The sequence below is a fragment of the Methylobacillus glycogenes JCM 2850 genome (genome assembly GCF_000617925.1).
GTDB classification, from domain to species: domain Bacteria; phylum Pseudomonadota; class Gammaproteobacteria; order Burkholderiales; family Methylophilaceae; genus Methylobacillus; species Methylobacillus glycogenes.
This window is the reverse complement of sequence record NZ_BAMT01000001.1, coordinates 1-230686: the sequence shown is the minus strand read 5'-3', so window position 1 is coordinate 230686 and position 230686 is coordinate 1. Positions and strand designations below refer to the sequence as shown.

The 230686-nt window shown below is 53.6% G+C and carries 187 protein-coding genes and 34 pseudogenes (1 of these 221 cut by a window edge); 98 read left to right on the top strand and 123 right to left on the bottom strand.

The genetic code is table 11. From position 1 onward, the window contains the following. The 7 genes from cmk to JCM2850_RS01045 form a co-directional block, all read left to right on the top strand. Positions 1-47, top strand: the 3' end of a protein-coding gene (cmk, locus tag JCM2850_RS01075) for a (d)CMP kinase (RefSeq protein WP_025869448.1). The gene continues 640 nt to the left of window position 1, outside the view; 47 of the gene's 687 nt are visible here — the last part of the coding sequence; its start codon lies off the left edge, out of view; it ends in the stop codon at positions 45-47. Between the two features lie 94 nt (positions 48-141). After that, a complete protein-coding gene (gene rpsA / locus JCM2850_RS01070) occupies positions 142-1845 on the top strand; it encodes a 30S ribosomal protein S1 (RefSeq protein ID WP_025869447.1) in 1704 nt (567 codons plus the stop codon). A gap of 12 nt (positions 1846-1857) precedes the next feature. Then, positions 1858-2142 carry an integration host factor subunit beta gene (locus tag JCM2850_RS01065; RefSeq protein ID WP_025869446.1) on the top strand — a complete coding sequence of 95 codons (285 nt, stop codon included), beginning with the start codon at positions 1858-1860 and terminating at the stop codon, positions 2140-2142. Positions 2143-2270: 128 nt separating this feature from the next. Further along, positions 2271-2534: a LapA family protein gene (locus tag JCM2850_RS01060; protein ID WP_025869445.1), complete on the top strand. Its 264-nt coding sequence runs from the start codon at positions 2271-2273 to the stop codon at positions 2532-2534. 125 nt (positions 2535-2659) lie between these two features. After that, positions 2660-3823, top strand: a complete 1164-nt coding sequence (gene lapB / locus JCM2850_RS01055; RefSeq protein WP_199898223.1) for a lipopolysaccharide assembly protein LapB — start codon at positions 2660-2662, stop codon at positions 3821-3823. Next, the gene (gene pyrF / locus JCM2850_RS01050) at positions 3820-4527 is read left to right on the top strand and encodes an orotidine-5'-phosphate decarboxylase (RefSeq protein ID WP_025869443.1); all 708 of its coding nucleotides are present in this window, start codon (positions 3820-3822) and stop codon (positions 4525-4527) included. The genes lapB and pyrF overlap by 4 nt, the downstream gene beginning before the upstream one ends. A 159-nt stretch (positions 4528-4686) precedes the next feature. Further along, positions 4687-5001 (top strand): ComEA family DNA-binding protein, encoded by a 315-nt coding sequence (locus JCM2850_RS01045; RefSeq protein WP_025869442.1) that lies wholly within the window; start codon positions 4687-4689, stop codon positions 4999-5001. Positions 5002-5090: 89 nt separating this feature from the next. On the opposite strand, the pseudogene metG reads toward JCM2850_RS01045, so the two are convergent. After that, positions 5091-7176, bottom strand: a pseudogene (gene metG / locus JCM2850_RS16230) (methionine--tRNA ligase). Positions 7177-7291: 115 nt separating this feature from the next. Here metG and apbC point away from each other — a divergent pair. Beyond that, the gene (apbC, locus tag JCM2850_RS01035) at positions 7292-8380 is read left to right on the top strand and encodes an iron-sulfur cluster carrier protein ApbC (RefSeq protein ID WP_025869441.1); all 1089 of its coding nucleotides are present in this window, start codon (positions 7292-7294) and stop codon (positions 8378-8380) included. 137 nt (positions 8381-8517) lie between these two features. Here apbC and pgl read toward each other — a convergent pair whose 3' ends face one another. Beyond that, a complete protein-coding gene (gene pgl / locus JCM2850_RS01030; RefSeq protein WP_081774913.1) occupies positions 8518-9225 on the bottom strand; it encodes a 6-phosphogluconolactonase in 708 nt (235 codons plus the stop codon). A gap of 124 nt (positions 9226-9349) precedes the next feature. Between pgl and gnd the strand changes: the two genes are divergently transcribed. The 4 genes and pseudogenes from gnd (at position 9350) to JCM2850_RS01010 (ending at position 14851) form a co-directional block, all read left to right on the top strand. Then, on the top strand, positions 9350-10261 hold the full coding sequence (gnd, locus tag JCM2850_RS01025) for a phosphogluconate dehydrogenase (NAD(+)-dependent, decarboxylating) (protein ID WP_025869439.1): 912 nt from the start codon (positions 9350-9352) through the stop codon (positions 10259-10261). A gap of 65 nt (positions 10262-10326) precedes the next feature. After that, a pseudogene (gene zwf / locus JCM2850_RS16225) lies at positions 10327-11801 on the top strand (glucose-6-phosphate dehydrogenase). 132 nt (positions 11802-11933) lie between these two features. Continuing rightward, positions 11934-12499 (top strand): annotated as a pseudogene (dcd, locus tag JCM2850_RS16220) (dCTP deaminase). Between the two features lie 111 nt (positions 12500-12610). After that, positions 12611-14851 (top strand): arginine/lysine/ornithine decarboxylase, encoded by a 2241-nt coding sequence (locus JCM2850_RS01010; RefSeq protein WP_025869438.1) that lies wholly within the window; start codon positions 12611-12613, stop codon positions 14849-14851. Between the two features lie 131 nt (positions 14852-14982). Here the strand turns inward: JCM2850_RS01010 and JCM2850_RS01005 are convergent, their stop codons facing one another. Continuing rightward, a complete protein-coding gene (locus tag JCM2850_RS01005; protein ID WP_025869437.1) occupies positions 14983-15462 on the bottom strand; it encodes a dihydrofolate reductase in 480 nt (159 codons plus the stop codon). Positions 15463-15666: 204 nt separating this feature from the next. Between JCM2850_RS01005 and JCM2850_RS22205 the strand changes: the two genes are divergently transcribed. From JCM2850_RS22205 to JCM2850_RS00985, 6 genes are all read left to right on the top strand, one after another. Continuing rightward, entirely contained in the window at positions 15667-15846 is a 180-nt protein-coding gene (locus JCM2850_RS22205) for a hypothetical protein (RefSeq protein ID WP_234406012.1), read from the top strand. Positions 15847-15860: 14 nt separating this feature from the next. After that, positions 15861-16874 carry a sensor histidine kinase gene (locus JCM2850_RS16215; RefSeq protein ID WP_234406011.1) on the top strand — a complete coding sequence of 338 codons (1014 nt, stop codon included), beginning with the start codon at positions 15861-15863 and terminating at the stop codon, positions 16872-16874. Next, positions 16811-17101, top strand: coding sequence for a sensor histidine kinase (locus JCM2850_RS22200; RefSeq protein ID WP_369384817.1), 291 nt, complete (start codon positions 16811-16813; stop codon positions 17099-17101). Before JCM2850_RS16215 ends, JCM2850_RS22200 begins: the two co-directional genes overlap by 64 nt. Before the next feature lie 226 nt (positions 17102-17327). Beyond that, complete coding sequence (locus JCM2850_RS22195; protein ID WP_234406010.1) at positions 17328-17681, top strand: hypothetical protein; 354 nt, start codon at positions 17328-17330, stop codon at positions 17679-17681. After that, the gene (locus JCM2850_RS00990; protein WP_025869435.1) at positions 17678-19048 is read left to right on the top strand and encodes a sigma 54-interacting transcriptional regulator; all 1371 of its coding nucleotides are present in this window, start codon (positions 17678-17680) and stop codon (positions 19046-19048) included. The genes JCM2850_RS22195 and JCM2850_RS00990 overlap by 4 nt, the downstream gene beginning before the upstream one ends. A 264-nt stretch (positions 19049-19312) precedes the next feature. Continuing rightward, positions 19313-19777: a hypothetical protein gene (locus JCM2850_RS00985; protein ID WP_025869434.1), complete on the top strand. Its 465-nt coding sequence runs from the start codon at positions 19313-19315 to the stop codon at positions 19775-19777. 177 nt (positions 19778-19954) lie between these two features. Here JCM2850_RS00985 and JCM2850_RS00980 read toward each other — a convergent pair whose 3' ends face one another. The 8 genes and pseudogenes from JCM2850_RS00980 to JCM2850_RS16200 all read right to left on the bottom strand — a co-directional run bounded on the left by JCM2850_RS00980 (position 19955) and on the right by JCM2850_RS16200 (position 28015). Beyond that, positions 19955-20146: a YjfB family protein gene (locus JCM2850_RS00980; protein ID WP_025869433.1), complete on the bottom strand. Its 192-nt coding sequence runs from the start codon at positions 20144-20146 to the stop codon at positions 19955-19957. Between the two features lie 293 nt (positions 20147-20439). Further along, entirely contained in the window at positions 20440-20967 is a 528-nt protein-coding gene (locus tag JCM2850_RS00975) for a PepSY domain-containing protein (protein ID WP_025869432.1), read from the bottom strand. A 110-nt stretch (positions 20968-21077) separates the two neighbouring features. Next, a pseudogene (locus JCM2850_RS23680) lies at positions 21078-22303 on the bottom strand (putative bifunctional diguanylate cyclase/phosphodiesterase); the annotation flags it as partial. 221 nt (positions 22304-22524) lie between these two features. Beyond that, on the bottom strand, positions 22525-22938 hold the full coding sequence (locus tag JCM2850_RS00965; protein ID WP_025869431.1) for a CHASE sensor domain-containing protein: 414 nt from the start codon (positions 22936-22938) through the stop codon (positions 22525-22527). Between the two features lie 135 nt (positions 22939-23073). Next, on the bottom strand, positions 23074-23868 hold the full coding sequence (locus tag JCM2850_RS00960) for a thymidylate synthase (protein WP_025869430.1): 795 nt from the start codon (positions 23866-23868) through the stop codon (positions 23074-23076). 12 nt (positions 23869-23880) lie between these two features. Beyond that, complete coding sequence (gene thrC, locus JCM2850_RS00955; protein ID WP_025869429.1) at positions 23881-25311, bottom strand: threonine synthase; 1431 nt, start codon at positions 25309-25311, stop codon at positions 23881-23883. A gap of 46 nt (positions 25312-25357) precedes the next feature. Continuing rightward, a pseudogene (locus JCM2850_RS16205) lies at positions 25358-26670 on the bottom strand (homoserine dehydrogenase). Positions 26671-26720: 50 nt separating this feature from the next. Next, a pseudogene (locus JCM2850_RS16200) lies at positions 26721-28015 on the bottom strand (pyridoxal phosphate-dependent aminotransferase). A 145-nt stretch (positions 28016-28160) separates the two neighbouring features. On the opposite strand from JCM2850_RS16200, the gene JCM2850_RS00940 reads away from it, so the two are divergent. Then, a complete protein-coding gene (locus tag JCM2850_RS00940; RefSeq protein WP_025869428.1) occupies positions 28161-28529 on the top strand; it encodes an Mth938-like domain-containing protein in 369 nt (122 codons plus the stop codon). A gap of 268 nt (positions 28530-28797) precedes the next feature. Next, complete coding sequence (gene ccoG / locus JCM2850_RS00935; protein WP_025869427.1) at positions 28798-30273, top strand: cytochrome c oxidase accessory protein CcoG; 1476 nt, start codon at positions 28798-28800, stop codon at positions 30271-30273. 77 nt (positions 30274-30350) lie between these two features. Here ccoG and JCM2850_RS00930 read toward each other — a convergent pair whose 3' ends face one another. The 14 genes and pseudogenes from JCM2850_RS00930 to JCM2850_RS00860 all read right to left on the bottom strand — a co-directional run bounded on the left by JCM2850_RS00930 (position 30351) and on the right by JCM2850_RS00860 (position 45181). Further along, positions 30351-31484, bottom strand: coding sequence for an autotransporter outer membrane beta-barrel domain-containing protein (locus tag JCM2850_RS00930; RefSeq protein ID WP_148301156.1), 1134 nt, complete (start codon positions 31482-31484; stop codon positions 30351-30353). Continuing rightward, positions 31454-32215 (bottom strand): type II secretion system protein, encoded by a 762-nt coding sequence (locus JCM2850_RS00920; protein ID WP_025869424.1) that lies wholly within the window; start codon positions 32213-32215, stop codon positions 31454-31456. Before JCM2850_RS00920 ends, JCM2850_RS00930 begins: the two co-directional genes overlap by 31 nt. Before the next feature lie 2 nt (positions 32216-32217). Continuing rightward, positions 32218-34164 (bottom strand): helicase HerA domain-containing protein, encoded by a 1947-nt coding sequence (locus JCM2850_RS16195; protein ID WP_025869423.1) that lies wholly within the window; start codon positions 34162-34164, stop codon positions 32218-32220. A 33-nt stretch (positions 34165-34197) separates the two neighbouring features. Beyond that, positions 34198-34671: a lytic transglycosylase domain-containing protein gene (locus JCM2850_RS00910; protein WP_051525211.1), complete on the bottom strand. Its 474-nt coding sequence runs from the start codon at positions 34669-34671 to the stop codon at positions 34198-34200. Then, complete coding sequence (locus JCM2850_RS00905; RefSeq protein ID WP_025869421.1) at positions 34668-35747, bottom strand: type II secretion system F family protein; 1080 nt, start codon at positions 35745-35747, stop codon at positions 34668-34670. Before JCM2850_RS00905 ends, JCM2850_RS00910 begins: the two co-directional genes overlap by 4 nt. Before the next feature lie 20 nt (positions 35748-35767). Further along, complete coding sequence (locus JCM2850_RS22190; RefSeq protein ID WP_025869420.1) at positions 35768-36148, bottom strand: hypothetical protein; 381 nt, start codon at positions 36146-36148, stop codon at positions 35768-35770. A gap of 83 nt (positions 36149-36231) precedes the next feature. Further along, positions 36232-37274: pseudogene (locus JCM2850_RS00895) on the bottom strand (GspE/PulE family protein); the annotation flags it as partial. A gap of 307 nt (positions 37275-37581) precedes the next feature. Next, positions 37582-38253 carry a hypothetical protein gene (locus tag JCM2850_RS00890; protein WP_025869418.1) on the bottom strand — a complete coding sequence of 224 codons (672 nt, stop codon included), beginning with the start codon at positions 38251-38253 and terminating at the stop codon, positions 37582-37584. A gap of 16 nt (positions 38254-38269) precedes the next feature. Beyond that, positions 38270-39763 (bottom strand): type IV pilus inner membrane component PilO, encoded by a 1494-nt coding sequence (locus JCM2850_RS00885; protein WP_025869417.1) that lies wholly within the window; start codon positions 39761-39763, stop codon positions 38270-38272. Then, positions 39764-40810 (bottom strand): secretin N-terminal domain-containing protein, encoded by a 1047-nt coding sequence (locus JCM2850_RS00880; protein ID WP_025869416.1) that lies wholly within the window; start codon positions 40808-40810, stop codon positions 39764-39766. Next, a complete protein-coding gene (locus tag JCM2850_RS21520; protein ID WP_025869415.1) occupies positions 40801-41577 on the bottom strand; it encodes a hypothetical protein in 777 nt (258 codons plus the stop codon). The genes JCM2850_RS00880 and JCM2850_RS21520 overlap by 10 nt, the downstream gene beginning before the upstream one ends. After that, positions 41574-41924, bottom strand: coding sequence for a TcpQ domain-containing protein (locus tag JCM2850_RS20130; protein WP_159105104.1), 351 nt, complete (start codon positions 41922-41924; stop codon positions 41574-41576). Before JCM2850_RS20130 ends, JCM2850_RS21520 begins: the two co-directional genes overlap by 4 nt. A 226-nt stretch (positions 41925-42150) precedes the next feature. Next, complete coding sequence (locus tag JCM2850_RS00865) at positions 42151-42795, bottom strand: prepilin-type N-terminal cleavage/methylation domain-containing protein (RefSeq protein WP_025869413.1); 645 nt, start codon at positions 42793-42795, stop codon at positions 42151-42153. A gap of 514 nt (positions 42796-43309) precedes the next feature. After that, complete coding sequence (locus JCM2850_RS00860) at positions 43310-45181, bottom strand: methanol/ethanol family PQQ-dependent dehydrogenase (protein WP_025869412.1); 1872 nt, start codon at positions 45179-45181, stop codon at positions 43310-43312. Positions 45182-45500: 319 nt separating this feature from the next. Between JCM2850_RS00860 and JCM2850_RS22185 the strand changes: the two genes are divergently transcribed. The 3 genes and pseudogenes from JCM2850_RS22185 (at position 45501) to JCM2850_RS23675 (ending at position 47387) form a co-directional block, all read left to right on the top strand. Beyond that, positions 45501-45854, top strand: coding sequence for a hypothetical protein (locus JCM2850_RS22185; RefSeq protein WP_234406009.1), 354 nt, complete (start codon positions 45501-45503; stop codon positions 45852-45854). Then, positions 45833-46925, top strand: a pseudogene (locus JCM2850_RS22180) (sigma-54-dependent Fis family transcriptional regulator); the annotation flags it as partial. The gene JCM2850_RS22185 and the pseudogene JCM2850_RS22180, both read left to right, overlap by 22 nt. Before the next feature lie 72 nt (positions 46926-46997). Then, positions 46998-47387: an AAA-type ATPase lid domain-containing protein gene (locus JCM2850_RS23675; protein WP_500778283.1), complete on the top strand. Its 390-nt coding sequence runs from the start codon at positions 46998-47000 to the stop codon at positions 47385-47387. A gap of 11 nt (positions 47388-47398) precedes the next feature. Here JCM2850_RS23675 and JCM2850_RS00850 read toward each other — a convergent pair whose 3' ends face one another. From JCM2850_RS00850 to purL, 10 genes and pseudogenes are all read right to left on the bottom strand, one after another. Further along, positions 47399-48259, bottom strand: a complete 861-nt coding sequence (locus tag JCM2850_RS00850) for a ferritin-like domain-containing protein (RefSeq protein WP_036265331.1) — start codon at positions 48257-48259, stop codon at positions 47399-47401. A gap of 108 nt (positions 48260-48367) precedes the next feature. Continuing rightward, positions 48368-49228, bottom strand: coding sequence for an SMP-30/gluconolactonase/LRE family protein (locus JCM2850_RS00845; protein ID WP_025869410.1), 861 nt, complete (start codon positions 49226-49228; stop codon positions 48368-48370). 35 nt (positions 49229-49263) lie between these two features. Beyond that, entirely contained in the window at positions 49264-49827 is a 564-nt protein-coding gene (locus JCM2850_RS00840) for a hypothetical protein (RefSeq protein ID WP_025869409.1), read from the bottom strand. Positions 49828-49842: 15 nt separating this feature from the next. Continuing rightward, complete coding sequence (locus JCM2850_RS23250; RefSeq protein WP_267879227.1) at positions 49843-50331, bottom strand: PQQ-dependent sugar dehydrogenase; 489 nt, start codon at positions 50329-50331, stop codon at positions 49843-49845. A gap of 95 nt (positions 50332-50426) precedes the next feature. Beyond that, positions 50427-50996: pseudogene (locus tag JCM2850_RS24220) on the bottom strand (PQQ-dependent sugar dehydrogenase); the annotation flags it as partial. 126 nt (positions 50997-51122) lie between these two features. Then, complete coding sequence (locus tag JCM2850_RS16175) at positions 51123-52283, bottom strand: FCSD flavin-binding domain-containing protein (protein WP_369384791.1); 1161 nt, start codon at positions 52281-52283, stop codon at positions 51123-51125. A 4-nt stretch (positions 52284-52287) separates the two neighbouring features. Further along, positions 52288-52425 (bottom strand): twin-arginine translocation signal domain-containing protein, encoded by a 138-nt coding sequence (locus JCM2850_RS23670; protein ID WP_148301154.1) that lies wholly within the window; start codon positions 52423-52425, stop codon positions 52288-52290. Continuing rightward, on the bottom strand, positions 52418-52924 hold the full coding sequence (locus tag JCM2850_RS00825; protein WP_159105103.1) for a c-type cytochrome: 507 nt from the start codon (positions 52922-52924) through the stop codon (positions 52418-52420). The genes JCM2850_RS23670 and JCM2850_RS00825 overlap by 8 nt, the downstream gene beginning before the upstream one ends. 155 nt (positions 52925-53079) lie before the next feature. After that, positions 53080-53499: an ankyrin repeat domain-containing protein gene (locus tag JCM2850_RS16170; RefSeq protein ID WP_234406008.1), complete on the bottom strand. Its 420-nt coding sequence runs from the start codon at positions 53497-53499 to the stop codon at positions 53080-53082. A 124-nt stretch (positions 53500-53623) separates the two neighbouring features. Next, entirely contained in the window at positions 53624-57526 is a 3903-nt protein-coding gene (purL, locus tag JCM2850_RS00815; RefSeq protein WP_025869407.1) for a phosphoribosylformylglycinamidine synthase, read from the bottom strand. 333 nt (positions 57527-57859) lie between these two features. Here purL and JCM2850_RS00810 point away from each other — a divergent pair, with 333 nt between their 5' ends. Next, positions 57860-59032 (top strand): GGDEF domain-containing protein, encoded by a 1173-nt coding sequence (locus JCM2850_RS00810; RefSeq protein ID WP_081774939.1) that lies wholly within the window; start codon positions 57860-57862, stop codon positions 59030-59032. Between the two features lie 727 nt (positions 59033-59759). Here the strand turns inward: JCM2850_RS00810 and JCM2850_RS00800 are convergent. The 12 genes and pseudogenes from JCM2850_RS00800 to htpG form a co-directional block, all read right to left on the bottom strand. Further along, on the bottom strand, positions 59760-60863 hold the full coding sequence (locus JCM2850_RS00800) for a mechanosensitive ion channel family protein (RefSeq protein ID WP_025869405.1): 1104 nt from the start codon (positions 60861-60863) through the stop codon (positions 59760-59762). 162 nt (positions 60864-61025) lie between these two features. Further along, positions 61026-61358: a DMT family transporter gene (locus JCM2850_RS00795; protein WP_025869404.1), complete on the bottom strand. Its 333-nt coding sequence runs from the start codon at positions 61356-61358 to the stop codon at positions 61026-61028. 134 nt (positions 61359-61492) lie between these two features. Then, positions 61493-61861 carry a glyoxalase superfamily protein gene (locus JCM2850_RS00790; RefSeq protein WP_051525210.1) on the bottom strand — a complete coding sequence of 123 codons (369 nt, stop codon included), beginning with the start codon at positions 61859-61861 and terminating at the stop codon, positions 61493-61495. 68 nt (positions 61862-61929) lie between these two features. Then, a complete protein-coding gene (locus JCM2850_RS00785; RefSeq protein ID WP_025869402.1) occupies positions 61930-62508 on the bottom strand; it encodes an RBBP9/YdeN family alpha/beta hydrolase in 579 nt (192 codons plus the stop codon). A gap of 132 nt (positions 62509-62640) precedes the next feature. Beyond that, positions 62641-63320 (bottom strand): annotated as a pseudogene (locus JCM2850_RS16165) (DUF4197 domain-containing protein). A 130-nt stretch (positions 63321-63450) separates the two neighbouring features. Then, a complete protein-coding gene (locus JCM2850_RS00775) occupies positions 63451-65928 on the bottom strand; it encodes a glycogen/starch/alpha-glucan phosphorylase (protein ID WP_025869401.1) in 2478 nt (825 codons plus the stop codon). A 531-nt stretch (positions 65929-66459) separates the two neighbouring features. Continuing rightward, positions 66460-66885, bottom strand: a complete 426-nt coding sequence (locus JCM2850_RS00770; RefSeq protein WP_199898222.1) for an ExbD/TolR family protein — start codon at positions 66883-66885, stop codon at positions 66460-66462. Further along, a complete protein-coding gene (locus JCM2850_RS00765) occupies positions 66882-67625 on the bottom strand; it encodes a MotA/TolQ/ExbB proton channel family protein (RefSeq protein WP_025869399.1) in 744 nt (247 codons plus the stop codon). Before JCM2850_RS00765 ends, JCM2850_RS00770 begins: the two co-directional genes overlap by 4 nt. A gap of 40 nt (positions 67626-67665) precedes the next feature. Beyond that, a complete protein-coding gene (locus tag JCM2850_RS00760) occupies positions 67666-68481 on the bottom strand; it encodes an energy transducer TonB (protein WP_025869398.1) in 816 nt (271 codons plus the stop codon). Then, on the bottom strand, positions 68471-68629 hold the full coding sequence (locus JCM2850_RS00755) for a hypothetical protein (protein ID WP_234406007.1): 159 nt from the start codon (positions 68627-68629) through the stop codon (positions 68471-68473). The genes JCM2850_RS00760 and JCM2850_RS00755 overlap by 11 nt, the downstream gene beginning before the upstream one ends. 367 nt (positions 68630-68996) lie before the next feature. After that, a complete protein-coding gene (gene rpsD, locus JCM2850_RS00750; RefSeq protein ID WP_025869396.1) occupies positions 68997-69614 on the bottom strand; it encodes a 30S ribosomal protein S4 in 618 nt (205 codons plus the stop codon). A gap of 280 nt (positions 69615-69894) precedes the next feature. Further along, positions 69895-71799: a molecular chaperone HtpG gene (gene htpG / locus JCM2850_RS00740; RefSeq protein WP_025869394.1), complete on the bottom strand. Its 1905-nt coding sequence runs from the start codon at positions 71797-71799 to the stop codon at positions 69895-69897. 195 nt (positions 71800-71994) lie between these two features. Here htpG and JCM2850_RS16160 point away from each other — a divergent pair, with 195 nt between their 5' ends. After that, on the top strand, positions 71995-73785 hold the full coding sequence (locus tag JCM2850_RS16160; RefSeq protein ID WP_051525209.1) for a TonB-dependent receptor: 1791 nt from the start codon (positions 71995-71997) through the stop codon (positions 73783-73785). Further along, a pseudogene (locus tag JCM2850_RS23240) lies at positions 73719-74407 on the top strand (TonB-dependent receptor domain-containing protein). Before JCM2850_RS16160 ends, JCM2850_RS23240 begins: the two are co-directional and overlap by 67 nt. Positions 74408-74475: 68 nt before the next feature. Here the strand turns inward: JCM2850_RS23240 and JCM2850_RS00730 are convergent. Then, positions 74476-75111, bottom strand: coding sequence for a TetR/AcrR family transcriptional regulator (locus JCM2850_RS00730; protein ID WP_081774908.1), 636 nt, complete (start codon positions 75109-75111; stop codon positions 74476-74478). Positions 75112-75335: 224 nt separating this feature from the next. Here JCM2850_RS00730 and JCM2850_RS00725 point away from each other — a divergent pair, with 224 nt between their 5' ends. From JCM2850_RS00725 to JCM2850_RS00710, 6 genes are all read left to right on the top strand, one after another. Further along, complete coding sequence (locus tag JCM2850_RS00725) at positions 75336-76667, top strand: LLM class flavin-dependent oxidoreductase (protein WP_025869392.1); 1332 nt, start codon at positions 75336-75338, stop codon at positions 76665-76667. Then, a complete protein-coding gene (locus JCM2850_RS00720; RefSeq protein WP_025869391.1) occupies positions 76664-78019 on the top strand; it encodes an MFS transporter in 1356 nt (451 codons plus the stop codon). Before JCM2850_RS00725 ends, JCM2850_RS00720 begins: the two co-directional genes overlap by 4 nt. A 107-nt stretch (positions 78020-78126) precedes the next feature. After that, positions 78127-78894 carry a TonB-dependent receptor gene (locus tag JCM2850_RS22170; RefSeq protein WP_051525207.1) on the top strand — a complete coding sequence of 256 codons (768 nt, stop codon included), beginning with the start codon at positions 78127-78129 and terminating at the stop codon, positions 78892-78894. After that, the gene (locus tag JCM2850_RS23235; RefSeq protein WP_267879226.1) at positions 78818-79660 is read left to right on the top strand and encodes a TonB-dependent receptor domain-containing protein; all 843 of its coding nucleotides are present in this window, start codon (positions 78818-78820) and stop codon (positions 79658-79660) included. The genes JCM2850_RS22170 and JCM2850_RS23235 overlap by 77 nt, the downstream gene beginning before the upstream one ends. After that, complete coding sequence (locus JCM2850_RS23230) at positions 79645-80499, top strand: TonB-dependent receptor (RefSeq protein ID WP_051525205.1); 855 nt, start codon at positions 79645-79647, stop codon at positions 80497-80499. Before JCM2850_RS23235 ends, JCM2850_RS23230 begins: the two co-directional genes overlap by 16 nt. A 175-nt stretch (positions 80500-80674) precedes the next feature. After that, positions 80675-80938 (top strand): hypothetical protein, encoded by a 264-nt coding sequence (locus JCM2850_RS00710; protein ID WP_025869390.1) that lies wholly within the window; start codon positions 80675-80677, stop codon positions 80936-80938. Here the strand turns inward: JCM2850_RS00710 and JCM2850_RS16150 are convergent. The 14 genes and pseudogenes from JCM2850_RS16150 to rpoE all read right to left on the bottom strand — a co-directional run bounded on the left by JCM2850_RS16150 (position 80935) and on the right by rpoE (position 93223). After that, a pseudogene (locus JCM2850_RS16150) lies at positions 80935-81752 on the bottom strand (tRNA threonylcarbamoyladenosine dehydratase). The gene JCM2850_RS00710 and the pseudogene JCM2850_RS16150 sit on opposite strands and share 4 nt — an antisense overlap. Further along, entirely contained in the window at positions 81749-82411 is a 663-nt protein-coding gene (locus JCM2850_RS00700) for a hypothetical protein (RefSeq protein ID WP_148301152.1), read from the bottom strand. The pseudogene JCM2850_RS16150 and the gene JCM2850_RS00700 overlap by 4 nt, the downstream one beginning before the upstream one ends. A 343-nt stretch (positions 82412-82754) precedes the next feature. Continuing rightward, positions 82755-83135 (bottom strand): holo-ACP synthase, encoded by a 381-nt coding sequence (gene acpS, locus JCM2850_RS00690; protein ID WP_025869387.1) that lies wholly within the window; start codon positions 83133-83135, stop codon positions 82755-82757. A gap of 50 nt (positions 83136-83185) precedes the next feature. Further along, on the bottom strand, positions 83186-83911 hold the full coding sequence (locus JCM2850_RS00685) for a pyridoxine 5'-phosphate synthase (RefSeq protein WP_025869386.1): 726 nt from the start codon (positions 83909-83911) through the stop codon (positions 83186-83188). Further along, positions 83908-84636: a DNA repair protein RecO gene (recO, locus tag JCM2850_RS00680; protein ID WP_025869385.1), complete on the bottom strand. Its 729-nt coding sequence runs from the start codon at positions 84634-84636 to the stop codon at positions 83908-83910. The genes JCM2850_RS00685 and recO overlap by 4 nt, the downstream gene beginning before the upstream one ends. 210 nt (positions 84637-84846) lie before the next feature. Next, on the bottom strand, positions 84847-85737 hold the full coding sequence (gene era / locus JCM2850_RS00670; RefSeq protein ID WP_025869384.1) for a GTPase Era: 891 nt from the start codon (positions 85735-85737) through the stop codon (positions 84847-84849). Further along, complete coding sequence (gene rnc / locus JCM2850_RS00665) at positions 85734-86414, bottom strand: ribonuclease III (protein WP_025869383.1); 681 nt, start codon at positions 86412-86414, stop codon at positions 85734-85736. The genes era and rnc overlap by 4 nt, the downstream gene beginning before the upstream one ends. Before the next feature lie 51 nt (positions 86415-86465). Continuing rightward, a complete protein-coding gene (locus JCM2850_RS00660; protein ID WP_234406006.1) occupies positions 86466-86849 on the bottom strand; it encodes a DUF4845 domain-containing protein in 384 nt (127 codons plus the stop codon). A gap of 30 nt (positions 86850-86879) precedes the next feature. Beyond that, the gene (gene lepB, locus JCM2850_RS00655) at positions 86880-87626 is read right to left on the bottom strand and encodes a signal peptidase I (protein ID WP_025869381.1); all 747 of its coding nucleotides are present in this window, start codon (positions 87624-87626) and stop codon (positions 86880-86882) included. Then, a pseudogene (lepA, locus tag JCM2850_RS16145) lies at positions 87623-89412 on the bottom strand (translation elongation factor 4). Before lepA ends, lepB begins: the two are co-directional and overlap by 4 nt. 113 nt (positions 89413-89525) lie before the next feature. Next, positions 89526-90968, bottom strand: a complete 1443-nt coding sequence (locus JCM2850_RS00630) for a DegQ family serine endoprotease (RefSeq protein ID WP_025869376.1) — start codon at positions 90966-90968, stop codon at positions 89526-89528. A 218-nt stretch (positions 90969-91186) separates the two neighbouring features. Beyond that, a complete protein-coding gene (locus JCM2850_RS00625) occupies positions 91187-92140 on the bottom strand; it encodes a MucB/RseB C-terminal domain-containing protein (RefSeq protein WP_025869375.1) in 954 nt (317 codons plus the stop codon). Between the two features lie 7 nt (positions 92141-92147). Further along, a complete protein-coding gene (locus tag JCM2850_RS00620; protein WP_025869374.1) occupies positions 92148-92606 on the bottom strand; it encodes a sigma-E factor negative regulatory protein in 459 nt (152 codons plus the stop codon). Then, positions 92606-93223, bottom strand: coding sequence for an RNA polymerase sigma factor RpoE (gene rpoE, locus JCM2850_RS00615; RefSeq protein ID WP_036265421.1), 618 nt, complete (start codon positions 93221-93223; stop codon positions 92606-92608). The genes JCM2850_RS00620 and rpoE overlap by 1 nt, the downstream gene beginning before the upstream one ends. Before the next feature lie 194 nt (positions 93224-93417). On the opposite strand from rpoE, the pseudogene nadB reads away from it, so the two are divergent. The 4 genes and pseudogenes from nadB to JCM2850_RS00595 all read left to right on the top strand — a co-directional run bounded on the left by nadB (position 93418) and on the right by JCM2850_RS00595 (position 99330). After that, positions 93418-95061: pseudogene (gene nadB / locus JCM2850_RS16140) on the top strand (L-aspartate oxidase). 135 nt (positions 95062-95196) lie between these two features. Next, on the top strand, positions 95197-95703 hold the full coding sequence (locus JCM2850_RS00605; protein ID WP_025869372.1) for a sigma-70 family RNA polymerase sigma factor: 507 nt from the start codon (positions 95197-95199) through the stop codon (positions 95701-95703). A gap of 15 nt (positions 95704-95718) precedes the next feature. After that, a complete protein-coding gene (locus JCM2850_RS00600; protein WP_025869371.1) occupies positions 95719-96717 on the top strand; it encodes a FecR domain-containing protein in 999 nt (332 codons plus the stop codon). Between the two features lie 171 nt (positions 96718-96888). After that, complete coding sequence (locus JCM2850_RS00595) at positions 96889-99330, top strand: TonB-dependent siderophore receptor (RefSeq protein WP_025869370.1); 2442 nt, start codon at positions 96889-96891, stop codon at positions 99328-99330. Between the two features lie 72 nt (positions 99331-99402). Here the strand turns inward: JCM2850_RS00595 and JCM2850_RS00590 are convergent, their stop codons facing one another. The 6 genes and pseudogenes from JCM2850_RS00590 to JCM2850_RS00565 form a co-directional block, all read right to left on the bottom strand. Next, a complete protein-coding gene (locus JCM2850_RS00590; RefSeq protein ID WP_025869369.1) occupies positions 99403-99804 on the bottom strand; it encodes a VOC family protein in 402 nt (133 codons plus the stop codon). Between the two features lie 256 nt (positions 99805-100060). Then, positions 100061-100497, bottom strand: a pseudogene (locus JCM2850_RS16135) (DUF1841 family protein). Further along, on the bottom strand, positions 100497-101348 hold the full coding sequence (gene thiD / locus JCM2850_RS00580) for a bifunctional hydroxymethylpyrimidine kinase/phosphomethylpyrimidine kinase (RefSeq protein ID WP_025869368.1): 852 nt from the start codon (positions 101346-101348) through the stop codon (positions 100497-100499). Before thiD ends, JCM2850_RS16135 begins: the two are co-directional and overlap by 1 nt. After that, on the bottom strand, positions 101345-102430 hold the full coding sequence (locus JCM2850_RS00575; protein WP_025869367.1) for an FIST C-terminal domain-containing protein: 1086 nt from the start codon (positions 102428-102430) through the stop codon (positions 101345-101347). Before JCM2850_RS00575 ends, thiD begins: the two co-directional genes overlap by 4 nt. Then, on the bottom strand, positions 102427-103086 hold the full coding sequence (gene nth / locus JCM2850_RS00570) for an endonuclease III (protein WP_025869366.1): 660 nt from the start codon (positions 103084-103086) through the stop codon (positions 102427-102429). Before nth ends, JCM2850_RS00575 begins: the two co-directional genes overlap by 4 nt. Before the next feature lie 161 nt (positions 103087-103247). Next, the gene (locus tag JCM2850_RS00565; RefSeq protein ID WP_025869365.1) at positions 103248-103964 is read right to left on the bottom strand and encodes a flagellar brake protein; all 717 of its coding nucleotides are present in this window, start codon (positions 103962-103964) and stop codon (positions 103248-103250) included. Positions 103965-104277: 313 nt separating this feature from the next. Between JCM2850_RS00565 and JCM2850_RS20775 the strand changes: the two genes are divergently transcribed. The 7 genes and pseudogenes from JCM2850_RS20775 to JCM2850_RS16130 all read left to right on the top strand — a co-directional run bounded on the left by JCM2850_RS20775 (position 104278) and on the right by JCM2850_RS16130 (position 110061). Then, entirely contained in the window at positions 104278-104439 is a 162-nt protein-coding gene (locus JCM2850_RS20775) for a DUF3149 domain-containing protein (RefSeq protein WP_234406005.1), read from the top strand. Between the two features lie 207 nt (positions 104440-104646). Further along, positions 104647-105423, top strand: a complete 777-nt coding sequence (locus JCM2850_RS00555) for an Aq_1264-related membrane protein (protein ID WP_025869364.1) — start codon at positions 104647-104649, stop codon at positions 105421-105423. A gap of 142 nt (positions 105424-105565) precedes the next feature. Further along, complete coding sequence (locus JCM2850_RS00550; protein WP_025869363.1) at positions 105566-106351, top strand: TIGR01458 family HAD-type hydrolase; 786 nt, start codon at positions 105566-105568, stop codon at positions 106349-106351. Positions 106352-106383: 32 nt separating this feature from the next. Continuing rightward, entirely contained in the window at positions 106384-106932 is a 549-nt protein-coding gene (locus tag JCM2850_RS00545) for a YqiA/YcfP family alpha/beta fold hydrolase (protein WP_025869362.1), read from the top strand. Positions 106933-107130: 198 nt separating this feature from the next. Next, positions 107131-108003: a 4-hydroxy-tetrahydrodipicolinate synthase gene (gene dapA / locus JCM2850_RS00535; RefSeq protein WP_025869361.1), complete on the top strand. Its 873-nt coding sequence runs from the start codon at positions 107131-107133 to the stop codon at positions 108001-108003. A 29-nt stretch (positions 108004-108032) separates the two neighbouring features. Further along, positions 108033-109247, top strand: a complete 1215-nt coding sequence (gene bamC, locus JCM2850_RS00530; protein ID WP_025869360.1) for an NlpB/DapX family lipoprotein — start codon at positions 108033-108035, stop codon at positions 109245-109247. Positions 109248-109288: 41 nt separating this feature from the next. Next, positions 109289-110061: pseudogene (locus JCM2850_RS16130) on the top strand (MBL fold metallo-hydrolase). Between the two features lie 169 nt (positions 110062-110230). On the opposite strand, the gene JCM2850_RS22165 reads toward JCM2850_RS16130, so the two are convergent. The 3 genes from JCM2850_RS22165 to JCM2850_RS00510 form a co-directional block, all read right to left on the bottom strand. Continuing rightward, entirely contained in the window at positions 110231-110449 is a 219-nt protein-coding gene (locus JCM2850_RS22165; protein WP_036265330.1) for a hypothetical protein, read from the bottom strand. A gap of 180 nt (positions 110450-110629) precedes the next feature. Continuing rightward, on the bottom strand, positions 110630-111442 hold the full coding sequence (locus tag JCM2850_RS00515) for a secretin GspD/PilQ domain-containing protein (RefSeq protein ID WP_036265329.1): 813 nt from the start codon (positions 111440-111442) through the stop codon (positions 110630-110632). A 161-nt stretch (positions 111443-111603) separates the two neighbouring features. Then, positions 111604-112758: a cupin domain-containing protein gene (locus JCM2850_RS00510; protein WP_025869357.1), complete on the bottom strand. Its 1155-nt coding sequence runs from the start codon at positions 112756-112758 to the stop codon at positions 111604-111606. A 269-nt stretch (positions 112759-113027) separates the two neighbouring features. On the opposite strand from JCM2850_RS00510, the gene JCM2850_RS00505 reads away from it, so the two are divergent. After that, complete coding sequence (locus JCM2850_RS00505) at positions 113028-113507, top strand: FKBP-type peptidyl-prolyl cis-trans isomerase (protein ID WP_025869356.1); 480 nt, start codon at positions 113028-113030, stop codon at positions 113505-113507. A 149-nt stretch (positions 113508-113656) separates the two neighbouring features. Here JCM2850_RS00505 and JCM2850_RS00500 read toward each other — a convergent pair whose 3' ends face one another. The 4 genes and pseudogenes from JCM2850_RS00500 to JCM2850_RS22160 form a co-directional block, all read right to left on the bottom strand. After that, a complete protein-coding gene (locus tag JCM2850_RS00500) occupies positions 113657-113905 on the bottom strand; it encodes a hypothetical protein (protein WP_025869355.1) in 249 nt (82 codons plus the stop codon). Between the two features lie 128 nt (positions 113906-114033). Further along, a pseudogene (mutS, locus tag JCM2850_RS16120) lies at positions 114034-116557 on the bottom strand (DNA mismatch repair protein MutS). Between the two features lie 200 nt (positions 116558-116757). Beyond that, positions 116758-118245, bottom strand: a complete 1488-nt coding sequence (locus JCM2850_RS16115; RefSeq protein WP_234406004.1) for a TonB-dependent receptor family protein — start codon at positions 118243-118245, stop codon at positions 116758-116760. 1 nt (position 118246) lies between these two features. Continuing rightward, on the bottom strand, positions 118247-118969 hold the full coding sequence (locus tag JCM2850_RS22160; RefSeq protein WP_234406003.1) for a TonB-dependent receptor plug domain-containing protein: 723 nt from the start codon (positions 118967-118969) through the stop codon (positions 118247-118249). Positions 118970-119278: 309 nt separating this feature from the next. Between JCM2850_RS22160 and JCM2850_RS00485 the strand changes: the two genes are divergently transcribed. Then, entirely contained in the window at positions 119279-120670 is a 1392-nt protein-coding gene (locus tag JCM2850_RS00485; RefSeq protein ID WP_081774906.1) for a histidine kinase, read from the top strand. Further along, positions 120671-121306, top strand: a complete 636-nt coding sequence (locus JCM2850_RS00480) for a response regulator (protein ID WP_025869353.1) — start codon at positions 120671-120673, stop codon at positions 121304-121306. Positions 121307-121596: 290 nt separating this feature from the next. Here the strand turns inward: JCM2850_RS00480 and JCM2850_RS16110 are convergent. From JCM2850_RS16110 to JCM2850_RS00465, 3 genes and pseudogenes are all read right to left on the bottom strand, one after another. After that, positions 121597-122237, bottom strand: a pseudogene (locus tag JCM2850_RS16110) (response regulator). Further along, on the bottom strand, positions 122234-123592 hold the full coding sequence (locus JCM2850_RS00470; protein ID WP_025869352.1) for an ATP-binding protein: 1359 nt from the start codon (positions 123590-123592) through the stop codon (positions 122234-122236). Before JCM2850_RS00470 ends, JCM2850_RS16110 begins: the two are co-directional and overlap by 4 nt. A 335-nt stretch (positions 123593-123927) precedes the next feature. After that, positions 123928-124737 (bottom strand): inositol monophosphatase family protein, encoded by an 810-nt coding sequence (locus JCM2850_RS00465; protein ID WP_025869351.1) that lies wholly within the window; start codon positions 124735-124737, stop codon positions 123928-123930. 142 nt (positions 124738-124879) lie between these two features. On the opposite strand from JCM2850_RS00465, the gene JCM2850_RS00460 reads away from it, so the two are divergent. The 10 genes and pseudogenes from JCM2850_RS00460 to fdx all read left to right on the top strand — a co-directional run bounded on the left by JCM2850_RS00460 (position 124880) and on the right by fdx (position 133341). After that, a complete protein-coding gene (locus JCM2850_RS00460) occupies positions 124880-125623 on the top strand; it encodes an RNA methyltransferase (RefSeq protein ID WP_025869350.1) in 744 nt (247 codons plus the stop codon). Positions 125624-125766: 143 nt separating this feature from the next. Then, positions 125767-126519, top strand: coding sequence for a serine O-acetyltransferase (gene cysE, locus JCM2850_RS00455; protein WP_025869349.1), 753 nt, complete (start codon positions 125767-125769; stop codon positions 126517-126519). A gap of 100 nt (positions 126520-126619) precedes the next feature. Continuing rightward, positions 126620-127102 (top strand): Fe-S cluster assembly transcriptional regulator IscR, encoded by a 483-nt coding sequence (gene iscR, locus JCM2850_RS00450; protein ID WP_025869348.1) that lies wholly within the window; start codon positions 126620-126622, stop codon positions 127100-127102. Between the two features lie 15 nt (positions 127103-127117). Next, positions 127118-128266, top strand: coding sequence for a cysteine desulfurase family protein (locus JCM2850_RS00445; RefSeq protein WP_025869347.1), 1149 nt, complete (start codon positions 127118-127120; stop codon positions 128264-128266). Positions 128267-128276: 10 nt separating this feature from the next. After that, positions 128277-129494, top strand: a complete 1218-nt coding sequence (locus JCM2850_RS00440) for an IscS subfamily cysteine desulfurase (protein ID WP_025869345.1) — start codon at positions 128277-128279, stop codon at positions 129492-129494. A 152-nt stretch (positions 129495-129646) separates the two neighbouring features. Beyond that, positions 129647-130069, top strand: a complete 423-nt coding sequence (gene iscU / locus JCM2850_RS00435; protein ID WP_025869343.1) for a Fe-S cluster assembly scaffold IscU — start codon at positions 129647-129649, stop codon at positions 130067-130069. Between the two features lie 9 nt (positions 130070-130078). Continuing rightward, complete coding sequence (gene iscA / locus JCM2850_RS00430) at positions 130079-130402, top strand: iron-sulfur cluster assembly protein IscA (protein ID WP_025869341.1); 324 nt, start codon at positions 130079-130081, stop codon at positions 130400-130402. An 86-nt stretch (positions 130403-130488) separates the two neighbouring features. After that, entirely contained in the window at positions 130489-131022 is a 534-nt protein-coding gene (gene hscB, locus JCM2850_RS00425; RefSeq protein ID WP_025869339.1) for a Fe-S protein assembly co-chaperone HscB, read from the top strand. A 108-nt stretch (positions 131023-131130) separates the two neighbouring features. After that, positions 131131-132997, top strand: a pseudogene (gene hscA / locus JCM2850_RS16105) (Fe-S protein assembly chaperone HscA). A gap of 2 nt (positions 132998-132999) precedes the next feature. Beyond that, positions 133000-133341, top strand: coding sequence for an ISC system 2Fe-2S type ferredoxin (gene fdx, locus JCM2850_RS00415; protein ID WP_025869337.1), 342 nt, complete (start codon positions 133000-133002; stop codon positions 133339-133341). A 135-nt stretch (positions 133342-133476) separates the two neighbouring features. On the opposite strand, the pseudogene JCM2850_RS22155 reads toward fdx, so the two are convergent. The 4 genes and pseudogenes from JCM2850_RS22155 to JCM2850_RS00405 all read right to left on the bottom strand — a co-directional run bounded on the left by JCM2850_RS22155 (position 133477) and on the right by JCM2850_RS00405 (position 138431). Continuing rightward, positions 133477-133913, bottom strand: a pseudogene (locus tag JCM2850_RS22155) (EAL domain-containing protein). Between the two features lie 41 nt (positions 133914-133954). Then, entirely contained in the window at positions 133955-134101 is a 147-nt protein-coding gene (locus JCM2850_RS22150) for a hypothetical protein (protein ID WP_234406002.1), read from the bottom strand. Between the two features lie 20 nt (positions 134102-134121). Then, complete coding sequence (locus tag JCM2850_RS16100; RefSeq protein ID WP_234406001.1) at positions 134122-136827, bottom strand: bifunctional diguanylate cyclase/phosphodiesterase; 2706 nt, start codon at positions 136825-136827, stop codon at positions 134122-134124. Positions 136828-136994: 167 nt separating this feature from the next. Further along, positions 136995-138431, bottom strand: coding sequence for a porin (locus tag JCM2850_RS00405; protein ID WP_025869336.1), 1437 nt, complete (start codon positions 138429-138431; stop codon positions 136995-136997). A 476-nt stretch (positions 138432-138907) separates the two neighbouring features. Here JCM2850_RS00405 and JCM2850_RS00400 point away from each other — a divergent pair, with 476 nt between their 5' ends. Both JCM2850_RS00400 and JCM2850_RS00395 read left to right on the top strand, forming a co-directional pair. Further along, positions 138908-139573, top strand: a complete 666-nt coding sequence (locus JCM2850_RS00400; protein ID WP_025869334.1) for a carbonic anhydrase — start codon at positions 138908-138910, stop codon at positions 139571-139573. Between the two features lie 50 nt (positions 139574-139623). Next, entirely contained in the window at positions 139624-141180 is a 1557-nt protein-coding gene (locus JCM2850_RS00395) for a SulP family inorganic anion transporter (RefSeq protein ID WP_025869332.1), read from the top strand. A gap of 119 nt (positions 141181-141299) precedes the next feature. Here the strand turns inward: JCM2850_RS00395 and JCM2850_RS00390 are convergent, their stop codons facing one another. The 3 genes and pseudogenes from JCM2850_RS00390 to prfB form a co-directional block, all read right to left on the bottom strand. Beyond that, entirely contained in the window at positions 141300-141857 is a 558-nt protein-coding gene (locus JCM2850_RS00390) for a bactofilin family protein (RefSeq protein ID WP_025869330.1), read from the bottom strand. A 481-nt stretch (positions 141858-142338) separates the two neighbouring features. Beyond that, positions 142339-143862, bottom strand: a pseudogene (gene lysS, locus JCM2850_RS16095) (lysine--tRNA ligase). A 2-nt stretch (positions 143863-143864) separates the two neighbouring features. Then, positions 143865-144968: pseudogene (gene prfB / locus JCM2850_RS16090) on the bottom strand (peptide chain release factor 2). Positions 144969-145142: 174 nt separating this feature from the next. On the opposite strand from prfB, the pseudogene JCM2850_RS16085 reads away from it, so the two are divergent. The 10 genes and pseudogenes from JCM2850_RS16085 to JCM2850_RS00335 all read left to right on the top strand — a co-directional run. Further along, a pseudogene (locus JCM2850_RS16085) lies at positions 145143-145823 on the top strand (trypsin-like serine protease); the annotation flags it as partial. A gap of 143 nt (positions 145824-145966) precedes the next feature. Beyond that, positions 145967-146101, top strand: coding sequence for a PEP-CTERM sorting domain-containing protein (locus tag JCM2850_RS23665; protein WP_148301151.1), 135 nt, complete (start codon positions 145967-145969; stop codon positions 146099-146101). 153 nt (positions 146102-146254) lie between these two features. Further along, on the top strand, positions 146255-147271 hold the full coding sequence (locus JCM2850_RS00370) for a PstS family phosphate ABC transporter substrate-binding protein (RefSeq protein WP_025869327.1): 1017 nt from the start codon (positions 146255-146257) through the stop codon (positions 147269-147271). Positions 147272-147362: 91 nt separating this feature from the next. Further along, positions 147363-148303, top strand: a pseudogene (pstC, locus tag JCM2850_RS16080) (phosphate ABC transporter permease subunit PstC). A gap of 4 nt (positions 148304-148307) precedes the next feature. Next, complete coding sequence (gene pstA / locus JCM2850_RS00360; RefSeq protein ID WP_025869325.1) at positions 148308-149246, top strand: phosphate ABC transporter permease PstA; 939 nt, start codon at positions 148308-148310, stop codon at positions 149244-149246. Positions 149247-149310: 64 nt separating this feature from the next. Then, positions 149311-150090, top strand: a complete 780-nt coding sequence (pstB, locus tag JCM2850_RS00355; RefSeq protein WP_025869323.1) for a phosphate ABC transporter ATP-binding protein PstB — start codon at positions 149311-149313, stop codon at positions 150088-150090. A gap of 267 nt (positions 150091-150357) precedes the next feature. Beyond that, positions 150358-150522, top strand: coding sequence for a hypothetical protein (locus JCM2850_RS21515; RefSeq protein ID WP_159105101.1), 165 nt, complete (start codon positions 150358-150360; stop codon positions 150520-150522). Continuing rightward, a complete protein-coding gene (locus tag JCM2850_RS21225; RefSeq protein ID WP_148301150.1) occupies positions 150519-150893 on the top strand; it encodes an RNA polymerase sigma factor in 375 nt (124 codons plus the stop codon). The genes JCM2850_RS21515 and JCM2850_RS21225 overlap by 4 nt, the downstream gene beginning before the upstream one ends. Positions 150894-150924: 31 nt before the next feature. Beyond that, on the top strand, positions 150925-151926 hold the full coding sequence (locus JCM2850_RS00340; RefSeq protein ID WP_025869316.1) for a FecR family protein: 1002 nt from the start codon (positions 150925-150927) through the stop codon (positions 151924-151926). Positions 151927-152031: 105 nt separating this feature from the next. Then, complete coding sequence (locus tag JCM2850_RS00335; RefSeq protein ID WP_025869314.1) at positions 152032-154410, top strand: TonB-dependent receptor; 2379 nt, start codon at positions 152032-152034, stop codon at positions 154408-154410. Positions 154411-155082: 672 nt separating this feature from the next. Here the strand turns inward: JCM2850_RS00335 and JCM2850_RS00330 are convergent. From JCM2850_RS00330 to JCM2850_RS22145, 4 genes are all read right to left on the bottom strand, one after another. Beyond that, complete coding sequence (locus JCM2850_RS00330; RefSeq protein WP_025869312.1) at positions 155083-155622, bottom strand: flagella synthesis protein FlgN; 540 nt, start codon at positions 155620-155622, stop codon at positions 155083-155085. Between the two features lie 39 nt (positions 155623-155661). Continuing rightward, positions 155662-155973 (bottom strand): flagellar biosynthesis anti-sigma factor FlgM, encoded by a 312-nt coding sequence (gene flgM / locus JCM2850_RS00325; RefSeq protein WP_025869311.1) that lies wholly within the window; start codon positions 155971-155973, stop codon positions 155662-155664. Between the two features lie 366 nt (positions 155974-156339). Continuing rightward, positions 156340-156858, bottom strand: a complete 519-nt coding sequence (gene flgA / locus JCM2850_RS16070; RefSeq protein ID WP_051525203.1) for a flagellar basal body P-ring formation chaperone FlgA — start codon at positions 156856-156858, stop codon at positions 156340-156342. Continuing rightward, positions 156849-157127: a hypothetical protein gene (locus JCM2850_RS22145; RefSeq protein WP_234406000.1), complete on the bottom strand. Its 279-nt coding sequence runs from the start codon at positions 157125-157127 to the stop codon at positions 156849-156851. The genes flgA and JCM2850_RS22145 overlap by 10 nt, the downstream gene beginning before the upstream one ends. A gap of 249 nt (positions 157128-157376) precedes the next feature. On the opposite strand from JCM2850_RS22145, the gene flgB reads away from it, so the two are divergent. The 12 genes from flgB (at position 157377) to JCM2850_RS00260 (ending at position 168934) form a co-directional block, all read left to right on the top strand. Further along, positions 157377-157781 (top strand): flagellar basal body rod protein FlgB, encoded by a 405-nt coding sequence (flgB, locus tag JCM2850_RS00315; RefSeq protein ID WP_025869309.1) that lies wholly within the window; start codon positions 157377-157379, stop codon positions 157779-157781. Positions 157782-157856: 75 nt separating this feature from the next. After that, positions 157857-158264 (top strand): flagellar basal body rod protein FlgC, encoded by a 408-nt coding sequence (gene flgC, locus JCM2850_RS00310; protein ID WP_025869307.1) that lies wholly within the window; start codon positions 157857-157859, stop codon positions 158262-158264. A 73-nt stretch (positions 158265-158337) separates the two neighbouring features. Then, positions 158338-159024 (top strand): flagellar hook assembly protein FlgD, encoded by a 687-nt coding sequence (locus JCM2850_RS00305; protein ID WP_025869306.1) that lies wholly within the window; start codon positions 158338-158340, stop codon positions 159022-159024. 307 nt (positions 159025-159331) lie between these two features. Further along, positions 159332-160555, top strand: a complete 1224-nt coding sequence (gene flgE, locus JCM2850_RS00300) for a flagellar hook protein FlgE (protein WP_025869304.1) — start codon at positions 159332-159334, stop codon at positions 160553-160555. A 51-nt stretch (positions 160556-160606) separates the two neighbouring features. Beyond that, a complete protein-coding gene (gene flgF, locus JCM2850_RS00295) occupies positions 160607-161347 on the top strand; it encodes a flagellar basal-body rod protein FlgF (protein WP_025869302.1) in 741 nt (246 codons plus the stop codon). Between the two features lie 94 nt (positions 161348-161441). Beyond that, a complete protein-coding gene (flgG, locus tag JCM2850_RS00290; protein WP_025869300.1) occupies positions 161442-162224 on the top strand; it encodes a flagellar basal-body rod protein FlgG in 783 nt (260 codons plus the stop codon). Between the two features lie 38 nt (positions 162225-162262). Beyond that, positions 162263-162952, top strand: coding sequence for a flagellar basal body L-ring protein FlgH (locus JCM2850_RS00285; RefSeq protein ID WP_025869298.1), 690 nt, complete (start codon positions 162263-162265; stop codon positions 162950-162952). 14 nt (positions 162953-162966) lie between these two features. Continuing rightward, positions 162967-164070 (top strand): flagellar basal body P-ring protein FlgI, encoded by a 1104-nt coding sequence (locus tag JCM2850_RS00280; RefSeq protein WP_305079945.1) that lies wholly within the window; start codon positions 162967-162969, stop codon positions 164068-164070. 23 nt (positions 164071-164093) lie between these two features. Beyond that, positions 164094-164996, top strand: coding sequence for a flagellar assembly peptidoglycan hydrolase FlgJ (flgJ, locus tag JCM2850_RS16065; RefSeq protein ID WP_369384786.1), 903 nt, complete (start codon positions 164094-164096; stop codon positions 164994-164996). A 93-nt stretch (positions 164997-165089) separates the two neighbouring features. Next, complete coding sequence (gene flgK / locus JCM2850_RS00270; protein WP_234405999.1) at positions 165090-167027, top strand: flagellar hook-associated protein FlgK; 1938 nt, start codon at positions 165090-165092, stop codon at positions 167025-167027. Between the two features lie 21 nt (positions 167028-167048). Further along, entirely contained in the window at positions 167049-167963 is a 915-nt protein-coding gene (flgL, locus tag JCM2850_RS00265; protein ID WP_025869293.1) for a flagellar hook-associated protein FlgL, read from the top strand. Between the two features lie 221 nt (positions 167964-168184). Beyond that, positions 168185-168934 (top strand): class I SAM-dependent methyltransferase, encoded by a 750-nt coding sequence (locus tag JCM2850_RS00260; protein ID WP_025869291.1) that lies wholly within the window; start codon positions 168185-168187, stop codon positions 168932-168934. 103 nt (positions 168935-169037) lie between these two features. Here the strand turns inward: JCM2850_RS00260 and JCM2850_RS00255 are convergent, their stop codons facing one another. The 5 genes and pseudogenes from JCM2850_RS00255 to rlmE all read right to left on the bottom strand — a co-directional run bounded on the left by JCM2850_RS00255 (position 169038) and on the right by rlmE (position 174592). Continuing rightward, positions 169038-169577 carry a phosphatase PAP2 family protein gene (locus JCM2850_RS00255; protein WP_025869289.1) on the bottom strand — a complete coding sequence of 180 codons (540 nt, stop codon included), beginning with the start codon at positions 169575-169577 and terminating at the stop codon, positions 169038-169040. Between the two features lie 109 nt (positions 169578-169686). Continuing rightward, positions 169687-171044, bottom strand: a pseudogene (glmM, locus tag JCM2850_RS16060) (phosphoglucosamine mutase). A gap of 27 nt (positions 171045-171071) precedes the next feature. Continuing rightward, positions 171072-171923 carry a dihydropteroate synthase gene (gene folP / locus JCM2850_RS00245; RefSeq protein WP_025869287.1) on the bottom strand — a complete coding sequence of 284 codons (852 nt, stop codon included), beginning with the start codon at positions 171921-171923 and terminating at the stop codon, positions 171072-171074. A gap of 81 nt (positions 171924-172004) precedes the next feature. Next, the gene (ftsH, locus tag JCM2850_RS00240; RefSeq protein WP_025869286.1) at positions 172005-173897 is read right to left on the bottom strand and encodes an ATP-dependent zinc metalloprotease FtsH; all 1893 of its coding nucleotides are present in this window, start codon (positions 173895-173897) and stop codon (positions 172005-172007) included. A gap of 71 nt (positions 173898-173968) precedes the next feature. Next, positions 173969-174592, bottom strand: coding sequence for a 23S rRNA (uridine(2552)-2'-O)-methyltransferase RlmE (rlmE, locus tag JCM2850_RS00235; protein WP_025869284.1), 624 nt, complete (start codon positions 174590-174592; stop codon positions 173969-173971). Between the two features lie 33 nt (positions 174593-174625). On the opposite strand from rlmE, the gene yhbY reads away from it, so the two are divergent. After that, entirely contained in the window at positions 174626-174922 is a 297-nt protein-coding gene (gene yhbY / locus JCM2850_RS00230) for a ribosome assembly RNA-binding protein YhbY (RefSeq protein WP_025869283.1), read from the top strand. A gap of 62 nt (positions 174923-174984) precedes the next feature. Here the strand turns inward: yhbY and JCM2850_RS00225 are convergent, their stop codons facing one another. The 6 genes and pseudogenes from JCM2850_RS00225 to JCM2850_RS00200 form a co-directional block, all read right to left on the bottom strand. Then, positions 174985-175440 (bottom strand): DUF4149 domain-containing protein, encoded by a 456-nt coding sequence (locus tag JCM2850_RS00225; protein ID WP_025869281.1) that lies wholly within the window; start codon positions 175438-175440, stop codon positions 174985-174987. Positions 175441-175531: 91 nt separating this feature from the next. Further along, positions 175532-176008 carry a transcription elongation factor GreA gene (gene greA, locus JCM2850_RS00220; RefSeq protein ID WP_025869279.1) on the bottom strand — a complete coding sequence of 159 codons (477 nt, stop codon included), beginning with the start codon at positions 176006-176008 and terminating at the stop codon, positions 175532-175534. Positions 176009-176145: 137 nt separating this feature from the next. Further along, positions 176146-179352: a carbamoyl-phosphate synthase large subunit gene (carB, locus tag JCM2850_RS00215; protein ID WP_025869277.1), complete on the bottom strand. Its 3207-nt coding sequence runs from the start codon at positions 179350-179352 to the stop codon at positions 176146-176148. Positions 179353-179354: 2 nt separating this feature from the next. Next, positions 179355-180523, bottom strand: a pseudogene (gene carA / locus JCM2850_RS16055) (glutamine-hydrolyzing carbamoyl-phosphate synthase small subunit). Between the two features lie 140 nt (positions 180524-180663). Further along, positions 180664-181467 (bottom strand): 4-hydroxy-tetrahydrodipicolinate reductase, encoded by an 804-nt coding sequence (gene dapB / locus JCM2850_RS00205; protein ID WP_025869276.1) that lies wholly within the window; start codon positions 181465-181467, stop codon positions 180664-180666. Between the two features lie 90 nt (positions 181468-181557). Further along, positions 181558-182334 (bottom strand): outer membrane protein assembly factor BamE, encoded by a 777-nt coding sequence (locus JCM2850_RS00200; protein ID WP_036265407.1) that lies wholly within the window; start codon positions 182332-182334, stop codon positions 181558-181560. A 421-nt stretch (positions 182335-182755) separates the two neighbouring features. On the opposite strand from JCM2850_RS00200, the gene JCM2850_RS16050 reads away from it, so the two are divergent. Continuing rightward, complete coding sequence (locus JCM2850_RS16050; RefSeq protein WP_199898219.1) at positions 182756-183022, top strand: cupin domain-containing protein; 267 nt, start codon at positions 182756-182758, stop codon at positions 183020-183022. 125 nt (positions 183023-183147) lie between these two features. Here the strand turns inward: JCM2850_RS16050 and recN are convergent, their stop codons facing one another. Continuing rightward, the gene (gene recN / locus JCM2850_RS00190) at positions 183148-184806 is read right to left on the bottom strand and encodes a DNA repair protein RecN (protein WP_025869270.1); all 1659 of its coding nucleotides are present in this window, start codon (positions 184804-184806) and stop codon (positions 183148-183150) included. A gap of 2 nt (positions 184807-184808) precedes the next feature. After that, the gene (locus tag JCM2850_RS00185) at positions 184809-185672 is read right to left on the bottom strand and encodes an NAD kinase (RefSeq protein ID WP_025869268.1); all 864 of its coding nucleotides are present in this window, start codon (positions 185670-185672) and stop codon (positions 184809-184811) included. 321 nt (positions 185673-185993) lie between these two features. On the opposite strand from JCM2850_RS00185, the gene hrcA reads away from it, so the two are divergent. From hrcA to JCM2850_RS00145, 8 genes and pseudogenes are all read left to right on the top strand, one after another. Beyond that, positions 185994-187013: a heat-inducible transcriptional repressor HrcA gene (gene hrcA, locus JCM2850_RS00180; protein WP_025869266.1), complete on the top strand. Its 1020-nt coding sequence runs from the start codon at positions 185994-185996 to the stop codon at positions 187011-187013. Between the two features lie 61 nt (positions 187014-187074). After that, positions 187075-188127, top strand: a complete 1053-nt coding sequence (gene hemH, locus JCM2850_RS00175; RefSeq protein ID WP_025869264.1) for a ferrochelatase — start codon at positions 187075-187077, stop codon at positions 188125-188127. Positions 188128-188232: 105 nt separating this feature from the next. Then, positions 188233-189212: pseudogene (rfaD, locus tag JCM2850_RS16045) on the top strand (ADP-glyceromanno-heptose 6-epimerase). Between the two features lie 13 nt (positions 189213-189225). Continuing rightward, positions 189226-189788: pseudogene (locus tag JCM2850_RS16040) on the top strand (D-sedoheptulose 7-phosphate isomerase). A gap of 24 nt (positions 189789-189812) precedes the next feature. After that, positions 189813-191279 carry a bifunctional D-glycero-beta-D-manno-heptose-7-phosphate kinase/D-glycero-beta-D-manno-heptose 1-phosphate adenylyltransferase HldE gene (gene hldE / locus JCM2850_RS00160; RefSeq protein ID WP_025869262.1) on the top strand — a complete coding sequence of 489 codons (1467 nt, stop codon included), beginning with the start codon at positions 189813-189815 and terminating at the stop codon, positions 191277-191279. After that, complete coding sequence (waaF, locus tag JCM2850_RS00155) at positions 191279-192328, top strand: lipopolysaccharide heptosyltransferase II (protein WP_025869261.1); 1050 nt, start codon at positions 191279-191281, stop codon at positions 192326-192328. The genes hldE and waaF overlap by 1 nt, the downstream gene beginning before the upstream one ends. Before the next feature lie 28 nt (positions 192329-192356). Beyond that, positions 192357-193445, top strand: a complete 1089-nt coding sequence (locus JCM2850_RS16035; RefSeq protein WP_234405998.1) for a glycosyltransferase — start codon at positions 192357-192359, stop codon at positions 193443-193445. After that, positions 193445-194668, top strand: coding sequence for an O-antigen ligase family protein (locus JCM2850_RS00145; RefSeq protein ID WP_025869258.1), 1224 nt, complete (start codon positions 193445-193447; stop codon positions 194666-194668). Before JCM2850_RS16035 ends, JCM2850_RS00145 begins: the two co-directional genes overlap by 1 nt. Positions 194669-194680: 12 nt before the next feature. Here the strand turns inward: JCM2850_RS00145 and JCM2850_RS00140 are convergent, their stop codons facing one another. The 13 genes and pseudogenes from JCM2850_RS00140 to JCM2850_RS00085 form a co-directional block, all read right to left on the bottom strand. Beyond that, positions 194681-195436 carry a CgeB family protein gene (locus JCM2850_RS00140; RefSeq protein WP_025869257.1) on the bottom strand — a complete coding sequence of 252 codons (756 nt, stop codon included), beginning with the start codon at positions 195434-195436 and terminating at the stop codon, positions 194681-194683. Then, positions 195436-195741 carry a hypothetical protein gene (locus JCM2850_RS00135; protein WP_025869256.1) on the bottom strand — a complete coding sequence of 102 codons (306 nt, stop codon included), beginning with the start codon at positions 195739-195741 and terminating at the stop codon, positions 195436-195438. The genes JCM2850_RS00140 and JCM2850_RS00135 overlap by 1 nt, the downstream gene beginning before the upstream one ends. A 42-nt stretch (positions 195742-195783) precedes the next feature. Then, entirely contained in the window at positions 195784-196881 is a 1098-nt protein-coding gene (locus JCM2850_RS00130) for a glycosyltransferase (protein ID WP_025869254.1), read from the bottom strand. 117 nt (positions 196882-196998) lie between these two features. Next, positions 196999-197493, bottom strand: a complete 495-nt coding sequence (locus JCM2850_RS16030; protein WP_234405997.1) for a BUD32 family EKC/KEOPS complex subunit — start codon at positions 197491-197493, stop codon at positions 196999-197001. A gap of 95 nt (positions 197494-197588) precedes the next feature. Next, on the bottom strand, positions 197589-198311 hold the full coding sequence (locus tag JCM2850_RS00120; protein WP_025869253.1) for an HAD family hydrolase: 723 nt from the start codon (positions 198309-198311) through the stop codon (positions 197589-197591). Between the two features lie 114 nt (positions 198312-198425). Next, positions 198426-199051, bottom strand: a pseudogene (gene eda, locus JCM2850_RS16025) (bifunctional 4-hydroxy-2-oxoglutarate aldolase/2-dehydro-3-deoxy-phosphogluconate aldolase). Between the two features lie 67 nt (positions 199052-199118). Continuing rightward, the gene (edd, locus tag JCM2850_RS00110) at positions 199119-200936 is read right to left on the bottom strand and encodes a phosphogluconate dehydratase (RefSeq protein ID WP_025869252.1); all 1818 of its coding nucleotides are present in this window, start codon (positions 200934-200936) and stop codon (positions 199119-199121) included. A 172-nt stretch (positions 200937-201108) separates the two neighbouring features. Continuing rightward, positions 201109-202812, bottom strand: a complete 1704-nt coding sequence (locus JCM2850_RS00105) for a carbamoyltransferase family protein (protein ID WP_036265405.1) — start codon at positions 202810-202812, stop codon at positions 201109-201111. 197 nt (positions 202813-203009) lie between these two features. Next, on the bottom strand, positions 203010-204557 hold the full coding sequence (locus JCM2850_RS00100) for a lipopolysaccharide kinase InaA family protein (RefSeq protein ID WP_159105100.1): 1548 nt from the start codon (positions 204555-204557) through the stop codon (positions 203010-203012). Positions 204558-204602: 45 nt separating this feature from the next. Next, a pseudogene (cptA, locus tag JCM2850_RS22140) lies at positions 204603-205555 on the bottom strand (phosphoethanolamine transferase CptA). A gap of 152 nt (positions 205556-205707) precedes the next feature. Next, positions 205708-206301 carry an alkaline phosphatase family protein gene (locus tag JCM2850_RS22135; RefSeq protein WP_234405996.1) on the bottom strand — a complete coding sequence of 198 codons (594 nt, stop codon included), beginning with the start codon at positions 206299-206301 and terminating at the stop codon, positions 205708-205710. A gap of 108 nt (positions 206302-206409) precedes the next feature. Further along, positions 206410-207255: a lipopolysaccharide core heptose(I) kinase RfaP gene (gene rfaP, locus JCM2850_RS00090; protein ID WP_025869248.1), complete on the bottom strand. Its 846-nt coding sequence runs from the start codon at positions 207253-207255 to the stop codon at positions 206410-206412. Further along, positions 207245-208462: a glycosyltransferase family 4 protein gene (locus JCM2850_RS00085; RefSeq protein ID WP_025869245.1), complete on the bottom strand. Its 1218-nt coding sequence runs from the start codon at positions 208460-208462 to the stop codon at positions 207245-207247. The genes rfaP and JCM2850_RS00085 overlap by 11 nt, the downstream gene beginning before the upstream one ends. Positions 208463-208516: 54 nt before the next feature. Between JCM2850_RS00085 and waaC the strand changes: the two genes are divergently transcribed. The 4 genes and pseudogenes from waaC to dnaJ all read left to right on the top strand — a co-directional run bounded on the left by waaC (position 208517) and on the right by dnaJ (position 213566). After that, positions 208517-209491, top strand: coding sequence for a lipopolysaccharide heptosyltransferase I (waaC, locus tag JCM2850_RS00080; RefSeq protein WP_025869244.1), 975 nt, complete (start codon positions 208517-208519; stop codon positions 209489-209491). 280 nt (positions 209492-209771) lie between these two features. Then, positions 209772-210295: pseudogene (gene grpE, locus JCM2850_RS16015) on the top strand (nucleotide exchange factor GrpE). Between the two features lie 144 nt (positions 210296-210439). Next, a complete protein-coding gene (gene dnaK, locus JCM2850_RS00070) occupies positions 210440-212362 on the top strand; it encodes a molecular chaperone DnaK (protein WP_025869240.1) in 1923 nt (640 codons plus the stop codon). 79 nt (positions 212363-212441) lie between these two features. Continuing rightward, a complete protein-coding gene (gene dnaJ, locus JCM2850_RS00065; RefSeq protein ID WP_025869232.1) occupies positions 212442-213566 on the top strand; it encodes a molecular chaperone DnaJ in 1125 nt (374 codons plus the stop codon). A gap of 91 nt (positions 213567-213657) precedes the next feature. On the opposite strand, the gene JCM2850_RS23220 is transcribed toward dnaJ, so the two are convergent. Continuing rightward, positions 213658-213873: a hypothetical protein gene (locus JCM2850_RS23220; RefSeq protein WP_051525201.1), complete on the bottom strand. Its 216-nt coding sequence runs from the start codon at positions 213871-213873 to the stop codon at positions 213658-213660. A gap of 5 nt (positions 213874-213878) precedes the next feature. Then, positions 213879-214922 (bottom strand): serine hydrolase, encoded by a 1044-nt coding sequence (locus JCM2850_RS16010; RefSeq protein WP_051525200.1) that lies wholly within the window; start codon positions 214920-214922, stop codon positions 213879-213881. 187 nt (positions 214923-215109) lie between these two features. Here JCM2850_RS16010 and JCM2850_RS21695 point away from each other — a divergent pair, with 187 nt between their 5' ends. Both JCM2850_RS21695 and JCM2850_RS16005 read left to right on the top strand, forming a co-directional pair. After that, positions 215110-215391 (top strand): hypothetical protein, encoded by a 282-nt coding sequence (locus JCM2850_RS21695; protein WP_199898218.1) that lies wholly within the window; start codon positions 215110-215112, stop codon positions 215389-215391. Continuing rightward, positions 215388-216383, top strand: a complete 996-nt coding sequence (locus JCM2850_RS16005; RefSeq protein WP_199898217.1) for a multidrug effflux MFS transporter — start codon at positions 215388-215390, stop codon at positions 216381-216383. Before JCM2850_RS21695 ends, JCM2850_RS16005 begins: the two co-directional genes overlap by 4 nt. A 95-nt stretch (positions 216384-216478) precedes the next feature. Here JCM2850_RS16005 and leuA read toward each other — a convergent pair whose 3' ends face one another. Beyond that, complete coding sequence (gene leuA, locus JCM2850_RS00050) at positions 216479-218164, bottom strand: 2-isopropylmalate synthase (protein WP_199898239.1); 1686 nt, start codon at positions 218162-218164, stop codon at positions 216479-216481. Positions 218165-218708: 544 nt separating this feature from the next. Between leuA and JCM2850_RS00040 the strand changes: the two genes are divergently transcribed. Further along, positions 218709-219812, top strand: coding sequence for an ImmA/IrrE family metallo-endopeptidase (locus JCM2850_RS00040; protein WP_025869228.1), 1104 nt, complete (start codon positions 218709-218711; stop codon positions 219810-219812). A gap of 11 nt (positions 219813-219823) precedes the next feature. After that, positions 219824-220321: a hypothetical protein gene (locus JCM2850_RS00035; RefSeq protein ID WP_025869227.1), complete on the top strand. Its 498-nt coding sequence runs from the start codon at positions 219824-219826 to the stop codon at positions 220319-220321. A 40-nt stretch (positions 220322-220361) separates the two neighbouring features. Here the strand turns inward: JCM2850_RS00035 and JCM2850_RS00030 are convergent, their stop codons facing one another. The 5 genes and pseudogenes from JCM2850_RS00030 to JCM2850_RS15990 form a co-directional block, all read right to left on the bottom strand. Beyond that, a complete protein-coding gene (locus tag JCM2850_RS00030; RefSeq protein WP_025869225.1) occupies positions 220362-221357 on the bottom strand; it encodes an alpha/beta hydrolase in 996 nt (331 codons plus the stop codon). Between the two features lie 141 nt (positions 221358-221498). Next, positions 221499-222871 (bottom strand): annotated as a pseudogene (locus JCM2850_RS16000) (efflux transporter outer membrane subunit). A gap of 65 nt (positions 222872-222936) precedes the next feature. Next, positions 222937-226122: an efflux RND transporter permease subunit gene (locus tag JCM2850_RS00020; protein ID WP_025869224.1), complete on the bottom strand. Its 3186-nt coding sequence runs from the start codon at positions 226120-226122 to the stop codon at positions 222937-222939. Beyond that, positions 226122-229204: pseudogene (locus JCM2850_RS15995) on the bottom strand (multidrug efflux RND transporter permease subunit). The gene JCM2850_RS00020 and the pseudogene JCM2850_RS15995 overlap by 1 nt, the downstream one beginning before the upstream one ends. Before the next feature lie 47 nt (positions 229205-229251). Further along, positions 229252-230559 (bottom strand): annotated as a pseudogene (locus JCM2850_RS15990) (efflux RND transporter periplasmic adaptor subunit); the annotation flags it as partial. Positions 230560-230686: the final 127 nt, after the last annotated feature.

Genomic DNA, 230686 nt, shown 5'->3' with positions numbered 1-230686 from the left:
TGCTGGATTACCACCACGCTGACACGCAGGCTTTATCAAATCAGTAAGTAGTGTTTGTAGTAAGTGCGCCGTGAATCCCACCGATTCATGGTTTTTTTAATTTGACCCGCTGCTAGGCGGGATTATCTGGATATTTTTTTAATGGCTAACCTTTCAACCACCTCCACAGAAAGCTTTGCAGCCCTGTTTGAGGAAAGCCTGGCTCGCCAGGAAATGCGCTCTGGTGAAGTGATCACCGCTGAAGTTGTCTCTGTAGATGATGACTTCATCATCGTTAACGCCGGCCTCAAGTCCGAAAGCGTTATCCCCGCTTCCGAATTCCGCAATGATCGCGGCGAACTTGAAGTCAGTGCTGGCGACTTCGTTAAGGTATGCATCGAGTCCCTCGAAGACGGCTACGGTTCTACCAAGCTGTCCCGTGAAAAGGCTAAGCGCCTGGCTGCATGGCAAGACCTCGAAGAAGCGATGAACGAATCCCGTATCATCAAGGGCATGGTCAATGGCCGCGTCAAGGGTGGTCTGACTGTTATGGTTAACAGCATCCGCGCATTCCTGCCAGGTTCACTGGTTGATCTGCGTCCAGTTAAAGACACCACTCCATTCGAAAACAAGGAATGGGACTTCAAGGTTATCAAGCTGGATCGCAAGCGTAACAACGTCGTGGTTTCCCGTCGTGCCGTGCTGGAAGAAAGCATGGGCGCAGACCGCGAAGCACTGCTTGAGTCCTTGAAAGAAGGCGCAGTGGTTAAGGGTATCGTCAAGAACATCACCGACTACGGTGCGTTCGTTGATCTGGGTGGCATCGATGGCTTGCTGCACATCACCGACCTGGCATGGCGCCGCGTCAAGCACCCATCCGAAGTGCTGACTGTTGGTGAAGAAGTTGAAGCCAAGATCCTCAAGTTCGATCAAGAGAAGAACCGCGTTTCCCTGGGCATCAAGCAACTGGGCGACGATCCATGGGTTGCTCTGGGCCGTCGTTACCCAGTGGGCACCCGTTTGTTCGGCAAGGTCACCAACCTGACCGACTACGGTGCATTCGTTGAAATCGAGCCAGGCATTGAAGGTCTGGTACACGTTTCCGAAATGGATTGGACCAACAAGAACGTACATCCTGCCAAGATCGCTCAACTGGGCGACGAAGTAGAAGTCATGATCCTGGAAATCGACGAAGACCGTCGTCGTCTGTCCCTGGGCATGAAGCAATGCCAAGCTAATCCTTGGGATGATTTCGCAGCTTCCCACAAGAAGGGCGACAAAGTCAGCGGCCAAATCAAGTCCATCACTGATTTCGGCGTATTCATCGGTTTGCCTGGTGGCATCGATGGCCTGGTTCACTTGTCCGACCTGTCCTGGAACCAATCTGGCGAAGAAGCTATCCGCAACTTCAAGAAGGGTGACGAGCTGGAAGCCGTTGTACTGAGCATTGATGTCGAGAAGGAGCGTATCTCCCTGGGCGTTAAGCAACTGGACAGCGATCCATTCAGCGCTTACACCTCCCTGAATGACAAGGGTGCTATCGTTAAGGGTACTGTGAAGTCCCTGGAAGCCAAGGGTGCCGTTATCACCCTGGACAACGAAGTTGAAGGCTACCTGCGTGTTTCTGAAGTTTCCCGTGACAAGGTTGAAGACATTTCCACCGTGCTCAAGGAAGGCGAAGAAATCGAAGCCCGCATCACCAACATCGACCGCAAGAGCCGTTCTATCGCCCTGTCTATCAAGGCCAAGGATCTTGCAGACGAAGCTGATGCACTGCAAAAGTTCAGCAATGATGCCGGCTCTGCTGGCACCACCAACCTGGGCGCTTTGCTGAAGGCTAAGCTTGACGGCAAAAACAACGAGTAAGGTCATAGCGTCATGACCAAATCGGAGTTGATTGCCAACCTGGCTGCGCGTTTTCCGCAACTGGTGGTCAAGGATGCAGAGTTATCGGTCAAGGCTATCCTTGACTCGATGACGGACAACCTTGCCTCAGGCGAGCGCATCGAGATTCGTGGCTTCGGTAGCTTCAGTCTTAACTACCGTCCTCCACGACTTGGTCGCAACCCCAAGACTGGCGAAAAAGTGCAGGTGCCCAAGAAGTATGTACCTCACTTCAAGGCAGGCAAGGAATTGCGCGAACGCGTAGACCTTAACGAATAAGCACAGTAGTAATAACTACAGTAGTTGTGCTAGAAAAGCGGCAGCTTCCTTAACGGAACTGCCGCTTTTTTTATGTTTTTGCCATGATTTTTTTCACGCTTAAGGCAGGGCTTCGGTAAAATCGGGGTATGCGTACCCTATACACCATACTCAGTATCCTGCTGTTCATCCTGCTGCTGGGCTTCGCCTTCAAGAACTCGGAAACGGTGGAGCTGGCCTATTACCTGGGTTATTCCTGGAAAGCACCACTGTCGCTGATGTTATTGATTACCTTCTTCAGCGGCATCATTGCCGGGATTATCGCTTGCCTGGGTTCATTGATCCGCCAACGCCGCAAGCTGCTGGCGCTGGAACGTGAAATCAAGAACCTCAAGCTCAATAACAAAACCTGAAGCCAGGCATCAGCGCAGCAATGATCAAACAGCCTGGCAATAAACCCAGGCTGTAGCAGCCAGCAACTGGCCAACTTAAATATGTCTATGCAATAGGCCAATCAAACAGGGCTAAACAATCAATCATGGAATTTGAATACTGGTGGCTACTCGCCCTCCCCCTCTTCTTCACGCTGGGCTGGCTTGCCGCACGCGTGGATATCAATCAGCTGCTGACCGAATCCACCGCCCTGCCTGCGGCTTATTTCAAGGGTCTGAATTTCCTCATTAGCGATCAGCACGACAAAGCCATAGAAGCTTTCATTGAGGCAGTGCAAGCCAATGCGGAATCCATGGAGCTGCACTTTGCGCTGGGCAGCCTGTTCCGCAGGCGTGGCGAAGTAGATCGCGCGATACATTTACACCTCAGCCTGCTAGAGCGCAAAGAACTGCCAGAACAGCAAAAACAGGCAGTGATGGCAGAACTGGCGCAGGATTATCTCAAGGCGGGTTTGTTTGACCGGGCCGAGGAATTGTTTACCTCGCTGCATGACAGCCGCTACAAGCAGACCGCTTTGCGCGCCCTGCTGGAAATTTATATACGCGAGCGCGAATGGAACAATGCCATCAAGAGTGCGGTTGATCTGGAGCGCCTGTCTGGCATTTCCTTCCGTAAAGAAGTGGCGCAGTTCCACTGTGAAATCGCCATGAAAGCCATCCTGGAACACGATAGCCATAGCGCTCGTCATGCCCTGGATATGGCCATAGAGGCCGACAAGCGCTGCGCCCGCGCCAATATCATGCTGGGTGATCTGGAAGCCGCCAATGGCAACCACAAGCTCGCCATCTCCTTCTGGAAGCGTGTGGAATTCCAGCAATCTGAATACCTGGGCCTGGTGGCGCCCAAACTGCTCAATAGCTACAAGGCCTTGGGCAGCTTGGACGAAGGCATCGCCGTGCTCAAAGGCTATTTGCAAACCTATAAGCTCCCTTCCATCCTCAATCTCGTCTATGAAACCACCTTGACGGAAGAAGGCCCGGCCAGCGCCGAAGCCCTGGCGCGTGAAGAACTCAGCCGCAAGCCCAGCCTGCAGACCTTGGATCAGTTTTTGCGCGCCCAATCGCAGCTGGAAGGCGCCAACCAGCAGGATGCCCTGCTGATGCAACAAACCGTACGTTACGCTATAGGCAATCGCAGTGCGCATTACTGTGACCAATGTGGCTTCCGTGCGCGTAACTTCCACTGGCAGTGCCCAGCCTGCAATGCCTGGGAATCCCTCTCACCTGAAAGCAAGGAATCCGCGATATGACCATAGCCTCCTCTGACCCCAAGATCGTTGTTGCACTCGACTATGCCAGCGCCAGCCCGGCACTGGCCTTGGCGGCACAACTCGATCCTGCACTGTGCCGGGTCAAGGTGGGCAAGGAGTTGTTTACGGCAGCAGGTCCGGCCCTGGTGGAGCAACTGGTCAGCCAGGGTTTCGGTGTATTTCTTGATCTCAAATTCCATGACATCCCCAATACGGTAGCCAAGGCCTGCGAAGCCGCCAGTCGTTTGGGGGTATGGATGCTCAACGTGCATGCGTCTGGCGGCAGCAAGATGATGGAAGCCGCGCGAGAAGGCGTGGAAAGAAGCGGTCAGCAGCCCTTGCTGATTGCGGTCACGGTGCTCACCAGCATGGATCAGGCTGACTTGCAGCAACTGGGGATAGAGACGCCGCTGGAGCAGCATGTGCTGCGTTTGGCCAAGCTGACACAAGCTGCTGGCTTGGACGGTGTGGTGTGTTCGGCGCAAGAAGCTCCAGTGCTGCGTCAAGCGCTGGGCCAGGATTTCAAACTGGTTACTCCGGGCATACGCCCTGCCGAAGCCAGCCTGGATGATCAAAGCCGGGTTGCCACGCCAGCAGAAGCGCTGGCCTTGGGCTCTAGCTATCTAGTGATAGGCCGCCCAATTACCCAGGCAGCAGATCCGCTGCAAGCACTACGGCAGATTGATCTGAGCATTAGTAACTAGTCTTCATTAAGCTCCTGAATGTAATCAATATTTTGTTGAACCCGGCTAACGGCAGGGATATGATGGCCAAACTCGCAATAAGCAATTGACAATAGTAAATAGTAAAAATGCGAGTGTGCATCAACATCTTTTCAACAACTGTTTGGGAGTGTCTGCATCATGAATAAAAACATCATTATTGCCGCCCTGATGGCGATTGGATTGTCCTGCCCTGCTTTTGCCGCCGTTGATCTCAACAATGCCAGCGTGACCGAGCTGGAATCCGTCAATGGCATAGGGCCTGCCAAGGCTCAGGCCATCGTTGATTACCGCAAGGCGCACGGCAATTTTAAAAGTGTGGATGAGCTGGATAATGTGAAGGGATTTGGCAAGAAAAGCGTGGATAAACTCAAAGGTGAGTTCACCGTGGGTGCTGCCAAACCCGCAAAAGCAGATAAGCCTGCGGCAGCGAAAACTGAAAAGAAAGCGGACTGATACCTACCCGTTTTAGCCTAGCGATGCTAGGCTGAAAATTTGCAGAAGCAGGCGTAAAAAAACCCCAGGTAAAAACCTGGGGTTTTTGTTTATTTGACGCGCATACCAGGCTGCGCACCACTGTCCGGACTGAGGATATAAGGCCCGCCGCGCTCATCGCTGGCCGCCAGCACCATGCCCTCGGAAAGACCAAACTTCATCTTGCGCGGTGCCAGATTGGCCACCATTACTGTCAGCCTGCCTTTGAGACTTTCTGGGTCATAGGCAGACTTGATGCCAGCAAATACCTGGCGTGGCTGGTCCTCACCTATATCCAGTGACAAACGTAGCAGCTTCTCTGCGCCTTCCACATGCTCAGCATTCACAATACGTGCGATGCGCAAATCCACCTTGCTGAAATCATCGATGCTGATGTAGTTATCAGCCTCTTGCTTATCGTCAGTGACTTTAGCGCCAGTGGCCTTGGCAGCAGCTGGCTGGGCGCTAGCTTGCACGTTCGCAGTTGGCTGCAGCGATTCCTTATTGGCTTCCACCATGGCTTCTACATGCTTGGGGTCTATACGCGTGATCAGGTGATCATACGCAGCAATGACATGGCCATCAGCCAGCGGCGTTTGCAAATCCTGCCATTGCAGTGCGTCCACCTGCAAGAAGCGCTCTACCTGCGCTGCAAGACTAGGCAGCACGGGTTTGAGGAACACGGTCAGGTCACGGAATAAACGAATGGCCGTGCTGCAAACGCGGTGTAATGCGGCCTCCTGGCCTTCCTGCTTGGCCAAATCCCAGGGCTTTTGCTCGGCGATATATTGATTGATGCGATCAGCAAATGCCATGATTTCACGCAAGGCGCGCGCATAGTCCCGCGCTTCAAACGCCTGCTTGATTTCATCGGCAATGCGCAATGCACCCCCAGTGATTTCTACATCCGCTTCAGAAGCCCCCAGCTTGCCGCCAAAGCGCTTGTTGATGAACCCTGCGGTACGGCTGGCGATATTGATGTACTTGCCTACCAAATCGCTATTCACGCGGGCGATAAAGTCCTCAAGATTGAGGTCTATATCCTCCATCGTGCCATTGAGCTTGGCGGCATAGTAATAGCGCAAATACTCTGGGTTCTTCACATGCTCGAGATAACTACGCGCAGTGATGAAAGTGCCGCGTGACTTGGACATTTTCTCGCCATTCACGGTCAGGAAACCATGGGCAAAAATCTGCGTAGCTGTCTATAGCCCGAGTATTTCAGCGTGGCAGGCCAGAACAAGGCATGGAAATACAAAATATCCTTGCCTATGAAGTGATAAAGCTCGGTGCTGCTATCAGCCTTCCAGTATTCGTCAAAATCCAAACCTGTACGCTCGCACAGGTTTTTGAAACTGGCCATATAGCCTATAGGCGCATCCAGCCAGACGTAGAAATACTTGCCTGGCGCATCAGGAATTTCAAAGCCAAAGTAAGGCGCATCACGGGAGATATCCCAGTCTGACAAGCCAGAGGCAAACCATTCGCCCATCTTGTTGGCGGCTTCGGCCTGCAAGGTGCCAGAGCGGGTCCATTGCTTGAGAAACTCCTCGCACTCGCTGAGCTTGAAGAAGTAATGCTCGGTTTCCTTGCGGACAGGGGTTGCACCCGAGACGGCAGAATACGGCGCTATCAGCTCGGTGGGGCTATAAGTCGTGCCGCACACCTCGCAAGAGTCGCCGTATTGATCCTTGGCATGACACTTGGGGCACTCACCTTTGATAAAACGATCCGGCAGGAACATCTGTTTGACCGGGTCGTAATATTGCTCAATGGTGCGCGTGGCAATTTTGTCATTGGCTTGAGTGCTTTATAGATGCGGCTGGATAACTCGCGGTTTTCCGGGGCATTGGTCGAGTGATAATTATCAAAGCGCACGAGGAAATCGCTGAAATCCGCGTAATGCTCGGCATGCACCTTGGCAATCAGCGCTTCAGGGGTGATGCCCTCTTTCTCTGCGCGCAGCATGATGGGCGTGCCATGGGTATCATCGGCACAGACGTAATGCACCTGATGCCCCTGCATCTGCTGGAAACGCACCCAGATATCGCTTTGTACATACTCCACCATATGGCCAAGATGTATGCTGCCGTTGGCATAAGGCAATGCGGAGGTAACCAGGATTTTGCGTGGGGTGTTCAGAGTGTTTCCAGACATGGTTTGACTAATTGGCGACAAGATAATCTTGCATTCTAGCAAAACAGCGCTGTTTCACATAAGCAATCCGCTTGCGCTAGAATGCCCTATTACCGATTGAGCAGGAATGTCTGTCATGCCCCTTAGCGAGACCCAGGTCCAGGATGCCCTCAGAAGCCTGATAGACCCCAACACTGGCAAAGATTTTGTCGCTGGTAAATCTGTGCGTCATCTCAGCATCAATGGTGGCCATGTCACGGTAGAGATCGTGCTGGACTACCCAGCGCAAAGCGTAATTGCCGAAATCAGACAACTGGTGGAACAACAAATCCGCGCCCTGCCCGAGGTCAGCAATGTCACCGTAGGCGTCAGCAGCCGCATTGTTTCGCACAAAGTACAGCGTGGCGTGCCTTTGATTCCCAATGTCAAAAACATCATTGCCGTGGCTTCTGGCAAGGGCGGTGTGGGCAAATCCACCACCGCGGTCAACCTGGCCCTGGCCTTGGCCGCCGAAGGGGCGCGTGTAGGCATACTGGATGCCGATATCTACGGCCCCTCGCAGCCGCAAATGCTGGGGCTGAGTGGCAAGCCCGAAAGCAGTGATGGCAAGAGCATGGAGCCGCTGGAACATTACGGCATACAAGCTATGTCCATAGGTTTCCTGGTTGATATTGATACCCCCATGGTCTGGCGTGGCCCTATGGTAGTCGGTGCGCTGGAACAATTGCTGCGCGATACGCGCTGGAAAGATCTGGATTATCTGGTGGTAGACCTGCCACCAGGCACGGGCGATATTCAGCTGACGCTGGCGCAAAAAGTGCCTGTCACAGGTGCCATTATCGTCACCACGCCGCAGGATATTGCGCTGCTGGATGCGCGCAAGGGACTGAAAATGTTTGAGAAAGTCGGCATTCCGATTCTGGGCATCGTAGAGAACATGAGCACACATATCTGCTCAGCCTGCGGCCATGAAGAACACATCTTTGGCGCGGGTGGCGCTGCCCGCATGTGTGCAGACTATCAGACAGAATTACTCGGCAGCTTGCCTTTGGATATCCGCATTCGCGAACAGACGGATGGTGGCAAACCTACAGTAGTGGCAGAACCGCAAAGCCAGATTGCAGCCACTTACGGCCAGATCGCCCGCAAGGCCGCCGTCAAGCTGGCAGGCTTAAGCCAGGATTACAGCAATAAATTCCCCAATATTGTTATCCAGAATTCTTGAGTTCTAGCAGATTCAGGCCAGATAAATTTAGGCCTGGAGTTGGCAATGCGGGAATTGGAATTACTGGAAGACTGAATTCAGCACGACAAAACAGCCCGATCAGGATTCGCATCCTGATCGGGCTTCAAAGCTTGTGCTTAGAAATTAACCCCAAAGACGTAAATATCCACGCCGTTGCGCGGCTTGATCACGCTCGCAGGGATATTTTCCCCACGACGCCATTGATCTACCGCCTCTTGCTTGCCCGCGCCAGTGACAAAAAACACCACTTCGCGCGCTTGGCTCAAACGGCTGGCACTGATGGAAACCCGCTCTGCCGGGGGCTTGGGTGCGCCAAACACGGGCAAAGCAGCACGGCTTTCATCCCATTGATGACCAGGGAACAGGCTGGCGGTATGACCATCCTCGCCTAAACCCAACAACACCAGATCGAACTCTCCTACAGTCGCGAGTGTCTCTTCATAGCGCTTGGCCCCTTCCTCCGGGCCAAGCTCAGCCGGAATATCGTGGATTTGTGCAGATGGAATTGCAACATCCTTGAGCCAGGCTTCGTGCGCCATCAGGCTGTTACGTTCTTCGTGCTCAGGGGGCAGGCAACGGTCATCGCCGTAGAACACATGCCACTTGCTCCAATCGGTCTCAATCTTGGGGAGCAACTGGTAAATGCTCTTGGGGGTGCTGCCACCTGCCAGCACTATGCTGAATTTTCCGTGTCTGGCGATGGCATTGCGCGCCGCTTCTTCTATGTGCTGCACTGCGCTGCAATAGAGCGCTTCCTGGGCGGTGAACACCTGCCATCGGCTTACCTGGTTATTGATCACCAGGGACTGTGTTGTATTTTGCATGATATAAAACCTTCACGTTATAATTGGCTGGCTACACGCTGATCTTAATTATCAACTAAGTTCATCTTACCCCAAAAGTCTTACCCAAAAGGAAGATGGCATTATCCTCATCAAGGAAATCTCAATGAAACTCGCAATGATAGGTCTGGGCAAAATGGGTGGCAATATGACCCGCCGCCTGCTGAAACACGGTATCGAAGTCGTCGGTTTTGACTTCAACCAGGAAACCGTGAATCAGATCTCCCTGACCAACGGCATGATCCCCGCTAACTCGGTGGAAGATGCTGTGGCAAAACTTTCGGGCGAACCCCAGAAAGTAGTCTGGCTGATGCTGCCAAGTGGCGACATCACTGAAAACCAGATCAAGGATCTGGTGCCCCTGCTCAACAAAGGGGACATCATCGTTGACGGTGGTAACTCGAATTACAAGCACAGCCAGCGCCGTGGTGCCTGGTTGGCTGAACAAGGCATACAGTTTATTGACTGTGGTACTTCCGGCGGCATCTGGGGCCTGGAAAACGGCTACTGCCTGATGTACGGTGGCAGCAAGGAAGCCGCAGACGTGATTGACCCAATTGCCAAGGCGCTCACGCATGAAGATCGTGGCTGGGCACATGTTGGCCCTGTCGGTTCTGGCCACTTTACCAAAATGATACATAACGGTATTGAATACGGCATGATGCAAGCTTTTGCAGAAGGTCTGGATCTGCTGAAAGGCAAGGAAGAATTCGGCCTTGATCTGGCCCAGATTACCGAGTTATGGCGTCATGGTTCCGTGGTACGCAGCTGGCTGCTTGACCTGACCGCTGAAGCATTGGCACATGATCAGGAACTCTCAAGCATTGCTCCCTATGTTGCAGATTCCGGTGAAGGCCGCTGGACTGTCGTTGAAGCCGTGGATCAAGGCGTGGCAGCACCCGTGCTGACCGTGGCCTTGCAAGCACGTTTCAGAAGCCAGGATTCCAAGGGCTATAGCTACAAGCTGCTGTCGCTGATGCGTAATGCGTTTGGTGGTCACGCAGTCAAAACCAAGTAACACCTCCCAGAGGCCATGCCTAGGCATGGCCCTTTATGATATCAATCCTATTTAGAGAACACTGAATGAAAGTCATAGATCCTTGTACCCTGGTATTGTTTGGTGCCAGCGGCAATCTTTCCCGCATCAAGCTGATGCCCGGTTTGTTCCGTCTGGACCAGGCTGGCCGCTTGCCCGAGAAGATGACAATTCTGTCCGTCGGTCGCAGCCCAGTTTCCCGCGAGGACTGGCTGGCTGATATCAAGGGTATGCTGGATGCCAAGTTCAAGAATGGCTATGACCAGGAAGTGTTCAAGCGCTTTATTGCGCGTCACCAATATCATGCCAATCCACCGGATGATGCTCAGGCCTTTAACCGCCTGAAAGAAACCCTCTCCAACGAGGCCATTTTCCCGCAGAACCTGGCTTATTTCCTCTCCGTACGTCCTTCCGATTTTGCCACCATTGTCGAGCAACTGGCTGGCGTAGGCCTGACCCAGGAAGACAAGTACTGGCGCCGTGTGGTGGTTGAAAAGCCTTTTGGTACCGATCTCAAGTCGGCACAAGAGCTGCAATCCTCCATCACCAAGCACCTCAAGGAAAGCCAGATCTACCGTATCGATCACTACCTTGCAAATCCGCGCTGCAAAACATCATGCTGCAACGCTTTGCCAATGCCATCCTTGAACCACTGTGGAACAAGGATCATATCGATCACGTACAGATCACCAATACCGAACAACTGGGCGTGGGCGAGCGTACGCAGTTCTACGACGCCACTGGCGCTTTGCGTGACATGATTCAAAGCCATGTGCTGCAGACCCTGGCGCTGACCGCCATGGAGCAGCCTGCGTCTTTGAGCCCGGACGATATCCGCGATCAGAAGATCAAGGTGCTGGAAGCCATACGTCCTATCCCTGTGCAAGAACTGGAAAAGCACGCCTTCCGTGCGCAATATGCCGCAGGTGAAGTCAAGGGCGAAAAAGTCCCTGGCTATCTGGAAGAGCTGGGCGATAGCAGCAGCGTGGTAGAGACTTACGCCGCCCTCAAGCTGTTTATCGACAATCCACGCTGGCAAGGTGTGCCCTTCTATATTCGTACCGCCAAGCGTCTGCACGAAGCTGATACCCGTATTGCTATCCGCTTCAAGAAGGCTCCGCTGCAACTGGGCAGTGGTCAGGATCAAAACTGGCTGATCATAGGCATACAGCCACGTGAGTGCATCAAGCTGGAAATCCAGTCCAAGATTCCTGGTTTGGACATTGCCACCCGCACCATAGAGCTGGACGGTGCCAACCGCCAAGAAGGTGACGAAACCATTGATGCTTATGAAGCCTTGCTGCTGAACCTGATGGAAGGCGACAACTCCCTCTATCTGCACATCAGCGAAGTGGAAGCACAATGGCGTCTGGTAGACCCTGTGATTGAAGCCTGGGCCAAGGATAAAAAGCCTGTGCATCAGTACCCTGCAGGCAGCCGCGACCCAGAAGCATCGAAAGTGATTTTCGAGCATCAAGACCAGTTCTGGCGCTACAGCATTGCGCTGGGCGGCGACCAGTAAGCGTTTTATCCCCATAACCCTAATAAAAGCGCAGTTTCACGCGTGACTTTCAGGCTGCTGCCATCACTGGCAGTGGCACTGAAGCCGTCACCCGCAAACTCCGCTTTTTTGTCTTTCTAGCGAAAGCGCATCATGAGCATAAAATCTGACAAGTGGATACGTCGCATGGCGGAGCAGCACGGCATGATAGAGCCGTTCGAGCCTACGCTAATCCGCGAACTGAATGGCGAGAAAATTGTTTCCTATGGCACGTCCAGCTATGGCTACGATATTCGCTGTGCCAATGAATTCAAGGTGTTTACCAACATCAACAGCACCATTGTCGACCCGAAGAATTTCGACCCCAATTCTTTCGTCGAATTTAACAATGACTTCTGCATCATCCCGCCCAACTCGTTTGCCCTGGCGCGTACTGTGGAATATTTCCGCATTCCGCGTAGCGTGCTGACGGTTTGCTGGGTAAATCGACGTATGCGCGTTGCGGCATCATCGTCAATGTCACGCCGTTTGAACCTGAGTGGGAAGGTTATGTCACGCTGGAATTCAGCAACACCACCCCGCTACCCGCCAAGATTTATGCGGGTGAAGGCTGCGCCCAGGTGCTGTTCTTTGAGTCTGATGAGGAATGCGAAACTTCCTACAAGGACAGAGGTGGCAAGTACCAGGGCCAGGTAGGCGTGACCCTGCCCAAGATTTAAGTAACATCTAAATTTTCGGCGTGTTTCCCCGTGTCGTGCGCGTTCATATGAATCGCGATTGAGTGTGCTATATTGCGCTTTTTTTAAATTGGGCAGCCTTTAGGAGGCCTCATGAAATTCCGTTTCCCCGTCGTCATCATTGATGAAGATTTCCGCTCAGAAAACTCTTCTGGCCTAGGTATCCGCGTGCTGGCCAAGGCCATTGAGGATGAAGGCTTTGAAGTGCTGGGTGTTACCAGTTATGGTGATTTGACTTCATTTGCCCAGCAACAGAGTCGCGCCTCGGCTTTCATTCTGTCTATAGACGACGAGGAATTTGTCGAGGAATCACCACACGCGCTGGAAAACCTGCGCAAGTTTGTGGATGAAATTCGCTTCCGCAATGAGGAAATTCCTATTTTCCTGCACGGTGAAACCCGCACCTCGCGCCATATCCCCAATGAAATCCTGCGCGAACTCAACGGCTTTATCCATATGTTTGAGGATACGCCAGAGTTTGTTGCACGCTATATCGTGCGTGAAGCCCGTACCTATCTGGATAGCCTGCCACCGCCCTTCTTCCGCGCGCTGACACATTACGCGGCCGATGGCTCTTACTCCTGGCATTGCCCAGGCCACTCTGGTGGCGTCGCCTTCTTGAAATCGCCTGTGGGCCAGATGTTCCATCAGTTCTTTGGCGAGAACATGCTGCGCGCCGATGTCTGCAATGCGGTGGATGAACTTGGTCAACTGCTGGATCACACCGGCCCGGTTGCTGCTTCCGAGCGTAACGCGGCACGCATTTTCAACTGTGATCACTTGTACTTCGTCACCAATGGCACCTCGACTTCCAACAAGATCGTCTGGAACTCCACGGTAGCGCCGGGCGATGTGGTGATTGTGGATCGTAACTGTCATAAATCAGTGTTGCACTCCATCATCATGACGGGGGCTATTCCCATCTTCCTGATGCCTACCCGCAACCACTTTGGCATTATTGGCCCTATCCCCAAGGAAGAATTCTCCTGGGAAAACATCCAGAAAAAGCTGGAAGCCAATCCATTCATTGGTGATAAAACCGTCAAGCCACGCGTGCTGACCATTACACAATCGACTTACGATGGTGTGTTGTACAACGTGGAAGAAATCAAGGAATTGCTGGACGGCAAGATAGATACCCTGCATTTCGATGAAGCATGGCTGCCGCACGCCACCTTCCACGATTTCTATGGCGATTACCACGCCATAGGCGCAGACAGACCACGTTGCAAGGACTCCATGGTGTTCTCCACCCAGTCCACGCACAAGCTGCTGGCAGGACTGTCACAAGCTTCGCAAATTTTGGTGCAGGACGCTCAAGATACCCGTCTGGATAGAGACCTGTTCAATGAAGCCTATCTGATGCACACCTCTACCTCTCCGCAGTACTCCATCATCGCTTCTTGCGATGTGGCTGCCGCGATGATGGAAGCGCCAGGCGGCACCGCCCTGGTGGAAGAATCCATCATGGAAGCGCTGGATTTCCGCCGCGCCATGCGCAAGGTAGATGAAGAATGGGGCAGCGACTGGTGGTTCAAGGTCTGGGGCCCGGATGACCTCTCAGAAGAAGGCATAGAAGAGCGCGAATCCTGGATGCTCAAGGCCGGGGAACGCTGGCATGGCTTTGGCAATTTGGCCGAAGGTTTCAATATGCTGGACCCGATCAAGGCCACCATCATTACGCCCGGGCTGGATGTAGACGGCGCGTTTTCTGACGAAATCGGCATTCCTGCGGCTATCGTCACTAAATACCTGGCGGAGCATGGGGTGATTGTGGAGAAGACTGGGCTTTACTCCTTCTTCATCATGTTCACCATAGGCATTACCAAGGGCCGCTGGAACACCATGGTAACTGCCCTGCAGCAGTTCAAGGATGATTACGACAAGAATCAGCCGCTATGGAAGGTGTTGCCTGAGTTCATTGCCAAACACCCACGCTATGAGCGTATAGGTCTGCGCGACTTGTGCGACCAGATTCACGAAGTCTACCGCGCCAATGATGTGGCTCGTCTGACCACTGAAATGTATTTGTCCAATATGGTTCCGGCCATGAAGCCTACCGATGCTTTCGCCAAGGTGGCGCATCGCAAGATAGACCGCGTATTGATTGATGATCTTGAAGGCCGCATCACTGCCGTACTGTTGACGCCCTACCCGCCCGGCATTCCTTTGCTGATCCCGGGTGAGCGTTTCAACAAGGTCATCATCAACTACCTGCGGTTTGCACGTGAATTCAACGAGCGCTTCCCTGGCTTTGAAACCGATGTGCACGGCCTGGTTAAGGAAGTGGTGGACGGCAAGGCGCATTACTATGTGGACTGCGTGGAAAACTAAGACTAGCCCCACTCACGTTTGCCGCAAGCGTTGAATTTGGATGACACCTGGCCCGGAAACGGGCCAGGTCGTTGTGACTGAGGCAGTTTGAAGGCTAGCCGCGCTTGAATTTACGCTAGCAAGGCCCCACGCTATCGCTCATAAGTGACATAGCTGAATGGCAGGCCATTTTCTGCCACATGCGATTCCCTGGCTGTTTCCTGCCATGTACTAAGGTCAAATGCAGGTAAAAAAGCATCGCCCTTAAATTCCGCATCAATCTCGGTCAGATATAAACGTCGCGCCAATTTCACCCCTTGCTGGTAAAGCTCGGCACCGCCGATCAGAAATGGCTCATCGTCATGTTGTGCCAATGCCACCGCAGCCTCTAGGCTATGGGCAATCAATGCCCCTTCAACCGCATAGTCGGTATTGCGGGTAACAATCACCGTGGTACGGCCTGGCAGTAATCGATTGAGAGACTCGTAAGTCTTGCGGCCCATGATGATATGGTGACCTGTGGTTAAGGCACGAAAACGTTTGAGATCCTCAGGCAAATGCCAGGGCAATGTATTGTTGAGGCCGATCACGCCACCGCGCGCTACGGCCACTATCATGGATAAAGTCGTCATGGCGCACATTATACTGACTTTGCCCCCAGCCCTAGACCCAAGAATTTGTCTAGGTAAAAACTCCCGGCAGCGACTAGCTGCACGTCTGGTGTGCTTGTAAGACATACTCCGCTGCCCGCTACCGCGCTAATGGTTTACCATTAAGCGCGGATTTTATCCGCACCAGATTTTTCCACTAACAAGATCAAGAATCGGAAGACACATTTGCAGCTAGCCTATCCAAAATCCTTCCTTAAACTCCTGCTGATCGGCTTTGCCCTGGCCATGCTGCCTTTGCTGTTCGCCTTTGGTAATGCAGCGCTGTATCTGGACCGCTTGGCAACCCAGAGCCGGGATACCGTCACCCAGGCCGTGCAAGCCACGCGTGCGAGCCGCGCCTGGTAGAACAAATCACCTTTATGGAGCGCAGTGCCCGCCAATACTTTGTGCTGGAAGATGCATTGCTGCTGGACAACTACGAGCGTGCGCACGAGAAATTTGTTGATGCGCTGGAGGATTTAGACCTGTTGCCCATGAGCAGTCGACAAAAACAGGCTTTGAACAATCTCAGCAAGCAAGAGCTCATGGTGTTCGACAACATCATGCAGCACCCTGCTGCTGCCACCTCTGCTGAGGAAGTCGTCAGCCATTTCGGTGATCTGGGTGCACAGGCGCAGGATATTCTGGATGAAAACAACAGGCAGATAGACCGGGAATCCGCCATCCTGGCAGAAACCGCAGAGCGCACTCAACAGATTATGCTCTGGCAGACATTGACCTTGATTCCGGTGGCCTTGTTGGTTGGCCTGATTATTACCTTTTTAGTCGCCCAACCCATACGCCATATGGATGCAGCGATACGCAAGCTGGGCGAAGGCGACTATACCGAACCCATCAGCATCGATGGGCCTGGTGACTTGCGTAACCTGGGTGAACGGCTGGATTGGCTACGCGCACAACTGAACGAGCTGGAGCAACAAAAGCAGCGTTTTTTGCGTAATGTCTCGCACGAACTCAAGACCCCATTGACCGCCATCCGTGAAGGCAGCGAATTGCTCAGTGATGAAGTGGGCGGCGCCTTGACGCCACAGCAAAGAGAAATTGCGGGCATCTTGCGTGAAAGCAGCCTGCGCTTGCAGAAAATGATAGAAAACCTGCTGAGTTATACCGCAGTGCAATTCCATACACCCCAGCTAAAATTGGAAACGATTGCGCTACCCAAACTTGCCGAGGAAATATTGGCAGATTACTCCCTCAGCATTGCCAACAAGCAGATAGACATACAACGTGATTTCTTTCCCACCGAGATCGAAGGCGACCGCGAAAAAATTCACTCCATCATCGATAACCTGATCTCCAATGCGGTGAAATACACCTCGCAATCCAGCCCTATCCGCATCAGCATCACCCAGCAATCCGGCCATGCATTATAGAAGTGCATGATGGCGGCCCTGGCGTCATGGCAGCAGACAAGGCCAAACTGTTTGATCCCTTCTATCGCGGCGATGGTGTTTATGAAAGCCTGGTCAGCGGTAGCGGCCTGGGCTTATCGATTGCCCGCGAATACGTTGATGCCCATGGTGGCGAAATTATTCTTCTACCTACAGAACGCGGTGCGCATTTCCGCGTTTCACTCCCACTGAAAGCTGTGACCTCATGAAACCCAAGTACCTCTTCCCCCCCTTAGCCGTATGTGTGTTGCTGTCAGCCTGCGCCCATCAAGCAAACCAGCCCCTGCCATTGAGCATGAAACCAGCAAAGTCATCTCCCACACGCCTAGCAGCACTAAAGAGATTGTAGAAACCCGGGCCGCCAGCCTGTTAGAATTCTCAAGTGATTTCAATGATCTAGGTTTAGAGGCGCAAAAAAAGGAATTAGCGCTGATTTTGCAAAAAATTGCCGACCATCACGATGAAATCCAGCAAAAAGCCCGTGCCGCGCTGATCTATGCCCACCCTGGCAGCCGACTGCGTGATGCACTCAAGGCACAACCCTTGCTTGAAGAGTTGGCACGTGAAAAACGCCTGAGCAAGGAAGAGCGCACCATCATCTCCCTGCTCAAGGATAATGCAGCTGAAATCAGCAAGCTGAATCAGCGCATACGCGAGGAACAAAAACGTTCTGACGATAACCAGCAAAAGGCCGATGCCTTGCAGCAAAAGCTGGACGAACTAAAGAAAATCGAGAGGACCATGATGCAGAAATCACTAAAAGACCCGGGACGGAGCAGTAGTAAATGACGGAAGTCCTGAAGAAAATCCTGACGGTAGATGATGACCCCGACATACTCAAACTGTTGGGCATGCGGCTCAAGGCTGCAGGCTATCAAGTCATCTCCGCCAGCAACGCAGAAGAAGCACTGTCGCAAATTGCCATCAGTCGTCCCAGCCTGGTGATTACCGACCTGCGCATGCCCGGCATGGATGGCATGGCCTTGTTTGATGTGATCCACAAATCCGACCCTGCGCTACCCGTCATCATGGTGACCGCGCACGGATCCATCCCCGAGGCTGTGGATGCCACCCAGCGTGGCGTATTCGGCTTTCTTACTAAGCCTTTCGACAGCAAATCCCTGTTGCAGCAGGTAGAAGCCGCCTTGCGCATAGGCACAGGGGCACTCTCAGATCAGGATAGCGCTGAAGATCAGGAATGGCGGCGGGATATCATCACGCGCAGCCCGCAGATGGAAAACCTGCTGGGCCAGGCCAAGCTGATGGCCATCTCCGATGCCAGCGTATTCATTCAGGGTGAAAGCGGCACTGGTAAGGAATTATTGGCGCGTGCCATTCATGAAGCCAGCCCACGCAAAGGCCAGGCTTTTATTGCCATCAATTGCGGTGCCATCCCCGAAGCCTTGCTGGAGTCTGAACTGTTCGGCCATAGCAAAGGCGCATTTACTGGTGCGCTACGCGATCACAAGGGCTTGTTCCAAACCGCCCATGGTGGCACCTTATTCCTCGATGAAATCGGTGATATGCCGCTGCCCTTGCAAGTCAAACTGCTACGCGCGCTGCAAGAGAGAGCCATACGTCCGGTAGGCTCCAGCACCAGCATCAGCATTGATGTACGCGTGATCTCGGCCACCCACCGTAATCTGGCTGAAGAAATGAAGGCTGGCCGCTTCCGCGAAGATCTTTACTACCGTATCAACGTCGTCGGTCTGGAGATCCCCTCACTGGCAGCACGGCGCGAAGATATATCCCTGCTCGCCAACTCCTTCCTCAATCAGCTGACGACCAAATACCGCAAGAAACTCAATGGCTTTGCGCCAGAAGCTCTGGAACTGCTGATTGCGGCTCCCTGGCCAGGCAACGTACGGCAATTACAGAACATCGTAGAACAGACCGTCGTTTTATGTACCACGCCATTGATACCTGCCACCCTGGTTCAAAAGGCGCTGCAAGAAGATATAGGCGGCATAGTGCCATTTGAAGTCGCGCGTAAGAATTTTGAGCGCGATTACTTGGTCAAGCTGCTCAAAGCCACCAATGGCGGCGTTACCCAGGCCGCACGCCTGGCGCAACGTAACCGCACCGAGTTTTATAAACTCCTGCAACGCCACCAATTAACGCCTGCTTTATTTAAAAACGACAGTCCTGGCGTCTGATGTCTCCGAGGGGAGACTTAATTTTCATATAATAATCATAAACTTAAAATCATGACATTTTATCTGTCTCAAAATTGAGACAGATAAAATGCCTACTGCCCCAGCACAAAAATCATCAAGCCATTGATTTAATTGAAATAAATAAAGTTGGCACACTCTTCGCTATATCTTTGTAAACCTCATCCGTAGCCGAGCACAACAAATCAGCTACCAAGCCAGATTGGCAGATGAAGAAAAACAAGATTAATCGTTGGGAGTAAAAACATGGCGAGCAATATCAAGAAAACCCATCCCATGGTACTAGTGGCGGCCACTGCACTCACAGTATTCAGTTTGCTAGGCAGCGCAGCCATTACAGGCCTGCTCCCGACCGTACATACTTATAGACCAGATCTGGCACAGGAATTAATCAGCGATCCCAATGCCGCGATGGTTATTAACAGCGCCACACAACAGCGCTTTAACGTAACACCGCAGGCACCTGCAATTAAGACATGTAATGAGTGTGGGACTATTGTCTCCATCCGCGCTCTAGAGGATGATATTGCCAACGTCTATGAAATTGATCGTGATCGTGCTCAGCATGCCCCTAAACTGGGTCACGCCACCTACATCATCAAGGTCAAGATGGATAATGGCAGCTTGCACACCGTCACACAGAACAAAGCACCCAGATTGACAGTTGGTGATCTGGTGAAGCTAAAAAGCGGGCATTTGGTGAATACCTAGTTAGTACTTAAGTATTTGCCCATCGCCTAAACAAGCTCCTCACAGCAGGCCTTTATCCTCCCCGAGAAGGTCTGTTTTTTTTACACCAAAAACAAAGCCCTGCAATTGCAGGGCTTTGTTTTTATCTCTTGGTTTTTAAATCTATAGCAGCTCACTGGCTGCTCAACTCATCTTACCTTAGGCTGTGGTATTCACATTCTGGCCCAGATGTGAGGGCAGATTAGCTGGGCTAGGCAAGGCTTGAATCAAAGACAAGGCATTGGAAGAACTGATGTCCAGGGCCTTCTTCAATACGGTCATCCCCACCTCTGCCTGTAGCTTGGTGTTAGACATTTGAGTCGCAACATTGGCAATTGCAGTTACATCCATGGCTTACTCCTGGTTCTTAACAAGTCTTTACCTAAGTATTAACGGCGCTAGGTGGTTAGTCTTTAATGAGCTTGAGCAAAAAAACTATTTAGGTAGACTCAGAGAGGGCTAGCTTGTGTAGGATGAGGGCTGGGTGAGACATTAGCTTTCTGGTTACGGCTTTGATTGCGATGAGATAGCGACCTTGCCCATAGCGTTTGCAGCTAGCAAGCTAATCCACCCTCAATCTATAAACGACAGGCAAAAAAAACGCTCCCTAGGGAGCGTTGACTGTCCGTCCAGTCGTAAAACTTTTATTCCTTACCGATTTGGTAGAACTCTTGATGAGCTTCTACAATCTTGCCAGTAGTCGCATCAACTTCTACCTTGAACTCTTTGCCATCCTTGGTCTTGATATCGAACTCGTAGGAAGCAGCGCCGTCCTTTTCGATTTCGTATTCAACTTCGGTGATTTCACCTGGGTGAGCAGCCAGTGCAGTCTTGCGAGCATCTGCTTCGCTAACCTTGGCTTTTTCCTTGAACAGAGGGTGATCAGCGGAATCAACTTCTTGTTCGATTTCTACAATCTTGCCGGAGTTGGCATCGCACTCTACATCCCAGGCAGTGCCATCCTTGGCTTCGATATCAAATTCGTAAACTGGGGTCTTGCCTTCCAGCTTGTACTCAACCTTGACCACATTACCAGCCTTGGCTTGCAGGGCTGCGTGCAGGCATTTTTCCAGACCAACCTTGTTCTTGGGGAATTCGTGATGGTCAGCCAGGGCTACGCTGCTGGAAACTGCCAATACAAGTGCGCTCAATGCAAATACGGTGTTTTTCATTTTTATGTCTCCATTCGTTAATAAACCGGAGGCCATTATAAAATAAAAAAAATGAAAATCGGGAGAAACTCCCATTGAATATGACAAAAAACTAGTATAGCGATAAGTCGCTAAAACTTTCCTGCCAGCGCCATCTCGCTCAATTGATGTGCTTCTTTTGGCTGACTGAAGAAGAAGCCTTGCACCAAGTCGCTACCCTGCTCTTGCAAGAACTGCAGCTGGGCCCGTGTTTCCACGCCCTCGGCCACCACTTCCAGCTTAAGGCTATGCGCCATCTGGATAGTGGCTGTGGTAATCGCCACATCATCGGCATCATGCGGAATATCGCGTATAAAACTACGATCAATCTTCAAACGGCTCACCGGGAAACGCTTGAGATAAGCCATGGAGGAGTAACCCGTACCAAAGTCATCAATCGCCAGCTCCAGACCCATGGCCTTGAGGTTATTCAGGCGAGTAATGGTGCTTTCGGCATCTTCCATCAACACGCTTTCGGTGATTTCCAGCTCCAGCATGCTGGTATCCATGCGCGTGGCTTGCAGAATTTGGGTGATGGTAGCCAACAAGTTTTCCTGGCGGAACTGGCGGCCAGAGAGGTTGACACTCATGCGCAGCAGCAGGCCCATTTCTTTCCATTCCATGGCCTGCCTACAGGCTTCGCGCAGCACCCACTCGCCTATGGGCACAATCAAGCCAGTTTCTTCTGCCATGGGGATAAAGCTCCCCGGCATCAGCAAGCCGCGTTGTGGGTGATGCCAGCGTATCAGGGCTTCCACGCCTATCAATTTATTGCCGGGCAGGCCAATCTGCGGTTGATAGTAAAGCTCAAACTGCCCATGCTCCAGCGCAGCCCGCAACTCACTTTCCAGCACCAGGCGCGTAGAGCTTTTGTGATGCATTTCCACCGAGAACATCTGGAAGTTGTTCTTGCCCCGGCTCTTGGCGTAATACATGGCAGCATCTGCATCACGTAATAGGTGCGCGGCATCTTCACCATCATAGGGGTAAAGACTGGCCCCTATGCTGACGCCTATATAGAGATTGCGACCATTGATCACGATAGGTGCAGTCAACGCGCTGATAAAGCGATTGGCGATCAGCTGCACATTTTCTACATCGGCCTGCTGGCTCAATATCATGCAAATTCATCGCCGCCAACCCGATAGACCACATTGGAAGGCCCAGCCGCTGACACCAAGCGCTGCGCCACCAAACGCAGCAATTTATCGCCAACGTCATGGCCCAGGCTATCGTTAATTACCTTGAAATCATCGAGGTCAAACACCAGCAGCGCCAGCATGGTGTTGTTATTGCGCGCTTCATGCAGCAGCGTCTGAAAACGCTGATTGAAGGCATGACGGTTGAACAGATCAGTCACCGTATCGTAATTGGCAAGAAAGCCAGCACGCTCCTCCGCACTGTGCACCGCCCGCTGCAAACGATTGAGCAAGCTGGCCGCAGCAAACAACGTCACCAGCATTACCATCACCGTGGTGCCTATATACCAGAGCAACTGTGTATAAAGACGCTTGAGGTTGGCGCGCAGATATAGCACCCCTATCTGCATGCTTCATACATCACAGGCTGCCAGACTTCGCTCTTATGCAAATCCGTGCCCTGCTGATGCTGCATCAAACCGCGCATCTGCAAAGCCTGCGGCAGGCTGCCCTTGCGTTTATATTCGGCAAATATATTTTGTTGCGCGCCATACAGCACTGCGGCATCAATTTCCGGCGAGGCTGCCAGGCTAGACAACACCTCAGTGGCCACCTCCCGCTCCCCTGCCACCAGCGATTGCGCAATATTGTGCGCCATGATGCGCATCTGCACCTGCATGTTATTGGTCATGCTATTGCGCAAGGAGGCGTACTCCATGCCCACCAATGAGAAAGTCGCAATCAACAGGGCCAGACCTACGGCCAGAATATGTGCCATTCGCAACATGGTGGGTGCAGCTTGCTTATCAGACATTACTAAACCCAAAAATGGCCGAGCTTATTAAGTCATGTTTCGGCAAACACAAAATAGCTGGCAGGCAGCGCGCACTACCTAGCGCCTGCATTGCAACTGCATGAAGGGAGAAACTGAAACGCATGGTTAAACTTGCTAAACGGCCACTGGCGCCTTGATTGCAGGGTGAGATTGATAGTTTTCCAGCGTGAAATCTTCAAAGCGGAAGCCGAAGATATCCTGCACTTCAGGATTCAAGTGCATGCTGGGCAAGGGATATGGCGTGCGCGACAACTGCTCGTTCACCTGATCTAGATGGTTAAGGTAGATATGCGCATCACCCAGGGTATGCACAAAATCCCCCAGCTTGAGGCCACACACCTGCGCCACCATCATGGTTAACAAGGCATAAGAGGCAATATTAAAAGGCACACCAAGGAAGATATCGGCACTACGTTGATAAAGCTGACAGGACAGCTTGCCATCCGCCACGTAGAACTGGAAAAACGCATGGCAAGGCGGCAGTTTCATCTGTTCAATATCCGCCACGTTCCAGGCAGAAACAATCAGCCGACGTGAGTCTGGATTGCGCTTGATGGATTCCACCACTTGCGTGATTTGGTCAATATGGCTGCCATCAGGCTTGGGCCAATTGCGCCACTGATAGCCGTAAACCGGGCCGAGGTTGCCCTGGGCATCCGCCCACTCATCCCAGATGGTCACGCCATGCTGCTTGAGGTAATCAATATTGGTGCTGCCCTGCAAAAACCATAGCAGCTCATGAATAATCGACTTCAGATGCACCTTTTTGGTGGTCAGCAGCGGAAAACCCTCTGCCAGGTTAAAGCGCATCTGGTAACCAAACACAGACAAAGTGCCAGTGCCGGTGCGGTCTTCCTTCTTGTGGCCGTGTTCCAGCACATGGCGCACTAGGTCGTGGTAGACCTTCATGACATCTCCTGATTATTCAATATGAGCAACAATAAAGGCTTTGATCGCGTCGGTATCCGCGTCCATCACCTCAAAACGCTGTGGTAGCTGCTCCAGCCCTTCCAGGCTGGCAGGGCGTTGTGGCTTGTGACCCAGCGCTTCAACAATGGCATCTTCAAACTTGGCGGGCAGCGCAGTTTCCAGCACCAGCATGGGCGTGTCTGCGCTTCTGTGCTCCAGCGCCACCTTGAGGCCATCAGCGGTGTGGGTATCGATAGTCACGCCATACTGGGCTTGGGTTTGCTTGATAGTCTGCATGCGGTGCGCATGATTGCTGCTGCCAGAAACAAAGCCATAATCTGCCACCTTGGCAAACCAGCCATCGGCATTGAGATCAAAAGCACCGCCTGCATCTACCTTGCTCCACAGCTCACGCACCTTGGCACCATCGCGGCCAACCAGGTCAAACACAAAGCGCTCAAAGTTGGAGGCCTTGGAGATATCCATGGAAGGGCTGGAGGTGTGATAGGTATTGGCAGAGCCACGTGGGCGATAAACCCCAGTGCGGAAGAACTCATCCAGCACATCGTTTTCATTGGTGGCCACTACCAGCTTGTCTACAGGCAAGCCCATCATGCGCGCCACATGGCCAGCACAGACATTGCCGAAATTGCCAGAGGGCACAGCAAAACTGACCTTTTGGCTGTTATCGCTAGTGACCGCGAAATAACCCTTGAAGTAATAAACCACCTGCGCAGCAACACGTGCCCAGTTGATGGAATTAACTGCGCCTATCTTGTGATTGGCCTTGAACTGATGATCATTGGAAACCGCCTTGACGATGTCCTGGCAATCATCAAACACGCCTCTGACGGCAATGTTATGAATATTCTCATCCTGCAAACTAAACATCTGCGCAGTCTGGAAACGGCTCATTTTCTGGTGTGGTGACAACATGAACACATTCACGCCCTGCTTGCCACGCATGGCGTACTCGGCAGCAGACCCGGTATCGCCAGAAGTGGCACCAAGAATATTGGTAGTTTCACCTTTTTTCGCCAGCACATACTCAAACAGATTGCCGAGCAATTGCATGGCCATATCCTTGAACGCCAAGGTGGGGCCATTGGAGAGTGACAGCAGGTACAAGCCCTGCTCAAGCTCCAGGGTAGGCGTGATATCTTCGGCGTTCTGGCCTGGGCGCGCAAAAGCGTAGACTTCGGCCCTGTAGGTACGGTCAACGATATCGCGCAGATCAGCCGCAGGAATATCATCCACCAGGCGGCTCAAGATGGTGTAAGCCAGATCGCGGTAATTCATGCCGCGCATGGCGCTCAGGTCAGCAGCGCTAAACTGCGGGTAAGCCTCGGGCATATACAAGCCGCCATCCGGGGCCAGGCCACCAAGCAGAATTTCACTGAAGCTGAGTGCGGGCGATAGTCCGCGTGTAGAGATATATTTCATGGCTTGCATTGCTGCGGCATCAATCTCAGCCGCAGACCTTTCCTGTTTATCTGCTGAGTTCTTCCATATGCAGGCGTGTCACCTTGCCCACGATAGCGCTTAGGCCTTCGATAGCGGCAATCGCCGCATCCATATTTTTCTCTACCGTCACATGCGTGAGAATGATGATATCGGCCTGATCTTCGCCCTCTTGTGGCTCTTTCTGGATCATGGCGTCTATGGAAATATCTCTATCACCCAGAATGCGTGTGACATCGGCCAACACACCTGCCTTATCCAGCGCACGCAGGCGCAGATAATAAGCACTGCTGATTTCGCTGATAGGCAAAATAGGCAGATCAACCAATTGATCTGGCTGGAAGGCCAGATGTGGCACGCGCTGCAAGGCATCGGCACTATGCGTGCGGGTGACATCCACAATATCGGCAATCACTGCACTGGCCGTAGGCTCGGCACCAGCACCAGCGCCGTAATACAGCGTGGGGCCTACCGCATCACCCTTGACCAATACCGCATTCATGGCGCCATTCACATTGGCAATCAGGCGCTTTTCAGGAATCAGCGTGGGGTGCACGCGCAACTCCACACCCTTATCGCTGCGCTTGGTAATGCCCAGCAACTTGACGCGGTAGCCCAGCTCTTCAGCATAACGGATATCCAAGGCATCCAGCGTACTAATGCCTTGCACAAAGGCTTTATCAAACTGCATGGGGATACCAAAGCCTATGCCTGCCAAAATCATCAGCTTGTGCGCAGCATCTATACCTTCAACGTCAAAGGTCGGGTCAGCCTCGGCATAACCCAGGCGCTGAGCTTCCTTCAGCACATCGGCAAAGGTCAGGCCTTTTTCACGCATTTCTGAAAGAATAAAATTGGTGGTGCCGTTGATAATGCCGGCTATCCATTCAATACGATTAGCCGCCAGGCCTTCACGCACCGCTTGATAATGGGGATGCCCCCAGCCACAGCCGCTTCAAAGGCAACAATCACGCCTTTTTTCTGCGCCGCCGCAAAAATCTCGTTGCCATGCAGTGCAATCAGCGCCTTATTGGCGGTGACCACATGCTTGCCGTTTTCAATGGCCTTCAGCACCAACTCACGGGCAATGGTGTAGCCGCCAATCAACTCAACCACGATATCGATATTAGGGTCAGTCACAATGGCAAAAGCGTCGTCGGTGACTTCTACCTTGCCTTGGGTGATTTGTTTAGCCAGCTCCAGGTTGCGGTCGGCAACGCGAGTAATCGCAATGGGGCGACCAGCGCGGCGGGCGATTTCTTCCTGATTACGGGTGAGTACTGTATAGGTACCGCCACCGACAGTACCTATGCCTAGCAAACCAACATTGATGGGTTTCATTCGGGTTTCAAATCCTTGCTTTTCAATCTTGTGGCTACAGCCGTGCCAGGTCAGGCCTGCACGTTCTGCTTCTTGTCTTTATGGGCTAATTCTTTGCTTGAGGTGTTAGAAACAAGCGAAATAGTGCTGTGCTGCTTGCGATAATTTTCCAGGAAGCGCGCAATACGCGTCATCGCCTCGGTCAAATCATCCACATTAGGCAGGAACACCACACGGAAGTGGTCTGGGGCATGCCAGTTAAAGCCCGTGCCTTGCACCAACAGCACCCGCTCTTCCAGCAATAGATCAAGGATAAATTGCTGATCATCCTCTATCGGGTAAATCTTGGGGTCTAGGCGTGGGAACAAATACAGCCCGGCCTTGGGCTTCACACAGCTCACGCCAGGAATCTCGGAAAGCATTTTATAGGCCAAATCACGCTGCTTGCACAACCTGCCAGTCGGCGCCACCAAGTCATCTATGCTCTGATAACCGCCCAGCGCGGTTTGAATGGCCAACTGCCCAGGCACATTGGCACACAAGCGCATGGAGGCCAGCATATTCAGCCCCTCGATATAATCCTTGGCGTGACGCTTCTCGCCAGAAATCACCAGCCAGCCCGCGCGATAACCACAGGTGCGGTAGTTCTTTGACAAGCCGTTGAAAGTGACAAACAGCACATCATCAGCCAAAGACGCTACCGAGGTATGCGTATTGCCGTCGTAAAGCACCTTGTCATAAATTTCATCGGCAAAAATCACCAGCCATGATGGCGGGCAATCTCAATAATGCCTTGCAGAATCTCAGGCGGGTACAACGCGCCAGTAGGATTATTTGGGTTGATCAGCACAATACCGCGGGTATTGGCGGTGATCTTGTTTTCGATATCCTTCAAATCTGGCATCCAGCCAGACTGCTCATCACAGAGATAATGGCGCGCAGTACCACCAGCCAATGTCACAGCCGCAGTCCACAAAGGATAGTCGGGCATGGGCACCAGCACTTGGTCACCGTTATTGAGCAAAGCCTGCATGGACATCACAATCAGCTCAGAAACGCCGTTGCCTATGATGATGTCATCTATGCCTACCCCGCGAATATTCTTCTGCTGGGTGTAATGCATAATCGCCTTGCGCGCGGCAAACAGGCCTTTGGAATCGGTATAGCCAGATGCGCCATCCATATTGCGGATGACATCTTGCAGAATTTCCTCTGGCGCTTCAAAGCCAAAAGGCGCAGGGTTGCCGATATTGAGCTTGATAATGCGCTGGCCTTCTTCTTCCATTTCCTTCGCTCGTGCCAATACCGGGCCACGAATGTCGTAGCAGACGTTATTGAGCTTGCTGGATTTGGAAAGTGGTTGCATGGTGACCCGCAGGATAAAGGTGTTGGCGAAATGTGCTATCTTACCTTGAGTTGCCATGCAATTGAAGCGCGCTAACATCTGGAAGCCATGGTAATCCACTGACTTTTCCAGCATTTGCTTACAACAACCACTCGCTTAACACATCATGAAATTTCATCTTACCCAAGCTGCAGGCTTCCAGCTCATCACCGCTTATGGCGATGGCTGGGTTGAGGTCAACCACAGCCGTCATGAGCGCAGCCTGATTGTATTACCCGGCACCTTGATCACCGACTGGCAGGCCAGTGAATTTGATCTGCTGGATGTGGAAAGCTTACGCCCAATACTAGAACTCAAACCCGAGGTGGTGCTACTGGGCACGGGCAGCCGCCACCGCTTTTTACACCCCGCCAAAAGCCGTGAATTGACAGCAGCTGGCATCAGCCTGGAATCCATGACCACAGAAGCCGCCTGCCGTACTTATAACATCCTGATGGCAGAAGGCCGCCAAGTGGCCGCTGCCTTGTTGATCTAGGCTGTAACCAAGCGACTTAAAAACCCAAGCGAGCAAAGCCTCAAACCACCCCACCCCTGGCGGCCCCTCTGCCGCCACTGCCCACACTGGGCAAATTCTCAGATGTGCAAAACCCAGACACAGCCTTGGCTGGCAGCCATCTGATACTATAAAAATACCCAAAACTGCATCTGTATTAGGCCTGGCATATTGCGCACAATGCGCACAGTTTGGTGAAGTCGCTAACACCTCAACCAAACACCCGCACACTAAGACAGCAGGAAACGCCATGCAAGCAGATGCCATCATTCAGCGCAGCACCCCCGCCCGCAAGGTGATCCCTATCGTGCCTTATTCGGTCAAGGGGCGTTACCGCAACATCAAATCCATCATCCTCAATATTGCATTTGCGGTGTATTTTCTGCTGCCGTGGTTACCCTGGCATAACAAGGTGGGCCAGGCGCTGCTGTTTGATATAGGCAATGCGCGCTTTCATGTGTTTAACCTGGTGCTCTACCCGCAAGATTTGATGGTGCTGATGGGCGTGCTGGTGATCGCCGCCAGCCTGCTGTTTATCTCCGCTGCCATGTTTGGCCGCATTTTCTGTGGTTTCTTCTGTTTTCAAACCTTATGGACTGACGCTTTCCGTTTTATTGAAAAATGGATACAAGGTGAAGCCCAGGCACGCAAGCGCCTGCAACAAGCCCCCTGGGATGCGCGCAAACTGGCTTTAATTGGCAGCACCCATCTGCTGTGGCTGCTGCTGGCATTGGCCACCGCGCTGACCTTTACCCTTTACTTTGCCGAGGCTGGCACTCTGCTGCGCCAAGTGATTGCGGGCCACGCCCCGGTAGCGGCTTACATCACCATCACCGTACTGACTGCCACCACCTATGTGGCGGCTGGGTTTGCGCGTGAAGATATCTGCTTTGTGGCCTGCCCCTACGGCAAATTTCAGGGGGTGATGCAAGACCCAAGCACCGTCAGCGTGATTTACGACCAACAGCGTGGTGAACAACAACTCGGCCGCAAGGCCCCCACAGCCCAGCTCAAAACCCCGCAAAGCCGCAGCGAACAAGGCTATGGCGACTGCATAGACTGCGGTTACTGCGTCAATGTCTGCCCTACTGGCGTGGATATCCGCAAAGGCTTCCAGATAGGCTGTATCTCTTGCGGTTTATGTATTGATGCCTGTGACAACATCATGGACAGCCTCAAACTGCCCAGAGGATTGATACGCTTTGACAAAGATGAAAACCTGCAACCTGCCCTGGCAGGGCAAAATACGCCAGCTCTCGCTGGGCAAGATAAAAAAGCAAAACAGGATCATCAGCAGGCGCAGAAAAACCGTCAATGGATGCGCTGGAAACGTGCCGCTTACGCCGCCCTGTTGCTAGGCAGCATAGGCTTCACCTGGCACGCCATTGAAAACCTCAGCCCCTACACCGCCATGGTGCAGCAGCAAAGGCAGCCACTGGTAACGCAACTGGCAGATGGCAGCTTGCGCAACCGCTATCAGCTACGCATCAGCAATAAGTCAGGTGTCACCGAAACCTACCGTATAGAAGTACATGGCTTGCCAGAAGGAAGTTTTAAGGGCTGGAAGCAGATCACCATACCTGCGGGCAAATCCTACGGCAGTGATTTTAGTATCACTTTGCCAGCTCCATTGGCGAAAAGCACAAGTCAGTTTGAACTGGGGGTTGTTCCGTCCAGTCAAGTGCAATCTAGGGAGCGATTCACCGTGCGATATTTCAGCGAATAAACATGGCAATAAGTGCGAGCTTGACCATCAAGATCAATCCCTTAGAGCGCCCGACCAACGACAAATTGGATAATTGGCTAATCAGTTGGTTGGCAATACCGAAAATACGAAGTTCTGTATTCATAGCCATCTGTATAACAGCCACCATTAAGACTGTAACTCTCGTCTGTCACTGTGTCCATCCAAAGCAAATTACCTTTAGTATCCCAAGCTTTCACCCTAATAGGGTTAGCTGAAGCTGGGACTATATAGCTCCAGGAAGTAATGCCGTTTCGGGGTAGGATAGGCGAAACAGCTTCATAATCACGTAAGTAAGGTCGCACAAGGATGCTGAAGTCAATCGTGTACTTAACATCGTAAAAAGAGTAGGTGGAATGAAAAATCGTGAAGAACTTTGGCATTTTTTTAACGACGAACGGTTTCCAACTATACCCATCACACACCAAAACAGTCTCATTAGGATAAAGTCTCTCAGGATTAGCCCGTCTAGCAAAAGAGTCGCTGCCAATGTTACAAGGATCGTTAATGTTCACGATTTTTTTCAACGCAAGGTTAGTAACTGCCGCTGTTTTTTGCACTGTTAAATCATTGGTGATCTCTACACTCCCCCCTCCCCCATTAGGGTTACCCAAAATGGTTGTGCCATTGATTTGAGTATTGCCATTAATTTGAGTATTGCCGTTGACTTGAGCATTGCCGTTTACACTTAACAAGCCTCCGACATTCACATTACGCGCCGCTGTGATATCAGTACCTGCGTTAATTGTGGAAGTCGACGAAACAGTATTACCTCCGACATTACCACCTGCCACCACATCCTGAGCCGCATTCAAGTTATTGGTATAAATTCCTGACCCAACTGTAGTAACTATGTTGCCCTTGGCCAACAGCGCCCTGTTATTGGTGATAGCGTTTCTATTCGCCAATCTATCGCTGACGGGTGCGCTGGTATCAGTGCCTATCGTTGCGGTATTGATTGTTGCGGTATTGATTGTTGCTGTATTCATTGTGGCAGTATTGACTGTTGCGGTGCCTATAGTTGCGCTTTTGCTGTTGAAATCGTTGACGCCAACCAGGCTGTAGTTGTCAAAATTCCAATCGGCTGTAGGCGGACGCGTACCATCACGGTAGGCAAAGCGCTCATTGCCCAAGCCCCAGCCATCATAAGCCGCAAGAATCCCTATCGCCCCAGTGCCATTGGCCTCAACCACGGGATTAGTTGCGATGTAGTTGTTAAACAGATTACGTAACCTACCATCCCCCCTACCGGAGATAGATAGCCCTGGCCGTCCATCGCAGCCACCGCCGCACCTATGCGCGCCCCTGAGCCAAATAATCTTTGGTCGATACGGTAAGGCTGTAGGTTGAATACCCAGCTTTGCAAATTGAAAGGGCCAGTCTGAGGGTTGCAGGTTCTAGCCTTACATTCACGCTGCAGGAGAAAGGCGTAAACATTTGTACGAGCAAGGTTGTTAGCCCTCACAATGCGGTTGCTATCGGTGGGGAGAACCAGGTTACCGTTGCTGCCTGCCGCAAGCACCCCAACCGCAATCAATTCTTGATAAGTCGGTTGCATGCCATTATCGACGACAAAGTCACTTTGACCTTCACGAGGCACTGCCATTGCGCAAAGAGATCTCCCCTCAAGTGAATGTCCTCTTGGGTAAACGCCTACGGATGGTTCCGGCAACGCTCCTCCAACCCGAAAGGTGGGTTGACCACAGGCGAGTGGCAAGCTCATGAGTCTATCCTTGTTCTGGGTTTTGTATTCAATCAAGGCGGCGCTCAAGGCCAGCATGTGCTTTCCCACTGCACGGCCTTGATCTACGCGCCTTGAATATTCAAACATGCTGAGAGAGCCCACGATGGCCACCGTCATCAGCGCAAAGGTGACGGCCAGCTCAATCAGGGTAAACCCTTGTTGCTGTTTTCTTACCTGCATGATCAGCTCCCTGTGGCTTTCCCTGCCTTATCTTCCAGCAGCAGGGATTTGCCATCATAACGATTGGCTTGTATGGGAATGGGAAAGCGATGTGAGGCGGTGAGCACCCGCATAAAGCCTGGCGTGCGGCTGCGCATGATGTCTTCTTCCATGCCTTTAAAGGCATATTGCACACTGGCCAGCATCTGCACTTCTCGGTCACTGGAAAGGTGGCCGATAAAGAAGTTTTCGGTCTGCGCCAGCAAATCGTGATTAACGGTAGAAGGTGACTGTGTGGAGTAAACAATGCCGATATTGAACTTGGCGCCTTCTTTGGCAAAACGCGAATAAACGTCAATGACGTTGCCAGAGTTGGGCGGGAAGATCATGTGCGCCTCTTCAAAATAAATCTGCACATAGCGGCCATGCATTTCATTGCGCACAAATTTGGATTCTTGTTGCAGAAACACGGCGACTGATAGCGTTTTTGCAAAGTAGCGGATGATGCGTTCGTTGGCACTGCCCAGATCGACAATGACGGTAGAGCCTTTATCAATGGCGGTTAAAATTTCGCTAATAAAATCATCCACGCTGGGCGAGTGGAAAGGCACCGCAGGGCGCAAAACATAAGGCCCGGCCCCGACCTGCGGGAACAAGAAAGCCGCCATGATCTCTTCATCTGCATCGAAGATGAAGCGGCCATCGCGCCTCAGGCTAGGGTCGTTGGGGTAACTCAGGCTAAAACGCAGCACCACCAGCATTTCATCTATCATTTCGCCAAAGGTGCGTGCCTGTGGTGGCGGTGCCATGCCATTCATGGCCTGAAAAGCGGCCAGCCGCAGCGACTGAATAAAGCCTGGATTAAAGGGAAACTCATAGCCACAACTAACAATTTGCTGGCGTAAACGCGCCTCATCAAACTCAAAGCCTGCTGCATGCAATATAGTCCAGAACACCATGAGTTTGCGCAGCCTGCGCTGGGCACGCTCGGTGCCGTCATGTGAGGCGTGTTGCAGTATGGGCAAGCGACAGGTCAGCAAGGGGCGAACATAGTCAGATTCAGCCACTTCCGCTGGCAGTAATTCGCGCAGGGTATCCATGGCTTCTGCTGTGCGTTCGTAAAAGTTAAACCGCAATAGCTTGGAATTACCGCTGGCGGTTTTTTCTGAGAGGTAGTAAAGAATGCAGCGTTTGGGGTAAACCGCGGCTATGTTTTCATTGCCATCTTGTGGGTTGCTGTTGGCATATTCGCCATTGACGTCAAATATGAGCTGCCCCACATCATTGCTCTCATTCGTCACATCCAGCATGCCTTGCACCAGTAGTTTGACCACATTGGATTTACCCAAGCGGGTCTTGCCGAACATGGCGGTACGCTTGCCGCGGATATCCAGCATGGACAAGGTGGCGGTGATGCCTTCGTTATGCTGGTAATCTAGGGTTTCACCATCGCGCAGCAAACCAAAGCGTATGCGCTGGCGCTTATCGACAGTGCCATTGACGAATAAATGCCTGACGCGGGTAGTGGGTACAAAGGCTTGATAATGATCAACATGCGCCAACTGGCCCACATCGCCCGCAAAGCCTACGCCGGAGTTGGAGCTAGGCGCATGGAAAAACATGCCTAATATGCGGCATTCCATAAGCACCCATTCATCGCTGCGTTTGTCTGCTGTCAGCAGCATTTCCAGGCGTTTATCCTGCGCTGAGCCCGGCTCGGGCCAGGGTTTGTAGGCCAGCACGCGTAGCACTATCGGGCGTTTGGCATCCAGCATCGCGGCTTTGGGTGGCGTTTCCAGTGTGACTTTGCCCGAGCAGTTGAGCATGTAGACTTGCGCGCCTCGCGCCATCAGATCATGGGCTTGCAGGGTTTTGGATGATACCAACAGCAAAACCCTGTCATGATTGACCTCTACCAAAGGCCCCAACCAGAATTCCGGCACAATATCATTGGGTTGTATCAGCAGCACGATTTCTTTCCTTTCGGCATGTTTGCAGTTGTTCTAAAAACGCTGGGCACGCGCAAGCCTGGCTAACACTTGGCTGGCATAGCGCTCACGTAATTGGGGGTGGGAAGAGTTATAGGCACCCAGTGCTTGGGTGGTTTTGCCCATGCGGCGGAAGTTGTTGCTCAATATCCAGGCACCGATCAATACACTGGTACAAGCATCCATCAAGTCTCGCGCCTCTATGCCATGACGCTTGAGCAGCGGTAGCCAGCGTGAATTGATTTGCATCAGCCCGGCATCCCAACTGCCGTTGCTGTTGAGGTTAAATGCCCGCGGATTCATGTTGGATTCCTGCTCTGCCACTGCGCGTAGCAATGAGGCTGATACGCCGTAATGCTGCTCGGCCAGCTCGAAACACTCTGCCCGCCCATGAAGGGAATAAGCCACCAGAAAAAAGCCTGCCAGCAAGGTGAGCAACATACGGCCAGGCATTAGCGCAATCAGGGTGTGAGGTCGCTGGTTCATCATCTCATCCCGGTAGCACTTTGCTGGATAGCAGATTGCATTTCGAAGGCGGTGGAAAAAAAGCCCATCATCATGATGCCCAATACCACGCCAGCCACCGCCATCATGATGCCATTAAGCTTGCCTGCAGACTCAACCATGCTGCGCTCGATTCGATCAATTGAACCCACGCCAATCTTGACGAAGGCAGCCACAGGGTCACGGCGCTCTGCCGCATCCTGCACTCTGTCCTCCATGGCCATACTCAATACTCCGGTACGGAATGCGTGCCCAAACTGGGCCGCATGCTCACTCGCCAACCCACGCAAAATCTGCTGCAGATGCCAACGCATCCACGGGGTACTGAAGCGTATGGCGCGCTCCAGGGATGAGCGCAAGGAAACCCCGGTGCGCATCAACGAGGACAAAGACACGATTAACATTGCCCCGGAAAAATCACGGTACAAGCTGTAAGGCATCCAGTTATCCACCTTGCGCCGCCATGGCCCATGCCAATTCGGTAACGATCTGACAAATGCCACGATTGCCACGATAAGGCAGATGAGGATGATGAGGCCGTCATGGCGCACCGTGCTGGAAATGACGTACAGTATCCGCCCCAGCAAAGGCCATTTTTCCGGCGCCATGAGTTCTTCAAGCACGGGGACAGCAAAGAAGGAAAACCCGGTGAGCAAGGCCGCAAAGATGACGAACAACATGATGGGATAGATCACCGCCTTGCGCATGGTGAGCATCATTTTGTCTATCTTTTCCACTGTCTCGGACATGAAATAAAGCCCACGTGAAAGTGCCGCATCCCCTGCGGTTTGAATCGCATCTATCATGATCAGCTCACTCGGCGGCATGATGCCGCGCAAGGCTTGTGACAATGAGCCATTCATGGATTCACGCAGCATCTGTTGATAGAGTTTGGCTGCCGATGGGTCACGCTTGCGCGCTCGCATTTCATAATTGCGCAGCGTGGTGAATAAAGGCACTTTGTCCTCTAGCGCACTGGCTAGGTCGTAGTAAAAATCAGCGCGGCGTGCAAGCAATGCGCGTTTGGCCTGCCAGAGTTGAAATGAAGTTAATAGCGACATAATGTAAAAATGGGCTGCACTCAGTGCGTTTCACGTTGCAATGAACGTGCAAGCAAAGCAGCGCTGCCAAAAGTGCGTTCAAAATAATAGGGGTCTACCGTGCCCTCAGAAACATCAAACAGCACATGGCCCCAGGCCTCTTTGCCATCCATATCGGCACTGGCAAAACCTTCTGCCTGGCGCGAGCGCCAATACCGCCTGGCCTCCATATCACGGCCAGTGGTGAGCATTTCCAGCATGCGCCCATCAGGCACTATGATTTCAGCGCCTACCTTGACGCCAGAAGTGCCATTACGCTCGCTGGCGCTGTAATCAATGCCGGGCTTGCGGCAATGGCCGCAGCCACTGTCACTGGCGCAATAGATGGTGTCGGGGTTGAGGCCAAAGGCAGTGGTATACACTTGCAGCGCCTCTGGCTCATGACTTCACGCGCCGGGATTTTGCAGTGTGGGCAATTGATAGGCACCAGCACTTGATATACCAGGGCTGAAATGAATTCCAGGCTGCATAAATCCTGCCGTTTCAAACCTATGCCATCCGAGCTAAGCCGCGAAATAATGCCCAAGGCCGAGGTTGCGTGTACGGTAGAGAGAATTTTATGGCCAGTCTGAATCGCCGCCTGGGCCATCTGGCTGAGATCTGGTCACGAATTTCGCCAAACAGGCCCACATCAGGGTCCATACGCAGAAACGCCAGCATGGCAGCGTGAAAAGGGTCACTTCCCGGTGCGTTTTCTGCCTTGCGCTGGATAGACATATGTGTGACGCCGGGCAGTTCATACTCCACCGGGTCTTCAATGGTGATCAGTTTGCGTGATGCGTTGCGCGTGAGGCTGGCCAACAGGGTGTTCAAGGTGGTGGTTTTGCCTGACCCTGTGATACCTGCAATAAACAAGCCGCCCCAGGCAGACCCCATAGCGCCTTCAAGCTGATTGACCTGCCACTCAGTAAAGCCTAGTTTTTCCAGCGTGAGTATGCGCGATTGCGTGCTGGAGCCTGAGGATTTGAGGATGCGGATCACCACATCAAAGCCGCCCACGGCGGGATGGCTTTGATAACGCAAGGTGAGGCGTTGCTGCGGCAGATCGAGCGGTATCATGGCTGCCTGCGCCACGCTGGCATTGAATGCCACCTCGGTACGGGAACGCTCCTCAGCCAGCACCGTATAGGCGGCAGAAATTCCTTCCAGCGCCACCTGGGCTGGATACCCTGCAAGATGCCGCATCATGCCATCCAGCCGCACCCTTAGGGTTGCCACGCCGTTGCGTAATTCAAGGTGTATATCGCTAGCCCCCACCAGCAGGCAACGCTGCACTATTCCACGAAACCATTCCAGCGGTTGTGACTTGGTCACTATCTGGTCTATGACCCGAGCGTCCTGCTTGGCAGTCTCGCTCACAGGCTGAGCCTGCTGGCGGTTGATCAAATCAAACACTTCAGCAGACGCTGTGGCATAACCTGCAAACTCCAGGCCTAGCGTTTTGCCTTTGCTGATGAGGAAGTACCAGTCAGGGCTGCGCAATTCCATTTCTGAAGACAAGATGAAAAAGCGTCGGTCAGGCAGGCCCAGCGCTACTAACTCTGAGACCTTTTCTTTGGGCACAATGAGCATGCGCGCACGGTTTTTATCAACTTTGCTATCACTGCCCACCGATAACACGCGGGTGTAAGGCGGCAATTGTTGATAATCCACAATGTGGATTTCAGGCTGAATAGGCTCAGCCTTTACGCTCATTTAAGCGTTCCCTCTTGTTCCATGGGCAATGAACTGGCGCGCTGTGCAGAATCGGACAAGCCGCCAGCTACCGCCGTAGCAGGTGCACCAAATTTGTACGTCATGGCTGATACGCCATGTGCGGGCGCCTTAGCAGCAAGCGCTCTTGCACCACGCCGTGCTTGTGTTTCTTATCCGCGCTTTTCACTTTCCGCCCCAGCAATAGGCCATCCGCGGTCAAGGTCATGGGTATCCAGTTCCCTAACTCAGGCAGGCGCTCATCAGAATCAAGCTGTAATATTTGACCATCCATGGCGTCCAGCTGAATCAGCTTACCGTCCAGCCACACTTCCGCCCATACTCTTGACCCTATCGCCGTGATAGACCAAATCCTCGGGTTGACAATCGGCGCAATGACTTGTGGTACATGCGGGGTGACAGGGTTGTGGGCAGCAGGCGGAAGTGGTGTTGCGGCTGGTGGTGTTACGGCTGGCGCTGTCAGCCCCAGATGTGCACGCTCGGCTTCAGCCAGCTCGCGCATTTTGCGCCTACGCGCAGCCTCTATCGACTGCCCCATGGTTGCCCTGAAGATTTTGCTGGTTTCATCCTCGGTCTGGCTATCAGGTATGTTGTTTTCAAGCTTGGCCCCCTCAGCAGTTGACGGCTGGGCGGGCATTTGCCTGGAGGCGCTATCTATGGCCCCGGATTGCACATTGTCCGCGCCTTTAGCAGTTAATGAACAAGGCAAAAGCAAGCCCAGCACCACTAGCCAGGCGTATATCCCAGTATTCATGCGGTTAGAAAGGGATTCAGAATTTCTTGGCTTTGGCATACAGCGCACCTGTTAATTTGTAATGGGCTTTTAATCCATCAATCGTGACCAACAATGACTGTGGGATAGCGTCACCTGGCAAATTGACCGCAGGCAGGGACCAGATATCGTCTTCAATTTCCCATGGCATCATGGCGACTGGCTTTTTAATGGGAGCGATATCTGTCATGCCGGGAGGGCCGAATAACACTGGTTTTTCTAACTTGACGCTCACTTTCAATAGCGACCAGTCCTGCAGCAGGCTGCCCCATTGCAAAGTGACCGCACGTAGCAAGGGCAGCTTTTCTCTATCCAGGCCTTTGCCTGAATTAGCAGCAGCGCTTTCCTCATTAACAGCGCTTTCCTCATTAACAGCGCTTGCCTGATCAATAGCACTGCCGCTGCTTATCATGGAAGGCAGTTGATGATGTGTTTCCAGCGTCATGTTCAGGAGATTGTCAGTCGTGGCTACATCCAACTCAGGCACATCGATGGCGTTGGAAGGTTTAGGGCTGTCAAAGTCCCTAAAGCTGCCATGAAACCTGACCCAGGTTGCCTTGCACCCTATGGCCTGGCATTCAACACGTGCCAACATCCAGCCTTTATGCTGTATGGGCAAAGCTTCGAGCAACTCACGCCATTGCCGCAGCAACAGATTGCCTGGCGTTCCCGCGTTCTTTAATAAGCCCTGTATCGCCTGCTCATAGATATAGTTAGGGTCACTTTCATGCGCAATGCGTGCGGCTTCTTCTTGGCGCTTGCGCTCTTCCGCCTGTTCATACAGATACCAACTCACTGTAGATGCCAGCACCACCGTGACAAATATCGCAATACCTACCGCACGCCGCAAAGGTCTGTTGATCAGACGCTTGACCAGGAGTTGTGGCCCCAGCAAAGACACCAAGGTATCCAGGCGCACCTGCTCGGCATTGGGCAGCTCAGTACTTTGCAGATTGGTCAGGACACGAATCTCATGCCCAACATGCATGGCCCTGAACTCGGTCAATATCACCATGGCTTCATCCAGGCTGGGCAATAACAGATCAAAGCCTGAAACAGGCTTGCGATCGACCAAGCCAATGAAACACACCTGCTGCCCGAACTGGAAGATATAGACCTCCACCTCAGTTGAGGCCAGTTGATCCACCACAACCAGCACGGCTGAATAGGCTTTACCCCGGCCTGGCCCCAGATCTCTTGCCAAACCAACCAGGCTGCCGTCCGCCATCAGCGCGGCATAGTTAAAACCCGCATTGCGCGCTTCCTGCAAAGACTGCTCTACCTCCACTCCCGGACTAAGCGGGTTCCACTCCAGCCCAAACACCAGCCGCACGCCGGACAACATCACCGTGCTTGCCTGATGCGTTGGCTGCAATGTTTGTAGTGCTGTTTGCTGAAACTCAGTGCCTGCCTTGGTTAGCTGGCTGCCACCAATCTTGGATTTGGTACGGGTTAGCCATAAACGCAGGCGCTGTAGGGGGGTCAACGCCATTTAGTTTTCTACCAGCCTGGGGGTAATCAGGATAACGGTACCCACTTTGCTGCGGCCGCCACGCTTACTTACTGGCAATACGCCACGCACAATGTCAGTGTCATCCACCTGGGTCTGTTCGTTTTCATAGCCAACCAACACCAGGGTATTGCCCGATTCAACGCTGGTGCGTTGCAAGGTTGAGAATTGCGAGGTTTCCGGCAGTTGCAAGGACTGCTGAGCGGTACCTGAACCTGTAGAAAACTGTTTGATTTCCTTGAGTGAGCTAATCTGCATGACGCTTTGCAGCAGAATGCGGTTGGAATCGAGAATAACCGGAGTCAGCACCATGCTGAAGCCTGTGCTGACTACGCCAGGGGTAATGCCACCTGGGGAAGTTAAACCCGCTGTACTGACAATACCCGCTGTAATCTGGCGCACGTAGGAGACATTGCTGGTAGCACCTACTGGCACTGGCATGCGATTGGTGGTGGTGACCACGCTGGAATAAGAGGTGCTGACCCGGCCATAATCCTGCAAGGCATTCACCACAATATCCACCGCGCGTTTATCCCCGGTGTTATTGAAGGTAATACTGCCAGGGGTGCCGCCAGCGGTTAGGGGGCCTTTTCCTGCGGGTATATCAATATTGAATTGCCCACCAGCACGGTGGAACATGGCGCTCCAGTTAATGCCATTGCTGTATTCATCATTGAACTTAACTTGCAGCACCTCCAGCTCCAGCACCACCTGGCGCAATAACTGATTATTAAAGGTGCGTAGATAAGCCTCCACCCGCTCTACATTACTCAAGGCATCTGTGACGGTGACAATGCCAGACTTAGGGTCTGCCTTGATAAACGCCCGGCTGGAAAGCATGCTTTTGAGGGTATTGGGTAGCTCTGCCCAATAATCGCTATCAATATCAAACGTGACGGACATACTTCCACCGCCACCACTGCCGCTACCTCCACCGCCCCCACCACTACTACTGCCACCGCCACTGCCGCCGCCACTATCCCCGCCTCCCTGAGTGCTGGTAATTTCTAGCGAGCCTTTTACCGCCAAGCCATTGGCAGGGATTTCAAAGGGATAGCCCGGGTGACCACCCGAGAAAAAACAATCTTGCCTTCAAGATATTCCCATTGCAGCTCAGCACGATTGGCAATCTGGTCCAAGAGGCCAGCCAGTGGGCCGCTGTAATTCAGTTCAATGGAGTTTTGCAGCTCATCCTGTGAAATAAAGCCCACTTTGGCGCCAGCACTTGCGGCAGAGCGCATGCTTGCAGCTTCTAGCATGGTTTGTGTCTGCATGGCAGTGTATGCATTAGCGGAGCCAGCGCCTGGCGCAGCAGCTGCACCCATGCCTGGAGTTGCCGCGCCAGCCGCGGTGGCTGAAGTTGTCATTGCCCCAGCGGCCGCGCCAGTAGTGCCACCGCCTATGGGTGCATACACCAGCGCCCCGGCCAAGGCATCTGGGGTCATGATGACGGGGATATCAATCAATCTTGAAATCAGCTCCGCCGCCGAAGCCAGTGAATAACGGCCCGGATAACGCAAAGTCACATTGCCTATATGCACTGGCAATTTGGCTGCGCGCTGCAAAGGAATGGAATGCTTAACAAAGCGGGGAGCAATGTCTTTGACCACCACAGGCAAAGCCTGTTGAGGTTGGCGAATATTGCTCTGAAACTCCCCGCTGCGCTTGATGGCGCTGTCATATTCCTGCCGCGCCTGATTTGAGCTTTTGGTAGCGCAGCCAGTGACAATCAAAGCCACGGCAAGCCCGAGCAAAGATAAAGAATAAACAGGCTTACAGGCTAGCGCATAGTTCATCGACGGTCTCCATCCAGCTGATAGCGCGTAATGCGCACTACCCGCGTTTGTTCGTTTACCTGTGCCTGCAAGGGGTAATCCGTATTCAGCAATGAGCGCATGCTGATATCCAGCACTTCAAGAAAAGTGCCATGCAGACTTACTTGGGCATCAATGGCAAAATCCCGCTCCGCCTCCCACACCAGTTGCCAGCCCGCCACCCGGGTCCAGCGCAACATGGTTTGATAAAAAGTACGGTCAGTCAGCAACACCTGCCATTCCGCACTCGGCTCCGCAGGGTCGCCCGCAGGCGATTCAGGGGTATTTTTTTGTTTAAGCGGCGCACGCGGAGTTTTGATCCACTCCACCGCAGATTCTCCAAGCGCGCGCGCTTGTCCAGCTTTAGAAGACCCATCCTCAGCATGTGCTAGCTGAGTCAAACACAGCCAAGCTAATAGCTGGAATACTGGTTTTTTCATATTTTTCATACGATTAGCCACTTAGAGGATGAATCTCAGAACACTTGTCCGGAAGACTCACCGAAAGATCTCTTTCGGTGAGTGATGGAATATCTGTTAGCAGATATTGCAGGGATTAGCTCATTGGGATAAAGGCAGTAATTGTTTTGGTATTTGCACCAGCAAGAGAGCACTGAGTACCAGCATTAGCCACATTGAATGCCCCTCCTGGAACTTGAACTTGACCATTCGCCGGAGCAGCCTGCCCTGCGTTCGCATTTGCAGCAGGAAGCGGTAACTGGCCTGCCAGCGCTATCCACATACCATCTGCAAGCGATGACAAACCATTGGCCAATATGGGGCAGACATTGTTAGGAACACCAGTGATATAGACGAAATAACCACCGTTTATGCCAGCTGCACCTACAACTGCCGAATTGGAAATAACGGCATATTGCCCGCCGAACTCATTTCTGATGGTTTGAGCAGCTCCTGCCCCAGCGACAATATTTGGTTCAAAAGCGCCTAGCGAAGTAGCCAGATTGGTAGTGATAACAGTTCCACCATTGCCACCCAAAGTCCCTGAAATCAGGGTGGCATTCAGGCGGGGAATAAACTGCAATACGTTGTTGGTACGGTTATTGGCAAGAATACGCTGCACACCAGTTAGCGAACCCACGATGATGACGGACAGAATTGCCATTGCGATGGACAGTTCGATCAAGCTATAACCACGCTGTGACCTTGCTGAGCTTTTGATTTGGTTATTTAAAATAGACATTTTTACTCCTTGAAATATTGATAAGGCAACGCTGCAAGGGATACCCCTGGCTGGTTGACTATAATATAAGCAAAGAATTAATTGTCAACATAAATAATCAATTTAATGACAAGTTAATTAGCAAATACTGCGCATTTACATGCCTGTGCTTTCCACAATACCAAATCAACAATATTTATATATTTAACAAATATTTAAACATTTTTTTCATTAGAAAAATCTCCCATTTTTCAGCCCTAGTAAATTAGGACTTGTAATCAATTACCCATAAAAAAATATATTTTACAATTAAATAAAAACCTTCATTTACCTCCCCCTTTACCCATCACAATTACCATTCTGCAGGCAAAAAAAACCCGGGAAGGCTGGTTCCCGGGCAAGAAGGACTCAAACATTTACTCAGTGGAGATGAGACTGAATGAGTCGAGGAGATGATGCGTCAGTACAAAAGTCTTAAAGCGTATTCCTTTTAGTTAAAAGCATTGCCATATGTTTAGTCAGCATCAAGCCATGCCTACAGGCTGAACACATTCATGGCACCACCACCAGGGGCGGCGTTCCAGTCCTTGAGCTCCTTGTAGCCACCTGCTGCACCCAGGCCATCGGTCTCGTTTTCCAGACCCAGGTTCATGGCCACGCCTGCCCAGCCGCCTATGCCGGAGAGCACGCCAACATACTGCTTGCCCTTGTGGGTGTAGGTGATGGCGTTACCTACTACACCAGAGCCGACTTGTGCCTTCCACAATTCCTTGCCAGTCTTGGCATCTAGCGCCTTGAACCAGCGATCCAGTGTGCCATAGAACACCAGGTCAGAACCCGTGACCAGGGCACCACCCCAGGCGGAGAATTTCTCTTTGTTGTACCAGCGTGACTTGCCCTTGAGGCCATCCCAAGCCATAAAGCCGCCCATCACGCCATCAGGGCCAGCAAACATGGTCAGGGTGGCACCTACCCAGGGTTGACCCGCGATGTACTTGGACTCGGTCGGTTCATAGGTCATGCACACATGGTTGAGCGGCACATAGAACAGCTTGGTACGTGGCGAGTAGGCCGCAGGTTGCTCATCCTTCACCCCCAGCGCCGAAGGGCAAATGCCCTGGGCGTTGTAATCCTGGTGGGTGGAGTACTTAGGGTCTTTCTGCGGTATGCCGCTCTTCAGGTCTATGGATTTGGCCCAGTTGACGAAGGGATGCATTTTTTCGGCCACAACCAGGCTGCCGTTGCTGCGGTCAAAGGTATAACCGAAGCCATTACGGTCAAAATGCGTGGCCAGCTTTTTGCCTTCCGCATCCCAAAGGATGATCTCGTTCATGCCGTCATAATCCCACTCGTCATGCGGTGTCATCTGGTAGCCCCAGCGCGCCATGCCAGTATCTGCATCGCGCGCAAAGATGGTCATGGACCATTTGTTGTCGCCTGGGCGTACATCCGGGTTCCAGGTGCCGGGGTTGCCAGTGCCGTAATACATCAGGTTGAGCGCAGGGTCATAGGAGTACCAGCCCCAGGTGGGGCCGCCACCATGTTCCCAGCCATTCTTGACCTGCTGCGGCTTAAGCCAGGTTTTGATACCCAGGTCAGTTTCCGGGAACTTGAGCTTTTCCTTGGGTAAAGCCTTGAAAGAGCCACCCTCCTTATTGCCGCCATTGACATCTTCATAGAGAGAAAGCGCGCTGTAGTGCGGGTTTTCCTTGTTGAAGTCCTTGCCTATCAGCGCATCGGCATCTGAGCCTGTGCTATAGGCACGCCATACCAGGCTGCCATCCTTGATGTTGTAAGCCGTGATGTAGCAACGTACGCCATACTCACCACCGGAGCAGCCAGTGATGACTTTGTCCTTGATGATGTGTGGGGCATTGGTGGTGGAAGCGCCAGACTTGGTATCAACCACTTTTACATCCCAAACCTTTTTACCAGTCTTGGCGTCCATGGCCACCAGCACGCCATCATTCTGTTGCAGGAAAATCTTGCCATCGCCATACCCCAGGCCACGGTTTACGTTATCGCAGCACAGCAGCGCCTGCACCGCAGGGTCTTGCTTGGGGAAGTAAGACCAGATGATTTTCTGGTTGTTGTTGAGATCCAGCGCGTACACATTGTTGGGGAAGGCGGTATGGATATACATCACGCCATCAATCACCAGTGGCGCACCTTCGTGACCACGGGTCACTCCGGTGGCAAAGGTCCAGCTGTACTTGAGGTTCTTTACGTTGTCTTTGTTGATTTGCGCCAGCGAGCTATAGCCGGTGTTGCTGTAGTCCTTGCGCGGATGCGCCCATTGCCCATCATCCTTCATGAGCTTTTCCAGATCAGTGCTAGCCAGCGCCGAACTTGCCATTGCGCCCAACAAGCTGGCAGCCAATGCCAGATTGATTGTTTTTACTCTCATGCCATTCTCCATAGTCTGTTGCAGAATAATTTTTATGGTGCTTACTTCGCCAACTTCTCTCTGGGAGTTTTTCCCAGTGCTATGCATATGGCAAGGCCTGTGCCAGCTCATAAAAATTTTTACACAACAACTTCATGGCATTGAATAATATAGTTATTTTTAAATTAGCCAGCTAACAATTACTAGCAACCCTGATAACATGATTTGACTTGGTTGTGTCAGGATTGAACAGGTGCTACATTGGCTGGAACACCCCCCTCGGCAACATAGAATTCCGCAATTTATCCATGACGCATTAAATAGATCATCAGGTTTCATCATGCAAAATTCCGCGCCCAATCATGCCCAGCTTCTAGATGCCCGCCGTGAGTTTCTCTCACGTGGCGTGGTAGAAAACGGCAAGCTGCCGCAAGAGATCGCCCGCTCATGGCAGCGCTGCCTGGACAATGGCATGGAGGTGGGGTCTCAGGTCAGGACAGAAATCCTCACGCGGCAGGAATTACTGCTGAAGCAGGAAGCCAACCATTTGCTGCTGGCTCAGGCCAGGCCAGAAATGGATAGCCTCAATGAGCAAATCAGCCACACGCGCAGCGTGATTGTGCTCACCGATCATGAAGCTTTATTCTTGATAGCCGTGGCAATAGTGAGTTTTTGGATGACAGCCAGCGCATAGCGCTGATACCGGGCAGTTCATGGCAGGAAAGTCTCAGAGGTACTAACGCTATTGGTACGGCGCTGGTTGAGCGTACCGCCATGACGGTACAAGGCGCTGAGCACTTTCTAGACCGCAACCACGTGCTGGGCTGCTCTGCTGTGCCTATTTTCAATGCGCATAATCAGGTGATGGGCACACTGGATGTCTCCACCGATGCCAAGCTGCCGCAGCAGCACACGCTGGCTTTGGTGCGCATGTCGGCACAGATGATAGAAAACCGTTTATTCACGGCCAGCCATGCGGGCGAATATTCCCTGCATTTCCACTCCCGCCCCGAATTCATAGGCACGCTGTGGGAAGGCATTGCCATTTTCAATGCCGAGCACCGCTTGGTGGCCATCAATCGCAGCGGTCAGTTTCAGCTGGCATTAGCGCATGATCATCTGGCAGGCCTGAGTTTCACTGATTTATTTGCCAGCCTGCCGCAGCAGCATTTCCAGGCCGCTCAGTCCGTGATTTTCCCGCTGCAAACCAGCCAGCAGGCGCGGATTTATGCGCGTATGGAGCTGCGCCAAGTACACGCCAAGGAGCAGCCAGCTCATAACAGCCGCCCCACAAGCCGTACGTGTGCGGCCAGCCTGCAAATGCTTAATACTGGTGATAGCCGCGTCGCCCAGGTCATCAGCCAGGTGGAGCGTGTGCTGGATCTGGATATTCCCATCCTAATTGAAGGCGAGACTGGCGCAGGCAAGGAGTTATTTGCGCGTGCCATTCATGAAGCCAGCCAACGCAGCAAAGGCCCCTGGATTGCAGTCAACTGCGCCGCACTGCCAGAAGGCTGATTGAAGCCGAGTTATTTGGTTATGAAGAAGGTGCTTTCACCGGGGCCAGACGCAAGGGCAGCCCTGGCAAGCTGGAGCAGGCCGATGGTGGCACGCTGTTTCTGGATGAAATTGGCGATATGCTTTATCTCTACAGGCCAGACTGCTGCGCGTGTTGCAGGAACGCAGCGTAACGCCACTGGGCAGCAGCAAATCCAAGCCTGTGGACTTTGTACTGCTCAGTGCCACCAATCAAAAACTACGCGAAAAAGTAGAAACTGGAGAATTCAGGCGCGACCTTTATTATCGCCTCAATGGCTTAACCGTCAGCCTGCCCGCCTTGCGCCAGCGCGAAGACTTGCGCACGCTGGTAGAGACGATTTTGCAGACTGAAAATGCCAGCGGCAAAGTCATTACTGAAGAAGTGATGGCCTTGTTTGAGAGCCACCCCTGGCCCGGCAATATGCGTCAGCTACACAATGTATTGCGCACGGCGCTGGCCTTGTCTGGCCCGGATGCCATCTCGCTGCTGCACCTGACCGGAGATTTTCTGGCTGATCTGGATGCGCGTCAGGATGAGCGTGGCAATGAATCTCTCACCAGTTTGACGGCGGAAGCGGTTAAAGCAGCGGTACAGGCGCATGCTGGCAATGTATCGGCGGCTGCCCGCCAACTGGGCATTAGCCGCAATACGCTATACCGGCGTATGCGGGAAATGAATTTGATTTAAGCTGGGTTAGTTTATGCTGGTATAGATGCGCCTGGCCCAGCCAGCCGCGCCAGCTCTGCCTCGCTAAAGCCCGCGGCGCGGCGTGCCGGAAAATTAAATGGCCCGCGTAACTTGGGCGCATGATACTGCTCGGTCAAGCGGTCATAAGTGGCAATCGGCTCTAGCCCACGCTGCTCACACAACCAGCCATACCAGTGATTGCCTATGGCCACATGGCCGATTTCGTCGCGCAACAAGATATCAAGAATAGCCGCAGCCTGATGATCCCCTGCCTGCGCCAGCTTGGCCCGCAACGGCGGTGAAGCATCGAGCCCTCTGGCCTCCAGCGTGCGTGGCACCAGCGCCATGCGCGCCAGCACGTCATCACTGGTCTTGGCCACCATTTCCCACAAGCTGTCATGTCCGGTGAAATCGCCGTATTGATAGCCCAGATGCTGCAAATGCGCATTGAGCATCTGGAAGTGCAATGACTCTTCCGCCGCTATCCTCAGCCAATCGGCATAGTAGTTATCCGGCATGCCAGTAAACCGCCAAATCGCATCCAGCGCCAGATTAATGGCATTGAATTCAATATGCGCCAGCGCATGGATCAAGGCCGCCCGACCTTCTGCGGTGTTCATGGGACGACGTTGCACCTTCTGTGGTGCCACCAGCTCAGGTTTAAGTGGACGGCCCGGCAGTGGCAGGCTGGGAGTAAGCATGGCTGGGCTATCCAGCACCAAGGCCTTATCCAACCATTGCTGTTGCAGCGTGCGTACCTCTGTTGCCTTGAGGCTGGCATCGCTCATACATAACAGCGTTAAGGCGGCTTGCCTGAGTTCGGGCGTGGTTTCTGCGCTTGGACTGGTGCTTGGGTGTGATGCTGAGGTCATGCCGCAATTTTAAACGTCAGCGCGCTTAGCACCAATAAAAAACCGCCTTGCGTGCATAGCGCAAGGCGGTTTTTCTGAAGTCAGGCTCTAGACCTAATGCATATCAACTCAATGCAAGTGTATCCAGGTCACCGTGCCTGCCTTCATGTCTGGCACCAGCAAGGTTTTGCCATCGGCTGTTATGCCCAGATCAGCAGCGCTCTGGAAGCCCTGCTTTTCTTGTTTCACCACGTCGTCCACGCTGACGCTAAACACCTTGCCGTTGACGTAATCACTGATATACAGATGCTGGTTGGCCGCCAGCACAATGCCATCCGCGCCACCAAAGCCCTTGGCCAGCTCTATCAGGTGGCGGTTAGGGATATCCAGTCTATACAGCACACCGCTGGCAAAATCGACAAACATCAGCATATCGCCAGTGTCATCCATCAATAAGCCGTTAGGTGCTTTCACACGCGGGTCTTGCTGATGATTGATGACGGTAGTGAGCTTGCCCTTGGTATCAATCTTGTAAATCGCGCCGCTGTCGCCACCATGATTGGCAATATCACCGCTATCGCTGACATAGAGATTGCCTGCCAGGTCAGGCTCCAGATCATTGAGAAACTTGGGCGGTGCCGGAAAAGCACTTTTATCGACAAACACGCTCCACTTGCCGTCCTTGCCCACCTTGAGAATGCGATCCTTATCGGCCACATAAAGGTGGTCACCTATAAACGCCAGCCCCTTGGGGTCGTTAAGACCGCTGGCAAATACCTTGACCTTGCCATCCTTGCCCACGACGCTGATTTTGCCATCGCCATCTTTTTCAAACTCGCCTATCTCGGAGACATAGACCAGACCATCCTTGGCTACCGCAACGGATTCCGGATTCTTGAACCCTTTTACCACTTGCGCATCATGCGCTTCAACCATGGCAGCGCTAATGAGCAGTGCACTAGCCAGGCTAGCGCGTAACAGCTTATGCATTATTCTTCTCCTTGAATTTTTATAGGCAGTGCAGTTTAGCGTTTAAGCCCAGGCAGTACCGCCACCATGGAACATGGGGTGTAACTCTGGTTGCTGGGGATACCCTCTTGCAACAGCTTGCTGATAGCCGGGTCGGCCTTCATCTTGTCGACAAAGCTTTGAATCGCCAGGTCATAAGCGGCTTGCACGGATTTGGCTGGCAGAATATCCAGATCACCGCTGTAACGCGATTTGCCGCTATAGGTAGCCAGAGCGTGACCACTGCCGCTATACACCGTGGCATTGATGGTGCCGTAGAAATTACGCATATGCGGGTTGTAGAACATTTCGGGTTTAACCCACAACAGCACCTTGCCAGTTACGCCTGCATCGCAGATGGCGGTTTCGCCCAGAGTTGCACCCAGGGTCTTGACCAGCACTGGCTCAATCAGCGGCCCCTGGGCAAACCAGTAGTCCTTCACAAAATGCCAAAGCTTGATTTCATGTGTGTATTCCTGCGGGCTGATATAGACCACGACTTGGTTGCTGGGAGTATCTTCTGCCATGGCCTGGCCTTGTGCCAGCAAAATGGCGCCGACCGCATACAGGAGTTGTTTCATGATGTCCTCAAATATCTAGTTTTTGTTGTAGTGAATACGGTAAATCAAGCCAGCCCTGTCATCGGAGACGTAGAGCGCGCCATCAGGCCCTACCACTACATCCACAGGACGGCCCCAGGCGCTTTTGCCCTGCAACCAGCCGCTGACAAAATCTTCAACCGCAACAGGCTTGCCCGCCTTGAACTTCACACGCACCAGTTTATAGCCATCTGGCTCGGTGCGGTTCCATGAACCATGCAGCGCAACAATAGCATCCTGCTTGTATTCACTGGGGAATTTGGCCTGATCAAGGAAGGTAATGCCTAAGGGCGTAGTATGCGCGCGTATGGTAATCGCGGGCGGCTGGGTAGTGGCACAGAACCCTGGCTTGCCAGGGAAATTGGGGTCAGTGAACTGTTTGCCCCAGCAATGTGGCCAGCCATAGTGCTTGTCCGGCTCAATATGGTTGATGTGCTCGGGCGGCAATTCATCATTGGCAGCGCCATCTTTGGTGCCAGAGCGCATGTCAGCACCATTGTTGGTGGCATAAAGATCATGCTGCCAGGCTGCCAGGCCATGCCTTGGGAGTTGCGCAGGCCCGAGGCCCACACCGCGCTCTTGCTGCCACTGACACTGCCATCAGGTGAGCCTGCAGGCTCGCCATCCAGGGTGTAGCGCAAGATGGTGGCGCGTAGCGGGTCTTTCTCCACGCAGACATTACAGCTAGAGCCTACATTCAGATACAAGTGCTTATCCGGCCCCAGGCGCACAGTCTTGAGCGTATGCCCGCCTGTGGGCAAGCCCTTGATGATGGGTTCCAGTTTCTTGGCGGGCCATTTGCCTGATTCTTGCACCACACGCACCACGCCATCCTGATTGGAGACCAGCATTTTGCCATCAGCAAAAATCAGGCTGTTGGGGGCATTGAGACCAGTCACCGCAGTGACTATCTCATCGGCCACGCCATCATGGTTGCTGTCTGGCAGCATATAGATTTTGTCATCACTGCTGCTGGCAACATAGAGATTGCCATCCGGGCCAAACGCCATAAAACGCGGCTCACGAAAAGCTTCACCCTTGCCAGGGTTGAGTTTGGCAAAAGTGGAGATGCTAAAACCCGGGGCCAGCTTGAGGCTGGAGGCAATATCATTGGGCACCGGGCTAACGGCCGCCACCGTGGTACATGCCATCAGGCTGGCGCTGGCCAGCAAGGCGGGCATCAGCTGCTTTGCTTGGCTAATCTGCTAGCGCGATGAGATAAGGGGTTGTCTTTGTTATGGTGCGTAATCATTTGCTTGAGCATAGCCGCTTCCGCTTCAGGTTAAGGTGTCTGACCAGATATTACGAGCCCACGATAAGGCATAGGTTCCCTCCAGGGTTGAAGCGGCTTCTGATAAACCACCGCCTTCCATGGTCACCATCAGCTCTTTGGCCGCATCATAGCGGTAGACATTGGCCACATGCATGGCAGCGTCATCGCTGACAAAGCTATAGCAAGTATTGGCAAATACAGGCTCCGGGTCTGGCGCTTCGCCACGCAGCAGCGCCACTATGGCATTGGCGCAGACATGGGCGTGCGAGGTGGCAATATGCGCGGATTTGGGTTGCGGTGAAAATATCGCGTCACCCAGCACATGGATTTCCGGCGCCAGGCTGGAGGCATAGCTGCGAAAATCCACCTTGCACCAGCGGCTATCCACATTATTAAGCCCGGCCATCTGCGCCACCTTGCCCGCCAGTTGCGGCGGAATCAGGTTGATAACATCGGCGCTGATCTGCTCAAACTCGGTTTCCAGCTTGTGTTGTGCCGCTTGCACATGCAGCACACTGCTATTGGGGCGGTAATCAATCAGGCCGGGGTATAACTCTTGCCAGGCGCGGCTAAATAGGGGTTTTTTGGCAATGATATCGGGGTTGGCATCCAGCACGATAATCTTGCTTTTGGGCTTGTGCTGCTTGAGATAGTGCGCCACCTGACAAATACGCTCATAAGGCCCGGGTGGGCAGCGGAAAGGCGCTTTGGGTATGCTGATGGCAAACACGCCACCATCAGGCATGGCTTCTAGCTGCTTGCGCAATAGCTGGGTTTGCGGCCCGGCTTTCCAGGCATGGGGCAAATCGGCACGCGCTGAAGCCTCAGCCAATTCTGGCCAGGCTGAATAATCAAAATCCACACCTGGGGCCAGCACTAGTCTGTCATAGCTAAGCTCACCACGCAGCAGGGTGAGCTTGCGCCGCTCCGGGTCTATGGCGGTCACCTGATCATGCACCCATTGAATGCCATGATGGCGTTGCAGCATGTCATAGCCAAAAGTCAGTGAGGACAACTCACGACTGCCGCCCAGCACCAGATTACTCAGCGGGCAAGAGATAAACTGGCGGTTCTGCTCCACCACTATCACCTCCACGCCGTAATTGCTCCAGAGACGCAGATACTTGGCCAGGGTGGCACCAGCAAACCCTGCGCCTACCACCACTACCCTACTTGACTGGGGTGTTGATGCCTGATGGCTGGCCTGCCAAGGCATGCAGCCAGGGGGTTGCGCCTGTTACGCCCAGGCTGGCAATTGCCAATTGCTTGAGGACATCCCGGCGCGTGCTGCTCAAGGGGCTAGTCATGATCTTGCTCCAGCGCTTGCGGCTGTGGCTCCAGCACGGTTTTGCCCGGACTTTGTGCTGAGAAATACTGCGCCAAGGCTTGAATTTCGGTTTCGGTCAGGCCGCGCGCATGCTGGTGCATGACGGTAGCGGGCAAGCTGCCAGCGCGATAAGCCTGTAGCTTGCTGATGAATTGTGCAGCGGGCATGCCAGCCAAACCCAACATACCACTGGCACTATGGCCATTAGTCCCATGACAGACCGCGCAAGAGGCAGCCAGAGTCAGGGTATGTGAGGGGTAGGTATAGGCAAGGCTGGGATGATCTGGCTGGGCCGCCTGGGCCGAAGCTGACCATAAAGCCAGTGAAACAAGGGATAAACCTGCAAGAACGAATACATCATGAATGACCCTGGCGTGAGCAAAAACCCAGGGTCGGCTCTGCAATGCCGCCATTCGTTCCATGCGGATATCCTTGTAGTAAGGGGCATGACCAAGGGGTAAAGCTCGGTGGTCATGCATGACACAAGTTCATATCCAGCCAAGCTGGCTGGTGTGCTAGGTCATGAAGGGCGACTCACTCCATAAGCCGCCCATCCGGCTAGCTTAGTAGCACTTCTCTTCTTGACAGCCGTCGTCCTTGGAACCCGCAGCGGTAAGCAGGTTGACCATATCGGTCATGCCTTCATCGCGCAGGCACGGATGATGGAAACATCACCGCGCAGCTTGGCGTTGACGTCAGCACCGTGGGCAATCAGGTATTCCACTACAGGCTTGCTGTTGTGGTATGCAGCCAGATGCAGCGGTGTCATCTTGGTGATGGGGTGCTTGTAGTTGACGTTAGCGCCCTTCTCGACAAAAAACTTGGTAGCGGTCAGTTGGCCCTTGTTAGCCGCAATCTGCAAACCTGTCCAGGCAAAGAAAGTTTCATCGACTGTATAAGGGTTGTTGAAATACTTCTTGACCACCTTCATGTCACCCTTGCCTATGGCATCGGTGTATTCGACCTGCTGATCTTCCGCCTGAGCCACCATCTGAGTCACCATGGTGAACGCCAGCGTCAGTACCAGCAATACTGCCTTCAACATCTTCTTCATGCTACTTCTCCAAAGTTATAGTCTTGAATAACGTGTGCTTTTATTGTTGGCCCGCCATGACAAGTGCCGAAAACTGCAACTGCCATGGTGGACTAACGCACATCTGTTATCGGGTGTTGACCGCTTAGCCCAGGAATTTCCGAGCGTTGCGGAACATGCGCATCCATGGACCATCCTCGCCCCAACCATCGGGGTGCCATGAATGCTGTACTGCACGGAATACCCGTTCAGGATGAGGCATCATAATACTGAAACGACCATCAGGGGTAGTCAGGCCAGTAATGCCTTGTGCTGATCCATTGGGGTTGAAGGGGTAAATCTCGGTGGGCGCGCCGCTGTTATCAACAAAACGCAAACTCACCAGTTTATCGGCCACTACGCGGGCCTGAGCGGCGGCATCGGCAAACTCGGCATAACCTTCACCATGCGCCACAGCGATAGGCATGCGGCTACCCGCCATGCCACTGAAGAACAACGAAGGCGATTCCAGCACCTCAACCATGGCCACACGAGCCTCAAACTGCTCTGAACGATTGCGCACAAAGTGCGGCCAGTTTTCTGCCCCGGGGATAATGCTGTGCAGATTGCTCATCATCTGGCAACCATTGCACACGCCCAAAGCAAATGAATCGGCACGGTTGAAGAAGGCGGTGAATTCCTCACGCGCACGCGGGTTGAACAATATGGACTTGGCCCAGCCTTCGCCTGCACCCAGTACATCGCCATAAGAGAAACCACCACAGGCAACCACCCCGGCAAAGTCCTTGAGACTGATGCGGCCACTGATGATATCGCTCATATGCACGTCATGCGCCTGGAAGCCAGCGCGGTCAAACACCGCTGCCATTTCCACCTGACCGTTGACGCCCTGCTCACGCAGGATAGCCATCTTGGGGCGCACGCCAGTGGCGATATAAGGTGCGGCTACATTGTGATCCAGCTCAAAGCTGAGCTTGGCGTGCAAACCTGCATCACTTTCGTCCAGCAAGCGGTCATATTCCTGCTGCGCGCACTGTGGATTGTCACGCAGCTTTTGCATTTGGTAGGTGGTTTCCGACCAGGCCCTGTGCAAGACCACGCGGCTTTCGGCAAACACCAGCCTGCCAGCCTGATGGATGCGGATTTCGCCATGGCTGGCAACCTTGCCCAGCAAGTGCAGCTTGCCCGCCAGGGCTGCGTGAGCTGCACTGAGTTCAGCCACAATTGCCTCGGCATCGCTGGCTCGCACTTGCAGCACAGCACCCAACTCTTCGTTATACAGCGCGGCTACGGCATCGCTACCCAGGCTGGAAATATCCAGATCCAGACCACAGCGCCCTGCAAATGCCATTTCCGCCAGGGTGGCAAACAAACCACCATCGGAACGATCGTGGTAAGCCAGCACGCGGCCTTCAGCATTGAGCTTTTGTACGCCATCAAACAAGGCCTTGAGGCTGGCGGCATCATCAACATCCGGAGCCACATTGCCCACGCTGCCATACACTTGCGCCAGCGCAGAGCCGCCCAGGCGGTTTTTGCCCGCGCCCAGGTCTATCAACAGCAATTGGGTGTCACCCAGGTCAGTACGCAATTGCGGTGTCAGGGTCTTGCGTGCATCTGGTGTAGGCGCAAACGCGGTCACCACCAATGAGATAGGTGCAGTGACGGATTTCTTCTCGCCACGCTCTTCCCACACGGTCTTCATGGACATGGAGTCCTTGCCTACCGGAATGCTGATGCCCAGCTGTGGGCATAATTCCATGCCCACGGCTTTGACGGTATCAAACAAGGCCGCATCTTCACCGGGGTGACCCGCAGGGGCCATCCAGTTGGCGGAAAGCTTGAGCTCAGCCAGATCATCGATCAGGCTGGCAGCAATATTGGTGATGGATTCACCTATAGCCATGCGGCCAGAAGCTGGTGCATTGATCAGGGCCAATGGCGCTTTTTCGCCTATGGCAAACGCCTCACCCCTGTAGGTTTCGTAACCCGCCAGCGTCACGGCCACATCGGCCACAGGCACTTGCCATGGGCCTACCATCTGCTCACGCGCCACCAGACCCGTCACGCTGCGGTCACCTATGGTGATAAGGAAAGTCTTGTCAGCAACGCCTGGCAGGCGCAACACGCGGTCTGCCGCCTGCTTCAGGTCTATCTTGCTATGGTCAAACGCAGGCAGGCTGCGGCTGACATGTTGTACATCACGCGTCATCTTCGGCGGCTTGCCCAGCAATACGGACAAATCCATATCTACCGGGTTGTTGCTGAAGTGACTGTCACTGACGATCAGGCGTTTTTCTTCTGTGGCTTCACCCACCACGGCAAACGGGCAACGCTCACGCTCGCAAATCTCGGCAAACAGTGGCAGGTCTTCTTTGCGCACGGCCATGACGTAACGCTCTTGTGCCTCGTTACTCCAGATTTCACGCGGTGCCATGCCTGGCTCTTCATTGTGCACATCGCGCAACTGGAAATGCGCACCTACACCCGCATCATTGACCAGCTCGGGGAAGGCATTGGAAATACCGCCTGCGCCCACATCATGAATGCTGAGGATGGGGTTGTTGTCGCCCAGTTGCCAGCATCGATCAATCACTTCCTGCGCGCGGCGCTCCAGCTCAGGGTTACCACGCTGTACGGAATCAAAATCCAGGTTTTCGGTATTGGCACCTGTATCCATGCTGGAAGCCGCACCACCGCCCAGGCCGATCAGCATCGCCGGGCCACCGAGTTGAATCAGGGCTGCACCAGCGGGGATAGGATTTTTCTTTGAGTGCTTGGCAGAGATATTACCTACACCGCCTGCCAGCATGATGGGCTTGTGGTAACCACGCAGCTCGTCCGCAGCTTCTATCTCTAGGGTACGAAAATAACCAGCGATATTGGGACGACCAAATTCATTGTTGTAGGCAGCGCCACCCAAGGGGCCATCCACCATGATCTGCAAGGCAGAGGCAATACGGCTGGGCTTGCCATTGTTCTGTTCCCAAGGCTGCTTAAAACCGGGAATATTGAGGTTGGAAACCGAGAAGCCAGTCAAACCAGCCTTGGGCTTGGAGCCAGAGCCTGTGGCACCTTCATCGCGGATTTCACCGCCTGCACCTGTAGCCGCACCCGCAAATGGGGAAATAGCGGTTGGGTGGTTATGGGTTTCCACCTTCATGAGGAAGTGCATTTCTTCCTCGACAAAGTCATAGCGGCCATCGGCTTGCGGATAGAAACGACGTGTCTGGTCGCCAGCGACGATAGAAGCATTATCGGCATAAGCCACCACTGTCTTGCCCGGGTGCAGCTTGTGCGTGTTGCGTATCATGCCAAACAGCGACTGCGCCTGGGCCACGCCATCAATCACCCAATCCGCATTGAAAATCTTGTGCCTACAGTGCTCAGAATTGGCCTGGGCAAACATCATCAGCTCAACATCGGTGGGGTTGCGCCCTATGCGCTGGAAGTTTTCTACCAGGTAATCCACTTCATCAGGCGATAGTGCCAGGCCCATCTCGGCATTGGCTGCATCCAGCGCTGCCTTGCCACCCGCCAGGATATCCACGCTGGACAAAGGTGCAGGCTCTGCACTGTGATAAAGCTTTTGCGCATCGTCCAGATTGGAGAATACGGCTTCTGTCATGCGGTCATGAATCAGGGGACGCAAGGCAGCTTGTTCGGCCTCGGTCAGCGGGCTGCCATCCGCGGTGGCGGCATAATAGGCCACGCCACGCTCCAGACGCTGCATGCCCTCAATGCCGCAATGGCGCGCAATATCGGTAGCACGGGAAGACCAGGGTGAAATGGTGCCGGGGCGCGGCACTACCAGGAATAATTCGCCAGCCGGGGTTTCTTCGCTCATGCGCGGGCCGTAGGTCAATATCTGCTTGAGGTTATCCTGCTGCGCTGCGCTCAAGGCAGACTCTGCCCAGGCAAAATGCCAGAATTCGGCATAAAGATGCGTGATGCGCGGGGCAACGGTCTGTAGCGCAGACTGGATTTTTTCGATACGGAACGGGGATAAAGCGGCACTGCCACGGAGACGGATCATTTGGCTGGACATGAAGAAATTCAATGTGATGGCAAAAGCGGGATTTTACCAGAATCTACCGCCGCTTAGCGCCTGAGGCGGCAGGAAAATCCATGTCTGTGCGTGGCGCTTGCAGTTCTCACTTTCAAGCCTGCCTGGCCTGCCGCCCTATGAGCTGTACTGACCAACTGCGGCGGGCAAAGTAGTGACAAGTTATTTTAGAAGCGATAACGCCAGCTCATGCACAGTCTAGGCATTTCTCATGCTTATCGGGGTTCAAAACGCTTAAATAATCGTGATAAGCTTACCGATTCCCTGGCTTGTTTCGCTATAATCCCCCCACTCAAAATGGGCGTATTTTCCACCATGCAGCTTGATGTCAAGACCATATTTTTCCTTACCGGGCTGCTGGTCAGTACTACTGGCGTGGTGCTGTGGGGCTTGTCCCTGACTGGGCGCTTTGAGCGCTGGCTGAAATACTGGGGCATCAGCAATCTGTGTGCAGGGGCTGGCATTCTATTGCTAACTTTCCGCCATCTGGTGCCAGATTTCTACAGCATAGTTGTCGCCAACATGCTCACCATCACCGGCTATTTTCTGCTGATGGTGACCATACGCCGCATTTATCACCATGAAGTCGTCTGGCGCCCACACCTGATTTTGCTGGTCAGTGTCGGCATTTTCTTTACCATTCTGCAGGACTCCAGCCAGTTTTACGCCGAGCGCGCCGCCATAGGTGCCATCGTCTGTGGCTTTTACTGCGCGCTGGTCTGCCGTACCACCTTGGCGATTGCGCGTGATGAAGATATCAGCTCGGCCTATCTGGTCACTGGCATTTTTGCCATCAGCTCACTGATTTTCCTGGTGCGAGCGATTGCGGCGGCCACCAACCAACTGGGCGGCCCCACCGTGTTTGCGCCTGGCGGCATCAATATGTGGATGATGATTATCGCTGCCATCGTCGCACCACTGTGGAATATGGCCATGCTGCTGATGATCATGGAGCGTATCAACCGCAACTGGATAGGCCGGGCGCTACGTGACCCCTTAACCTCGGCGCTCAACCGTGCAGGGCTGAATGCCGCCATGGAAAACAACGCCTTGCGGCGGCGTGCAGATAACCATTCTCTAACCGCCTTGCTGTTGGTGGATATCGATCATTTCAAGCAGGTCAATGACAGGCTGGGCCATGCCATAGGCGATCAGGTGCTGCGTACCTTTGCCGATATGGTCAATCAGCAATTGCGTGGCTCTGATCTGTTTGCCCGCCATGGCGGCGATGAGTTTGTCATTATCCTGCCCGGCAGTGGCGAAAAACAGGGTTATGAAGTCGCCGAGCGTCTGCAAAAAGCCTTTGCTCACGCCACCATGAAGATACGCAGTGCCGAGACCTACCCCACGCTGAGCATAGGCATTGCCGTCTGCCCTTCCGAACAATTACCACACTCCTTGCAGCACATCATGGAGCAGGCAGATGCCGCGCTTTACCAATCCAAGCATCAAGGCCGGAATCGGATCACCAGCGTGCTGGCCGCCTAAACACGTTCGTTATTGATCCAGTCAAATTGATTCTCAGGCATACGCTGCGCCTGGGGCACAATTTCTGTGGATAAGTTTGTGGCTAATTTGCGTACAGCAGGACTAAGTCCTTGTCCGACCACATCAGTTACAAAACTGCCTAAATTTTAAGCAATCACCCTCTTCTCCGCATTGAGCCTGGACCAATCCTGCATGGGCAGCGCCACCTAGGCTCAACGTCCTATACGTCATTTGACGCGTACTTTCATCGCTGCCATTTCATCTTCAGACTACGTCTTTTCACATAGTCGCCATCAGGCGCTGTGGGCTATGCTCAATCAGCCCTGGTAGCAGACAGGTGCTGAAGCAGGCCTTACTAAGCTGTAATTAAAATCAACAATAAGAAAGCATTTCTATGAGTAATAAAAACCATTGGGAAGTCTGGGTGGTGTTATTGATCGCCGTGGTTTTCATCCTGGTATTGGGATTTGGTAGATGGTTATGGGCGGCAGTGCTGCCTTGAGTCGGGCAAAGGCTGCCGCCAGGCAGCCTGTTTTTTGTGAGATGTAAGCTTTGAGATGTGGGCTATGGATACCAAGGAAGTTCTGAAGGATCTATTGATTTTGGCCCTGATTATCTTGCTGGGCTTGGGTTTGATGTATGCAGTGTTTGATTTCTGGTGATCATACTGCTGACTGATCAAGCCTGGCCAGGCTGCACGTAGACTGGGCCAGCTTGATCTTCTTAGTTAGTGCGTTAGGTTATTGGACGGTGCATGACGCAAGGCCTTGCTGATTTCCTCCATCTTGGGCACATAAAGACTGGTGGCAGGTAGCGCCAGCCAGACACCCAGCTTGCGGAACTCAGTCATCATGTAGAGATTGATGGCCTGCTGGACATCCATATAGAGATTGAAATCACTGGAGTTGATGAAATACACCACCTCGAAATCCAGCGAGCTGGTGCCAAAGCCCTGGAAGTGGGCACGGTCAAAGCGCGTATTCTCCGACTGTGCAATCGCGTCCTGCACTATGCCTGGAATCTTGGCCAACAAGGCTGGGTCGGTGTCGTAAATCACGCCAAACTTGAACACCACGCGCCGCTCAGACATGCGCTTGTAGTTGTGTATGGTGTTTTTGAGCAATTCGGTATTGCTGCAAACAATCTGCTCGCCACTGATGCTGCGTATATGCGTGGTCTTGAGCCCTATGCGCTCTATGCTGCCCGCCACCTCGCCAAACACGACAAAATCACCAATGACAAAAGGCTTATCCAGGCCTATGGCCAGCGAGGCAAACAAATCGCTGAGTATGCTCTGTACCGCCAGGGCTACCGCCACACCGCCCACGCCCAGGCTGGCCACAAAGGCAGTGATATTGACGCCTACATTGGACAAGATAGTCAGCAACAGGATGGACCAGACACCTATCTTGAAAATCCAGCTCAGCATGGAGGTGATGACAGGGTTGGGTGGCGCGCCCTCTTTTTGCAATAGCTGCATCTGCGCCCACACCGTAATGCATTTGCTAAGCCAGATGGCAATCTGCAAACCGATGACAAAGAAGGACAGATGATCAAGACGACTTTCCCATTTTTGCGGCAGATCAAGAAAGTGCAGGCCTATCAGCAAGGAGAAAAAGGCAAAGGTGATTTTCTGTGTGCTGCGTAGCACTTCCAGCACGGCATCATCTACATGGGTGGTGCTGCGCGAGGATATCTCTGTCAGTTTGCGCAAGGCCAGTTTCCAGACTGACCGCAGGATGAGATAGCTGCCAACGATAACGACTAAGGTAGTCAGCCATTGATAGGCTGGCACATTCATAAAGGTATTGCTCTCTAGCCAATCAAGCATGCATTGCTCCTGTGAACTCGCGAAGGTCGAGCTTTATGCTAATGATGGCTGTGCCTATCGCGTCATCCGTATACGACGGATAGCGCTGTAGGCATTTATATACAAAGGACGTAGGTGGTGATGAAGATTTAATCCGCCAGCCGAGCTAATGCGCTAGGAAAATTAATGTGCCACGGTGCGTGAAAACAGATTCATGACCAATACCCCGGCAATGATCAGGCCCATGCCTATGATGGCTGGCAGATCCAGCTTTTGACCAAACAGCAACCAGGCAATCACCGACACCAGCACAATGCCCAGCCCAGACCAAATGGCATAGACCACGCCTACAGGCAGGCTACGCAGTGTCAGTGACAGGCAATAAAACGCGACCAGATAACCCACCACCACTATCAGGCTGGGCCAAGGCCGGGTAAAGCCCTCGCTAGCCTTGAGCGCAGAAGTGGCCAACACTTCGCTGACGATGGCGATGCCTAAATAAACCCAGTAATGCATGTGTACTCCAGAATTAAAGCTGTGCCGGGCTTAGACATCAGGTATGGCCTGGCTTTGGGGGATTTTGAAACGGTCTAGCTAACGAGCTGCATGCATTTTACTCTGGCATTGCTACTGCCAGGCGCTAGCTGGGGTCAGGGAGGGGTGACGGTGATAAAGCAGAGCCGATTACCATCCGGGTCTACCATCAGCATATTGCGCACACTGGGGCCAAGGTCGTTGCCTGGCGGTTCGGTGATATGCAGGCCTTGCTGCAGAAACTCCTCGTGTACGGCGTCCACATCCGGCACATAGAAGTGCACCAGGCCACCGAAGGCGCAATCACCGGTGTGTTCGGTCAGAAATATCTGCATATTGCCACGCGCGATGGCGGCAAATACGGGCAAACCCGATTCAAACTGATGCGTCCATAACTCGACGAAACCCAGTTTTTCATAATAAGGCTTGCTCAAACCATAGGAAGCCACACGGATCGCGGGCACTACACTTTGCTGGATGGTCACACTCCCCTCCTTTTTCAACACAATGACTTGGTAAAACCCTCACTTCTTAAACTTGAGTGCGTTGCGGTTTATTGCTGCGGCAACATCTGCGTGATGGCGTCATACAGGGCGGGAAATTCGGTAAAGCCATCTTCCGCCATAAAGTGCCCGCCATCTTCAAACAACTCCCACTCTGCCGCCAGCTTTTCCGCCAGGCGCAGGGAATAAGGGTAAGGCACAATATTGTCATCCTGAGCTGCCATCACCAGGCGCTGCGGCACTATGTTTTTGAGATGTTCAGTGTTCAGCGGCTCTGCAGTGAAGCTATCCAGCGCTGGTAAAAAACTTAAGGGCTCGGCAAATCCTGATACCAGAACCATGCCGCCTACCGCATCTTGCTGGCTTTCCAGATGACGCAGCAAGGTGATGCTACCCAGGCTGTGGCCTATGAAAAAACTCTGCGCATCATGGCGCGTGATATTGGCACGCAGATGATCGAGCCAGCCCTCGAATTTAGGGGTGCTGGGGCCGGGCAAGGCCAATACCTCTACCTGATGCCCTTCTGCCTCCAACATTTGTTTCAGCCAGGGAAACCAATGGCTGTCAGGGGTGGCCTGATAGCCGTGAATAATGTAGACAATGCTGGCTGATGACGTGCTGCTGGACATGTTGTTCCCACCTGGTGAATGATGGGTTAGAACACATTTTCAGGTTTAGTTTCAACTTAGTGGCTTACACCAGCCAACCATAGTCCACGTCATCATCGCGCCAGCCGCGATTATAGGTAGCGATTGCGCGCTTTATTTAACCGCGCCAAATACCTTTTTCAGCAAGTTGCTGGCCTGCCCCATGGGGTCCTTGCGTATGGCTTTTTCTTCCTCGGCAATCTTGAAGTAGACGCCATCCAGTGCCTTGGCGGTGACATATTGCTCAAGATTGGTTGATCCTTATTCACCAGGCCATATTTGCTGCCCATATCGGCAAACTTGTTGTATTGCTGCGCCAGGTCTACATTTTCCGTGGCCTTTTTGACGATAGGCAGAAATTTCTCTGCCATGGGGCCAGCTGTCACCTTGCGGAAATACTGGGTGGCGGAATCCTCACCGCCAGTCAAAATGCCCTTGGCATCACTGACGCTCATATTCTTCACAGCATTCACCAGCAAGGTCTTGGCTTCTGGCACAGCAGCCTCTGCCGCCTCATTCATCTTCACTACCAATTCATCTGCCTGCTTGCCCATGCCAAACATGCGCATGGCTTTTTCTGCCTTTTGCATGGAGGCTGGCAGTGGAATCTTGACCTGGGGATTATTGAGGAAACCCCCTGCCGCACCGAGCTGGCTCACGGCGCGCTCAGCACCTTGTATCAAGGCCTGTTTCAGGCCCTGGCTGGCATCGGCATTGCTAAGATCGCCCAGCCCCAGGGCTGAGGCATGGCTGGCAAATAGTGCAAAGCCCGCCGCTGTAATGAGTTGACGCATATGCTCTCCCTTATGGTTTTATCGTTATATAGCCCAAGCACTCAGCTGCCAGCGTGACAGCGCAAATACAGATGCAAGCTGGCAGGAGTTAATGACTTGCTATGTACTCAATGACGCATTAATGAAGCTCTTAATGATCTAGGCGCTTAACCCCCCATATCTTGTCAGCATACTCGCCTATGGTGCGATCACTGGAGAATTTACCTACGCGTGCCACATTGAGTATGGCCTTGCGGCTCCACTCTTCCTGATTCTGGTAGAGCTTGCCCACTTCATCCTGGGTGGCGATATAGCTGGCGTAATCGGCCAGCAGCAAGTAATGATCGCCATTATTGAGCAAGGCCTCGCCTATGGCCTGATAACGGTCGGGCTCATCCACGGAGAAGAAGCCCCCAGTAATCATATCCAGCGCCTGCTTAAGCTCGGCATTGCCGTGGTAGTAATCCCATGGGTTGTATTGATTGGCCTTCACCTCGGCCACTTCTTCGGTGGTCAGGCCAAAGATGAAGATATTGTCTTTACCCACTTCTTCCAGAATCTCCACATTGGCCCCATCCAGCGTGCCTATGGTCAATGCACCATTCAGCGCCATTTTCATATTGCCAGTGCCTGAGGCCTCAGTGCCTGCGGTGGATATCTGCTCAGACAGATCACTGCCGGGGAACAGCAACTCGGCCGCAGAAACTTCATAGTTGGGGTAGTAAACCACCTTGAGCTTGTCACCTACGGCAGAGTCTTCATTGACAATGGCCGCCACATCATTGATCAGGCGAATGATTAGTTTCGCCAGCCAATAGCCCGGGGCTGCCTTGCCACCAAAGATCACGGCACGCGGCGTGACATCCTTGGCCTGCCCGCTGCGAATGCGGTTGTACAAGGTGATGATATGCAAGACGTTGAGCAATTGGCGCTTGTATTCATGGATACGCTTGATCTGCACGTCAAACAAGGCATTGGGGTTAAGGCGTACCCCGGTGAGATGCTCCAGGCGTTTTGCCAGACGCTCTTTGTTGCTGCGCTTGATCTCGCGGAAGGTCTTGCGGAAATCCGCATCCTCGGCCAGCGCTTCCAGCCCGCGCAGCTTGCTGAGATCGCGATGGAAGTCAGGGCCTATGACCTTGTCTATCAACTTGGTCAGGCCGGGATTGCACTGATTCAGCCAGCGGCGTGGCGTGATGCCATTGGTGATATTGATAAACTTGCCAGGGAAGATACGGTTGAAATCGGCAAACAGCGTGGTGCGCAGCAACTCGCTGTGCAAGGCGGCCACACCATTGACGGTATGGCTACCAATCACGGCCAGGTGGGCCATGCGCACCCGGCGGCCGTTATTTTCATCAATGATGGAAACCCGGCTCAACAGATCAGTATCGCCAGGGAATTTATGGTTAACGAGTTGCAGGAACTCATGATTGATACGATAGATAATACCCAGGTGGCGTGGCAACAGATTGGCAAATAAATCCACCGCCCAGGTTTCCAGCGCTTCAGGCATCAGCGTGTGATTGGTATAGGCAAACACCTTGCCGGTAATTTTCCAGGCCTGATCCCACTTCAGGTGATGCACATCCACCAGTTGATACATCAGCTCCGCCACGGCAATTGCCGGGTGGGTATCATTCAGCTGAATCGCCACCTTGTCTGGCAGCACCGTCCAATCATCATGCTTGGAGAGGAAGCGACGCAAGATATCCTGAATCGAAGCCGAGACAAAGAAATACTGCTGCTTCAGCCTGAGTTCGCGCCCCAGCACCGAGGCATCATTGGGATAAAGCACCTTGGAGATATTCTCGTAGGCATTGCGCTCTTCCACCGCTTTTTCGTAATTGCCATCGTTAAAGTGCGCCAGATCAAACTCGCGCGCCGCCTTGGCCGACCACAAGCGCAGCGTATTGACGGTTTCAGTGTTATAGCCAGGGATAGGCATGTCATAGGCAATCGCCATCACACTTTCGGCATCTACCCAGTGTGATTCAGTGCCCTTGGGCGTGGGAAACTCCACCACGCGGCCATAAAGCTTGATTGGGTAATGACTCTCAGGCCGCTGGAACTCCCACAGATTGCCATAGCGCAACCAATTGTCAGGATTCTCGATTTGCTGGCCCTGGCTGATGGACTGCCGGAACATGCCATACTCATAGCGTATGCCATAGCCTGTGCCTGGTATATCCATGCTGGCCATGGAATCAAGGAAACAAGCCGCCAGCCTGCCCAAGCCACCATTCCCCAGCGCCGCATCCGTCTCCAGCTCTACCACCTCTTCCAGCTTGTGCCCCAGGGCGCTCAGCCCCTGCTTCACCTCAGGCTCTATCCCCAGGTTAAGCGCCGCATTCTGCAGCATGCGGCCTATGAGAAACTCCAGAGAAAGATAATAAACACGCTTGGGGTCTTGCGCGTTGTAAGCCTCGGCCGTCTTGGCCCAGCGCTCTACCATATGGTCGCGCACGGTATGCCCGGTGGCGACAAACCAGTCACGCGGCGTCGAAGCCTCACTGGTTTTGAATGCGGAAAAAATCAGGTGATTCTGTAATGCCTGGGCGATGGGGGTTTTTTCGGTGGTAATCACAGGTACGGCGACTTTGGGGTTTTTGGTTTGTTTTGTAGTCATTGGCGTGTTTCCATGTGCGTTTACAAAATGCCACCCTTGGCGAGATGCAGCCAATCCATATTGAATGACAAACGTTAAATTCTTGCGAAGTTTTATCTGATCGTGCGCTTTATTGACTCAGTAAAGCGCAATTTACCAGCCGTAAATAGTTCATAAAACCTCAGCAAAAATCAGGCCACTTTCTTCCGGGCAAGGGCTATACAGCGGGATTTCCGCTCTAGCACAGCCATGCAAGCGTTTGGCCAGTTCATTAAAAGACTACATCAGGTGAAAAAAGTTGAATAGATGGTGCAATAAAGTAAACAGCGGCAGCATGATGTGGCAGAGAGGGGGCAAAGCGGGAGTATCCAAGTCATGGTTTGAGCGTACGAGTACTAACGAAACCCTGACATACGCAACATTACGTAGTGAGGGAGTTGCTGAGCCTCTCGCAAGCGGCAGCAGGGGGCAAGCCCAGAAAAACCCAACAAAAAAGCCGGGCATGCCCGGCTTGATGGTCTGCGTTTAGCGGGATACCCGCTAGAGCAAAAATTATTTTGGATTAGGGTCGCTAACAAAGCCCAGCTTGGTCACGCCTGCATTCTGTGCATAAGACATTACTTCTGCCAGCACCTGATAACGGGTTTCCTTATCTGCACGGATATGCAGTTCAGGCTGCGGTTCTTTGTCTGCCACTTCATGCAATTTGACGTTCAGCTCTTCCAGCGTCACCACCTGGTCATTCCAGTACATGGTGCCAGCAGGATCAATTGCCACATCAATAATATCGGGCTTTTCCGGCGATGGCTGGCTGGTTGCCTGCGGCAGATCAATCTTCACCGCGTGTGTCAGCAGAGGGGCTGTGATGATGAAGATCACCAGCAACACCAGCATCACATCCACCAGTGGCGTGGTATTGATCTCGGACATTGGCCGGGTATGGCCCTCGCCTCCGCCTATACCGCCACCCGCCATCATGCTGATACCCCTTTGAGCTTGGTGGCAGCAGCAGGTGAAACTGCCTTGGTCTTGTGGCTAGGGTTCAGCGCCGCGCCTGTGGTCAACAGGATATGGAAATCATTGGCAAAGGCTTCAACCTCACCCAGGATCACGCGGTTACGACGTACCAGAGCGTTGTAAGCCAGCACAGCTGGAATCGCCACGGCCAGACCCAGCGCCGTCATGATCAGGGCTTCGCCTACTGGGCCTGCCACTTTGTCCAGGGTGGCCTGGCCACTTTGGCTGATGCTGGCCAGCGCATGGTAAATACCCCAAACCGTACCAAACAGACCAACGAAGGGTGAAACGCTACCAACAGAAGCCAGCATGGTCAGACCGTAATCCAGACGTTCGCTTTCATCGGCAATTTGTCTACGCATGGCGCGGGCGATGAATTCATCTTTGTTACAGGCTTCTTCCACACGGGATGCCGCGTAAGTCTGGTGATGCTCTGCAGCATCCACTGCCTGATTGGCTACGCGTGATACCGGGGTTTCGCCATTGTGGTGACGCAAGGCGGCATCAATGGAGGAAGCCTGCCAGAAATGGTTGCTGTATTCACGGCTGGCGCTGCGTATGGTGAGTGCCTGATAGAACTTGACCACCATGAGATACCAGCTGGCCACCGACATGAACAGCAGAACCGCTGCCACCAGCACCGATACCGGGCCACCGGCCAGGATGAAATCCAGACTGTTAAATTCGTATGCGCTTTCCATATTGCATTGATCCTATAGTAAAAATTGGACGATCTACTGATTAATCCGCGAGTGTGAACCGGACCGGGGCGATCACGGAAACTCTCATGGCCTTGTTGTTACGCTTGTAGGGGTTGAAGCGCGATTTCTTTGCAGCTTCCAGTGCGGCCTTGTCCAGACGATCAAAGCCACTGCTGGTTTCAAGCTGGATATTTTCTGGCACACCTGCCTCAGAAATGGTGATGCGCAACACCACTACGCCCTGCTCTCCCAGCCGCTTGGACATGGAAGGGTAGTTGGGCGATTCCTGGTGAGAATACGATACGCCACTGATGGAGACTTCAGGGATAGGCTGATCCTTGGGCTCAGGTTGCTTCACTGGCTCCACTTTTTCGGCCACCACTGGCTTTTCCTGCACTGGCGCTGCTGAAGGTGCCTGTTTTTCAACGGGCTGCGGCTCTGTCACTTCCTTGCTGACTTCCTTTACCGGCTCTTCAGGCTTGGGCGCTTCGATAGGCACAGGCTTATCGACAATTTTCTGCTTAGGCTTGGGTTTAGGCTTGGGCTCAGGCGGCTTGGGTGTAGGCTCAGGCTCCTTGATGGCCACTTCTGGAATGGGCTCTGGGCTTTTCACCAGGCTCACCATCATGGGTGGTGCTGCATCTTCACGTGGCGGCTCGTGCGTGGAAATAGCAATCAGGCTGGCAAAAATACCAGCGTGCAGCAGCACAATCCCCACCAGGGTCTTGGCTGAAAAATCACTCTCTTGCGGCGCGCGGAAGACCCGCTTGGGTATTAAGCTGCGAGTTGGGTATTGACTCAATTGCCCCTCAATCTCTGATCTTGAAAGGCGTGCGAGTTGCGACTCAATGGACATTTTTGATGCTTGTTGTGAATTGACTCTGGGATTTTGCAGCACTGAATACTGCTAGGCGGGCCGCTGCTTCCTGCAGCAACTCCGCCAGGGAATTAAACGCCTGGGCTTCTAGCCTGAGACTGAGTGCTCCGACTTCCACTTCTGCCACTTGGCACTCCTCACAATACAAGACCTTGCATCCATCATTACCAGCAAGCACTACACGCCTACAATTATTCACTGTCTTCATCGTTATCTCGCTGTTACCAATGCTGCATCTGGCGATGTCAGCCATGTGGGCACAAGGCTAGCCCTGCACGTGAGCGAAAAATGATAACCATTCTCATGTATTCAGTCAAGAATAACAATCATTCTAGCAGCTAATTAATCGTGATTCTTATTAATTTTGTCATTTGCGTCCGCTACTCTGTTGCGCAGCAGCGCACTGGCTATCACTTGCCGGGCATAAAATGCACTAACGCCAGACAAGAAAAAGGCCGCTTGCGCGGCCTTTGCTATTACTCTTGCAACCAGGATTACAGACGGTTGGCGTAGTATTCAACCACTTGCTGTACATCAACTGGGAATGGTACGTCTTCAGCTGCTGGCAGGTGAGCTACCTTAGCTTGTTGACCTTGTTCAGCCCAGGACAGCCACTCAGGACGAATCAGAGGCATGTTAGCCAAAGTTTCAACCACGATAGGCAACTTGGTGCTGCTACCCTTCAGGGAGATCTCGTCACCCACGCGCAGGCGGATGGAAGGAATGTTAACGGACTTGCCGTTCAACAATACGTGACGGTGGGAAACCAGCTGACGCGCAGCGGCAATGGTAGGCGCGAAACCAGCGCGGAATACCACGTTATCAAGACGACGTTCCAGCAGTTGCAGCAGGGTTTCGCCAGTAGGGGACTTGCCCTTACGTGCATCAACCACCAGGCGACGCAATTGCTTTTCGGACAGGCCGTAGTTGAAACGCAGCTTTTGCTTTTCTTGCAGCTTGACGCCGAAGTCAGACTTCTTGCGACGAGTTGCCTTGGCACCGTGCTGACCTGGAGGCGTAGGACGTGCCTCAATGGTCTTGCGGGACAAGCCAGGCAGATCAATACCAAGTGCGCGCATTACTTTAAGACGTGGGCCGGTAAATCTAGACATACTTTAAAACTCCTTTAATTGGATTGATCAGGCTGACCTGACAGAATTTTCCTGCATCCTGAACCACATTAGGATGGATAGCTTGAACGCTATCACCATGAATCTCATGGCATACCTGCACACTACTTTCTCCGCTTGCAACAGCGCAAAACATACCTGGCTGCAGACGAAGCCGCGGATTATACAATAAAAAACCAGCCCCACCAAGCGCGGGACTGGTTTTTGTCTTTCATGCTCTAAACAGCTTGTTTGCTGGGGCCAAGTTTAAACCAGCATGAGTTTAGGCCAGCATGGCATTGATGCGGCGCACAAAGGCGGCTGGGTCTTCCAGTTGCCCACCTTCCGCCAGCAAGGCCTGATCAAACAGCAAATGCGCCCAATCGGCAAACTTGCCATCATCATTCACCACTGCCAAACGCTGCACAATACCGTGATCTGGGTTGATTTCAAGTATAGGCTTGCTGCCTGAGGTTTTCTGCCCTGCAGCCTTGAGCAGGCGCTCGAGGTTACCAGACATATCATTGGCACCAGTGACCAAGCATGCGGGAGAGTCGGTCAAACGGTGCGTCACGCGCACTTCCTTGACGCTATCACCCAATGTGGCCTGCAACTTCTCCACCAGGGATTTGTAATTATCCTCGGTCTTTTTCTGTTGCTCTTTCTCGGCCTCATCTTCCAGCTTGCCCAGGTCCAGGTCACCCTTGGCTACCGATTGCAGTTTCTTGCCGTCAAACTCGGTCAGGCTGCCCAACAGCCATTCATCCACACGGTCGGACAGCAACAGTACTTCGATGCCCTTCTTGCGGAAGATTTCCAGATGTGGGCTGTGCTGCGCGGCGGCAAAGCTGTCCGCAGTAATGAAGTAGATGGCTTCCTGGCCTTCTTTCATGCGGCTGATGTAATCCTTGAACGACACCACTTGGGCGTCACTGTCGGCATGGGTGCTGGCAAAGCGCAGCAGGCTGGCAATTTTTTCCTTGTTGGCAAAATCTTCGCCCGGGCCTTCTTTCAGCACGCGGCCAAACTCGCTCCAGAAGGCGCTGTATTGCTCAGGCTGCTTTTCAGCCAGGTCTTCCAGCATGCCCAGCACTTTCTTTACCGAGCCAGCCTTGATGGCGTCTATATCCTTGGAGTGTTGCAGAATTTCACGCGAAACATTCAGCGGCAAGTCTGCACTATCAATCACGCCATGCACAAAGCGCAGGTATTGCGGCATCAACTGATCCGCGTCATCCATGATGAATACGCGTTTTACATAGAGCTTGATGCCATGCTGGCGGTCACGCTCATAGAGATCAAACGGCGCCTTAGTCGGGATATACAGCAAGGAAATGTATTCCTGCTTGCCTTCAACGCGGTTGTGGCTCCAGGTCAGCGGGTTCTCGAAGTCATGGGAAACATGCTTGTAGAACTCCTGATAATCTTCTTCCGTAATCTCGCTCTTGCTGCGTGCCCACAAGGCAGAAGCCTTGTTGACGGTTTCTTCTTCCTCGGTAGGGATTTGCTCGCCATCCTGCCACTCTGACTTTTTCATATAGATAGGCAGGGTGATATGGTCAGAGTACTTGCGGATAATCGACTTGAGCTTCCAGTCATTGAGGAACTCGTCTTCACCCTCACGCAGGTGCAGCACGATTTCGGTACCACGGCCCGCCTTGTCAGCGGCTTCCAGGGTGTAATCACCCTCGCCTGCGGATTCCCAGCGCACAGCCTCAGTGCTGCCAGCCCTACGCGTGGTCAATGTCACCTTGTCAGCCAGAATAAACGCAGAATAGAAGCCCACACCAAACTGACCAATCAGATTGGCATCCTTGGCCTGATCACCCGTCAGCGACTGGAAGAATTCCTTGGTGCCAGATTTGGCAATGGTGCCTATATTGTTGATCACTTCATCGCGGCTCATGCCTATGCCGTTATCGGCAATGGTCAGGGTACGCGCTTCCCTGTCAAAGCTGACGCGGATTTTCAGCTCGCTATCATCTTCATACAGGCTGTTATTGGCCAGCGCTTCAAAGCGCAGTTTGTCGGCCGCATCGCTGGCATTGGAAATCAGTTCACGCAGGACGATTTCATTGTTGCTGTATAGCGAGTGGATCATCAACTGCAGCAACTGCTTGACCTCGGCCTGGAAGCCCAAGGTTTGTTTTTGCTGCGTGGCTTCTTTTTGTAAATCCTCAGTGGACATAACTGACTACTCCCATGATGGTTTGAACAACATTGCTGCGCATATGGGGTTAGCCACTGTGATTTCAAGGCCGAAATTTGCTGCCGCGCTAGATGTCGGATTGAAAGCCCATGTAAAATGCGCGCAAAAACAATAATCAAGGTATCAGTCATCAAGAGGGATGGGACCACCCACCCTCAAGCAGGGGAGTCACACTTGAAGTATCTCAATCTTGGCTATGGCCTGGCGCTGTGCGCGCTCAGTCATGGCAGCCATGCAGCACCCATTGCCACCACCACGCCTCAAGTCGCAACAGAATCCACCCAGGAATCTGACATTGAACAACAGCTGGAAACCACCACCGTCACTGCGCGCAGACGCACGGAAAAATCCCAGGAAGTGCCCGCCAGCGTAGAGGTATTGCAAGGCAAGCAACTGGAGCCACTGCGCCTGACCCAGCTACAGGATATTGCCCCCCTGCTGCCCGGCCTCAGCATGCAATATATCAACCCACGCCAGACCGGGATTGCGATACGCGGCATAGGCTACAACCCGGCCAATGAAGGCCTGGAAACCAGCGCTGGCATCTATCTGGACAATGTTTACCTGGGCCGCCCAGGCATGGCCTTCTTTGACCTGCTGGATATAGAACAGCTAGACCTTTACCGTGGCCCGCAAGGCACTTTATTCGGCAAGAACACCACCGCAGGCGTGCTCAATATCAGCACCAAAGCCCCGGTGTTCCGCGCTGAAAATAGCGTGGAGGTTTCCATGGGCGCGCGCGATTATCGCCAGTTCAAGGCCATGTTCAACCAAGCCATCAACGAGGTTGCCGCCCTGCGTATTTCTGCCTACGACACGCGCGAAGATGGTTGGGTGAAGAATCTGCATAACGGTGATTACGTCAATGACATAAAGCGCCAGGGCGTGCGTGCGCAACTGCTGCTTAAGCCCGACCCCAGCATGAGCGTGCGCCTGATCGCAGAACACCATAACGAAGACTCTGGCAGCGGCGTACTGGTGCCCTATCGCTACGGCCCATGGAACCCTACCAGCATGGCGATGGTGGCTTTTCCACCGTTTGTGGTGCCCAACCCGCTGGTGAACCTGCCGCTGGGGACGCCAGGCTCCAATGCCACCACCAGCCTGAACCGGGCCATCGCCGCTGGCGCAGGCATACGCGCCATGAACCCCAAGGACTACACCGTCAATATTGATGGCGAGCAACGTTCGCGCACCAATCAAAATGCGCTATCCGCCGAGCTCAACAAGGACATCAATGGTTATAAACTGACGTCCATCACCGCCTGGCGCAACTGGCGCTTTTCGCCACGCAACGATATAGATCAGACTGATCTGGATGGTGGTGTGGGCGGCTTCAAGACCGACCACACTCAATACTCACAGGAAATCCGGCTGGCCTCGCCGCAGAGCGAAACGTTTGATTACGTGCTGGGTGCTTATTACCTGCACCAGAACATCCAGAGCGAAGTGGGCTACGACCTTGGCCCGGCAGCGTTTGCACTCACGGGTTTATATCCCGACAACTCCAGGCTGGCGGGCAGTGGCTATGTCAAAACCAATAGCTATGCCGTGTTTGGTCAAGGGGTCTACCACCTCACCGAGCAGCTGGACATCACCGCAGGCTTGCGCGCCACCCTGGAAAAGAAAACCGCAGAAGTCAATCAGGAGCGCATCACGCCCGTGCCTGCCATCCTGCTGCCGCTATTCGACAACTACAACTCCGGGGTGCAACACCGCAAGGATGAAAGCCTGTCTACGCTGTTGAGCGGCAGCTATCGCTTCAATGACGACCTGCTGGCTTACTTGAGTTTTTCCAGCAGCGAAAAATCCGGCGGCTACAACATCATAGGCGTGGCTCGCCCGGCTCGGTATTTGGCAATGACATTCTCGACCTCGACCCTGAAAAGGCGCGCAGCGTGGAGCTGGGCTTCAAGAGTCAGTGGCTGGATCAACGCCTGCGTTTCAATGCCAGTGTGTTTGTGACCAAGGTCAGGGATTATCAGGCGATTACGGGCATGAGGCTGAACAATGCAGGCTATACGCCATCATGAGCAATGTGGGCGATATTACCAGCCAGGGTCTGGAGCTGAGCCTGGCAGCCCAGGCCAATCGCTACCTTAACCTGGGCTTGAGTGCGGCCTATATAGATGCGACCTTTGACAATGGCAGTGCGCCCACGCCGCTGGAAGAATTCAATGGCCCGGGTGGCACGCTGGATAGTGGCTACGGCAAGGGTTTGCGCAGCATCAAGGGCAATCGCGTCAATGGCTCACCCAAACTGAGCATGAGCGCCAATGCCGAGTTGCACTGGAAACCAGCCAGCGCAGTGGAGCATTACGTCAGCATGCAATATGCCGTGCGCTCTGAGGTTTATGCCGATATCAACAACTCTATGTATTCGCGCATGCCGGGCTACGGCATCCTCAACCTCGCCACTGGCTTGCGCATGCAACAGGGCAAGCACCGCTGGGACTTGTCACTGTGGGCAAGAAATGCCCTGGACAAGCGTTATTTCTACGACCTCACAGGCACTTTCACCAATGCCTATGGCGGCTCTGCCGGGCAACCCCGCACCTTGGGGGCCAGCCTGCGCTACGATTTCTAGCATAAGAAGTCTTCACCACCATGCTGCCTGGCGCCAGCTAGGCAGCTATTTGTACATGCGGCCTGGCACTAGCCAGCATCGGTGGGCAGTAGATAGCCGTGCAAGAACAAATCCACCCCTGATTGCACTAGCCTGGCGCGGGTTTCAGCATCCGGCATCACGCTTTCATCGCGCAATAAATAGTAGTGCCCCAGCACACACAGTTGCACAAACTGTATGGTTGCCGCACGCACATCGCCAAAACGTACCCTGCCCTGCGCCTTCAACTGCGCCAGATAACGCTCTACTGGCGCACGTGATTCATTCATCAACTGATCTATCAATTCCGCCAGCCCTTCTATGCGATGCATTTCTGCAATCACAATCCGGCTGAACTTCATATTGTCACTATGAAACCAGTGCGTGGCGATGTAATTGCCTATATCGGTCAAAGCCTGTTCCGGCGGCTTGCCAGTATTGGTGGTTTGATTCAGCCCACTGACATAACTTTCGACATACGTGCGTATGACCGCGAGAAACAAGCTGCTCTTGCTGGAGAAATGGCGATAGATGGTCAACTTGGAGACTGCAGCCATCTTGGCGATGCCTTCTATGCTCGCGCCCTGAAACCCTTTCTCCAAAAAGCTTTGCGCTGCACTGGTCAGCATATGCTGCACCAGCATTTCCGAGGCCTGCCGTGTCGGTCTTCCGCTAACGGTTTTCATGGGCTGTGTTCCTGAGTTAAGACATTTTAAGCGCGGACATTATGCGGCCCCGCATCAGGTCTATTTATATAAAAATAGAATATCAATATTAATAATAAATATTTTCCATTCTAAAAATTCTCGCTAACATGAGCCGAATTAAGTAAACGTTACCGTTCACTTAAATATAAAGCAATCCGCTCCCATTACCAAGCGGCATGTTGCATGCCGGTAGCAGAGAATGTATGGCCAACCAGAAAAGACAAATCAAGCTAGGCGCTTTCCTGCAAAGCGTGGGGCACCACCTTGCCGCCTGGCGTCACCCGGATGTAGACCCGGAAAATGCCACGCGCTTCAGCCATTTACAGCAATTGGCCCAGACTGCGGAACGCGGCAAGTTTGACGCCATTTTCTTTGCGGATGCATTGGGCTTGCCGCATATAGACCAGGCCCTGCTGAGCAAGGGCGCGGTGACCTATTTCTGGGAGCCGCTGACTGTGCTGTCTGCGCTCGCACTCAATACCAGCAAGATAGGCCTGATCAGCACGGTTTCTACCAGCTATTTGCAGCCTTATCATCTGGCCCGGCTGTTTGCCTCGCTGGATCATTTAAGCCAGGGGCGTGCAGGCTGGAATCTGGTGACCTCGGGCACGGATTTCGAGGCGCGTAATTTCAGCCTGCAGCAACAAACCCCGCATAGTGAGCGTTACCGCAAGGCCAGGGAATACGTGGATGTGGTCAAGGGCTTGTGGGATGGCTGGGATGACAATCCCTATCTGTTTGATAAAGCCGCTGGGCAATTCTTTGACCCAGCCAAGCTGCATTACCTCAACCATGAAGGTGAGTTTTTCTCGGTAGCAGGCCCGCTACAATCCGCGCGTCCGGTGCAGGGTTACCCGGTGATTGTGCAGGCAGGCTCATCAGAAGATGGGCAGAACCTGGCGGCGGCCACCGCTGAAGTGGTATTTACCGCCCAGCAATTTTTGCCTGCTGCCCAGGCGTTTTATCGTGGCCTCAAAGACAAGCTGGCGGCCCATGGCCGCGATGAAGACAGCCTCAAGATCATGCCTGGAGTCATGCCCATCATAGGCAGGACGGCAGAAGAAGCCGAAGAAAAATACCAGGCGCTGCAAAACCTCATAGACCCAGCGGTAGGCATTGCCCTGCTCTCGGCCTTCCTCGGCAATATAGACCTTAGCCGCTATTCCATAGATGACCCTGTGCCGGATTTCCCCGATACCGAAGGCTGGCAAAGCCGCCAGCAGTTGCTGGTAGACCTGGCGCGTAAAGACAATCTGAGCATACGCCAGCTCTATCAAAAGGTTGCTGGCGCACGCGGTCACCGCATTATCACTGGCACCGCCAGCGATATTGCCGATCAACTGGAGCTATGGTTTACCCAAGGGGCGGCCGATGGCTTCAATATCCTGCCCGCCACCCTGCCACAAGGTCTGGATGAATTTGTCGATCAGGTCATCCCCGAACTGCAACGTCGCGGCTTGTTCCGCACCGAATACACAGGCAACACCCTGCGCGAGCATCTTGAGCTGGCGCGTCCACGGAGTCAGTACGCATGAGCCAAGCCATCCCTAGCAGCAATCACCAGCCCAGTGCCAGCCAGCATAACCCGGCGGCGGCGCATCTCAATCACGCGCCACAACAGTATTTGTTTGGCAAGGCAGGCACGCTGGGTATCTTCAGCCTGTTATGCCTGTTGATGGTGTTCGATTTTGCTGACCGCCTGATCATTGCCGGGCTGCTACCTTATATCAAGGCAGAGTGGAGCCTGAGTGATGCGCAGTCTGGCCTGTTGAGTTCGCTGTTGACGCTGGGCATGGTGTTGTTTGCGTTTCCGGTGTCACTGGCCATAGACCGCTGGAGCCGGATCAAAACCGCCAGTTTGATGGGTGTGTTCTGGGGTTTAGCTTCCGCCAGTGGTGCGCTGGCGCAGAGCTTTGGCCAGCTTGCTGCCTCGCGCGCGTTGGTGGGGGCTGGTGAAGCGGCTTATGCACCAGCGTCTTATGCCTGGATCACCGCAGCGTTTCCACGCCGCAGGCTGCAACTGGCGCTGGGGGTGTTCTCCGCCAGCCAGCCCATAGGCATGGCCTTGGGCATTGCGCTAGGTGGTTATATCGCCGCGCATTATGGCTGGCGCCATGCACTAGGGCTGTTGGCCATTCCAGGTATTTTGGTGGCGATTGCACTTTACCGCTGCCGCGATTACCAGAATATTGTCCCGCTCAGCCAGGCCAATGCCCCTCGCATTAACCATTGGCAGGTGCTCAAGGAAAACCTGGGCAATATAGGCCGCACGCCCTCCTTGCTGCTGGCCTACCTCAGTGGTGCCATGGCGACCTTGCAGTGGGTGCCCATCATCTTCTTCCTGCCCACTTACCTCAACCGCATCCACGGCTTGCCACTGCAACAGGCCACACTGATGACCAGCGGTCTGTTGATGATAGGCGTGGTGGCAATTCCGCTGGGTGGCTGGATCATGGATGCATTGAATCGCCGCTATCGCCAGGCCAAGGTCTATTTCTCGGTGGTGGCATTTGCGCTGGCTTCACTGCTTTACTGGCTGGCGTTCGGCCTGCCGCATGCGGTCAACACGCAGTATCTGCTGATTGTCGCGGCCAGCTTCTCCGCCGCCGTCAGTGCATCTGGCCCACTCAGCATGACGCAGGAACTGGCACCGCCTTCGGGCCGGGCCTTGTCTGGTACGGCTTCGGTCATGACCTTGCACCTGCTGGGCTCAGTGCCCGGGCCTTTCCTCGCGGGCTTGCTGTCTGACCGTTATGGCCTGGATCAGGCGCTGCTGATTCTGCCCGCCAGCAGTGGCTTGCTGGCCGTGCTGTTCATTGCCAGCGCCCTGCGCTACTACCGTCACGACCTTGCCCGCGTCAGCCAATACCAGGTGCAGCCAGCATGAAACAACTGATAAGCACAAGCCATGCGCCCTGTCGCCGCGCTGCATGCTGACGCATTTACTGTTTTGCCATTCAAGTTTTGTTTTCAAGTTTAAAGGGGAACCCAAGCATGAACTTCAAGAAACCTATGATCATCAGCGGCATTGCCTTGGCTGTGCACGCTGCTTACAACCCGGTGTATGCGGATGAAGCGCAAGCGGTGAGCGCCCAGTCAGACAGCGCTAACGAAAACCGTCTGGGCAATATCACCGTCACCGCGCGAAGACGCGCAGAAAAAGAACAGGACGTGCCAGCCCCCATCACCGTGATCAAGGGCGAGCAACTGGAGCAGACCAAGATTTACCAGGTGCAGGACCTGCAACAACTGCTGCCCAACTTCACCGCGCAGTTTATCCATGCGCGTCAATCCAGCGTGGCGGTGCGCGGCATAGGCAACAATACCGCCAATGAAGGCCTGGAAGGCAGCGTTGGTATTTATCTGGACAACGTTTATCTCGGGCGTCCCGGTCAGGCCGTGTTTGACCTGCTGGATATAGAACAGATTGACCTCTTGCGCGGCCCGCAAGGCACTTTGTTTGGCAAAAACACCACCGCAGGTGTGTTGAATATCACCTCGCGCGCCCCGGTATTCAAGGAAGAGCGCTCGGTAGAAGTTTCAGGCGGCGAGCGCGGCTATCGCCAGTTCAAGGCCAGCATCAACCAGCCTTTGAGCGACACCGTGGCGGTGCGCCTGTCGGCTTATGACACCCAGGATGATGGCTGGATCAAGAACACTTATAACGGCAAGGATCTCAACGCGATTGATCGCAAAGGTCTACGTGCAGGCCTTGTTCAAGCCCAGCGAGACGTTCAATCTGCGCGTGATTGCCGAGCATAACGAGGAAGATTCCAGTACTGGCAGCCTAATTCCCTACAGCTTCGGGCCATGGAACCCAGGCGGTGCGGCAGCGGCCAACTTGCCACTTGGTACGCCAGGCTCGAATGCCACTACCTACGCCCAACGCGCCACCTTGCTGGGCGCACGCAATATCAGCCGCGACCCTTATGACTACAAGGTAGATTTTGATGCCAGACAGCGTTCGCGCGTCAATCAAGACGCCTTATCAGCCGAGGCCAATTGGGATATCAATGGCTACAAGCTGACTTCTATCACCGCCTGGCGTGACTGGAAATTCAGCCCTGAGAATGATCTGGACTTTACGCGCCTGCCTGGCATCGTTGGCGGCTTCAAGGTGGATGAGTCGCAGTACTCGCAGGAAGTACGCCTGGCTTCACCGTTGGGTGAAGTCTATGACTATGTGGTTGGAGCCTATTACTACCATCAGAACATCAACAGCGATAATGCCTATGCGACTGGTGCAAGTGCACTCAATCTCACCACAACCAATCCCCCCAATGCATCCTTACGAGGAATCGGTAAATCATCTACAGATAGCTATGCCGCTTTCGGCCAAGCCACTTGGCACCTTAGCCAGGTATTCGACCTGACCGGGGGCTTGCGCTACACCCAAGAAAAGAAAGAAGGCAGCGTACAGCAGCAGACGGTAGACCCGGCAAATCCTTATGCAGCTGGTCTGCGCTGTTCCGTGCTTACGACAGCGGCACATTACGCCGCACCGATGAAAGTTTGGCTGGTCTGCTGACAGCAAGCTACCGCTTTAAAGATGATGTGCTGGGCTTTGTCACTTACTCCACGGGCGAAAAATCCGGCGGCTTCAACGTCAACAGCGTCACTACCCCTGCCGCATTGCTAGGCAATAGCGCACTGAATATTGAGCCGGAAAAGGCACGTAACCTGGAGATTGGCCTGAAAACATCCTGGCTGGATAATCGCGTCAATATCAATGCCAATGTATTCCTGACCAAAATCTCTGATTATCAGGCAGTGACCACCACGGAAAACAACGGCAATTATGTCGCCCTGCTTTCCAATGTGGGTGACCTTACCAGCAAGGGTGTGGAACTGGACATCAAGGCCCAGGCGACTAGTCATCTGCTGCTGAACTTCAATGCGGCTTACACAGACGCGACCTTTGATAATGGCAGCGCGCCTACCCCATTCGAGGAATTCAATGGCCCAGGCGGCAATGCCAACAGTGGCTATGGCAAAGGCTTCCGCAGTATCTCTGGCAACCGTGTCAATGGCGCACCACGCTGGACTGCCAATGCTGGCCTGCAACACCGCTGGAGCATCAATGGCAATGTGGAGCACTACACCGCTGCCAATTATGGCTGGCGCTCTGAAACCTACGCTGACGTGAACAATTCCGTGTACTCCAAGATTCCAAGCTATGGTGTGTTCAATCTGACTACAGGTTTCAGGATTCCCCAGGGCAAGAACCAGTGGGACTTGTCCATCTGGGCCAAGAACCTGTTTGATAAGCACTACTTCTTAGGGCTAGTGAATTCTGGCAATGGTATGTATGCAGGCTCTGCTGCCCAGCCGCGTACCATAGGTGCGAGCTTGCGTTACGATTTTTAAATAAAGCTTTTTATAAAGCACGCACGCAACCAGCCACCTGCTGCTATTTGGCCGCAGGTGGCTTTTTTACGTTCAGATGCAACAAGGGAATTTGCCAGGGATTTTTACCAGCGATGGTTTCAGTCTGTAGATGGTTTCGGCTACACTATGCCCTTCATGACCGCAGGGGATTGCGATGGCGAATATCTCGATCAACAAGTTAGATGAGCAATTATTTGAAGTCGCCATCCAGACTCCCTCACCCACCACCCACCGCGTGACCGTAGCCACCGATTATGCAGACAGGTTGACCCAGGGGCGCTTCAGCACTGAAGAACTGGTCAGCCGTTCTTTTGATTTTCTGCTGGCGCGTGAACCCAATACCAGCATTTTGCGCAGTTTCGACCTTGCGGTGATCTCGCGCTATTTCCCTGAATATGAACGTGTGATCAGCAGCTAGGCTTTAGCCTGGCCTGCTTGTTGCGCCAGCAGTTTCAGCACCAGTCCGGCTGCGGCCATGCCGCTGGGCGCGGTGACGGTCACCGTGGAACCATAGCCCGCGCAATTGAGGCCAGTAATGGCATTATCCGTCTCGCAACTCACGGTTTCTGGTTGCTGCACAGGCTCATCGGAATAGATACAGGGTATGCCAAATTTGGCGGGTTTTTTGGCAGAAGCACTGCTTGATTACCCGCCTTGGGGAAACCATGATCACGGCGCAATTGGTTGCGCACCTTGGCTAACAGCCTGTCACCCTGCACTTCAGACAAATCCCCCACCCGCAAGCGCGTGGGGTCAAAGCGCCCCCCTGCACCGCCTGCCATCACCAGTGGTAATTTGTGACGGCGACACCAGGCCGCCAGTGCGGTCTTGGCGCGTGCATCATCAATGGCATCCAGCACCGCGTCATAGCCCCGGTTTAACATGGCATCCAGGTTATCTGGCGTGATGAAATCTTCAATTTCGTGCACCTGGGCCAGTGGGTTGATCTGCTTGACGCGTTGCGCCATGGCGCTGACCTTGGCCATGCCAAACGCACCCTCCACCGCATGTAGCTGGCGATTGACGTTGGATTCGGCAATATTATCCAGATCTATCAGCGTCAACTGGCCTACGGCATTACGCGCCAGGGCTTCCACCGCCCAAGAGCCTACACCACCGACGCCTATCACGCAGACATGCGCCTGACGGAAACGCTGTAGTGCTGCATCGCCATAGAGGCGGCGCACGCCACCAAAGCGACGCTCAAAATCGAGTTCAGTATCATGACTCATGGCTGCTCACATCCCACTGCGCGGATTTCACGCTGATATTGTTCCAGCCCATGAATCGCGCAATGATTTTGTTCCACGGCATGGCCCAGCCTGGCCAGCTGATCCAGATATTTGCTCATGGTGTCGCAATACAAGGCATCGGCATCCACATCCGCCTGCACGCGGTTTTCCAGCGCCTGTAATTCAGCCTGCAAGCCTTTGCAGGTGTCATCTTGGAAAGGGTTACGCGCAGTTTTGGCCTGCGGTTGGCAAATCGCAGCGGCCAACTGCTTGGCAGTGGCAGACTTGGCTAATGGCGCCATAGGCTGCGGCTTGTCAAACAGGGATTCGCTCTTGCCGTCATGTACGCGCTGCGCTTGTAGCAGACTAAAGGTGTTGGCGCGGCAATCCAGGCTGATGGTGCTCAGGGTCTGCTCGTTTTTGTTGAAGGGCTTAACGCGCGCATGCACCGTCCACAGACCAGATTCACCACCGCGCAGTGAGTTCTGGTCAAACGAGACTTCCCCGGTGTTGCTGTTACCTACCAGTTGCCATTGCGGTTGGTATGACTGGGATTTGCTGGGCAGTGATTTGCTGAGTTGGGATTGACTGGGCTGTAATGGGCTATCCTGGCCTTGCCCCAGCCCGCTGCAATACTGCTGCTGTAATTGATCTGGCAACGAGGCTGCGTGATGGGTTCGCTGGCACGTGGTGCATCAAACTTGAAGCTTTGCTTGCCTGCCGCGTCCAGATGGTAACCATGTTGATAGCTGAACCTATGCTGCTGGCACTCTATCAGCATGCTGGTAAGCCAGCGTCCGCCATTGGCTTCATCCACGCGGGTCATGACGCTGACTTGTTGCAATTCTGGGTTACGCGTAACGCTGGAAGGGTCAACATAATGCTTGCCCACGCTGCTCTGCCCGGCCTCTACCCATTGCTCGGCATGCGCTGCGTTTATCATGAGCCAAAGACAGGCACTTAACAGGCTAGCGCTAAAACCGCGGGCAGATAAAAACACGCTCAAGCCTTTTCCAGTACCACAAAGGCCGCAGCCAGAGCTTTTTCGTCACTGATGGATAGGTGCAGACTGCCTATGCCTTTTTGCTGCAAAAGCGCTTGCAGCGCGGGGGCAAGCTGAAACTCAGGCTTGCCCAGCGCATCGTGACCTATGCCTATATTGTCAAAACTGGCCGCACCACGTATGCCAGTGCCCAAGGCCTTGGCAAAGGCTTCCTTGGCAGCAAAGCGTTTGGCAAGAAAACGGGCTTTGACACGGCTGGCGGCGTAATCCTGCCACTCAAGCTCGTTGAGTATGCGTTGCGCAAAAGCATCACCAAAGCGGCTGAGAGAATCCTCTATGCGCGCCACCTCGACGATATCGGTACCTATGCCATAAATCATGCCTGGCCCATTATGGAGTTCATTATTTGCCACAACGCCTAACTCATCGCTCAGCTGGCGGCCTGTGTCATCAGCGCCTTCATTTCACGCACCGCGTTATCCCAGCCCACAAACAAGGCATGCGCCACAATGGCATGTCCAATATTGAGTTCTTCTATACCGGGAATGCTGGCAATCTCATGTACGTTATGGATATTGAGCCCATGACCCGCATTGACCACCAAGCCCAATGCCAGACCATGATCAATTGCCCGCTGCACGCGCTGCAACTCGACCAGCTTATCTTCTTCACCCACCGCATCTGCATAAGCGCCAGTGTGGATTTCGACCACCTGCGCACCCGCCGCCTTGGATGCCTCTACCTGCGCGACATCAGGGCCTATGAACAGTGACACTCGAATACCCGCATTGCTCAGCGTCTTGCAGGCAGCCTTGATAGTACCCAGATTACCGACCACATCCAGCCCACCCTCGGTGGTACGCTCTTCACGTCGCTCTGGCACCAGGCAGACATCCTGCGGCTTGACCTTGAGCGCAATGCCCACCATCTCATCGGTGACCGCCATCTCCAGATTCATTTTGGTTTGCAGCAATGGGCGCAAGGCAAAAACGTCTGCATCCTGAATATGCCGTCTGTCTTCACGCAAATGGATGGTGATACTGTCAGCCCCGGCTTCTTCTGCGCGCAAAGCGGCCTGTACTACGCTGGGATACTGGGTGCCACGTGCCTGACGCAGGGTGGCCACATGGTCGATATTGACGCCTAGTCTGATCATAATGCCTGTAAGTCCATTAAAAGTTGTCGCGTATGCAGGGGCTTGTCGCCCAGATAATGCGCCAGCAAAAGCCGCATCAGTTGTTTGCTTTGTTGTTGCGTCTGCGGGTTGCTGTAATCATCGCTGAGCATATCCAGCAAAGTAGCGCCGGATAATTGTACGCCATTTGTCTGCGCCGCCGACCTGCCAGCCACCGCGCCCTGCTCGGGCAGATAGTAGTAAGACTGATCGGGAGCAATCTCCTGCCCGGCGACATCCTGCTCCAAGGGCAAGGCATAGCCCAGCTCTTGCAGCAGCTTGAGCTCAAAGCGGCGCAAAGTGCTGGCCAAAGGCGCTGCCTGATGCGCAAGATTACGCAAGGTCTGGCTGTAATAAGTAAACAAAGCCTCGTGACCATCCTCGCGCGGCAGCAAGCGCAGCAGCAATTCATTGAGGTAAAAGCCACACATCAAAGCCTCACCCTGCAACAGCAGCAGCCCCTCTCCCCACTCCATACCATGCAGATTCTTCAGCTCAGACTTGCCCGACCAGGTGGCCTGCAAAGGCTGAAACGCCTGCAACATCCCCCGCATCGCCGACCGCGGCCGCCGCGCACCCTTGGCCAACACCGCCATCCGCCCAAAATCGCGGCTGAACAACTCCGCCACCAAGCTGGTTTCCTTGAAGGGATAGGTATGCAGCACGTAAACCGGCTGATGATCCTGACGATTGAGGGTGGTCGCCATTACTTAAAAGAGTATTAAGAGTCGGTAAGAAGTTGGGTTAATTCAAAATGAGGTATGCGCAGTGAAAATTTTTGGCGGTTTTTTCTAAGTACGCCAAGCCAACCAGCCGCTTGATGCCAGGGGCAAAGACAAGGCGGAGGCCCGCAGACAGTACACCTAGTACGGCAAGGGCTGACAACGCCGTATTTGCCCCTGGCATCAAGCGGCCCCTCAGTAGCCTAGGCTTTTGAGGGCACGCTCATCGTCGGCCCAGCCGCCCTTGACCTTGACCCAGGTCTCCAACCAAACCTTGCTATCAAACAGCTTTTCCATATCCTGCCGCGCTTCGGTAGAAATACGCTTGAGCTTCTCGCCACCCTTGCCTATCAACATGGGCTTCTGGCTTTCCTTGTCGACAATAATCGCAGCATGAATGCGGCGCAGATTGCCTTCTTGCTCAAACTTCTCAATTTCCACGGCTACAGAGTAAGGAATTTCATCGCCCAGCAAGCGGAAGATTTTCTCGCGCAGCAGTTCAGCGGCGAGGAAACGTTCATTACGGTCTGTCAGTTCATCTTCGCCGTAAATCGCCGCTTGCTCAGGCAGGTGCTCGCGTACGGTTTCAAGCAGCTGATCCAGATTAAGGCTGCGCTTGGCGCTGACCGGGATAATGCCTGTGAAGGGGAATTCCTGACTCATGGTCTCAATCAGCGGCAAGAGCTTGCCCTTGTCTTCCATGAGGTCAGCCTTGTTGATCACCATGAATACTGGCTGGTTGCGTGGCAACAGGGTCACCACTTTGCGATCAGCATCGGTGAGGTTTTGTGGCTCCACCACAAACAGCACCACATCAATATCGCTGAGAACCTGGGTCACAGTGCGGTTCAGGCTGCGGTTCAGCGCATTGACATGCTTTTGCTGAAAACCCGGGGTATCAACAAAGAGAAACTGGGTGTCGGCGGTGGTGTGTATGCCCAGCAGACGATGGCGCGTGGTTTGTGCCTTGCGCGAGGTAATGCTGAGCTTGAGGCCGAGGATATGGTTGAGCAAGGTGGATTTGCCGACATTGGGTCGGCCCACAATGGCCACGGTACCGCAGCGGAAATTTCTGGTTGTATTCATGGTTTACCTTTTGTGAGCAATAGCTCGTATGCAGACTGGGCGGCCAGTTGTTCAGCCGCGCGGCGGCTGGCGCCACGGCCTTCAGTCGTGATCTGGAATTTGGCGATATGGCAGCTGACCAGAAAAGTCTGGCAATGTGCCTCGCCTTCGGTCGCCAGCACGGTGTATTCGGGCAGGTCCAGCTTGCGCCCCTGCAGCCATTCCTGCAATAGCGACTTGGCATCCTTGCCTATGGCTTTGGGGTCTATATTTTCCAACAAGGGCAGGAACAGGCGCTGCACCAGGGCATCGGCAGCCGGGTAGCCACCATCGAGGAATACCGCACCAAGTATGGCCTCAACCGCATCAGCGAGTACCGAAGGACGACGCCAGCCACCGCTTTTAAGCTCGCCCTCACCCAGGCGCAAGGACTCCCCCAGGTTGAGACTGATTGCAATCTCGCTCAGGGTTTGTTCCTTGACCAATTGCGCGCGCAAGCGGCTGAGGTCACCTTCGGGCAGCTTGGGAAAGCGCTGGTATAACTGATGCGCCACCAGGAAATTCAGCACGCCATCGCCGAGAAATTCCAGGCGCTCATTATTTTGGCTGGAGTGGCTACGGTGGGTCAGTGCCCGCCTTAATAATTCCGGATCACTGAATTCATGCCCCAGCTGACGCGCGAGTTTGGCCGGGATCATGCCACCACCCAGCCTTTGGGCTGCTTGCTGCCATGCGCGTGCACAGCGGGTTTAACGTGCATTGTCGGTTGAAGCCTCGAAATCCAGCAATACACTGACATTGGCCACCAGGGGCACGACCACTTGGTAATCCACGGAGACCACGGTCTTGCCGCTTTCATCACGCAGGAAGCTCAAATCCTTGCCATCAATACTGGTGATGTTGTCTATGGTGGTGGTTTTGTTGAAGGCTTCCAATATCTGGCTTTTGCTCATGTTTTTGAATTCAGGATCATGAGCCAGTCTGGTAAGCGCTTTTTTGACCGTGAAATATTCAATATAGGAGGGCACCAGCTTCATGGCCAGCACGGCAAAGAAGCTGCCGATGACAATCACAACCACCAGGCTGAGAAAGGTCATGCCTTGCTGTAGCTTTTTGCCTGGCTGTTGCATCATGCTTGAATTCATCATCATGTCTGCCCTCAATTAGTTGATCTTGCTGCCAATTCTGCCGAAATCGTCAAAATTCCACCAGATAAAGAAAGCACGGCCCACCAGGTTATCTTCAGGTACAAAACCCCAAACACGGCTGTCCTTGCTGTTATCACGGTTATCACCCATGGCAAAGTAATGCCCAGGCGGCACTTCGACTTCACCATCGAACGCCATGCCGTTTTCTTCAATCAGGATATCGTGCTTTTTCTCGCCCAGTTGTTCCTGGTAACGCTTGGTCACTATCATGTTAAGACCAGTGCCTACGTATTTGTAATCATCGGCAAAGGTAGTCTCAATAGGTTTGCCATTGATGGTGAGGCGCTTGTCGCGGTAGGCAATGCGGTCACCCGGCACACCGACCACGCGCTTGATGTAATCAATGGAAGGGTCAGGTGGGTAATGGAATACAAACACATCGCCACGTTGTGGATGGCCAACCTCAAAGAAAGTCTTGTTGAGGATGGGCACACGCAGGCCATAGCTGAACTTGTTAACCAGAATGAAATCGCCAGCCAGCAAGGTTGGCATCATGGAGCCGGATGGAATCTTGAATGGCTCCACGATAAAGGAGCGAATCAGGAACACCGCCAGAATCACCGGGAAGAAGCTCTTGGAGTACTCGACAATCACAGGGTCAGCAGCATCGGCTGCGCGTTTCTTGCGCCAGAACAGGTTATCCAGCAACCAGATCACCCCGGTAATGACCAATACACCCAGCATGAACAATGCAAACATCATTTGTCTTCAACCCTCAAAATGGCCAGGAATGCTTCCTGTGGAATCTCTACGTTACCAACCTGCTTCATGCGCTTTTTGCCTTCTTTTTGCTTTTCCAGCAGTTTCTTCTTACGCGTAATATCGCCACCGTAGCACTTGGCCAATACGTTTTTGCGCATGGCTTTGACGGTTTCACGCGCAATGATGTTGGCACCGATAGAGGCTTGCACAGCAATATCAAACATCTGGCGCGGAATCAGTTCACGCATCTTGGAGACCAGTTCACGGCCACGATATACGCTGGTTGCGCGGTGCACAATTAGCGACAACGCATCAACACGTTCGCCGTTGACCATAATGTCGAGCTTGACCAAATCCGCTGCACGGAACTCGAGGAATTCGTAGTCCATGGAGCATAGCCACGCGATACCGACTTGAGGCGGTCGAAGAAATCCAGCACCACTTCATTGAGCGGCATTTCATAGCTGAGCATGACCTGGCGGCCCATATACTGCATATTGCGCTGCACGCCACGCTTGCCATTACACAAGGTCATGACCGGGCCTACATAGTCCTGTGGCATTAGCAGATTGATATTGATGATGGGCTCACGTATCTCGGCCACTCTTGAAGGCTCAGGCAAACGTGAAGGGTTCTCGATCTGCACCACCTCGCCAGACTTCATCATCAGTTCATAGACCACCGTAGGAGCGGTGGTAATGAGGTCCATATCGTATTCGCGCTCTAGGCGCTCCTGCACAATTTCCATGTGCAGCAGACCTAAGAAGCCGCAGCGGAAACCAAAGCCCAGCGCGGTGGAGTTTTCTGGCTCGAATTGCAGTGAGGCATCGTTGAGGCGCAGTTTTTCCAGCGCTTCACGCAAGGCTTCAAACTGATTGGATTCCACCGGGTACAAACCAGCAAACACCTGTGGTTGTACTTCCTTGAAACCTGGCAAGGCTTCTTCGGCCTGCTGGATTCAAGAGTGACGGTATCACCGACCTTGGCGCTGGTCAGTTCCTTGATACCGGCAATGATAAAACCTACTTCACCTGCGGACAGCGAAGCGCGCTGACGCGACTTGGGCGTAAACACACCCACCTGCTCACACAGATGCACGGCCTTGGTGGCCATCATGCGGATTTTGTCTTTGGGCTTAAGTACGCCATCCACCACGCGCACCAGCATGATGACGCTACGTAATTATCAAACCAGGAATCGATGATCAAGGCCTTGAGCGGCTTGGTCGGGTCGCCCACAGGAGGGGGAATCCTGGCGATCATATTCTCAAGAACGTCTTGCACGCCTACGCCAGTCTTGGCAGAACAGCGCACAGCCTCGGAAGCATCAACCCCGATCACGTCTTCGATTTCCTGCATCACCCGCTCTGGATCAGCAGCAGGCAAGTCTATCTTGTTCAGTACGGGTACAACTTCCACGCCCTGATCAATTGCGGTGTAGCAGTTGGCCACACTTTGCGCCTCTACGCCCTGGGAGGCATCCACACTAGCAGTGCGCCTTCACAGGCAGCCAGCGAGCGGCTGACTTCATAGGAGAAGTCGACGTGGCCAGGGGTGTCAATCAGGTTGAGGTTGTAGATTTCACCGTTGAGCGCCTTGTACTCCAGGGCTGCGGTTTGTGCTTTGATGGTAATACCGCGCTCACGCTCGATGTCCATGGAGTCCAGCACCTGGGCTTCCATTTCACGGTCGGACAAGCCGCCACAGAGCTGAATGATACGGTCTGCAAGGGTTGATTTACCGTGGTCGATGTGGGCGATGATGGAGAAGTTGCGGATGTTTTTCATGTTTTATCGAGTTAAGCCAAGCAAAGAAGGGCGCCGAAGCGCCCTTTTACAACACACTAATTAGTAGCGGATTTTACAACAAACCCCGCTGCTTAGCATGATTTACTTAGCCATTACTTGGCGATCTTGACGGGTACATACAAGGTATTTTCACCACGCTGCACCAGCAAGGCGACGGTTTTACCCGCTGGAATTGCATTCACCTGCTTGCCAAATTGTTCCAGGCTTTGCACCTCGGTATTGTTAAAGCCCAATACCAGATCACCTCTGCGTATACCTGCTTGCGCGGCTGCACCCTGAGCGTCGACCACCAGCAAGGCATTACGGCCATTGAGGCTGCGGCGCTGCTGCGGGGTGAGTTCACGCAGGGTCAGGCCCAGTCGATTGGACTCAGGCTTGGCGTTGGATTGGGGTGCGGCCGCGACTTCATCCTTGTCTACTGGCATTTCACCCAGGGTAATGGTCAACACCTTGCTCGCGCCCTTGCGCAGCACATCCACAGGTACTTGTTTGCCAGGCTTGGTAGCACCGACAATACGTGGCAGGTCAGAGGAAGTGGTGACAGGCTTGCTGTCGAACTTGATCACCACATCACCAGGCTCCAGGCCGCCCTTCTCTGCCGGGCTTCCCTTCTCTACCCCAGCGACCAGCGCACCATTGGTGTTTTTCATCCCAAAGGATTCGGCCAGGTCTTTGGTGATTTCCTGTATGCCTATGCCCAGCCAGCCACGCGAAACATGACCTGCGCTCTTGAGTTGGTTGGAAACATCAATCGCCACATCGATAGGAATCGAGAAGGACAAGCCCATATAACCACCAGTGCGGCTATAGATTTGCGAGTTGATACCGACCACCTCACCCTTGAGGTTGAACAGCGGGCCACCAGAGTTACCGGGATTAATGGCCACATCGGTCTGAATAAACGGCACAAAGTTTTCTTGTGGCAATGCCCTGCCCTTGGCGCTGACTACACCTGCGGTCAAGGTGCTTTCCAGGCCAAATGGTGAACCTATCGCCACTACCCACTCGCCTACCTTGAGCTGCTCTGGGTTACCTATGGTGACCTTGGGCAGGCCAGTGGCTTCAATCTTGAGCAAGGCCACATCGGTCTTGCGGTCTGCGCCTATGATCTTGGCCTTGAATTCGCGCTTGTCATTGAGCTTGACGATCACTTCATCTGCCTCGCGCACCACATGGGCATTGGTGAGGATATAGCCGTCACTGCTGAGAATAAAACCTGAACCCAGAGATTGGGACTTGTATTCCGGTTGCTGGGGAGCACCTTGTCCGCCTGGGCCACGTGGGTTACCAGGAATGCCTGGAATACCGAAGCGACGGAAAAATTCATTCAGCGCTTCTTCATCAGGCATGCCCTGGAAAGGCGAGCCACCCTGGTTGGACTGCGCCACCTGGGTTACGCTGATATTAACGACTGAGCTTCCCTGCTTTTCTGCCAGCTCAGTGAAATCCGGCAATTCCTTGGCAAATACCGGGGTTGCAGTTGACAGGCCCAGAGCTAAACAAATTGCAGACACAGCAATGAGTTTGTTAAACATTGATTCACCTCGTTCATACGTCACACATATGCACCACAGGGTCGAGATTAGGTTTCGTGATTCAGACCCAGGGCGCAGCCATAGAGTTACATTTCAGGATTTACATTCACTACTCAAATTGCACTACATACAGCATTGCAAACACCAGACAACATGCACAGACAACGTTAATACAGGGGATTTAATCAGCCAGGCCGAATGACAGGCTTCATGGAGGATTACTTGCTGAAACTCACCGCACTGCCAATTTGCGTGACGGTAGCGGCAGGCACTTCACCGACCACCAGGATTTGATAACCCTTGCTCACATTGGCATAGAAATTGGTTGCTCCCTTCGCCGTCTGGCCGATCTTAGGACGAGCGCCCTTGACCAAAGGTTCAATAAACAAGGAAACAGAAGCCAAGCCATCGGTAAAGATCACCTGCGTCACAGGGGCCTCTTTGCCTGGCACCAGTCGGGTGACCTGCTCCACCTTGCGATAACCTGCAGGCAGATTGCCCACACTCCAGCCAGTGCTAGGCTCGGCAGGCTGGGCATGGCCTTCTTCCAGAATGTAGTTCTTGCTGTGATCCACATTGGGGTGGAACCAGTCCATATCCTGGCTTTCCAGCATATCAACCTGACTGAAGGTCATCTGCTCCAGCATTTGGTTTTGCTCGTTGAGCATCAGGGATTTGAGCAGCAGGCCATATTCTCTATCTGCCCAGAATTTGTAGGCATAGCGCAGACGATCACGGGGATCAAGGTATACCACACGGCCATCACGGCCTGCCACGCGCTCCATTGCGCCAATTCTGGCTTTATAGCTGGCTTTGATTGCCTGGATATTGGCTGGCAGCACTGCGGGGAACAGGTTATGCGCCCGCCGCTTTTCCATAATGACTTTTTCGTTCTTGGGGCTGAAGATCACTACATCGCTGCCCTGGCTCAGCATTTCGCGCGGCGTGCCATCCAGCACCACCATGCGCGCATACTCGCCCTGACCGTAATTCATGTGAGTGATTTGCACCGACTTGACGTTCTCGCCGGACTGATAGACGAAGACCCCTTTGTAGCTTAAGTCATGGGCAGCTTCTGCTGCTTTCTGCAATACCAGCCAGGGGTCTTCGGGTTCCGCATGCACAACAGCCATCGGGGTTGCCAGCAGGCACGCCAGCAAGAAACGCTTCATCTACCGGCTACTCCGAATAATTGGCAGGCTGAATATAGTAGGCAGAATTGCTAGAGGCCTGGGATTGGTGTGCCAAGAGATAATCCGCAGGAATGCTTTGCGCAATTTCCATAGGGGAAGCTGCATCATCCACATTGCTTTGCACTTGTTGCTGCAACACGACCCAACCGACAAATGCCACAGCGGAAACAGAAGCCGCCACAGACCAAAGCTTGCTGCTACGCAACAAGGATTGCTTACGCTTGACTGCGGGCACCAGCAGTACAGGCTCATCATCCAGACTTGCCATCAAACGCTCAGTGAAATCCGCCTTAAAGACCGGGTTGCCACGCATGGCATCGCCGATAAGATGGTAATCAGCCCATGCCTGGGTGGATTCTCCACCAGACTTCAAAGTCGTATACAGATACTCTGCATCCTCAAGCGCCAGATCATCATCAATCAGCGCTGAAATTTGACTCTTCATTACCATCTCCTGTTTTCGGGCGTGTCCAGCAATGGACGCAACTTTTGAGCAATTGTTTCGCGCGCACGGAAAATACGTGAGCGTACAGTACCAATCGGGCAATCCATCATGGTGGCGATTTCCTCATAACTGAGGCCCTCGATCTCACGCAGAGTGATGGCAGTCCTTAATTCTTCGGGCAAACCTGCCACGGTATCGTTCACCGTGCGGGCGATTTCCTTGCCCATCAATTCGGTTTCGGGCGTATCCATGGTGCGCAGCTCATTACCATCCTCGAAGTTTTCTGCATCTTCGATTTCGATATCACCCGTAGCTTGTGGCCTACGACCCATGGCCACCAGATAATTCTTGGCGGTGTTAATGCCTATGCGGTAAAGCCAGGTGTAGAACGCACTATCACCACGAAAACTTGGAAGGGCACGATAAGCCTTGATAAAAGACTCTTGCACCACGTCCTCGACTTCAGCGGGATCACGGATCAGGCGCGACAGCAAACGTCCCAGCTTGCGCTGGTACTTGTCTACCAATAGACCGAATGCACGCTTGTCACCGCCTTGTGCCCGCTCTACCAGTTGCTGATCTATCTCCCGGTTACCCGCTGGTGGGGTACCTGCCATAGAGGCCATGCTCCCTGTCTGTGTTTTCTTGACTGACGGAGTATAACCGCGCACGCCGGTATCAACGAAGCCCAGGCGAGAAAATTCTTCAAAATTATTTGTCTTTATCATGACCTTCCCTTTAGTTTTTCATGACTAGCTTAGTGAGAGAGACAGCGCTACACTCGCGAAAGTTCATCCAACCATGGGTTCTTATGCAGCAATATGATGTCTTGATTATCGGTAGCGGCCTGGCCGGACTCACACTGGCGCTCAAGGTCGGTCAAGACAGGAAAGTCTGCCTGATCAGCAAACGCGGTATTAACGATGGCTCCAGCAACTGGGCGCAAGGTGGCATTGCTGCAGTATTAACCGATGATGATTCTACCGAAGCGCATATTCAGGACACCTTGATTGCCGGGGCTGGCCTCTGCGATGCCGCCGTCACGCGCCTGGTGGCCGAGCATGGTCGCGAAACCGTGGAGTGGCTGATTGCCGAAGGCGTGCCCTTCACGCGTGAAGAAGATAACAGCGGTTTTCATTTAACGCGTGAAGGTGGGCATAGCCACAGGCGCATCATTCATGCTGCGGATGCCACTGGGCATGCCGTGCAAAAAACTCTGGCTGAGAAAGTACAGCAACATCCCAACATCACGGTGCTGGAAGAACATATTGCCGTAGACCTGATCACCGCAGGCAAGGTCAATATGGAAGGCAGTGCCTGCCTGGGAGCTTATGTGCTCAACAACCTCACAGGCAAGGTTTCAACCATAGCCGCACAGCAAACGGTGCTGGCCACGGGCGGTGCTGGCAAGGTCTATCTCTATACCACCAACCTGACGTTTCCTCGGGTGACGGTGTGGCCATGGCCTGGCGTGCTGGCTGCCGCATTGCCAATATGGAGTTCATCCAGTTTCACCCCACCTGCTTGTACCATCCCGAGGCTAAGTCTTTCCTCATCACCGAGGCGGTGCGCGGTGAAGGTGGCCTGCTCAAGCTGCCTGATGGCAGACGCTTTATGACCTGGCATGACGAGCGTGCCGAATTGGCACCCCGAGATATTGTCGCCCGCGCGATAGATTTCGAGATGAAAAAGCGCGGCCTGGATTGCGTCTACCTCGACATTTCCCACCAACCTGCAGATTTCATACTCTCGCACTTCCCCACCATCTACAGGCGCTGCTTTGAGCTGGGCATAGATATCACGCGTGAGCCTATACCGTAGTGCCAGCAGCGCACTATAGCTGCGGCGGCATTATGACCGATCATATAGGGCGCACAGATATTCCGCGCCTGTATGCCATAGGAGAAACCGCCTGCACTGGCTTGCATGGCGCCAACCGTCTGGCCAGCAACTCCTTGCTGGAGTGTCTGGTATTTGGCCAAGCTGTGGCTGAAGACATTCTCAGCCAGCCGCAAATGCCAGAGGTCAACCTGCCTATTGGGATGAAAGCCGGGTCACGGATGCCGATGAAGAAATCATCATCACCCATAACTGGAGTGAACTGCGCCGCACCATGTGGAATTACGTAGGCATAGTGCGCACCAATAAGCGTTTGACGCGCGCCCTGCACCGCATCCATCTGCTACGTGACGAAGTGCACGAGTTTTACAGCAACTTCCGCGTCAGCAATAACTTGATAGAACTGCGCAACCTGCTACAGGTGGCCGAACTGATTGTGCTCAGCGCCATGGCGCGCCAGGAAAGCCGCGGCCTGCACTACAGCAAGGATTACCCCTTCCTCGCCGATGAAGCCGTACCTACAGTGCTGGAACCTTCCAATTACTACAGCCTGCTAGACAGTCATCATGGTCAGCATGACGACAAACATCATCACGCACATTCCCATAGCGAATAGAAACCTGAGTTCTTAAACCTGGGCTTATAAACCTAAGCGTATACACGCTTTTATAAGCCCGCGTTGCACGCGGCCACACATCCAATTAGAATGCGAATAATTCTTATTATTTGCACACTTTATTTGCACATTACCATGTCTGGCCCGTCGTCGTCTCACACGCTTAGTTCGCTTTACCAGCATCATTTCGATTGGCTGCATGGCTGGCTGCGCCGCAGATTAGGTGCCTCGCAAGATGCGGCAGACCTGGCGCAAGACACGTTTATGCGCTTATTCCATAAAGAGCGCGAACTGGCACTGCTGCGCGAACCCAAGGCTTATCTCGCTACCGTAGCGCATGGAGTACTAGTCAATCACTGGCGCAGACAGGCGCTGGAACAAGCTTATCTTGACGCCCTGGCTGCCATGCCCTGCCCCATTACGCCCTCTCTGGAAGACCAGCGCCTGGTTTTAGAGGCTTTGGAGCAAATTGCCAGCATGCTGGATGGCCTGCCCAGCCGCACGCGCGAGATATTTTTGCTATCACAACTGGATGGCATGACCTATCCACAAATTGCCGCCCAGCTTGGCATCAGCGTTAATGTGGTGCAAAAAGCCATGACGCGCGCCATGTCGCAATGTTATGCCACGCTGTATGCATGATGAGCCAAGGCCAGCATGAATCAGCCTAGTCATTTACATCCCGATAATCTCCATCCCGATATCATCGCCACCGCCATACACTGGTTTGTGCGCAGTGCCTCGGGCACCATGGACCCGCAAGAAGAGCTGGCGCGCAACGATTGGCTGGCAGCTCATCCCGATCATGAGCTGGCCTGGCAGCGTATGCATGGGATTGCAGGGAAAATTCAGCAACCTGCACGCATGCAATCCCTGCCCGTGTTGCACGCCACCTTGAAAACCAGCGCCCAGCAACAGCGCCGCCGCGTGCTGAAAGGCCTGGTCTGGGCAGGCACGGTGTTGACCTCGGGCTGGTTACTCAAGGATGAGCCAGCGCTACGCAGGCTGACTGCTGACCACAGCACCGCCATAGGTGAACAGCGACAACTCACGCTGGCTGAGGGCACGGCGCTGACACTGGACAGCAATACCCTGGTTAATATTGATTACTCCAAGCATATGCGCCGCGTTACCCTGCTGCACGGTAGGGTTATGATCAATACCGCCGCCGATGCCGCAGGCAGACCTTTTGTGCTTGTTACCCGCGATGGTGAACTACGCCCGGTGGGCACGCGTTTTAGCGTCAGCCGTGATGCCCATGGCAAGCATACGCATCTGGCCGTTAGCGCAGGCGCGGTGGAGATTTACCTTGCTGGCAGTCAGACCCCTGCCCGCACCGTGCTGGCTGGGCAAGAAACCGATTTTTACCCTACGCATGCATTGGCCCCACAGCTGCTGTCTGCCAGTACCACCGCCTGGGCAGACGGTATGCTCAGCGCCGAGCGCATGCCGCTGGCAGAGTTTATTCAGGAGTTGGCGCGTTATCACCAGGGCTGGCTGCACTGCAATGACGCGGCAGGCCAGCTGCTGGTGACGGGTACTTACCCGCTGACAGGGGCGGACGCCAGCTTGCGCATATTGCAGGCCTTGCAAGCTACGCTGCCTATCTCGCTGCAGTTCCGCACCCGTTATTGGGTGGGCATCAGCCTGGCCTAGGCCTAGGGTTTTCTGCGGCATTCAAACTTTCTTAAGATTATTTTTGTATTTTCCGGCAGTTTTTTTCTTCTCGTCTGGCTTAGCTGATAGTAGCAATCTGCACATGGGCAAAACAGCAAACCCCACCATCTGCCCGCAGCTTGTCCCTATCTCATCAGATCAAGGAACGCCATGAAAGACGCTTTACCTGCCGGGTTGCAATGTCGCCGCCCTATCGCCCTCGCTCTGTTATGCCTGTCACTAGGCATCAGCCATAGCGCCAGCATTTCCACTGCTTTGGCAGCCGAGGAGGCATCCGCACAACATCACACCTTCAATATCGCCCCCGGGGCACTGGATCAGGCCTTGCGCCAGTTTGGCATGCAAGCGGGCATTATGATTTCCGTCAATGCGGAACTGACCCAGCAACTCTCAAGCCCAGGCCTCAACGGTAAGTTTTCGCTGACCCAGGCGTTTGCCAGACTGCTGGAAGGCACTGGCCTTTCTGCTATCAACAAGGATGGCACCTACAGCCTGCAAAAAACTCCGCAGCAAAAGCTGGATCGCTCATCCGGCCATGCCTTGCCTGAGGTAAACGTCATCAGCAAACGCGAGCAAGCCTGGGGTCCTACCGATGGCTATATTGCCCGCAAGAGTGCCAGCGCCAGCAAGATAGATGCTGACCTTAAGGAAACCCCGCAGATAGTCTCGGTGATAGGCAGTGATCAAATCCGTGATCAGGCCATTTCAAGTGTCACCGAGGCGGTGCGCTATTCTGCAGGTGTGCGCGCCTGGGATTACGCCACGACTGATGATGATATTGCAGTGCGCGGCTTTTATTTGACCGGAACCGGGCTTTATCGCGATGGCATGCGACTGATTCATAACGGCTTTATGTCCAATATTGAGCCTTACGGCATGGAGCGGCTGGAAGTCGTGCATGGCCCAGCCTCGGTGCTGTATGGTCAGGCCGCGCCTGGCGGTTTGCTCAATGCGGTCACCAAGCGCCCGCGCGCCAATATGCGCAATGAGGTCGGCATTGAGTTGGGTAGTTTTGGTCGTAAGCAGGCCAAGCTGGATGTGGGTGGACAGCTGGATCAGGATGGCCATGTGCTTGCGCGCCTGACGGTGTTGCAGCGTGAATCGGGCACGCAATGGAAGTATCAGGATAACGACAGGCTGTATATCGCGCCCTCGCTGACCTTCCAGAATGACAGCACACGCCTGACGCTGTTGGCGCAATATCAGCAAGATGATCTGGGCTTTGTCACGCCATATTATCGCCACACCCCACTGGGCCGCTCCAAGGACAACCTCAACGTCAACGGCCCGCACTCTGGGCACGATAAGGAAAGCGCGTCTCTAGGCTATCTGTTTGAGCATGAGTTCAATCAGACTTTCACCGTGCGCCATAACCTGCGTTATATGGATGGCAGCAATGACAGACGCGAAATGCGTAATCGCGGCATGGCGGCCAATGGTGTAGATATGAACCGCCTTGCCATGTTCAGGCCAGACTCGGAAAGAACCTGGGTGATTGATAATCAGCTTGAGGCCAGGTTTATCACAGGCAGCGTCTCGCACAAGGCCATTGCTGGCCTGGATTACTACCGGTCAAGCTTGCATTTACCCATTTACTCGGTTAATACCGTGTTGCCCATCAATGTGGTCAATCCGCGTTATGACGTACCAGATTGGCAGAACAATTTTCTCTCTGACGACACGCGTGCGGAAAACCGCCAGTTTGGCTATTACCTGCAGGATCAGATCAATTTTGGTCAACGCTGGGTGCTCAGCCTGGGCGCACGCTATGACGATGCGGATACCGATACCCGCTATAACGCACGCGCTAGCGCCGCCCAAGCCTTTACCACCAGCCGCCTCAAGCGCAATGACTATGCCCTTACTGGTCGCGCTGGCTTGATCTATCTGGCAGAGAATGGTTGGGCGCCTTACATCAGCTATAACACCTCGTTCCAGCCACCGATTTCCACAACTTTCACTACGGATGCTTATGGTCAGCCATTTGAGCCTGAGAAAGGCAAACAATACGAGATCGGTGTGCGCTATATGCCCGATGGTGCGCCTTACAGCTTTACCGCCGCAGTCTATGAGTTGACCAAGACCAATGTACGCACGCCATCACTACAGACCATAGGCCGCGATGTGCAAACTGGTGAAGTGCGCTCACGCGGGCTGGAGCTTGAAGGTGCAGCACGTCTGGGTGAGCACTACTCCCTACTTGGCAGTTACACTTATCTGGACAGCGAGATTCTCAAAAGCAATCAGCCATGGGAAGTTGGCAGCGCTTTTGCAGCAGCGCCTAAACATGTGGCTTCCTTGTGGGGAAAATATCAGCAAGGTGCTCTATCGCTAGGCCTGGGCGTACGCCATGTGGGCACGGCGCTGGGGGCTTTACCCTTGCAGGGTGTAGACACGCCTGAGAACGACAGGTACACCTTGCTGGATGCCATGGCAGCTTACGACTTTTCACAACACTGGCGCTTGTCAGTCAATGCCAGCAACCTGACCGACCGTGAATATTTGACGCAATGCAACAATATCCGCGGTAGCGAGTTCTGCATTCTGGGTTATGGGCGTGATGTGCGCGCTGCGCTAACTTACTCTTGGTAAGTCATTGAGCAACCTGGCTTAAATTGGCCTGGTGTTCTGAATAAAACACAACCGGCTCAAGCCGGTTTTGTTTTATTCATCCTGCTTGGGCTCCATATACACCAGTTCCCAGATATGGCCGTCCAGGTCTTCAAAACCATGGCTATACATAAAGCCATAATCCTTGGCTGGGTTAGGTATCTTGCCACCTGCGGCTTGGGCCTTGGCGACAAGGTCATCTACTTCCTGGCGGCTGGCCAGTGCTAGGCAGACCAGCACTTCTGTGCTGTGACGCGCATCAACAATGGGTTTAGCGGTAAAGGTCTGGAAAAATTCATTCACCAGCAGCATGACAAAGATGTTTTCGCCCACCATCATGCAGGTGGCATTATCGTCCGTGAACTGAGGGTCAAAGCTGAAACCCAGCTTGGTGAAAAAATCGACTGCGGGACTTAACTGCTTGACTGGTAGATTGACAAAGATTTGCTGCGCCATGCCATGCTCCTTTGCTAAGGTTGCTTTTGAGGGTGATGCAAATACCTTGATGCTAACAGTTTAAGTACTGATGTTATGTGCGCGATCAGTTTTAAGTACTGATCTTATGTGCGCGATCAGTTTGTGTACTGATCTTAGTGTGCGTGATCAGTTTAAGTACTGATCTTATGTCTGCGATCAGTTTAAGTACTGATCTTATGTCTGCGATCAGTTTGAGTACTGATCTTATGTGCGCGATCAGTTTTAAGTACTGATCTTATGTGCGTGATCGCGCTTCAATCCGGGCAAGATAAGCCTCGGCATCCAGCCCTCCACCCTGGCGCTGCGCTCCCAGATGGTTTCCGCCAGACACTCCATCAATTCATGCTGGGCGTTATAGGCATCGTCATGCCGGGCCGACAGGCGTTGATAAGCGGCATTGATACCGGGCGGCTGATCTATCGCCACTTGCTCCAGGATTGATAGGTGCAAGCTCATGTGCAAAAAAGGATTGGTCTCGCCCATTTCCGGGAAATAAGCCTGATCCAGATATTTTTCAGGGGCATTAAGCACCTGATGATATTCCGGATGCATTTGCATCACCTCAACCGCCATAGACTCCAGCGCAGTCAACGCCTGCTGCGCTTGAAACTTGGCCCAGGCGTCAAAGAAAAACTGACGCACCTGGTCACGGCTGGGGTTGAACAATGCCATTAACTTTCCCTGACTTGCATGGCTTGCGGTGCAAAACCATGGTTGAGCGGCCCGACTCCTGCTCCAGTTCGGACCTGCGCCCCGGCATAAAGTGCCGAGCGCACATAAATACGTGCTGCTTGCACTGCATCTGGCAGGCTGAAACCCAGGGCCAGATATGCAGCAATTGCCGAAGACAGCGTGCAGCCAGTGCCATGCAGGTTATGGGTGGAAATGCGTAGCGAATGCAGCTTGTGACTTTCGGCCACAGCGCCTGTGGCATTGGCTTGCACCAGGATATCCAGCACATCATGGCCGGGCAGATGTCCGCCTTTGAGCAGCACGGCTTTAGCACCCTGATTGAGCAGCTCGCTGGCGGCTTGTTCCAGCTCATCGCCCATGGTCAGGCTGCGATTGAGCAGTAGCATGGCTTCATCCAGATTGGGTGTCACCACCAGCGCACGGGGGAATAATTCTTGCACCAGCACCGCCACCGCTTCATCCGAGATCAATTTTGCGCCGTTGGCAGAGACCATGACCGGGTCTAACACCACTTGGGTTAAACCATGCGCATCCAAAGCCTCGGCCACTGTCATCACCACTTCCGGCGAATGCAGCATGCCTATCTTGACGGCATCTACCCCTATGTCTTCTACCACGGCATCTATCTGGTCGCGCAACATCGCGGGGGGCACGCTGTGGATAGCGCGCACGCCCTGGGTATTTTGCGCGGTGAGGGCCGTAATCGCGGTCATGCCATAACAACCCAGCGCCGAGAAGGTTTTGAGGTCAGCCTGAATACCCGCACCGCCACTGCTGTCCGAGCCGGCAATCGATAATACCCTGGGATATCTGGAAGCTTTGAGCGTCATGCTGAGTCCTTACTGGTAAATAAACCCAGCACCACAGAATGTTGCAGCAACTCGTTTTTGCCCGCTACCGGAGCAATTTCGCCGTTACCGTAAAACCCGATCAGTGGCATGCCTGGGTAATATTGCTTGATCAATTCTATATCTCTATCTATGCCATCGTAAAAATGAGGTCCGCGCCCCATACAGGAGAACAACAGGCCAAAAGCAGGCCGGGCAGGCAAGATAGTGCTGACGGTCTCGATTTGCGTGGCCAGGTTTTGCTGCGCAGCCTCGGTGTCGCGTATGCCCCAGGACAACCATTGCCCAGGCTTGATTGCCTTGGCCACCGTCACCGCATCGTGCTGGCAACTGATCAAAGTCGCTAGCTGGCATTCCCCCAATAGCAGATCAGCCTCTTCGTCCGCCACCATCACCATGAGCTGATGGGTAGGTAAACCCGCTGCCAAGTCTACGCCATGGCTTTCGAGCGCAGCGTAGAGGCTGGAGGCTGCAGATTGGCGGCCAATTTCCAATAGGTCTAGATCATGCGCGCTGTGTAATTGTTGCGGTTGACTCAAGCGCTTGAAACCATGGGCAGACAATATCATGCCACTCGCCCCGTGCATGGAAAGCTCACAAAAACCCGTCAACGCGCCCTTGCCGTTTTCCCACACAGAAAACGGCCCTTGCCCCATGGCATCTCCGGAAACCCCGCCAAACCTCAAGCCTGGCATGCTCATCCAGGCAGGGTTAAAGGCGTTAGGCGCGGTCAAGGTCAATAGCAGCCCAGATTCGCCAGGCAAGGGTTTGGCCAGTGCTGTGCCATCCCCCAGCACCAGGGCTACAGCGGCAGGAGTATCCAGTGCCCAGTCCTGATCGGTAAATATTCCGGGGGCAGAACAGCCGCAGATCTGCGTGGTGCTGGCCGCCGCAGCCGCTGCGCGCAAGGCGGCTTGAGGATCATGGGCAAAATGTTCGGTGAGAAATAGCAGCACACTGCTGGCAAGCTCCAGCCCGGCCGATTCCAGCGCCATATTGACCGCTGCACTGACTAATTCCGGGCTGGCCTTGCGACCACGTTTAAAGCCTGCGCCTGCTTTCAAGCCTGTGCTCCCGCATGCGTCAGGGGAATGGTCTTGGCCTTGTATTCACATAAATCCACAATCACGCATTCACCACACTTGGGCTTGCGCGCCACGCAGATGTAACGGCCATGCAGTATCAGCAGATGATGCGCATCTTGCAGATATTGCTTGGGCACGGCCTTCATCAGTTTCAGTTCTACATCGAGCGGGGTTTTACCTGGCGCAATACCGATGCGGTTGCCCAGGCGGAAAATATGGGTATCTACCGCAATGGTGGGCTGACCAAAGGCAGTGTTGAGAATCACATTGGCGGTTTTTCTGCCAACGCCGGGCAGGCTTTCCAGTGCCACACGGTTATCCGGCACTACGCTGGCGTATTGCTCTACCAGCATCTTGCAGGTCGCCATCACATTCTTGGCCTTGCTGCGGTACAAGCCTATGGTTTTGATATAGCTTTCCAGGCCTTCTATGCCCAAGTCGAGAATTGCTTGCGGGGTATTGGCCACCGGGAATAATTTCGCAGTGGCAATATTGACGCCTTTATCCGTGGCCTGCGCCGACAAAATCACCGCAATCAGCAACTCAAAGGTGCTGCTGTGCACCAGCTCGGTGGTGGGGTCAGGAATGGCGACGCTCAGTCTGCGGAATATTTCCTGGCGTTTTTCCGCATTCATGTTGTGTGCACCTTGGCCAGAACTTGGAATAGGCATTGCGGAGCAATATTTAACTGCTGCAATGGTGACAGGTCGTAAAGATGGCGAGAGAAAGATGGCTTCATGGTCTAGCCGGGAATTATACCTGCTATGACCAAAAAACCAGTAACCGTGCTGAGCGTTTAGGCGATGGCTTGGCGCCTGTCCAGCAGACCTTCATAGACATAGTGACGTATCATCAGCTGCGCCGTCGTATCGACCTCCAGAAACTCCAGCCCTACCAGATAGCCAGAACCTGCATCTGCATTGTCATCAATGATATTGCGGATTTTGGCGTTGACCGCAATATTGGAAGGCGCTTCATCTCCAGGCAAAGGCAGATCAAAGCATAGAGAGAATTGATCATCCACCTCACCCACATCCTGATCCACACGCAACTGGCAGCCAGTGGCACTTAGATTGGCCAGGCGCACTGCCAGATCCTGGCTGGCCTGACGCTTGAGCTTGGCCGCCATATCCACGCGTATACGCAGCTCTCGGCGTATCTTCTTTACCTGTAGCTTGCGCGGATAACTCACGCACAGGCAATTCAGGGGATGATAAAAAGTTTGGATAACGCTGACATCGAAATTGCAAATCATGGTGCCGGAGAACACGCGTAAAGTGACTTTTTCACCGTCATAACACGTCATCACCGTGCCCTGCACCCTTGGCAGGCGTAACAGCAGATACTCGTTGCTTTCCACGCCTATCAAGCTGGAAATATGCTGAACCGGAGTGCGGCCTCTATGCGTGAATAGCTGTAACTTCGCACCAGGCTGCAGATTGAGGCTGGCAAACTCAACCGCTTGCTCCTCTGACGTTTCGTTCTGATTCTTTTCCACATCCTCTTCTGCCATCGTCACCCCTTACACAAACTTGATTGACGCCACCCTGATTGTCGGCACTTTTATTGACACCACCTTCATTGCCGCTGAATTTATGGTGATTTTATAAAGCAAGAGTCAAGTCCATGGCGACTATCAGCATGGTTAGGAATCTTACCAATAAAATGTTTCAGCTTTGTATCTCTTGAAAATAATTAATAGTTTCCTACAAATTCATTTCCAGATTAACCTTTTTTAAAAAAAGGTCTTTAACTCAGCCATGCGCAAGCGTAATATACCCATAAATTGAAAGTGGTTTATTGCCACACGGTTTTATTGCGTAAAAATGGAGGAAATCATCATGCTTAAAGTCCTGTTTGGTTCTTGGGTTGGCATCGCTTCGCTTGGCACCATATTGCTGACCATTGCCGTTGTTAGTTATTGGGTAGGCTTTTGCATCAATAACGCACGCAAGGAGCGCGCCAGCCTTGAGCATGGGCACGATTAATCAAGGCATAGATTTACCGTGCAGACTTAAATTTACAGTGCAAACTCAGATGTGCAGCTTTAGCAAGCACACCAACCCGGCACACATTGCTACGCCCGCTCAAATCAAGACTTGACCTGATTCAATACCCCTATTTTTATTAGGTGATAAATTCTGATTTGAGGTATCCTTGCTGTGCCCTAATTTTTAACGCTAGATGAGAGCCAAATGAAAGAAACCTCTTCCAGCCTGCCCTGGCTAAACCTCCCCAATTTGCCCACTTCTATCAAGGCCCTGTTTATCGGCTATTTACTGGTAATCGGTGTTGGCTTGTGTATGGCAGGCTTGCAGATCATGCTGACCCACGGCATGGCGGACGGTAAGTTAGGCCTATCTAAAGATGACATCGTCTACAGTTATTACGGTGACCGCAGCGGCAGCAAGCTGGAAAGCAAATTGAACGGCTCCATGAAAGACAACGCCCCGCCCGAGATTCGTCTAGAAATCATCAAGTGGGCGCGCGAAGGTGCGCCAGAAGCGCAATGGGAAAACCGCTTCAAGGGCGTGTTTGCGCAATACTGCGTCATGTGTCACAGCAATATTCCCGGCATTCCCAACTTCACCAAGTTCGATGAAGTCAAGAAAGTTGCCGCCATCAATGAAGGTGCCAGCGTACAAAGCCTGACGCGTGTTTCACACATTCACTTGTTCGGCATCTGCTTTATCTTCTTCCTGATGGCATTTATCTTTAGCTTTGCCGTCAATGTGCCCAAGGTATTAAAGATACTGGCCATCATCTTCCCCTTCGCCTTCCTGATTCTGGATGTGCTGTCCTGGTGGCTGACGAAATGGAATCCTGGCTTTGCCTGGCTCACCATCATAGGCGGTATTGGTTATAGCCTCGCATCCACCTTTATGTGGTTTACCAGCATGTACCAAATGCTGATCATGTCGCGCTCGGGCAAGACCTATGGCAATGCCTGGGAAGCAGACCTGAATCGTTAGGATGAACTAGCCAAGTATGATGTAGACAAACTTAACGGAGGCATAGGCCTCCGTTTTTTTTGCTCGTAGTCTTAAGATTGCATCAATGTCATGGGCATAGGCTTTGCTTGACCTAATTACCCCCCGTAATGGAGAACAGACCATGGACACCTCATCTATACACGCTGTCATGCTCGATTTGGATGGCGTACTGCATATAGGCAATGCCGCGATTCCCGGTGCAATTGAAACGGTGGATTTATTACGTGTACGCGGCATCAGCTGCCGCTTTGTCACTAACACCAGCACGCTGTCGCGAGATTCCTTGCAGAAAAAAATACTCTCCATGGGTTTCTACGTCACCCCAGAGGAAATCATCAGCGCCCCTGAGGCCACATTGAAATATCTTGAGCGCCTGGGAGACCCGGTGTGCCATTTCCTGCTGGCCGATGATGTCAAAAAAGACTTCTCACACTTCCGTCAATCGAAGACTAATGCCGAATATATCGTGGTGGGCGATATAGGCGAGCGCTGGAATTACGCCGTGATGAACGAGGTGTTTAGCAACCTCAAGCGTGGCGCAAAACTGATCACTATGCATAAAAACCGTTTCTGGCAGACCGAGCAGGGTTTGCAGTTGGATATAGGCAGTTTTATTGCAGGCCTGGAGTATGCCGCGGGTGTGGAGGCCATGATCATGGGCAAGCCTTCTGTAGACTTTTTCAAGATTGCGCTCGCAGATCTGGGCTTGCCAGCAAGCGAGGTATTGATGGTGGGAGACGATATAGATTCAGACATAGGCGGCGCACAAAAAGCGGGCATACGCGGCATACTGGTACGCACAGGTAAATATCGCGAAGACTATTTCCAGGCCTCGGATATCCGCCCGGCTGAGGTGCTGGACTCCGTGAATGACTTGCCAGGCTTGCTGGGTTTGGTGAATTATTGAGGGCCTTGCCTTATACCTAGCTCGCCACCATTTTGAATCTCGTTTATCTGCCCGGTTTTAATTCCAGCCCTGCCAGCGAAAAATCCAGCCTGCTACGTAAGCACTTTCCCCATGTAATAGTGCCTGAGTACAACACCTGGGATCCGCAGGTCTCCTATGCCCAACTCAGCGCCTTGATAGCGCCTCTACAAGCTCAAGGCCTGGTATTGGCAGGCTCATCGCTAGGTGGTTTCTGGGCTTACCAGTTTGCCAGCTGCCATCACTTACCCTGTTTGTTAATCAACCCTTGCATGCAGCCTGAACGTAGCCTGCAGCAATATCTAGGCAAGGTTGAAAATTACTATAGTGGCGAGCAAGGGATGCTAACGCGGGAACATCTGGCGCAATATGCGCAGTACCGCATGCCAGGACGCCCGCGCCGCATCACCGTGCTGCATGAGCAAGGCGATGAGCTGATTCCCTATCAGGAAAGTGTGCAGAATTTCGTCGGTAAAGCCAGGTTGATATTGCCTGGCGGTGGTCATCATCGTTTCGCCCGTACCGACCTCATCATAGAGAGCCTGCAACAGCTTTTGGGCTAAGGCATCAGCGCTGAAATTCCAGAGGGATTGAGCTTGATCTGCATGCCTGGCTTTGGCTTGCCGCCGATATGGCGCAAAAAACATGGAAAGCCCCCATATTGACAATGATTTACGCGGCAACAAGGCATAAAATCGTATTATTCCGGCGGTACTTTCAGTTAAAATGGTCAGGTTTAATCTTTACTCAGGTTGTCTAACATGCTGCAAGGCAGTCTCGTTGCCATCGTCACCCCCATGCACGACGATGGCAGCCTGGATATCCAGGCGTTACGCTCATATATTGATTTTCATATTGCGCAAGGCAGTGATGGCATCGTGGTGGTGGGCACCACAGGTGAATCCCCCACTGTCGATTTCGATGAGCACACCCTCCTGGTCAAAACTGCTGTAACGCATAGTGCTGGCCGTATCCCCGTGATTGCGGGCACAGGCGCCAACTCCACCAAGGAAGCCATAGACCTCACCAGAATGGCGAAAGAAGCAGGCGCAGATGCCTGCCTATTGGTAGCGCCGTATTACAACAAGCCTACGCAAGAAGGTCTGTATCAGCACTTCCTGGCCGTGGCCGAAGCTGTCGATATCCCGCAGATTCTCTACAATGTTCCTGGCCGTACCGCGAGCGATCTCAGCAATGACACCGTGCTGCGCCTGGCCAGCCACCGCAATATCGTCGGCATCAAGGATGCCACGGGCAATATTGAGCGTGGCACTGATTTGCTGCTGCGCGCGCCTGCTGATTTCGCTATCTACAGTGGCGACGACGCCAGCAGCCTGGCATTGCTGTTGCTGGGTGGTCACGGCGTCATATCAGTGACGGCGAATGCCGCACCCAAGCTGATGCATGAGATGTGTGCTGCAGCCCAGGCTGGTGATATCAAGAGCGCCAGGGATATCAATGCCAAGTTGTTTGGCCTGCACCAAAAACTATTTGTAGAAGCCAACCCCATCCCCATCAAGTGGGTAATACAAGAAATGGGCCTGATCCAGGGCGGCATACGCTTACCACTGGTTGCCCTCTCGCCACAACACCATGACACATTACGCAGCGCCATGAAGCAAGCTGCCATTTAATGATACCGTTTACCCAGTCAAGAGAAACCATGAATCAATTCACGCTCAAACCTGTCCTGTTGGCAACCCTACTGGCGCTGACCGTCACTGCTTGCGATTCCATCCCCTTTGTTGACACCAGTTCAGACTACAAGGCTGCCGGGCGCTCACGCCCTCTGGAAGTGCCTCCGGATTTGACTAATATCTCAGCCAGCGATGCTTATGCCATTCCTGGTGCGGCCACCAACTACTCGGATTACAGCCAAGGCCTGAACGAGAGCGGTCAGCAAGAAAACGAGCAGGAAAAGCTACTACCAACCTCTGATGGCGTGCGTATGGAACGCGCAGGTGCACAACGCTGGTTGGTGGTGAAAGCGCCTCCGGAAAAAGTCTGGCCTGTGATACGCGAGTTCTGGGCTGACCTGGGCTTTGCCGTACGTACCGAAAACCCACAAACCGGCGTGATGGAAACTGAATGGGTAGACCCCAGCACACTGGAAAATGCAGATAAGAGCTATCTGGAAAAATTCCAGGGTTGGCTGGACAAGCTTAACAGCCTGCAAAATCGTCAGAAATTCCGCACCCGCATCGATCGCGGCCAGGATGAAGGCACCACCGAAATTTACATGAGCCACCGTGCGGTTACCAATGTGCCAGATGACGGCAAATACAAGGTACGCACCATCGCCGGTGAAGTTGACATGGGCTACGCCCCCACCACCAAATCCAAGCGCAGCAATGCCGATGAATCGCGCGGCATGTCTGAGGATATCGATGCAGAATTGCTGCGTCGCCTGATGGTGCGCCTGGGCGTGGAAGAAAAGAAATCTCGCAGCATAGTTGCCAATGCCGCGCCTGAACTGCGTGCCAGCATCAACAAGGAACAAGATGGCACACTCAGCCTCACCACCAACGATGCCTTTGACCGCGCATGGCGCAGAGTTGGTCTGGCTTTGGATCGTATCGGCTTTGTGGTGGAAGACCGTGACCGTTCTACCGGTGTGTTCTTCGTGCGTTACACCGATAACGATATTGATGAAGCACCCAAGGACAAAAAAGGCCTGCTCGAATCACTCAAGTTCTGGGGTGATGACAAGGACAAGGATGGCAACCGCAAGCGCAAGGCTGGCGAAAACCAGTACCAAGTTCGTGTAGAAACTGCTGGCAATAACGCTTTGATCACCATTACCGACAAGGATGGTAAACGCGAGCGTACCAGCACCGCCAACCGCATCATCAACCTGCTGTTTGAACAACTCAAATAGTCTTAGCACCCGGCTGTGCTGCCTAGCTTAAGCTGCTCACCATGCGCTTTGCTTCACTAGGCAGCGGCAGTGCTGGCAATGGCTTGCTCATAGAGCAGGCTAATACCCGCTTGCTGTTGGATTGCGGCTTTGGCCTGCGTGATGCGCTGATGCGCATTGCCAGGCTGGGCATGCAGGCCGAAGAGATTGACGGCATTCTGGTCACCCATGAGCATGATGACCATGTTGCTGGCGTCTTCAAACTCGCAAGAAAATTCCGCATTCCTGTCTGGCTAACCCATGGTACTTACAGCGCCCTGGAAAAACGCCTGCCCAAGCCTATAGACTTCCCCTTGCACATCATAGATAGCCACCAGGCTTTCAGTATTGGTGATGTGCATATCCAGCCTTACCCTGTGCCGCATGATGCACGCGAGCCTGTGCAATTTGTGTTTGAAGATGGCCAGCACAAGCTGGGCGTACTGACCGATGCAGCTGTGCCACACCCTATATGGAAACCGTATTAACGGCGTGCAATGCACTAATTCTGGAATGCAATCACGATTTGGATATGCTGTGGAATGGGCCTTACATCCGCTCATTGAAACAGCGCGTGAGTGGCCGCCTGGGACACCTGGATAACGAGAGCGCAAGCCGCTTGTTGGCACGCCTGGACACCAGCAAACTACAGCATGTGATAGCCGCACATCTCAGCGAGAAAAATAATCAGCCTGAGCTTGCCAAAGCGGCATTGAGCAGCACACTCAACTGTGAAGATCACTGGATTAGTATCGCCCAGCAAGACATGGGATTTGATTGGCGCGAAATAAGCTGAAAGCAATCATGCAAAAGCATTCAAGCCAAGACTAATCAAACCAAAATATGCCACATCCCTGATCTGGGGAAATAGCCACAATTATCTTAGAAAATACAAAGCAAAAAGCCGACATAAATGTCGGCTTTTTGTCCTAGATAATTCAAGCTGGCACTAGGCCAGCGTAGAATTACTTAGCTTCTTCTGCAGGTGCAGCTGGTGCTTCAGCTGGAGCAGCTTCTTCAGCAGGAGCTGGAGCAGCTTCTTCAGCAGCAGGAGCTTCAGCAGGAGCCTCAACTGCAGGAGCAGCTTCTTCAACAGCAGGAGCTTCAGCAGGAGCTTCTTCCTTTTGACCACAAGCAGTCAGAGCCAGTGCGAGCAGAGCGGCAAGCAGAGCAGAACGTGTCATTTTTTATCCCTTAAGATGTAGACAATAATAAATATAAACCAGTTACGGTAAGGCTTCAATCACCGACCGAGTGCCAAAAATTCTACCACCTCCGACAAAAAATTCCACTGTTTTTTAGCCGCGGAGCCTTATTTTGCATAATTTCACCGGATTTTTGCTTCTATTTCGTACCAAGTTAATTCAATCCACCTTAATCCTTAATCGGTTATTTTTTCCATCCATGGATTGCGCCTGCGAAAGTATTTCCCGGCTGACCTGATCTCGCCCCTGCATCATGCCGCCAATATCCATCCATTCGCCTGGTGCAACGCGCACTGTGGTGGTCAATTCCTCGAAATCAATATAGCCCTGCTGGTTCAATTGGGCGATACGCGGCGTTACCTCAAGCTCCACCTGGCTGCCTATATAGCGCGGCCTGACTGCAAAACCTGTGGTGATGTCATGAAACTGTGTTGTTTGTTGTATGTTGATATAGCGTGAGGTCAACAACACCCACTGCTGGGTGAACGGCACAGACTGGCCTACGCGTATGAATGCGCGCTCACCATCCAGCACGGTCAAGAATTGCTCACCGCTGCGCACCATGGTGTTTTGCTGACGATTCAGATCCAGGTTGATGCCATCCCTGCCCTGCTCGCCGTTACGCGGCACCTCAACGCCAAATTCGCCACGCTGAATGCGACCACTGACGCCAATTTCACGCTGATCATGACTGCTCTGGCTATCGTGGCTCACCGTAATGCGCAAATTGCGCCTGGCGGTGTCCAGCCGCTCCACCAGCTCATCAATCGCAGCCATACGCTCAGGCGTGGCCCTGACCACCAAATGCTGATCTATGGCCGTCACCGTGCCCTCGGGGCCAGCCAGTTGTTGCACCGCTGGCAGAATGTCCTGCGGAAACCGATGTTGCAGGGTAATCATCTTGAAATCCAGCCCTGCCGCCTGCACTGGGATTACTAGCAGGCATATGCACAAACACAGGATACGCATCATCAGAGTATGCCCCTTATCTTAGAAATACAGCCTCTATCCCTTAATGCCCAGGCCATAGGATGGTGTGATTTTTATCACATTGTTTTTGTCATATTGGCTTGATCACAAACTGCGCCGAAAATTCCTTTTATTATGCTGTTGAATTGCCCGCGTCGTGCAGCTTAATCAATCCAGACGTAACCAGCCTGATACCAATCATGCAAGCGCTGCAACAAGGCCTCATCCTGCAGTTGCCCATCATCAAACCATTCAGGCCCCACCTGGCGCTGGTTGGCGAACTGGGTCCAGAAGGCCAGTTGTGCCGCAGGCACATCAAACTGCTCACCATTGATAAAGAAAGTATGGCCATGGAACAGCATCTGGGTCTTGGCGTCCAGCGCCAGGCCTTGCTCGGTCAATAGCTCTTGGAATTCGGTTTCATCCAGGTCATCTGCGGCATCAAACACAATATGCGGCTTGGGTTCAGAGAGATAGTGCCCGAGAAACGCGGTCACATCCTCGCTTTGCCAGCGTATGCGATTAAGCATGCCAGCCACTTGTTCCAGCATCTCTTTGCCAATTTCAGCCGGATGCACCTGCTGCTGCAAACCAGGGTCTGCATACATGCCTGTGAGCTTTAATCGGTCTTGCAGGAAGTTAAGAAACTCGCTTGCCAGCTCCTGGGCAGAAGGCGCTCTGAAACCTATCGAGTAGGTCATGGCATTGCCAACGGCTATGCCCCAATGCGCAACATGCGGGGGCAAATACAGCATGTCTCCTGGTTCCAGCACCCACTCCTGCTCAGTGACAAAATTCTGCAAAATGCGTAGCGGTGCATCCGGCACCAAGCTCAAATCATCCTGCTCACTGATGCGCCAGCGGCGCTGGCCTTCGCCCTGCAGCAAAAAGACATCGTAAGAATCAAAGTGCGGCCCCACGCCACCTGCATCTGGCGCAAAGCTCACCATCAAGTCGTCCAGCCGCGCATAAGGAATAAAGGCAAACTGTTGCAACAGCTCTGCTGCTTCCGGCAAATGATGATTGACGCCCTGCACCAGCAAGGTCCAGTCTTGTTCCGGCAAGCGGTTAAAACGCGCTTCATCAAAGGGGCCGGATTCGACCTGCCAGCGGTTTTTCTTGATGGATACCAGGCGGGATTGCACATCGTCTTCACAGGCCAAGCCTGCGAGTTCATCCGGGCTCAATAAGCCCTTAAATCCGGGGATAGCCTGCCTGACCAGCAAAGGTTTTTTCTGCCAATATTCATTGAGAAATTGCTCAACACTCAAGCCGCCAAGCAGGGCAATAGGCGCGTTTGCCAGGGAATCATTTTTCATCCCGGCATCATAGCGCATTGCTTACGCTAGTTAAAAATTAGGTTAGAATCTTCAGCAAGCTACTACTGCAAAGCAGGCAATATTGCAGTCTGATACACATGCACGCGACTTCAATCAACTCAATGCACACAAACATGGGTATAGTCCGCTCCACATTTGTCATCGACCTCGCTGGAGTGTTACGCTTGGCGCAATATGGAGTCAGGGCTTAAAGCCATGCTGCAGACGTACTACATTTTCATCAAATCACTTTTAAGAAGGATGCTTTCATGCAGATTGCCATGAATACCGTTGTTACCATCACCTACGAGCTGCGCGACAGCGATGGAAATATCCTTGAATCCAGCAAGGACCCTGTGAGCTATCTGCACGGCGGTTATGACAACATTTTCCCGCGCGTTGAGGAAGAATTGCATGGCAAGGCCGTGGGCGACACTGTCGAAATCACCCTGGAGCCTGCAGATGCTTTTGGTGACTATGACGAAGAGCTGGTTCAGATTGAACCAGCGACCGCTTTCCCCAGCAAAGACCTCAAGGTAGGCATGCAATTCGAGGGTGAAGACGAATCCGGCGATGTAGTGCTCTACACCATCACCAATATCGAAGATGGCAAGGTTGTGGTGGATGGCAATCATCCATGGGCGGGTGAACGTGTACTGTTCAAGGCTTCCGTGACTGCAGTACGTAGTGCAGGCCAGGAAGAAGTTGAACATGGTCATGTGCATGGTGCAGGTGGTCACCACCACTAAGTTGCTTACCAGCACTTGATGCTGAGTCTGGCATTAATGCCAGACAACAAAGTGCCAGACAACAAAAAGGCAGCCACATGGCTGCCTTTTTATATTCCTTCGTGGCATGGGGGGAAGACACCACTACAACTTGCTTTCAGGGATTACTTTTAAGCGCAGGACACCCTACGCGCGGCCTTCTTGGCCCTTGCCTGCTTACGCTTGGCCAGACGCTCGTTAACGCGCGACTGACGTTCGGACAGAGACCAGCTATAGCTAGTCCAGCCTATGGAGACAGCCAAGGCAGAACCACCAGCGATCATTGCTCCGAGCTTTTCATCGGCAAACCAGCCGATCATGGCGACAAAAGAGGCAAATACCACAGGGATTACTATCTTGATGAAATACTCGACGATCATGATTTCCTTTTGGGAGATTAAGTTATTGAAACGCCAACCTGGATAAGGCTGACGCTTCGTATTATCGCGGGTAGTTGTTTCAGAACTATGTCGGTTGTTTCAGAACTATTTCCATAATCAAGCTAAATTCAGCTTAATTTTTTCAATTTGTATAAAACTTCCAGTGCCTGCTTGGGCGTCAGCTCATCGGGGTCTATGCTATCCAGTTCGGCCACCACAGGATGCACCACGGGTTCTGGCTGTGATTCTGCCGCCACAAACATATCGCCCTGCCAGGCGGGTGCCTGTTGCAAAAGCTGGTTCTGCTCAAGCTGCACCAGCTTGCGTTTGGCGGCATTGACTACCGCGCGCGGTATGCCTGCCAGTTGCGCTACCTGCAAGCCATAGCTCTGGCTCGCCGGGCCTTCTTCTACATTGTGCAGGAACACAATGCCATGGCCATGTTCCACTGCATCCAGGTGCACATTGGCCGCTTGCTTGAAATCCTCGCTTATACGCGTCAGCTCAAAATAATGCGTGGCAAACAAGGTGTAGCTGCGGTTTCTTTCCAGCAATTGCCGCGCAACCGCCCAGGCCAGCGATAGGCCATCAAAGGTTGAAGTGCCGCGGCCAATTTCATCCAGCAACACCAGGCTATGCTCAGTGGCGTTGTGCAGAATGTTGGCGGTTTCGGTCATTTCCACCATAAAGGTAGAACGGCCACCTGCAAGGTCATCAGACGCGCCTATACGCGTGAAAATCCGGTCTATAGGCCCCAGGCGCGCGCTGGTAGCAGGCACAAAGCAGCCACAATGCGCCAGCAGCACAATCAGGGCCGTCTGGCGCATATAGGTCGATTTACCGCCCATATTCGGCCCGGTAATCAACAGCAGCTGCCTGTAAGGCGAGAGGCTGACATTGTTGGCAATAAAGGCTGGGCAATCTGCTCCACCACCGGGTGCCGCCCTGCTTCTATGCTCAGGCCGGGCTCGCTGCTAAATTGCGGCTGCACATAATTGAGCACATCGGCGCGCTCGGCAAACGTGGCCAACACATCCAACTGCGCCACGGCCTCGGCATTGATTTGCAATTGCTGCAACACTGTCTGCAACTGATCCAGCAGGCCATCAAACAGCAGTTTTTCACGCGCCAATGCCCTGTCATTGGCCGACAGCACTTTATCCTCAAAGCTCTTGAGTTCAGGCGTGATAAAGCGCTCTACATTTTTCAGGGTCTGGCGGCGGCGGTATTCCGCTGGCACGTTTTCAGATTGCGCGCGGCTGATTTCAATATAGAAACCGTGCACGCTGTTGTACTCAACCTTGAGATTATTAATGCCGCTACGCACGCGCTCTTCGGCTTCAAACTTCAAGAGAAACTCGCCGCAATTCGCCTGTATGCCGCGCAATTCATCCAGCTCAGCATCATAGCCATCGGCAATCACACCACCCTCACGCAGCAAGGCAGAGGCTCGGACTTGACCGCCGATTGCAACAAGGCCAGGCCAGCTTCAGGCACAGCCAATTGTTGTTGCAAGGTTTGCAGCAGATGAATATCAGCCGTGACCATCAGCTGCTGTAATTGCGGTAGCTGCTGCAAACTATCCCTAAGGCCAGATAAATCCCTGGGCCGGGCTGATTTCAGGGCAATACGCGCGCTGATACGCTCCACATCGCCAATATTGCGCAGCACTGGCCGCAACTGGCTATATTGCCTGCGCATGGCCTCTACCGCCGCCAATCTGGCCTGCACCGTGGCCTGGCATTGCAGCGGATGATGCAGCCACTGCCTGAGCAAGCGTGCGCCCATGGCGGTATAGGTTGTGTTCAGCAAGGCATACAGCGTAGGGCTAGGCTCACCACGCAAGGTCTGGTCTATCTCCAGATTGCGCCTGGTAGCTGCATCGAGCTGAATATATTGGCTACCCTGCTCTACACTCAGGCTTTGTATATGCGGCAGATTGGTACGCTGGGTGTGCTTGACGTAATCCAGCAGCGCACCTGCGGCCATAATCGCCGCATGCAGATCAGCACAACCAAAACCACCCAGGTCATAAGTATTGAATTGCTTGGTCAGTACCTGGGTGGCGGAATCCAGATCAAACTGCCAGGGAGCCAAACGCTTTTTTGAGCATTTGACATTGGCGAGTGCGGGGTGCGAGAAATCATCGGCATAAAGCACTTCTGCCGGGCTGATACGCTCCAGCTCCTGCGCCAGCAAGCCAGGTGCAATTTCATTGAGCACAAAGCGGCCAGAGGCCAGGTTGATGCGTGCCAGACCCAGCACACCTTCACCCTGGGCCACGGCAAGCAAAAGATTATCGCGGGTGTCATCCAGCAAGGCAGCATCGGTCAAGGTGCCAGGCGTGAGAATACGCGTCACCTGACGCTCCACCGGGCCCTTGCTCTTGGCCGGGTCACCCACCTGCTCGCAGATAGCAACGGCCTCGCCCAATTTGGCCAGCTTGGCCAAATATTGCTCTGCCGCATGATAAGGCACGCCCGCCATACGGATAGGCTCACCATTCGAGCTGCCACGCTTGGTCAGCGTAATGCCCAATAGCCGTGCTGCTTTCTCGGCATCGTCATGGAACAACTCGTAAAAATCGCCCATGCGATAAAACACCAGCATGTCAGGATATTGCGCCTTGATGCCCAGGTATTGCCGCATCATGGGCGTGTGCTGTTCCAGCACCTCTGGCGCCGCGCTTGATCCAAAGGCTGAGTTTCCTTGCTCAAATCTTCCACCTATCCTGCCGCTCAAGCGGCATCACTGTATGACAAACCCAAGCATTATAGACGGCGGGCAAAAAAAACGCCCCGTGAGGGGCGTGTCATTTCCCGGCCTAAGCCGGGGGAAGGAAGCATGAATGCTTAGAAGTCGTAACGCACACCACCAAACACTTGGCGTTGACGACCTGCCACCATGCCATCTACACGACTGGCCAGATATTCCTTGTCAGCCAAGTTATTACCACTGACAAAGAAGGTTGCCTTGCTGCCGACTGGCTTATAGCTAACAGAAGCGTTGAGTAAAGTGTATGAAGGAATTTTGCCTGTCATACCGCTGAGAGGATCAAAGTCATCTCGGCCTTCACGGAAGTTAACGTCTTCATACTGCTCGCTAATGTAATCCACACCTATACGGGCGTTAAAGCCTACTGGGTGTTCATAGCCAAAGTTGAGCGAGGCAATATGCTTAGGGGTGTAAGCCAAACGATCACCACTCTCAATATTTTCTGCCGCACTGGTTTTCTTGAACTTGGCAGTAAATACATTGGTGTAGGAACCAGCGACATAGAAATTATGCGAGCTGTTGTAAATCGTCCCAAAATCCAAACGCCCTGCTAATTCCAGGCCACTATGCTCGGATTTGCCACCATTGACGAAACGGCCAAAACCATTGCTGACAACAATCTCATCAAACTGAGTGTGGAATAGCGTGGCTTCGTACTTGAAACCCTTGAAGAAGGCAGAACGCAACCCTAATTCCCAGTTGGTACTTTCTTCAGCCTTGGTCTTGGAAACTACCGCTGTATTAGCGGCGCTGGCAACGATATCGCGATCAGGACGTGGCGGTGCAAAACCCTTGTGCACACCACCAAAGACCGTGGTATTCGCTATACCATTCCAGGCCACACCAAAACCAGGCAAGACCTTGGATTGGTTATTGGTAACATCAGACTCCGCATTGTTCTGCGGCTGCCCTTCAGCGCGTTTAACGTCTGTGGAAATACGAATATCTTCCACGCGCACACCAGGAGTCAGAGACCAGTTGCCCACATAGAAAGTGTTTTGCGCATAGTAGGACTTAGCTTCCACATTGATATCGATTTGCTCGCGGTGGCCAGTGCTACCGTTCACACCATTGAAACTTTGCGCGTAGCGCAAATCCTGGAAGCGTGGGTCTCCGCCGCGGAATTGATTGCGGTTAATGTCTTCACGATGGTAACGGAAGCCAATGACGGCATCACTATCAATGCCGAATAGCTTATGGCTGATATCCAGACGTGGCTCTATGCCCCAATACTCAAAATCGCGCGGCCTCCAACGGCCCCCACAGTTTGCAGAATTTGCTTCAGTGGCAACTACTCCACTACAGCGATCCATTTCTGAACGACCATTGAGACTACCTGGCTCATTGATCTGGCGGAAAGAGGCTCGATCAGACTTTGCATAATAGAACTGGGTGCTCAGCTTGGCGCGCTCATTCACTTGGAAGATGTGCTGTAACTGCAGAGACTTACGCTCGTGATTGAAATAATCCTGCTTACCAGTAGGTGCTTGATATTTGTCTTCAGCATACTCAACAGCACCAAGGCCTGTCTCTGAAACACTGGAGTTCTCTTCATACCAACCCACCTTAGCGATCAATGTATTGCGATCGTCCAGATTTGAGTTGACCTTTGAGGGTCAATTCATTGATTTCAAAATCGTGATTCCTGCGTATACCGTCACCCTTACGATTAACCGCATCCAACATGATGCCGCCCCAATCACCACCAGTACCGATGTTGACGTGACCACCACTGAAGTTGTTATTGCCTATGATCGCCATGACACTGGCCTGGAATTCCTTGGGCACTGGCTTGGTGACAAAGTTGATCATGCCGCCTACAGTCTGCGGGCCATATAGTGTCTGACCTGAACCTTTAACAACCTCAATGCGGCTGACGCGATCCAAAGGGGTGGAGTAATGCGCGGACGGATCACCATAGGGTGCCAGGAACAAAGGCATACCATCTTCCAGCAGCAAGGTGCGGGAAGTACGGCGAGGATTCAAGCCACGAATACCGATATTAGGAGCCAGTACAAACGCATCTTCACCAACGATATTGACACCGGGCACTTGGCTCAATGCTTCACGGATACTAAATGGCTGACGAGCTTTAAGCTCTTTCTCATCGACGACATCGAATGAGCCAGGCACGGCTTCAAGGCGATCTGGTAATATGGCGCCCACTTTGACCTTTTCCACCAGCACCTGCTCACTGTCAGCGTTTGCTGCCTGCTGGCTAGCCAGCTCTGCCGCCAAGGCAGGCATGGTCAAAATCAGCACTGCCAACCCCATGATGGGTCTTTTCATTTTCATTCCCTCTCAAATTTTAAATGCTGGGTATGACTGGCATACCCGCTTTCTCCATATTTATCATCGATGTTCTATAATTGTTAAAATATGTAATCGACAACAGGCGAGAGTTTCCGGTGATTAGTTCAATTCAAGAAGGGGAATTAATCCTGAATAGTTCTGGGAATAAATCCCTAATATGTTTCAAAATATTTCAAATGTAATATGAGGTAATAGCCGCAGAAATCGGGAAAAATTCACGAAAGCCAGGCCCCACCAGCGTTTCCGGGAAAAACTCACTTTCTGCATAGGCTCAACATCTTCAAAATGAGGGGTAATGAACACTTACACTCCTCACCCTCCCATGGTTACTCTCTGGAACCGGATTCATCAGCTCATCGTGACCTTGTCATCGCACTGATTGCCATAGCTTGCGTTTTCTTTGCCTCTGCCCAACTCGATCTTTCCGAAAAATTCACCCACTGGGCGTTAAGCCACGAGACTTTGCAACTGGATGAGTTTCCGCTGGTATTGTTTTCGGCAGCCTTGGTTTCCATCTGGTTTTCGCGCCGCCGCATGCGTGAGGTCATGGAGCAAGCGCATCTGCGCATTGCTGCAGAGCGCACTTCGCAGCAAAGCCAGCGCATGTTCAAAAGCCTGTTTGATCAAGGCTTGTGCGGTAATTTTGTGGCCGATTTTGAAGGCAATATCTTGCTGTGCAATTCCGCCTTCAGCAGCATGTGTGGGCGCAGCGAGGCCACGCTCAATCTCAGACAGGCCCTGGGCCCGCAATGGGACGAGTACTGTACGCAGTTACAGCAAGTGGGCAAGATTGATATTGCCGAACTCAAGGTGACACGCCCTGACGGTGCCCCATGGATAGTCATGGCGCGCCTGACCCAGGTATCTGATCAAGCCCCAACCACAGACCAATCTCCGACTTCCGACACACCCTCGCCGACCACGAGCGGCAGCAATATTCACGGCTTTTTCGCGGATGTCACCGAACAACATCTGGCAGAGCGCGAACTGGCAATTCTGTTCAAGGAAAACCAGTCTCTGGCACGGCATGCCATGCGCGTACAGGAAGAAGAGCGCCGCAATATCGCCAGAGAAATTCATGATGAAATGGGGCAATACCTCACGGCCATACGCCTGGATGTTGCCACCTTGCCCAAAGACAAATCAGCGCCTCATGCCGCGATTGCCTTGCGCATCAGCTCGCATGTAGAGCATATCCAGCAAGCGGTACGTGGCTTGATTCACAAACTGCGCCCCACGGCGCTGGATGCACATGGCTTGGTAGAGGCCGTGGAACAACTGGTCAAGGATTGGAAGAAGCAACACCCGCAGGTGAGTTTTGCGCTATCGCTGGATCAAAGCTGTCAAAGCATGCCGGAAAAAACCAGTATTGCGGCCTACCGCATTGTGCAGGAATCCTTGACCAATATTGCACGTCACGCCCGTGCGCAACATGTCTCCATCAAGCTCATGCGCACGCGCGGCATTCTGGCGGACACGCTCAGCATAGAAATCCGTGATGATGGCATTGGTTTCAACACCTACAGCCCCAGGGCCGGGTTTGGCGTCTCGGGCATGCGAGAGCGTATAGAAGCAGAAGGCGGCGTATTCACGATTCAGAGTCAGGGCAAAGGCGTGCTGGTATCTGCCAGCATCCCTTTGCAAACTGCATTAGCCGTCATTCAAGAAAGTATTTAAATGCATAAGATTTTGTTGGCCGATGACCACGCTGTGGTCCGCAGTGGCTTGCGCACCCTATTGGAAAACGTGGGTTACACCATTGTCGCCGAGGCAGAAAATGGTGAGCGCAGCTGTATTCTCTGGCAGGAACATCACCCCGATCTGGGCATACTTGATCTCGATATGCCCGGCATAGGCGGTCTAGAAACCCTGCAGCGCATTCTGGCGCGCGACCCCAACGCCAAGCTGATCATCTTCAGCATGCACGATGACAACATCTACGCCACGCGCGCCCTGCAAGCGGGTGCCAAAGGCTATGTGGTGAAGACCGATGCGCCAGAAGTATTGCTGGAAGCCATCAAGCAGGTATTGCGCGGTGGCCGCTATATTGGTCACGATCTGGCCCAGCATCTGGCCATGGACAGATTCTCGCCCACCGATAATCCACTGGAAAAACTCTCGCCGCGTGAATTTGAAGTGTTCCGTCGTATTGCCGAAGGCGCTTCGCTTGCCACCATCGCTGATCAACTGCATATAGGCTACAAGACAGCAGCCAATATCCAGACCCAGGTGCGGCAAAAGCTTAACGTGCAGACCACAGGGCAATTGGTACATATCGCCATACGTTTTGGCATTTCGCAACAGCGGGAATAGTCTGGAATAGTGAGATTGCCGCGGCAAAAGCGGCAGTTGAAATTCAAGCGAAAAAAAAACCAGGTGGTGAACCTGGTTTTGGAAAAATCCTTAGTGGTATGGAGTATGGACAACGTACTGGGGGCTAGGTGACTATCCGCGAAAAGTACAAGTTGTTCATGCACATCCTATGCTTTGCTACCCATAACAGCCATACATTAATTCCTTAAAATCATCGGGATTTTCTCCCAATCATGCTGCTTATATTCATGAGTGGCAGTGATAGCCAGCAAAATATCAGCAATGCAGCATCAACCTTCAATCACCCCATGCTTGATTGCCAGCCGCACCAGCTCTATCGGGCTAGAGATGCCTAGCTTCTGCTTGAGCAGGGTTTGATAGTTGGCCACCGTCTTTTGACTGATCTTCAAGGTGGTGGAAATTTCTTCTATGCCCTTGCCTGCGGCAAGCAATCTAAACACCTCAAACTCACGTGCCGATAGCAAACGTGTGGGGTCATCACTGCCAGACAAGGTCTGCAAGGCAATCTGCTGCGCAATGCCAGGGCTGAGATAGCCCTTGCCAGCGGCCACTTCCCGCACCGCCTGTACCAGATCATCCGCAGCGCCAGACTTGGTACATAAGCACGTGCGCCTACGCTCAGCGCTTGCGAGGCATAGGCGGCATTTTCGTGCATGGAAAAGATAATCACCCTGGCTTGTGGGTAACGGGCAATGATGCGCCGCAAGGCTTCCAGCCCACCCATGCCAGGCATGGACATATCCATCACCACCACATCAGGCAGATGCTCGCCATATAGCTGGTAAGCCTGCTCACCGCTTTCGGCTTCTACCACCACGTCTATGCCATCGTTTTGTTCAAGCAAGCGCCGCAGGCCGGAGCGTACCACCTCGTGGTCATCTACCAGCATGACGTTTATTTTCTTATTCATTGCCCACCCTCAACTGTAAGCTGCAAAGGCAAACTGACATGAACGCGCGCGCCCGCTGCCAGTGCACTTTCCAGTGTGTATTTTCCGCCCAGACCTTCCACGCGTTCACGCATACCTGCAAGACCAAATCCAGAGGGTGCCTGGGCGGTATTAAAACCACGCCCATCATCCTCAACCGTGATGCTGAGCATATCACCCTCAATCACAATCCGTATATTCACGCTGCTGGCATGGGCATGGCGCGTGATATTGGTCAGGCACTCCTGCACGATGCGGTAAATGGCAATCGCCATGGTTTCATCTTTAACCTGATCCAGGTTCTCTGGAATATCCAGATTCACCTGCACATTACGCTGGCGTTGCTTCCAGATATTGACCAGATCAGTCAGCGCAATCGCCAAACCAAAGGCATCCAGCCCCGATGGCCGCAAGCGCTGCAACATATCATGCACAATATCCATCATCTGCCTGGCCACCACGCTGATGGCCTTGGCGCTGTCCTTAGCCCCTTCAATGCTCTTGGCATTGAGAATGGCAGAAGCATCCACATGCACGGCCGTGAGATATTGGCCGATTTCATCATGCAAATCACGTGCCAGATTTTTGCGCTCGTCTTCCTGCAACCGTATCATCTGCTGCGTGAGCTTGTGATTGCTTTTTATGCTTTTTTCCAGCGTTTCCGCCATGGCGTTGAACTTGCGGCTGATGCCTGATAATTCAGGCAGTTCAAACTCCGGCAATCTGGCCTTGAGGTTGCCCTGCTCCAGCTCATTCAAAGCCGTCAACACCGTATCAACCGGGCGCATCGCCCGGCCTACAGCCCAGTACACCACGGCATTCACCGCTACAAAAAACACGGCCACCAGCACTAATAGCCCCATGATGTCATCCAGCACTTCGGCAATTTCATAGCTGGGGTCTGGTGTTACCACCAGCTCACCTATCATGCGTCCATTGGCAAATATCTTGCGGCGGATTTCCGGCAGCGATGGCGAAAGAAAGCCCATGGTGCGCACCAGCCAGGAAGTGCTTTCCTGGCGGCCAGATTCGATATTGCTATCGCGCAGGCGGCCATGCGCGTCAAAAAACTCAATGCGCAAATGCCGCACATTGCCCAGATCATGCAATCTGAACATGGAATTGGAGTTGGGATTTTCCTGCTGGCGCAGCCAGCCGTAATCCGAGGTGTAATGCAGAATTTCTGCATCCAGTAGATGCATGGCCAGCAAAGCCGTGGATTGCACCTCTGCGCGCACATCATCACGGGCATTGTGCACCATCAGCAAGGCTGCCAAAAACAGCACCAGGGCCAGCAAGAGGGTAATGATGAGATTAAGACGTAGCTTCAGGTTCATCGGGGAACTGGATTGAGCGTACTGTTGCAAAGGATTGCGCAATTTAAATCAGTTCTCCAAAAACAGATACGGGAGAAAGTCCCAATGTTCGCTGCCTGGCAAGCAAAAACATGATGAAGATTTCCCCCGAACTGGGTGACACTTTCCTACAGTCAAGCCGGGTTGCCGCTTTTAGAATGTCTCTCAGAAGTTATGAGTTCACTCCATGTTCTTGGCAACTTCTCCATAGTAAAGTCAGTATGTAACGCCAGCGTGCCTGCACGCTGGCTTTTTTTTACGACATTCAAACCACATGCCTTGGGCTTTGCTTACAGGGGAGCCAAGCCCACAAACTCTTAAGCTTTTGCAGTCTTGAGCGTATCGGTCAGGTGTGGCTCCAGCACTTGCAGCATTTGCACAAACACCTTGGGGTTGGCTGCAACAATATTGCCGCTATCAAGATAACCCTCGTTACCCTGGAAATCTCCCACCAAACCACCTGCCTCATGCACCAGCAGCGTGCCAGCAGCAATATCCCAGGGTGACAGACCAATTTCCCAGAAACCATCAAACCAGCCAGCTGCCACATAGGCGAGATCCAGCGCTGCCGAACCTGGTCTACGCAGGCCTGCGGTTTTCTTCACCATATCCTTGAACATGCCCAGATAAGTATCCAGATGTGTGAAATCACGGAAAGGGAAACCAGTGCCTATGATGGAATCTTGTAGCTTGGGACGATTGGTGACACGAATGCGCTTGTCATTGAGGAAAGCGCCACGGCCACGAGTGGCAGTGAATAAATCGTTGCGACTAGGATCGTAAACAACTGCCTGGGTAATCACGCCTCTTTGCATCAGGGCAATGGATACTGAATACTGCGGAAAACCGTGCAGGAAGTTGGTGGTGCCATCAAGCGGGTCTATGATCCAGACGTTTTCGGCATCTGCATCCTGCTTGCCGCTCTCTTCACCAAAGAAACCATGATCTGGATATGCATCCTTGAGCGTCTCAATGATGGCGGCTTCTGCCGCGTGATCCACTTCACTGACAAAATCGTTGTAATTCTTGCTGCGTATGGTGAGCGCACCGATATCAAGCGAAGCACGGTTGATGATACCGCCTGCACGGCGGGCGGCCTTAACCGCATTGGTCAGCATGGGATGCATAAATTCTTTCCGTAAGTATGGAGATGGGCTGTACAAGTCAGCCCAGGTATTTTTTAAAGAGCAGCAAGTCAGTGGCGAACTACAAGCAGATTGCAGTCTTGTCGCCAGTAACTGTTAAAATGCTATTTTAATGCTTATTCCCATGACTTCCAAACCCGATCTACTAGACCAAATCCGTATCGTTCTCTGCCAGACCAGCCATCCGGGCAATATTGGTTCTGCAGCACGAGCGATGAAGACCATGGGGCTGTCACGCCTCTATCTGGTTAACCCCAAATCTTTCCCGCATGCCGAGGCTGTTTCGCTGGCGACAGGCGCCAGTGATCTGCTGGATACAGCGGTGGTGTGCGAGAGCCTGACCGAGGCACTGGAAGGCACCACCGTGGCCATTGGCCTCAGCGCCCGCAAACGTGAAATTTCCCACGAGCTGCTGTCCGCGCGCCAAGGGGCAGAACGAGCCATCAAGGAAGCCAACCATGGACAAGTTGCCCTGGTGTTTGGCACCGAGATGAGTGGCCTGTCGAACGCGGAGTTGGATTTATGCCAACTGCTGGCGATGATTCCAGCCAACCCGGCCTTTTCCTCGCTCAACCTGGCGGCAGCGGTACAAGTACTGAGCTATGAGTTGCGCATGGCAGCCCTAGATAGCCCCGCCCCTGCCGCATCCCCAGCGCTGGACCTAGCCCCGAATGAAGATATTGAGCGCATGTACGAGCATATGCAGGAAACGCTGATACAGATCGGCTTTCTCAACCCGCAATATCCCAAGCGCCTGATGCAACGCTTGCGCCGCCTGTTTGGCCGCACCAAGCTGGAGAAAGAGGAAGTCAACATTCTGCGCGGCATACTAAGCTCTACCCAAGAACCCAGACCACCTCAAAGCTAGGCCTTGTAACACGCAGCTTATGGCAACAGGCAGCTCATGCCGCTGCCTGCCACCCGGGCTTGTTGTGGCAATTTTGGTTAATGCCTCATTCAGGTTAAAGCCAAACGCTTAGCCTAACCTTAATATCAGAGTAAAATAGTCGGATGTTCAGCCATATCAAAGAAGACATCAGCGTTGTGTTCGAGCGCGACCCTGCCGCCCGCACCCGCTGGGAAATCCTCACCACCTACCCAGGTGTGCACGCCCTGCTTATACACCGCCTTTCGCACTGGATTTGGCAACACCGTTTTTACTGGATTGCCCGCTTGTGCTCACATATTGCGCGCTGGCTCACAGGCATAGAAATTCATCCCGGCGCAGTCATAGGTCGCCGCGTGTTCATAGACCATGGCATGGGCGTGGTGATAGGTGAAACCGCCGTCATCGGCAATGACTGCACCCTCTACCACGGTGTAACGCTGGGTGGCACCTCCTGGAACAAGGGCAAGCGCCACCCCACCCTGCTGGAAGGCGTGGTGATCGGTGCGGGCGCCAAAGTGCTAGGCCCCATCACCATAGGCACCAAGGCCAAGATAGGCTCCAATGCCGTAGTGGTAAAAGATGTGCCGGATGAAGCCACTGCGGTGGGCATTCCTGCGCGCATCGTCGATCAGGATAAAAACCGCCAACAGGACAGCATGGCGGAAAAAATCGGCTTTTCTGCCTATGCGGTCAGCGACAATATGAATGACCCCATGACCAAGGTAGTGCATACCCTGCTAGCCCATATCGAGCGTCAGGATGCCCAGCTGCAAGAAGTCATGCAACAGCTCGCCAAGCTAGGCGCAGACGTGGAAACAGACGCGGAAGTTGGCCAGGCTTTTGACCTCAATTACATCAACAAAATAGTTGACTAAACTATTCAGGTATTCTAGAATCAAACCCTAGAATCATGCCATGCGCAACTGCGCCCCAAGCCAGTATTGACGCGCCATCTGAATACTTTAGGAAGTAAAAATGAGATTAACCACCAAAGGCCGTTTTGCAGTGACCGCAATGCTGGATCTCGCCCTGAATGAAGAAGAAAAGCCGGTCACCCTTGCTGGCATCAGCGAGCGTCAAGGCATTTCACTTTCTTACCTTGAGCAGTTGTTCAGCCGTTTGCGTCGCAATGGCTTGGTCAAGAGCGTGCGCGGCCCTGGTGGCGGCTACCGTTTGGCCAAACAGCACCATGACATTTCCGTCTCTGACATTATCACTGCCGTCGATGAACTGATTGACGCCACCCAGTGCGGCGGCAAGGAAAACTGCCATGAAGGCAAGCCTTGCATGACCCATGACCTCTGGTCCAGCCTCAACAGCAAGATTTTGGAGTATCTCTCCGGTGTTGCCCTCGCTGACTTGGTGGCCTCGCAACGCGAAGGCAAGGAAATCCGCTTTACTACCCGTCGTGACAGCCAGCGCTCTATCGTGCAAGTTGCCACGCAAGTTGCGGCTTAAGCAAGTAAGCCATTCATGACCAGCGCCGTCTACTTCGATAACAATGGCACCACCGCCCTGGACCCCAGAGTCCTGCAGGCGATGTTGCCATACTTGTCGCAGCAGCAAGGCAATGCCACCAGCCGTCATGCTTTTGGCCGCGGTGCACGCAACGCCATTAATCAGGCGCGTGAGCAAGTGGCAGATGCTGTTGGTGCGCATCCTTCGCAAGTTATTTTTACGGGTGGTGGTACGGAGGCTGATAATCTGGCTATTACCGGTGTCGCCAATGCCCAATCCACTGGCCGCATTGCCATAGGTAGCCTGGAGCATCCAGCAGTATCACGTGCTGCCGATGCCCTGAAGTGGCAAGGCTGGAAGCTAGCGCATATAGACAGCAACACCCAAGGCCAGGTTGAAGCCAGCGCCTTGCGAAATGTGTTGCAACAGCGTACCGATATGGTGTCTGTAATGCTGGCCAATAATGAAACCGGGGTGATACAGGATATTGCCACCCTGGGTGAAATTGCTAGAGAGCATGGCGCTTATATGCATACCGATGCCGTACAGGCGCTGGGCAAGATCAATGTCGATTTTTCCGCCCTGAATGTGCATGCCATGAGTTTGTCTTCTCATAAAATTCATGGCCCTCAGGGTGCGGGCGCGCTGATTCTGGACAAGCGTATAGATTTGCGCCCCTTGCTCTATGGCGGTGGTCAGGAAAGAGCTTTGCGTAGCGGTAGTGAAAATATCGCCGCTATCGTGGGGTTTGGCCTGGCTTGCCAACTGGCAAGTGCAGAAGGTCAATCGCGTCAGCAGGCATTGAGTGCGATGCGTGGCCAACTTGAACAAGGCCTGCACGCCTTGGGTGCCACCATTTTTGGTGCCAGTGCCAGCCGTTTGCCCAATACCAGTTTCTTTGCCTTTGATGGCATAGAAGGTGAAACCCTTGTGATGGCGCTTGATAGACAAGGTTTTGCCGTTGCCAGTGGTTCGGCCTGCTCCAGTGACAGCACTGAGCCCAGCCATGTCTTGCTGGCCATGGGTGTAAACCCGGATTTGGCACGTGGTGCCATACGCGTCAGCCTGGGGCAGGACAATCAGCCTGAGCAGGTTGCAGCCTTCCTGCTGACCTTGGAACGCGAATTAACCAGATTGAGAAAATTAACTGCGGTAGCAGTTTAGGAAAGTTGATATGACAGTACGTACGCCTATTTACCTGGATTACTCTGCCACCACCCCGATAGACCCACGGGTGGCGGAAAAGATGATTCCTTATCTGACCGAGCATTTTGGCAACCCTGCCTCGCGCAGCCATTCCTTTGGCTGGACGGCGGAAAAAGCCGTGGAAAACGCACGTGAAGAAGTGGCCAAGCTGGTGAATGCCGACCCACGCGAAATCGTCTGGACTTCCGGTGCTACCGAGTCCAACAACCTCGCCATCAAGGGCGCGGCCAATTTCTACAGCGGTGCCAAGGGCAAGCATATTGTCACCGTGCAGACCGAGCACAAAGCGGTGATCGACACTGTCCGTGAACTGGAGCGTATTGGTTACGAAGCCACTTACCTGACCCCTGAACCCAGCGGCCTGCTGGATCTGGAAAAATTCAAGGCAGCCTTGCGTCCTGACACCGTCGTCGTGTCCGTGATGCTGGTAAACAATGAAATCGGCGTGATTCAGGATATCGTTGCCATCGGCAATATTTGCCGTGAGCAAGGCATTATCTTCCACGTGGATGCCGCCCAGGCCACAGGCAAGGTGCATATCGATCTGGAAAAACTGCCAGTTGACCTGATGAGCTTCTCCGCGCACAAAACCTACGGCCCCAAGGGCATAGGCGCGCTGTATGTACGCCGCAAGCCGCGCGTGCGTATTGAAGCCCAAATGCATGGTGGCGGTCATGAACGCGGCATGCGTTCCGGCACCCTGGCCACACACCAGATTGTCGGCATGGGCGAGGCATTCCGCCTGGCACGTGAAGAAATGGATACAGAGAACGTGCGCATTCTGCAATTGCGTGAACGCCTGCTCAAAGGCTTGCAGGAAATTGACGAAGTCTATGTCAATGGCGATCTTGAACACCGCGTGGCGCACAACCTCAACATCAGCTTCAACTTTGTTGAAGGTGAATCGCTGATCATGGCGGTTAAGGATATTGCGGTTTCCAGTGGCTCGGCGTGTACCTCTGCCAGCCTGGAGCCATCTTATGTCTTGCGCGCGCTGGGCCGCTCCGATGAACTGGCGCACAGCTCCATCCGTTTCTCGATTGGTCGCTTCACTACAGAAGAAGATATCGACTACACCGTAGAACTCATGAAGAGCAAGATAGGCAAGCTGCGCGAGCTTTCCCCACTATGGGAAATGCATCTGGACGGCGTGGACTTGAATACAGTGGAATGGGCAGCACATTAAGCTAAACCACTGAAAGAAATAATGTTAAGTTGCAAAGCGCGGGAATTAAACGCCTTGCAGCCAGACTAAACTATATCGGCATCAGCAATTTACTAGACGATGCACCTGCAGCCGCAATGATGATGCGTGTTGCCTTATTTGAGGAGTGAAACATGGCTTATTCAGACAAGGTCCTAGACCATTACGAAAACCCCCGTAACGTGGGTTCTCTCGACAAGAACGACCCCAGCGTCGGTACTGGCATGGTAGGTGCGCCCGCTTGTGGCGATGTCATGAAGCTGCAGATCAAGGTAAACGAAAGCGGCATTATTGAAGATGCCAAATTCAAAACCTATGGTTGCGGCTCCGCTATTGCTTCCAGTTCTTTGGTGACTGAATGGATCAAGGGTAAATCCCTAGACCAAGTCATGGAAATCAAGAACTCGGATATTGCCGAAGAACTGGCTTTGCCTCCGGTCAAAATCCATTGCTCGGTACTGGCAGAAGATGCCATCCGCGCTGCGGTGGCTGATCTCAAGTCCAAGCAGGGTATCACCCCACAGGCGGCTGCCACCGAAGCCGAACACGTCGCTTAAGGGAACAGCATGGCCATCACACTGACCCCAGTTGCCGCCCAGCGCGTTCAGAAATTCCTTGCCAACCGTGGCAAAGGCGTAGGTTTGCGCCTGGGCGTCAAGACCACGGGCTGTTCCGGCATGGCGTATACGCTGGAGTTTGTCGATGAAACCAATGGCGAAGACATGGTGTTTGAGAGCCATGGCGTCAATGTGATTGTTGATCCCAAGAGCCTGGTGTATATCGATGGCACCGAACTCGACTTTGCCAAGGAAGGCTTGAACGAAGGCTTCAAGTTCAACAACCCCAATGTCAAGGATGAGTGCGGCTGCGGCGAAAGCTTCACGGTTTAAGCGTTAGCGCTGAATCTAGCATCACGCTTAAAGCCGCCTAGTCTCCCGCAACCCCTACCTGGCCTGGCACTGGCCACCTTCATCCTATGTCTGAGCTACAAAAGAACTATTTCGAGATTCTAGGCATGCCAGTCCAGTTTGATCTGGACTTAAGCCTGCTGGATCAACACTACCGCACATTGCAGGCAGAGGTGCATCCAGACCGCTTTGCCGCTGCTTCAGCGGGAGAGCGCCTGCAATCCATGCAGTGGGCCACGCTGGTGAATGAAGCCTATCAGGCCCTGAAGCAACCCGCTGCGCGTGCGCGCTATCTGTTGCAATTGCAAGGCGTGGATACCGCAGAGGAAAGCAACACCTCCATGCCTATGGACTTTCTCATGCTGCAAATGGAATGGCGTGAGGCCATAGAAGAGGCGTTTGACGCGCATGATATTGCCGCGCTCGACAGCCTGCTGAAGCAGATGCGCCAGGAAGGCTTATCTTTGCAAGCAGAACTAAAGCAAACGCTGGATAAGGATAAAAATTGGCCAGAAGGTGCAGAACAGGTACGCAAACTGAGCTTTATCGACAAAATCCGCGCCGATGTCAGCCAGAAAATCAGTCAGTTAGAAGATAATTAGTTTATTTGATAGCAAGTTGTTGATAGCACTTGGTCGATAGCAATTTTTCGATAGCATTTAGTCGAATGAATAACGAGTAGTCATTTGGAAAACGAGTAAACAGGCGTTATGGCTTTACTACAAATATCAGAACCAGGCATGAGCGCCGCACCGCACCAGCACAGGCTGGCGGTGGGCATAGACCTGGGCACCACCAATTCCCTGGTGGCCACAGTACGCAGCGGCTTGAGCACGGTATTGCTGGACGAGGCTGGCCGTGCCCTGCTGCCATCCATTGTGCATTACGGTGCAGATGAGCAGCTTGAAGTGGGCTATGCCGCGCAGCAGCAACAAAGCCTGGACCCGCATAACACCATAGTCTCTGTGAAGCGTCTATTGGGCCGTGGCTTGAATGATATTGGCGATACCACTCATCTGCCCTACCGTTTTATTGATGCCCCTGGCATGGTGCAACTGGAAACCCGTGCAGGCATCAAAAGCCCGGTGCAGATATCGGCCGATATTCTGCGCGCATTGAAGGAAAGAGCAGAAAAATCCCTGGGTGGCGAACTCACAGGTGCCGTTATTACCGTACCCGCTTATTTCGATGATACCCAACGCCAGGCCACCAAGGATGCCGCGCGCCTGGCTGGCCTCAATGTACTGCGTCTGCTGAATGAACCGACGGCTGCCGCAGTGGCTTATGGCCTGGATAATGCCGCTGAAGGCATTTACGTCATTTACGATCTGGGTGGCGGCACGTTTGATGTCTCCATCTTGCGTTTATCCAAGGGCGTGTTTGAGGTATTAGCCACCAATGGCGACTCTGCCTGGGTGGTGATGATTTCGACAGACGTATTTTCTGCTGGGTGCTGGAGCAAGCCGGCTTGCAACCCCTGGGCGCTGCCGATACCCGCTTGCTCATGACCAAGGCCAGAGAGGCCAAGGAATGGCTGACCGAGCACAGCGTGGCCAGCATCACGGCCGTGCTTTCTTCTGGTGAAGTCTTAGACCTGCAATTAACGCAATCTGAATTCCACACGCTCAGTCAGCAATTGATCAACCGTACCATCAGCCCGGTACGCAAGGCCTTGCGCGATGCCAGCCTGGAGCTGGATGAAGTCAAAGGCATAGTGCTGGTGGGCGGTGCCACCCGCATGCCGCAAGTGCGTCAGGCAGTGGCGCAATTCTTTGGCAAGCCGCCGCTAACCAATCTGGACCCAGATCAAGTGGTAGCGCTTGGCGCTGCGATTCAAGCCAATGTACTGGCGGGTAACCGCAGCGATGAAGACCTGTTGCTGCTGGATGTGATTCCCCTGTCCCTGGGCCTGGAAACCATGGGCGGCCTGGTGGAGAAAGTTATTCCGCGCAATGCCACCTTGCCGCTGGCCCGCGCGCAGGATTTCACCACCTTCAAGGATGGTCAGACCGCCATGAGTATTCACGTGCTGCAAGGCGAGCGCGAACTGGTGGCAGATAACCGCTCCCTGGCCCGCTTTGAATTGCGTGGCATTCCGCCCATGGCAGCAGGGGCAGCGCGTATCCGCGTGACCTTCCAGGTAGATGCCGATGGCTTGCTATCGGTCTCTGCGCGTGAGCAAGCTAGCGGGGTGGAAGCCAATATCATGGTCAAGCCCTCTTATGGCCTGAATGAAGAACAGATCACCAGCATGCTGCAAGCCTCGTTTGGCACGGCAGAAGCCGATAAGCAGGCACGTGCGCTACAGGAAGCCCGCGTTGATGCAGCGCGATTACTGGAAGCGATAGAAGCTGCATTACGCCAGGATGGCGAACGCCTGCTGAGCAGGATGAGCTGCAAGCCATCCTCACCGAAATGCTGCAACTGCGCGAGCTGGCGCAACAGCAAGATCATCATGCGATCCACAAGGCCGTGGAAGCCCTTAACCAAGCGACTGAAACCTTTGCCGCCCGACGCATGGATGCCTCGGTGAGGCAGGCGCTTGCCGGGCAGTCGTTGAACACATTGGAGCTTTAGGCATGGCCAAGATTACCGTACTTCCCCACCCCGAACTTTGCCCCGAGGGTGTCACTTTCGAGGCGCAGCCTGACCGCTCCATTTGTCATAATCTGCAAAAGCAGCATGTGGATGTAGATAGCGCCTGTGGTGGCGTCTGCGCCTGTACCACCTGCCATGTCTATATCAAGGAAGGCTATAACAGCCTGTCTGAGCCGGATGAAAACGAAGAAGACATGCTGGATCAGGCCTGGGGCCTCAAGGCTAATTCCCGCCTTTCCTGCCAGGCCATCATTGGTGACAAAGATGTGGTGGTCGAGATTCCACTCTACTCGCTTAACCTGGCGAAGGAACCACCGCACTAGCGCTAGGTTACGCTTTTCTGGAGCATTAACATCAAGGTCAGCTTTGCTGACGCATTATTATCAGGGCCAGCATAGCTGGCCCTGGGTCTTTCTAGGCACAGCATCAAGCTGGCTGCGTGCGATTCAGCACTGCCTTTACTCGGTGAGTAAGGCTTCTTCCGTGAAATCCTGCATATCGGCAATGTAAGTACGCCCCGCGCGTCTCGCCACGTCAAAGCGCAGCATGGCGAGGAAGTCGGTGGCATTCAATGGGCGGCTGAAGATAAAGCCTTGTAACTGATCGCAGCCCTGATCGCGCAGGAAGTCCAGCTGGGCCTGATTTTCCACGCCTTCTGCCACCACCTTGATCTTCAGGCTGTGTGCCATGGCGATAATGGCCTGGGTAATGGCAGCATCATGCTGTCCTGCGGTACATCGCGCACAAACGAGCGGTCAATCTTCAGTGAATCTATAGGGAAGTGCTTGAGATAACCCAGCGAAGAATAGCCAGTGCCAAAATCATCAATCAGCACATGCGTGCCCATATCGCGGAAGTGCTGCAATATCTCGCTGGCATGTTCGGCATTCTGCATGATCATGCTCTCGGTGATTTCCAGCTCCAGGCAATCCGGCGTTAGCCGGTATCTTCCAGCGCCTCGCTAATAACATCATGCAGGCTATCCTCACGGAACTGGCGCGCAGACAAGTTCACACCTACGCGTATTGGCCTGTCAGCCACGGCTTGCCAGGCGTATGCATCCTTGCAGGCCTGATTCACCACCCAGGCACCTATGTCTATGATCAGCCGGTTTCTTCGGCTATGGGTATAAAGTCCTGCGGTGAGATCATGCCCAACTCTGCGCTGTGCCAGCGTATCAAGGCTTCGGCACCTATGATGCTTTGATCGTTGAGGTCCAGCTTGGCCTGATAGTGCAGGGTAAACTCTTCACGCTCCAGCGCACGGCGCAAGCCGTTTTCCAGTGTCAGGCGCTCTACGCTGTGCACATTGCTATCAGCAGAGTAGTAATGGAAGGTGTTCTTGCCATCGTCCTTGGCTCTATACATCGCCATATCAGCGTTCTTCAACAAGGAGAAGATATCCACGCCGTCATCGGGGAACACGCTGATGCCTATGCTGGCGCTGATATAGAGCTCTTGCTGCATAAGGATAAACGGCTGCGCCAGCGCATGCATGATTTTGCGCGCCACCCCACCCAGATACTGCGAATCGGTGAAGTCTTCCACCAGCACCACAAACTCGTCTCCACCCTGGCGCGCAATGGTATCGGTGAGGCGCAGGCAATCCTTGAGGCGGCGGGCTGCCTCTTGCAGCAGCATATCGCCCGCCTGATGTCCCAGGGTGTCGTTGATGATCTTGAATCTATCAAGATCGATAAACAAAATACCTGCCTTGCATTGATAGCGTTGGGCGCGCAACAAGGCCAACTCTATACGCTCCTGCAACAAGGCGCGGTTAGGCAGGCCAGTCAGGGCATCATGCGTGGCAAGGAATTGCAGGCGCTCTTCTGACTGCTTGCGCTGGCTGATATCCGTCAGCACCGCCACATAATGTTGCACCACGCCTTTGCTGTCCTGCACGGTGCTGATGGAGACCCACTGCGGGTAGTATTCCCCGGTTTTCTTGCGCGCCAGCAATTCGCCCATCCACTTGCCATGCTCCTGCACCAGGCTACCTATGGTGCGATCGCCCTCGCCTATCTCATCCATGAGGCGCAGGCGCTGGCCCACGCTTTCCTCACGAGCATAGGCGGTGATATCGAGATAGGACTGATTGACATCCAGCACCACCAGGTTGATATCGGCAATCATGATGGCTTCGGCCGTGTTCTCGAACACCTGTTTGGATAAACGTAGGCTCAGCTCGGCTTCCTTGCGTGCGGTAATGTCCAGCATCACCCCCACCAGTTCCTGCGGCTTGCCAAAGCGGTTGGGGATCACGCGCACCATATCCTGCAGCCACACCACGCGGCCATCGGCCGCCAGCATGCGGTAATCCATGACATGATTGCGCAGGGCTTCAGTCTCTGTGCTGCAAAATTCGCTGACCCATTCCCTGTCATCCGCATGCAGCTTTTCCAGCCAGAAGCGCGTATTGCTGGTCCAGTCACTCAGCGGATATCCCAGCAAGGTTTCTGCTTCCTGGCTGACAAAAGTAAATGCGCCATCTGGTGTGGCACGCCAGACAATCGCCTGCACCGACTCCACCAGCTCGCGATAATCCGCACGGCTTTGCAGCAAGGCTTCTTCTGCCTGCTTGCGGCTGCTGATATCGATAATCAGCACCACCACGCGCTCACTGCCATCACGATAATTGGCGGCGGCCACTTCAATCGGAATGGCACGGCCTGCCTTGCTCAGGCCCAAAGCCTCATAACGGCTGGGCGCATGGTCGCCCTGCAAGCGTGATAAATAATGCTCGGCCACGCGCTGACGGTCTGAAGGGTGAATCAAGGTGAGAAAATCCGAGCCCATGGGCACATCGCGCGGGTCGTAACCGCCTATCTTCCAGGCTGCTTCATTGGCATAGATGATCTTGCCATGCTCAATGACCACCACGCCTTCACCTGCGTCAGACTGTGCGTTGATGAGAGCGTTATATAGCCCAAGCTGCTGCTTGAGCCGTTGTCCGGCGTGCAAGCGGCCGACATTGAGGCCAGACAGCCCTACCCCGGTGGAAACTGTCACCAGCACAAACACCCAGTAGCTGAACATATCCGCACTGGCCACGCCCAAACTGAAATACCCCTGGAAGCCAACTGCGCCAAGTTGGGCAGTAATGGCGAGCAGCAGGGAAGCCAGCGCTGCACCGCGCTGGTGAAAACTCAAAGCCGCCCAGATGACCAGCGGAAAAATCAGGAAAGCCTTGGCCTCAAACTCGGTGAGCGATTGTGACAACATGCCAAAGAAGGCCAGCACGCACAGGCCAAACAGACCAGAGAACAGCACCAGCGCCTCCACGCGCTTCATGCGGCTCCAGCGTATGGGCTCGTAGTAAACGCAGGCGAGAATGGCCGGGGTAAACAGCATGATGCTGAGCGCATCCCCCATCCACCATTGCAGCACCAGCTCCCAGGTTTCATCGACAATAATGCCGCCATAGCGCAAGCTCAGCAGCGCCACCACGGCGCCGACCAGCGGTGCCAGCCCCACCCCGGCAAAGATCAAGGCCAGCAAATCACGCAAGCGGCTCAAGCTGGGTTCAAATTGCAGTTTGCGGGTCAGCAGGTAATGCGCCAGTAGCGCGCCCGCCACATTGCCCAGCGCGATGGTGATGGCCACCTCTAGCGGCAGCCCTACCGCGTATTCAGTGACAATGGCCCCAAGCAACAGGCCAGGCCATAAACGCCGCCCGGCAATAATCAATATCGCCAGGGCAAACCCCGCAGGCGGCCAGATAAAGGTGGCGATGGTCTTGGGCACGCCCAACTGGATCGCCGTTTGCCCAAGCAGAAAATAAGCGGCAGCGACCACCATCAACGTCAGCAAATATCGAATCGGCCTGCTCTTGTTGACAGGCTGGTGGCTTGATATATACATAATGAAAGTATTGTAGTTGTAAATTCCTACCCTGCGAATAAAACTTGTCATCAAATAAAAAGCCCGCACTAGGCGGGCTTTTTCTCTTGGCAACCTTAACTAATCATCAGCTTGGATCAGAAGTTATATTGCAATTGCATGCGCAAGATGTCGGTGTTGTACTTGCTGTAAGGCGCGGTGGCCAGATTGTTGCGATCCAGCTTGGAGTAGTAAGCCGTGAACTCGATTTCCGGTACAGGCTGCCACTCGAAACCAGCTTCCCAATCCTTGACATGATTTTGCGGTGCATTGGTTTCAAACTTTTGCGCGCCATCAAAGTATTGCCACTTGATGAATGGAATCAGCACACCATAACCGTAGAAGTCTTTCACACGGTACATCGCCTGAATATAGCCACCATTGAGCGACTGCTCTTCAATGCGAGTGCCTGCATCATTCAAACCTGGGCCCTTGCCCCAGTTCCATTCAGCTTGCAGACCGAAAGGCTGTGGGTAAAGCACGGCGTGCAGACCTACGCGCTGATCCTTGAAACCATCAGTCTTGGAGTCAGCCGCCACGGTACCGCTGCGTGAAGGCTTGAAAGTACCGTGAATTGCCTGGATACCAGCTTCAAAAATTTGGCCGTTTTCAAACTTGACCGGATAAGTGAAACGCGAAACCAAGTGCAGGTTGTCGTTGTTCTCAGAGCGGTTGGCACCAGTACCGTTATAGGCACCGAAGGCGAACACACCGTAGTTGCCCGAGCCCTTGAGGCCGCTATCCACCAGATACTTGAACATTTCCTGCTTGTCTGTAGGCGTCCAGTAGTAGAAGGCACCGAGGTCACGCTCGTCCTTGCAGCAGCTGTTCAGCGCATCGTTACGATCCAGCGCGATACGGTTTTGACTGGACTGCAGGTTTTCAAAGCTGTAAGGGATCTTGGATTGACCTACGCGCAGTCTATGTACCCGGTCTTTGGTCAGGTAAATATCACCGTAGGCATCACGCAGTTGAGCAATATTGCCGATTTCGCTGTTGTTGTTGCCGGAAGCGCGGCTGGCGAAGTCAGGCTGAATATAGTAAGACAAACGCTCGCCAATATCGCCAGAGAAGATCAGGCGCATACGACGAATCATGAAATTGGTGTTTTCACCGATGGAACGGTCAGCTTGGTGCGCAATTTCGCGGTCACCGCCGATAATCGGGTTGCTACGAATCTGCACATAGCCACGCACCTTCATGGTGTCTGACCAGTTCTTAGCAGCAGGCTTGGGAGCTGGTGCCATGGCAATCTTGTCCAGCTTGTCTTCAAGCTCACGTTGCTTAACTTCAAGATTGTGCTGCATTTCTGCAAAATCAATCCCGGCACTGTTTGCGCCTGCTGCTTCAGCAGCGGCATCCACAGGCTTGAAAGTACCCATCTTCACGCGGTTAGGACCAGGCTCAGAGAAAATCTGCTTGGTGGTCGAATCCACATATAATTCCAGAGTTTGACCATCGGCCATTGCAGTGGCTGAGGCCGTAGTCATTAAAGCGGCCAGTACTGCAGCCTTGAGGATTGAATTGGTGTTCATCGCAATCACTTTGTTAAACGCACTTTACTAAGCTGATATCAACCAGGTTGATACCTCCCAAACATGATGGTCTACGCCATCATTCAGCACCCTGTCAGGTTAAAACCCTGTCAGCAGTGATCTCGGCGTGCAGTATGTGGTTGAAATGTGACTGGTGAATGTAAGAAAAATGACAGTTTTGTGACTGAGACAAAATTGTCACGACCAAGAAAGAACTAGTCAGACGTTAATTTTCCAATTATTTTTCATTAATCTGTCATGGTTTAACTGCATGATGTGTAGGTTTTTTTACAGTAAAACTGACATAAACTTACATTTCCTTACAAAATCTTTTTTATAGAAACAATGAAATTTATCTATAATAATCATGTCAATACACTGTGAAAATGACCCTTAGTCCGTCATTTCGTTTGAAATCAAGCCGAATTTACCCCTAAATTCCGTGCTTTTATTAACTTACCCGGGGAAACAAATATATGTATAAGCACCCTCTGCAAGACCGTGAAAAGATGTCGCCACAAGAAGCCCTGACCATACTGTTGGAAGGCAATCAACGCTTCACCCAGAACATTTCTGCGCATCGTGACCTGCTTAATGTGGTCAACATCACCAAGGAAAAACAACATCCTTTCGCTGCCATTCTTAGCTGCAGCGATTCCCGCACCGCAACCGAGCTGATCTTTGATCAAGGCCTGGGCGATCTTTTCAGCGTACGTCTGGCAGGCAATATTGCTTCACGCAAGGCCATAGGCAGCTTGGAATACTCCTGCAAATATCTGGGCAGCAAATTGATTGTGGTACTCGGCCACACCAACTGCGGCGCGGTTAAGGCAGCCTGCGATGGCTTTACTGGCGGCCATATTGGTGAAATCACCAAGATGATCTTCCCTGCGGTTGAAGCAGAAACCGAAACCAAGGAAAACCGCAGCTCAGCCAATAACGAATTTGTTGGCCATGTCTGCACCCTTAACGTCAAAACACAGATCGACACCATCTGGAACTCCAGCGACATCCTGCGCGATATGCTGAACCAGGGCCAGATCGGCATTGTGGGTGGCGTATATGACCTCGCGACTGCGGAAGTCAACTTCCCTGAGCAATACCAGATTTTCAGCTCCGACCATCCGCTGGTACAAAACTAGCCTGGCAGCGCACGCAATACGCGTAACCCTATTTTCAGGACAACACTGGCATGACAACTCAAACTTCCACGGCTACTGCTCCCAGCAGTAGCTTCAGCAAAGATTTCTTTGCGTCCATAGTGGTATTTCTGGTGGCGGTTCCCCTTTGTCTGGGTATCGCCATCGCTTCTGGCCTGCCGCCGACCGCAGGCATTATCACCGGCATTATTGGTGGCATTATCGTGGGTTCGATTTCCGGCTCGCCCTTGACCGTCAGTGGCCCTGCCGCTGGCTTGGTGGTGATCGTGGCGGATATCGTCGCTGAATTCGGCATTGCTGTTTACGGCATCATCGTGCTGCTGGCAGGTGGTGTGCAGATTCTGGCAGGTGTATTCAAGCTAGGGGTATGGTTCCGCGCCATCTCCCCTGCCGTGATTCATGGCATGTTGGGCGGTATCGGTATCCTGATCATAGGCTCGCAATTCCATATCATGCTGGATCGTGATCCACTTTCCAGTGGCATCAAGAACCTGCTGGATATCCCCAATGGCCTGCTGGAAACCTTTGAATCGCACGGCGGTAACATTTACGCCGCCAGCATAGGCCTCTTGACCATTATCTCCATCGTACTGTGGACGCGCTTTGCGCCAGCCCGCTTCAAGCTGATTCCTGGGGCTTTGATCGGCGTGGTGTTGTCCGTGATCGTGGCCAATGTATTCGGCTTCGACATCAAGTACCTGACCGATTTGTTTGATGGCCCAACTGATCTGCAAAACATTCTTGGCACCATCATCATCCCGCATATGGGTACGGTAGAAGCTTCCATGACTGCGGGTGTACTGGTGGCGGTGATCTCGCTGGCCTTTATTGCCAGTGCCGAGTCTCTGCTGTCTTGCGCTGCGGTTGACCAGATGCACCAGGGTCAGCGTACCAAGTACGATAGGGAATTGATGGCGCAAGGCATAGGTAACGCAATTTGCGGTTTCCTCAGCGCCTTGCCGATGACAGGCGTGATTGTACGTTCCAGCGCCAACGTCGAAGCCGGGGCTACCAGCCGCGCTTCTACCATCATGCACGGCACCTGGCTCTTGTTGTTCATCAGCATCTTCCTGTTCACGCTGGAATATATTCCGGTAGCCACATTGGCGGGTGTATTGGTCTACACAGGCTACAAACTGGCTTATCCCAAGGTGGCCAAAGAGCTGCTGGCCTATGGCAAGCCTGAACTGGCAATCTACATCATCACCATTATCACCATCGTCAGCTTCAATCTGCTGGCAGGCGTGATTACTGGTCTGGCGTTGTCTATCGCCAAGCTGTTGTATGTGTTCTCCCATGTTTCCATCAAGGCTGAACACATCCCCAACAGCCAGCAAACCATTCTGCACCTCAAGGGCTCTGCCACCCTGCTGGGTATTCCCAAGCTGGTCAGCGTGCTGGATAAGCTGGATGTTGGCCGTGATATCAGCGTGCAGTTTGATGATCTGGAATATATCGACCATGCTTGCATAGAGTTGATCAATGGCTGGCAAAAGCAGTACCAGCTCACAGGTGGCAAGGTCACCATAGAGTGGGACAGCTTGATCAGCAAGTACCACACCAAGGAAGCTGCCGCGATCAACGGCTAGCGTTCTGCTTAAACCTGGAGGCCTGTATGTTTCAGGCAATTATTTCCAGGCAATAAAAAAGCCCCTCACGGGGCTTTTTTATTGCCTGGGCCTGCTGGCCTTGGCTTAGTAAGGCCGCATCAAGAGGCGGACTGTATGCGCTTTACCTTGCCCTGCTCTTCCGATACCAGCGAGGCAATATCGCCTGAAAGTTCGCCACCTTCCTCAATCAGAATCTTGCCGTAACGAATCTTGCCACTCACACGCCCTGTCGCATGAATGATCAATTGGCTACGTGCGGTCAATTCACCCTCGAAATTGCCATGTACCTCGGCCACATCAATGCCTACCTTGCCAGAAAACGCGCCATGCTCGGCAATCTGAATCACGCGGCTGTCCATGGTTGCCTCTACCCTGCCTTCAACCACCAGAATATCGCAGTCTTGAATTTCAGCGCCCTTGAGTTTGACATCAGGGCCAACAATCAGGCGGCTGCCAGTGGTGACATCAGCACTCAGGCCTTCACCGGGCTTGCTTTCAACCTTGGGGGCAGTACTAGTGCTGATGGGGTTAACGTGGCTAGGAACATGGGAGGCCACAGGCGTAGGATCTGGCCTGGTATTGAGCGGCGTGGAAGCGATAGGGTTATTGCCAGGCTGGTTGGAAGAACGATTGAAAAGACCTTGCTTGTTGAGCATGTGATAAACCTCGCTATGAATAATGACAGGGTGATACAGCCTGATGGCCGTATCCAGACCCTCCTTGAGTTAGCAAGCCCTGTGCCCGACAACAAAAATCCTTATGTTTCAGTAATTTGAAAAAACCAGCTAATCCTTTGCTCGAAAATGCGCCGTGAATCGTCGCTCATCTACGACATGCTGGGCTGGCCTGGCTAGGTAACACTCGCCTATCCGCTCTTACTTATAACCAGCAGCATCTAGCGCCAGCGCCACCTATAGCGTCAATCACGCTAATATCCTTGCAGCACAAGGCTGGGCGCAAGTTACAGCCTCCTACAACTTCTTGCCTTGTCGCTCACAGGCAACATAGCCAAACACCTACACGCCTTGTCACATATCACTAGTTCACACATTGCAGCGCGCAAAAACAAAAAGGCCGGGAAACCCGGCCTGAGTATGTGTAGCGCAAAAATTAAGCTTAGCGTTAGCTTGGTGCGGTTTAGTGTTCAGGCCGCATATGCGGGAACAGAATCACATCACGGATGCTCGCGCTATCGGTCAGCAGCATGACCAAACGGTCTATGCCTATGCCGCAGCCGCCTGTAGGGGGCAGGCGTATTCCAGGGCGCGGATAAAGTCTGCATCGTAATACATGGCTTCATCATCGCCTGCTTCCTTGGCGGCTACCTGGGCATGGAAACGTGCGGCCTGGTCTTCAGCATCATTCAACTCAGAGAAACCATTGGCAATTTCACGGCCAGTGATAAACAACTCATAGCGCTCAGTAATCGCAGGGTTGCTATCCGAGGCACGTGCCAGCGGTGAAACCTCAACTGGGTAATCGATGATGTAAGTCGCTCCCACAGCTGGCTTTCTGCGGTTTCTTCAAACAAGGCCAGTTGCAAAGCGCCCAGACCTGCGTGGGCAAAGGCTTCAACACCAAACTTCTTCAGCTCGGCACGCAGGAAGGTGGCATCCTGCAATTGTGCCTCTGTGTATTGCGGGGCGTATTTCTGGATGGCACCCACAATCGTCAGGCGCTGGAATGGCTTGGCAAGATCAAGCTCACGGCCCTGGTACTGCACCACGGCAGAACCACAGGCCGCAATCGCCGCTGCACGTATGCAGGACTCGGTGAAATCCATCAGCCATTTGTAATCGGTATACGCCGCATAGAATTCCATCATGGTGAATTCAGGGTTGTGACGTACGCTCAAGCCTTCATTACGGAAGTTACGGTTGATCTCAAATACGCGATCAAAGCCGCCCACTACCAGGCGCTTGAGGTAAAGCTCGGGCGAATGCGCATATACATTTGCATATCCAGCGCATTGTGATGGGTGATAAACGGCTTGGCAGCGGCACCACCGGGGATAGGGTGCAGCATGGGCGTTTCCACTTCCAAAAACTCATGGCTGAGCATGAAGGCACGGATGGCGGCAACAATCTTGCTACGGCTGATAAAGGTCTTGCGCGTATCTTCGGAGACGATCAGGTCTACATAGCGCTGACGGTATTTGGTTTCCTGATCTGCCAGGCCATGGAATTTCTCTGGCAGCGGGCGCAGGGACTTGGTCAGCAGGCGTAACTCGCTGACCTTGACCGACAGCTCGCCAGTCTTGGTCTTGAACAGCACACCGCGTGCGGCAATGATGTCACCCAAATCCCACTTCTTGAAGGCATCGTAAACTTCTTCGCCCAGGGTTTCGCGCGTGACAAATACCTGAATCCGGCCGCTTTTGTCCTGCACGGTGGCAAAACTGGCTTTACCCATTACGCGTTTCAACATCATGCGGCCTGCAATAGCCACCTGAATCTGTTGCGCGTCCAGGGCTTCGCCTTCGCTGGCGTCATAGCTGTCATGCAGGCTTTGCGCAGCATGCTCAGGCTTGAAATCATTGGGGAAGGCCACACCTTTTTCGCGTATGGCCTTGAGCTTCTCGCGGCGCTCGGCGATCACATGGTTTTCGTCCTGCGTTACGCCAGCTGCCTCGTTAGGCTTTGAATTCTCTACGTCACTCACCCTTACACTCCCTGCTTCAAACTTTCAGAAATAAATGGATCCAGATCGCCATCCAGCACACCCTGGGTATTACCGACCTCGACATTGGTGCGCAAATCCTTGATGCGCGATTGATCCAGCACGTAGGAACGAATCTGGTGACCCCAGCCAATATCGGTCTTGGCGTCTTCCATGCTTGTTTTTCTTCGTTGCGCTTGCGTAGCTCCAGCGCGTACAACTGCGCCTTCAGCATATTCATGGCCTCTTCCTTGTTGCGGTGCTGTGAACGGTCATTCTGGCACTGCACCACGGTATTGGTCGGCAAGTGGGTAATACGCACGGCAGAATCGGTTTTGTTAATGTGCTGACCACCCGCACCCGAGGCACGGTAGGTATCGATGCGCAAATCCGCCGGGTTGATCTCCACCTGAATGGAGTCATCCACTTCTGGATAGATAAACACACTGGCAAACGAGGTATGGCGGCGGTTGCCGGAATCGAAAGGCGATTTGCGCACCAAACGGTGTACACCACTTTCGGTACGCAGGAAGCCATAGGCGTAATCACCGGAAATTTTCAGCGAGGCACTCTTGATACCGGCCACATCGCCTTCGGATTCTTCCAGCACTTCCACCTTGAAATTCTTGTTCTCGCAATAGCGCAAATACATGCGCAACAGCATGGAAGCCCAATCCTGGGCTTCAGTACCGCCTGAGCCAGATTGAATATCGAGGAAGCAGTTATTCGGGTCCATGGGATGGGCAAACATACGGCGGAATTCCATTTCCGCCACCACCTGCTCCAACGCCAAGCTGTCACGTTCTATGCTGAGCAGGGTGTCGTCGTCATTCTCTTCACGTGCCATCTCAAACAATTCACGGCTGTCGCGCACACCATTATCAACATCAGTCAGCGACTTGACGACAAACTCCAGCTCACGGCGCTCCTTGCCCAGCTTCTGCGAACGCTCATTGTCGTTCCAGATGTTAGGGTCTTCTAGGAGTTGCGAGACTTCTTCCAGACGTTGCTGCTTGGTCTCGAAGTCAAAGATACCCCCGTAGGGCCTGGTGACGCTGCTCCAGATCGTCTAGACGATTGGCAATCAGATTGAGTTGTTCCGCTTCCATGAATGATTCCGAACCTGCTGAATTCAAAGCCGGGAATTATACATTAATGCACCATATACCGCTGTGAGTGATATGTAGAGCAAGCGTCTTAAACCATGCTGGTAGCAAGTATTTGTCATCAGCACATTTGCCTAGAATGAGAATTCTTACCCCCCAGGAAACGAGAGCTCATTTATGCGCGACAAAAACATGCGCCACACAAAACCCTGCCAACTCACGCCCATACGGCTAATCGCCGGGTTAGCCCTGGCATCCATGTATGTCCAGCCTGCCCTGGCGCTGAATGGCAGCAGCCCAAGTACAAATTTCCCCATGGTAGGTCAGATAGTAGGCGGCGTGGATGGCGTACTCGTTGCCCCCAATTGGGTATTGACCGCGGGCCATGCTGCCACCACCTCCAAACTGTTTTCCTCGGGCCATGGGCAGGCCATGATAGATGCCAGCTTTGTGTTACCCGGTTACCAGTTTCCCGGCCATGATCTTGCCTTGCTGCATCTGGCAACCCCCATAGTCAGCAGCCAGTACACCGCACTCAATCTGGACTATCTCGAAACCAGCCACCTGGCGCAAATAGGCAGCGTTACCTTGGCCAATGCCAGTAGCAATGCGCAAGGCAGCCAATGGCAAAACCGTTATGTAGAAAGCACACTGGTGAATGCCCTTACTTGGGCTGGCAATTACGCTGTGCATTGGGTGGTGGCCGATCAACATAGCAGCGGCAACCCATTACTGCAGTCCGGCGATAGTGGCAGCGGCCTGTTTCTTTCTGCCGCCGGGGAGGCAAATCCTTTGCTGGGAGGCATAGCCTCTGCCATCTGCATGACCAATAAATCCTGCTTTGTACAACCTACCGCCTTTCGCGACTGGCTAGATATTACTTTGCTGCGTTATCAGCCCAGCAACCCAGAAGAGCTGCGACGACAACAAATTAATTGGGTGAGCTTGATAGAACAAACTTGTCATCAATATCCGCGCAAGCCTCTTTCAACCCAGACACGATGTATGTCACTGCTGTGCCCGAGCCTGAGCAAATCACCCTCATGCTGCTGGGCTTGGCCCTGCTCACTGGCGCTTGTTTGCGCCGCTTGAGCAGTAAAGATGGGCCTGTGCAAACGTATGCCAAGCTGGGATGACAACAAAAGTTTACATAGGCAAAATGGGCTTTATGCAAATTTGTCACAAATATGAAATATTTCCTCATTATATTTGCCACGTTGCCGCCATACCGGGTGTAAAAACCGCCTAGTCATCAGCGCAGGCAACATCTACCAATCGACGGAGCCATTATGCAATCCCCATTTGTTCCAAGCCAAATACTGAAGGCAGCAGGTGTTGCTGTCCTCATCAGCGCTGCATTTTCTATGCCTCAGGCAGATGCAGCCAGCAATGACATCGTACGTATAGACGGTTCCAGCACCGTATACCCCATCACTGAAGCCGTAGCAGAAGAGTTCCAGAAGGCCAAGAGAGTCAAGGTTACCGTTGGTATCTCCGGCACTGGCGGCGGCTTCAAGAAGTTCTGCCGTGGCGAGACCGATATCTCTGAAGCTTCACGCCCTATCCTCGCCAAGGAAATGGAATTGTGTAAGGCAGCAGGCATTGATTACATCGAATTGCCAGTCGCTTATGACGCCCTGACCGTAGTGGTTAACCCCAAGAACAGCTTCATCAAGAGCTTCACTGTTGAAGAACTGAAAAAGCTGTGGGAACCAGAAGCGCAAGGCAAGGTTAAGACCTGGAAGCAAGTTAACCCAAGCTGGCCTGATAGCCCAGTGAAGCTGTTTGGCGCGGGTTCCGACTCCGGTACTTTTGACTACTTCACAGAAGCCATTGTCGGCAAGGCCAAGTCCAGCCGTGGCGATTTCACCGCTTCTGAAGATGACAATGTGCTGGTGCAAGGTGTAGCCAATGATGTAGCCGCCACTGGTTACTTCGGCTTTGCCTACTACGAAGAAAACGCCACCCGCGTCAAGGCTGTGCCTATCGTTGCCAAGGCAGGCGCACCAGCTGTGCTGCCATCACGTGAAAACGTCATGAACGGTAGCTACCAGCCTTTGTCCCGTCCTTTGTTCATCTATGTCAGCGCCAACGCTGCCAAGAACAATCCTAACGTCAAGGCCTTCATCGACTTCTACCTGGCTAACGCAAAGCCTCTGGTTGAAGAAGTAAAGTACATTCCATTGCCAGCCAATGAATACACTGCCGTCAATGAGCACTGGAAAGCCCAAAAGGTTGGTACAGGCTTTGGTGGCGAGCCAGAAGTTGGTGTAAAAATCACCGACCTCCTGAAGCGCATCAAGTAAACGCGATCCGTATGGGGGCAGTCTAGTACTGCCCCCAGTCATCGCCTGCATAACGGCATTCCGTTACAATGCACGAATTATTAACGTGATCATGACCAGCCAAGTGTTACAAAAACCCTCAGAACTCTCCATCAGTGCCCGTCTTGCCAAGAATGTGCGCCGCAATGCCTTGGAACGCGTCATTGAATTTATCTTGATGCTGGCGGCTCTTTCCGCCGTGGCCACCACTATCGCCATCGTGCTGATTCTGCTGTATGAGTCATTCACCTTCTTTGCCCATGTGTCCATCATCGACTTTTTGACCGACACCCAATGGACCCCATTATTTGAAGATGCCCACTACGGCATCCTGCCGCTGGTATCCGGCACTCTGACCACCTCCGCTATTGCGCTGTCCGTGGCCGTGCCTCTGGGTACCATAGGTGCAATCTACCTGTCCGAGTTTGCCTCGCACCGCACCCGTGAAATCGTCAAGCCTATACTGGAGCTGCTGGTAGGTGTACCTACCGTGGTCTTCGGTTACTTTGCCTTGCTGTTTGTCACACCACTGTTGCAAAAGATTTTCCCTGAGTTGCCAGGCTTCAATATGCTGGGCCCAGGCATCGTCATGGGCATTATGATCATTCCTTACATCAGCTCCATGGCAGAAGACGCCATGCGTGCCGTGCCCATGAGCATGCGCGAAGCTCTTACGCCATGGGTGCTACCCGCTTCCAGACCGCCGTGCGCGTGGTAACACCTGCCGCCATCTCCGGCATTATCGCCGCCTACATCATGGCCATCTCCCGTGCTGTGGGTGAAACCATGGTAGTGGCCCTGGCCGCAGGTCAACAGCCCAACCTGACCTTCAACCCCATGGAAAGCGCCGCTACCATTACCGCTTACATTGTTCAGGTAGCCATGGGCGATCTGCCGCATGGCAGCATTGGTTATCAGAGTATCTTTGCCGCAGGCCTGGTGCTGATGCTGATGACCCTGACCTTCAATATTCTGGGCCATATCGCCCGCAAGAGATTCCGCGAGACTTACTAAAATCATGAGTACACAAGCATCCGTTCTGGAAAATCTCGCCGAAGTGCGGGTCATGATCCGCCGCCACAAGCGCAACGATTACCTGTTCTCCATCGTTGGTTTGCTGGCGCTGGCCATAGGCCTGTTGACCCTGCTGACCTTGTTTATCGACCTGGTGGCCGATGGCTATCCACGCTTCAACCTGGATTTCCTCACCAACTATCCATCACGCCGTGCTGGCAGTGCTGGTTTGCTCTCAGCCTGGGTAGGTTCCATGCTGGTCATGCTGGTGACCTTCCTCTCTGCCGTGCCCATGGGTGTGGCAGCCGGGGTTTACCTTGAGGAATACGCCCCCAAGAACTGGTTCTCTGACCTGATTGAAATCAACGTCACCAACCTGGCGGGTGTGCCTTCCATCGTTTACGGTTTGCTGGCTTTGGGTCTGTTTGTTTACGGCCTGGGTTTGGGTGAAAGCATTTTGACTGCGGGCCTCACACTGGGTCTGCTGATTTTGCCTATCGTCATCGTCACCACACGTGAATCCATACGCGGCATTCCAGTGTCCATCCGTGAAGCGGCTTATGCCGTGGGTGCCACCAAGTGGCAAGTGGTTTACCACCACGTGCTGCATTATTCTTCCGGCGGCATTCTGACTGGCATCATCATCGGCATGGCGCGTGCGCTGGGTGAAACTGCCCCTATCATCACCATAGGCGCGTTGACCTTTATCGCCTTCTTGCCACCATCCCCTGTGAGTGATGTTGCGCCCTTTATCAATTTTGAATGGCTGAGCTCTGGCTTCACGGTATTACCGATCCAGATGTTCAACTGGCTGTCGCGTCCTGACCACGCCTTCCATATCAATGCCGCCGCTACTGGCGCCCTTATCATCATTGTTACCCTGCTGATGAACGGCACCGCCATCTGGCTGCGCTACCGCATCCGCAAGAACATCAAGTGGTAAGTCTAGACTGACGCTATAACTAGGCTAACCCTTAAGCAGAAACTCGAATCAGGACATATCACACATGGTTACAACAACTAGCCCGATCAAAGCCGAAGCACGTGACTTGAACTTCTTTTACAGCAGCGGTCACAAGGCGCTCAAAGGCATCAGCATGCCTTTGTACGAAAAACGCATTACCGCCCTGATCGGCCCTTCCGGCTGTGGCAAGTCCACCTTCCTGCGCTGTTTCAACCGCATGCATGACCTTTACCCTGGCAATCGCTACGATGGCCAGATTGTCATGCACCCGGACAACACAAACATCCTCGAAAGCGGTGTAGACCCTATCGAAGTGCGCATGCGTATCAGCATGGTGTTCCAAAAGCCCAACCCTTTCCCCAAGTCCATCTATGAAAACGTGGCCTATGGCTTGCGTGTTCGCGGTGAGCGCAACAAGCGCGCCGTGGATGACAAAGTGGAAGAAGCGCTCAAGGGTGCGGCACTATGGGATGAAGTTAAAAACCGCCTGCACGATCTAGCGTTTAATCTTTCCGGTGGTCAGCAACAACGTCTGTGCATTGCCCGTGCCCTGGCAACCGACCCTGAAATCATGCTGTTTGATGAACCGACTTCGGCGCTGGACCCAATTGCCACGGCCAACATCGAAGAACTGATGTCCGAACTGCGCAACAAGCTCACCATTCTGGTGGTGACACACAATATGCAGCAGGCGGCACGTGTTTCCGATTACACCGCGTATATGTATCTGGGTGAACTGATTGAGTACGACGATACCGACAAAATCTTCACCAACCCCAGCCGCAAAGAAACCGAAGACTACATCACAGGCAAATTTGGTTAAACCGCCAACCTCTGCCAATAAAAAAGCCGGAGCAATCCGGCTTTTTTGCATTCAAGATCAGGCACTGCCTGCTTTCTGCGCCTGCTTTCTGCGCCTGCTCTCTGCGCCTGTTCTCTGCGCCTGCTCTCTGCGCCTGCTCTCTGCGCCTGCTCTCTGCGCTTGATTTATGCGCTGGCCTCGCTGGCAAAACAACATAATAAAAAGAATGATTCTTGATATCAATCAACCTCTGCTTTAGCATAAGCGTTTTTTTTCTGCGCATCCTCAATGTCCGGCACGCTTATCGCTGAATTGCTGCATTCCTACCGCGAGTTGGGCCACTACCTGCGTGGCAGGCTGCGCAATGCCGAGGATGCGGCAGATATCGCCCAAAGCAGCTTTGAGCGTGTTTATCGCTATGCGCTGCCAGCCAGGGTGAGCCTCCGCAGATAGAATCGCCACGTGCCCTGTTATTCAAGGCGGCACACCATCTATGCATCAATCTGGGCCGTCACGACAAACTGGTACTGGAATGGCTGCAAGACCGTAGCCAGCAGGCAGCTCACAACAGCGTGCCTTCAGCCGAGCAACAGGCAGCACAGCGGCAATTGCTCATGCGCCTGGTTGCCCATCTGGAAAGCATGCCCGCACGCCGCCGCGATGTATTTCTGTTGTTCCGCGTCTATGGCTATAGCCGCGATGAGATTGCCCAACGGCTCAGCATCACCCCCTCTGCCGTCGCCAAACATGTGGTGCGCGCCACCGTAGACTGCGCGGTGATATTTAGCGAAGTACGCCAGGCCTGGTTAGAGGATGCTGCCTGAGCATGTTAAACCTGCATAACTGCTGCCTGCCATGAGCCACAGCGACGTCTTGCTGAAGCAGGCCCTGCGCCAGCTAGCCCAACTCGAAATGGCCAGCGCAGAGCAAACCGAGCGCCTGCAAACCCGGCTGCAACACTGGCGTTCACGCTCAGAGGGGCATGAATCGGCATACCAGCAAGCCACCGGGCAAATGCAGGCCCTGCTCTCTTTGGCACCCAGCCTGCAAGCTGAATTTAGCGACCCCACTACCCAAGATCTCAAGCCACATGCTGCCAAGAAACGTCGTCCGCAAGCGCATTCCCTACTAGGCTGGGGCGTGCTGGCATTCGCAGCCGCCGCCTTGCTCAAAACTGGGCATTGGTATTGGCAGCAGCCTGTGTTTGAGGCGGACTATCACACAGGTGTCGCCGAAGTTCGCCAAATCACCCTGCCGGACGGCAGTAATTTGGCCCTCAATGCGCAAAGTGCACTGCATGTAAGCTTGTATAGACAGCAACGCCAGGTGGCATTGCAGCAAGGTGAAGTGCATTTCACTGTCAGCCCAGATCGGCAACGGCCGTTCATGGTCAGCACCCAGCAAGGGAGCGTTGAGGTTGTGGGCACCATATTCACGGTCAGCCAGCGTCAGCAACGCCTGGCAGTCAATGTAGAACAAGGCCATGTGCGCTACTATCCGCCTTCTACTGTGTCACACCCCCAGACTGAAAAGCCTATGGCCTATGATCTCCTGGCCAGAGATCAACTCTTGAGCCAGGCAGGCGTGATTGAACTGGGCAAGGTAGATGCCGTAGATGCCTCGGCCTGGCGTAGTGGCTGGCTGGTATTCAACAACATGCCCTTGGCTGATGCCCTGCCGCTCATCAATGCATTCAGGCAGCAGCCCTTGACCATTGCTGACGCCCACACTGCGCAATTACGACTGAGTGGCCGCTTCCGCGCCCAGGATCAGCAAGCCCTGGAACGTGCATTAACAATCATCTTGCCCTTGCAATTGATCCCTGGCGCTACAGAGACACAACTCAAATCTCGCTGATCACGCAAAAAACGCTCACAAGCCTGTCTCCGTTTTTCCTGCTGCGCTGTCTTCTCAGATGAAGTGGCAACTTAGCCACCATTTATTTCAGGGAAACACCACACCATGAGCATCAGCACCACCCACACACTCACGCTAGGCAGGCAGCTACTGTTACTGGCATTTGCCAGCACACTGCTGAGCACAAACTCAGCACTGGCAGAAAGCAGCACTGAAGTTGGCAATGAAATTGGCAATCAAGTTGGAATTCAGCCCAGTATCAGCATCAATATCAGCGCCCAGCCACTGGCAGATGCCATCACTGCGCTCTCCAAGCAAAGCGGCATGCAGATTTATAGCGATGGCAAGCTGCTGGCTGGCAAATCTGCCCCCGCCACCAGTGGCCGCATGAGTGCCGAACAGGCACTTAATAAGCTGCTGCAAGGTACAGGCCTGACTGCCCAGCGCCTCAATGGCGGTCTCGCCATCGTCAGCGCGGCCAGCAGCAGTGCAATTCCAGCGGCTAAGCATATTCAGGAAGCCAAGCTAGATGAAGTCATCGTCAGCGGCGAGAAAATTCAGCGTAAATGGAGCGAAACCTTATCCAGCGTGGCGGTGACTACGGCTGAAGATATGAAGGAGCATGCTGATTACTCCCTCATGGATACCCTGGCACGTACGCCAGGCGTCAATATCCAATCCCGCAATGAAACCTGGGGCATACGCGGTGTGCCAGTTTCCGGCTTTGATGATCAGGGCCCGCGCACGCTGAATAATGCCGTCTCGGTGTTTGTTGATGGTGCCTTGCAAACCAACCGCTTTATCACCATGAGTCCGCTTTCCCTGTGGGATATGAAACAGATTGAAGTCTTCCGTGGCTCGCAATCCACCGTGCAAGGCCGCAATGCCCTGGCGGGTGCCGTCATCATGCAAAGCAATGACCCGGTATTCAAGAACGAAATGGCCGTGCAGACCCAGATTGGCAATTATGGCCAGCGCGGCGCGGCTGTCATGGCCAATACCGAAATCGTGCCCGGCCAACTGGCAGGCCGCTTCACAGTCAGCGCTGAAAATGAGGATGGCTATATCCGCAACCCCTTCCTCGACAAGGATGCCGATGCCAGACGCTCGGTCAACCTGCGTGGCAAATTGCTGCTGGTGGCCACTGAGCAAACCGATGCCATGCTGACACTGGCGCATACCAACTACCGTACTGGCAGCAACGGCGTGACGCGCAACAACCAGCGACCACTGTATTACCAGCTAATCCAGAACACCGACGCGGGTGACAGAATTCAGCAAAATGAAGCCACGCTGAAACTGAACCACTACCTAACGCCCAATTGGACGCTGACCAGCATTACCTCAGGCACGCATTCCGAATACCATGCGCTGCTGGATTTTGACCAGAACGCCACCACCAACCAGCGCGCCAATATGGATTACCGCACGCGCCTGTTCAATCAGGAACTGCGTGCGGTATATAGCGCCGAAACCTTGCAAGCACATGTGGGCGCTTATTACAGCGATTCGCAAGTCAAGTTTGAGGATGCCCTGCGCTCTGGCAACACCCTGGCGCTGAACGCTGAAGGCGAGAACAAAATACGCAACCGTGCCGTGTTTGGTGAGGTTAACTGGGCATTTATCCCGCAGTGGAAACTGATTGCAGGCCTGCGTTACGACTCGGAAAAGAACAACACCAACGTCACCTATTTGCGTGATATTTTGGGCTTCTCACCTGTGAGCGCTGCCAATGAAAGCAAATCCTTTGGTGCTCTTCTGCCCAAGCTGGGCGTGAGCTACCAGCTGACCCCGCAACAACTGCTGGGCTTTGTGGTGCAGCGTGGTTATAGAGGCGGCGGCACCAACACCCGCGTGCCTTCCGATCACCGCCCTTATGATGCCGAATACACCACCAACTATGAACTCTCCTACCGCGGTCAATGGCAGCAATTACGCTTGATGGCCAACGCCTATTACACCGATTGGAAAGATCAGCAAGTGCGCATGCTGGATACCGCCACCGACACCGTATTTGTCTCCAATGCCGCACGCAGCCGCATGCAGGGCCTGGAACTATCCAGTGATTATGATGTGAACAAACAACTGCGTCTGTTTGCTGGGGCTTCATACAACCACACCCGTTACCAAGACTACATCACTGCCGATGGCGATGACCTCAGCGGTAAATCCTTTGTCATGGCACCCAAATACAAAATCAACCTAGGCCTGACCTATAGACCCATAGAGCCCTTGTTCTTCACCGTGGATGCTATTTACCAGGATGAAAGCCCGGCTATCTACCAACGAGGTGGCATTCCGCAATACAACGACAGTGTCAAACTGCTCAATGCCTCGGTAGGCTACCAGCTCAACCAGCGCCTGCGTTTCACTGGCTTTGTGCGCAACCTGTTTGATAGGGAATACACCACCAACAACAATGGCACCGTGCTGGACGTAGGCGCACCGCGTACCTTTGGTGTCAGTGTCAGGCTGGATATCTAGCTACTATTGGGCGCAATCGCCAGATCAGCAGGTTAAAGCGTTTGAGCGAAGTCCAGACTGATGGGGGCTTCGCTTATATTTGCAGCTAGCGGGAACGGCAGGGGTGAAGGGGCTTGGTCCCTGCTGCCTTTTGCGGGAGGGTTTGGGTTGTCTTGACGCCTGCTGTCAATGGCGAGATATCTTGTTTCGCCTTGCCGGGCGACTTACGTTTCTTTTGCTTCGCCAAAAAGAAATGTAAGCAAAGGCGACCCGACTCCTGCGTCCCGCTACGCCGGGCAACCTGGGTTGCCTCAAGTCATTGGAGTCTTGCTCAATCTCGCTGCGCTCAGACAGTCGCAAGCCCTTAATCCAGAAACTGCTGCGCTACTCGGCGCACTCAACGGGAACAACTTCAAAAGCCAGAGGTTAAGTAAGCAAGGCGTAAATTGAAATGACTGTTTGATTGGTATTAATGCTGCGATGCAGACAAAAGTAATCGCGCTTATTTACCAGTGTGGCAACTTGATCCGGAGCCTTTGACTTTCCCTCCCGTTTAGACCCGCCGAGTAGCGCAGGGTTTATCGGATCAGGGCGCGCGACTGTCTGAGCGCAGCGAGTTTGAGCGTGACCCAGAAGAATGTATGCAAGCCGAGCAACGCAGGTTACCCGGCTGTAAGCCGGGGCGGGGATATCTTAAGTCGGTGGAATATTGCTATAAGGGGTACAGGCTGGTGTCAGCCAATAAAAAACCGGGCTATCCCGGTTTTTTATCAAAGATATATGCTTAAGCAGGGTGTTATATAAGCCAGAGCCTGTACTGGCCTGGCCGTTAGGCCCGTAGAACTGGCTGGCAGCAGGTGGGCGGCCCAGGGTATCCAGCGCTTGCTGGTTACGGGCAAAATGTTTGGTGATGAGTATGCCGTTGACGCGGTTGAGTTCTTTGGCCTGAGTTAGCAATGACTGGAAGTGATTCCATGATTGTTGCAGCGGCGCATCTTGCCTGGCTAGCCAGGTGGCCAGGCCTTGTTCATCGGCATTGAAACCCAGGGCAGAAACCGCTTTGAAGCGGGCCTGGGTGCTGGTGTTGAGATCCTGCAGTATGCGGGCTTTTTCGCTGAGTAAACCTTCTAGCGCATCCACATCCACTTTAACCAGGCTGCCTTGCTCACGCTTGAGTAGCTCCAGCAGGTGGTCGGTTAACGCAATTTCTATATCAAAACTGGCTGTGGTCATGGTCAGGTTTACCTCTTTAGCTTACCACCCGGCCAGCGCTTAACGAGGTGCTGACAGCAGGTCTTTCACGGTATTGATAAGGCCATCGGCAACCTTTTCAGAATCAACTCTGAATTGGCCACTGGAGATGGCGGATTTGATGGCATTTACCTTATCGGCGTTATACACATTTTCATTGGCACCTGCCGCAGCAATCGACTGCAGCTGTGAAGCCAGCGGTGACAAAGTCACGCTTTCACCCGATTTTTGACCACCAGTGACGGGGGCCCTGGATTCTGTACGGGTTTTGTTGCTATCGACCTTGTCAGTATTGAGCGTTACCGCTTTTTTCAGTGCGTCATCGATTTTCATGGCGATTCCTTGGCTTGTTCAGTGACAGCATGGCATTACACGCTGCTATATTGCTCTTATCGGCAGGTATAGAACGAACTTTAACAAAATTCTGCCCGAATTTGCTAATCAAGTTGCCACTTCCAGTCAGGACGCCACTGCCAGCAAATCCACCATTTGAGCGTGTGCTCGGCGAAATTCTGGCAAAAAATCCTAGCAAAACCCTTGCCTATCACATGTAAGACAAAGTCTGTACCCAGTTAGCCAGGATTCAGTAAAACTTTGCCGCTTGGCATCATCGCTCACTTAAAGATGGATACCATCGCGGCGAGAAAATTTCGCTGCCGCAGAAATTTTTTTAATAAATCACATGTTAATAAATTACATCTATGAGCCACCTTGACGCGCCAGCCCACTTACCACTTGTCCGTTGCCCACTTTAACTCTGACACGCTGGCCTTCAGTGGCATTGGCCAATGCCGTACCTTCTGCGGTAACCATAAAGCCTTTGCCTATGGAGTTGAGCACGACTTTCTGCCCTTGTTGCACCACAGGCATGATGCGCAGCATTTCCTGGCGTAATACGGTGCCTGCACTCAGCGGCACATAGACCGAGCGGCCAACAGCTTGCGCTGCATCGGTGAATACGCCAGGCGGCAGGCGTGCGAGGTCACCCTGCGCCTTGGCTAGATCTTGCTCGCTGATTATCTGGCCCTGCGCCAGGGGCACGGCGGCAATTAAATATTCGGCCATGACTTCCACATTGGCCTGCACGTAGATGGTCCAGGCTTGCGGAGCGGTGCATTTGACGCCTACGCTGGTTTTACCCCAGGCACGGCTGCCATTGGGCAGAAACATCTGCAATTTTTCACAGCTGGCAAGTTTGAGGCGGTTATCTACTGCCACCGCGGCTGCCGAGACTTTGCTGGATAACCTACGGTCTGGGTAAGTAAGAATTCTTCTACCTGGGTGCGTAGCTGCGCCAGGTTTTGGAACGGCGATGAGTTTGCCTGGGTTTGCGCTACATTTGGCTGGGCTTGAGTTACATTGGGCTGCGCTTGAACTACATTAGGCTGCGCCTGCGCCAGGGCAGTCACTTGCGCGTGGGCCAGCAAAGGTGCCAGGCCCAGGTGGGTCATGATGCAGAGTATTGCCAGCCTAGTCAGTCTCACCATACCCCCTCCCGTTTTAGCATACAGTCCGTTAACAGCCTGGCGTTATGCCTTTGGGGCACAGCATGCCTAGCCATGTTGATTGACTGCATTGTAAAGAGCCTCGCGCGCGGGCAAACCCTGAATAAGGGCAAAAACCCCCTCTTATTCAGATGATGAATCTTGCCCACGGCCGCCTAAACTGCCAATCATCTGAAATAACGACAATTGTCTGCATTGCTTGATGCTGTCGTTGGCAAACGGAGTTTTCTCATGCTGAACAAACTGGACGCATCGCTGAATTTCCAGGAAACCGCGCTAAGGCTACGCAGCCAGCGCCAGGAGTTGCTGGCCGCCAATATTGCCAACGCGGATACGCCGGGCTACAAAGCGCGTGACATTAATTTCACTCAGGCTTTTCAGCAGGCGCTGCAAACCCAGGCCAGCGGTTCACAAACTGCCACTACCAACCCTGCCCATTTTGCGACAGGCTCTAGTGCCAACCAATTAAGCGGCGTGCTTTATCGCTCTATCATTCAGGGCAGTGTGGACGGCAATACCGTGGATATGGATACCGAGCAGGCCCAGTTCACCGACAATGCGCTGCGCTATGAAGCCGGGGTGACGATGATTAGCGGGCAGATCAAAAAAATGCTCTCTGTGATTCAAGGCCAATAATGCTGAGCGCCAGTACTTTTTCACGCTCGCCTAGTTGGACACGCTCACCTAGCCCCCTTAAAAAAGGAAGCTGATATGTCTCTATTTAATGTCTTCAATATTTCAGGCTCGGGCATGAGCGCACAGGGGCAACGCCTTAACGTGGTGGCCAGTAACCTGGCCAATGCCGATAGCGTGACCAGCTCCAACGGCCAGCCCTACCGCACCAAGCACATTGTGTTTTCTGCCGTGCCTGTGACCGCCAACCCGGTTTCACAGGGGGTTAAGGTTAAGCAGGTGGTGGAAGATCAAGCCCCGCCGCAGCTGAAGTACGACCCCAAGCACCCGCTGGCGGATGAGAATGGCTATGTGGCCATGCCCAATGTGAATGTGACTGAAGAAATGGTGAACATGATTTCGGCATCACGGTCTTACCAAAACAACGTGGATACCATGAATGCTGCCAAATCCATGTTATTGAAAACATTGACTATAGGTCAATAATAGCTCAGTAAAAACTCAGTAACTGGCGTGATGTATAGCGTCATTACCCCAAGTTAAGAAAGCGAGAACCCAAATGGCTAGCACCAACGCAATCTCGGACAATTTACTCAACACCATGAACCCCACGGGTTCCAGCACCTCGGCCAGCAGTATTTCCGAGACGCAGGACAGGTTTATGAAACTCTTGATTACGCAGATGAAGAATCAGGACCCGCTCAACCCCATGGACAACGCTGAAGTGACCAGCCAGATGGCCCAGCTTTCCACGGTGACCGGGATTGAGAAGATGAACGCCACGCTGTCATCCTTTATCAGCAGCATGCAGGCCACGCAGGCGTTGCAGGCCTCTAGCCTGATAGGCCGCGCGGTATTGGTAGAAGGCAACAGCACGGTGCTGGCCGCCACCGAGACCGAAGGTGAATCCTCCGCCTACTTTGGTGTGGAATTGCCAGTGGGTGCAGACAACGTCAAGGTCAATATCAAGGACGCAGGCGGCAATGTGGTCAAGACCTATGAATTGAAAAATCAGGCCGCAGGCATTTCACAACTGAGCTGGAATGGCTTTGGCGATGATGGCACCAAGCTGGCCGATGGCCGCTACAGCATAGAAGCCACCGCCACCACTGCCAACAGTACAGTGGCCTCTAGCACCTTGAGTTATGAACAGGTGATGAGCGTTTCTTCAGGCAATGATGGCGTAAAACTCAACTTGAGCAATCTGGCGGCGATTACGACCGACAAAGTTAAGCAGATTTTCTAAGCTTAACGTTGATGAAAGTTAAGCTGATTTTCCAAGCTTAACGATATTTAAAAGTTAAGCAGCTTTTCTAAGCTTAACGATATTTAAAAGTTAAGCTGATTTTCTAGGCTTAACTTTGAAGAGAACGAAACAGATTTGAATGAAACATAGCGAATATCATTTTTTTCATATTTTTGATATTGCTGAGCTAAATTAGTACTTAAGATTTGACGATATTGATTAGTTAAGCGTGTTTTTGCGCTTAACTTTTAGAGTAAACACCCAGCAGTTTTTTTAACGGCAACCCGATTTCACGCAGGAGAACACCATGGCTTTCCAACAGGGTTTAAGTGGCCTTAACGCCGCTTCCAAAAGCATAGAAGTGATAGGTAATAACGTCGCCAATGCTAGCACCGTCGGTTTTAAGCAGTCCCGCGCGGAGTTTGCCGATGTTTATGCCAACTCACTGGGCGGCGGCAGCGCCTCCAAAATAGGTATAGGCACTAAGATTGCCGCAGTGACGCAGCAGTTTACCCAGGGCAATATCTCCAACTCCACCAACCCGCTGGATGTGGCCATCAACGGTAATGGTTTCTTCCGTATGAGCGATAACGGCACTATCAGTTATGCGCGTAACGGCCAGTTCCAACTCAGCAAGGAAGGTTATATCCAGAACGCCTCTGGCCAGCGCCTGACAGGTTATTCCGTGGTGAATGGCGTGGTGCAAACCGGGGCACTGACCGAGTTGCAGATTGATGCCTCAGACCTGGCACCAAAACCCAGCACCCAAATCACTGGGCCTTTGAATCTGGATTCACGCGCTGACATCAAGACCGTGGCCGCTTTCAATATCAATAACCCTAGTACTTACAGTCACGCTACCCCGATAGAAGTGTTTGACTCGCTGGGTAATTCGCACAGTGTGCAGTTGTACTACGTCAAGACTGCCGCCAACGAGTGGAGCATTATGGCAAGCGCCGATGGCGCACTGACACCAAACACCACGCCACCAACGCCGATAGGCACAATGAGCTTCACTGGCAGCGGCATCAACCCCACTATTACCACCTCGCCTATCAGTGTGCCTGTGACCACTGGCGGCACAACGCCACTTTCCATTTCGCTTGATCTGACAGGCAGCACGCAGTTTGCCAACTCTTTCAATGAAAGTGATTTGTTCCAGGATGGCTATGCCGCCGGACGTTTGTCCAGCTTTAGCGTAGGCGCTGATGGCTCCATTCTTGGCCGTTACTCCAATGGTCAAAGCTCGGTGCTCGGTCAGGTGGCGCTGGCCAACTTCCGCAACCTCAATGGTCTGCAACCGCTGGGTGACAATCTCTGGGCTGAAACATCTGACTCTGGCCCTCCAATTGTAGGTGTGGCCAACTCTGGCGGTTTGGGTGTGTTGCAGTCTTATCGCGTGGAAGAATCCAACGTGGATTTGACGGCTGAGCTGGTGAATATGATCACCGCGCAGCGGGTTTACCAAGCCAACGCGCAGACCATTAAGACCGAAGATCAGATCATGCAGACGCTGGTGAACCTGCGCTAGGTTTGATGCTTAGTCTTAACCTGTCTGTAATCTAGCCAAAAAGGAACCGTCATGGACCGCCTGATCTATACCGCGATGACCGGCCTCAAGCACATCATGGAGCAGCAAGCCACTACGGCCAATAATCTGGCCAACTCCACGACTACCGGGTTTCGCCAGCAGATCGACAGTTTCCGTGCGGTTCCTGTATTAGGTGCTGGCCTGCCAACGCGGGCTTTTGTGGTTGATGCCACTACAGGTGCCAATTTCAATAGCGGTAATGTCTACAACACCGGGCATGAATTGGATGTAGCCATACGCGACCGTGGCTGGTTTGCCATACAGCGTGCGGATGGCACCGAGGCCTACACGCGCCAGGGCAATTTCAAGCTTAACGAAAACGGCGTGCTGCAAACCCAGGACGGCCTCACCGTAGTGGGTGATGGCGGCCCCATCACCATTCCACCGGAATCCAAGGTAGCCATCGCCAACGACGGCACGGTGTCAGCCGTGGCGACCAATGTGGTGCCGCTGATTACCAACCTTATAGGCCGTATCAAGCTGGTGAACCCGAATGAGGCTGATCTGGTACGCGGTGCCGATGGCCTGTTTGAAACCAAGAACCGTGCCCCGGTTGAAGCCGATGCTACCGTCACCGTTGCCAGCGGCGCTTTGGAAAGCAGCAACGTCAATGTGGTAGAGGAAATGGTCAACATGATCACGCTGGCACGCTCTTTCGACCTGCAAACCAAGCTATTGCAGAACGCAGAGAATAACGCCACAAAAGCCAGCCAGATCTTCAGTTTGACTTGAGGTCGCTTGATTTAGCATAGAAGCTGGTTTTAAAAGTCGTTGTAGATATTCAAGAATCTAGGCAGCCATTGCTGCCAACGCTAAGGAGTAGACCATGATACGTTCGCTATGGATCGCCAAGACTGGCCTGGATGCCCAGCAGACGCAGATGGATGTGATTGCCAACAATCTCGCCAACGTCAGCACCAACGGCTTCAAGAAAACCCGCGCCGTATTCGAGGATTTGCTCTACCAGAACATACGTCAGCCTGGCGCACAATCATCCCAGCAGACACAGTTGCCCAGCGGTTTGCAGCTCGGTACTGGTGTACGCCCTGTGGCCACCGAGCGCATTCATACCATGGGTAATCTGCAACAAACGGGTAACTCCAAGGATGTGGCGATTAGCGGTGATGGTTTCTTCCAGGTGCTGTTACCTGATGGCACCACCGCTTATACGCGTGACGGTGCTTTCCAGGTGGATAACCAGGGTCAGTTTGTAACTTCCAGTGGCTTTACCGTACAACCTGCCATTGTGGTACCCCCGCAGGCACAAAGCCTGACCGTAGCGCGTGACGGGACTGTTTCTGTGGTGCTGCCTGGGGCTACTGCTGCGGTGCAGATTGGCTCATTCCAGTTGGCAACATTTATCAATCCGGCTGGTTTGCAGTCACGTGGCGAGAATCTCTACGTTGAAACTGCGGCCTCGGGTACACCCAATATCAATCAGCCTGGCTCTAATGGCACTGGCATGCTGATCAATCAATACGTAGAAACTTCCAACGTCAACGTGGTGGAAGAGTTGGTGGGCATGATACAAACCCAGCGCGCTTATGAAATCAACAGCAAGGCCATCTCAACCTCGGATCAGATGTTGCAACGCCTGTCGCAGCTATAACTAGATTGAGCAGTTTGAATTGCCGTAAAGGAATGACCATGCGCACCCATACCATCACCAAGCATTTGTCACTGGCCCCGAGAACCTGGCTGGCGCTGGGGCTGCTGCTGCTAGGCAGCGCCTGTGCCATTCCTCCCACCACCATCACCAAAGGCCCCAGCACCACACGCCCACCCATGCCCAGCAGTGCGGCCTATAACAGTGGCGGCATTTACAACCCCGCCACCTATAGACCCTTGCTGGAAGACAAGCGTGCGCGCTTGGTAGGTGACACTGTGGTGATCAATATTACCGAGAACACCACCGCCACCAAGGCTGGCACCAACTCTGCCAGCAAGACTGGCGAAGTGACCGCAGGCATTCCAAGCTTTTTGGGCCGCACTTTCCCGCGCTTGAGCGGCAGTGGCAGTTCGGATTTGTCGTATAACGATGCCGCCGCCTCCAACTCACGCAATGTGTTTACTGGCACCATCAGCGCCACGGTGATGGAAGTGTTACCCAATGGCAATATGATAGTCAGCGGCGAAAAACAGGTGGCCTTTGACCGTGGCACCGAGTTTGTCCGCTTCTCCGGTGTGATAGACCCCATGTATATCTCGGCGGGTAACAATGTGCCCTCCAGCCGGGTGGCCGATGCGCGTATTGAATACCGTACCAATAGTCAGATAGACGCGGCCCAGGCCATGTCTATTCTCACCCGCTTCTTCCTCAGCGTCGCACCATTGTGAGCCGCATCATGAACATGAACAGAACTCTGCTGGCTGCCCTGCTCTCGCTAGGCAGCCTATTGCTTGCCAGCCCAGCCTCGGCCGAGCGCATCAAGGACCTGGCCAATATCCAGGGCGTGCGTAGCAACCAGTTGATAGGCTATGGCCTGGTGGTTGGCCTGGATGGCACGGGTGACCAGACCACACAAACCCCATTCACGGTGCAAAGTATTATCAGCATGATGCAGCAGATGGGCGTCAACCTGCCCGTGGGCACCAATCTGCAATTGCGTAACGTGGCCGCCGTGATGGTCACCGGGACATTGGCGCCTTTTGCCCAGCCAGGACAAAACATGGATGTCACCGTGTCTTCCATGGGTAATGCCAAAAGTCTGCGCGGCGGCACGCTGCTGATGACGCCACTCAAGGGTGCGGATAATCAGGTTTACGCCATGGCACAAGGCAGCTTGCTGGTTGGCGGGGCTGGTGCTGGTGCCAGTGGCAGCAGCAGGCAGATCAATCACCTGAGCGCTGGGCGTATTTCCGCCGGGGCCACGGTAGAACGCGCCGTGCCCAGCCTGCTGACGCAAAGCAATACCGTGAATCTGGAACTCAAGGAAGCCGATTTCTCAACCAGCAGTCTGGTGGTAGATGCAGTCAACAAGCGCTTTGGCGCTGGCACCGCCACGCCGCTGGATAGCCGCGTCATTCAAATCACGCCGCCTAATAATCTCAATCGGGTTGCCTTCCTTGGCAATCTGGAAAATCTGGACGTCAAACCTTCGCAAGGCATGGCTAAGGTGATTCTCAACGCCCGTACTGGCTCTGTGGTGATGAATCAGGCTGTGACGCTGGATGACTGCGCCATTTCGCACGGCAATCTCTCGGTGGTGATTAACACTGCCCCTGCCATCAGCCAGCCCGGCCCTTTCTCCAACGGCCAGACTGTAGCCACCCCTGTATCTCAGGTTGAGATCAACAAGGAACCCGGCCAGGTGATCAAGCTGGACAAAGGTACTTCACTCTCTGACGTGGTCAAGGCGCTCAATGCCATAGGTGCCACACCGCAAGATCTGCTGGCGATTCTGCAAGCCATGAAGGCGGCGGGTTCACTGCGTGCCGAGCTGGAAATTATTTAACGGCGCAGAATGACTAGCCCCATATGACCACCACGCCAGCCTCTAACACCGATCTCAGCAGCCGCATTGCCGCCGATGCTAGCAGCCTTAACTCGCTGAAGCAGGCAGCACGCGAAAACACGCCGGAATCGGTGAAGGAAGCCGCCAAGCAATTTGAAGCGCTGTTCGTCAATATGATGCTAAAAAGCATGCGCGATGCCACCCCCAAGGAAGGTATCTTTGATAATGAGCACAGCCGCACTTTCACTGGCATGCTGGATCAACAGCTCAGCCAGAAGATAGCCAACCGTGGCCTGGGCCTGGCCGATATGCTGGCCAAGCAGATGCAAGGTGGCATGAACGCTGGCGTCAGCCCGGAGTCTCTTGATTTAGAGTCTGGTGCAAGCAAATCTGGTGCAGTGGATGAGTTTGCCTTATTGCGTAATATGAGCCGCAACGCCAGCGCTGCCAGCAAGGCGGGCGTGAATTCAGCTATAGCACCCGTTCAGGCCGATGTGCCGCAAAATGCGCGTGAATTCACCGCGCAAATGCAAGCCCATGCCGAGGCCGCCAGTCAGGATAGCGGTATACCCGCACACCTGATGCTGGGTCAGGCCGCGCTGGAAAGTGGTTGGGGCAAGCGCCAGATTATTGGCAGCGATGGTACTGCCAGCAACAATCTGTTTGGTATCAAGGCCGGGGCCAACTGGAAAGGCAAGACCGTGGATGCGGTCACTACCGAATATATCAACGGTGTACCACAGAAACGTATAGAGAAATTCCGCGCTTATGATTCTTACGCGGATTCATTCCGCGATTTTGCCAACCTGATGCAAAGCAACCCGCGTTACAACAACGTGCTGGAAAACACTGGTAATGCAGCAGCTTATTCTCAGGCGCTACAAGATGCTGCTATGCCACAGACCCCAATTACGCCAGTAAATTGAAGCGTGTGATTGCCAGCATTGCTCCAGCCTGAGGTAAAGTTTTTGCGTTTTGTGCCGTTCAACTCTTAACAGCTACATCGAGCGCCATGCATCATGTCCAATATATTCAACATAGGTAAGACCGCCCTAAACGCTGCCCAGGTGGGTATCAGCGTGACCGGGCACAATATTGCCAATGCGGGCACTGATGGCTATTCGCGCCAGACCATAGTGCAGTCCAGCGCTCAGGCGCAGAACTGGGGCTTTGGCTATATAGGCAACGGCACGCAGATTGATACCGTCAAGCGCGTTTATAACGAGTTGCTGACCAAACAGATCAACAACAGCCAGTCCATCACCAGCGCCATCAATACCCAACTCTCCAGCATCAACCAGATCAACAACATGCTGGCGGACTCCACCGCAGGTCTTTCTCCGGCAATTCAGAGTTTCTTTGCCTCGATTAATGATCTTTCTTCCGCGCCCAATGATGCCGCTTCACGCCAGGCCATGCTCTCCAACAGCGAAGCCCTGGTCAGCCGCTTCAAGAGCCTAGGCGATAGACTGCAGGAAATGCAGAACACGGTTAATTCACAGCTGTCTTCCAGTGTGAGTTCCATCAACAATTACGCCAAGGAAATTGCCAGGCTTAACGAGTCTATTGATGCTGCCATCAACAGTACTGGCCAGCCACCGAATGACCTGATGGACCAGCGCGACAAGCTGGTGCTGGACCTCAACAAAGAGGTCAAGGCTTCTGTGGTGGTGCAGGATGGCACTAAATACAATGTGTTTATCGGCAACGGAATTCCGCTGGTTTCCGGCTTGACTGCCTACTCTCTGACTACAGTCAATTCCCCAACCAACCCTGGCCGACTGGAAGTGGCCTATCAGAGTGGCAGCACCACCTCGATACTTGCAGAAAGCAGTCTGCAAGGCGGTGTGCTGGGTGGCCTGATTGAATACCGCAGCGAAGCCCTGGATAAAACCCAGAATACTCTCGGCCAGATTGCCGTAGCCATGGCGGAATCCTTTAACACCCAGCACCGTCAGGGTTTGACCAATAACGGCGTGCCCGGCGGCGATTTCTTTACCATTCCCGGTCCTACGGTGAATGCCAATGGCTTTAATACGGGTAACGCGGTGGTCAGCAGCAGCATTACCAATGCCAATGCACTCACTGCCAGTGATTACCGCCTGAGTTATGACGGCAGCAACTACAGCATTACGCGCACCAGTGACAATGTGACGCAAACTTTCAGCAGCCTGCCGCAAACCATAGATGGCGTCAGTTTCACCCAGACTTCGGGCACCATGAACAGCGGTGATGAATTCATTATTCGCCCCACTGCCAATGCTGCCGCCAATATTGAAGTGGCGGTAAAGCAGATAGGTGACATTGCCGCTGGCGCGCCTGTGATCGCCACCAGCGCCGCTGGTGCCAATACTGGCACTGGTGCCATCAGTGCCGCCACCGTCAGCAGTGGCTATGCAGGCTCGCCTTTAGCTAGCCCGTTTACCTTGAGCTATAACGCGGGCAACCTGAGCGGCTTCCCTGCAGGTCAGGCCATCACCGTTACCACCACCGCAGGTGCCACCACCACCTACCCGGCTGGTAGCACCGTGCCTTACAGCGCAGGCGCCACCATCAGCGTGGCGGGCATCAGCTTCAGCCTTTCTGGCAGCCCGGCCACAGGTGACCAGTTTAGCGTGAGCGCCAACAGCAGCAATGCGCCTGGCGATAACCGCAATGCCTTGCAATTGGCAGCCCTGCAGACGCAAAAAGTCATGAGCAATGGCACCGCCAGCTATCAAGATACCTTTAACCAGTTGGTGAGTTATGTCGGCAACCGCACCCGTGAATTGCAAATCACCGGGGCTGCCGAGCAAACCCTGCTGACCCAGACCATCAATGCCCAGCAATCTGAATCCGGCGTTAACCTCGATGAAGAGGCCGTGAACCTGCTGCGTTATCAGCAGGCTTATCAGGCGGCAGGCAAGGTTATGCAGATTGCAGGCACTTTATTTGAAACCCTGTTGGCAATCAGGTAAGGCCTGAATAAGGGAACCATCATGCGCATCAGTACCAATACCATTTTCCAGAACGGCATCAGCAAAATCTCGCAGATTCAGGCAGACCAGGCCAAGTTGCAGGAACAAATCTCAGCCAAAAAGCGTATCCTCACCCCGGCTGATGACCCTGTGGGTGCGGCACGCTCGCTGGAAATCCAGAACTCGCAGAGCATCAACACCCAGTACGCGCGCAACCGCCAGTTTGCCGAGAACAATATGAATGCTGTGGAAGGCAATCTGCAAAGCGTTACCGATGCGCTGATTGCGATGAAAGATAGATTGGTTCAGGCTGGCAATGCCTCTTACGACGATTCCCAACGTGCTTTTATTGCGATTGAACTGCGCAATGACCTGCAAGCCCTGATAGGCTTGGCCAATGCCACTGACGGCAGCGGCAATTATTTGTATGGCGGTTATCAAACCAACACTGCACCCTATACCCAGAGTGCAGGCGGGGCCACTTACAATGGTGATAATCAGGTGCGTCAGGTGCAGGTAAGCAGCAGCCGCCAACTGGCCGTTACCGAGACTGGCCCCAATGTGTTTCAGGCCAACGGCAATGATGTATTCGCCACCCTAACGCAGATTGCCAACCTGCTGGACACACCAGTGACCAACCCCACTCAGGCGCAAGCGCTCAGGGATGGTCTGGATGCCGCCAACAACAGCATTCAAAGCACCATGGATACGGTGCTGACCGTACGCGCACGTAATGGCTCATCGCTGGGTGAGCTGGAATCACTCAATACCGATGGCAGTGATCGCGATCTGCAATACGCCAAGTCGCTCTCAGAACTACAAGATCTGGATTACGCCCAGGCGCTGTCTGACCTAGCCAAACAGCAAACCGTGCTGGAAGCAGCGCAGAAATCGTTTGTAGCCACCACTAGTTTGTCCTTGTTTAACCTGATTTAGCCTTTGCATCAGCATGCTAGCTTCAGCCTGGTTAAGAAGGCTAACTGGAAAACCTAGTGAGCAAAATAAGTTTTCCACTAAAAATGCCCGATAGCTTGATCGGGCATTTTCATTTTGGGCGGTGAATACCCAGATATTGATTATTCCCTGTTTATTCCGGCATTTGCTGGCTGGGCTTCTGTTATATAGTGAACCCCTCATCTATTAAAAGTGGCTTTCTCATGTCTCAAGTGCACACCTGCCCCGTCTGCGACGCCAGCGCTTATGCCTTTGATGTGGTGGATTTCAACAAGTCTTGCGAAGAAGGCAATGGCTTTTATCTGCCCTTGGCCTGTGTGCCCATCTACTACTTCCGCTGCGAGCAATGCCACTTTTGTTTTGCGCCGGAATTTGCCGAATGGCAGCCCGAAGATTTTGCCAGCCATATCTATAACGAGGATTACATCAAGGTAGACCCGGAATATGTGGCGATACGCCCACAATCCATGGCCAAGCAGATGCAGGAGCTGCTGGGTGCTCAAAGTGCTGAACTCCAGCATCTGGACTATGGCAGCGGCAGCGGGGTCATGAGCCAGTTGCTACGTGAGCAGGGCTGGCAATCCAGCGCTTATGATCCTTTTGTACATACAGACACCGACCCGGCCAGCCTGGGGAAATTTAATCTTATTACCGCTTTTGAGGTGTTTGAGCATGTGCCGGATGTCAACAATCTGATCTCGCGCCTGGCAGGCTTGCTAGAGCCGCAGGGGATTATGTTGGTCAGCACCTTGGCATCGGATAACAATATTGTCCCTGGGCAAAGACTCAACTGGTGGTATGCAGCGCCTCGCAATGGTCATATCAGTCTGTTCTCGCTCGATAGCCTGCGCAGGCTGGGTGCCAAGCAAGGATTGCATTTTGGCTCGTTCTCTAGCGGCTTTCATGTGTTCTGGCGCGAGGTTCCGGCCTGGGCCAGCCACCTTATCAAGTAGCCTCAGCGTGGAGAAAGCAGTGAGCACCCTGATAGCGCATTAATTGCCGCTAGCGCCTTAATTGCTAGCGCCTTAATTGATAAATGCGTGCATGCACACAAGACTAGATCAGCAGGAAAGAAGCAAACCCCATCACAGCGCCTATGGCCGCACCTGCCAGCACATCACTGGGATAATGCAGCCCAAGTACCACCCGCGACATGGCCACCAGGCTAGCAAACGGCAGTATCAACCAGCTCAGTTCAGGGTAGTAACTAAGCGCTACCACACTGAAGACGACAGCATGCAGGGTATGGCCTGAAGGGAAGCTGAATTTATCCAGTGGCTTGCCCGCGAGCCAGACATCCTGGTGCACGGCATATGGACGAGGCCGCAGGGTTTTGCCCTTGAGCCATTTGTAGACCAGGGTGCCGCTCAGGCCAGCCACTATCATGTGCAATACTGGCAGAACTCCATCCATCCCCTGGGTGAGAATGATTCCGGCCATGATGGCATACCAGAACATGCCATCACCGAGGCGGCTCACTAGGCGGAAACCCCAGCGCACCAGCCGATAATGACTGCTGCGATTGACCTTGATGCAGAGTGCACTATCCAATGCACAGAAGCGATCTCGATAGATTGTCAGGCGACGGTTATGCATGGGCGCAGATTCGCATGTCTGCATGACAAATCCGCGACAGTCTGCTGAATATATGATGACAACAGACCAAGATGACGGCAGACAATTCCACCATCATCTTGGCTGAAGACTAGAGTGCTACTTGCTTCACCACTTCGGCGATTTCTTCTGCCAGACGCTGTACCAGCGCCCTGTCCTGCCCTTCCACCATGACGCGGATTTTAGGCTCGGTGCCTGAGGCACGCAGTAGCACGCGACCACTGCCGTTCAAGGCTTGCTCGGCTTTTTTCACTGCGGCCTGTAATGGTGGGTTATCGTCAAGCGCCAAGCGCTGCGCGACTTTAACGTTGATCAGCACTTGTGGGTAAAGCGGGAGTTCAGCGCCAAAATCAGCGAGCGTTTTGCCTGAGTCACGCAAGGCATGCAGCACCTGTAGCGCGGCGATAATGCCATCACCACTGCTGTGCTTATCCAGGCAAAGTATATGACCGGAGTTTTCGCCGCCCACTTGCCAGTGATTGCTATTGAGTAATTCCAGCACATAGCGATCGCCCACCTTGGCGCGCTGGAAAGGGATGCCTGCCTTGGCCAAGGCATGCTCCAGCGCCAGATTGGTCATCAGGGTGCCGACTACACCGCCGTTGAGCTTGCCCTGGGCCTGCCTGTGCATGGCGATGATGTAGAGCAACTGGTCGCCATCCAGCAAACGACCTTGACCATCGACCATGACCACACGGTCACCATCCCCATCAAAGGCAATGCCCAGGTCTGCCCTGTGCGTAAGCACAGCCTGTTGCAGGGCTTCAGGATGGGTAGAACCTGCTTCCAGGTTGATGTTGAGGCCATTGGGCTCAACACCTATGCTGATGACCTCTGCCCCCAACTCATGAAACACTGGCGGGGCCACATGATAAGTGGCGCCATGGGCACAATCGAGCACAATTCTTAAACCACGCAAATCCATGGCATTAGGGAAGGTGCTTTTGCAGAATTCAATATAACGTCCAGCGGCATCATTGATGCGCTTGACCCGGCCCAGTTGCTCGGACACCACCAGATTCATGGGTTGATCGAGCTCGGCTTCAATGGCCTGCTCTACCTCATCTGGCAGCTTGGTGCCCTGAGCGGAGAAGAATTTGATGCCGTTATCTTCAAACGGATTATGCGAGGCGGAGATCACCACGCCGGCCTGCGCACGCTGGGCACGGGTGATATGCGCAATGGCTGGGGTGGGCAATGGCCCGGTCAGGCGTACATGCACCCCGGCGGCACAGAGGCCAGCCTCCAGCGCAGACTCGAACATATAACCGGAAATCCGCGTGTCCTTGCCTATGATGACGGTAGCTTGCTGCCAGCCGCCAGGTTGTGGTCCATGCGCGTGAGTACACGGCCTGCGGCATAGCCCAGGCGCATGACAAAATCTGGCGTAATCGGGAATTCACCGACCTTGCCACGTACACCATCGGTACCAAAGTATTTTCTGCTCATCGTTATGCTCTTGTTTTTAAGTATGGCTCAGGCGCTGGCCTGGGCATGAATCACGGCATCGGTCACCTTGAGGGCATCGACGGTGGCTTTGACATCATGCACGCGCACAATGCGCGCGCCCTTCATCACGGCAATGACTGATGCCGCAAGGCTGGCATGCAAGCGCTGATCTACATCGCTGCCTATAATCTGCCCCAACACTGACTTACGTGACAAGCCTGCCAGTATAGGCCTACCCAGTTCAAGAATGGCTGGCATAGCTTGCAGCAAGGCCAGGTTATGCACAGTACGTTTACCAAAACCAAAGCCTGGGTCAAGCACGATGCGCTCTGCACTGATGCCCGCAGCATGGCAAGCCTGCAATTGCTCGTGTAGAAAGGCTTTTACCTCCTGCACAACATCGGCGTAGACAGGCTCTTGCTGCATGGTCTGCGGCGTGCCCTGCATATGCATGATACAAATGCCTGCATTACCTTCTGCCGCCGCCTGCACGGCACCAGGCTGACGCAGGCCATAGATGTCATTGATGATGGCAGCGCCTGCCTTTACCGCTTGGCGCATCACTTCGGGTTTGTAGGTATCGATAGATAAGGGCACATCGACTTCCTGTGCCAGTCGCTCTATCACCGGGATCACCCGGCTCAGTTCTTCATCCAGCCCCACAGGTATGGCATTGGGGCGGGTGGATTCGCCGCCTATATCAAGAATATCCGCGCCCTCGGCTACCAGCTTCAAGGCATGTGCTACCGCCAGATCAGTACTGGCATGGCGACCACCATCGGAAAATGAATCAGGGGTGACATTGACGATGCCCATCACGCGCGGGTGCGCAAGATTTAGGCGGAACTTTCCACAGTGGAATAATGATTGGTTTTGCATAATTCTAGACGGGGGAGAAAACAATAAAGGCCACAAGTCCCGGATTGCTCGAGGTGCTTGTGGCCTTGAATACCATTAGGTTCAGGTCTTGGCGGCGGGCTGTGGTGTAGGCTCAGTAGTCGTGCCACCACCCTTGTCGTTATCGGCAGCAGGCTTGTTGCTGCTGGCCACGGGCTTGGGTGGGCGTGGAGGCTTACCCGCCATGATGTCGTCTATCTGCTCGGCATCTATGGTTTCCCACTCCAGCAGTGCGGCGGTCATGACTTCAACTTTGTCGCGGTTGTCTTCCAGCAAGGTACGCGCTACGCCATATTGCTCATCCAGAATGCGGCGGATTTCAGCATCTACCTTTTGCTGGGTAGCTTCGGAAACTGTCTTGGAAGACATGCTGCCGAACATGGAATCCTGCTCGTTGCCTGCATAGACCATAGTACCCAGGCTATCGGACATACCGTATTTGGTGACCATGTCACGCGCAATCTTGGTGGCACGCTCGAAATCGTTGGAAGCACCAGTGGACATCTGGTTCATAAAGATTTCTTCAGCGATACGACCACCGAACAGAATGGAAATCTCTTCCAGCATTTTGTCCTTGTAATTGCTGATACGGTCATGCTCGGGCAACTGCCAGGTCAAACCCAACGCCCAGCCACGCGGCATGATGGTGACCTTGTGCACAGGGTCTGCATGCGGCAACAACGCAGCCACAACAGCATGGCCAGACTCATGGTAAGCCGTATTGCGGCGCTCTTCCTCACGCATGATCATGGACTTGCGTTCTGGGCCCATGAAGATCTTGTCCTTGGCGTCCTCGAAGTCTTGCATATCCACAGTGCGCTTGTTACGGCGCGCAGCAAACAAGGCAGCTTCATTCACCAAGTTGGCGAGATCAGCACCGGAGAAGCCAGGTGTACCACGGGCCAGGATGTCAGCCTTAACGTCAGCATCCAAAGGCACTTTGCGCATATGCACTTTAAGAATCTGCTCGCGACCACGGATATCGGGCAAGCCCACCATCACCTGACGGTCAAAACGACCTGGACGCAGCAAGGCTTTATCCAGCACATCAGCACGGTTGGTGGCAGCAATCACAATCACGCCGGAATTGGCTTCAAAGCCATCCATCTCAACCAGCATCTGGTTCAGAGTTTGCTCACGCTCATCATTGCCGCCGCCTGTACCTGCGCCACGATGGCGACCTACCGCATCAATTTCATCAATGAAGATGATGCAAGGAGAGCTTTTCTTGGCTTGCTCAAACATGTCACGCACACGGGCTGCACCCACACCGACAAACATTTCCACAAAGTCAGAACCGGAGATGGTGAAGAATGGCACTTTGGCTTCGCCTGCAATGGCCTTGGCCAGCAAGGTCTTACCAGTACCAGGAGGGCCTACCATCAAAACACCGCGTGGAATGCGGCCACCCAGTTTCTGGAACTTGGTGGGGTCACGCAGGAACTCAACCAGTTCAGAGACTTCTTCCTTGGCTTCATCACAACCTGCCACATCGGCAAATGTAGTGTGATTGGAGTTTTCATCCAGCTGACGCGCCTTGCTCTTACCGAAAGAGAAAGCGCCGCCCTTGCCGCCGCCTTGCATCTGGCGCATAAAGAATACCCAGACACCAATCAGCAGCAACATGGGGAACCAGGAGACGAATATGCTCATGAGGACGGAGGGTTCCTCATCTGGCTTGGCCTCAACGGTGACGTTGTTCTTCAGCAGGTCAGATACCAACCATGGGTCGGAAGGCGCATAGGTATTGAACTTGCGGCCCTCATTGGTCACGCCACGCAGCACGCGGCCATCAATGGTGACCTTGGCAATGCGGCCATCCTTGACGTCAGTGATGAACTGCGAGTACACCACCTGGCTTTCCGAGCCGCCTTTAGGCCCGAACTGGTTGAACACCGTCATGAGCACAAGTGCCACGATGAGCCAGATAGCAATATTCTTTACGATGTTATTCAAGGTCCCGTTCCTTATCCATAGGGGAAACTACCGCTTTATTCTAAACCTAATTGCTGGCGCCTGCCCTACAATCAAGCAGGCTTGCGTTTGAGGCCCAGAAGATACACTTCACTGCTGCGATCACGCGATGCCTTGGGTTTGCGCGTCACCACTTTTTCAAAACTGCCGCGCATTGCCAGCACTATCTCGTCAAACCCCGCGCCAATAAACACTTTGACCAGGAAGTTGCCGCCCGGTTTCAGCCAGTCTCGGCTAAATTCCAGCGCCAGTTCCGTCAGGTATGCAGCATTGGCCTGATCGACAACCGCGATGCCACTCATATTGGGGGCCATATCTGCAATTACAAGGTCTACATGCTTGTCACCAAGACTTTTTTCCAGCTGCGCCAATATGTCGGCCTCGCGGAAATCGCCTTGTATGAATTCCACCCCGGGGATGGCAGGCATGGGTAACAAATCCAGTGCAATGACACGGCCCTGGCCAGCGAGACGATGGGCAGCCACCTGTGACCAGCTACCGGGTGCCGAGCCTAGATCGACTACGGTCATGCCGGGCTTGATCAAATGATCTTTTTCATCAATCTCTAGCAGTTTATAGGCGGCCCGCGCACGATAACCGTCCTTCTGCGCGCGCTTGACGAATTCATCATTCACATGTTCTTGCAACCAGGCTTTGCTGGTAGGTCGGCGTTTCATCTGCTAAACTGCGAGCCTTTTTGAATCAACAAGATAAATCAATTGAACTCCAAACAAATCAGTTTTCTGCGTGGCTTGGGCCACACCCTGAACCCTGTGGTCATGATTGGTAATAACGGCCTGACCGAATCGGTCTTGAAGGAAATCGAAGTCAGCCTTAAATCTCACGAGCTGATTAAGATCAAGGTATTTGGTGATGACCGTGATGCCCGTCTCGCCATGCTTGAAGAAATTTGCGAAAAAACTGGCGCAATTGCTGTGCATCATATTGGCAAGCAACTGGTGGTGTACCGCCAGGGTGACCCTGCCAAGATAGTCATTCCCAAATAAATACAATTCAGGCCTGCAAAAACAACAGGCAATAGCAGCTGGCTATTGCCTGACCTTGAATATCATGAGGTTCTGGCTTTAAGCACCAGCACCAGTCCTAACAGGCTTTGAATCAAGTAAGCCACGCTGGAAATGCCGTGCCAGGTTTTGAAGCGGCTGGCAAATACACTATTCATCACATCTGCAGGCAGCGCCTGGGCCTTGAGCGCCGCCATCAAGGGCTGAATGCCGAAATGGCCAGCCAGGGTCAACAGCAGCATCAAAATCACGATCCAGAAAAAGCCTTGTTTGAGTGCCTGGCTGCCAAAGCGCAGCAAGCGCTGCAACAGTAGATAAAAGGCACTGGCAAAACCGATATACGCCACCAGTGTAAACAACTCGCCTGCCAGGTTGCCCGCGAGCTGCCTATCCTGCAAATGGTGGAACAAGGCGGGAGCAACGACATAGCCTGTCGTCCACAAAGCCCCTACCCACAGGGTTACCACCACCAATGCCAATTTATCCGACCAGTTAGCCATGTCTTGAGTCCTGATATAGCGAGCGCTTAAGCGCTGGATGTAACGACTTTATGATGGTCGTTGAATCTAATGCATGCAATACCAACTGCAGTTAGATATATTGCACCGCCAGCACTTCGTAGGAGCGCAGGCCACCAGGTGCCATCACTTCGGCAACATCGCCTTCAACCTTGCCAATCAGCGCACGTGCAATTGGTGAACCAATGGAGATCTTGCCACCCTTGATATCAGCTTCGTCATCGCCAACAATTTGATAGGTGGACAAATCACCACTGTCCAGGTCTTCCAGCTCAACCGTAGCGCCAAATACGCAGCGGCCTTCCGCATTCAATGTGCTAGGGTCTATGACCATGGCATTGGACAGCTTGGCTTCTACCTCGGCAATACGGCCTTCGATAAAGCTTTGACGTTCCTTGGCGGCATCATATTCGGCATTTTCGGAAAGATCACCCAGGGCGCGCGCTTCCGCAATCGCCTGGATCACATCAGGGCGGTCCACACTGCGCAGGCGCTGCAATTCAGCCTTGAGAAGTTCGGCACCACGGACTGTGATAGGAATCTGATTCATGTCTTATTTCCTGAATTCCACTGCAAATAAAAGAAGCAATGACAACACATTAAGTCAGGCTAGCCTGAAGGTCATCAGCACAAAAAAATAAAAACCACACCCGGGGTGCGGGCGTGGTCTGCTCAACAGCTATGTTATTACTTGGGCAGCAGCTTGTGCAAGTTTTGCAGGGACTCAACTTCGAGTTCCTGGATATGCGCCATGCCTATGCAAGCAGCCTTGGCACCTGCCAGCGTGGTGTAGTAAGTCACCTTCTGTTGCAGGGCGCTGCGGCGGATTTCGTAGGAATCAGCCACGGCGCGCTTGTCTTCGGTCACATTGACGATAAAGCTGATTTCGCCATTCTTGATCATGTCGACAATATGCGGCCTGCCTTCGGCCACCTTGTTGACCGGGGTTACGCTGAGACCAGCCTCGATCAGAGCACTGGCAGTACCACGCGTAGCCACTAACTGGAAGCCCAGTTTATCGAGTGCCTGGGCAATCTCGACCACACGCTCGCGGTCTTCACGACGCACGCTGATAAAGGCGCGGCCGCTCTTGGGCAACTTGGTACCAGAACCGAGCTGGGACTTGACGAAGGCTTCGGCGAAGGTCTTGCCCACGCCCATGACTTCACCAGTGGACTTCATTTCCGGGCCGAGTATGGTGTCTACGCCTGGGAACTTGATGAAGGGGAATACCGCTTCCTTCACTGAGTAGTAAGGCGGCACTACTTCGCGTGTCACGCCCTGCTCTTTGAGCTTGCGTCCTGTCATGCAACGTGCGGCAACCTTGGCCAATTGCAGACCGCAGGCCTTGGAAACGAAAGGCACGGTACGCGAGGCACGTGGGTTTACTTCCAGCACATAAACGGTTTCACCCTGAATCGCGAACTGCACGTTCATCAGGCCAACCACGCCTAGCGCCTTCGCCATCTTCACTGTTTGTACGCGTAATTCATCTTGCAAGGCAGCGCTGAGGCTGAACGGTGGCAGCGAGCAAGCAGAGTCACCAGAGTGCACACCCGCTTGTTCTACGTGCTCCATGATGCCGCCTATGATGACGTCTTCACCATCGGACAAGGCATCTACGTCAACTTCCAGCGCGTCATTGAGGAATCGATCCAGCAATACTGGCGACTCATTGGAAACCTTGACCGCCTCGCGCATATAACGCTCAAGCTGAGCCTGCTCATGCACGATTTCCATCGCGCGGCCACCCAGTACGTAAGAAGGACGAACCACCAGCGGATAGCCGATTTCCTGCGCCAGACGCAAGGCTTCTTCCGGGGTACGGGCAGTGCGGTTAGGTGGCTGCTTGAGGTTAAGCTCTTGCAGCATCTGCTGGAAGCGCTCACGGTCTTCTGCACGGTCAATCGCATCCGGGCTGGTACCAATGATAGGCACACCAGCACGCTCAAGGTCACGTGCCAGCTTGAGTGGGGTTTGACCACCGTACTGCACGATGACACCTTGCGGTTTTTCCAGCGCGACAATTTCCAGCACGTCTTCCAGCGTCAAAGGCTCGAAGTACAGGCGGTCGGAAGTGTCGTAATCGGTAGAAACGGTCTCAGGATTGCAGTTGACCATGATGGTTTCATAACCATCTTCGCGCATGGCAAAGGCGGCGTGTACACAGCAATAGTCGAACTCAATACCCTGGCCGATACGGTTAGGGCCACCGCCCAATACCATGATCTTTTTCTTGTTGGTAGGCTGCGCCTCGCACTCTTCCTCGTAGGTAGAGTACATATAGGCGGTATCGGTAGAGAACTCAGCAGCGCAGGTATCCACGCGCTTGTAGACCGGGCGCACATTGAGCGCCTGACGGTAGGCACGCACCGCATGCTGGTCTGTGCCTAACACCTTGGCCAGACGTTTATCGGAGAAGCCACGACGCTTGAGCTGGAATACCGCATCACGGTCCAGATCAGCCAGATGCTTACCCTTGAGTGCCTGCTCACGCTTGATGATGTCTTCGATCTGCACCAGGAACCAAGGGTCTATCTTGGACAGGTCAAAGATTTGATCAATGCTGAGGCCAGCACGGAAGGCATCGCCCACATACCAGATACGCTCTGGGCCAGGCTCGCCAAGTTGTTTCTGAATTTCGTCCAGGTCTGTGGTCTTTTCATCCAGACCATCCACACCTACTTCCAGGCCACGCAGGGCTTTCTGGAAGGATTCCTGGAAGGTACGGCCAATCGCCATGACCTCACCCACAGACTTCATCTGTGTGGTCAGGCGCGAATCGGCCTGGGGGAATTTCTCAAAGGCAAAACGTGGAATCTTGGTAACAACGTAATCGATGGAAGGCTCGAAGGAAGCCGGGGTTGCACCACCAGTAATCTCGTTACGCAATTCATCCAGTGTGAAACCTACCGCCAGCTTGGCAGCTACCTTGGCAATCGGGAAGCCCGTGGCCTTGGAGGCCAGCGCGGATGAACGCGATACACGCGGGTTCATCTCAATCACGATCATGCGACCATCATCAGGATTGATCGCAAACTGCACATTGGAACCGCCAGTATCTACACCAATTTCACGCAATACCGCCAGCGAGGCGTTGCGCATGATCTGGTATTCCTTGTCGGTCAGGGTCTGTGCTGGGGCCACGGTGATGGAGTCACCGGTATGCACGCCCATGGGGTCCAGATTTTCGATGGAGCAGATGATGATGCAATTGTCTTTGCTATCACGCACCACTTCCATTTCGTATTCTTTCCAGCCCAGCAGGGATTCCTCAATCAGGAGTTCGCTGGTCGGCGAGGCTTCCAGCCCACGCTCGCAAATGGTGATGAATTCTTCACGGTTGTAGGCAATACCACCGCCGCTACCGCCCATGGTGAACGATGGGCGAATAATGGCGGGATAACCTATGGAAGCCTGTACTTGCAAGGCTTCTTCCATGCTGTGTGCCACGGCGGAACGCGCAGAACCCAGACCGATCTTGGTCATGGCCTGCTTGAACTTTTCGCGGTCTTCGGCTTTATCGATGGCTTCCTTGGAAGCGCCGATCAACTCAACATTGTATTTTTCCAGCACGCCATGCTTGGCCAGATCCAGCGCACAGTTCAGTGCAGTCTGACCACCCATGGTGGGCAGCAGCGCGTCAGGGCGCTCAATGTCTATGATCTTTTCGACGATTTGCCAGGTGACAGGCTCGATATAGGTGGCATCGGCCATTTCCGGATCGGTCATGATGGTGGCCGGGTTGGAATTGACCAGAATGACGCGATAGCCTTCTTCGCGCAGCGCCTTACACGCCTGGGCACCAGAGTAGTCGAATTCACAAGCCTGGCCGATCACGATCGGGCCAGCGCCTATGATGAGGATAGATTTGATATCGGTACGTTTTGCCATAGTTATTGCTTTTGCTGTTCCATCAGGGTGATGAAGCGGTCAAACAGATAGCTCATCTCATTCGGACCTGGGCTGGCTTCAGGGTGACCCTGGAAGCTGAACGCAGGCTTGTCGGTGCGGGCTATGCCTTGCAGGCTGCCATCAAACAGCGAGACGTGGGTAGTCTTGACGTTGGCTGGCAGGCTGGCTGGATCCACGGCAAAACCGTGGTTCTGGCTGGTAATAAACACGCGCTGGTCTTCGATATCCTGTACCGGGTGGTTGGCACCGTGGTGACCAAACTTCATCTTCATGGTCTTGGCACCACTGGCCAGGGCCAGCAGCTGGTGACCCAGGCAGATGCCGAATACGGGCAGACCTGTTTCCACCAGCGTGCTGATGGATTTGATGGCGTAATCGCAAGGCTCAGGATCGCCTGGGCCGTTGGAGAGGAAAATACCGTCAGGCTTGAAAGCCAAAGCTTCTTCTGCGCTAGCTTGCGCAGGCAGGATGGTGACTTGGCAGCCACGCTCTACCAGCATGCGCAGGATGTTGTGCTTGACGCCATAATCGAAGGCCACCACATGGAAGCGACCCTCAGCAGGCACGTCATAACCTGTACCAAGCTTCCACTCACCATCGGTGAACTTGCCGCTTTCCTTGCGGCTCACTACCTTGGCGAGATCCATGCCAGCCAGACCGGGGAAGCCACGCGCCAATTCCAGCGCCTGGCTTCATCAATCTCGCCAGCCATGATACAGCCAGCCTGTGCGCCTTTTTCGCGCAGAATGCGGGTCAGCTTGCGGGTATCGATATCGGCAATCGCCACCACATTGTTCTCTGCCAGATAATCTGACAGCGATTGCTGGCTGCGCCAGCTGCTGCTGAGCAGTGGCAGATCACGAATCACCAGACCGCTGGCGTAGACTTTTTCTGATTCCACATCTTCGACATTGACGCCTACATTGCCGATATGGGGATAAGTCAGCGTAACAATTTGCTTGGTGTAGGATGGGTCGGTAAGAATTTCCTGGTAGCCAGTGATTGAGGTATTGAATACCACCTCACCCACGGTCTGGCCCAAGGCTCCAATTGAAGTGCCCCTGAACACGGTCCCGTCTGCGAGCACAAGTACGGCTGGGCTTTGCGGCAATTCTAACTCCTTGTAACTATTTGATATTCCGCAACTCATCAACTGCGGAAAGCGGATGTGCAAAGCGGGACGAGCACACGCTCATCCCGCTTTAATTTTGTGAAATTATAGCCTAAAGCGCCTTTGCCTTCAACGCGCTCCAGAACAATTTTTGGCTGGCGACAACGCCAGAATGATGCTTATCGTGCCAGGCCCAATACATCCTGCATATCGAACAAGCCTTGATTTTTCTCCGCCAGGAACTTGGCAGCACGCAAAGCGCCCAGGGCAAAGGTCGCGCGGCTGGAAGCCTTATGGGTCAATTCCACACGCTCACCTATGCCAGCGAACAGCACGGTATGGTCACCCACCACATCGCCACCACGCACGGTGGCAAAGCCTATGGTGTTGGCATCGCGCTCACCAGTCACACCTTCACGACCATATACCGCACATTGCTCAAGGTCACGACCCAGCGCTGCCGCAGCGGCCTCACCCAGACGCAGCGCGGTGCCCGAAGGCGCATCAACCTTGTGTCTGTGATGGGCTTCTATGATTTCTACGTCGTAGCCTTCATTGAGCACCTTGGCAGCGGCTTGCACCAGATTGATCAACAAGGTGACGCCTACACTCATATTGGGCGCAAAGACAATCGCCACATCCTTGGCCGCCTGCTCTATCTGTTGCTTTTGTGCTGCAGTAAAGCCTGTAGTGCCTATCACCAGCTTTACGCCTGCCGCACGACAAGCGGCCAGATATTCCAGGCTTGGTTCTGGGCGCGTAAAGTCCACCAGCACATCCGCACCCTTGAGCGCGGCTGCCACATCGGCACTGATCTTGACCCCGGTCACACGGCCAAATTGCTCACCCGCATCGCGGCCCAGTTGTGGACTGTCTGCCCTATCCAGCGCGCCATGCAACACCAGCGCCTCATCGGCAAACACACCTTCAAGCAGGGCATAACCCATGCGGCCAGAACATCCGGCGATCACTATCTTTTGCATTATCCAACTCTATCCATGATTGAGGCCGGGCCATGATGCTGACCCGACGCACTTTTATGACTTTAAAGCTAATGACTTTAAAGCTCGGGCTTAGAAGCCTATCTTTTCCAGCATGCGCTCAAAGTAACCTGGCTCATCTTCTGGCGGCAGATCATCTTCTGCTTCGGCAGCAGGTGCGCTCTTTGAGCTGGCACCCGTAGCAGAAGATGCCTTGGCAGCAGGCTGCGCAGTATTGGCTTTGCCACTGCCTGACCTTGCCGCTTCAGGCTGACGGCTTTCAACAGGTGCTGCACTGGCAGGCGCAGCGGCTGGCGCAATCAACTCCGGCACCACTTTGCTTGGGGCTTTAGGGTCTTCTTTAATCAGCGGCAGCGGGGTCTTGGTTTCTTCGACGGCAGTAGCGTCAGTTTTCTCCTGCGCGGGTTTATCCGCCTCGTCCTTCTTCCAGAACATCAAGCTATCCAGCATGCCTTTTTTCTCAGGTGCCTTGGGCTCAACCTTGATAGGCGCTGCTGGCGGCGCTTCCACCGTAGTCTCACCCGGTGCGGCAGGCACTACATCACCACGCACGCGCTTGAGGGCGTCATTCTCAAACTCCATGATGACACGGCGCTGCTCTATGATCTGGCCGCCCTTGCGCATCTGGTAGAAATAATCCCAGCGATCTCTGTGGAAGCTATCCTGAATTAGTGGGGTGCCCATGATGTAGCGCACCTGAGACTTGGTCATGCCAGGACGCAGTTGCAACATCATTTTTGATGTCACGACGTTACCCTGCTGGATATCCATGCGGTAGGGCTTGAAGGAAGGCAGTGCGGAACTGCAGGCTACGCAAAGCAGCGCAGCTAAAAGGATAATATGACGCATCACAGCATGGCTTTGGCAAGAAATGGCGTAATATACCACGACATTAAGCCCGGTTTCATGCAGACCTCTCCGCACTCAGGCATGCCGCCCTTCCCCGCTGGGCAAAGTTAAAGCCCCGCCAGCCTCTCGCCCCAATAAAATTAACAATAAAATAGACAAATTAACAAATAATTTGTTGTACTCTGCCTAACTGTACTGTGCTCACCATAATCACCACATCACTGTCAGGAGGGTTGGAGATGCATCACTCAATCAATGTCATTGTCTTAGTTCAGGGTTTAGTCCTTGGCTGCCTGGCCAATAGTGTCATGGCAGACCATCCGCAATTACCCGGCGTCAAGGTGGAAAGCCTGCTCAGTAGCGCCAATTCCTGGGATGGCACGCCTTATGGCACTATCCCGAGGGCAAACCTGAAGTCAGCGTGCTGCGCTACTCTATCCCCGCGCATACCACCCTGCCCTGGCATACACATGTGGTCCCCAATATTGCCTATATTGTCTCGGGTGAAATCACCGTGGAAAAACAGGACAGCGGAGAAAAACGGCTATTCAAGGCGGGAGAAGCCATGGCGGAAGTCGTTAATAGCACCCATAGAGGCTATACAGGCGAGCAAGCCGCAGAACTAGTGGTGTTTTATGCAGGCGCTGCAGGCTTACCTCTGGTGATCAAGCAATCTGAGGCTAAATAGCGTTAAGCAAAATAGCGCTAAATTAAAATTACTTGCAGGTAAATTTTTGAAAAGCTTGTTTACTGGCTGTTGCTTTGGCATTGCTACATTGATTAAACACTGCGGCCGGGTGTCTGACCAGCGATTCAAGCCCCATGCGTCAGCATTTCGCTGGCATGCTGGCGTGTGGTTTCGGTGATTTCAACCCCGCCCAGCATACGTGCAATCTCATCTATGCGTTGCGTGGCATCCAGCTGCTTGATACGGCTCAAGGTCTGGCCTTCGCTGAGGAACTTGCTCACCTGCAAATGCTGACTGCCCTGCGCTGCCACTTGCGGCAGGTGGGTAATCACCAATACCTGGCGCTGCTGCCCCAGGGTCTTGAGCAACTGGCCCACCACTTCAGCCACACCACCCCCTATGCCCACATCGACTTCATCGAAGATCATGCTGGGCACATCACCACGTTGCGCGGTGACTACGCGTATGGCCAGGCTGATACGTGACAGCTCGCCACCGGATGCCACTTTGGACAAAGGACGCGGGGCAACACCCGCATGGCCTGCCACCAGAAACTCCACTTGTTCGCTGCCGCTGGCTGCAGGCTCTTGTGGCTTGAGATCCACCGCAAAGCGGCCACCACTCAATGACAAGCGCTGCATCTCATCACTGATTTGCACTGACAGGCGCTCTGCCGCCTGTACTCGCCCTGCGCTCAACTTTTTGGCGAGCTCATCATAGCGGGCAAATGCTGCGCGTTCATCCTGCTGCAACTGCCCATTGTCCTGACCTTGCTCCAGAGTCTGCTGCCGCAACTGCCAGCCAGCCAGCAGCTCAGCCAATTCTTCTGGCCGCACGCGATACTTACGCGCGGCGGCATGTAGCGCATGCACCCTGCCCTCTACTTCTTGCAGGCGCTCGGGGTCCAGGTCTGCACGCTGCAAATAGCGGTTGAGGAAGCGGTCGGTCTCCTCTAGCTGTATCAAGGCTACATCCAGGGTATCCAGCGCTTCTTGCAAGCTGGCATCGTATTCTGTTAATTCCTGCAGCTTATGTTGCACACGGCTAAGCTGGCTGACGGCAGAGACTTCGCCCTCGCTGAGCAATTCCCGGCACTCTTCGCCGCCAGCCAATATGCTGGCGCCATGAGATAAGCGCATATGTTCCTGCTGCAAGGGCTCCCATTCATCTGCCGTCGGGGCCAGAGCAGACAATTCACGCACTTGGTCACGCAGCTCGGCTAGCTCTTGAGCATAGGCTTCGGCATTACGTTCGGCATCAACGCGTTTTTGGTACAAAACCTGCCAAGCCTGATAGGCCTGCGCCACCTCTTGTGCCAAAGGCAAATGCCCCGCATAGGCATCCAGCACCTGGCGCTGGGTGGCGGCCTTGAGCAAGGCGTGGTGGGCATGCTGGCTGTAGATATCCACTAAAAACTCGCCTATCTCCTTCAACTGCTGAATGGTAGCGGGCGAACCATTAACGAAAGCACGTGAGCGACCATCGGCATAGATCACCCGACGCAGCAGCAGCTCAGGCTCGTCATGGGCAATTTCATTGTCATCCAGCCAGGCTTGCAGTTCAGGCAGGCTGCTAATCTCGAATACCGCGTTGATTTCAGCCTTATCGCTGCCAGCGCGCGTAATACCCCCTTCGCCACGGGCGCCCAGCACCAGCGAAAGCGCGTCTATCAAAATCGACTTACCCGCACCAGTTTCCCCCGTCAGCACCGTAAAGCCGGGGCTGAATTCGAGATCAAGCTGATCGACGATTACAAAATCACGTATGGAGAGTGTCTGCAGCATGCTTAACCCCAGTGCAGCTTTTCGCGCAGCACGTCGTAATGGTTGTGCCCTGGCGGATGCAGCAGGGCGATGGTATTTCTGGCACGTTTCACTTGCACGCGGTCGCCTGGCTGCAAGGCCAGCTTCATCTGGCCATCCAGATGCACACTGGCATCCTCGGCATGCACTACCTGTATGACCACTTCACTCGCGCTATTGATGGCAATAGGCCGATTGCTCAGGGTATGCGGGCAGATGGGCACCAGGGCAATGGCATCCAGAGTGGGGTGCAGAATAGGGCCGCCTGCGGAGAGTGAATAAGCGGTGGTGCCTGTAGGCGTAGCGACAATCAAGCCATCCGAGCGTTGTTTCTGCACAAAACAACCATCGATATGAATTTCCAGCTCTATCAAGCGCGCCAGGCCATTTTTGTTGACGACCACATCATTGAGCGCATAGCCCTGGCCCACCACCTGGCTATTCCGCACGATGTAGGCTTCCAGCAAGATGCGCTGCTCGGTTTCAAACTGGCCGTCCAGAATGGCAGCCACGCTCTCCAGCATGTGATCAGAATTGATATCGGTCAAAAAACCGAAGCGGCCACGATTCACACCAACCAAGGGTATCTGATAATCCAGCAAAGCCCGCGCCACAGTGAGCATGGTGCCATCCCCACCCAGTACCACGGCAAGGTCGGCGTAAGCGCCTATCGCGCTCATTTTCAGTGTGGTGTAACCCTTGATATCGGAGTGCTGGGCGGTATTTTCTTCAATGAAAACGCCTATATGGCGCTCGGCAAGAAAACGCGCCAGGGCCAGTATCTGTTCCCGGGTTTCGGGATTCATATACTTGCCTATCAATGCCACCGTCTGGAATGCACTTTTCATGGCAGGCATTAAATCACAGATGGCTAGCACATAAAACCGGGGCACGCATAAAACCTTGGCCAGTGCTGGCGCAATCTGCACCAGATTGTGCAATGTCTCTCTGCACGGCCATGCCGCTGTAATATTTGATTGCGTGCATGCCCTAGCTATCGGATAATTTTTTCCAGCACAGCAAGTAGATTACTGCTCAGGCGCAGAGAGATGCGGCTTAGCCCCCATGCCAGCATGATTTGTTTGCATGACTTTATGTCTTGATATTGCCTGGCAGCTATTTGCTTTAAGCCTCATTGAATTCAATCTTTAAGCCCCAATATTGACCACATGCTAGACAAACGCGCACAGATATTGCTAAAGACCCTGATAGAGCATTACATCAGTGATGGGCAACCCGTGGGTTCACGTACCTTGTCGGTATCCTCAGGCCTGGATCTCAGTCCGGCTTCCATACGCAATATCATGTCCGAGCTTGAGGAACATGGCTTTATAGCCAGCCCGCACACTTCGGCAGGTCGCATTCCCACCCAGCGCGGTTATCGCCTGTTTGTTGATAGCCTGCTCACAGTGCAGCCGCTGGAAAGCGAAATATTACGCAGACTGGAGCACGAACTCTCCTCACCCGATCCGCAGGAATTGATCAATGCCGCCGCCGAGCTGCTGTCCAATATGACGCACTTCGCTGGCCTGGTCATGATTCCCAAACGCCAAGGTGCGGCTTTCCGCCATATCGAGTTTTTACCGCTGTCTGACAAGCGTATTCTGGTGATTATTGTCACCACCGATGGCGCAGTACAAAACCGCATTATCGTCGCTGACAAACCCTATAGCGCCTCAGAGTTGTCACAGGCGAGTAATTTCTTCAACCAGAACTACGCAGGCAGCACGCTGGATGAAGTAAAGAAAAAGCTGCATGAAGAGTTGCAGCAAATGCATTCCGATATCACCCGCCTGATGACCGCCGCCCTAGATGCCAGCAGCAAGACCGCCGACGGCAGCAAGGAAAGCGTGGTGATCGCAGGCGAGCGCAACCTGCTTAACGTGCAGGATTTATCCACCAACGTCACCTCACTGCGCAAGCTGTTTGAGATTTTCGAGCGCCGCACTTCCTTGATGCAGCTGCTGGACAATAGCCAGCGCGCAGCGGGCGTGCAGATATTTATAGGTGGCGAATCCGGCTATCTGCCACTGGATGAGTGCAGCATGGTCACCGCCCCTTATCAGGCCAATGGCCAGACCCTGGGAACATTGGGTGTCATAGGCCCTACCCGTATGGCCTATGAGCGTGTGATCCCCATTGTCGACATTACGGCCAAGTTGCTGTCGAATGCGCTATCCCATACTTAGTGCTGTTTGACCTAGTGCTGTTTGAGACTTGGCCAGGCCCAGATCATTTCCAGGAGATTGAATGTCTTTTTACCAGCAAGAGCCAGTGATTAGTCCTGATGCGCCTGAGCGTACCGGCATACTGCTTATGAACCTGGGCACGCCCCAGGCACCGACAGCTAAAGCCTTGCGCCCCTATCTGCGCCAGTTTCTCAGTGACCGCCGCGTCATTGAAATTCCGCGGTTTATCTGGTGGTTTATCCTCAACGGCTTTATTTTGCCTTTACGCCCACGCCAGTCTGCACATAAATATGCGCAAATCTGGCATGCTGAAGGCTCACCACTGATGGTGCATAGCCAGCGCCAGACGCAATTGCTGCGCGGGTATTTGCATGATCATATTGCCTCACCCTATGCAGTTGAACTCGGCATGCGCTACGGTCAGCCTTCCATCGCCTCGGCCATTGCCAAGCTCAAGGCGCAGAACTGTAATCGCATCCTGCTGTTCCCCTTGTATCCGCAATATGCTGCCAGCAGCAGTGCCTCGGCGCTGGATGACGCCATGCGCAGCCTGATACGTACCCGCAACATGCCAGATATACGCACCATACGCGATTACCATGCGCATCCGGCTTATATCAAGGCCGTGGCTGACAGCATCAGTGAATACTGGCGCGAGCATGGCAGGCCAGAAAAGCTGGTGCTGAGTTTTCACGGCGTACCGCGCCGCACGCGCGACCTGGGCGACCCTTACTACTACCAGTGCCAGGTCAGCGGCAAACTCATTGCCGAAGCATTAGGTTTGCAGCCCGAGCAGTATTTGATTGCCTTCCAGTCACGTTTTGGCGCTGCCGAATGGCTGCAGCCTTATTTTGCCCCCAGCATAGAAGCACTGGGCAAGCAGAAATTGCGTCGGGTGGATGTGGTCTGTCCGGGCTTTTCCAGTGATTGCCTGGAAACGCTGGAAGAAATTGCCATGGAGGGCAAGAGCCTGTTCCTGGAAGCAGGCGGCGGCGAATATCATTACATCCCCGCCCTCAATGAACGCGAAAGTTGGTTGCAGGCAATGCGGGAAATTGCGCTGGATAATCTCCAAGGTTGGGTAACACCCAAGAGCAGCGCCCCGCTGTATTAGCAAAGACTCATCCCCAACGCTGGCTGCAAGTTCATACGTGTAAAGCCCAGACGGGGGGGTGTGCTTTTTGCTATAATTTTACTTTGGTAATAAACGGATTCTCCCATGATAGTAATCACCGGTGGCGCAGGCATGATAGGAAGCATGATGGCCTGGCACCTTAACACCGTGCTGCAGCGCGACGATATTGTCATCGTTGACCGCATGCATCATCCCGACCAGTGGCAGAATCTCTGTCACCGCCGCTATGCAAACTATCTGGATAAAGATGAACTGATAGACTGGCTGCCCAAACTGGGCAAGATAGACGCCATCATCCATATGGGAGCTATCAGCGCCACCACGGAACGCGATTTCAACAAGCTGGTGCAGGACAATATCCGCTACAGCCAGGTGTTGTGGAACTGGTGTGCCGAACACGAAGTGCCCTTCCTTTATGCCAGCTCTGCTGCCACTTATGGTGGTGGTGAATTTGGTTATCAGGACGATGAAGCCGCCATAGACCAGTTGCGTCCCCTCAATGGCTACGGCTATTCCAAACAGTTCTTCGACCAGTGGGCCTTGCGCCAGGAAGCGGATAATCAACCCTCTCCGCCCCAATGGTGTGGTTTCAAGTTCTTCAATGTTTACGGCCCGAATGAATACCACAAGGAACGCATGGCCAGCGTGGCCCTGCATACCTTCAATCAGTTCCGCGAGCAGGGCAAGGTCAAGCTGTTCAAGAGCCACAAAGCTGGCTATGAAGATGGCATGCAGTTGCGAGACTTTGTCTACGTCAAGGACGCCGTAGCCGTCATGGCGCACTTCCTGGAACAGCTCAGCATTCTGGCCTGTTCAATATAGGTACGGGTGAGGCACGCGCCTTCAAGGATCTGGCCACTGCGGTAATGACCAGCCTGGGCCAGCAGCCTGCGATTGAATATATAGACATGCCGCAAGACCTCATGGGCAAATACCAGTATTTCACCCAGGCGGATATCAGCAAGCTACGCAACACGGGTTATACCGCGCCTTTCCATACGCTTGAGCAGGGAGTGCAGGATTACGTCCAGCAATACCTGATGCAGACCGACCCCTATTGCTGAGCAGGAGCACAAGATGAGTTTTGACAATCTATTAAAGCAGGCCATCCACGAGCATCAATCCGTGATTGCGGCGCTGGAACGCTGGTGCCTCGTATCGCTGCCGTGGCTGAAGCCATGCGCCACTGTCTTAAGAGCGGTGGCAAGATTTTGCTCATGGGCAACGGTGGTAGCGCCGCTGACAGCCAGCATATCGCTGCCGAAATTGTTGGCCGTTACAAGAAAGAACGTAAGGGCATGCCTGCGATTGCGCTGACCACGGACACTTCCATCCTCACTTCTGTCGGCAATGATTACGGCTTTGATTTCATCTTTTCGCGTCAGGTTGAAGCGCTATGCACACCCAATGACTTGGTGATGGGCTTTTCCACCTCGGGTAACAGCCGCAACGTGGTGCTGGCGATAGAAAAAGCCAAAGAAATTGGCGCTGTGACCGTAGGCATGACAGGCGGCACGGGCGGCAAGCTTGCTAGTCTTTGTGAGCATAATTTGATCATGCCTTCTGCTGATACCCCGCGCATACAAGAAGCGCATATTTTCATTGGTCACAGCCTTTGTGACCTGGTCGAAGCCGACTAGCCCTGCCCGCGGACTTATTTCCTTATGCGTGAATCCTTGATCAAGACCGTGCATGGCCGTTTTGGCCATGATGACCTCTGGCTGCTGGTCGTGGGCGACCTGATGCTGGATCGCTATTTATTCGGTGATGTGCAGCGCATATCGCCTGAGGCCCCCGTACCTGTGGTGCTGCTGAAATCGACGGACGAACGCGCAGGAGGTGCTGCCAATGTCGCCGCCAACCTCGCTGGCCTGGGAGTACGCACCCGTCTTGCTGGGGTGGTAGGTGAAGATGCGGAAGCTGAAGCGCTGCTAGGCCTGGTCAATGCCGCAGCGATAGACACGCAATATGTCTATCGCAGCAGCCAGCGCCCCACCATCACCAAAACCCGCATACTCGGCGGCCATCAGCAAATGATGCGGCTGGATCAAGAGGATGCAGGGGCGCTCAGCGCAGAAGAACAACACGGCTTGCAGACAGGCATTTTTGCCGCCATAGCCGAGCAGCCTGCCGCCATCATTCTTTCGGATTACGCCAAGGGCGTGCTCAGCGAAAGCCTATGTCAGTCCATCATCTCCCGCGCCAAAAGCGCAGGCATACCCGTGCTGGTTGACCCCAAGGGCAAGGATTACAGCAAATACCGCGGTGCTACCGGCCTCACCCCCAACAAGCGCGAAACCATAGAGGCCTGCAATGTGCAGGGCAACGACAATCTGGCACTGCTGAGTGCCGCCGAAACCCTGCGTCAGCAGCTGGCGCTGGAGTTTCTTGCGGTCACGCGTGGCGAAGAAGGCATCAGCGTATTGTCTGCCGAGGGCATGGCGCATCTGGCCGCTACCGCGCGTCAGGTCTACGATGTTTCAGGTGCAGGTGATACCGTGATTTCAACGCTGGCCGCAGGCTTGAGCCACGGCCTGCCGCTACAGGCCGCCATAGAACTGGCCAATATTGCCGCTGGCATTGTGGTAGGCAAGGTAGGCACCGTGCCTATCAACAAGGCCGAGCTGGAGCTGGAACTGCAATCCCAGCAATCCGCCACCCAGGCCGACAAAGTCTGCAACCTACCCACCCTGCTGAACCGCGTGCAGCAATGGCGCCAGCAAGGTCAGCGCGTGGTATTTACCAATGGCTGCTTTGACCTGCTGCATGCCGGGCATGTGACCTATCTGGAAGCAGCGCGCAAGACTGGTGATCGCCTGGTATTAGGCCTCAACACCGATAGATCGGTCAGTGCACTCAAAGGCCCTAGTCGCCCGGTGATACATGAGTCTGACCGCGCCCGAGTGCTGGCGGCGCTGGAATCCATAGATGCCGTCATTCTATTTGATGAAGACACCCCGCTGGAATTGATACGCGCGGTGCACCCAGATGTGATCGTCAAGGGTAGCGACTACACCGAAGAGCAAGTGGTGGGTGGCGATGAAGTCAAAGCCTGGGGCGGCAAGGTAGCCTTGATTGATGTGGTACCTGGCCGCAGCACCAGCAACATCATCCAGAAACTGGCGACCTGATGGCGCAGACGCAAGCACATGCCAACCGCATTCTGGTCATGGGCCCGTCCTGGGTCGGTGATATGGTGCTCGCGCAAAGCCTGTTCAAGACCTTGAAGCAAACCCAGCCTGACTGCGAAATTGATGTCGCTGCCCCGGCCTGGACCTTGCCGCTGCTGGAACGCATGCCAGAAGTCACCGCAGGCATTGCCCTGCCCTTCAAGCATGGCGAACTCGCCTTGGGCCAGCGCATACGCTTTGGGCGTAGCCTCAAGCAACGCGGCTATACCCAGTCCATCATGCTCACCAACTCGCTGAAATCCGCTGTGCTGCCAGCCGCTTCCGGCATCAAACGCAGAACTGGCTTTTTGGGCGAGATGCGTTACGGCTTGCTCAACGATATCCGCCCGCTGGATAAAAACAAACTGCCACGCACCGTGGATAGATTTGTCACCCTGGGCCTGCCCGCAGATGCCAGCCTGCCAGCGGATATCCCCTACCCCAGCTTACAGGCCAACCGCGACAATGCGCTACAGTGCCTGGCAGGTATGGGCATTGCCCCGCCTGACTGTGCTGTGCTGGCGCTTTGCCCAGGCGCAGAATATGGCGAAGCCAAGCGCTGGCCCTTGGAACACTATGCCGAGGTGGCGCGTGCTGCATTGGCCCAAGGCTGGCAGGTCTGGCTGTTTGGCTCAGAAAAGGATGTGCCTTACACCGCCGAGATCAATCGCCTCAGCCAGCAGCAGTGTCTGGATTTTGGCGGCAAAACCAAGCTGGGCGATGCCATAGATTTGATGTCCTTATGCAGCGCCGTAGTCAGCAACGACTCTGGCTTGATGCATGTGGCTGCGGCTTTGGATATCGCGATGGTGGCCGTTTATGGTTCGTCAGACCCCCATCACACCCCGCCCATGAGCAGCAAGGCAGTGATTGAGTATTTGGGGCTGGAGTGCAGCCCATGTTTCCAGCGTGAATGTCCGCTGGGTCATTTGAATTGCCTGAAATTGATTGAGCCACGGCAAGTCATTTCCAAACTTAATTTGAAGTCGCAGCACGATGAAACGCATTAAAGTTCTCCAGCTACATCCTGATTACAATGTGAAGAAAAACGATGTATCAGACCTTGCAGAACAAATCATCAAGGGTTTGCCGACGGATGAATTTCAAGTGTGCTCAGCCTATCTCTGTGGCAAACCTAATGCAGATCAACCGCATAGCATTGCCGAAAACAGGCACTACTTTGACCTTCCCAGCAAAAGCCTGAGTGGCCTGAGAATCAAGGCGCTGTGGAAGCTCTATCAGTTTTGTAAACAAGAACAGTTCGATGTCATCATTGCCAACCGCTTCAAAACGGTCAGCATGCTGCTCATGCTGAATAAATGGCTGAAGGTACCTTTATGCATAGGCATTTCTCATGTACTGAATGAGTACCATAGAGCCTATCGCCAGCTCCAGGTCAAATGCCTGGCAGACCAACGCTGGCATTTTGTTGGTGTTTCGGCTGCCGTCAGGGAGTGCCTGATTGACTATCAGGCAGGCTTTACCAGCCAAAACACGCATGCCATTCCCAACGCCATTGATATTCGCAAGTCTGAAGCTTCGCAACTGGACAAACCCGCAGCACTGGCAGCCCTGGGCTTGCCAAGCGGTAAACGCATCATAGGGGCCATAGGCCAGTTATTTGCGCGCAAAGGCCACCGCTTCCTCATTGCCGCTCTGGCCGAGATTAAGGATGAATTTCCTGATGCCCATATCGGCATAATTGGCAGAGGTGAGGAAGAAGCGGCGTTAAAGCAGCAGATTGTCACATTGGGTCTGCAAGATAGAGTGCATTTGCTGGGGTTTCGCCAAGATGCCTTGCAGTATGTGCGCGCATTTGACATCTGGGCCATGCCTTCATTGAAAGAAGGCATGCCACTGGCGTTGATGGAAGGCATCAGTGGTCACCTGCCGGTGATTGCCAGCGACATCCCAGAAATGCGTGATGTGATTCTGGGTGCAGGCGGTATTGCCGTTGCACCCAAAGATGTATCCGGCCTAGCCAAGGCACTGCGCGAGTATCTCGCACTGCCTGCTGCAGAATTGGCAGAGAAAGGCGTGTACGCCTGCAACTATCTGCTCAGTCACCACGATATAGAAACCTATCGCTTAGCTTATAAAAGCCTCATCGCAGGAAACAAGTACTAATGAAATGGCTTGAAACACTTCGCAGTCCCACATTTGCGCTCTATGCCGTCAGTGCATGGATGATCAGCTTTTTGGTGATTTCTGGCTCACAGCTTCATAACAATATCAGCTACCTGATCCTGATTGTGCCCGCCCTGGCCTCGCTGCAATGGGCTGAAATCAAACGCATCTTCCAGAACACCCTGTTTCGCGGCTTGGTATTGGCTATAGTCAGTCTGGTACTTTCTGCCTGGTGGAATGATGGTAATCCTTGGCAATCGCTAAAGTTTGGCCTGCTGATCATCGTCTTCTTCATTGCGGTGGCACGATTGCCAGTCATCCGTGAAGATCAGGTTTATAAGGCGGCATGGGGATATCTGGGGCTGATCATGCTCTATATCGCCTTCAATATGGCATGGTTTTATGCCCAAGGCACTTGGAGGCCAGGTGAGCGTATGGGTGAAATGACCTCTAAACTGGAAAATGTCATTTATGTCACCAATACCCTGGGCGGCATGCTCGCCATCATTACCCTCTTGGGTATGAAGGCCAAGCATTACCGCGCCGTGCTCTTGGCCCACCTGCTGGTGCTGGGCGTATCTCTCACCATCTTGCAAACCCGCAGCATCTTTGGCCTGTGGTTAATCACCATTTTATTGACCTATCTGGCGCTATATCGCAAGCAAGCTCTGCATCCAAAAATACGCTGGGGACTGTTGATAGCAGGCATCAGCGCCGCCCTGTCCATAGCTGCATTATTTGCATACACCAGCATAGGTGAAAGCCTGCTGGCGCGTAATTTCTACCGACCAGAAATCTGGGCTGGTTACTTTGCTGAAACCCTGCGCTGCGGAGTATGGTTAGGCTGTGGCCCAGATCATGGTTTCCAGTACATCTCCCATGACGGGATGGTGATGATACACCCACACAGCCTTTATCTGACCCAGTTCTATAAAGCCGGGTTGATCGGCTTGGTGCCCTTGCTGGCTGTCACCTTGTGGGCCAGTATCCAGGGCTTCAAAGCCCAATCCTGGGCCGCCTGGTATTTCATATGTGGCGCATTTGGCCTGGCTTTCGATGGCAGCAGCCTAGTGCATAGCCCTAACCAGCGCTGGCTGGTGTTCCACTTGCCCCTGGCACTCTTGATTGCGCAACAATTGCATCATGCGGCGCAACAATCCAAATTGATGCAAGCAGGCTTGAATGCACAGGGAGAAGCAAAGCCACTCGCTGAATCCCACTAAGCCTGAAACCCACTAAGCCTGGGGGGTAGCCCCCATGCCATCCAGCAAGGCTTGCACCCGGACTTTCCAGGTAAAGCGCTGCTGGAAGGCCTCATGGCCCCGGCGCGCGATTTCAGCACGCTTTTCAGGGTGGGCAAGGTAATAATTCACCTTTTCCACCAGCTCGCTGGAGCTCTTGAACGTCTCCAACTCCTCGCCTATAGAGAACAACTCTGCGACTTCATCACAGTAATCGGTAAGCAGGAAACAGCCTGCGGCCAGCGCTTCAAATATCCGCAGATTAATGCCAGTTTCCGCGCCAAAGAATTGGGCGCGGGTGATGTTGAGCACGATTTTGCTATCGGCAAAGGCCTGATGTAAGTCCTGGCCCCATATATCCCTATCAACAATTCGTTGCTTGAGTGCTGGTGACATCAAGGCCTGATTGCGCTCCCAGCGCTTGCCAAAGATGGTCACCTGCTCCCGGATATGCTCAAGCATGAAAATGCGTCGTAAATCCCCGCTGCCGACAAACAAGACATCGTTTGCCTGTTGGCTAGCTGCGGGCAGCGTGATATTCAGCGCCCCGTAAGGGTAATAACTGGCGTTTAATCCCCGTACTTGCTGGAAAAAATCGCTCATCACGCGCGAAAACGAGAATATACGCTGATACGCAGGCAGCTCATCCTCAAGGAAAAAGATGAACGAGCGACGCTTGGAGTAGAGATTGCAACTGTCGGTATCGTAGAGAAATAATTGGCATTGATAGCGCTGCGCCAGCTCCTTCATCAAGCAGGGCTGATGAACTTGTAGAGAAAGCCTATCACCAGGATATGCGTGGGGCGCTCACGTTCCAGCAACTCAATCACTGCTTTGGTCTGTACCGTGGGTAAGTGGAAAAAGCCCTCTTCCTCTTGTTTCTGCTTATTGATGGTCTTGGCCACAATGGAGCGCAGACGATCAAACGGAATCTTAGGCATGCTGGCAAGGTCGTGATATGCAGTGGCAATGCCTAGTTCACCCGCTACCTGTGCAATTTCACGTCCCAGCGGTACCCCACTGATGCCATCTAGTACGAATAACTTGCTTGGCATGCTTGTCCTTTATTTATTATGAATTTTCAGCACATGAATGACTCAAGACTGCGGCAGGTATGACTTCACGAAAGCCAAAGACATGAATCTGGCTCTGGCGGCCTCATCGCTGAACTCTTCCTGCAAACGCTGCAAACCTGTGGCTGTTGCTACATGCTGTTGTGCTGTTTCAAGCAATCGCTGGGCAAGGCGCTCGGCATCCCCCAGAGGAAACAGTTTACCCACACCCGCCACCACCTCGGCCCCGCCCCCACTATCACTGCAGGTAATCGGCAGTTCAGCCGCCATGGCTTCCAGCAACACCATGCCAAAAGGCTCATGATCTGATGTCAGCACAAAATGGTCAAAGGCGCGGAAATAGCGTCTGGCTTCTGGCACCACACCCGCAAACCTGACTTGCTCGGCAATGTTCAGGTCTTGTGCAAGCGCCTTCAAATCCTGCTCTAGGGGCCCCTTGCCCAAGATCAGCAACAACGTATTTTCGGGCAAATGAGGTCTGGCCAGAGCATAAGCACGTAACAATGTCGCCTGGTCTTTATCCCTATGCAGCCTACCTACATTAGCAATGACATATTGATGCTCAGCTAGTTGCAAATGATGGCGTGCGGCAGCTCGGCTCAACAACTCAGCGCTGACAGCCTCTACGTCCAGGCGGTTGTAAAGCGTGAGTATGCTTTCTGCTGGCCAATGGGCCAGATGCTCGCGCATTTCATCGCGGACAGAGTCCGAGACACAGAGCATGAGCAGTCTATGGCGACAAAGATTTACCAGCCAGCGGCGCGAGGCGCGGCCAAAGTCATTGTAATTATGATGCACACTGACCACAGGTAGCTTGGTGGCCAGCAGGGCGACATAGGTAGGTTTTGCCCGGTGGGCAATACAAAGAACGAAATTCCGGCTTGCCACCAATTGGCGAATTTTCAGAATCGCCCCCAGCTTTAAACCGCGCACCTGCTTGCTGTTATAGCCTAAGAAAATCACCTCATCCGAAGCGCTGGCCGCTGCAATTTCCGCGTCTGCCTTGCCTGTCAGATACACAGTCACAACTTTATACGGGCTGGCCTTGAACAAGGCAGCATACTGGCGCGCGCAATCAAGGAAAGGGGGGTAATAGCTATGACAGATATGCAATATATACATGGCCCTACTCCTTGCTCATAAAGCGCAACTCCTGCCTCAGCCTTGCCACCGCTTTGGCAGGCAACTGGCTGGCAGCAAAATAACTCGCCGCAAACACCTGTTTGCCTTCTGCCGAAATCATGGACCAATCACTGGCATAGCGTTGCAGATGACGGAAATTGCGTCTGCGGTGCCAGATCCGCAAGGCCTGGCCGCGCAACTTGAGGTCGCAATATCAATCAGGCCCAGATGGCCCTCTGGGGTGAGGATGACATTGCCAAAATGCAGGGAGCGGAAGTACACACCCTCCTGGTGCAAACGTGCGACAAAGGCACCGAAAGCTTGTAGCAATGCCAGATCAAGCTGACCGGACATGCCGAGCTGGCGCAGGGTACGGCCAGGCAATGGTTTGTACAGCACGCCAGTATCACTGCTGTCCTCAAAATGGAACAACTGGATGATATCGACGGTAGGTATGGCCAGCGCCTTGAGCCTGTCCGCGTTGCGACAGAACAGCCGCGCATAGGAATAGATCTGCGACAGGCTGATGGTATGCCGCCTGCGGAATATCTTGAAGATATTGCCGTTTTCCAGCTGCATGACCTTGATGCCTCTGCCGTCCTGTTCAAGCACCAGGCAGATAAACGTAGCTGCTCGAATTCTTCCGGTGTCAGCACCTGGCTACGACGCAGCTTAAGGCTGGGTAACAGTTTCATAAGGCTAGGGTCTTAATCTAGGGGCTGGTTTTGTTGGGCTAGTTCTTGTTGGACCAGGTCTTGTTGGATTTGGTCTTGCTTCAATACATCGGCAATATTGGCACGCACGGTAATCTGATGTTGTGCGCAATAGTCCTGCCATTGCGGCACATCGGTCCAGGCATGCAGAAAAATAAAATCCAGACCTGCGCCAGTAGAAGCCTGGTGGTCATAGCGGCTATCCCCTAGGAACAAGGCAGGCTGACGGATATTACCCGCCTGCAGTTCACGCGCGAGGATCTCATCCTTGTTGTCTGGGCTGCCAAATATGCCGCCATCAAACCAGTCTGCGATACCGCGCTCGGCAAATATGTCGCGCAGCTCCTGCTGATCGCCGCCGGAAATCACCAGCCAGTTGGCTGCGGCCGTGGCGGCACGCAACTCGGCCAGGCCAGGCGCAATTTCACAACTGGCCAGCCTAGTCCGCACTTCACGACCAAAATCCAGCAGCAAGGTATCTACGTCTTGCTGTTTGACTGGCTGTTGCAGGATATCGCTGAGGAAATACTGGAATTTGACGAAGCGGGAAATACCGCCAAGCTTGATGTGATAATCCACCAGCGCCTGGGCCTGCTGCTCGTTGGCACCGAAATTCCTCGCGGTAGCGAAGTAGGCATCAATCTTGAGGTAGTTGGAATTGAGGATGACCCCATCACAATCCAGCACCAAGGTTTGGTAGTGATCAAGCTTATGCATGCAGCACCCGCGATGGAACAATCAATGAGTAGTTTGACCTGGCGGTCTGGCGATTCAAGCGGCCCTGAATGGATACGGCCCCGCAAGCGGGGCCGATTTCAGAGCCAAGGCCTATCAGGCAGCTTTGATAGCGCTGGCTTCACGTGCCAGTTTGGTGATGTGCGCCCAGTTCTTGCTGGCCACAGCATCGGCTGGCGTCAACCAGGTGCCGCCACAGACCACCACATTAGGCAAAGCAGGAATTGCGGTGCGGATTCCACAGTCACGCCACCTGTAGGGCAGAACTTCACATCGCCGAATGGACCAGCAAAGCCCTTGAGCAGGTTAATGCCACCTACAGCCACGGCGGGGAACAGCTTGAGGAAGTAGTAATCATCGGCATTGGCTTGCATGATTTCGCTACCAGTCGATACACCTGGCAACAAAGGCAGGCCCATCTCGCGGGCAGCACGGCCCAGCTCGCTGGTGTAACCAGGGCTAACGGCGAACTGGCAACCTACATCCTTACAGTTTTGCGCATCCTTGATATTGCGCACGGTACCAGCACCGACGATGGCATCAGGCACAGCCTTGGCAATCGCTTCCATGGCTTGCAAGGCCACTGGGGTACGCAGGGTAACTTCCAGAACCTTGATACCACCTTCCAGCAAGGCTTCAGCCATGGGCACGGCATCCTCGACCTTGTTGATGACAATGACCGGGATCACTGGGCCATGGTTAGCTAAATCTAGTGTGCTCATTGGGTTTCCATATGGTTGAAGGTTGAATTAAAGGTGAGCGGGCTGGCAAGCGCCAGCCCGTCGTGGCTTACAGCCAGGTAACAGCGCCCTCTTCGGCGCTGTGCACATTCTTGCGCATGCCACCAAACAGTTCACGGCCTATGCCATGACCATTGTTGTTGCGCTGGGCTTCGCTCATGGTCGCCACAGTGCGCGCTTGCCATTCTTCGTCATCCACCAGCGCGTTAAGGGTACCGACGATGGCGTTAAGACGGATCATGTCACCAGTTCGAATTTTGCCAATGGCGCCACCAGCCAGGCATTCCGGGCTGAGGTGAATCGCTGCGGGCACCTTGCCGGACGCGCCGCTCATGCGGCCATCGGTCACAATCGCCACGCGGTAGCCCTTGCCTTGCAGCACGGACAATGGCGGCGTCAGCTTGTGCAACTCTGGCATACCGTTGGCACGTGGGCCCTGGAAGCGCACCACGGCAATAAAGTCTTTTTCCAGCTCGCCACGTTCAAAGGCGGAGAGCAGTTCTTCCTGGCCGTTGAAGACAATGGCGGGGGCTTCCACGATTTGCCTGTCTTCAGGCACGGCGGAGCTCTTGATGACGGAGCGGCCCAGATTGCCAGTCAGCAAACGCAAGCCGCCGGATTCACTGAAAGGCTTGGAAGTATTGCGCACTATGGTGTCGTCAGGGGTAGTAGCTGGCAGATCAACCCAGATCAGGCCGCCATCATCTGACTTGACTGGCTGCTTGCCGAAATCGCGCAAGCCACCCATGACCACAGACTGAACATCGCCGTGCATATAGCCAGCATCAACCAGTTCACGAATCACAAAGCCAGCACCACCTGCGGCATGGAACTGGTTCACATCCGCCGTACCATTGGGATACACACGCGCCAGCAAAGGCGTGTTTTGCGACAGCTTGGAGAAATCTGACCAGTCAATGATGATGCCTGCGGCACGGGCCACGGCCACCCAGTGAATCAGGTGATTGGTACTACCGCCAGTTGCCAGCAGGGCAACAATGGCATTGACGATGACACGTTCATCTACCATGCGGCCAATTGGCGTAAAACGCTGGCCCTTGGTGATGGAAAGTACGGTTCTGACCGATTCACGGGTCAGGAGATCACGCATACCGTCATGGGGATGCACAAAGGCAGCGCCTGGTACATGCAGACCCATGGCCTCCATCAGCATCTGGTTACTATTGGCAGTACCGTAGAAAGTGCAAGTACCTGCGCCATGATAAGCCGCAGATTCAGAAGCCAGCAGCTCTTCACGACCGACCAGACCCTGGGCGTATTTTTCCCGCACCTTGGATTTGGTGGTGTTGTCTATGCCGGTGGACATCGGGCCTGCAGGTACAAACACGCAAGGCAAATGACCGAAATGCAGCGCGCCTATCAGCAGGCCGGGGACAATCTTGTCACAGACGCCCAGCAGCAAGGCGGCATCAAATACATCGTGGGACAGGGAAACAGCGGTACTCATGGCGATGGTATCGCGTGAGAACAGGCTCAGCTCCATGCCAGGTTCACCCTGGGTAATGCCGTCACACATGGCAGGCACACCACCTGCTACCTGCACCGTGGCACCCAGCTTGCGCGCCTCGTCACGGATGATTTCGGGATAGGTCTCGTAAGGCTGATGCGCGGACAACATGTCGTTGTAGGCAGTGACGATGCCGATATGTGGCGCCTTTTCTGCGACTACTTTGAACTTGTCATTGCTGGGCATGGCCGCAAAAGCGTGGGCCACATTGGCACAGCCCATGCGATCAGCACCGCGTTCACGGTTAATGATCTGGTCTACACGTTGCAGATAAGCCTTGCGTGTGGGCGCACTACGTTCACGGATACGTTCCGTGACTTCATTCAGGGTTTGTCTCATTGATGCTCGCGCTGCTGAAGGGTTGAATTTAACGTTGAATTATCGCTGAAAGCGCCGGGCACCGTCAAATTAACCACGACTAGGATAAGGTAAAAAAACCAGGGATTTGCAGCGGCGCCGGCCGCTGCAATCGATCAGAAAAATCTAAGCTTTTGTCACCAACATTTGCTCACTACGCTTTAGTGACCAGAACATCTTCCATGATCAAGTATTCCAGATCGCAGCCATAAAACATATTCAGGGCATCAGTTGGGCTACAGATCATGGGCTCGCCACGGCGGTTGAGTGAGGTATTGAGCACCACAGGCACATTACGCAGCCGCTCCAGCTCCTCAATCAAGGCATAGTAGCGCGGGTTGGTATCGCGATTGACGATTTGCGCGCGCGCCGTGCCATCCTCGTGCACCACTTCAGGTATACGCGATTTCCAGTGATCTGCCACATCAAAGGTGAAAGTCATATAAGGCGCAGGGTGCTCGGTCTGCAGAATATCTGCCGCCACGCGATCCAACATGCTGGGGCAGAACGGACGCCAGCGCTCACGGTACTTGATCTGGGCGTTGATACGATCTGCCACGCCTGGATGACTAGGGTCACCCAGAATGCTGCGGCAGCCCAGTGCACGCGGGCCAAACTCCATACGGCCCTGGAACCAGGCTAGCGGATTGCCGTCAGCCAACAGTTCAGCGCCCTTTTTCGGCGCGTTTTCAATACGGGTAAAGATGGGCTTGGCCGGGTGCGCCTCGCAAGCGGCAATACACTCTTCTGTGGTGAACGAGGGGCCAAGGTAAGCGTGACGCATAGGTTCCAGTGGCTCGCCCATTTCTGCCGCCACATAGCTGGCCGCGCCCAGGGAAGTACCGTTATCGCCAGAAGCTGGCTGCACGAACAATTCCTTGACGTGCGGCATGGCAATGATGCGCTGGTTAAGCTTGACGTTAAGCGCCACGCCACCCGCCATGGCAATGCGCCCGGTTTCACGGATGATGTCACCCAGATAGTGATCTATCATCTTCAGCGCTACATCTTCCAGCAATTGCTGTACCGCAGCGGCGTAATGGATGTAGGGATCATCAATCTCGTCCCCTTCACGCTTGGGGCCCAGCCACTCGACCAATTCAGGCGTGAAGTAATAACCCTTGCCCTTTTCCTTGTAACGGCGCAGGCCGACGACATTCACCAGCTTGGTGTTGATCTTGAGATCATTGCCGTCAAATTCGACTAGGCGCGAAAGGTCATAACGATTAGGGTCGCCATAAGGTGCCATACCCATAACTTTGAACTCGCCGTCCAGCATTTCAAAACCCAGGTATTCGGTGATGGCACCATACATGCCACCCAGGGAATCCGGGTCGTAGAATTCCTTGATCTTGTGGATTTTGCCGTTTTCGCCATAGCCAAAGAAAGTAGTGGCGTATTCACCCTTGCCATCAATACCAACAATGGCGGTCTTTTCCTTAAAACCACTCAGGTGATAGGCACTGCTGGCATGGGCCAGATGATGCTCCACAGGCACAAACTTGGCATTGGTAATGCCCAGCTCCTGCATCAGGGCCAGGGATTTATCACGGTTGCGGCGGAAACGGCGGTTACCGTTGAACAAGGCATCCAGCGCACGATCGGGCGCATACCAGTGACGCTTGGCATAGTGCCAGCGTGCCTGGGTGGAAAGAGGAATTTCACCATAGGGGAAAGCCACGATATCGACCTGGTCAGGCCGCACTCCCGCCTCGCGCATACAGTAACGCGCAGCTTCTAGCGGAAATTTGTTCTTGGCATGTTTGTCACGCAGAAAACGTTCTTCCTCCGCCGCTGCCACAATCTTGCCATCGACTATGATGGCCGCCGAAGCATCGTGGCCTAAAGCACCTGACAGGCGAGAATCGTTAGAGACAAAAGACACCCCCTCAATGGATAGCAGGGTTGCAGACAACCCAAAACTTAAAAAACAGGGATTATAACTTAGCTTTGGGGCTAGGCCGCATATCGCCAAAGCAGACAACATCACCATCATGATCAGGCCTCAAGGCAAACCCCTTGCGCCTGGACATGAAAAAATCCAGCCCAATGCGCTTATATCTTGGCTAGCCGCAGCACTGCCTGCTCGGGATAAATTTGGTAAAAAGCTTGGCTCAGTAGCAGGCGGGTTGCATCATCACTTGACCAGTTGTGCATGAAGCGGCGTAAATCGCGCGCGTGTCGCGCCTGAAAATGCTGGACGCTGTCATGCTGGCGCATGCTATCCAGGTCTATCAATAGCGGCTGACCATCGACAATCAATAAATTGCTGGCCTTGAAATCACCATGCTCAAGGCGTAACAGGTACAAGCGGTAAAACAACTGGGCAATCGCCAGCGCTACCTGCTGTCGCAGTGCAGCATCCTCTTGATTACTGGCAAAGAACTCAACAGCATCCGGCCCTGGCGTATAGGCTGTGAGCAGAAAAGCGCGCAGGCGCAAGCCCCAGCGGCGTTGCTCCAGCACCGCAATAGGCAACGGTGTTGCCACGCCCGCCAGCAGCAATTTATAGGCATTAACCCAGGACTGCACAGCGCGCGATGGCCGCAAGGCACGGCCCAAGCCATGCCAGAAATTCTTGATGTTGTAGCGTTTGAGCACCAGAGTTTGCTTACCCACCTCAACCGCCGCCACAGTACAGGTATTGCCACTCTTGAGCCTGACGCTGCTGCCAGCATCCAGCATGGCATCAGGCGCTTGCAGCGCGATTTTCAACGCGGCGCTATCACAGCTACGGTTAATGGCGATAAACGCTCTGGCTCTGCGCTCTACCCGCACATCGCTACAGTTGCGCAGCACCTTGGCCCCATATTGCTGCAATTCCCTGGCCTTGTGCCGTGCAATGCGGCTTTGCATAGCCCCCAGATCAGGGGCTAGCGCCCAGCCTGATGCATCGGCATAGCGCTGCAATAATGCAGGCAACCACTGCGGCACCTCTTCCACATCAAATTTGGAAATTAGCCTGGCGAGATTATCCAGTTGCTGCTGACGCCGCCGCAGCCGACACAAGCGCCGTATGCCATCGCCATCCAGGCTATAAATAGTAAGATCATGCAGGACCTGAGCACTCAGCTCGCCTTGTACCAGAAAATTCTTCAGGTAAAGATCGGTTTGCAGCAAACCTGCGGCATGATGTTGCGCCACCACACTGACCAGTTGCAAGGCTAAAGCCTGCCGCTGAGCCGGCGCCATCACCCGATAAACCTGCTCGGCATTGGCAGCCGCAATCGCGGTATAAATCAGCACACGGCATTCACCAGTGGCGGTCGCGCCATCATGCAGCAGCGCAGGAGTGGCAATACCAGCCTCAGCCAGCCATTGCACGCCACGGCTGTCGCGCGCGGCATATTTGCTGGCACCAGCCCCAATAAAACATTTGGCAAACACCTCCTGCCCTTGCCAGCGTGCACGGCAAACCAAACGTTTACCCGGCACGCGCCTGACCACTTCCAACACCTGCAGCACAGTGTCGGATGTCTCACCAGCGCCCAGCTGCAACTCAAACGCTGGCGTTGATTCATGTGCGCTCAAGCTTCCTTCGCGGCTATAGCGCTCCAGCGCTTCTACGCTGAGGCGAGTGTCAATGCGGGTGTCAGTGCTCATGGTCATGGCTAGTTATTAATGGTCATGGCATTTAGTGATCATGATTTAGTGATCATGCAAGTGCAAATCCAGCTTGCGCAGGTTACCTGGGTCGCTGGGGTCGCCTATCAGCAGCGGGTGTTCCTTGAAGGCAGGGCTGACCAGGCTATAGCCAGGCTCGAAATCGTCAAAGCGCAAGCCAGCAAGATCGGCCCAAGTATGAATAAAGTGAGCATTGCTGTAGGGCCTATCCAGCATGGTAGTGAAATCCATATCGTGCGCGGCCTTCCATGAGGGCGATGACCAAACAATAAAGGGGATGGTGTACATGGGCAAGGTGGGCTGCCATTCATTGCGGCCCAGCATGCCATAGCCGGGCGGGTCGTAAACATCCTCCCCATGATCGGCAAAATACACCAGCAGGCTGTTGCCGCCGGGTTGCTTGAGCTTGTCTATCAGGCTGCTGACCACATAATCGTTATACAGCACGGCGTTGTCATAGCTGTTGTAAACAGTGGCCTGGCTATCACTGAGTTGCTCAGGCACATGCTGCCTGTCCTGGAACTTGTCAAATTCTGGCGGGTAGCGGAAATCATATTTCATGTGCGCGCCCAGCAAGTGCACAACGATAAATTTGCGCGGTGCCGGGTCATTCAGCACTTTTTCGAAAGGGGCAAATACGTTGGCGTCATATTCTCGTGAATTCTGTGCACGACTATTGTTCATATAAAACTGCACATCGGTCTGCTTGGAGAAATTCGTCAGCATGGTGTTGCGCTTGGTCATGGTCTGGTGATTGGTAATCCAGAACGATTTATAACCCGCCTGCCGCATCATGTTCATGAGCGAGGGCTGACTCAAATAACGCATGGGGTGTTCCTGATCAGCAAAGCTCAAGGCCTGGTCAGTGACTCTATGGTGTAAGGCCTGGAGGCCACCACGTTCTTGAACACACTCAGCTCATCCTGCATGGCATCCAGCCTGGGCGTGGTTTCGCGTGCATAGCCGTATAGACTCATACGCTGGCGATTGGTCGATTCTCCTATCACCAGCACCAGGGTGCCAGGCTGGCCAGCGTTGGCATCACTGAAGTTGGCCAAGGGTGGCAAACGACTGTTCAACTCCAGCAGCGCATCCATATTGGCAAGCTGGCGTCGGTAATGCGTATAGCCTATGACCATCTGCCAGGCACGGCTGGCTCCATGCGCAGTTCAAGTTTTTCCAGCGCACTTTCCCAACCTGCGCCGCGTACCACTAGCTGCTTGAATATCGGCTGGATAAACAGCAACACCACAATGATCAAGCTGGCTATCCAGGCCGCACCACGGCTGATGGGCATAGGCCCGAGGCGGTGCCAAAGCCACCATGCCACCAGCGTGTGCAGCAGCAATACTGGCACCATCCACCAGACAAAATAGTGCGCGATAAACTCTTGCGACTCAGCCGGGTTGGACTCAAAGATGATGAACATCACACTTTGGGAGAATTCCTGATGGTAAATACAGAAATAACCCAGCGTGACCAGGGAGAACGCCCACAGCACCAGGCCTATGCCAGCGGCAATCTTGCGCGCATGGCGCGGCATTAGCATTACAGGAATCAACCACAGCAGGCTCATGACGATGGCCTGGCGCATACCAACAAAAATGGTGGAGCCGCTCAATTGCAGCAAGACATGGGGCAGACCAGAAAAATAGAAGAAAAACAGATAGTAATTTAGGCACGCGGCCCAGGCGCCAAGCCGCCAACGACTCAAAACTTGCATGAACTCTCCCTAGCTCAACCCCTGCATTGCGGAATTGCATGGCCGCAATGGTTTGTCGATATGAACTGACCGATTGATACCTACTTTAATACCCAAATTTGCCCAAATTCAGGGCTGGCTGGGAACGCGCCCACCCATCTGGGCCAGCGTAGGTTCAACCTTGTGTAATTTGATATATAACTGAACTGCCCTGGCCTGTACCTGCTGCCAGAATGCCAGTTCTTCACGCCACACCCGGCGCAAAGACTTGCCACGATAAACCCTTAAGAAGCGCAGATAATCACGCGGACTCAAGCCTGCACCCATGGCCGAAAAATACAGTGCGGCCATATCTTTCATGCGGTCACGCGGGCGGATTGTCTCACGTATGCCCATGCGATGCAGATCTATCAGATACAGATGGATATTGTCTTGTTGCAACTGATCCAAATCCAGGCAGATATGGCAGATATAAAAATCGCGGTGATTAAGGCCGCTATCATGCAGCCTGCCTGCCAGCCTGGCCACGGCCAGCAGCAAGCGGCGCTTGAAGTCGGCGTTAGGTGGAATTTGTGCCCACTGCAAGGCCAAATCCTCCAGCGAAATGATATTGCCAAGATCGCGGGTGATGAGGAAAGACTGCATGCTGGCCGGGCTGCAGCCACGACTGCCAAATCCAGCCAGGGGCGTGGTGGCGATACCTATGCTGCCCAGCTTTTCTATGGCCTGTTTTTCGGTGCTGGCACTGACGATAGGCCATTTGAAAGACAGCAGGTTCTTGAATATCTCGCCCCAGCCCACGCCAAAATGCTGCTTGATGAAATAGGACTGCCCGCCCAGCGTCACACGTATGGTCTTGCGCCCAGGCACGTCACGGAAATTGTCACCATTGAGCTGCATGACTTGCGCAAAGACATCGCGGCCTTTCAGGCTGGGCTGCAAGTCTTCAGTCAGCCAGAGTTGATCACAGGCCATGGCTCACCTTTGCTGTGCTCGCCAGTTTTGCGCTGCTGGCTTGTTTGCTTGCGCTAATAGTTTGTTTGCGCTTTGCCAGCCGCTGCAATATTTCCGCCTCGGCTCCACCGTCATTGGCTTCCATAAGCTGACGTGCATACGTCACGCCCTGCTCGCGCCAGCGCTTGAGTTGTGCGTCATTGTCGCCTATCAGTGTCAGCATTTGCAGCAAGGTCTGGTTCAGCACCGCCTGCTCAAACGGACTGGGCACTACGCGCCCGGCATCCGCAGCAAGTATATGTGGCGCATACCCACAGCTGGCAGTCGCTAGCACTGGCAAGCCACTCGCCAATGCTTCCAGTAGCACCAGGCCCGTGTTTTCTCGATAAGCCGGATGCAAATATAGATCAGCGCCTTGCATCAACTGCGGAATATCCGGCCGCCCCTTGGAGATCAGCACCTGCTCGCTCACCCCCAGCTTGCGCGCCATACGCAGGAAAGGCGCGGGTTTGTCCTGACCTATCGCAATCAAGGTCACACGCTGACGTAGGCTTGCAGGCAAGCTGGCCAGGGCGGTGATGGCTCTGTCCAGCCCCTTCATATAAAAGCCGGAACCGACCAGCAGCATGACAATTCTGTCCTGCGGCAACGCAAAAGCCTCACGAAGATGGCTACGCATGGCGCTACGCTCTTGCAGCTTGAGGCGTTCAGCAGAGAGAAAAGGCGGGATATGGTGAAACTTGGCATCCTGGGTTTGATACCAGCGCTGAAACACCAGCTTTTCCGCCATATCCACCATCAGCATCTCAGTATGTGCAGCAGGCGCAAAAATGGCGGCCTCAACTTGCTGGAACCAGCGATAGCGTGGCGTCAGGCGATACAGCCAGTTGCGCTGTTGGTGCGCCCGCTCAATAAAACAGGGGTCGGCAGCAAAATACACATCCAGCCCGGTCATGCGGTTCCAGCCTACCACCAGCTCATAGCTACCCTGAGCGGCCAGTTGGCGTTGCGCACGGGCAATGAAGTCCTGATATTTCTGAAAATTGAACCAGCCGCTGGCCGGGACAATATGCACATTGATGCCTGCCACAGGCGGCTCCCCATCCCATGACATGGTATAGATATCGACCTCATGCCCAGCAGCGGCCAGGCGGCTGGCCGTACGCAGCATGTCGCGCTGCATGCCGCCATAGGGAAAATACTTGAAGATCAGGAACGCAAACTTCAACGCAGGGGCTTTCGATTGGGGGAAGAAGCAGAATTGTATGCGAAAATGCCGCCCATGCCTCGTTTGCTCATGATCAAGACCACCTCACTTGGGGATGTCATCCACAACCTGCCTGTCATCACGGACATCCACGCCCACCTGCCAGACACGCAGATAGACTGGGTGGTGGAAGAAAGCTTTGCCGATATCCCGCGCCTTCATCCCGGCGTCAACCGCGTGATCACGGTGGCCATCCGCCGTTGGCGCAAGCATCTATTGCAGGCAGACACCTGGCGCGAGATCAGAGGCTTGCGTCAGGCGCTGCAGCAGAACCGCTATGACCACATCATAGACACCCAGGGTTTGTTCAAGAGTGCAATACTTGGCGCACAGGCACAAGGCATATATCACGGCCAGAATGCTGCTTCGGCACGTGAACCACTGGCTGCGATGTTCTACCAGCGCCGCCATGCCGTGGCACGCGGGCAGCACGCCGTCACACGCAACCGCCTGCTGGCCGCCCAGGCCTTGGGCTATCACTTGAATTCGCTGGCACCCGATTATGGTATCCAGGCTGGGCCAGCGGCCACTGCCTTGGCGCTTCCGGCCCGCTACATTGCAGCCTTGCACGCCACCAGCCGCGATTCCAAGCTCTGGCCAGAACAGCACTGGATAGCGCTAGGCCAGGCGCTGCAACAGCAGGGCTTGGCCATGGTGCTGCCCTGGGGCAATGCCAGCGAACAAGCCCGTGCGCAACGGATTGCCAGTGCCGTGCCCAATAGTATGGTGCTACCCCGTTTATCGCTAAACGATTTAGCAGCCGTGCTGGGCCAGGCTCAGGCAGCCATAGGTGTGGATACCGGACTGGTGCACCTGGCAGCGGCGCTGGATTTACCGACTGTCGCCATCTATACCGACACCGACCCCAGCCTGACCGGGGTGCTGGCGCATGACAGCAGCAAAGCCATTAACCTAGGTAACAAGGGTGAGATTCCTGCCGTGGCCAGTGTGCTAGCGGCGCTGAACAGTGTCAGTCAGCCCCAGGCTTAGTACTCAATCGCTAGTCATATGCCAAGCTGGGCCAATGTGAACAAAGTCATATTGTGCTGTTGATTCAGTGACTTTGATTGCCATAAACCACGACAACTTACCAAATAGCAGTAGAAACCCTAGGGATTTTCTGCCTATTCGCTGGCAAGCTCTTGTAATTTCTCCAGCCATCCCCATTTGTCAGCATATTCAGCGGGTTCGCCCGCTTAGGTATCGGTTAGCTCAATTGATTTGGCTACACCAGCTTTCATCATTACCCAACTATTTATTAGGGAAGATCATGCAGCAAGAAGACAAATCCCCAGCGCAGGAACTGCCAGAAAACGAAGCTGCCTTGCAGGCAGAAGATACTGTAGATGCCGTCAATGCACGGATTGCAGAACTTGAAGCCCAGGTAGCTGAACAACAAGCTGCGGTGCTTTACGCCAAGGCTGAAGGCGAAAACATCCGCCGCCGTGCCGCTGATGATATCGACAAGGCACGCAAGTTTGCGCTGGAAAAGTTCTCCAATGAGCTATTAGCCGTCAAGGATAGCCTGGATGCCGCGCTGAGCGTAGGCTCTGCCACGCTGGAAAGCTACCGTGATGGCGTGGAGCTGACCTCCAAGCAATTCGTTTCGGTATTTGAGAAGTTTGGCATTGCGAGATCAATCCGGCTGGCGAGAAATTCGACCCCAACAAGCATCAGGCCATAGGCGCGGTTGAAAGCGATGCCGAAGCCAACACCGTGGTCAACGTGCTGCAAAAGGGTTACACCCTCAATGAGCGTGTATTGCGCCCTGCCCTGGTCATGGTTGCTAAGTAATTAGCCAAGGTAAGTAACCAAATAAACCAGCAGATTTATACGCCAACATGGATTTTTAAAAGGCAGACTTGAAATCAATTTGCCTATCCCCATGTTGGCAACATAGTTAAACACTTCAGTTAAAGAACACAAGGAATCAAGACAATGGGAAAAATTATTGGTATTGACTTAGGCACCACCAACTCCTGCGTAGCAGTGATGGAAGGTGGCAAGCCACGCGTCATTGAAAATGCAGAAGGTACACGTACTACCCCTTCCATCATCGCTTATCAGGAAGATGGTGAAATTCTGGTGGGTGCACCTGCCAAGCGTCAGGCAGTGACCAACCCCAAGAACACGCTGTACGCGGTCAAGCGTTTGATCGGCCGTCGCTTTGAAGAAAAAGAAGTACAGAAGGATATCGGCCTGATGCCTTACAGCATCGTCAAGGCTGACAATGGCGACGCCTGGGTAGGCGTGCTGGACAGCAAGCTTGCTCCTCCACAAATCTCCGCAGAAGTCCTGCGCAAGATGAAGAAGACTGCTGAAGACTACCTCGGTGAAGAAGTGACCGAAGCTGTTATCACCGTGCCTGCTTACTTCAACGACAGCCAGCGCCAAGCCACCAAGGATGCAGGCCGTATTGCCGGTCTGGACGTTAAGCGCATCATCAACGAGCCTACTGCAGCGGCCCTGGCCTTTGGCCTGGACAAGCAGGAAGGTGACCGCAAGATTGCCGTGTATGACTTGGGTGGTGGTACTTTCGATATCTCCATCATCGACATCGCTGAAATTGATGGCGAACACCAGTTTGAAGTGCTGTCCACCAATGGTGACACCTTCTTGGGTGGTGAAGACTTCGATAACCGCCTGATCGACTTCCTGGCTGACGAATTCAAGAAGGAAAACGGTCTGGATCTGCGTAACGACCTCTTGGCCAAGCAACGCCTGAAGGAAGCTGCTGAAAAGGCCAAGATCGAGTTGTCCTCCAGCACACAGACTGAAGTTAACCTGCCTTATATCACTGCAGATGCTTCCGGCCCTAAGCACTTGGTGGTCAAGATCACCCGTGCCAAGTTCGAGAGCCTGGTAGAAGACCTGATCGCTCGTTCGATCAAGCCTTGCGAAACAGCGCTGAAGGACGCAGGTGTGAGCATTTCCGATATTCAGGACGTAATCCTGGTCGGTGGTCAGACCCGTATGCCCAAGGTACAGGAAAAGGTTAAAGAGTTCTTTGGCCGTGAACCACGCAAGGACGTAAACCCTGATGAAGCCGTAGCCGTTGGTGCTTCCATCCAGGGCGGCGTACTGAAGGGTGATGTCAAGGACGTCTTGCTGCTGGACGTAACCCCACTGTCTCTGGGTATCGAAACCCTGGGTGGCGTCATGACCAAGCTGATCAAGAAGAACACCACGATTCCTACCAAGGCATCGCAAGTGTTCTCCACTGCTGAAGACAACCAGTCCGCCGTGACCATCCATGTATTGCAGGGTGAGCGCGAAGTAGCTTCCGGCAACAAGAGCCTGGGCCAGTTCAACCTGTCCGACATTCCACCAGCAGCACGTGGTTTGCCACAGATTGAAGTGACTTTTGACATCGACGCCAACGGTATCCTGCATGTGTCGGCCAAGGACAAGGCCACCAACAAGGAAAACAAGATCACCATCAAGGCCAACTCCGGTTTGTCTGATGAAGAGATCCAGCGCATGGAAGAAGATGCGGCCAAGTACGCAGACGAAGACAAAAAGCTGCGCGAGCTGATTGATGCCCGCAACAGTGCTGACGGTGCGATTCACAGCGTGAAGAAATCGCTGGTTGATCATGCTGACAAGCTGGAAGCAGGCGAGAAGGAAAGCATTGAAAAGGCCGTGCAAGAACTGGAAGACGTCATCAAGGGTGATGACAAGGACGCCATCGAGAGGAAGACCAATGCACTGATGGAAGCTTCGCAAAAGCTGGGCGAGCGTGTTTACGCTGCTAGCCAAGCTGAAGCCAACACCACCCAGGCAGAACAACCACAGGAAAAGACTGTGGACGCCGAAGTGGTGGACGCTGAGTTTGAGGAAGTAAAGTCTGACAAGAAGTAAGGCCTATTCCATGTAACCCAATATGAGGCGCACAGGGGTTTTCCCCTGGAGTGCCTCATCTACTTTCTAGCAGAAGAAGATGGCAAAAAGAGATTATTACGAAGTACTTGGCGTCAACCGCGATGCTTCGGATGAGGATATCAAGAAGGCTTATCGCAAGCTGGCAATGAAGTTCCATCCCGATCGCAATCCGGATAACCCCAAGGCTGAAGAAAGCTTCAAGGAAGCCAAAGAAGCTTATGAGATTCTTTCCGATGACCAGAAGCGTGGTGCCTATGACCAATATGGTCATGCCGGTGTAGACCAGAGCGCTGGAGGCGGCCCTGGTGGCGCAGGCTTTGGCAACTTCTCAGACGCCTTTGGTGACATTTTTGGCGACATCTTTGGTGGCGGTGGCGGCGGTAACCGCAGATCCAATGTCTATCGTGGCGCAGACCTGCGCTACAACATGGAAATCACGCTGGAAGAGGCCGCACGCGGCACTGAAACCAAGATACGCATCCCGGTCATGGCCGAATGCGAAACCTGTCATGGCTCCGGCGCCCGTCCCGGCACCCAGCCTGTCACCTGCACCACCTGCGGTGGTCATGGTCAGGTACGCATGCAGCAAGGTTTCTTCTCGGTACAGCAAACCTGCCCCAAGTGCCACGGCTCCGGCAAGATGGTGAAAGACCCCTGCCCGACCTGCCATGGTGGTGGTCGCGTCAAGGAACACAAAACTTTATCGGTCAAGATTCCTTCTGGTGTGGACGAGGGAGATCGCATACGTTTGAGCGGTGAAGGCGAAGCTGGCGTCAACGGCGGGCCTCCTGGTGATTTGTATGTGGTGGTACATATCAAGCCACATGACATCTTCCAGCGTGAAGGTGCCAATCTGCATTGCGAAATGCCGATCAGCTTCTCCACCGCGGCGCTGGGCGGCGAGATCGAGATTCCTACCCTGGATGGTCACGCCAAGATGAAGATACCGCCAGAGACGCAATCCGGTGCTGTGTTCCGCCTGCGCGGCAAGGGCATCAAGCCTTTGCGCAGCAGCGATTATGGCGATTTGATGTGCCATGTGGTGGTGGAAACCCCAGTGAAGCTCACCGAAAGGCAAAAGGAATTGCTGCGTGAGCTGGAAGATATTACCCAGCAGGATTCAGGCAAGCACAGCCCACGTGCTAAATCCTGGATGACCAAGGTTAAGGACTTCTTCCAGTAAAGCAATTTAGCACGCTTGCGTTTGCTTAACTTTAACGGGCAAGGCTTAAACGCCTTGCCCGTTTTTCATTGCAGCACGCAGCTTACGACCATCACATGCTTGCAGCAGGTGCCAACAGACCACCGTAATATAAATCAGCCAGATTGCCGTACTTGGCTGCCGGGCTGAGGTCGCCTTCAAAGATATTAAAACCGCCTGGCTGCACAATCACCGGGCTGTGTTTTTTGTTGGTGAGCAGTACAAAATAAGTACCGCGCACAAAATCCAGCATCACACACTTGCCCGTCCAGCCCGTATGCGCCACCACATCCCCTACTTGCTGGCCTGGGGTGCCAGCAAGCCAAAAATCAAGGAAGTGGCTGGAGTGATCAACTCCCAGCCCAGTGCATAGGTTTGATCAAGATTGAAAGTCTGACGGAACAGCGCCACGGTTTGTGGTGAACACAGGGTATAGCTACCAAGGCTGCCGCCGTTAAGCAGCAATCGGCATAGCACGCCTAAATCATGCGCAGTGGAGAACAGCCCGGCGTGGCCGGACACCTGGCCCATGGAATAAAAGCTCAGCTCATCGTGCACTTGGCCTTGCAGCGTATTGGTGCGGATATTGGGAAAACTCACATGGCCATCGCGCGTGTTGCCACAGCGCTCAGTCGCGGAAAAGTCAGTGATGGCACGATTATTGACATGACTACCGACATGACTACTGGCTACAGCGTCAGGCTCCAGTAGCTTATAGCCAATATCCTGCAAGCCCAGCGGCGTATAGATTTCTGTTGCCAGATAATGGTCTAGCCGCAGCCCGGTCACAGCCTCAATCACAGCGCCCAGGGTGAGAAAATCAAGATCGCTATACAGCGTATGCGTGCGCGGTGGATTAATTAGGGGCACCTGCCCTAGCAACGCCAGCGTACGTGCCCGGTCTTGTGAATACATGGCGGCCCCAGATTGTGCCGGATCATAAAAATGAAAGCTGCCGGGAAAGCCAGCGTTGTGGCCGAGGAAATCGCGCAGGCACAAGTCACGCTTTTCTGAGGTATCAAACCCCGGCAGGTAGCGCGCTGCGGTATCGTCCAGGGTGAGGGTCTTGCTATCCACCAGCCTATGCAGAGCCAGCAAAGTGGCGAATATCTTGCTGAGTGAAGCCAGATCAAAAATAGTGTTGCTGCGCATGGGCTCAGGCACAGGCATCAATGCGGTCTGGTTATAGCGGCGCTGGTAACCAAAAGCGCGCTCATAGATCATGCCATTGAGATCACCATAATGCAGCACAGCCCCAGCCAAGCCGTTATCCACGCTGGTCTGCAACTCGCGCTCCATGCGCTGCTGCCATAATTCTGGAAAGCGATTACCCGCCATGTTTATGCTCCTCAAATAATGGGATTTTTGAGGTTAACCGCAAGCAGGCAAACGCAACAATAAGCATAAACCAAGCGCATTCCAAGGCTTGACATGAGCTTGGGAGCGGCTTTCTCTAGCGGTCAAAATCTGCCATGGCTGTGCTTGTAACCGCAGTATTTATGCGGCGTGCGGTTGTAAAGCCGCCATGTCGGCTTTACTATCCCAAGTCGAAGAACAAGTTGAAACCGCCATGTCCAACGCGCCGCATTCCCAGGCCAAAGAAAAATCCAGCGAGCTATCCCTGCTGAGCGGCTGGTTATTGCTGCTGGGCGCACTCACCGGGCTGGCCCCACTCTCAATAGATATGTATCTGCCAGGCTTCCCCGCCATAGAGCGCAGCCTGCTGGGCAAGCCTGGCAGTGCAGAACTGACACTGGCGAGCTACTTCATAGGCATGGCACTGGGCCAGCTGTTCTATGGGCCTTGAGTGATCGCTTTGGTAGACGTCAACCGCTGATGATAGGGCTGGCCATCTATATCGTTGCCTCCTTAGGCTGCGCCATGGCGGGCAGTATTCCCGAGCTGGTGTTATGGCGTTTTCTGCAAGCACTGGGCGGCTGTGCCGGGGTGGTGGTAACCCTGGCGGTGGTGAGGGATCGCTGTAGCGCCAATGATGCGGCACGCGCGCTTTCCATGCTGATCCTGATCATGGGCATTGCGCCTATTCTGGCGCCCTTGATAGGCGGCTGGATAGTGACCTTGTTTGATTGGCGCGCCCTGTTTATTACGCTGGCACTGGTGGGCAGCCTGGGGCTGGCAGCCACCTATTTCTGGCTGGAAGAAACCCACGATAGTCGGCATCAGCCAGCGCTGGTGTTTTCTCAGGTGCTGCTCAATTACGGCAGGCTGCTGGTAGACAGAAAATTCATAGGCTATACCCTGAGCGGCGGCCTGGCACGGGCAGGCATGTTTGCCTATATCGCGGGTTCGCCTTTTGTCTTTATCGAGTATTACCAAATCCCCGCGCATCACTACGGCTGGATTTTTGGCTGTAATGCCGCTGGCCTGATTATCTTTAGCCAGATCAACGCCTGGCGCCTGAAAAAACACGATGTCACCGTGCTGCTATGCCGCGCACTCTGGCTGCCTGCCACCATAGGTTTGATTCTGCTGGCAGGCTCATTGACTGGGCATATCAGCCTGCCCTTGCTGCTGGTCGGCATCTTCTGCTTTGTTGCCAGCATAGGCTATATAGGCCCCAACTCCAGTGCGGCCACCCTGGCCACCCACGGCCAGCAGGCAGGCACCGCCTCTGCGCTTATGGGATCACTGCAATTCTGCCTGGCCACGCTATCAGGGTTTTTCGTCAACCTGCTGCACGATGGCACTACCTTCCCCATGGTCATGGTGATGGCTATCTGTGGCATAGGCGCATGGCTGGCGCATAGATTGCTCATCTTGCGCTCCTTGCCGAAGTAATCACTGTTGGTTTGTTACTTCCATGAAAAAGCCCCAGCAAAGGGGCTTTTTCATGGTCTAGATCAGGTCAGTACTACCTGACCTAAAAGTGACTATCAACGTGCAAACAAAGCCTGTTGTTCCTGCTCAGGCAATCGCGCATACAAGCGATTAATACCACTAATCACCGCCAATATAGAAGCAGTCACCAAGTTATCGTCTATGCCTGCACCATACAAAGTGCCCGGCTGACCAGCATACCCCAGCTCGGCAAACGCCACCGCCTGGGCATTGGCCCCCGCCCCCATGGCACGCTCTTCGTAATCATGCACACTCAGGCGCTGACCAAAAGCCTGCACCAAGGCATCAATCGGCCCATTGCCCTCGCCTTCCAGCACCACAGCCTCACCCTTGATCAAGGCCTGCAAACGTATCTGCTGCTTGCCATTCTGCTCGCTCAGAGTGTGGGATTGATATTGCATCACCTGATCAGCATGGATGTACTCCTGCTGGAACAAATTCCAAATACCGTCGGCACTGACTTCCTGCCCGGTGGCATCGGTGAGGCGCTGCACCGCGCCGCTGAACTCCACCTGCATGCGTCTGGGCATGGCCAGGCCATAGGCGGTTTCCAGCAAATAAGCAATACCGCCTTTGCCCGACTGGCTGTTGACGCGAATGATGGAGTCATAGGTACGGCCTACATCATGCGGGTCTATAGGCAAATACGGTACTTCCCAGATGCCTGCCGGGTCTTGTACGGCAAAGCCTTTCTTGATGGCATCCTGATGCGAGCCTGAGAAGGCCGTGAATACCAGATCACCCGCATATGGGTGACGCGGATGCACGGGCAATTGCGTGCAGTCTTCTACCGTACGTGCAATCGCATTGATATTGGAGAAATCCAGGCCGGGGTCTACACCCTGGGTATAGAGGTTAAGCGCCAGGCTGACAAGGTCTACATTGCCAGTACGTTCCCCATGGCCAAACAAACAGCCTTCGATTCGGTCTGCACCTGCCATTACCGCCAGTTCGGCGGCAGCCACGGCTGTGCCTCTGTCGTTGTGCGGATGCACGCTGAGTATCACACCCTCACGACGCGCCAGATTGGTATGCATCCACTCTATCTGATCGGCATAGAAATTCGGCGTACCTACTTCCACGGTGGCGGGGAGATTGAGGATAACTTTACGCTCAGCATTGGCTTGCCAGATTTCGGTGACGGCATCACAGACTTCCTTGGCAAAATCCAGCTCGGTGGCGGTAAAGGTTTCCGGGCTGTACTGGAATACCCATTCGGTTTCCGGGCGCTCGTCGGCGAGTTGCTTGATCAGGCGTGCACTGTCCATGGCAATCTTTTTTACACCAGGCTGATCGGTCTTGAAGACAATACGGCGGAATTCTGGGGCGGTGGCATTGTAAACATGCACAATCGCGCGGCGCGCACCACGCAAGGACTCAAAGGTACGACGGATCAGGTCTTCGCGGGCCTGGGTCAATACTTCTATTGTCACGTCATCAGGAATATGGCCGTTCTCAATCAGGTTACGCACAAAATCAAAATCGGTTTGTGAGGCCGAGGGGAAAGCCACTTCAATTTCCTTGAAGCCAATCTCGACCAGCATCTTGAACATGCGCATCTTGCGCTCGGCGTTCATGGGCTCAAACAGCGCCTGATTGCCATCGCGCAGATCGGTACTCATCCAGATCGGGGCCTGGCTGATCACATTGCCCGGCCAGCGGCGCTGCGGCAAATTGATAGGGGTAAACGGCTGATACTTGGTGCTGGGGTTCTTTAACATCATGGCTTTATGCTCTCAAAATTCTGGACAAGTTCGGCATGAGGGGCTGACAGGCTACCGGGACGCAAGGCCTGACAACCGCACAGCAGTCGAAAGGGTTTTCTGAGTTCTAGATTGGTTTGCAACAGGCTCAACACCATGACACATCTCTTAAAAAATCGGGTCGCTACAAGGCTAAATATCCCACTTGTGGGACACAGGTAAAACTAGCAGGAGGAGTGAGATTAGATGTGCGCCAGGCGCAGCAGCAAACCCAGGCTCAGAAGAGCTTGTAGGGAGAGGGACAATGCGGTTTGCTGGATTTGCATGATGACCGAATGATAAACACAAGCACTTGTTGCTGTCAAACCTACCGCCTGTCAAACCTACTGGCTATCAAACCTAGTCCAGCTTGTACAAGCAAGCCACCATCAACACTTTAAGCAGCTAACGCTTTTACAACGCTGCATATACATTATCCGAAACATGCACTGTACAAACGTACACCAATCTTGCAAATCACAGAAATGCAAGATAGAATTATCTGGTTATTAGGGAGACCATCATGGAAGTGCACACCGTAGCGAGAAAGCGGCTGAAAGACTTGCGTGAGTCACGCAACATCAGTCAGGAGGACTTATCCGCTGCGATGGGCATCAGCAACAGACAAAGCCTTTCTGAACTGGAAGCGGGTAATCGTGCTATCAAACCCGATGAATTACTTGCTGCGGCACGTTTTTTTAATGTAGCGCACAGCTACTTCACTGACCCTCTTGAGCTCGCTGGTGAAGCAAAATTTTCCTGGCGTAAATCTGCAAGTTGCGAAGCAGCCACGATTGAAAATTTCGAGAACACTGCCGGAAAATGGATCGCCCTCTATCGTCATCTTGGTAGGCTAAACCAGGCTGCCGTTAATTCATCCTTAACCCAGATTGATATCAATACGCACTCCTCTACTGACGACGCATATCGCGAAGGGAGTGCTATCGCTCATGCATTAGGCCTGGGTGACATCCCTGCGCAAAAACTGGCTAATGTATTGACAGAGAAACTGGATATTCTGATCCTGCATCTAGACATCACCGCCAACATTTCCGGTGCTGCATGCAAGTTAGGCCCGCTCAATACCATCATGATTAACCGCAGAGAAGTTGCTGCACGCAGAAATTTTGACCTGGCGCATGAATTTTTTCATTTATTGACTTGGCATTCCATGCCCCCTGAACACGTTGAGGAATCGGAATTCAGAGGAAAAAAGCCAAAGGTTGAGCAGCTTGCTGATGCTTTTGCAGCCGGACTACTGATTCCAGAAGATTGCTTGTTGAAATATATACAGCAAGTGGGTTTGGCTGAGACAGGTAATACTCAATGGATCAAAGATGCTGCCAGCCATTTCAAAGTCAGTGGCTCAGCGATGAAGTGGAGATTGAAATCCATGGGTTATCTCACTCAATTACAGGCCGAGCGCATTGAGGATGCAGAAATCAAATCAGTAATTCGAGAAGAGACTCCTCTTTTATTCAGCAAACAATTTGTTGATCGAATACATTGGGCTTTAGAAAACGGCACCATGTCAGTGAGAAAAGTGGCCAATCACCTGCAAATGACTATTGATGAATTACAAAGTGTGTTTTTAAGTTATGAATTAGCTCCCCCCTTTGATTTGTAAGGCATAAAAAATTGTTCAAGCCGGGTGATATTGTCCTCATCGACACCAATGTCATCATTGAAGCTCATCGCGCAGTTTGCTGGAAACCTCTGAGCCACCACTTCCAGCTGCACACTGTGAGTAAAGTCATTGAAGAGACCCAAACCGGATTTCAAAATAGAAATCCAGAGCAGCTTATTGAAATCAATGAATTAAAATCAAGCTTTGCTCACATAGAGTCAATAGAAACATCACGTGTGATCGCGTTTGATTTGGAAGTGGGGGAAGTTGGTCTGGATGACGGGGAAAAGGCATTAATCATTTACGCCCAGTCACTAAAACAACCCGTGTGGTATTTGAACAGTCCGGATTTGGCTGCAGTGCGATATATGAGTCAGCAAGGTTGGCAAGACCGATTGGTCTCGCTTGAGTCTATGCTTAAACACCTGAAACACAGGTCAAAAAACCCATTGAAAAATAATTACACGGAAGCTTGGTTAAGCCAGGCCAGGCTCAAGAATTTGCTTTAAGTTCACCAACAAGCAATCTTCCCGTGATTAACACCATGGCTTAAATATATTTTCTGATTTCACTGGCCGCCTGCTGAATGGCAGCATGTGCCTGCGGTGTTTCAGCCAAGGGGTTAAGCAAGCCAAAATCATGAATAGCCCCCAGATAGCGTGTACAAGTCACGCTGACTCCCGCATCGGTCAGCATCTGGCCGTAGGCCTCGCCTTCATCGCGCAGCACATCAAACTCTGCAGTTTGTATCAAGGCAGGGGGTAAGTCAGTGAGTTGCTCTATGGTGGCATTCAGTGGTGAGGCATACACCTCGCGGCGGCTTTCTTCATTGTCGAGATAGTGATCCCAGAACCAGGTCATCATGTCGCGCGTGAGGAAATAGCCGTTTTCAAATTTCTGATACGACTCTGTATTAAATTTCGCATCGGTGACTGGCCAGAACAAGGTCTGGTGACGGATCAGTGGCTCGCGTTTTTCTTTGGCCATGAGGCAGACTACGGTGGCGATATTGCCGCCAGCGCTATTGCCCGCCGCCACCAGACGACTGCCGTCCACGCCTATTTCGGCACCATGTTGTGCTACCCATTGTGTGGCCAGATAACATTCAATGGCCGCAGTAGGGTAACTGGCTTCGGGCGACAAGGTGTAATCGACAAACACCACTGCAGCATTAGCCGCAAGGCTGAGATCCCTCACCAAGCGTTTATGGGTCTCAAAATCACCCAGCACCCAGCCACCACCGTGGAAGAACATGATCACCGGAGGCGGAAAAGTACTTTCACTAGGACGTACCACAGTCAAATGGATAGAGTGGCTTTCAATTGCCACTTCACGCTCGGTGATTTCTATATTGCTGGTGTCAACCTCCACGCTGGCCTGCAAGGTTTGCAGCACCTTGCGCGCCTCTTCTGGCGATAACTTATTGACCGGGGTGCTATCACTGGCCGCCAATTTTTCGAGCAAGGCCCGTGTCTGCGGCTCCATGCCGCTGTACTGATTGGCGGGCGAACTGAAAGTATTGATGATGGGGCTGAGGATGTTCATGAGACCACTCCAGCAGAATCGGTAAGATATTCCTATTCTGCTGGCTGGTCTTATGCGCTGTCTGTCAGTGGTTGACTGAGGCAGCTGTAGGACAGCATTGAGAGACGCTTTCCAAGTCTTAGCTTTTATCTACTTTTTTGTCTAATTTTTATTTTGGGGCAGCCCTTCCCATTCGCCACCCAGCGCTGCAATCAATTGCACACTGTTGATCAACTGTGTCTGCTGCAAGGTCAGCAAGGTACGCGCGCTGTTGAGGGCAGTGGTTTGTGCGGTGACTACATCAAGAAAGCCAATCAGGCCCACGCGATATTGGTTGGTGTATTGCTGTAGCGCCTTGCGTGAGGCCGCTACCGCTTCTTCGCGCAATACGGCTTCTTCGCTCAGGGTATGCAGGGTCACCAGATAATTCTCCACCTCTTGCAAGGCAGTAAGCACGGTTTGCCTGTAGGTTGCCACCGAGGCATCGTAACTGGCCTCGGCACCTATCACGCCAAATTTGATCTGGCCACCATCAAACAAGGTCATGGCCAGTTGCGGGCCTACCGACCAATAACGATTGGGCAGGGTCAGCCAGTCCGATAGCGTGCTGCTGCGATAACCACCTGCGGCATTGAGGTTGAGGCTGGGGAAGTAAGCAGCCTTGGCTACGCCGATCTGGGCATTGGCCGCCATCACCGAGCGCTCTGCGGCCGCTACATCTGGCCTGCGCTCCAGCAACTGGCTAGGCACGCTCATGGGCACAGCGGGGATTCTGGGCAAGCTGCCGTTATCCGCCAGCGAGAAATTAGCCGGGGCTTCGCCCATCAGCACGGCAATGGCGTTTTCCAGTTGCGCGCGCTGCCAGACCAAATCCACCAGCTCGGCTTCGGCATTCTTCACCTGGGTAGTGGCAGTGGCCACGTCAGCACTGGCAATGATGCCGCGCTTGTACTGGCTTTCCGTCAATTGCAGTACACGCTTGTAGGTATCTACAGTCTCGGTCAGCAGACGTTTTTGCTGATCCATCACGCGTAGCTGCAGGTAATTCTGCGCCAGCTCAGACTGCATGCTGAGACGCATGGCGGCCAGTGTTGCCAAGCTGGCATCAGCACTGGCGCGGTTGGCCTCCAGGGTGCGGCGCAGCTGCCCCAGATATCCAGCTCCCAGCTGGCGTTGAGGGTGGCGGTATAGGTGGTGCGTATGCCGGAAACCTGCACGGCCTGGCTGGAGGTTGAGCTGCCCGCCCCCTGGCCTGCACGGGTCTTGCCTACCGTGGTGGAAAGCTGCGGGAACAATGCGCCACGCGCACTTTGCGCCAGGGCAAAGGCCTGGCGGTATTGCGCCTCATACTGGGCCACAGTCTGGTTGCTGGTGTTCAGCCGTGCTATCAGGCCATTGAGCTCAGCATCGCCATAGCCTTCCCACCATGCGCCCTTGGGGTGCTCATCAGCGGGTGCGGCCACACTCCAGCCTTCCACATGCTTAAAATCGGTGGGCACCGCCGCCGTGGGGCGCTGATAATCCGGGCCGACCATGCAGGCCGATAATAACAACGCCAAAAGCACCGGCAAGCCAGTCATTCCAAGCTTGGCAGAGGGTCTCATTGCAAATTCTCCAACAAAGTGCGGTCACGGCGGGCGCTGCGCTTGTGCAACACCCAATGACGTAAACGATCCAGATATAAATAAATCACCGGGGTGGTATACAACGTTAGCAACTGGCTCAAGAGCAAGCCACCAACAATGGCGATACCCAGCGGACGGCGTAGCGGTGCATCGCCGTCGGTGCCAAAAATCAATGGCAGCGCGCCCAATAGCGCGGCCATGGTGGTCATCAAAATAGGACGCAGGCGCTGCATGCAGGCTTCCATGATGGCCTCATAGGGTGGCAGGCCCTGCTCGCGCTCGGCGGCCAGCGCAAAATCAATCATCAGAATGGCGTTCTTTTTCACTATGCCTATCAGCAGAATAATGCCAATCAAGGCAATCAGCGTCAGCGGCGTATCAAACAGAATCAAGGCCAGCAATGCGCCTACTCCCGCCGAAGGCAGGGTGGAAAGTATGGTCAGCGGGTGCACATAACTCTCGTACAGCATGCCCAGCACAATGTAGACAGACACCAGCGCGGCAAGGATGAGCCAGGGCATCTGCTTCAGCACCTTGTCCTGCGCACCTGCGGTGCCAGAGAAGGTGGCTTGCACATTGAGCGGCATTTTGAGGTCGGCCAACGCTGCGCGTATCTGCTGCTTGGCATTGTCCAGATTGCCGCCTTCCGGCAGGTTGAAGGAGTAAGTAATGGAGGCAAACTGCCCTTCATGCTGCACCGAAGGTCTGGAGGCGCTATAGCCAAGCTTGACCAGGCTAGAAAGCGGAATGCGCGCACCAGCGCCGCTCACCACATACAAGGTGGAGAGAATATCCGGGCTTTGCATATATTGATCGGCCACGCCCATCACCACGCGGTATTGGTTCTGCTCTTGATAGATGGTTGAAATCTGCCTTTGCGCGTAGGAGTTGTTCAGGAGATTGATGATCATCTGCACATCCACGCCCAGACGCAGCGCTGCATCCCTATCCACTTCCAGATAAACCTGCACCGTGCGGCTGCGGCCGCCACCGCTGACATCTGTGATCTCAGGCACGGTCTGCATCTTGTCCAGCACCTTGCCCTCCCAGGAGCGTAGTGACTTGACGTCATCACTCTTGAGCGTCATCTGGTAGCTGGAGTCACTGGAACGGCCGCCCACGCGCAAATCCTGCATATTAACGAGGAAAATCGAACCGCCAGACACCTGCGCCAGCTTGGGGCGCAATCTGGCGATGACTTCCTCGGCAGGTTCACGCTGGTGTATATCCTTGAGGATAATGATGAAATTGCCAGAATTGCTGGAGGCACCCGGCCCACGGCCACCGCCAGACATGCCCATCACCTGATCCACCGCGGGGTCATCCAGCAGAATAGTGCGGAAAGCCTCCAGCTTTTTCTGCAACTCATTGAAAGAAACGCCCTGGTCGGCACGCGCCATACCAAACAATCGGCCAGTATCCTGATCTGGGAACATCCCCTTGGGAATGGCGATATAGAGGTAAACATTGACCGCAATCGTAAACAACAGAATCACCAGCATCAGCCCGGAGTGATTGAGCGCCCATGCCAGGCTACGCCTGTAGCCATTGAGTACACGCTGAAACACACCCTGGCGTGGTGTGGTTTTCACCCGGACTGCATCATCCTCGACGACATCACCTTCCACCGCTGCTGCATCCTTGCGCCTTAATAAATAAGCGCAAAGCATGGGCGTCAGCGTCAATGAGACAAACAGCGAGATCATGATGGCCACCGACAAAGTGACAGCAAATTCGCGGAACAAACGCCCGGTAATCTCCGCCATGAACAACAGCGGAATAAACACCGCCACCAGTGACAAACTCATGGAGACCACGGTAAAACCGACTTCACGCGCACCGCGCAAAGCCGCGCGCAGTGGTGCCTCGCCATGCTCTATGCGCTTGCTGATATGCTCTACCACCACAATCGCATCATCCACTACAAAGCCTGTGGAGATAATCAAGGCCATCAAGGTGAGGTTATTCAGCGAGTAACCGCAGAGATACATGGCCGCAAAGGTAGAGATCAGCGACACAGGCACCGCCAGCGCCGGAATCAGCGTGGCTCTGCCATTACGCAGAAACAAAAACACCACCAGAATCACCAGCCCCACCGCAATTGCCAACGTCAGCTCGGCCTCGTGCAGCGAGGCTCGGATATTCGGGCTTCTGTCTTCCACCACGGTGAGCTTGATTTCATCGCCCAGGCTGGCTTGCAGGCTGGGCAGCTCGGCGCGTATCTTGTCTATCATCTCAATGATATTGGCACCAGATTCACGGCTCACCATCAGCAAAATGGCACGCTGATTATTGTGGAAGCCAACATTGCGTATGTCTTCCACTGAGTCATAAACCCTGGCTACATCACTCAAGCGCGTCACCGCGCCCTGCTTGCTGGTAATGATCAGGCTGCGGTAATCCTTGGCGCGCAGCAATCTGTCATTGGCATCCACCTGCCAGCTATATTCATCGTTTTGGATATAACCCTTGGGGCTGTTGCCATTGGCAGCACTGATCACATTGCGCACATCATCCAAAGCCAGGCCCTGCTGGCTCAAGGCATCGGGGTTGATATCCACGCGCACCGCAGGCAAAGCACTGCCCGCCACATTGACCTGGCTTACGCCCTGCACCTGCGAAATCTTGCGCGTGACCATATTCGAGGCCAGGTCATAAAGCTCACCCATACTCTTGGTCTTGGAGGTCATGGTCAGCACCATGCTGGGCATGTCCGCCGGGTTCATTTTGCGGTAGCTGGGGCGTGAAGGCATGCCAGAAGGCAGCATGCCTGCAGCAGCATTGATAGCGGCCTGCACTTCCCGCGCGGCGACGTTGATGTCTTTTTCCAGATCAAACTGCAGGGTGATATTGGCACTACCCAGCGAGCTGGAAGAGCTCATTTCGGTAATGCCGGAAATCCGCCCCAGGCTACGCTCCAGCGGCGTGGTTACCGAGGAGGCCATGGCTTCCGGGCTGGTGCCCGCCAGCGAAGCCGTCACCGAAATAGTGGGAAAATCCACTTGCGGCAAGGGGGCCACTGGCAGAAAACCAAAGGCTATCCAGCCTGCCAGCATCATGGCAAAGGCTACCAACCAGGTCATCACCGGGCGCAAGATAAACAGCGAGGAAGGCCCGCGTTCAGCTGGTTTCAACTGCGAAAAGGACAGCACCCGTTTCATCAGGCCAGTTCCTCGTCGGCATCATTGATGCGGGTTTGTACCTTGCGCATACGTCTTTGTGCCAGACGGTCGAACATCAGGTAAATCACGGGCGTGGTAAAGATAGTCAGCAATTGCGACAGCAACAGGCCACCTACCATGGTGATACCCAGCGGCTGACGCAGCTCTGCGCCAGCACCATGCGCAAACATCAGCGGCAAGGCACCAAACAGGGCTGCCATGGTGGTCATCAAAATGGGACGGAAGCGCAGCAAACAAGCTTGGTAAATTGCATCCACAGGCTTCATGCCCTGCTCGCGCTCTGCCGCCAGGGCAAAATCTATCATCATGATGGCGTTTTTCTTAACGATACCAATCAAGAGGATGATGCCTATGATGGCCACCATGCCTATCTCCTGACCTGCCAGCCACAGCGCCAGCAAGGCCCCCACCGCAGCGGAAGGCAGCGTGGAAAGTATGGTTACCGGGTGGATAAAGCTCTCGTAAAGTATGCCCAAGACGATATACATGCAGAGCAACGCCGCCAGAATCAGCAACAAGGTATTGGACAAAGACGCCTCAAACGCCAGAGCCGCCCCCTGGAAGCGCGTCTGCACGCTGGCAGGCAATTGCAACTCCGCCACTGCCGCGCGAATTTGCGTCACGGCATCACCCAGGGCCACGCCCTGCTTGAGGTTGAAGGAGATGGTGGCAGCCGGGAACTGGCTGATATGGTTGATGGTAAGCAGGGTATTGCGCTCTTCCACCCGCACCAGCGAATTCAGCGGCACCTGGGTGGTCACCGTGGTGCCTGTGCTATCCACCACGCTACCCGGCACATACAAGCTGGACAAAGCCTCTGGGCCATTGCGGAAGCCAGGCGGCACTTCCATCACCACGCGGTACTGGCTGGCCTGGGTATAAATGGTAGAGATCAGACGCTGACCAAAAGCGTTATAGAGCACGGCGTTGATGCTGGAGACGCTCACACCCAGACGCGCAGCATTATCGCGGTCTATCACCAGATAAGCCTGCAAGCCCTGATCCTGCAGGTCGCTGGCCACATCACTGATCTCCGGCAACTGGCGCAGCTTTTCCAGCACGCGCGGCATTTGCGCTTGCAACACGGCAATATCCGGGTCGGTCAGCAGATAGCGGTACTGCGTGCGGCTGGATTTGTCTTCTATGGTCAAATCCTGCACGGGTTGCAGGTAAAGCTTGAGCTCGGGCTGGTCTGCCGTGGCGTCCTTAAGCCTGTCTATCACCTGGCTGGCTGTCACATCGCGCTCGGCATGCGGCTTGAGGTTGATCAACATACGTCCGGTATTCAGTGCCTCATTGGTGCCATCTACCCCAACATAGGACGATACCGATTCCACGGCTGGGTCTTGCTTGATGATGTTGGCCAAAGCCTGCTGCTGCTTGCTCATGGCGGCAAATGACACGGACTGCCTGGCTTCGCTAATGCCCTGGATCAAGCCAGTATCCTGCGTAGGGAAAAAGCCTTTGGGCAGGTAGAGATACAGTGCTGCGGTAATCACCAGGGTGACCAGCGCCACGATCAAGGTCAGCCCCTGATGCGCCAGCACCCACTTCAGCGCGCGGCCATAACGTGCAATCACCGCTTCCATCATGCGTGCACCGCCCTGGGCAAAACGGCCTTGCTCGTGCTTGGGCTTATGGCGCAACCATAGCGCGCACAGCATGGGCGTCAGGGTCAGCGAGATCAGCATGGAAACCAGAATGGCTATCGCCAAGGTCAGCGCGAACTCACGGAACAGCCGCCCGGCAATATCACTCATGAACAACAGCGGGATCAGCACTGCAATCAGCGAAATTGTCAGCGAAATAATGGTAAAACTGATCTGCTTTGAGCCTTTGAGCGCGGCCTGCAGAGGGTGATCACCCTGCTCTATATAGCGCTCTATGTTTTCCAACATGACAATGGCATCGTCGATGACAAAACCAGTGGCGATGGTCAGCGCCATCAGCGTTAAATTATTGATGGAGAAACCCGCGATATACATCACGCCAAACGTGCCCACCAGCGATAGTGGCACGGCGATAGAAGGAATCAGTGTGGCGCGGCCATCCTGCAGGAAGAGGAAAGTCACCAGCACTACCAGGCCTATCGCCAGGAACAGCTCAAACTGCGTGTCCTTGACCGAGGCCTGTATGGTATTGCTGCGGTCACTCAAAATCGCCACCTGAACGTTTTCGGGCAGGCTTTCTTCCAGCTCGGGCAGCATTTCGCGTATGCGCTGCACCACGTCTATGACATTGGCACCGGGCTGGCGCTGGATATTGACGATCACCGCAGGCCTGTCATCAGCCCAGGCCGCCAGATATTCATTCTCGGCACCATCATAAGCTTGGGCCACATCCTTGAGCCGCACTGGCGCGCCATTCTGATAGCTCAGAATCAGGTTGCGGTATTCCTCCGCACTGCGCATCTGGTCATTGGCATCAATGGTGGTTGAGCGCGTAGCGCCATTGAAACTACCCTTGGAGCCATTGAGATTATTGGCGGTGATTGCCGTGCGTATGGATTCCAGCTGAGGCCATAAGAAGCCAGCGCCGTGGAGTTGGCGCTGATGCGCACTGCAGGCTTTTGCCCGCCGCTGATGCTGACCATGCCAACACCAGAAATCTGCGCAATTTTTTGTGCAATACGGGTATCCACCAGATCCTGCACCTTGGGCAGCGGCAAGGCATCCGAAGTCACAGCCAGCGTCAGCACCGCCACATCGGCAGGGTTAACCTTGCTATAGATAGGCTGGCTAGGCAGGTCACTGGGCAGCAGATTAGAAGCGGTATTAATCGCCGCCTGCACGCCTTGCTCGGCAATGCCTAAGCTGCTTTGCAGGCTGAAACGCAGGGTAATGACAGAAGCCCCACCCGCACTGCTGGAAGACATTTCATCCAGCCCGGCAATCTTGCCCAGCTGGCTTTCCAGCGGTGCTGTGATCATGGCGTTGATCACTTCCGGGCTGGCACCGGGGTAGAGCGTCTTGACCTGAATTGTCGGGTACTCAACCTCGGGCAGCGAGGCCACGGGCAGCAAGCGGTAAGCCAGTATGCCCGAGATCAGCAGGGCCAGCATGAGCAGCGTGGTAGCAACCGGCCGCTCTATGAAGATCCGTGAAGGATTCATGGACGCTGGCCCCTGCCCTGCGCATCAGCGCCGTTTCTTGCCCCATCAGCGCCAGGCTGGCGACTACCATGGCCCTCACCCGCATGTTCACGCGGTGCACGCTCACCCTCCTGGCGGCGACCTTGGCGCGCTGAGTCTTCAGCGGCTGATGATGACTTCACTTGCTCAGACACGGCAGCAGCAGGCGCTTGATCAGCACGTGCCTGCTCCTGGGCTGCAGGCGCCGCAGACTCTGCGGCCTCGCCCCAGGCACCACGTCGGCCTTGGCCTTTGTGCTCTCCATCTGGCCTGCCTTCGCCGCGCTTCCAGCCACCACGTTGGCCAGCGCCGCCGGGGGCAATATGGTCATCCTCCCCCGCCACGCGCACCGTCATGCCATCAGATAACCTGTCCACGCCATCAATCACAATGCGCTGCCCAGCACTAAGGCCCTTGCGTATCTCCACCTGCTCAGCCTGACTGATGCCTATGGTGACGCGCTGCTTGCTGACCTTCTTTTCACTGTCTATCGCATAAACATACGTGCCTTCATCATCACGCTGCAAAGCGCCACTGGGGATAAGCAAAGCCTTGCCCAGCTCGGCAGCATGCAGCTTCACATTGACGAACTGATTGGGGTACAGGCTATCGTCGGCATTATCAAAACGCGCGCGCAACTTGAAGGTGCCAGTGCTGGTATCAATCTGGTTATCCAGACTGGCCACCACGCCAGAAGCCAGCTTCAGCTGACGCTGCCTATCCAGCGCTTCTACTACCAACTTGCCGGGATTACGCTTGAGTTGCTGGCGCACAGTGCTCAACTGCTGCTCAGGCAGGCTGAATACCACACTGATAGGCCGGGTCTGGGTCAGCACGGTAATCGGGGTTGTGGCATTGGCCGTGACCTGATTACCCAGATCCACCTGACGCAAACCAATGCGACCACTGATAGGCGCACGCACCTTGGTGAAGTCAAGATTAAGCTTGGCCGCTTCCAGCTGGCCTAGCGCATTTTCCAGATTGCCCTGATATTGACGTACCAGAGCCGCTTGCGTGTCTAAAGTCTGGATCGCTATCGAATCCTCGTCGCGCAACTCCTGATAACGCCTGAGGTCAATCTCGGCATTCTTCAACTGTGCGCTGTACTGGCTCACCACACCCTCTGCCTGCTTAAGCGCCGCCAGATAAGGCCGGGGGTCAACCTCGGCCAGCACATCACCTGCTTTGACTTCCTGCCCCTCGGTAAACAAAATCTTGCTGAGCTGACCATCGACCCGCGCTGTGACATTGACGGTATTGAGCGAAGTCACCGTACCCACAGCCTCAAGCTGTACCCGAAAGCGGTACTTCGCTAGCCGTGCCTACGCTCACCAGCATGCTTTCACCAAACATGCCACGACGACCACCCGGGCCACCCGGCCCACCAGGGCCGCCGCCCATGCCACGGCCGCC

Bases quoted from the DNA above. Each gene is read 5' to 3' on its own strand.
- JCM2850_RS00885 (WP_025869417.1), bottom strand. From the start codon at position 39,763: ATGGCGTTGACCCCCCTACAGCGCCTGCGTTTATGGCTAACCCGTACC.
- JCM2850_RS00140 (WP_025869257.1), bottom strand. From the start codon at position 195,436: ATGAAGGAGCTGGCGCAGCGCTATCAATGCCAATTATTTCTCTACGAT.
- JCM2850_RS00825 (WP_159105103.1), bottom strand. From the start codon at position 52,924: ATGCATGACCACCGAGCTTTACCCCTTGGTCATGCCCCTTACTACAAG.
- leuA (WP_199898239.1), bottom strand. From the start codon at position 218,164: ATGTTAAAGAACCCCAGCACCAAGTATCAGCCGTTTACCCCTATCAAT.
- hrcA (WP_025869266.1), top strand. From the start codon at position 185,994: ATGCTAGACAAACGCGCACAGATATTGCTAAAGACCCTGATAGAGCAT.
- JCM2850_RS01045 (WP_025869442.1), top strand. From the start codon at position 4,687: ATGAATAAAAACATCATTATTGCCGCCCTGATGGCGATTGGATTGTCC.
- JCM2850_RS00440 (WP_025869345.1), top strand. From the start codon at position 128,277: ATGACAGTACGTACGCCTATTTACCTGGATTACTCTGCCACCACCCCG.
- flgE (WP_025869304.1), top strand. From the start codon at position 159,332: ATGGCTTTCCAACAGGGTTTAAGTGGCCTTAACGCCGCTTCCAAAAGC.
- JCM2850_RS00395 (WP_025869332.1), top strand. From the start codon at position 139,624: ATGACAACTCAAACTTCCACGGCTACTGCTCCCAGCAGTAGCTTCAGC.
- JCM2850_RS22135 (WP_234405996.1), bottom strand. From the start codon at position 206,301: ATGCAAGTTTTGAGTCGTTGGCGGCTTGGCGCCTGGGCCGCGTGCCTA.
- JCM2850_RS00500 (WP_025869355.1), bottom strand. From the start codon at position 113,905: ATGATCGTCGAGTATTTCATCAAGATAGTAATCCCTGTGGTATTTGCC.
- JCM2850_RS00330 (WP_025869312.1), bottom strand. From the start codon at position 155,622: ATGACCACAGCCAGTTTTGATATAGAAATTGCGTTAACCGACCACCTG.
- JCM2850_RS00840 (WP_025869409.1), bottom strand. From the start codon at position 49,827: ATGAAACAACTCCTGTATGCGGTCGGCGCCATTTTGCTGGCACAAGGC.
- JCM2850_RS23665 (WP_148301151.1), top strand. From the start codon at position 145,967: ATGTATGTCACTGCTGTGCCCGAGCCTGAGCAAATCACCCTCATGCTG.
- JCM2850_RS00920 (WP_025869424.1), bottom strand. From the start codon at position 32,215: ATGCAGGTAAGAAAACAGCAACAAGGGTTTACCCTGATTGAGCTGGCC.
- JCM2850_RS00775 (WP_025869401.1), bottom strand. From the start codon at position 65,928: ATGACTACAAAACAAACCAAAAACCCCAAAGTCGCCGTACCTGTGATT.
- JCM2850_RS00260 (WP_025869291.1), top strand. From the start codon at position 168,185: ATGTCTCAAGTGCACACCTGCCCCGTCTGCGACGCCAGCGCTTATGCC.
- edd (WP_025869252.1), bottom strand. From the start codon at position 200,936: ATGAGACAAACCCTGAATGAAGTCACGGAACGTATCCGTGAACGTAGT.
- JCM2850_RS22165 (WP_036265330.1), bottom strand. From the start codon at position 110,449: ATGACACGTTCTGCTCTGCTTGCCGCTCTGCTCGCACTGGCTCTGACT.
- hscB (WP_025869339.1), top strand. From the start codon at position 130,489: ATGTCTGAGCTACAAAAGAACTATTTCGAGATTCTAGGCATGCCAGTC.
- JCM2850_RS21520 (WP_025869415.1), bottom strand. From the start codon at position 41,577: ATGAACTATGCGCTAGCCTGTAAGCCTGTTTATTCTTTATCTTTGCTC.
- flgK (WP_234405999.1), top strand. From the start codon at position 165,090: ATGTCCAATATATTCAACATAGGTAAGACCGCCCTAAACGCTGCCCAG.
- JCM2850_RS00400 (WP_025869334.1), top strand. From the start codon at position 138,908: ATGTATAAGCACCCTCTGCAAGACCGTGAAAAGATGTCGCCACAAGAA.
- rpoE (WP_036265421.1), bottom strand. From the start codon at position 93,223: ATGGCAGGTACCCCACCAGCGGGTAACCGGGAGATAGATCAGCAACTG.
- JCM2850_RS00910 (WP_051525211.1), bottom strand. From the start codon at position 34,671: ATGATGAACCAGCGACCTCACACCCTGATTGCGCTAATGCCTGGCCGT.
- JCM2850_RS01065 (WP_025869446.1), top strand. From the start codon at position 1,858: ATGACCAAATCGGAGTTGATTGCCAACCTGGCTGCGCGTTTTCCGCAA.
- lapB (WP_199898223.1), top strand. From the start codon at position 2,660: ATGGAATTTGAATACTGGTGGCTACTCGCCCTCCCCCTCTTCTTCACG.
- lepB (WP_025869381.1), bottom strand. From the start codon at position 87,626: ATGATGTTTGCATTGTTCATGCTGGGTGTATTGGTCATTACCGGGGTG.
- JCM2850_RS00760 (WP_025869398.1), bottom strand. From the start codon at position 68,481: ATGTCCATTGAGTCGCAACTCGCACGCCTTTCAAGATCAGAGATTGAG.
- JCM2850_RS00860 (WP_025869412.1), bottom strand. From the start codon at position 45,181: ATGAGAGTAAAAACAATCAATCTGGCATTGGCTGCCAGCTTGTTGGGC.
- flgB (WP_025869309.1), top strand. From the start codon at position 157,377: ATGCTGAACAAACTGGACGCATCGCTGAATTTCCAGGAAACCGCGCTA.
- flgG (WP_025869300.1), top strand. From the start codon at position 161,442: ATGATACGTTCGCTATGGATCGCCAAGACTGGCCTGGATGCCCAGCAG.
- rfaP (WP_025869248.1), bottom strand. From the start codon at position 207,255: ATGGCCTGTGATCAACTCTGGCTGACTGAAGACTTGCAGCCCAGCCTG.
- JCM2850_RS00730 (WP_081774908.1), bottom strand. From the start codon at position 75,111: ATGAAAACCGTTAGCGGAAGACCGACACGGCAGGCCTCGGAAATGCTG.
- JCM2850_RS00255 (WP_025869289.1), bottom strand. From the start codon at position 169,577: ATGCATAACCGTCGCCTGACAATCTATCGAGATCGCTTCTGTGCATTG.
- ccoG (WP_025869427.1), top strand. From the start codon at position 28,798: ATGCAAGCAGATGCCATCATTCAGCGCAGCACCCCCGCCCGCAAGGTG.
- rlmE (WP_025869284.1), bottom strand. From the start codon at position 174,592: ATGAAACGCCGACCTACCAGCAAAGCCTGGTTGCAAGAACATGTGAAT.
- JCM2850_RS00135 (WP_025869256.1), bottom strand. From the start codon at position 195,741: ATGCCAAGCAAGTTATTCGTACTAGATGGCATCAGTGGGGTACCGCTG.
- JCM2850_RS00850 (WP_036265331.1), bottom strand. From the start codon at position 48,259: ATGACCTCAGCATCACACCCAAGCACCAGTCCAAGCGCAGAAACCACG.
- apbC (WP_025869441.1), top strand. From the start codon at position 7,292: ATGCCCCTTAGCGAGACCCAGGTCCAGGATGCCCTCAGAAGCCTGATA.
- JCM2850_RS00590 (WP_025869369.1), bottom strand. From the start codon at position 99,804: ATGGCGCAGCAAATCTTTGTCAATCTACCAGTCAAGCAGTTAAGTCCC.
- JCM2850_RS00960 (WP_025869430.1), bottom strand. From the start codon at position 23,868: ATGAAGGTCTACCACGACCTAGTGCGCCATGTGCTGGAACACGGCCAC.
- JCM2850_RS21515 (WP_159105101.1), top strand. From the start codon at position 150,358: ATGTCCGGCACGCTTATCGCTGAATTGCTGCATTCCTACCGCGAGTTG.
- flgL (WP_025869293.1), top strand. From the start codon at position 167,049: ATGCGCATCAGTACCAATACCATTTTCCAGAACGGCATCAGCAAAATC.
- iscU (WP_025869343.1), top strand. From the start codon at position 129,647: ATGGCTTATTCAGACAAGGTCCTAGACCATTACGAAAACCCCCGTAAC.
- bamC (WP_025869360.1), top strand. From the start codon at position 108,033: ATGAATCAATTCACGCTCAAACCTGTCCTGTTGGCAACCCTACTGGCG.
- JCM2850_RS21695 (WP_199898218.1), top strand. From the start codon at position 215,110: ATGTCGGCTTTACTATCCCAAGTCGAAGAACAAGTTGAAACCGCCATG.
- JCM2850_RS00985 (WP_025869434.1), top strand. From the start codon at position 19,313: ATGGCGAGCAATATCAAGAAAACCCATCCCATGGTACTAGTGGCGGCC.
- JCM2850_RS00630 (WP_025869376.1), bottom strand. From the start codon at position 90,968: ATGTTTAACAAACTCATTGCTGTGTCTGCAATTTGTTTAGCTCTGGGC.
- greA (WP_025869279.1), bottom strand. From the start codon at position 176,008: ATGAATCAGATTCCTATCACAGTCCGTGGTGCCGAACTTCTCAAGGCT.
- JCM2850_RS00990 (WP_025869435.1), top strand. From the start codon at position 17,678: ATGACGGAAGTCCTGAAGAAAATCCTGACGGTAGATGATGACCCCGAC.
- JCM2850_RS00280 (WP_305079945.1), top strand. From the start codon at position 162,967: ATGAACAGAACTCTGCTGGCTGCCCTGCTCTCGCTAGGCAGCCTATTG.
- JCM2850_RS00685 (WP_025869386.1), bottom strand. From the start codon at position 83,911: ATGATCAGACTAGGCGTCAATATCGACCATGTGGCCACCCTGCGTCAG.
- pstA (WP_025869325.1), top strand. From the start codon at position 148,308: ATGAGTACACAAGCATCCGTTCTGGAAAATCTCGCCGAAGTGCGGGTC.
- JCM2850_RS00465 (WP_025869351.1), bottom strand. From the start codon at position 124,737: ATGCATCCCATGCTGACCAATGCGGTTAAGGCCGCCCGCCGTGCAGGC.
- JCM2850_RS00185 (WP_025869268.1), bottom strand. From the start codon at position 185,672: ATGAAAAGTGCATTCCAGACGGTGGCATTGATAGGCAAGTATATGAAT.
- JCM2850_RS22170 (WP_051525207.1), top strand. From the start codon at position 78,127: ATGAACTTCAAGAAACCTATGATCATCAGCGGCATTGCCTTGGCTGTG.
- JCM2850_RS00660 (WP_234406006.1), bottom strand. From the start codon at position 86,849: ATGATGCAACAGCCAGGCAAAAAGCTACAGCAAGGCATGACCTTTCTC.
- JCM2850_RS00555 (WP_025869364.1), top strand. From the start codon at position 104,647: ATGAAAGAAACCTCTTCCAGCCTGCCCTGGCTAAACCTCCCCAATTTG.
- era (WP_025869384.1), bottom strand. From the start codon at position 85,737: ATGAATACAACCAGAAATTTCCGCTGCGGTACCGTGGCCATTGTGGGC.
- JCM2850_RS00565 (WP_025869365.1), bottom strand. From the start codon at position 103,964: ATGGCAGAAGAGGATGTGGAAAAGAATCAGAACGAAACGTCAGAGGAG.
- JCM2850_RS00720 (WP_025869391.1), top strand. From the start codon at position 76,664: ATGAGCCAAGCCATCCCTAGCAGCAATCACCAGCCCAGTGCCAGCCAG.
- fdx (WP_025869337.1), top strand. From the start codon at position 133,000: ATGGCCAAGATTACCGTACTTCCCCACCCCGAACTTTGCCCCGAGGGT.
- JCM2850_RS00480 (WP_025869353.1), top strand. From the start codon at position 120,671: ATGCATAAGATTTTGTTGGCCGATGACCACGCTGTGGTCCGCAGTGGC.
- rnc (WP_025869383.1), bottom strand. From the start codon at position 86,414: ATGATCCCGGCCAAACTCGCGCGTCAGCTGGGGCATGAATTCAGTGAT.
- JCM2850_RS23250 (WP_267879227.1), bottom strand. From the start codon at position 50,331: ATGCGCTCTGGCACCAAAGATGGCGCTGCCAATGATGAATTGCCGCCC.
- htpG (WP_025869394.1), bottom strand. From the start codon at position 71,799: ATGTCCACTGAGGATTTACAAAAAGAAGCCACGCAGCAAAAACAAACC.
- JCM2850_RS00620 (WP_025869374.1), bottom strand. From the start codon at position 92,606: ATGAAGAGTCAAATTTCAGCGCTGATTGATGATGATCTGGCGCTTGAG.
- dnaK (WP_025869240.1), top strand. From the start codon at position 210,440: ATGGGAAAAATTATTGGTATTGACTTAGGCACCACCAACTCCTGCGTA.
- JCM2850_RS22160 (WP_234406003.1), bottom strand. From the start codon at position 118,969: ATGAAAAGACCCATCATGGGGTTGGCAGTGCTGATTTTGACCATGCCT.
- recN (WP_025869270.1), bottom strand. From the start codon at position 184,806: ATGCTGCAGACACTCTCCATACGTGATTTTGTAATCGTCGATCAGCTT.
- JCM2850_RS22185 (WP_234406009.1), top strand. From the start codon at position 45,501: ATGCAAAATTCCGCGCCCAATCATGCCCAGCTTCTAGATGCCCGCCGT.
- JCM2850_RS00865 (WP_025869413.1), bottom strand. From the start codon at position 42,795: ATGTCTATTTTAAATAACCAAATCAAAAGCTCAGCAAGGTCACAGCGT.
- JCM2850_RS00905 (WP_025869421.1), bottom strand. From the start codon at position 35,747: ATGTCGCTATTAACTTCATTTCAACTCTGGCAGGCCAAACGCGCATTG.
- pstB (WP_025869323.1), top strand. From the start codon at position 149,311: ATGGTTACAACAACTAGCCCGATCAAAGCCGAAGCACGTGACTTGAAC.
- JCM2850_RS00940 (WP_025869428.1), top strand. From the start codon at position 28,161: ATGAAATTTCATCTTACCCAAGCTGCAGGCTTCCAGCTCATCACCGCT.
- JCM2850_RS23670 (WP_148301154.1), bottom strand. From the start codon at position 52,425: ATGACTAGCCCCTTGAGCAGCACGCGCCGGGATGTCCTCAAGCAATTG.
- JCM2850_RS00595 (WP_025869370.1), top strand. From the start codon at position 96,889: ATGAAAGACGCTTTACCTGCCGGGTTGCAATGTCGCCGCCCTATCGCC.
- JCM2850_RS00030 (WP_025869225.1), bottom strand. From the start codon at position 221,357: ATGAACATCCTCAGCCCCATCATCAATACTTTCAGTTCGCCCGCCAAT.
- JCM2850_RS00340 (WP_025869316.1), top strand. From the start codon at position 150,925: ATGAGCCACAGCGACGTCTTGCTGAAGCAGGCCCTGCGCCAGCTAGCC.
- JCM2850_RS00505 (WP_025869356.1), top strand. From the start codon at position 113,028: ATGCAGATTGCCATGAATACCGTTGTTACCATCACCTACGAGCTGCGC.
- JCM2850_RS01010 (WP_025869438.1), top strand. From the start codon at position 12,611: ATGAAATTCCGTTTCCCCGTCGTCATCATTGATGAAGATTTCCGCTCA.
- JCM2850_RS00795 (WP_025869404.1), bottom strand. From the start codon at position 61,358: ATGCATTACTGGGTTTATTTAGGCATCGCCATCGTCAGCGAAGTGTTG.
- flgF (WP_025869302.1), top strand. From the start codon at position 160,607: ATGGACCGCCTGATCTATACCGCGATGACCGGCCTCAAGCACATCATG.
- pyrF (WP_025869443.1), top strand. From the start codon at position 3,820: ATGACCATAGCCTCCTCTGACCCCAAGATCGTTGTTGCACTCGACTAT.
- JCM2850_RS00890 (WP_025869418.1), bottom strand. From the start codon at position 38,253: ATGAATACTGGGATATACGCCTGGCTAGTGGTGCTGGGCTTGCTTTTG.
- JCM2850_RS00145 (WP_025869258.1), top strand. From the start codon at position 193,445: ATGAAATGGCTTGAAACACTTCGCAGTCCCACATTTGCGCTCTATGCC.
- rpsA (WP_025869447.1), top strand. From the start codon at position 142: ATGGCTAACCTTTCAACCACCTCCACAGAAAGCTTTGCAGCCCTGTTT.
- JCM2850_RS20775 (WP_234406005.1), top strand. From the start codon at position 104,278: ATGGAGGAAATCATCATGCTTAAAGTCCTGTTTGGTTCTTGGGTTGGC.
- JCM2850_RS00600 (WP_025869371.1), top strand. From the start codon at position 95,719: ATGAATCAGCCTAGTCATTTACATCCCGATAATCTCCATCCCGATATC.
- JCM2850_RS01005 (WP_025869437.1), bottom strand. From the start codon at position 15,462: ATGACGACTTTATCCATGATAGTGGCCGTAGCGCGCGGTGGCGTGATC.
- JCM2850_RS00515 (WP_036265329.1), bottom strand. From the start codon at position 111,442: ATGATGCGTATCCTGTGTTTGTGCATATGCCTGCTAGTAATCCCAGTG.
- JCM2850_RS00785 (WP_025869402.1), bottom strand. From the start codon at position 62,508: ATGTCCAGCAGCACGTCATCAGCCAGCATTGTCTACATTATTCACGGC.
- JCM2850_RS00225 (WP_025869281.1), bottom strand. From the start codon at position 175,440: ATGGCTAACTGGTCGGATAAATTGGCATTGGTGGTGGTAACCCTGTGG.
- iscA (WP_025869341.1), top strand. From the start codon at position 130,079: ATGGCCATCACACTGACCCCAGTTGCCGCCCAGCGCGTTCAGAAATTC.
- acpS (WP_025869387.1), bottom strand. From the start codon at position 83,135: ATGATTTATGGCATAGGTACCGATATCGTCGAGGTGGCGCGCATAGAG.
- cysE (WP_025869349.1), top strand. From the start codon at position 125,767: ATGTTCAGCCATATCAAAGAAGACATCAGCGTTGTGTTCGAGCGCGAC.
- JCM2850_RS00710 (WP_025869390.1), top strand. From the start codon at position 80,675: ATGGCGAATATCTCGATCAACAAGTTAGATGAGCAATTATTTGAAGTC.
- flgC (WP_025869307.1), top strand. From the start codon at position 157,857: ATGTCTCTATTTAATGTCTTCAATATTTCAGGCTCGGGCATGAGCGCA.
- waaF (WP_025869261.1), top strand. From the start codon at position 191,279: ATGGCGCAGACGCAAGCACATGCCAACCGCATTCTGGTCATGGGCCCG.
- recO (WP_025869385.1), bottom strand. From the start codon at position 84,636: ATGGCGACCACCCTCAATCGTCAGGATCATCAGCCGGTTTACGTGCTG.
- JCM2850_RS00810 (WP_081774939.1), top strand. From the start codon at position 57,860: ATGCAGCTTGATGTCAAGACCATATTTTTCCTTACCGGGCTGCTGGTC.
- JCM2850_RS00305 (WP_025869306.1), top strand. From the start codon at position 158,338: ATGGCTAGCACCAACGCAATCTCGGACAATTTACTCAACACCATGAAC.
- JCM2850_RS00550 (WP_025869363.1), top strand. From the start codon at position 105,566: ATGGACACCTCATCTATACACGCTGTCATGCTCGATTTGGATGGCGTA.
- JCM2850_RS00040 (WP_025869228.1), top strand. From the start codon at position 218,709: ATGGAAGTGCACACCGTAGCGAGAAAGCGGCTGAAAGACTTGCGTGAG.
- JCM2850_RS00980 (WP_025869433.1), bottom strand. From the start codon at position 20,146: ATGGATGTAACTGCAATTGCCAATGTTGCGACTCAAATGTCTAACACC.
- JCM2850_RS01060 (WP_025869445.1), top strand. From the start codon at position 2,271: ATGCGTACCCTATACACCATACTCAGTATCCTGCTGTTCATCCTGCTG.
- iscR (WP_025869348.1), top strand. From the start codon at position 126,620: ATGAGATTAACCACCAAAGGCCGTTTTGCAGTGACCGCAATGCTGGAT.
- JCM2850_RS00975 (WP_025869432.1), bottom strand. From the start codon at position 20,967: ATGAAAAACACCGTATTTGCATTGAGCGCACTTGTATTGGCAGTTTCC.
- JCM2850_RS00335 (WP_025869314.1), top strand. From the start codon at position 152,032: ATGAGCATCAGCACCACCCACACACTCACGCTAGGCAGGCAGCTACTG.
- thiD (WP_025869368.1), bottom strand. From the start codon at position 101,348: ATGACGCTCAAAGCTTCCAGATATCCCAGGGTATTATCGATTGCCGGC.
- nth (WP_025869366.1), bottom strand. From the start codon at position 103,086: ATGAATGCGGAAAAACGCCAGGAAATATTCCGCAGACTGAGCGTCGCC.
- JCM2850_RS00200 (WP_036265407.1), bottom strand. From the start codon at position 182,334: ATGCGTCATATTATCCTTTTAGCTGCGCTGCTTTGCGTAGCCTGCAGT.
- JCM2850_RS00390 (WP_025869330.1), bottom strand. From the start codon at position 141,857: ATGCTCAACAAGCAAGGTCTTTTCAATCGTTCTTCCAACCAGCCTGGC.
- dapB (WP_025869276.1), bottom strand. From the start codon at position 181,467: ATGCAAAAGATAGTGATCGCCGGATGTTCTGGCCGCATGGGTTATGCC.
- JCM2850_RS00625 (WP_025869375.1), bottom strand. From the start codon at position 92,140: ATGAAGCGTTTCTTGCTGGCGTGCCTGCTGGCAACCCCGATGGCTGTT.
- dapA (WP_025869361.1), top strand. From the start codon at position 107,131: ATGCTGCAAGGCAGTCTCGTTGCCATCGTCACCCCCATGCACGACGAT.
- purL (WP_025869407.1), bottom strand. From the start codon at position 57,526: ATGTCCAGCCAAATGATCCGTCTCCGTGGCAGTGCCGCTTTATCCCCG.
- JCM2850_RS00845 (WP_025869410.1), bottom strand. From the start codon at position 49,228: ATGCATAAGCTGTTACGCGCTAGCCTGGCTAGTGCACTGCTCATTAGC.
- JCM2850_RS16010 (WP_051525200.1), bottom strand. From the start codon at position 214,922: ATGGCGGGTAATCGCTTTCCAGAATTATGGCAGCAGCGCATGGAGCGC.
- pgl (WP_081774913.1), bottom strand. From the start codon at position 9,225: ATGCAAAATACAACACAGTCCCTGGTGATCAATAACCAGGTAAGCCGA.
- JCM2850_RS00765 (WP_025869399.1), bottom strand. From the start codon at position 67,625: ATGGAAAGCGCATACGAATTTAACAGTCTGGATTTCATCCTGGCCGGT.
- JCM2850_RS00445 (WP_025869347.1), top strand. From the start codon at position 127,118: ATGACCAGCGCCGTCTACTTCGATAACAATGGCACCACCGCCCTGGAC.
- dnaJ (WP_025869232.1), top strand. From the start codon at position 212,442: ATGGCAAAAAGAGATTATTACGAAGTACTTGGCGTCAACCGCGATGCT.
- JCM2850_RS00460 (WP_025869350.1), top strand. From the start codon at position 124,880: ATGACTTCCAAACCCGATCTACTAGACCAAATCCGTATCGTTCTCTGC.
- JCM2850_RS00285 (WP_025869298.1), top strand. From the start codon at position 162,263: ATGCGCACCCATACCATCACCAAGCATTTGTCACTGGCCCCGAGAACC.
- JCM2850_RS00120 (WP_025869253.1), bottom strand. From the start codon at position 198,311: ATGCATAAGCTTGATCACTACCAAACCTTGGTGCTGGATTGTGATGGG.
- flgM (WP_025869311.1), bottom strand. From the start codon at position 155,973: ATGAAAATCGATGACGCACTGAAAAAAGCGGTAACGCTCAATACTGAC.
- JCM2850_RS00470 (WP_025869352.1), bottom strand. From the start codon at position 123,592: ATGAACCTGAAGCTACGTCTTAATCTCATCATTACCCTCTTGCTGGCC.
- hemH (WP_025869264.1), top strand. From the start codon at position 187,075: ATGTCTTTTTACCAGCAAGAGCCAGTGATTAGTCCTGATGCGCCTGAG.
- JCM2850_RS16170 (WP_234406008.1), bottom strand. From the start codon at position 53,499: ATGAAGAAGATGTTGAAGGCAGTATTGCTGGTACTGACGCTGGCGTTC.
- JCM2850_RS22145 (WP_234406000.1), bottom strand. From the start codon at position 157,127: ATGGTGAGACTGACTAGGCTGGCAATACTCTGCATCATGACCCACCTG.
- JCM2850_RS16215 (WP_234406011.1), top strand. From the start codon at position 15,861: ATGGAGCGCAGTGCCCGCCAATACTTTGTGCTGGAAGATGCATTGCTG.
- gnd (WP_025869439.1), top strand. From the start codon at position 9,350: ATGAAACTCGCAATGATAGGTCTGGGCAAAATGGGTGGCAATATGACC.
- JCM2850_RS00605 (WP_025869372.1), top strand. From the start codon at position 95,197: ATGTCTGGCCCGTCGTCGTCTCACACGCTTAGTTCGCTTTACCAGCAT.
- JCM2850_RS00965 (WP_025869431.1), bottom strand. From the start codon at position 22,938: ATGTCTGATAAGCAAGCTGCACCCACCATGTTGCGAATGGCACATATT.
- rpsD (WP_025869396.1), bottom strand. From the start codon at position 69,614: ATGTCTAGATTTACCGGCCCACGTCTTAAAGTAATGCGCGCACTTGGT.
- carB (WP_025869277.1), bottom strand. From the start codon at position 179,352: ATGGCAAAACGTACCGATATCAAATCTATCCTCATCATAGGCGCTGGC.
- JCM2850_RS00020 (WP_025869224.1), bottom strand. From the start codon at position 226,122: ATGAAACGGGTGCTGTCCTTTTCGCAGTTGAAACCAGCTGAACGCGGG.
- JCM2850_RS00485 (WP_081774906.1), top strand. From the start codon at position 119,279: ATGAGGGGTAATGAACACTTACACTCCTCACCCTCCCATGGTTACTCT.
- hldE (WP_025869262.1), top strand. From the start codon at position 189,813: ATGCGTGAATCCTTGATCAAGACCGTGCATGGCCGTTTTGGCCATGAT.
- JCM2850_RS00370 (WP_025869327.1), top strand. From the start codon at position 146,255: ATGCAATCCCCATTTGTTCCAAGCCAAATACTGAAGGCAGCAGGTGTT.
- JCM2850_RS00405 (WP_025869336.1), bottom strand. From the start codon at position 138,431: ATGAACACCAATTCAATCCTCAAGGCTGCAGTACTGGCCGCTTTAATG.
- JCM2850_RS00100 (WP_159105100.1), bottom strand. From the start codon at position 204,557: ATGAGCACTGACACCCGCATTGACACTCGCCTCAGCGTAGAAGCGCTG.
- JCM2850_RS00800 (WP_025869405.1), bottom strand. From the start codon at position 60,863: ATGCTTGATTGGCTAGAGAGCAATACCTTTATGAATGTGCCAGCCTAT.
- JCM2850_RS00770 (WP_199898222.1), bottom strand. From the start codon at position 66,885: ATGATGGCGGGTGGCGGTATAGGCGGAGGCGAGGGCCATACCCGGCCA.
- thrC (WP_025869429.1), bottom strand. From the start codon at position 25,311: ATGAAATATATCTCTACACGCGGACTATCGCCCGCACTCAGCTTCAGT.
- JCM2850_RS00510 (WP_025869357.1), bottom strand. From the start codon at position 112,758: ATGAAAAATGATTCCCTGGCAAACGCGCCTATTGCCCTGCTTGGCGGC.
- flgJ (WP_369384786.1), top strand. From the start codon at position 164,094: ATGACCACCACGCCAGCCTCTAACACCGATCTCAGCAGCCGCATTGCC.
- JCM2850_RS00130 (WP_025869254.1), bottom strand. From the start codon at position 196,881: ATGTATATATTGCATATCTGTCATAGCTATTACCCCCCTTTCCTTGAT.
- JCM2850_RS00725 (WP_025869392.1), top strand. From the start codon at position 75,336: ATGGCCAACCAGAAAAGACAAATCAAGCTAGGCGCTTTCCTGCAAAGC.
- waaC (WP_025869244.1), top strand. From the start codon at position 208,517: ATGCCTCGTTTGCTCATGATCAAGACCACCTCACTTGGGGATGTCATC.
- folP (WP_025869287.1), bottom strand. From the start codon at position 171,923: ATGCAAAACCAATCATTATTCCACTGTGGAAAGTTCCGCCTAAATCTT.